Annotated in this window: 210 protein-coding genes, 1 tRNA gene and 5 pseudogenes (1 of these 216 cut by a window edge); 142 read left to right on the plus strand and 74 right to left on the minus strand. The window is 72.5% G+C overall.

All coding sequences use genetic code 11. The annotated features are described in order from the left end of the window. Positions 1-377 carry the start of a phosphatase PAP2 family protein gene (locus BLW14_RS25445; RefSeq protein ID WP_093709499.1) on the minus strand. It extends 643 nt beyond the left edge of the window, so the window shows 377 of its 1,020 coding nt (coding positions 1-377); its start codon is at positions 375-377; its stop codon lies off the left edge, out of view. A 522-nt stretch (positions 378-899) separates the two neighbouring features. Here BLW14_RS25445 and BLW14_RS25450 point away from each other — a divergent pair. Continuing rightward, positions 900-2,585 carry an MFS transporter gene (locus BLW14_RS25450; RefSeq protein WP_093709500.1) on the plus strand — a complete coding sequence of 562 codons (1,686 nt, stop codon included), beginning with the start codon at positions 900-902 and terminating at the stop codon, positions 2,583-2,585. A 71-nt stretch (positions 2,586-2,656) separates the two neighbouring features. Beyond that, complete coding sequence (locus BLW14_RS25455; RefSeq protein ID WP_093709501.1) at positions 2,657-3,868, plus strand: acyl-CoA dehydrogenase family protein; 1,212 nt, start codon at positions 2,657-2,659, stop codon at positions 3,866-3,868. A gap of 15 nt (positions 3,869-3,883) precedes the next feature. Here the strand turns inward: BLW14_RS25455 and BLW14_RS25460 are convergent, their stop codons facing one another. Beyond that, positions 3,884-4,327 (minus strand): cell division protein SepF, encoded by a 444-nt coding sequence (locus BLW14_RS25460; protein WP_073968076.1) that lies wholly within the window; start codon positions 4,325-4,327, stop codon positions 3,884-3,886. Positions 4,328-4,632: 305 nt separating this feature from the next. Between BLW14_RS25460 and BLW14_RS25465 the strand changes: the two genes are divergently transcribed. The 7 genes from BLW14_RS25465 to BLW14_RS25495 all read left to right on the plus strand — a co-directional run bounded on the left by BLW14_RS25465 (position 4,633) and on the right by BLW14_RS25495 (position 14,033). Next, a complete protein-coding gene (locus tag BLW14_RS25465) occupies positions 4,633-5,862 on the plus strand; it encodes a DUF5685 family protein (protein WP_177154095.1) in 1,230 nt (409 codons plus the stop codon). A gap of 524 nt (positions 5,863-6,386) precedes the next feature. Further along, the gene (locus BLW14_RS25470; RefSeq protein ID WP_093709503.1) at positions 6,387-8,231 is read left to right on the plus strand and encodes an FAD/NAD(P)-binding protein; all 1,845 of its coding nucleotides are present in this window, start codon (positions 6,387-6,389) and stop codon (positions 8,229-8,231) included. A gap of 121 nt (positions 8,232-8,352) precedes the next feature. Further along, positions 8,353-9,420, plus strand: coding sequence for an LLM class flavin-dependent oxidoreductase (locus BLW14_RS25475; RefSeq protein ID WP_093709504.1), 1,068 nt, complete (start codon positions 8,353-8,355; stop codon positions 9,418-9,420). After that, complete coding sequence (locus tag BLW14_RS25480; protein WP_093709505.1) at positions 9,417-10,721, plus strand: NtaA/DmoA family FMN-dependent monooxygenase; 1,305 nt, start codon at positions 9,417-9,419, stop codon at positions 10,719-10,721. Before BLW14_RS25475 ends, BLW14_RS25480 begins: the two co-directional genes overlap by 4 nt. A 3-nt stretch (positions 10,722-10,724) precedes the next feature. Further along, entirely contained in the window at positions 10,725-11,525 is an 801-nt protein-coding gene (locus BLW14_RS25485; protein ID WP_093709506.1) for a DUF1684 domain-containing protein, read from the plus strand. A gap of 217 nt (positions 11,526-11,742) precedes the next feature. Further along, positions 11,743-12,642, plus strand: a complete 900-nt coding sequence (locus BLW14_RS25490) for a S1 family peptidase (protein ID WP_093709507.1) — start codon at positions 11,743-11,745, stop codon at positions 12,640-12,642. 305 nt (positions 12,643-12,947) lie between these two features. Then, positions 12,948-14,033, plus strand: a complete 1,086-nt coding sequence (locus BLW14_RS25495) for a S1 family peptidase (RefSeq protein ID WP_093709508.1) — start codon at positions 12,948-12,950, stop codon at positions 14,031-14,033. 67 nt (positions 14,034-14,100) lie between these two features. Here the strand turns inward: BLW14_RS25495 and BLW14_RS25500 are convergent, their stop codons facing one another. Beyond that, entirely contained in the window at positions 14,101-14,583 is a 483-nt protein-coding gene (locus tag BLW14_RS25500; protein ID WP_018523979.1) for a phospholipase, read from the minus strand. 156 nt (positions 14,584-14,739) lie between these two features. Continuing rightward, a pseudogene (locus BLW14_RS25505) lies at positions 14,740-15,788 on the minus strand (DUF3533 domain-containing protein). 131 nt (positions 15,789-15,919) lie between these two features. Here BLW14_RS25505 and BLW14_RS25510 point away from each other — a divergent pair. From BLW14_RS25510 to BLW14_RS25525, 4 genes are all read left to right on the plus strand, one after another. After that, entirely contained in the window at positions 15,920-19,438 is a 3,519-nt protein-coding gene (locus BLW14_RS25510) for a DNA polymerase III subunit alpha (RefSeq protein ID WP_177154096.1), read from the plus strand. Then, entirely contained in the window at positions 19,435-20,445 is a 1,011-nt protein-coding gene (locus BLW14_RS25515; RefSeq protein ID WP_093709509.1) for a DNA polymerase Y family protein, read from the plus strand. The genes BLW14_RS25510 and BLW14_RS25515 overlap by 4 nt, the downstream gene beginning before the upstream one ends. A gap of 230 nt (positions 20,446-20,675) precedes the next feature. Further along, complete coding sequence (locus BLW14_RS25520) at positions 20,676-21,572, plus strand: esterase/lipase family protein (RefSeq protein WP_093709510.1); 897 nt, start codon at positions 20,676-20,678, stop codon at positions 21,570-21,572. 80 nt (positions 21,573-21,652) lie between these two features. Next, the gene (locus BLW14_RS25525) at positions 21,653-23,131 is read left to right on the plus strand and encodes a trifunctional class I SAM-dependent methyltransferase/NUDIX hydrolase/VOC family protein (protein ID WP_093709511.1); all 1,479 of its coding nucleotides are present in this window, start codon (positions 21,653-21,655) and stop codon (positions 23,129-23,131) included. A gap of 19 nt (positions 23,132-23,150) precedes the next feature. Here BLW14_RS25525 and BLW14_RS25530 read toward each other — a convergent pair whose 3' ends face one another. After that, positions 23,151-23,648 (minus strand): ribonuclease FAU-1 family protein, encoded by a 498-nt coding sequence (locus tag BLW14_RS25530; protein WP_093709512.1) that lies wholly within the window; start codon positions 23,646-23,648, stop codon positions 23,151-23,153. Continuing rightward, entirely contained in the window at positions 23,629-24,549 is a 921-nt protein-coding gene (locus BLW14_RS25535; RefSeq protein ID WP_093709513.1) for a GNAT family N-acetyltransferase, read from the minus strand. The genes BLW14_RS25530 and BLW14_RS25535 overlap by 20 nt, the downstream gene beginning before the upstream one ends. Positions 24,550-24,618: 69 nt before the next feature. Between BLW14_RS25535 and BLW14_RS25540 the strand changes: the two genes are divergently transcribed. From BLW14_RS25540 to BLW14_RS25555, 4 genes are all read left to right on the plus strand, one after another. Further along, positions 24,619-24,993, plus strand: coding sequence for a GntR family transcriptional regulator (locus BLW14_RS25540; RefSeq protein WP_093709514.1), 375 nt, complete (start codon positions 24,619-24,621; stop codon positions 24,991-24,993). 245 nt (positions 24,994-25,238) lie between these two features. Then, positions 25,239-26,039 (plus strand): SGNH/GDSL hydrolase family protein, encoded by an 801-nt coding sequence (locus tag BLW14_RS25545; protein WP_177154097.1) that lies wholly within the window; start codon positions 25,239-25,241, stop codon positions 26,037-26,039. Between the two features lie 194 nt (positions 26,040-26,233). After that, complete coding sequence (locus BLW14_RS25550) at positions 26,234-26,497, plus strand: hypothetical protein (RefSeq protein WP_093709516.1); 264 nt, start codon at positions 26,234-26,236, stop codon at positions 26,495-26,497. Between the two features lie 164 nt (positions 26,498-26,661). After that, positions 26,662-27,270, plus strand: a complete 609-nt coding sequence (locus tag BLW14_RS25555) for a TetR/AcrR family transcriptional regulator (protein WP_371128090.1) — start codon at positions 26,662-26,664, stop codon at positions 27,268-27,270. 19 nt (positions 27,271-27,289) lie between these two features. On the opposite strand, the gene BLW14_RS25560 is transcribed toward BLW14_RS25555, so the two are convergent. The 3 genes from BLW14_RS25560 to hmgA form a co-directional block, all read right to left on the minus strand. Continuing rightward, complete coding sequence (locus tag BLW14_RS25560; protein WP_093709518.1) at positions 27,290-28,534, minus strand: type ISP restriction/modification enzyme; 1,245 nt, start codon at positions 28,532-28,534, stop codon at positions 27,290-27,292. Between the two features lie 92 nt (positions 28,535-28,626). Further along, positions 28,627-29,427 carry a GntR family transcriptional regulator gene (locus BLW14_RS25565; protein ID WP_093709519.1) on the minus strand — a complete coding sequence of 267 codons (801 nt, stop codon included), beginning with the start codon at positions 29,425-29,427 and terminating at the stop codon, positions 28,627-28,629. Positions 29,428-29,470: 43 nt separating this feature from the next. Then, positions 29,471-30,799: a homogentisate 1,2-dioxygenase gene (gene hmgA, locus BLW14_RS25570; RefSeq protein WP_093709520.1), complete on the minus strand. Its 1,329-nt coding sequence runs from the start codon at positions 30,797-30,799 to the stop codon at positions 29,471-29,473. 119 nt (positions 30,800-30,918) lie between these two features. On the opposite strand from hmgA, the gene BLW14_RS25575 reads away from it, so the two are divergent. From BLW14_RS25575 to BLW14_RS25605, 7 genes are all read left to right on the plus strand, one after another. Then, positions 30,919-33,114 (plus strand): right-handed parallel beta-helix repeat-containing protein, encoded by a 2,196-nt coding sequence (locus BLW14_RS25575; protein ID WP_256332876.1) that lies wholly within the window; start codon positions 30,919-30,921, stop codon positions 33,112-33,114. Further along, on the plus strand, positions 33,111-33,908 hold the full coding sequence (locus BLW14_RS25580; protein WP_093709521.1) for a cupredoxin domain-containing protein: 798 nt from the start codon (positions 33,111-33,113) through the stop codon (positions 33,906-33,908). The genes BLW14_RS25575 and BLW14_RS25580 overlap by 4 nt, the downstream gene beginning before the upstream one ends. Continuing rightward, complete coding sequence (locus tag BLW14_RS25585; protein ID WP_093709522.1) at positions 33,905-35,218, plus strand: hypothetical protein; 1,314 nt, start codon at positions 33,905-33,907, stop codon at positions 35,216-35,218. The genes BLW14_RS25580 and BLW14_RS25585 overlap by 4 nt, the downstream gene beginning before the upstream one ends. A 39-nt stretch (positions 35,219-35,257) precedes the next feature. Further along, positions 35,258-35,878 (plus strand): TetR/AcrR family transcriptional regulator, encoded by a 621-nt coding sequence (locus BLW14_RS25590; RefSeq protein WP_093709523.1) that lies wholly within the window; start codon positions 35,258-35,260, stop codon positions 35,876-35,878. A 137-nt stretch (positions 35,879-36,015) separates the two neighbouring features. Then, positions 36,016-37,377 carry an ABC transporter ATP-binding protein gene (locus tag BLW14_RS25595; protein WP_018523997.1) on the plus strand — a complete coding sequence of 454 codons (1,362 nt, stop codon included), beginning with the start codon at positions 36,016-36,018 and terminating at the stop codon, positions 37,375-37,377. Between the two features lie 120 nt (positions 37,378-37,497). After that, complete coding sequence (locus tag BLW14_RS25600; protein WP_093709524.1) at positions 37,498-38,892, plus strand: aldehyde dehydrogenase family protein; 1,395 nt, start codon at positions 37,498-37,500, stop codon at positions 38,890-38,892. Between the two features lie 44 nt (positions 38,893-38,936). Continuing rightward, positions 38,937-40,016 (plus strand): Zn-dependent alcohol dehydrogenase, encoded by a 1,080-nt coding sequence (locus tag BLW14_RS25605; RefSeq protein ID WP_093709525.1) that lies wholly within the window; start codon positions 38,937-38,939, stop codon positions 40,014-40,016. On the opposite strand, the gene BLW14_RS25610 is transcribed toward BLW14_RS25605, so the two are convergent. Then, positions 40,013-40,675: a TetR/AcrR family transcriptional regulator gene (locus BLW14_RS25610; protein ID WP_093709526.1), complete on the minus strand. Its 663-nt coding sequence runs from the start codon at positions 40,673-40,675 to the stop codon at positions 40,013-40,015. The genes BLW14_RS25605 and BLW14_RS25610 overlap by 4 nt on opposite strands. 65 nt (positions 40,676-40,740) lie before the next feature. Between BLW14_RS25610 and BLW14_RS25615 the strand changes: the two genes are divergently transcribed. The 3 genes from BLW14_RS25615 to BLW14_RS25625 all read left to right on the plus strand — a co-directional run bounded on the left by BLW14_RS25615 (position 40,741) and on the right by BLW14_RS25625 (position 42,952). Then, positions 40,741-41,892 (plus strand): acyl-CoA dehydrogenase family protein, encoded by a 1,152-nt coding sequence (locus tag BLW14_RS25615; protein WP_093709527.1) that lies wholly within the window; start codon positions 40,741-40,743, stop codon positions 41,890-41,892. Positions 41,893-41,950: 58 nt separating this feature from the next. Continuing rightward, entirely contained in the window at positions 41,951-42,241 is a 291-nt protein-coding gene (locus BLW14_RS25620) for a YiaA/YiaB family inner membrane protein (RefSeq protein WP_093709528.1), read from the plus strand. Between the two features lie 87 nt (positions 42,242-42,328). Beyond that, positions 42,329-42,952, plus strand: coding sequence for a TetR/AcrR family transcriptional regulator (locus BLW14_RS25625; RefSeq protein ID WP_093709529.1), 624 nt, complete (start codon positions 42,329-42,331; stop codon positions 42,950-42,952). A 121-nt stretch (positions 42,953-43,073) separates the two neighbouring features. Here the strand turns inward: BLW14_RS25625 and BLW14_RS25630 are convergent, their stop codons facing one another. Further along, positions 43,074-43,535 carry a MaoC family dehydratase gene (locus BLW14_RS25630; RefSeq protein WP_093709530.1) on the minus strand — a complete coding sequence of 154 codons (462 nt, stop codon included), beginning with the start codon at positions 43,533-43,535 and terminating at the stop codon, positions 43,074-43,076. 131 nt (positions 43,536-43,666) lie between these two features. On the opposite strand from BLW14_RS25630, the gene soxR reads away from it, so the two are divergent. Continuing rightward, on the plus strand, positions 43,667-44,182 hold the full coding sequence (gene soxR, locus BLW14_RS25635) for a redox-sensitive transcriptional activator SoxR (RefSeq protein ID WP_093709531.1): 516 nt from the start codon (positions 43,667-43,669) through the stop codon (positions 44,180-44,182). A gap of 58 nt (positions 44,183-44,240) precedes the next feature. Here the strand turns inward: soxR and BLW14_RS25640 are convergent, their stop codons facing one another. Continuing rightward, complete coding sequence (locus tag BLW14_RS25640) at positions 44,241-44,852, minus strand: hypothetical protein (RefSeq protein WP_093709532.1); 612 nt, start codon at positions 44,850-44,852, stop codon at positions 44,241-44,243. Positions 44,853-45,081: 229 nt separating this feature from the next. Between BLW14_RS25640 and BLW14_RS25645 the strand changes: the two genes are divergently transcribed. Continuing rightward, entirely contained in the window at positions 45,082-47,913 is a 2,832-nt protein-coding gene (locus BLW14_RS25645) for a penicillin acylase family protein (RefSeq protein ID WP_093709533.1), read from the plus strand. Between the two features lie 112 nt (positions 47,914-48,025). Here BLW14_RS25645 and BLW14_RS25650 read toward each other — a convergent pair whose 3' ends face one another. Further along, positions 48,026-49,312 carry an exo-beta-N-acetylmuramidase NamZ family protein gene (locus BLW14_RS25650; RefSeq protein WP_093709534.1) on the minus strand — a complete coding sequence of 429 codons (1,287 nt, stop codon included), beginning with the start codon at positions 49,310-49,312 and terminating at the stop codon, positions 48,026-48,028. A gap of 184 nt (positions 49,313-49,496) precedes the next feature. Between BLW14_RS25650 and BLW14_RS25655 the strand changes: the two genes are divergently transcribed. The 3 genes from BLW14_RS25655 to BLW14_RS25665 are packed head-to-tail and all read left to right on the plus strand — an operon-like array spanning position 49,497 to position 52,543. Further along, entirely contained in the window at positions 49,497-50,261 is a 765-nt protein-coding gene (locus BLW14_RS25655; protein WP_093709535.1) for an SDR family oxidoreductase, read from the plus strand. Then, the gene (locus BLW14_RS25660; protein WP_093709536.1) at positions 50,258-51,916 is read left to right on the plus strand and encodes a class I adenylate-forming enzyme family protein; all 1,659 of its coding nucleotides are present in this window, start codon (positions 50,258-50,260) and stop codon (positions 51,914-51,916) included. Before BLW14_RS25655 ends, BLW14_RS25660 begins: the two co-directional genes overlap by 4 nt. Before the next feature lie 33 nt (positions 51,917-51,949). Next, positions 51,950-52,543 carry a TetR/AcrR family transcriptional regulator gene (locus BLW14_RS25665; RefSeq protein ID WP_093709537.1) on the plus strand — a complete coding sequence of 198 codons (594 nt, stop codon included), beginning with the start codon at positions 51,950-51,952 and terminating at the stop codon, positions 52,541-52,543. On the opposite strand, the gene BLW14_RS25670 is transcribed toward BLW14_RS25665, so the two are convergent. Continuing rightward, on the minus strand, positions 52,533-53,420 hold the full coding sequence (locus BLW14_RS25670) for a LysR family transcriptional regulator (RefSeq protein ID WP_093709538.1): 888 nt from the start codon (positions 53,418-53,420) through the stop codon (positions 52,533-52,535). The two genes, BLW14_RS25665 and BLW14_RS25670, sit on opposite strands and share 11 nt — an antisense overlap. Positions 53,421-53,513: 93 nt before the next feature. On the opposite strand from BLW14_RS25670, the gene BLW14_RS34605 reads away from it, so the two are divergent. Further along, positions 53,514-53,678: a hypothetical protein gene (locus tag BLW14_RS34605; RefSeq protein ID WP_165946236.1), complete on the plus strand. Its 165-nt coding sequence runs from the start codon at positions 53,514-53,516 to the stop codon at positions 53,676-53,678. A 4-nt stretch (positions 53,679-53,682) separates the two neighbouring features. Here BLW14_RS34605 and BLW14_RS25675 read toward each other — a convergent pair whose 3' ends face one another. Both BLW14_RS25675 and BLW14_RS25680 read right to left on the minus strand, forming a co-directional pair. Next, positions 53,683-54,897, minus strand: a complete 1,215-nt coding sequence (locus BLW14_RS25675; RefSeq protein WP_093709539.1) for an acyl-CoA dehydrogenase family protein — start codon at positions 54,895-54,897, stop codon at positions 53,683-53,685. Between the two features lie 8 nt (positions 54,898-54,905). Next, positions 54,906-55,928, minus strand: coding sequence for a phosphotransferase family protein (locus BLW14_RS25680; RefSeq protein ID WP_093709540.1), 1,023 nt, complete (start codon positions 55,926-55,928; stop codon positions 54,906-54,908). Positions 55,929-56,082: 154 nt separating this feature from the next. Between BLW14_RS25680 and BLW14_RS25685 the strand changes: the two genes are divergently transcribed. Together BLW14_RS25685 and BLW14_RS25690 are read left to right on the plus strand one after the other, a co-directional pair. Continuing rightward, complete coding sequence (locus BLW14_RS25685; protein WP_093709541.1) at positions 56,083-57,372, plus strand: glucarate dehydratase family protein; 1,290 nt, start codon at positions 56,083-56,085, stop codon at positions 57,370-57,372. A gap of 49 nt (positions 57,373-57,421) precedes the next feature. After that, entirely contained in the window at positions 57,422-58,360 is a 939-nt protein-coding gene (locus tag BLW14_RS25690) for an NADP-dependent oxidoreductase (protein WP_093709542.1), read from the plus strand. Here the strand turns inward: BLW14_RS25690 and BLW14_RS25695 are convergent. The 4 genes from BLW14_RS25695 to BLW14_RS25710 all read right to left on the minus strand — a co-directional run bounded on the left by BLW14_RS25695 (position 58,357) and on the right by BLW14_RS25710 (position 60,548). Continuing rightward, positions 58,357-58,668, minus strand: coding sequence for a DUF202 domain-containing protein (locus tag BLW14_RS25695; protein WP_093709543.1), 312 nt, complete (start codon positions 58,666-58,668; stop codon positions 58,357-58,359). The two genes, BLW14_RS25690 and BLW14_RS25695, sit on opposite strands and share 4 nt — an antisense overlap. Then, on the minus strand, positions 58,665-59,060 hold the full coding sequence (locus BLW14_RS25700) for a YidH family protein (RefSeq protein ID WP_093709544.1): 396 nt from the start codon (positions 59,058-59,060) through the stop codon (positions 58,665-58,667). The genes BLW14_RS25695 and BLW14_RS25700 overlap by 4 nt, the downstream gene beginning before the upstream one ends. A 9-nt stretch (positions 59,061-59,069) precedes the next feature. After that, a complete protein-coding gene (locus BLW14_RS25705; protein WP_093709545.1) occupies positions 59,070-59,591 on the minus strand; it encodes an NUDIX hydrolase in 522 nt (173 codons plus the stop codon). A 66-nt stretch (positions 59,592-59,657) separates the two neighbouring features. Continuing rightward, positions 59,658-60,548: a DMT family transporter gene (locus BLW14_RS25710; RefSeq protein WP_093709546.1), complete on the minus strand. Its 891-nt coding sequence runs from the start codon at positions 60,546-60,548 to the stop codon at positions 59,658-59,660. A gap of 167 nt (positions 60,549-60,715) precedes the next feature. On the opposite strand from BLW14_RS25710, the gene BLW14_RS25715 reads away from it, so the two are divergent. Together BLW14_RS25715 and BLW14_RS25720 are read left to right on the plus strand one after the other, a co-directional pair. Continuing rightward, positions 60,716-62,371 (plus strand): FAD-binding dehydrogenase, encoded by a 1,656-nt coding sequence (locus BLW14_RS25715; protein ID WP_093709547.1) that lies wholly within the window; start codon positions 60,716-60,718, stop codon positions 62,369-62,371. Between the two features lie 87 nt (positions 62,372-62,458). After that, positions 62,459-63,709, plus strand: coding sequence for an FUSC family protein (locus tag BLW14_RS25720; protein WP_093709548.1), 1,251 nt, complete (start codon positions 62,459-62,461; stop codon positions 63,707-63,709). Between the two features lie 7 nt (positions 63,710-63,716). Here the strand turns inward: BLW14_RS25720 and BLW14_RS25725 are convergent, their stop codons facing one another. Continuing rightward, a complete protein-coding gene (locus BLW14_RS25725; RefSeq protein WP_093709549.1) occupies positions 63,717-64,154 on the minus strand; it encodes an ASCH domain-containing protein in 438 nt (145 codons plus the stop codon). 110 nt (positions 64,155-64,264) lie between these two features. On the opposite strand from BLW14_RS25725, the gene BLW14_RS25730 reads away from it, so the two are divergent. Both BLW14_RS25730 and BLW14_RS25735 read left to right on the plus strand, forming a co-directional pair. Then, positions 64,265-65,062 carry a molybdopterin-dependent oxidoreductase gene (locus tag BLW14_RS25730; protein ID WP_093709550.1) on the plus strand — a complete coding sequence of 266 codons (798 nt, stop codon included), beginning with the start codon at positions 64,265-64,267 and terminating at the stop codon, positions 65,060-65,062. Beyond that, complete coding sequence (locus BLW14_RS25735) at positions 65,034-65,687, plus strand: cytochrome b/b6 domain-containing protein (RefSeq protein ID WP_256332879.1); 654 nt, start codon at positions 65,034-65,036, stop codon at positions 65,685-65,687. Before BLW14_RS25730 ends, BLW14_RS25735 begins: the two co-directional genes overlap by 29 nt. Here BLW14_RS25735 and BLW14_RS25740 read toward each other — a convergent pair. Then, positions 65,673-67,070, minus strand: a complete 1,398-nt coding sequence (locus BLW14_RS25740) for a GntP family permease (RefSeq protein WP_093709552.1) — start codon at positions 67,068-67,070, stop codon at positions 65,673-65,675. The two genes, BLW14_RS25735 and BLW14_RS25740, sit on opposite strands and share 15 nt — an antisense overlap. A gap of 11 nt (positions 67,071-67,081) precedes the next feature. Further along, positions 67,082-67,591, minus strand: coding sequence for a gluconokinase (locus BLW14_RS25745; RefSeq protein WP_093709553.1), 510 nt, complete (start codon positions 67,589-67,591; stop codon positions 67,082-67,084). Between the two features lie 142 nt (positions 67,592-67,733). On the opposite strand from BLW14_RS25745, the gene BLW14_RS25750 reads away from it, so the two are divergent. The 3 genes from BLW14_RS25750 (at position 67,734) to BLW14_RS25760 (ending at position 70,255) form a co-directional block, all read left to right on the plus strand. Further along, entirely contained in the window at positions 67,734-68,435 is a 702-nt protein-coding gene (locus BLW14_RS25750; RefSeq protein WP_093709554.1) for a FadR/GntR family transcriptional regulator, read from the plus strand. A gap of 105 nt (positions 68,436-68,540) precedes the next feature. Beyond that, positions 68,541-69,626, plus strand: coding sequence for an S-(hydroxymethyl)mycothiol dehydrogenase (locus BLW14_RS25755; protein ID WP_093709555.1), 1,086 nt, complete (start codon positions 68,541-68,543; stop codon positions 69,624-69,626). Next, the gene (locus BLW14_RS25760; RefSeq protein WP_093709556.1) at positions 69,626-70,255 is read left to right on the plus strand and encodes an MBL fold metallo-hydrolase; all 630 of its coding nucleotides are present in this window, start codon (positions 69,626-69,628) and stop codon (positions 70,253-70,255) included. Before BLW14_RS25755 ends, BLW14_RS25760 begins: the two co-directional genes overlap by 1 nt. 5 nt (positions 70,256-70,260) lie before the next feature. On the opposite strand, the gene BLW14_RS25765 is transcribed toward BLW14_RS25760, so the two are convergent. The 4 genes from BLW14_RS25765 to BLW14_RS25780 all read right to left on the minus strand — a co-directional run bounded on the left by BLW14_RS25765 (position 70,261) and on the right by BLW14_RS25780 (position 73,799). After that, entirely contained in the window at positions 70,261-71,196 is a 936-nt protein-coding gene (locus BLW14_RS25765; RefSeq protein WP_093709557.1) for a pseudouridine synthase, read from the minus strand. Between the two features lie 76 nt (positions 71,197-71,272). After that, positions 71,273-72,478, minus strand: coding sequence for a hypothetical protein (locus BLW14_RS25770; protein ID WP_177154098.1), 1,206 nt, complete (start codon positions 72,476-72,478; stop codon positions 71,273-71,275). Beyond that, complete coding sequence (locus BLW14_RS25775; protein ID WP_093709558.1) at positions 72,475-73,539, minus strand: hypothetical protein; 1,065 nt, start codon at positions 73,537-73,539, stop codon at positions 72,475-72,477. The genes BLW14_RS25770 and BLW14_RS25775 overlap by 4 nt, the downstream gene beginning before the upstream one ends. Before the next feature lie 172 nt (positions 73,540-73,711). Further along, a tRNA-Leu gene (locus BLW14_RS25780) sits at positions 73,712-73,799 on the minus strand. Between the two features lie 182 nt (positions 73,800-73,981). Here BLW14_RS25780 and BLW14_RS25785 point away from each other — a divergent pair. The 3 genes from BLW14_RS25785 (at position 73,982) to BLW14_RS35630 (ending at position 76,587) form a co-directional block, all read left to right on the plus strand. Beyond that, positions 73,982-75,316, plus strand: coding sequence for a M20/M25/M40 family metallo-hydrolase (locus tag BLW14_RS25785; protein WP_093709559.1), 1,335 nt, complete (start codon positions 73,982-73,984; stop codon positions 75,314-75,316). A gap of 143 nt (positions 75,317-75,459) precedes the next feature. Further along, entirely contained in the window at positions 75,460-75,693 is a 234-nt protein-coding gene (gene chpH / locus BLW14_RS25790) for a chaplin ChpH (protein WP_018103706.1), read from the plus strand. Positions 75,694-75,828: 135 nt separating this feature from the next. Next, complete coding sequence (locus BLW14_RS35630; RefSeq protein WP_093709560.1) at positions 75,829-76,587, plus strand: chaplin; 759 nt, start codon at positions 75,829-75,831, stop codon at positions 76,585-76,587. Positions 76,588-76,681: 94 nt separating this feature from the next. Here the strand turns inward: BLW14_RS35630 and BLW14_RS25800 are convergent, their stop codons facing one another. Continuing rightward, the gene (locus BLW14_RS25800) at positions 76,682-76,870 is read right to left on the minus strand and encodes a DUF5703 family protein (RefSeq protein ID WP_018103708.1); all 189 of its coding nucleotides are present in this window, start codon (positions 76,868-76,870) and stop codon (positions 76,682-76,684) included. Between the two features lie 47 nt (positions 76,871-76,917). On the opposite strand from BLW14_RS25800, the gene BLW14_RS25805 reads away from it, so the two are divergent. Next, positions 76,918-77,577, plus strand: coding sequence for a hypothetical protein (locus tag BLW14_RS25805; RefSeq protein ID WP_093709561.1), 660 nt, complete (start codon positions 76,918-76,920; stop codon positions 77,575-77,577). An 85-nt stretch (positions 77,578-77,662) separates the two neighbouring features. Here BLW14_RS25805 and BLW14_RS25810 read toward each other — a convergent pair whose 3' ends face one another. Next, the gene (locus tag BLW14_RS25810; RefSeq protein ID WP_093709562.1) at positions 77,663-80,014 is read right to left on the minus strand and encodes a helix-hairpin-helix domain-containing protein; all 2,352 of its coding nucleotides are present in this window, start codon (positions 80,012-80,014) and stop codon (positions 77,663-77,665) included. Beyond that, on the minus strand, positions 80,011-80,994 hold the full coding sequence (locus BLW14_RS25815) for an aldo/keto reductase (RefSeq protein WP_093709563.1): 984 nt from the start codon (positions 80,992-80,994) through the stop codon (positions 80,011-80,013). Before BLW14_RS25815 ends, BLW14_RS25810 begins: the two co-directional genes overlap by 4 nt. Positions 80,995-81,135: 141 nt before the next feature. Here BLW14_RS25815 and BLW14_RS25820 point away from each other — a divergent pair, with 141 nt between their 5' ends. Then, complete coding sequence (locus BLW14_RS25820; RefSeq protein WP_093709564.1) at positions 81,136-82,185, plus strand: LLM class F420-dependent oxidoreductase; 1,050 nt, start codon at positions 81,136-81,138, stop codon at positions 82,183-82,185. Positions 82,186-82,487: 302 nt separating this feature from the next. Beyond that, entirely contained in the window at positions 82,488-83,276 is a 789-nt protein-coding gene (locus BLW14_RS25825) for a hypothetical protein (protein WP_093709565.1), read from the plus strand. A gap of 12 nt (positions 83,277-83,288) precedes the next feature. Here BLW14_RS25825 and corA read toward each other — a convergent pair whose 3' ends face one another. Further along, on the minus strand, positions 83,289-84,284 hold the full coding sequence (gene corA / locus BLW14_RS25830; protein WP_093709566.1) for a magnesium/cobalt transporter CorA: 996 nt from the start codon (positions 84,282-84,284) through the stop codon (positions 83,289-83,291). Positions 84,285-84,371: 87 nt separating this feature from the next. Between corA and BLW14_RS25835 the strand changes: the two genes are divergently transcribed. The 5 genes and pseudogenes from BLW14_RS25835 (at position 84,372) to BLW14_RS25855 (ending at position 91,091) form a co-directional block, all read left to right on the plus strand. Continuing rightward, complete coding sequence (locus BLW14_RS25835) at positions 84,372-85,070, plus strand: histidine phosphatase family protein (protein WP_093709567.1); 699 nt, start codon at positions 84,372-84,374, stop codon at positions 85,068-85,070. Positions 85,071-85,163: 93 nt separating this feature from the next. Next, entirely contained in the window at positions 85,164-85,754 is a 591-nt protein-coding gene (locus tag BLW14_RS25840) for a DUF3090 domain-containing protein (protein ID WP_019521000.1), read from the plus strand. Continuing rightward, positions 85,718-86,557 carry an SCO1664 family protein gene (locus BLW14_RS25845; protein WP_093709568.1) on the plus strand — a complete coding sequence of 280 codons (840 nt, stop codon included), beginning with the start codon at positions 85,718-85,720 and terminating at the stop codon, positions 86,555-86,557. The genes BLW14_RS25840 and BLW14_RS25845 overlap by 37 nt, the downstream gene beginning before the upstream one ends. A gap of 130 nt (positions 86,558-86,687) precedes the next feature. Beyond that, on the plus strand, positions 86,688-87,917 hold the full coding sequence (gene mshC, locus BLW14_RS25850; protein WP_093709569.1) for a cysteine--1-D-myo-inosityl 2-amino-2-deoxy-alpha-D-glucopyranoside ligase: 1,230 nt from the start codon (positions 86,688-86,690) through the stop codon (positions 87,915-87,917). Between the two features lie 124 nt (positions 87,918-88,041). Continuing rightward, positions 88,042-91,091 (plus strand): annotated as a pseudogene (locus tag BLW14_RS25855) (NPCBM/NEW2 domain-containing protein). Positions 91,092-91,151: 60 nt separating this feature from the next. Here the strand turns inward: BLW14_RS25855 and BLW14_RS25860 are convergent. Further along, the gene (locus tag BLW14_RS25860) at positions 91,152-92,378 is read right to left on the minus strand and encodes a PAC2 family protein (RefSeq protein WP_093709571.1); all 1,227 of its coding nucleotides are present in this window, start codon (positions 92,376-92,378) and stop codon (positions 91,152-91,154) included. Between the two features lie 255 nt (positions 92,379-92,633). Between BLW14_RS25860 and BLW14_RS25865 the strand changes: the two genes are divergently transcribed. The 5 genes from BLW14_RS25865 to BLW14_RS25885 all read left to right on the plus strand — a co-directional run bounded on the left by BLW14_RS25865 (position 92,634) and on the right by BLW14_RS25885 (position 98,423). Beyond that, on the plus strand, positions 92,634-93,971 hold the full coding sequence (locus BLW14_RS25865; RefSeq protein ID WP_093709572.1) for an enolase C-terminal domain-like protein: 1,338 nt from the start codon (positions 92,634-92,636) through the stop codon (positions 93,969-93,971). Further along, positions 93,968-94,747 carry an SDR family NAD(P)-dependent oxidoreductase gene (locus BLW14_RS25870; RefSeq protein WP_093709573.1) on the plus strand — a complete coding sequence of 260 codons (780 nt, stop codon included), beginning with the start codon at positions 93,968-93,970 and terminating at the stop codon, positions 94,745-94,747. Before BLW14_RS25865 ends, BLW14_RS25870 begins: the two co-directional genes overlap by 4 nt. Before the next feature lie 63 nt (positions 94,748-94,810). Beyond that, positions 94,811-95,851: a sugar ABC transporter substrate-binding protein gene (locus tag BLW14_RS25875; protein WP_093709574.1), complete on the plus strand. Its 1,041-nt coding sequence runs from the start codon at positions 94,811-94,813 to the stop codon at positions 95,849-95,851. Between the two features lie 2 nt (positions 95,852-95,853). Next, complete coding sequence (locus BLW14_RS25880) at positions 95,854-97,374, plus strand: sugar ABC transporter ATP-binding protein (RefSeq protein WP_093709575.1); 1,521 nt, start codon at positions 95,854-95,856, stop codon at positions 97,372-97,374. Then, positions 97,371-98,423 (plus strand): ABC transporter permease, encoded by a 1,053-nt coding sequence (locus BLW14_RS25885; RefSeq protein ID WP_093709576.1) that lies wholly within the window; start codon positions 97,371-97,373, stop codon positions 98,421-98,423. Before BLW14_RS25880 ends, BLW14_RS25885 begins: the two co-directional genes overlap by 4 nt. 131 nt (positions 98,424-98,554) lie before the next feature. Here BLW14_RS25885 and BLW14_RS25890 read toward each other — a convergent pair whose 3' ends face one another. The 5 genes from BLW14_RS25890 to BLW14_RS25910 all read right to left on the minus strand — a co-directional run bounded on the left by BLW14_RS25890 (position 98,555) and on the right by BLW14_RS25910 (position 104,357). Continuing rightward, positions 98,555-99,226, minus strand: a complete 672-nt coding sequence (locus tag BLW14_RS25890) for a FadR/GntR family transcriptional regulator (protein ID WP_018524064.1) — start codon at positions 99,224-99,226, stop codon at positions 98,555-98,557. 109 nt (positions 99,227-99,335) lie between these two features. Then, on the minus strand, positions 99,336-100,949 hold the full coding sequence (locus tag BLW14_RS25895) for a glycerol-3-phosphate dehydrogenase/oxidase (protein ID WP_093709577.1): 1,614 nt from the start codon (positions 100,947-100,949) through the stop codon (positions 99,336-99,338). A 5-nt stretch (positions 100,950-100,954) separates the two neighbouring features. Next, the gene (gene glpK, locus BLW14_RS25900; protein WP_093709578.1) at positions 100,955-102,496 is read right to left on the minus strand and encodes a glycerol kinase GlpK; all 1,542 of its coding nucleotides are present in this window, start codon (positions 102,494-102,496) and stop codon (positions 100,955-100,957) included. Positions 102,497-102,538: 42 nt separating this feature from the next. Further along, a complete protein-coding gene (locus tag BLW14_RS25905) occupies positions 102,539-103,330 on the minus strand; it encodes an MIP/aquaporin family protein (RefSeq protein WP_093709579.1) in 792 nt (263 codons plus the stop codon). A 262-nt stretch (positions 103,331-103,592) separates the two neighbouring features. Continuing rightward, the gene (locus tag BLW14_RS25910) at positions 103,593-104,357 is read right to left on the minus strand and encodes an IclR family transcriptional regulator (RefSeq protein ID WP_177154243.1); all 765 of its coding nucleotides are present in this window, start codon (positions 104,355-104,357) and stop codon (positions 103,593-103,595) included. A gap of 238 nt (positions 104,358-104,595) precedes the next feature. Here BLW14_RS25910 and metH point away from each other — a divergent pair, with 238 nt between their 5' ends. The 3 genes from metH to BLW14_RS25925 all read left to right on the plus strand — a co-directional run bounded on the left by metH (position 104,596) and on the right by BLW14_RS25925 (position 110,676). Continuing rightward, complete coding sequence (gene metH, locus BLW14_RS25915) at positions 104,596-108,108, plus strand: methionine synthase (protein WP_093709581.1); 3,513 nt, start codon at positions 104,596-104,598, stop codon at positions 108,106-108,108. Positions 108,109-108,227: 119 nt separating this feature from the next. After that, positions 108,228-108,920 (plus strand): HAD family hydrolase, encoded by a 693-nt coding sequence (locus tag BLW14_RS25920; protein ID WP_093709582.1) that lies wholly within the window; start codon positions 108,228-108,230, stop codon positions 108,918-108,920. A 157-nt stretch (positions 108,921-109,077) separates the two neighbouring features. Beyond that, positions 109,078-110,676 (plus strand): ABC transporter substrate-binding protein, encoded by a 1,599-nt coding sequence (locus tag BLW14_RS25925; protein WP_093709583.1) that lies wholly within the window; start codon positions 109,078-109,080, stop codon positions 110,674-110,676. A gap of 24 nt (positions 110,677-110,700) precedes the next feature. On the opposite strand, the gene BLW14_RS25930 is transcribed toward BLW14_RS25925, so the two are convergent. Together BLW14_RS25930 and BLW14_RS25935 are read right to left on the minus strand one after the other, a co-directional pair. Then, complete coding sequence (locus tag BLW14_RS25930; RefSeq protein WP_093709584.1) at positions 110,701-111,372, minus strand: response regulator; 672 nt, start codon at positions 111,370-111,372, stop codon at positions 110,701-110,703. A gap of 9 nt (positions 111,373-111,381) precedes the next feature. Then, complete coding sequence (locus BLW14_RS25935) at positions 111,382-112,227, minus strand: RecB family exonuclease (RefSeq protein WP_329030645.1); 846 nt, start codon at positions 112,225-112,227, stop codon at positions 111,382-111,384. 196 nt (positions 112,228-112,423) lie between these two features. On the opposite strand from BLW14_RS25935, the gene BLW14_RS25940 reads away from it, so the two are divergent. The 3 genes from BLW14_RS25940 to BLW14_RS25950 all read left to right on the plus strand — a co-directional run bounded on the left by BLW14_RS25940 (position 112,424) and on the right by BLW14_RS25950 (position 115,555). Beyond that, positions 112,424-113,662, plus strand: coding sequence for a site-2 protease family protein (locus BLW14_RS25940; protein WP_093710847.1), 1,239 nt, complete (start codon positions 112,424-112,426; stop codon positions 113,660-113,662). Positions 113,663-113,736: 74 nt separating this feature from the next. Further along, entirely contained in the window at positions 113,737-114,642 is a 906-nt protein-coding gene (locus BLW14_RS25945) for a tRNA (adenine-N1)-methyltransferase (RefSeq protein WP_018524075.1), read from the plus strand. Between the two features lie 322 nt (positions 114,643-114,964). Beyond that, positions 114,965-115,555 carry a hypothetical protein gene (locus BLW14_RS25950; RefSeq protein ID WP_093709586.1) on the plus strand — a complete coding sequence of 197 codons (591 nt, stop codon included), beginning with the start codon at positions 114,965-114,967 and terminating at the stop codon, positions 115,553-115,555. A gap of 3 nt (positions 115,556-115,558) precedes the next feature. Here BLW14_RS25950 and BLW14_RS25955 read toward each other — a convergent pair whose 3' ends face one another. Beyond that, positions 115,559-115,870: a ferredoxin gene (locus BLW14_RS25955; protein WP_093709587.1), complete on the minus strand. Its 312-nt coding sequence runs from the start codon at positions 115,868-115,870 to the stop codon at positions 115,559-115,561. A gap of 242 nt (positions 115,871-116,112) precedes the next feature. Here BLW14_RS25955 and arc point away from each other — a divergent pair, with 242 nt between their 5' ends. From arc to prcA, 6 genes and pseudogenes are all read left to right on the plus strand, one after another. Further along, complete coding sequence (arc, locus tag BLW14_RS25960) at positions 116,113-117,879, plus strand: proteasome ATPase (protein ID WP_093710848.1); 1,767 nt, start codon at positions 116,113-116,115, stop codon at positions 117,877-117,879. 238 nt (positions 117,880-118,117) lie between these two features. After that, positions 118,118-119,629, plus strand: a complete 1,512-nt coding sequence (dop, locus tag BLW14_RS25965; RefSeq protein ID WP_093709588.1) for a depupylase/deamidase Dop — start codon at positions 118,118-118,120, stop codon at positions 119,627-119,629. 130 nt (positions 119,630-119,759) lie between these two features. Next, on the plus strand, positions 119,760-119,978 hold the full coding sequence (locus BLW14_RS25970) for a ubiquitin-like protein Pup (protein WP_018524080.1): 219 nt from the start codon (positions 119,760-119,762) through the stop codon (positions 119,976-119,978). A gap of 108 nt (positions 119,979-120,086) precedes the next feature. Then, positions 120,087-120,228 (plus strand): annotated as a pseudogene (locus tag BLW14_RS35285) (recombination endonuclease VII); the annotation flags it as partial. Beyond that, complete coding sequence (prcB, locus tag BLW14_RS25980; RefSeq protein ID WP_093709589.1) at positions 120,180-121,028, plus strand: proteasome subunit beta; 849 nt, start codon at positions 120,180-120,182, stop codon at positions 121,026-121,028. The pseudogene BLW14_RS35285 and the gene prcB, both read left to right, overlap by 49 nt. A 62-nt stretch (positions 121,029-121,090) precedes the next feature. Then, a complete protein-coding gene (gene prcA / locus BLW14_RS25985) occupies positions 121,091-121,918 on the plus strand; it encodes a proteasome subunit alpha (protein ID WP_093709590.1) in 828 nt (275 codons plus the stop codon). A gap of 51 nt (positions 121,919-121,969) precedes the next feature. On the opposite strand, the gene BLW14_RS25990 is transcribed toward prcA, so the two are convergent. Further along, entirely contained in the window at positions 121,970-122,995 is a 1,026-nt protein-coding gene (locus BLW14_RS25990) for a LacI family DNA-binding transcriptional regulator (RefSeq protein WP_177154099.1), read from the minus strand. Positions 122,996-123,126: 131 nt separating this feature from the next. Here BLW14_RS25990 and BLW14_RS25995 point away from each other — a divergent pair, with 131 nt between their 5' ends. From BLW14_RS25995 to BLW14_RS26050, 12 genes are all read left to right on the plus strand, one after another. Then, the gene (locus BLW14_RS25995) at positions 123,127-124,386 is read left to right on the plus strand and encodes an MFS transporter (protein ID WP_093709592.1); all 1,260 of its coding nucleotides are present in this window, start codon (positions 123,127-123,129) and stop codon (positions 124,384-124,386) included. Positions 124,387-124,395: 9 nt separating this feature from the next. Then, positions 124,396-125,757 (plus strand): Pup--protein ligase, encoded by a 1,362-nt coding sequence (gene pafA, locus BLW14_RS26000; protein WP_026242784.1) that lies wholly within the window; start codon positions 124,396-124,398, stop codon positions 125,755-125,757. 147 nt (positions 125,758-125,904) lie between these two features. After that, positions 125,905-126,861 (plus strand): FKBP-type peptidyl-prolyl cis-trans isomerase, encoded by a 957-nt coding sequence (locus tag BLW14_RS26005; protein WP_093709593.1) that lies wholly within the window; start codon positions 125,905-125,907, stop codon positions 126,859-126,861. A gap of 43 nt (positions 126,862-126,904) precedes the next feature. Beyond that, the gene (locus BLW14_RS26010) at positions 126,905-127,279 is read left to right on the plus strand and encodes an FKBP-type peptidyl-prolyl cis-trans isomerase (RefSeq protein ID WP_093709594.1); all 375 of its coding nucleotides are present in this window, start codon (positions 126,905-126,907) and stop codon (positions 127,277-127,279) included. A 115-nt stretch (positions 127,280-127,394) separates the two neighbouring features. Then, positions 127,395-128,348, plus strand: a complete 954-nt coding sequence (locus BLW14_RS26015; RefSeq protein ID WP_093709595.1) for a helix-turn-helix transcriptional regulator — start codon at positions 127,395-127,397, stop codon at positions 128,346-128,348. A gap of 14 nt (positions 128,349-128,362) precedes the next feature. Beyond that, on the plus strand, positions 128,363-129,319 hold the full coding sequence (locus BLW14_RS26020; protein ID WP_018524089.1) for a helix-turn-helix transcriptional regulator: 957 nt from the start codon (positions 128,363-128,365) through the stop codon (positions 129,317-129,319). A gap of 19 nt (positions 129,320-129,338) precedes the next feature. After that, positions 129,339-129,617 (plus strand): hypothetical protein, encoded by a 279-nt coding sequence (locus BLW14_RS26025; protein WP_093709596.1) that lies wholly within the window; start codon positions 129,339-129,341, stop codon positions 129,615-129,617. 12 nt (positions 129,618-129,629) lie between these two features. Next, positions 129,630-129,827 carry a hypothetical protein gene (locus BLW14_RS26030; protein WP_093709597.1) on the plus strand — a complete coding sequence of 66 codons (198 nt, stop codon included), beginning with the start codon at positions 129,630-129,632 and terminating at the stop codon, positions 129,825-129,827. 220 nt (positions 129,828-130,047) lie between these two features. After that, positions 130,048-130,335, plus strand: a complete 288-nt coding sequence (gene tatA / locus BLW14_RS26035; protein ID WP_026171600.1) for a Sec-independent protein translocase subunit TatA — start codon at positions 130,048-130,050, stop codon at positions 130,333-130,335. Positions 130,336-130,386: 51 nt separating this feature from the next. Then, complete coding sequence (tatC, locus tag BLW14_RS26040) at positions 130,387-131,349, plus strand: twin-arginine translocase subunit TatC (RefSeq protein ID WP_093709598.1); 963 nt, start codon at positions 130,387-130,389, stop codon at positions 131,347-131,349. A 17-nt stretch (positions 131,350-131,366) separates the two neighbouring features. Continuing rightward, on the plus strand, positions 131,367-132,272 hold the full coding sequence (locus tag BLW14_RS26045) for a diacylglycerol kinase (protein WP_093709599.1): 906 nt from the start codon (positions 131,367-131,369) through the stop codon (positions 132,270-132,272). A gap of 44 nt (positions 132,273-132,316) precedes the next feature. Beyond that, positions 132,317-135,151, plus strand: coding sequence for a DEAD/DEAH box helicase (locus tag BLW14_RS26050; RefSeq protein WP_093710849.1), 2,835 nt, complete (start codon positions 132,317-132,319; stop codon positions 135,149-135,151). Positions 135,152-135,239: 88 nt separating this feature from the next. Here BLW14_RS26050 and BLW14_RS26055 read toward each other — a convergent pair whose 3' ends face one another. The 3 genes from BLW14_RS26055 to BLW14_RS26065 form a co-directional block, all read right to left on the minus strand. Further along, entirely contained in the window at positions 135,240-135,686 is a 447-nt protein-coding gene (locus BLW14_RS26055) for an SPW repeat protein (protein WP_224756393.1), read from the minus strand. A 180-nt stretch (positions 135,687-135,866) separates the two neighbouring features. Beyond that, complete coding sequence (locus BLW14_RS26060) at positions 135,867-136,514, minus strand: fasciclin domain-containing protein (protein ID WP_093709600.1); 648 nt, start codon at positions 136,512-136,514, stop codon at positions 135,867-135,869. 111 nt (positions 136,515-136,625) lie between these two features. After that, positions 136,626-138,176, minus strand: coding sequence for a molybdopterin-dependent oxidoreductase (locus tag BLW14_RS26065; protein WP_093709601.1), 1,551 nt, complete (start codon positions 138,174-138,176; stop codon positions 136,626-136,628). 226 nt (positions 138,177-138,402) lie between these two features. On the opposite strand from BLW14_RS26065, the gene BLW14_RS26070 reads away from it, so the two are divergent. From BLW14_RS26070 to BLW14_RS26090, 5 genes are read left to right on the plus strand one after another with little or no spacing between them, the layout of a single operon-like run. After that, a complete protein-coding gene (locus BLW14_RS26070; RefSeq protein ID WP_093709602.1) occupies positions 138,403-139,677 on the plus strand; it encodes an NAD(P)/FAD-dependent oxidoreductase in 1,275 nt (424 codons plus the stop codon). Next, entirely contained in the window at positions 139,674-140,396 is a 723-nt protein-coding gene (locus tag BLW14_RS26075) for a DUF1365 domain-containing protein (RefSeq protein ID WP_093709603.1), read from the plus strand. The genes BLW14_RS26070 and BLW14_RS26075 overlap by 4 nt, the downstream gene beginning before the upstream one ends. Further along, complete coding sequence (locus tag BLW14_RS26080) at positions 140,393-141,682, plus strand: SAM-dependent methyltransferase (RefSeq protein ID WP_093709604.1); 1,290 nt, start codon at positions 140,393-140,395, stop codon at positions 141,680-141,682. Before BLW14_RS26075 ends, BLW14_RS26080 begins: the two co-directional genes overlap by 4 nt. After that, the gene (locus BLW14_RS26085) at positions 141,679-143,016 is read left to right on the plus strand and encodes an SAM-dependent methyltransferase (RefSeq protein WP_093709605.1); all 1,338 of its coding nucleotides are present in this window, start codon (positions 141,679-141,681) and stop codon (positions 143,014-143,016) included. Before BLW14_RS26080 ends, BLW14_RS26085 begins: the two co-directional genes overlap by 4 nt. Continuing rightward, positions 143,013-143,822, plus strand: coding sequence for a DUF1295 domain-containing protein (locus BLW14_RS26090; RefSeq protein WP_093709606.1), 810 nt, complete (start codon positions 143,013-143,015; stop codon positions 143,820-143,822). The genes BLW14_RS26085 and BLW14_RS26090 overlap by 4 nt, the downstream gene beginning before the upstream one ends. A 39-nt stretch (positions 143,823-143,861) precedes the next feature. On the opposite strand, the gene BLW14_RS26095 is transcribed toward BLW14_RS26090, so the two are convergent. Together BLW14_RS26095 and BLW14_RS26100 are read right to left on the minus strand one after the other, a co-directional pair. Next, entirely contained in the window at positions 143,862-144,623 is a 762-nt protein-coding gene (locus BLW14_RS26095) for an anti-sigma factor (RefSeq protein WP_093709607.1), read from the minus strand. After that, positions 144,620-145,204, minus strand: coding sequence for a sigma-70 family RNA polymerase sigma factor (locus BLW14_RS26100; RefSeq protein ID WP_093709608.1), 585 nt, complete (start codon positions 145,202-145,204; stop codon positions 144,620-144,622). Before BLW14_RS26100 ends, BLW14_RS26095 begins: the two co-directional genes overlap by 4 nt. Positions 145,205-145,413: 209 nt before the next feature. Here BLW14_RS26100 and BLW14_RS26105 point away from each other — a divergent pair, with 209 nt between their 5' ends. The 3 genes from BLW14_RS26105 (at position 145,414) to BLW14_RS26115 (ending at position 148,035) form a co-directional block, all read left to right on the plus strand. Beyond that, positions 145,414-146,049 carry a PadR family transcriptional regulator gene (locus BLW14_RS26105; RefSeq protein ID WP_093710850.1) on the plus strand — a complete coding sequence of 212 codons (636 nt, stop codon included), beginning with the start codon at positions 145,414-145,416 and terminating at the stop codon, positions 146,047-146,049. A 199-nt stretch (positions 146,050-146,248) separates the two neighbouring features. Next, positions 146,249-147,259 (plus strand): ABC transporter ATP-binding protein, encoded by a 1,011-nt coding sequence (locus tag BLW14_RS26110; RefSeq protein ID WP_093709609.1) that lies wholly within the window; start codon positions 146,249-146,251, stop codon positions 147,257-147,259. Beyond that, entirely contained in the window at positions 147,256-148,035 is a 780-nt protein-coding gene (locus BLW14_RS26115; protein ID WP_093709610.1) for an ABC transporter permease, read from the plus strand. Before BLW14_RS26110 ends, BLW14_RS26115 begins: the two co-directional genes overlap by 4 nt. 72 nt (positions 148,036-148,107) lie before the next feature. Here BLW14_RS26115 and BLW14_RS26120 read toward each other — a convergent pair whose 3' ends face one another. Next, positions 148,108-148,950: a siderophore-interacting protein gene (locus BLW14_RS26120; protein WP_093709611.1), complete on the minus strand. Its 843-nt coding sequence runs from the start codon at positions 148,948-148,950 to the stop codon at positions 148,108-148,110. Between the two features lie 81 nt (positions 148,951-149,031). After that, positions 149,032-149,940, minus strand: coding sequence for a 5'-3' exonuclease (locus BLW14_RS26125; RefSeq protein WP_093709612.1), 909 nt, complete (start codon positions 149,938-149,940; stop codon positions 149,032-149,034). A gap of 260 nt (positions 149,941-150,200) precedes the next feature. On the opposite strand from BLW14_RS26125, the gene BLW14_RS26130 reads away from it, so the two are divergent. The 3 genes from BLW14_RS26130 (at position 150,201) to BLW14_RS26140 (ending at position 154,668) form a co-directional block, all read left to right on the plus strand. Then, positions 150,201-151,325, plus strand: coding sequence for a quaternary amine ABC transporter ATP-binding protein (locus BLW14_RS26130; protein WP_177154100.1), 1,125 nt, complete (start codon positions 150,201-150,203; stop codon positions 151,323-151,325). Next, complete coding sequence (locus tag BLW14_RS26135) at positions 151,318-153,951, plus strand: ABC transporter permease/substrate binding protein (protein ID WP_093709614.1); 2,634 nt, start codon at positions 151,318-151,320, stop codon at positions 153,949-153,951. The genes BLW14_RS26130 and BLW14_RS26135 overlap by 8 nt, the downstream gene beginning before the upstream one ends. A gap of 171 nt (positions 153,952-154,122) precedes the next feature. Then, entirely contained in the window at positions 154,123-154,668 is a 546-nt protein-coding gene (locus BLW14_RS26140; RefSeq protein ID WP_093709615.1) for a helix-turn-helix transcriptional regulator, read from the plus strand. A gap of 26 nt (positions 154,669-154,694) precedes the next feature. Here BLW14_RS26140 and BLW14_RS26145 read toward each other — a convergent pair whose 3' ends face one another. Further along, the gene (locus tag BLW14_RS26145) at positions 154,695-155,843 is read right to left on the minus strand and encodes a TDT family transporter (protein WP_093709616.1); all 1,149 of its coding nucleotides are present in this window, start codon (positions 155,841-155,843) and stop codon (positions 154,695-154,697) included. 71 nt (positions 155,844-155,914) lie between these two features. Here BLW14_RS26145 and BLW14_RS26150 point away from each other — a divergent pair, with 71 nt between their 5' ends. After that, positions 155,915-156,841 (plus strand): LysR family transcriptional regulator, encoded by a 927-nt coding sequence (locus BLW14_RS26150; protein ID WP_093709617.1) that lies wholly within the window; start codon positions 155,915-155,917, stop codon positions 156,839-156,841. Positions 156,842-157,063: 222 nt separating this feature from the next. Here BLW14_RS26150 and BLW14_RS26155 read toward each other — a convergent pair whose 3' ends face one another. Then, entirely contained in the window at positions 157,064-157,522 is a 459-nt protein-coding gene (locus BLW14_RS26155) for a winged helix-turn-helix transcriptional regulator (RefSeq protein ID WP_093709618.1), read from the minus strand. 142 nt (positions 157,523-157,664) lie between these two features. Between BLW14_RS26155 and BLW14_RS26160 the strand changes: the two genes are divergently transcribed. The 4 genes from BLW14_RS26160 (at position 157,665) to BLW14_RS26175 (ending at position 160,537) form a co-directional block, all read left to right on the plus strand. Next, entirely contained in the window at positions 157,665-158,582 is a 918-nt protein-coding gene (locus BLW14_RS26160) for a zinc-binding dehydrogenase (RefSeq protein WP_093709619.1), read from the plus strand. Positions 158,583-158,640: 58 nt separating this feature from the next. Then, positions 158,641-159,015, plus strand: a complete 375-nt coding sequence (locus tag BLW14_RS26165; RefSeq protein ID WP_093709620.1) for a DUF4267 domain-containing protein — start codon at positions 158,641-158,643, stop codon at positions 159,013-159,015. Between the two features lie 86 nt (positions 159,016-159,101). Further along, positions 159,102-159,584 (plus strand): GNAT family N-acetyltransferase, encoded by a 483-nt coding sequence (locus BLW14_RS26170; RefSeq protein ID WP_093709621.1) that lies wholly within the window; start codon positions 159,102-159,104, stop codon positions 159,582-159,584. Continuing rightward, entirely contained in the window at positions 159,581-160,537 is a 957-nt protein-coding gene (locus BLW14_RS26175; protein ID WP_093709622.1) for an aminoglycoside phosphotransferase family protein, read from the plus strand. The genes BLW14_RS26170 and BLW14_RS26175 overlap by 4 nt, the downstream gene beginning before the upstream one ends. Here BLW14_RS26175 and BLW14_RS26180 read toward each other — a convergent pair. Further along, a complete protein-coding gene (locus BLW14_RS26180; RefSeq protein ID WP_093709623.1) occupies positions 160,534-161,226 on the minus strand; it encodes a gamma-glutamyl-gamma-aminobutyrate hydrolase family protein in 693 nt (230 codons plus the stop codon). The two genes, BLW14_RS26175 and BLW14_RS26180, sit on opposite strands and share 4 nt — an antisense overlap. A 106-nt stretch (positions 161,227-161,332) precedes the next feature. Here BLW14_RS26180 and BLW14_RS26185 point away from each other — a divergent pair, with 106 nt between their 5' ends. The 4 genes from BLW14_RS26185 (at position 161,333) to BLW14_RS26200 (ending at position 165,941) form a co-directional block, all read left to right on the plus strand. Continuing rightward, positions 161,333-162,700 carry a glutamine synthetase family protein gene (locus tag BLW14_RS26185; protein WP_093709624.1) on the plus strand — a complete coding sequence of 456 codons (1,368 nt, stop codon included), beginning with the start codon at positions 161,333-161,335 and terminating at the stop codon, positions 162,698-162,700. A gap of 83 nt (positions 162,701-162,783) precedes the next feature. Next, a complete protein-coding gene (locus BLW14_RS26190; protein WP_093709625.1) occupies positions 162,784-164,148 on the plus strand; it encodes an aldehyde dehydrogenase family protein in 1,365 nt (454 codons plus the stop codon). Between the two features lie 7 nt (positions 164,149-164,155). Continuing rightward, entirely contained in the window at positions 164,156-164,944 is a 789-nt protein-coding gene (locus BLW14_RS26195) for a 3-oxoacyl-ACP reductase (protein ID WP_093709626.1), read from the plus strand. 22 nt (positions 164,945-164,966) lie between these two features. After that, on the plus strand, positions 164,967-165,941 hold the full coding sequence (locus BLW14_RS26200) for a DUF2510 domain-containing protein (protein WP_093709627.1): 975 nt from the start codon (positions 164,967-164,969) through the stop codon (positions 165,939-165,941). On the opposite strand, the gene BLW14_RS26205 is transcribed toward BLW14_RS26200, so the two are convergent. Beyond that, positions 165,938-167,140: an amino acid deaminase/aldolase gene (locus tag BLW14_RS26205; protein WP_093709628.1), complete on the minus strand. Its 1,203-nt coding sequence runs from the start codon at positions 167,138-167,140 to the stop codon at positions 165,938-165,940. The genes BLW14_RS26200 and BLW14_RS26205 overlap by 4 nt on opposite strands. Before the next feature lie 385 nt (positions 167,141-167,525). On the opposite strand from BLW14_RS26205, the gene BLW14_RS26210 reads away from it, so the two are divergent. Both BLW14_RS26210 and mycP read left to right on the plus strand, forming a co-directional pair. Continuing rightward, positions 167,526-168,263, plus strand: a complete 738-nt coding sequence (locus tag BLW14_RS26210; protein WP_093709629.1) for a hypothetical protein — start codon at positions 167,526-167,528, stop codon at positions 168,261-168,263. Next, positions 168,260-169,447: a type VII secretion-associated serine protease mycosin gene (gene mycP / locus BLW14_RS26215; protein ID WP_093709630.1), complete on the plus strand. Its 1,188-nt coding sequence runs from the start codon at positions 168,260-168,262 to the stop codon at positions 169,445-169,447. Before BLW14_RS26210 ends, mycP begins: the two co-directional genes overlap by 4 nt. A gap of 50 nt (positions 169,448-169,497) precedes the next feature. On the opposite strand, the gene BLW14_RS26220 is transcribed toward mycP, so the two are convergent. Then, positions 169,498-169,974, minus strand: coding sequence for a hypothetical protein (locus tag BLW14_RS26220; RefSeq protein ID WP_371128091.1), 477 nt, complete (start codon positions 169,972-169,974; stop codon positions 169,498-169,500). Positions 169,975-170,060: 86 nt separating this feature from the next. On the opposite strand from BLW14_RS26220, the gene BLW14_RS26225 reads away from it, so the two are divergent. Together BLW14_RS26225 and BLW14_RS26230 are read left to right on the plus strand one after the other, a co-directional pair. Beyond that, complete coding sequence (locus BLW14_RS26225; RefSeq protein ID WP_093709631.1) at positions 170,061-170,789, plus strand: SseB family protein; 729 nt, start codon at positions 170,061-170,063, stop codon at positions 170,787-170,789. Positions 170,790-170,871: 82 nt separating this feature from the next. Continuing rightward, positions 170,872-171,579: an MIP family channel protein gene (locus tag BLW14_RS26230; RefSeq protein ID WP_093709632.1), complete on the plus strand. Its 708-nt coding sequence runs from the start codon at positions 170,872-170,874 to the stop codon at positions 171,577-171,579. 117 nt (positions 171,580-171,696) lie between these two features. Here BLW14_RS26230 and BLW14_RS26235 read toward each other — a convergent pair whose 3' ends face one another. Further along, the gene (locus BLW14_RS26235; protein ID WP_018524131.1) at positions 171,697-172,059 is read right to left on the minus strand and encodes a DUF1844 domain-containing protein; all 363 of its coding nucleotides are present in this window, start codon (positions 172,057-172,059) and stop codon (positions 171,697-171,699) included. Between the two features lie 341 nt (positions 172,060-172,400). On the opposite strand from BLW14_RS26235, the gene infC reads away from it, so the two are divergent. The 9 genes from infC (at position 172,401) to BLW14_RS26280 (ending at position 182,169) form a co-directional block, all read left to right on the plus strand. Beyond that, the gene (gene infC, locus BLW14_RS26240; protein ID WP_093709633.1) at positions 172,401-173,114 is read left to right on the plus strand and encodes a translation initiation factor IF-3; all 714 of its coding nucleotides are present in this window, start codon (positions 172,401-172,403) and stop codon (positions 173,112-173,114) included. A 120-nt stretch (positions 173,115-173,234) separates the two neighbouring features. After that, positions 173,235-173,429, plus strand: a complete 195-nt coding sequence (gene rpmI, locus BLW14_RS26245; protein WP_003970213.1) for a 50S ribosomal protein L35 — start codon at positions 173,235-173,237, stop codon at positions 173,427-173,429. 107 nt (positions 173,430-173,536) lie between these two features. Then, on the plus strand, positions 173,537-173,920 hold the full coding sequence (rplT, locus tag BLW14_RS26250) for a 50S ribosomal protein L20 (RefSeq protein ID WP_018103794.1): 384 nt from the start codon (positions 173,537-173,539) through the stop codon (positions 173,918-173,920). A gap of 137 nt (positions 173,921-174,057) precedes the next feature. Further along, on the plus strand, positions 174,058-174,900 hold the full coding sequence (locus BLW14_RS26255; protein ID WP_093709634.1) for a TrmH family RNA methyltransferase: 843 nt from the start codon (positions 174,058-174,060) through the stop codon (positions 174,898-174,900). Positions 174,901-175,019: 119 nt separating this feature from the next. Continuing rightward, complete coding sequence (locus BLW14_RS26260) at positions 175,020-176,135, plus strand: sensor histidine kinase (protein ID WP_093709635.1); 1,116 nt, start codon at positions 175,020-175,022, stop codon at positions 176,133-176,135. Between the two features lie 154 nt (positions 176,136-176,289). Continuing rightward, positions 176,290-177,417, plus strand: coding sequence for a phenylalanine--tRNA ligase subunit alpha (gene pheS, locus BLW14_RS26265; RefSeq protein ID WP_018524136.1), 1,128 nt, complete (start codon positions 176,290-176,292; stop codon positions 177,415-177,417). After that, a complete protein-coding gene (gene pheT, locus BLW14_RS26270) occupies positions 177,417-179,927 on the plus strand; it encodes a phenylalanine--tRNA ligase subunit beta (RefSeq protein WP_093709636.1) in 2,511 nt (836 codons plus the stop codon). The genes pheS and pheT overlap by 1 nt, the downstream gene beginning before the upstream one ends. Before the next feature lie 311 nt (positions 179,928-180,238). Further along, on the plus strand, positions 180,239-181,588 hold the full coding sequence (locus BLW14_RS26275) for an NsdA family TPR-like regulatory protein (protein ID WP_093709637.1): 1,350 nt from the start codon (positions 180,239-180,241) through the stop codon (positions 181,586-181,588). 50 nt (positions 181,589-181,638) lie between these two features. Next, the gene (locus BLW14_RS26280; RefSeq protein WP_093709638.1) at positions 181,639-182,169 is read left to right on the plus strand and encodes an NUDIX hydrolase; all 531 of its coding nucleotides are present in this window, start codon (positions 181,639-181,641) and stop codon (positions 182,167-182,169) included. Between the two features lie 71 nt (positions 182,170-182,240). On the opposite strand, the gene BLW14_RS26285 is transcribed toward BLW14_RS26280, so the two are convergent. Both BLW14_RS26285 and BLW14_RS26290 read right to left on the minus strand, forming a co-directional pair. After that, the gene (locus BLW14_RS26285; RefSeq protein ID WP_256332881.1) at positions 182,241-183,863 is read right to left on the minus strand and encodes a hypothetical protein; all 1,623 of its coding nucleotides are present in this window, start codon (positions 183,861-183,863) and stop codon (positions 182,241-182,243) included. 84 nt (positions 183,864-183,947) lie between these two features. Further along, positions 183,948-184,808: a 3-hydroxybutyryl-CoA dehydrogenase gene (locus BLW14_RS26290; protein ID WP_018524141.1), complete on the minus strand. Its 861-nt coding sequence runs from the start codon at positions 184,806-184,808 to the stop codon at positions 183,948-183,950. A 224-nt stretch (positions 184,809-185,032) separates the two neighbouring features. Here BLW14_RS26290 and BLW14_RS26295 point away from each other — a divergent pair, with 224 nt between their 5' ends. Further along, positions 185,033-186,283, plus strand: a complete 1,251-nt coding sequence (locus BLW14_RS26295) for a glycoside hydrolase family 10-like protein (protein WP_093709639.1) — start codon at positions 185,033-185,035, stop codon at positions 186,281-186,283. 3 nt (positions 186,284-186,286) lie between these two features. Here the strand turns inward: BLW14_RS26295 and BLW14_RS26300 are convergent, their stop codons facing one another. Together BLW14_RS26300 and BLW14_RS26305 are read right to left on the minus strand one after the other, a co-directional pair. Continuing rightward, the gene (locus BLW14_RS26300) at positions 186,287-186,502 is read right to left on the minus strand and encodes a DUF1918 domain-containing protein (RefSeq protein WP_093709640.1); all 216 of its coding nucleotides are present in this window, start codon (positions 186,500-186,502) and stop codon (positions 186,287-186,289) included. 47 nt (positions 186,503-186,549) lie between these two features. Further along, complete coding sequence (locus BLW14_RS26305; protein ID WP_093709641.1) at positions 186,550-187,494, minus strand: DMT family transporter; 945 nt, start codon at positions 187,492-187,494, stop codon at positions 186,550-186,552. On the opposite strand from BLW14_RS26305, the gene BLW14_RS26310 reads away from it, so the two are divergent. Both BLW14_RS26310 and BLW14_RS26315 read left to right on the plus strand, forming a co-directional pair. After that, a complete protein-coding gene (locus BLW14_RS26310; protein WP_093709642.1) occupies positions 187,493-188,962 on the plus strand; it encodes an aminotransferase-like domain-containing protein in 1,470 nt (489 codons plus the stop codon). The two genes, BLW14_RS26305 and BLW14_RS26310, sit on opposite strands and share 2 nt — an antisense overlap. 54 nt (positions 188,963-189,016) lie before the next feature. Next, positions 189,017-189,592, plus strand: coding sequence for a histidine phosphatase family protein (locus BLW14_RS26315; protein WP_093710852.1), 576 nt, complete (start codon positions 189,017-189,019; stop codon positions 189,590-189,592). Here the strand turns inward: BLW14_RS26315 and BLW14_RS26320 are convergent. The 5 genes and pseudogenes from BLW14_RS26320 to BLW14_RS26340 form a co-directional block, all read right to left on the minus strand. Beyond that, positions 189,540-189,815 (minus strand): annotated as a pseudogene (locus BLW14_RS26320) (MMPL family transporter); the annotation flags it as partial. The gene BLW14_RS26315 and the pseudogene BLW14_RS26320 overlap by 53 nt on opposite strands. 373 nt (positions 189,816-190,188) lie before the next feature. Beyond that, positions 190,189-190,952: pseudogene (locus BLW14_RS26325) on the minus strand (Clp protease N-terminal domain-containing protein). A 140-nt stretch (positions 190,953-191,092) separates the two neighbouring features. Beyond that, on the minus strand, positions 191,093-191,590 hold the full coding sequence (locus BLW14_RS26330) for a peptidylprolyl isomerase (RefSeq protein WP_093709643.1): 498 nt from the start codon (positions 191,588-191,590) through the stop codon (positions 191,093-191,095). A gap of 46 nt (positions 191,591-191,636) precedes the next feature. Further along, the gene (locus BLW14_RS26335; RefSeq protein WP_093709644.1) at positions 191,637-192,149 is read right to left on the minus strand and encodes a DinB family protein; all 513 of its coding nucleotides are present in this window, start codon (positions 192,147-192,149) and stop codon (positions 191,637-191,639) included. A 39-nt stretch (positions 192,150-192,188) separates the two neighbouring features. Then, positions 192,189-192,986, minus strand: coding sequence for a LysR family substrate-binding domain-containing protein (locus tag BLW14_RS26340; protein WP_177154102.1), 798 nt, complete (start codon positions 192,984-192,986; stop codon positions 192,189-192,191). Positions 192,987-193,044: 58 nt separating this feature from the next. Between BLW14_RS26340 and BLW14_RS26345 the strand changes: the two genes are divergently transcribed. Then, positions 193,045-193,449 carry a DUF5997 family protein gene (locus BLW14_RS26345; protein WP_093709646.1) on the plus strand — a complete coding sequence of 135 codons (405 nt, stop codon included), beginning with the start codon at positions 193,045-193,047 and terminating at the stop codon, positions 193,447-193,449. Between the two features lie 69 nt (positions 193,450-193,518). On the opposite strand, the gene gap is transcribed toward BLW14_RS26345, so the two are convergent. From gap to BLW14_RS26365, 5 genes are all read right to left on the minus strand, one after another. After that, positions 193,519-194,517, minus strand: coding sequence for a type I glyceraldehyde-3-phosphate dehydrogenase (gap, locus tag BLW14_RS26350; RefSeq protein WP_093709647.1), 999 nt, complete (start codon positions 194,515-194,517; stop codon positions 193,519-193,521). Between the two features lie 141 nt (positions 194,518-194,658). After that, positions 194,659-195,627, minus strand: coding sequence for a GlxA family transcriptional regulator (locus BLW14_RS26355; protein ID WP_093709648.1), 969 nt, complete (start codon positions 195,625-195,627; stop codon positions 194,659-194,661). A gap of 25 nt (positions 195,628-195,652) precedes the next feature. Continuing rightward, positions 195,653-195,979 (minus strand): DUF6193 family natural product biosynthesis protein, encoded by a 327-nt coding sequence (locus BLW14_RS35290; protein WP_256332882.1) that lies wholly within the window; start codon positions 195,977-195,979, stop codon positions 195,653-195,655. A 6-nt stretch (positions 195,980-195,985) separates the two neighbouring features. After that, the gene (locus BLW14_RS35295) at positions 195,986-196,405 is read right to left on the minus strand and encodes a hypothetical protein (protein ID WP_256332883.1); all 420 of its coding nucleotides are present in this window, start codon (positions 196,403-196,405) and stop codon (positions 195,986-195,988) included. Continuing rightward, complete coding sequence (locus tag BLW14_RS26365; protein WP_093709649.1) at positions 196,405-196,839, minus strand: VOC family protein; 435 nt, start codon at positions 196,837-196,839, stop codon at positions 196,405-196,407. Before BLW14_RS26365 ends, BLW14_RS35295 begins: the two co-directional genes overlap by 1 nt. 111 nt (positions 196,840-196,950) lie before the next feature. Here BLW14_RS26365 and argC point away from each other — a divergent pair, with 111 nt between their 5' ends. Genes argC through BLW14_RS26390 form a run of 5 tightly spaced genes read left to right on the plus strand, consistent with a single transcriptional unit; the run spans position 196,951 to position 201,808 of the window. After that, a complete protein-coding gene (gene argC, locus BLW14_RS26370; RefSeq protein ID WP_093709650.1) occupies positions 196,951-197,979 on the plus strand; it encodes an N-acetyl-gamma-glutamyl-phosphate reductase in 1,029 nt (342 codons plus the stop codon). Next, on the plus strand, positions 197,976-199,154 hold the full coding sequence (argJ, locus tag BLW14_RS26375; protein ID WP_093709651.1) for a bifunctional glutamate N-acetyltransferase/amino-acid acetyltransferase ArgJ: 1,179 nt from the start codon (positions 197,976-197,978) through the stop codon (positions 199,152-199,154). The genes argC and argJ overlap by 4 nt, the downstream gene beginning before the upstream one ends. Then, complete coding sequence (gene argB / locus BLW14_RS26380; protein WP_018524157.1) at positions 199,151-200,053, plus strand: acetylglutamate kinase; 903 nt, start codon at positions 199,151-199,153, stop codon at positions 200,051-200,053. The genes argJ and argB overlap by 4 nt, the downstream gene beginning before the upstream one ends. Then, complete coding sequence (locus BLW14_RS26385; RefSeq protein ID WP_093709652.1) at positions 200,050-201,261, plus strand: acetylornithine transaminase; 1,212 nt, start codon at positions 200,050-200,052, stop codon at positions 201,259-201,261. The genes argB and BLW14_RS26385 overlap by 4 nt, the downstream gene beginning before the upstream one ends. 10 nt (positions 201,262-201,271) lie before the next feature. After that, the gene (locus BLW14_RS26390) at positions 201,272-201,808 is read left to right on the plus strand and encodes an arginine repressor (protein ID WP_018524159.1); all 537 of its coding nucleotides are present in this window, start codon (positions 201,272-201,274) and stop codon (positions 201,806-201,808) included. A 7-nt stretch (positions 201,809-201,815) separates the two neighbouring features. Here the strand turns inward: BLW14_RS26390 and BLW14_RS26395 are convergent, their stop codons facing one another. Further along, positions 201,816-202,523, minus strand: coding sequence for a L,D-transpeptidase family protein (locus BLW14_RS26395; RefSeq protein ID WP_177154103.1), 708 nt, complete (start codon positions 202,521-202,523; stop codon positions 201,816-201,818). Between the two features lie 62 nt (positions 202,524-202,585). After that, positions 202,586-203,179, minus strand: coding sequence for a pyridoxamine 5'-phosphate oxidase family protein (locus BLW14_RS26400; RefSeq protein WP_093709654.1), 594 nt, complete (start codon positions 203,177-203,179; stop codon positions 202,586-202,588). 138 nt (positions 203,180-203,317) lie between these two features. Between BLW14_RS26400 and argH the strand changes: the two genes are divergently transcribed. From argH to BLW14_RS26420, 4 genes are all read left to right on the plus strand, one after another. After that, complete coding sequence (gene argH, locus BLW14_RS26405; protein WP_177154104.1) at positions 203,318-204,751, plus strand: argininosuccinate lyase; 1,434 nt, start codon at positions 203,318-203,320, stop codon at positions 204,749-204,751. A gap of 65 nt (positions 204,752-204,816) precedes the next feature. Next, complete coding sequence (locus BLW14_RS26410; protein WP_093709656.1) at positions 204,817-205,788, plus strand: aldo/keto reductase; 972 nt, start codon at positions 204,817-204,819, stop codon at positions 205,786-205,788. A 71-nt stretch (positions 205,789-205,859) separates the two neighbouring features. Then, complete coding sequence (locus BLW14_RS26415; protein ID WP_093709657.1) at positions 205,860-206,411, plus strand: TetR/AcrR family transcriptional regulator; 552 nt, start codon at positions 205,860-205,862, stop codon at positions 206,409-206,411. Then, positions 206,408-207,952, plus strand: coding sequence for an MFS transporter (locus BLW14_RS26420; RefSeq protein WP_093709658.1), 1,545 nt, complete (start codon positions 206,408-206,410; stop codon positions 207,950-207,952). Before BLW14_RS26415 ends, BLW14_RS26420 begins: the two co-directional genes overlap by 4 nt. A gap of 68 nt (positions 207,953-208,020) precedes the next feature. Here BLW14_RS26420 and BLW14_RS26425 read toward each other — a convergent pair whose 3' ends face one another. Next, on the minus strand, positions 208,021-208,692 hold the full coding sequence (locus BLW14_RS26425; RefSeq protein WP_093709659.1) for a lysophospholipid acyltransferase family protein: 672 nt from the start codon (positions 208,690-208,692) through the stop codon (positions 208,021-208,023). 234 nt (positions 208,693-208,926) lie between these two features. Between BLW14_RS26425 and BLW14_RS26430 the strand changes: the two genes are divergently transcribed. Then, complete coding sequence (locus BLW14_RS26430; RefSeq protein ID WP_093709660.1) at positions 208,927-210,084, plus strand: glycerophosphodiester phosphodiesterase; 1,158 nt, start codon at positions 208,927-208,929, stop codon at positions 210,082-210,084. Positions 210,085-210,288: 204 nt separating this feature from the next. Then, on the plus strand, positions 210,289-210,795 hold the full coding sequence (locus BLW14_RS26435) for a GNAT family N-acetyltransferase (protein ID WP_093709661.1): 507 nt from the start codon (positions 210,289-210,291) through the stop codon (positions 210,793-210,795). Positions 210,796-210,819: 24 nt separating this feature from the next. On the opposite strand, the gene BLW14_RS26440 is transcribed toward BLW14_RS26435, so the two are convergent. Next, on the minus strand, positions 210,820-211,257 hold the full coding sequence (locus tag BLW14_RS26440; RefSeq protein ID WP_093709662.1) for a hypothetical protein: 438 nt from the start codon (positions 211,255-211,257) through the stop codon (positions 210,820-210,822). A 2-nt stretch (positions 211,258-211,259) separates the two neighbouring features. Then, entirely contained in the window at positions 211,260-211,619 is a 360-nt protein-coding gene (locus tag BLW14_RS26445) for a hypothetical protein (protein ID WP_018524170.1), read from the minus strand. A gap of 594 nt (positions 211,620-212,213) precedes the next feature. On the opposite strand from BLW14_RS26445, the gene BLW14_RS26450 reads away from it, so the two are divergent. The 8 genes from BLW14_RS26450 (at position 212,214) to BLW14_RS26485 (ending at position 223,049) form a co-directional block, all read left to right on the plus strand. After that, entirely contained in the window at positions 212,214-213,278 is a 1,065-nt protein-coding gene (locus BLW14_RS26450; protein ID WP_093709663.1) for a methionine ABC transporter ATP-binding protein, read from the plus strand. After that, positions 213,275-213,943, plus strand: coding sequence for a methionine ABC transporter permease (locus tag BLW14_RS26455; RefSeq protein WP_093709664.1), 669 nt, complete (start codon positions 213,275-213,277; stop codon positions 213,941-213,943). Before BLW14_RS26450 ends, BLW14_RS26455 begins: the two co-directional genes overlap by 4 nt. 72 nt (positions 213,944-214,015) lie before the next feature. Next, a complete protein-coding gene (locus BLW14_RS26460; protein ID WP_093709665.1) occupies positions 214,016-214,876 on the plus strand; it encodes a MetQ/NlpA family ABC transporter substrate-binding protein in 861 nt (286 codons plus the stop codon). Between the two features lie 119 nt (positions 214,877-214,995). Then, a complete protein-coding gene (locus BLW14_RS26465; RefSeq protein ID WP_093709666.1) occupies positions 214,996-215,673 on the plus strand; it encodes a GNAT family N-acetyltransferase in 678 nt (225 codons plus the stop codon). 130 nt (positions 215,674-215,803) lie between these two features. Continuing rightward, positions 215,804-217,039: a precorrin-6y C5,15-methyltransferase (decarboxylating) subunit CbiE gene (gene cbiE / locus BLW14_RS26470; protein WP_093709667.1), complete on the plus strand. Its 1,236-nt coding sequence runs from the start codon at positions 215,804-215,806 to the stop codon at positions 217,037-217,039. 331 nt (positions 217,040-217,370) lie between these two features. Further along, positions 217,371-220,688: a nicotinate-nucleotide--dimethylbenzimidazole phosphoribosyltransferase gene (cobT, locus tag BLW14_RS26475; protein WP_093709668.1), complete on the plus strand. Its 3,318-nt coding sequence runs from the start codon at positions 217,371-217,373 to the stop codon at positions 220,686-220,688. Between the two features lie 232 nt (positions 220,689-220,920). Then, entirely contained in the window at positions 220,921-222,171 is a 1,251-nt protein-coding gene (cobA, locus tag BLW14_RS26480; RefSeq protein WP_093709669.1) for a uroporphyrinogen-III C-methyltransferase, read from the plus strand. 59 nt (positions 222,172-222,230) lie between these two features. After that, positions 222,231-223,049 carry a TrmH family RNA methyltransferase gene (locus BLW14_RS26485; protein WP_093709670.1) on the plus strand — a complete coding sequence of 273 codons (819 nt, stop codon included), beginning with the start codon at positions 222,231-222,233 and terminating at the stop codon, positions 223,047-223,049. On the opposite strand, the gene BLW14_RS26490 is transcribed toward BLW14_RS26485, so the two are convergent. After that, positions 223,046-224,344 (minus strand): serine/threonine-protein kinase, encoded by a 1,299-nt coding sequence (locus BLW14_RS26490; protein WP_093709671.1) that lies wholly within the window; start codon positions 224,342-224,344, stop codon positions 223,046-223,048. The two genes, BLW14_RS26485 and BLW14_RS26490, sit on opposite strands and share 4 nt — an antisense overlap. Positions 224,345-224,549: 205 nt before the next feature. Here BLW14_RS26490 and BLW14_RS26495 point away from each other — a divergent pair, with 205 nt between their 5' ends. The 4 genes from BLW14_RS26495 (at position 224,550) to BLW14_RS26510 (ending at position 226,823) form a co-directional block, all read left to right on the plus strand. Beyond that, entirely contained in the window at positions 224,550-224,810 is a 261-nt protein-coding gene (locus tag BLW14_RS26495) for a hypothetical protein (protein WP_093709672.1), read from the plus strand. Positions 224,811-224,996: 186 nt separating this feature from the next. Continuing rightward, on the plus strand, positions 224,997-225,188 hold the full coding sequence (locus tag BLW14_RS26500; protein ID WP_093709673.1) for a hypothetical protein: 192 nt from the start codon (positions 224,997-224,999) through the stop codon (positions 225,186-225,188). Positions 225,189-225,525: 337 nt separating this feature from the next. Beyond that, positions 225,526-226,476 carry a phosphotransferase family protein gene (locus BLW14_RS26505; RefSeq protein ID WP_093709674.1) on the plus strand — a complete coding sequence of 317 codons (951 nt, stop codon included), beginning with the start codon at positions 225,526-225,528 and terminating at the stop codon, positions 226,474-226,476. A gap of 68 nt (positions 226,477-226,544) precedes the next feature. Continuing rightward, positions 226,545-226,823, plus strand: coding sequence for a TFIIB-type zinc ribbon-containing protein (locus tag BLW14_RS26510; RefSeq protein ID WP_018524183.1), 279 nt, complete (start codon positions 226,545-226,547; stop codon positions 226,821-226,823). Positions 226,824-226,914 lie beyond the last annotated feature (91 nt).

Below are 226,914 nucleotides of genomic sequence, written 5' to 3' on the forward strand. Positions count from 1 at the left end.
ATCTTGACCGCGCCCACCGTCAGGTTGAGCAGCAGCAGCGAGGCGCCCAGCGTCAGCAGCGGACGCAGGGTGTGCTGCCGCCAGGAGCGCCAGCCGAGCCAGCAGGCGACCATGACCGCGGTCGGCCCGCGCTGCCCGAGGACCACGTAGTAGTCGAGGGCGGCGTGGATTTCGGGCCACTGCTGGTAGGGCCGGAAGAGCATGACCTTCCAGTCCAGGGTCACCAGCCAGGACGACATGAGCACGGCAATGACGATGGCCAGATAGAACGCCAACGTCCCGCCGAACAGAGCGACGCGGTGACGGCTCATCCGCGGTGTCTCTATCTTCGGCGGTTCCGGCTCCCGGTCCAGCCGGGCGAAGATGTCGGTACGCACCCAATCGACGTTACAGCGAGTGAGTGGGCGCGCCGGTCGATCCGGGCGCTTTGTGATGACGATGTGATGTGGAGTATGTCTCAGTCGGCGAGTTCTTCCAGGGTGCCTTAATAAGTCTCGCATTCTTCTGCGCCTTTGTGCGATGTCTGTTCGAGGATGTAATTCACGGATGTCCTCGCAGAATTCCGGAGGCCCCGAAGTGTGTTTATCCGCAGCGCGGCGGAATGGAACGGAGGGTGTCAGTCCGGTTACCGTACGGCTTCGGGCGGGGAGCTGTGCGGTGCCGCCGGGGTGACCCCGAACGGGCCCACGCAGGCCCCGGCGGTGTCCGGGCCCGGCGAGGCCGTAGTGGCGTACGCCACACTTCCCGGAGCCGGGCGGTATGAGATGGGCCACGTGTGGCTCTGTCGAACTCGCGTACGCTGACGGATCACTCGCCCGTCGATGCCGGGCCCCGGGGGAAAGCGGTGACCGCGCCCCGTGGGCCAGCCGGGTGCGAGGGACCATCTGGGAGGTAGATGCATGTCAGGGACGCCCGCAGCCCGAATCCGCCTGCGCACAGCCGCCGACGGTGCCAATCGCTGGGTCGTCCTGGTCGTCCTCTGCCTCAGCCTGCTGCTCGTGGCGCTCGACGCCACCGTGCTGCACGTCGCCGTCCCCGACATCACCGAGGACCTGCGGCCCAGTGCCGCGGGCCTGCTGTGGATCGTGGACGTCTACCCGCTGGTCTGCGCCTCCCTGCTGATCCTCTTCGGCACCCTCGGCGACCGCGTCGGACGCCGGCGCGTCCTGCTGCTCGGCTACGCCCTGTTCGGTGTCGCCTCCGCCGTCGCCGCCCTGGCCGACAGCGCGGGCGTGCTCATCGCGGCGCGGGCCCTGCTCGGCGTCGGCGGAGCGATGATCATGCCCGCCACCCTCTCGATCCTGCGCCAGGTCTTCCCCGACCGGCGCGAGCGAGCCGTCGCGATCGGCGTCTGGTCCGCGGTCGCCGCGGTCGGCGCCGCCACCGGGCCCGTCGTCGGCGGCTTCCTCCTCGAGCACTACTGGTGGGGCTCGGTCTTCCTGATCAACATCCCGCTGATGGCCCTGATCCTCCCGGTCGGACGGCTGCTGCTCCCCGAGTCCCGGGGCAACGACGACGGCCCCTGGGACGTGCTCGGCGCGCTGATGGCCGCCGCCGGGGTGCTCGGCGTGGTCCTCGGCGTGAAGCGGGCCGGCACCGGCGAGGGCCTGACCGGCCCGGCGACCCTGGTGCCGCTGCTGCTCGGGGCCGCGCTGCTCGTCGCCTTCGTGCGTCGCCAGCGACGGCGCACCCACCCGCTGATCGACATCGGCATGTTCGCGAGGCCCGCTTTCTCGACCGCCGTCGGCTGCATCGTCCTCGCCATGCTCGCCCTGGTCGGCCTGGAGCTCGTCGCCGTCCAGTACCTTCAGCTCGTGCTGGGCCTCAGCCCCCTGGAGACCGGTCTCCGGCTGCTCCCGCTCACCTTCGCCGCGATGGCCGCCGGCGCCACCGGCTCCCACACGCTGCGCCGGATCGGGCCACGCCGGATGGTCGGCTGGGGGTTCGTCCTGACGGCCGCCTCGGTGCTGACGCTGACCGTGATGGGCCGCGACGACCGGCCCGCCCTGCTGACCGCCGCCTTCGTGGCGCTGGGCTTCGGCCTCCAGTCCACGCTGTTCGGCGCGTACGAGTCGATGCTCAGCGAGGCCCCCGCGGACCGGGCGGGCGGGGCGGCGGCGATCGGGGAGACCTCGTACCAGCTGGGCGCCGGGATGGGGATAGCCCTGCTGGGCAGCGTGATGAACGCCGCCTATACGCCCGGCCTCGCGGGGCTGCACGCCGAGGGCGTCCCGGCGTCGGCGGCCTCGGGTGCCGCCCACTCGCTCGGCGAGGCGTACCAGGAGGCGGCGCAGCTGGGCGGGCCACTCGGGGCGGTCCTGCGCGCCACGGCCCGGGACGCCTTCATCGGCGGGCTGCACATCACGCTGATGGTCAGCGCGGGGCTGCTGCTGCTCGGGGCGCTCGCCGCGCTGCGGCTGCCCCGGACGATGGAGTGCGCGCCGAAGCTCTGCGAGCCCCGGGAGTCCGCGGAGCGCATCGACACCCCGGCGCGGGAGTCCGCCGAGCGTGCCGAGGTGCCGCTGCGGGTGCCCGCCCGGCGCCGGACGGCCGGGGCGGCGGGCTCTGGACGCGCGGCACACTGAGTCGTAACGTCTCCACGACGTCGTAACTAACGCTGCTAGTTTTCGAGCGACCCCGCCGGAGGCACACCCTCATGTCCACCGCCCCCACCTCGAAGCTCCCGCCCTTCGACCCCCGCGACCCGATCGGCGTCGACGACCTGCTGAGCCCCGAGGACCTCGCGATCCGCGACACCGTCCGGACCTGGGCAGCCGACCGCGTCCTGCCGCACATCGCCGAGTGGTACGAGAACGGCGAGCTGCCCGGCATCCGCGAGCTGGCCCGCGAGCTCGGCTCCCTGGGCGCGCTCGGCATGTCTCTCCAGGGCTACGGCTGCGCCGGCGCCACGGCCGTCCAGTACGGGCTGGCCTGCCTGGAGCTGGAGGCGGCCGACTCGGGCATCCGCTCGCTCGTCTCCGTACAGGGCTCCCTCGCCATGTACGCGATCCACCGCTTCGGCTCCGAGGAGCAGAAGCAGCGGTGGCTGCCGGGCATGGCGGCGGGCGAGACCATCGGCTGCTTCGGCCTCACCGAGCCGGACCACGGCTCGGACCCGGCCGCCATGCGCACGTACGCCAAGCGCGACGGCGAGGACTGGGTGCTCAGCGGCCGAAAGATGTGGATCACCAACGGCTCGGTGGCCGGCGTCGCGGTCGTCTGGGCGCAGACCGACGAGGGCCCGGCCGGCGCCGGCATCCGGGGCTTCGTCGTCCCGACGGACGCGCCGGGCTTCTCCGCGCCCGAGATCCGGCACAAGTGGTCGCTGCGCGCCTCGGTCACCAGCGAACTGATCCTGGACGAGGTGCGGCTGCCCGCCGACGCCGTGCTGCCCGGCGTCACCGGACTGCGCGGACCGCTCAGCTGTCTGAGCCACGCCCGCTACGGCATCGTCTGGGGGGCCATGGGCGCGGCCCGGTCCAGTTTCGAGGCGGCCGTCGACTACGCGCGCACCCGTGAACAGTTCGGGAAGCCGATCGGCGGCTTCCAGCTCACCCAGGCCAAGCTCGCCGACATGGCCGTCGAGCTGCACAAGGGCATCCTGCTCGCCCACCACCTCGGGCGGCGGATGGACGCGGGGCGACTGCGCCCGGAGCAGGTCAGTTTCGGCAAGCTGAACAACGTACGGGAGGCCATCGAGATCTGCCGCACCTCGCGCACGATCCTCGGCGCCAACGGGATCTCGCTGGAGTACCCGGTGATGCGGCACGCGACCAACCTGGAGTCGGTGCTCACCTACGAGGGGACCGTGGAGATGCACCAGCTGGTCCTGGGGAAGGCGCTCACCGGTCTGGACGCGTTCCGATGAGCGCCCGGAGGGCGGTCAGCTCTGGTTGAAGAAGCCGTCGGCCGGCCGGCCGACGGCTTCGCCGTTCATCACCTGGGTGTCGGCGGGGGTCAGCAGGAAGACCCGGGTGGCGACGCGGTCGATCGACCCGCGCAGCCCGAAGATCAGCCCTGCGGCGAAGTCCACCACGCGCTTGGCGTCGGCGGAGTCCATGGACGTGAGGTTCATGATCACCGGGACGCCGTCCCGGAAGAGCTCGCCGATGGCGCGGGCGTCACGGAAGCTGTCCGGGGTCACGGTGGCGATCCGGCGGCCCGTCTCCTCGGCCGTCTCCGAGGCCACCCGCACCCGCGGGTCGGTGACCCAGGCCTGACCGGTACCGGTCCGCGCACCCTCGGCGTACTCGTCGTCGTCGTAGTACCGCTCGTCGTTGTCCTCTACGAGGCCCAGCCAGGCACTCGCCTTGCGCACCGATCCCATGGACGCCTCCTCTCACCGCGGTTCCTTGTTGTTCCGCTTCTCTTTCGTATCCCTATGGTCGTCCATGATGCGGATCGTGCGCCAAGGGGATAGGCGGCGCGCAGGGCATTCGTGACGGTACTGGTGCAGAGGATGTGGCGATTCGTCAGGCTTCGTACGGGTAAGAGGGCCTGAAGAAAGAAAATATGAAGTCCAGGCCGTACGGGTGACATGGGGGACGTACGGGTGAACGGGCCGCTCGGTACGATGCCGTCGCGTCCGCGCCCGAGCGCGGCACACACGCGAACGAAACCCGGGGGACGGCCGTGTTCGGAATAGTCAGGCCCTGTACGCATCGCCTCTCCGAGAGGCTCAAGACCGAGTGGATGGCCCACCTCTGCGGGCTCTGTCTGGCGCTCCGCTCCGACCACGGGCAGTTCGCCCGGGTCGTCACCAACTACGACGGCCTGATCGTCTCTGTCCTGACGGAGGCTCAGGCCGAACGCACCGCCGGACAGCGCCGCACGGCCGGGCCCTGCCCGCTGCGCTCCATGCGCACCGCGCCCGTCGCGCGCGGCGAGGGCGCCCGGCTGGCCGCCGCCGTCTCGCTGGTGCTGGCCTCGGCGAAGGTGCGGGACCACGTCGCCGACCGGGACGGCCTGTTGGCCCGACGCCCGGTCGCAGCGGCGGCCCGCCGGGTGGCGGCGAGCTGGGACCGGGCCGGGGCGCGCACCGGTGCACAGCTCGGCTTCGACACCGCGGTCCTCGTCGACGCCGTCGACCGGCAGACCGGCATCGAACTCCTCGCCGGACCCGGCACCCCGCTGCTGACGGTCACCGAACCCACCGAGACCGCCACCGCCGCGGCCTTCGCGCACACCGCCGTCCTCGCCGGCAAGCCGCAGAACGCCGAGCCGCTCGCCGAGGCCGGGCGCCTCTTCGGGCGCCTCGCGCACCTGCTGGACGCCGTGGAGGACCAGGAGGCCGACGCCGCGTCGGGGGCCTGGAACCCGCTCACCGCCACCGGCACCTCGCGCACCGAGGCCCGGCGGCTGGCCGACGACGCGCTGCGGGGCGTACGGCTGGCGCTGCGCGACGCGGAGTTCACCGACGGCCGGCTCGCCCATGTGCTGCTGGCCCACGAGCTGCGGCGCTCGGTGGACCGCGCCTTCGCCACGGACGTCTGCTCCCACCGGTCCGGCGGACTGCTGACCGCGTCCGGCGAGCCGTCAGGAACGCATCTCACGGGCTCGTTCGGGCCGCCGCCGGGCAACCCGTACGCGCCCACGGGACCGGGCGGCCCCTCCGGGCCCCGGCCACCGGAGCCGCCGCGCGACCGGCGCGGACTCGTCATGGGCTGCCTGGTGTGGGCGGGGCTCGCCTGCACCTGTCAGATGTGCTGCGGCACTTTCGAGGACCCCTGGTCGCGTCAGCGGCGCGAGGGGCTGTGCAGCCAGTGCGACTGCGGGGACTGCTGTGACGGCTGCGACGCGTGCAGCAATTGCTGCGACTGCTGCAGCTGCTGCGACGGCTGTGACTGCGGGTGCGACTGCTGAGACGGCGTCAGCCGTACGTCCCGCTCCGCGACATGGCGGAGCGGGACGGAGCGAGGGGAGGGTGTGCTGCTGTGCCGGACGGACGAGGGCGCGCCTGGACAGGGGCTCGGACACCGGTCACGGCGCGAGCGGGCAGGCGGCTCGGAGCAGGGCGTCGGCTCAACAGGAACAGGACCACACGCGACCGAAGTCGATGTGGGAGCGCTTGACCAGCCACTGCTGCGAATGCATGGCCCCAGTGGAACAGGCATCCGAAGGCCCGTCAACTGCCCCGAGACGCACTGCTCACAGTGTGGACAGGCTTGACAGTCCGGCGTGGACGGCGCTTCCCTTCGTCAGGAGGACCGGGCTGAGGGGCCCGTCCGTCTTCTGTTCCACGCTGCTGTTCTCCGTGCCGAGGGTGCGCCCCGTGTTCGACCGCCGCATCCACGGAGCTTCCGCATGCCCGCGCAGACCGCCCCTCCAGTCACACCACCCGAAGACAACGATGCCGTCCGGCGCGCGTCCGCCGCCCCGGACCACCGGTGAGTGCCCGGCCCGCGCTGGCCGTCATCGGCGCGGGGCCCCGCGGCACCGGCCTGGTCGAACGGCTCGCCGCCAACGCCCCCGCCCTGTACGGGGACCGGCCCCTCGACCTTCACCTCGTCGACCCCCACCCGCCCGGGAGCGGCCGGATCTGGCGCCGCGACCAGTCCCCGCTGCTGTGGATGAACTCCATGGCCGAGGACGTCACGATGTTCACCGACGACACCGTCCGCCAGGAGGGCCCCGTCCGGAAGGGGCCCGCGCTCGACGCCTGGGCGGCGGACGTGCGGGAGGGCCGGACCCGGTGCGCCGAGGCCGCCGCCGACCCCCGGCTGCGCGCCGAGATCGAGATGCTGCGGGGGCGGGACTTCCCGAGCCGGCGACTCCAGGGCGCCTATCTGCGCTGGGTGTACGCGCACGCGGTGGCGGCCCTCCCGCCCTCGGTCACCGTCCATGAGCACCGCGCACCGGCCCTGCGCGTCACCGGCCCGCGCGACGGCCGCCAGCTCGTCCACCTCGCGGGCCGCGCCGCACCGCTCGCCGTCGACCTGGTCGTCCTCACCCTCGGTCACCTGGACGCCGGGCCGGACGCCGAACAGCGCGCGCTCTCCGCCTTCGCGGACCGGCACGGGCTCGTCCACCTGCCGCCCGCCTTCACCGCCGACAGCGACCTGAGCGCGCTGCCCGCGGGCGAACCCGTCATCGTCCGGGGACTCGGGCTCGCCTTCGTCGACCTCATGGTGCTGCTCACCGAAGGACGCGGCGGGCGCTACGAGAACGGGGAGTACGTGCCCTCCGGCCGGGAGCCCGTCCTGTACGCCGGATCGCGGCGCGGCGTCCCGTACCGCGCCAAGATCGGCTACGGCCTCCAGGGCGAACGGCCGCCGCTGCCGCGTTTCTTCGGGCCCGCCCGCGCCGCGGAGCTGCGGGACCGGCCGAGACCGCCCGACTTCCGCCGGGACATCCGGCCCCATGTCGACAAGGAACTCGGGTACGCCCACTACCACCGGCTGTTCACCGCCCACCCCGAGCGCACCGCCGCCGACCGGGCCGCCTTCGAGGAGAAGTACGCCGCGGCCGAGCCGGGCAGCGCCGAACTGCGGGACCTGATCGCCGACGCCGTCCCCGACCCCGCCGACCGGCTCGACCTCGACGCGCTCGACCGCCCCCTGGACGGGATCCGCCACACCTCGTCCGACGCCCTTCAGGAAGCGGTCCGCGCCCACATCGCCGCCGACCTCTCACGCCGGAACGACCCCGGGCACAGCGAGGACCTCGCCGTGTTCCTCGGACTGCTCTCGGTCTACGGAACGCTCGTCCGGCTCGGCGACACCGGGGACGAATGGCACGGCTTCTTCAGCTACCTGGCCTCAGGCCCGCCCGGCCCCCGGCTGCGGCAGCTGCTCGCGCTCTCCCGGGCCGGCGTCGTCCGCTTCCTCGGCGCCGGCACCACGGTCGAGGCCGACGAGGAACGGGGCGTCTTCCGCGCGGCGAGCGCCACCCTGCCGGGGGAGCGGGTCGAGGCCCGCGCCCTGGTCGAGGCCCGCCTCCCCGCCCCCGCCCCGGGGCGCACCCGCTCACCCCTGCTGCGCACGCTGTACGAGGACGGGGCCGCCGCCACCGCCTCCGGGCTGCTCGCGGTCGACCCCGGCGACGGCCGGATCCTGGACCGCGCCGGCCGCCCGCACCCCCGCCGCTTCGCGCTCGGCCCGCACACCGGGGCGCGCACGAGCGGGGCGTTCACCCGGCCGCGCACCGGCGGCCCGGCGTTCGGCCAGAACGACGCGACCGCGCGCGCCGCCCTCGTCCTGCTGCGCCGCCTCCACCCGGACCCGGGGGACTGAGCACCGGCGGCCTCCTTCCGCACCCGGGGGACTGAGCACCTGCCGCCTCCTTCCGCACCCGCACCCACCCTCACCGTGCCGCCCGAAGGCCGGCACCCACGCTCCGCCGAAAGGACTTGCCATGCCAGCTCTCCGGCCCCTCCACCTGGCCGCCGAGATCGGCGGCCCGCCCCGCTACGACGCCGCGCACCACACCGGGCTCGCCCGGCTCGCGGAGGGCGGCGCGCTCGACTTCGTCACCCTCGGCGACTCCTTCGCCCGGCCGGGGCCCGACGCGCTCGCCGTACTCGCCAGGGTGGCCCCCGCCACCCGCCGCGTCGGCCTGGTGCCGACGGTCACCACCACCCACACCGAGCCGTTCCACGTGTCGTCGGCCGTGGCCACCCTGGACTGGGTCAGCCGGGGCCGGGCGGGCTGGCAGGTCGGCGTGTCAACGACCGAGGCCGAGGCCCGGCTGTTCGGCCGCCGCCCCGCGGCGCCCGCCCCGGACCTGTGGCACGAGGCGGGCGAGTGCGCCGACGTCTCGGCCCGGCTCTGGGACAGCTGGGAGGACGACGCCGAGATCCGGTCCACCGCGACCGGCCGCTTCATCGACCGCGACAAGCTGCACCACGTGGACTTCGAGGGCTCCGCGTTCAGCGTCCGGGGACCGGCCATCGTGCCCCGGCCGCCGCAGGGCCACCCCGTCGTCGTGATCGACGGCACGGCCGGGCCGGCCAGGGACGCCGCCGCGCACCACGCCGACGTCGTCCTCGTACGGGCCCCCACCCCCGAGCGGACCGCCGCGGTCCGCGACGATGTGCGCCTCCGGGCCGCCGCCCACGGCCGGGACCCCGACACCCTGCGGGTGCTCGCCGCGCTCACCGTCGACCTCGGCGACGCCGAGACGGCCTTCGAACCGGGGCTGGCGACCGGACCGCCGCCGGCCGACCGGGGCACCTACTTCCGGGGCGGCCCGGTGGACTTGGCCGACCTGATCACCGAGTGGCACCGGGCCGGTGCGGTCGACGGCTTCCACCTCACCCCGATCACCCCCGCACGCGACCTCGAACGGATCGTCAACGGCACGGTCGCCCTGCTCCAGCACCGCAGCCTGTTCCGGACCTTCTACCCGGGCGGCACCCTGCGCGAGCACCTGGGCCTGGCCCGGCCCGCCAACCGGTACGCACGCGCGGGGGAACGGGTATGACGGCCGCCACCCCGAAACGGATGCACCTCGCCGCGCACTTCCCCGGCGTGAACAACACCACCGTCTGGTCCGACCCGCGCTCCCGCAGCCAGATCGAGTTCTCCTCGTTCGAGCACCTCGCGCGCACGGCCGAGCGGGGCCTGTTCGACTTCTTCTTCCTTGCCGAGGGGCTGCGGCTGCGCGAGCACAAGGGGCTGATCCACGACCTGGACGTGGTCGGCAGACCCGAGTCGCTGACCGTGCTCTCCGCGCTGGCGGCCGTCACCGACCGGATCGGCCTCGCCGCCACCGTCAACACCACCTTCAACGAGCCCTACGAACTGGCCCGCCGGTTCGCCACCCTCGACCACCTCAGCGCCGGCCGGGCCGCGTGGAACGCGGTCACCTCCTCCGATGCCTTCACCGGCGAGAACTTCCGCCGCGGCGGCTATCTGGACCGCTCCGAGCGGTACACCCGCGCCGCCGAGTTCGTCGCCACCGCCCGCGAGCTGTGGGACTCCTGGACCCCCGAAGGCGCCCCGCGCCCCGTCGCGCACCGGGGCCGGCACTTCACCGTCGAGGGCGAGTTCACCGTCCCGCGCTCCCCGCAGGGCCACCCCGTCGTCATCCAGGCCGGCGACTCGGCCGAGGGCCGGGACTTCGCCGCGTCCGCCGCCGACATCGTCTTCACCCGGCACGGCACCCTCGAAGCGGGCCGCGCCTTCTACGCGGACGTCAAGGGACGGCTCGCGGCCCACGGCAGGGAGCCCGACGAGCTGAAGGTCATGCCCGGCGTCACCTTCGTGCTCGGCGACACCGACGCCGAGGCGGAGGAGCGCGCGATCGCCGTCCGCCGCCGGCAGGTCTCGCCGCAGAACGCGATCGCGGCCCTGGAGCAGGTCTGGGGCCGCGACCTCTCCGGGTACGACCCGGACGGGCCGCTGCCCGCGAGCGACCCGGATCCCGGCGCCGAGCTGGTCCGGGGGCGGGTCCGGCAGGGCGACCCACTCGCGGTGGCGGCCCGCTGGCGCGCGCTGTCCCGGGAGAAGGGGCTCTCGATCCGGCAGACGGTCATCGAGGCGACCGGCCGCCAGTCGTTCATCGGCAGCCCGGCCACCGTCGCCGCGCAGCTGACGGAGTACGTGGCGGCCGGGGCCGCCGACGGTTTCATCCTCGTCCCGCACCTCACCCCCGGCGGCCTCGACGACTTCGTCGACCGGGTCGTCCCGCTCCTCCAGGAACGGGGGGTCTTCCGCCGGGCGTACACCGGTTCCACGCTGCGGTCGCACCTCGGTCTCGCCGAACCGGTATGGAAGGGTTGATCCATGAGTACGCACGCACAGCAGCAGGCAGCGCGGGACTGGGAGCGCTGGCACGAGGAGCGGACCGCCACGGTCTCGTCGCCGTACGGTCCGCTCTCCCTCACCGGGACCCACTGGCTCGCGGATTACCCGGAGGGGCGAATTCCGGCCGTCCCGGGCCGGTGGCGGGAAGGGGACGGCGCCCTCGTGCTCGAAGCCGCCCCGGAGGACGGGCTGACCGTGGACGGGAAACCCCTCGACGGGGAGGTCACGCTCGACGCGGACCGGGGGCCGATCGACGCCTCCCGGGTCGCGCACGAAGGCCGCAGGCTGGTCGTGCTGAGCCGCGAAGGACTGTGGGCGGTCCGGGTGTTCGACCCCGAATCGCCCGCGCGGCGCGCGTTCCGGGCGATCGAAGCGACCCCGTACGACCCGCGCTGGGCGGTGCCGGGAACCTTCCGCCGGTACCCGGACTCGCGCACCGTCCGGGTCGAGAACGCCGACGGTGTCGAACGCGGACTGGGGCTGGCCGGTGAGATCGCCTTCGAGCTGGACGGGGCCGGGCACACGCTCCAGGTCGCCGTGGAGCCCGACGGCTCGCTCTGGGCGGTCTTCGCCGACGCCACCAGCGGGAACAGCAGCTACCGCTTCCGCTTCCTGCGGCCCGCCGCGCCGGCGGCCGACGGCTCGGTGACCGTCGACCTCAACCGCGCGCTGCTGCCGCCGTGCGCCTTCGCGGACCACTTCATCTGCCCGTTCCCGCCGCCGGGCAACACTCTTCCGGTGGCCGTGGAGGCAGGGGAGCGGCGCCGGACCGACGGCTGAGGCGGGACGCGGCGCGTCCGGGTTCCGGTGCGCCGCGTCCGAGCTCAGGCCAAAACGCACCCTTGCGCGAGAAGTTGACGCCTTGAATACTCCCGAGCAGCGCTTGTCAGGAGCACGGCATATCCGGAATGCGGACGGGAGCCGTGCGCCCGACTGCGCCTCACGGGTCCGGCCACCCCACAGGCGGACCCCCGATTCCCCTCGGGAGGGAATGACAGTGAGGATCAAGCGCACCACCCCCCTCAGCGGCACCGCCAGACGCAGCAGGGCCGTCGCCATCGCGGCGGGCCTGGTGGCCGTAGCCGCCCTGGCCGCCCCCACTGCCCAGGCGAACTCCACCGGAACGTACAGCGCCAACCAGCTCGCCGCCGCCAGTGACGCCGTCCTCGGCGCCGACGTGGCCGGCACCGCCTGGAACGTCGACGCGAAGACCGGCAAGGTCGTGGTCACGGTCGACAGCACGGTCTCCGCGGCGGAGATCCAGCAGATCAAGGACTCCGCGGGCGGCAACGCGGGAGCCCTGCGCATCGAGCACACCCCCGGCAGGTTCAGCAAGCTGCTCAAGGGCGGCGACGCCATCTACGCACCCGGCTGGCGCTGCTCCCTCGGGTTCAACGTCCGCAGCGGCAGCACGTACTACTTCCTGACCGCCGGTCACTGCACCGACGGCAACCCGCCCTGGTACACCAACTCCTCGAACACCACCTACATAGGCCCGACGGTCGGCTCCAGCTTCCCGACCAACGACTACGGACTGGTGCGCTACGACAACTCCGCGGTCTCGCACGAGGGCACCGTGGGCAGCGTCGACATCACCGCTGCGGCCAACGCCACGGTCGGCATGTCCGTGACCCGCCGGGGCTCCACGACCGGCATCCACAGCGGCACGGTCTCCGCGCTCAACGCCACGGTCAACTACGGCAACGGCGACGTGGTCTACGGCATGATCAAGACCAACGTCTGCGCCGAACCCGGCGACTCGGGCGGCCCCCTCTACTCCGGCTCCAAGGCGATCGGCCTGACCTCGGGCGGCAGCGGCAACTGCAGCTCCGGCGGTACGACGTTCTTCCAGCCGGTCACCGAGGCGCTCAGCGCGTACGGGGTCAGCGTGTACTGACGACCCCGACCCGCCCCTGCGGACCCGTCGCGTACGGGTGGGCCGGCGGGTACGGACGACGGTTCGGCATCGGCCGGCCCCCGGGCGGAAACACGCCCGGGGGCCGGCTCCGTCGTGTCCTGGCCGAGTGGTGAGCGGAGAGCCGGGACCGATAAGTGAACACCGCGAGACTGAAACGGTGTTGTCGTGTGTGCGTCCGTGAATCGGCCTTGTGTGCCCATGGGGGCGTGACCATAGTGGGCGCTTCATCCTCCGCGTACGGACGACCCCACATCATCTGTGCGCGGCCCCACAGGAGGTCGAAGTTGAAGCATCGACGCATATCGAGGAAGCGCGCAGTGCTGGCGGGCTCGGCGGTCGTCGGCCTGGTCGCGGCGGGCGTGAGCTTCCAGAGCGCGAACGCCAGTGACGAGGTGCCCCGGTTCACGCCGCGGACGCTGAGCGCGGCCGCGGCCGGGAAGCTCGCCACGGATCTGGGCAAGGACCTGGGCACCGGCGCGGCCGGCTCGTACTACGACGCCGGCAGCAAGCACCTGGTGATGAACGTGGTCGACGAGACCGCGGCCGAGCGGGTGCGGCAGGCGGGCGGCACGGCCAGAATCGTCGAGAACACCCTCGCCGACCTGAAGTCCGCCCGGCAGACCCTGGCCGGCAAGGCGACGATCCCCGGCACCTCGTGGGCCGTCGACCCGGTCGGCAACAAGGTCGTCGTCACCGCCGACCGTACGGTCAAGGGCGCCGACCTGAAGAAGCTCGGGGCGGTGGTCGAGTCGCTGGGCGGCAAGGCCGAACTCAAGAAGTCGGCGGGGGAGTTCAAGCCGTTCATCGCCGGCGGCGACGCGATCTGGGGCAACGGCGGGCGCTGCTCGCTCGGCTTCAACGTGGTCAAGGACGGCGAGCCGTACTTCCTGACCGCCGGGCACTGCACCGAGGCGATCTCCAGCTGGTCGGACTCCCAGAGCGGCGCCGAGATCGGTACGAACGCCGGCTCGGAGTTCCCGGACAACGACTTCGGTCTGGTGAAGTACACCTCGTCCACCGCGCACCCGAGCGAGGTGGACCTCTACAACGGCTCCACCCAGCCCATCACCAAGGCGGGCGAGGCCACCGTCGGCATGACGGTGACCCGCAGCGGTTCCACCACCCAGGTCCACGACGGCGAGGTGACGGGCCTGGACGCCACCGTCAACTACGGCAACGGCGACATCGTCAACGGGCTCATCCAGACCACGGTCTGCGCCGAGCCGGGCGACAGCGGCGGCTCGCTCTTCGCCGGTGACACGGCGATCGGTCTGACCTCGGGCGGCAGCGGCGACTGCTCGTCGGGCGGCGAGACGTTCTTCCAGCCGGTGCCGGAGGCGCTGGCGGCGTTCGGCGCCGAGATCGGCTGACCGTTCCGCACGGCGAAGCGTGGCCCCCGGCTCCGGCCGGGGGCCACGCACGTGTGAGGGGGCCGCTTCAGCCGGCCAGGGCCGCCCCGGCCGGTGCTACGCCGAAGATGTCCACCGCGTGGTAGTACGTCCAGGCCGTGGCGTTGCACGACGTCAGCTTGGCGCCGGAGTAAGCGGAGCACACACGCTTGAGGTCCGCGTATAGGGCGTTGTCGAGGCGGGCCTTGTTGGCGGAGAACGTGCCGGCCGCCTTGTAGTTGCGGTACCCGAAGTCGTGGCGGGCGCAGGCCGTCTGGAACGGGAAGCCGAAGGGGTTGTCGGGCGAGGTGCTGCAGTAGTCCGTCGACCAGTCGAAGCCGTACGCGGACCACGCGCCCTTGTTGTTGCGGGCGGAGTTCCACGCGTTGTAGCTGGCGGCGCTCGTCTGCGTCCAGGAACTGAGCACCTGGGGCTTGTCCGCGGGGGCCGCCGAGGCGGAGGCGGCGGGCAGCAGGGCGAGCGGGAGCGACAGGCCGAGGGTGGCGAGCAGGGTGGCGACGCGACGGCGCATGAGCAACCTCCGTGGGGTGGCGGGGAGTCGTGGCGGCTCGCGGGGTGCGCGAGGTCGCTCCAGCATGCCGTCATGTACCTGTCATGCCTAGATGTCGTCGGGGCCTGACGGGACTCCCCTCCGTACGTCAGGTGGAGGGGAGTCCGAAGACAGGGGTCAGACCGGGGTCGAGCCCGCGCCGCCCGTGGGCGCTTCCGTTCCCGGCGTCGCGTCCCGCTCCTTCCCGCGCATCGCCGTCAGCAGCGTGACCGCCGCGCCCGCCACCGCCCAGGCGGACAGCACCAGCAGGGGGCCGGTCACGGCGTTGCCGCGGAAGTAGGCGATCGAGCGGGCCGTCCAGGTCGAGGCGCCCGGGGGAGGGCGGGGCCGATCGCGCGCCAGAAGTCCGGGAGCATCGGGAGGGGGAAGGCGCCGCCCGCGCTCGGGTTGCCCGCGATGACCACGAGCAGGACGGCCAGGCCGATGCCGACGATGCCGGTGAGGGCCTCCAGGGCGAGGGTGATCATGCCGACCGCGAAGACGGTCAGCGCGCCCAGGCCCGACAGCCCCCAGAAGCTGCCGGGCAGGGCGTCCAGGACCGGGCCGATGATGACCGCGCCGCCGATGCCGCCCGCGATGGCGTACAGGGCCATGACCCCGGTCCGGATCAGCGCGCGCTCCCGGTTGGCGGGGCGGCTGCCCGCGCTGATCGCGAGGATCGAGGCGCAGAGGTAGCCGCCGACGCACCAGCCCACGGCCAGGTAGAACGAGGACAGCCCGTCGAAGTCCTGGTGCGAGGCCGGGGCCACGTCCACGGCGCGCGCGGTGCGCTCCTGGCTCAGCTCGGCCTGCTTGATGATCTTCGTCAGGGAGTTGGCCAGGACCGTGCCCCCGCCGGAGGCGACCAGTACGGTGTCCCGGGTGCCCCGGGGGTCGACGATCAGGGCGCCGTCGATCTCGCGGTCCAGGATCTGCCGGCGGGCGGTGGCCTCGTCGGCGACCGCGCGGGGGTCGAGCGGGCCGCCGGGGAGGCCGTCCAGTTCGGTGACCAGGCGGGCGGAGACCTGCTGGGGTGCGACGACGCCGAAGGGGACGTCCGTCGGCTTCGGGTTGTGCAGGGCCCCGATGTAGGACGCGATGAACAGCAGCTGGAGCGCCAGCACCCCGACGACGAGCAGGGCGGCCCGTGGGGTGACGGCTTTTCTCACCTCTGCGGCGAAAGTCATGCCCCCACGCTCCAAGGTGCCCGTCGCCCGCGCAGTCGGAAGGCGGCCGAACGGCGGAAGGGGTGCGGGGTGCGTGACCGGGGGAGGTGGGCCGGACGCCGAGTATCGTACGAGTGTTCGAAACTTGGTTTATGGTGGAGAGCGAGGGGGTGGGCAGCGCGTACGAATCGGTTCAGGAGGTGCAGGTGCCAGGGTTCACGCATCTGCATACCGTCTCCGGGTTCTCCCTGCGGTACGGGGCCTCGCACCCGGAGCGGCTGGCGGAGCGCGCCGCCGAGCGGGGCATGGAGGCCCTCGCGCTGACCGACCGCGACACCCTGGCCGGCGCCGTCCGGTTCGCCCGGGCCTGCGGGCGGGAAGGGGTGCGCCCGCTGTTCGGGGTGGACCTCGCGGTGGCGCCGGTGACGGGGGGCGGGCCCGCCCGGCGCACCCGCACCCCTGCACGCGGGGGTGTCTTTGTCGATGAATCGGCGCCCCGGGTCACCTTCCTCGCCCGTGACGGCGTACGGGGCTGGGCCGAGCTGTGCCGCCTGGTCACCGCCGCCCACGCCGCCGTCCCCGAGGGCGGCCGCCCCCTGGTCGACCGGCTCGCGCTGCCCGCCGAAGGGCTCACCGTGCTCCTCGGCCCCGCGTCCGACGTGGGCCGGGCGCTGTCCGCCGGCCGCCCCGACCTGGCCGCCGCCCTCCTCGCCCCCTGGCGCGAGCTGTACGGCGACGACCTCCGGCTCGAAGCCGTCCACCACGGGCGGACCGGCACCGGACCCGGTTCGCTGCGGCTCGCCGCCCGTACCGTCGGGCTCGCCGCCGAGCAGGGCGTACGGGCCGTGCTGACCAACGCCGTCCGGTACGCCGACGCGGGGCAGGGCCCGGTCGCCGACGTGCTCGACGCCGCCCGCAGGCTCGTCCCCGTCGACCCGCGCCGCTCCCCGCTCGACAGCGGTGAGCGCTGGCTCAAGGACGCCCGCGCGATGGCGGAGACCGCCGAGCGGATCACCTCCGCCGCCGGGCTCGGCGCCGGTGCCGGGGCGCGGCTGCTCGCGGAGACCCGGCACACCGCCGACGCCTGCGTGGTCGACCCCGAGGGGGACATCGGGCTCGGCTCCGTCCACTTCCCCGAACCGCGTCTCGTCGGCGCGGACCGGCGTACCGCCCAGCGGGTGCTGGCCTCCCGCGCCGCCGCCGGCATGGTCGTGCACGGCTACGACCGCAGGCCGGAGTACTGGGACCGGATGCACCACGAGCTGGACATCATCGCCCACCACGGCTTCGCCTCGTACTTCCTGACGGTCGCCCAGGTGGTCGACGACGTACGGGCGATGAAGGTGCGGGTGGCCGCCCGCGGCTCCGGGGCCGGCTCGCTGGTCAACCACCTCCTGGGCATCGCCCACGCCGACCCGGTCGAGCACGGGCTGCTGATGGAGCGCTTCCTGTCCATGCGCCGCTTCGTGCTGCCCGACATCGACATCGACGTGGAGTCGGCCCGCCGCCTCGACGTCTACCGCGCGATCATCGGCCGCTTCGGCGCCGAGCGGGTCGCCACCGTCGCCATGCCCGAGACCTACCGGGTGCGCCACGCCATCCGCGACGTCGGCGCCGCGCTCTCCATGAACCCGGCCGAGACCGACCGGCTCGCCAAGGCTTTCCCGCACATCCGGGCCCGCGACGCCCGCGCGGCCATGGAGGAGCTGCCCGAACTGCGCGAGGTGGCCAGGACCAGGGAGAGGTACGGGCGGCTGTGGGAGCTGGTGGAGGCGCTGGACGCCCTGCCGCGCGGCATCGCCATGCACCCGTGCGGGGTCCTCCTCTCGGACGCCTCGCTGCTGCGGCGTACCCCCGTCATGCCCACCAGCGGCGAGGGCCTCCCGATGTCCCAGTTCGACAAGGAGGACGTGGAGCACCTCGGGCTGCTCAAGCTCGACGTGCTGGGCGTACGGATGCAGTCGGCGATGGCGCACGCGGTCGCCGAGGTGAAGCGGGCCTCGGGGCGCGAGGTGGACCTGGACGCCGTGGAGCCGGGCGACCCGCGCACGTACCAGCTGATCAGGGCGGCGGAGACGCTGGGCTGCTTCCAGATCGAGTCGCCCGGCCAGCGCGACCTGGTCGGCAGGCTCCAGCCGGAGAACTTCCACGACCTGGTGGTCGACATCTCGCTGTTCCGGCCGGGCCCGGTCTCCGCCGACATGGTCCGCCCGTTCATCGAGGCCCGGCACGGCCGCGCGCCGGTCCGCTACCCGCACCCCGACCTGGAGGAGCCGCTGCGCGAGACGTACGGCGTGGTGGTCTTCCACGAGCAGATCATCCAGATCGTCGACATCATGACCGGCTGCGGCCGCGACGAGGCCGACCGGGTCAGGCGCGGGCTCTCCGACCCCGAGTCGCAGGCCCGGATCAGGGTCTGGTTCGCCCAGCACGCGGCGGCGCGGAAGTACGACGTGGAGGTGATCGCCCGCGCCTGGGAGATCGTCGAGGCGTTCGGCAGCTACGGCTTCTGCAAGGCGCACGCGGTGGCCTTCGCCGTGCCCACGTACCAGTCGGCCTGGCTGAAGGCGCACCATCCGGCGGCCTTCTACGCCGGGCTGCTCACCCACGACCCCGGGATGTACCCGAAGCGGCTGCTGCTCGCCGACGCGCGGCGGCGCGGGGTGCCGGTGCTGCCGTTGGACGTGAACCGGTCGGCGGCCGCCCATCGAATCGAACTGGTGTCTGACGGGAAGGGTGAGGGGGAGCGCTGGGGGCTGCGGCTGGCGCTCTCGGACGTCCACGGGATCAGCGAGGCCGAGGTCGCCCGGATCGAGGCCGGGCAGCCCTACAGCTCACTGCTGGACTTCTGGCAGCGTGCCCGTCCGGGAAAGCCGGCCGCCGAACGGCTGGCCCAGGTCGGCGCGTTGGACGCGTTCGGGGCCAACCGCCGCGACCTGCTGCTCCACCTCTCCGAGCTGCACCGCTCCCAGCGGGGCGCGGGTTCCGGCGGCGCCGGGGCGCAGCTCCCGCTCGGCGGCGGGCACCGCACCGCTTCCGTCGGCCTGCCCGACCTCAACGAGGCGGAACGGCTCAGCGCCGAGCTGGGCGTGCTGAGCATGGACGTCTCGCGCCATCTGATGAGCGATCACCACGCCTTCCTGAAGGAGCTGGGCGCGGTCTCGGCCAAGCGGCTGCGCGAGGCACGGCACGGGGAGACCGTGCTGGTCGCGGGTGCCAAGGCCGCGACCCAGACACCGCCCATCCGCTCCGGCCGCCGGGTCGTCTTCACCACCCTGGACGACGGCACGGGCCTGGTCGACCTGGCCTTCTTCGACGACAGCCACGCCGCCTGCGCGCACACCGTCTTCCACTCCTGGCTGCTGCTGGTGCGCGGGGTGGTGCAGCGGCGCGGGGCGCGCAGCCTGAGTGTGGTCGGCGCGGCCGCCTGGAACCTGGCGGAGCTGGCCGAGCTGCGGCGTACGGGCGGACTCGACGCGGTCGCGGAGCGGCTGGCGCAGGTGCCGGAGCCGGAGGCGGGGGATGACCCGGAGCCGGCCGGCGACGACGGCCGCCGCATCCGGATGCCCACCGGTTACGAGATGAACCCGTGGGCCGACCTCAAGCCGCCCGGCGAAGGGCTGCCCACCGGCCGGAAACTGTGGCACCAGAGCCCGGGGAGCGCGGGATGAACGGGGTGCCGGACGGGCGGCCCGGGGTCCTCTGCCTGCGGTTCCGGCGGGTCGGCGGCGGGCCCCCGGACACCGCCGGGTACGCGGGGCTGCTCGCGCTGCTCGGTTCGTTCACCCCGGTCGTGGAGGCGGCGCCGCCGGACGGCGCGCTCGCCGATGTGCGCGGCGCGCTGCGCTACTTCGGGCGGGACGTGAAGGGGATCGCCTCGGTGATCCGGGTCCGCGCACTGGCCCTGCACGGGGTGGACTGCGCGATCGGGGCCGCCCAGAACCCGATGCTGGCCCGGATGGCGCTGCGGCAGGCCGCGCCCGGGACGACCTTCGTGGTGCCCGCCGGCGGGGTGGCCGCCTTCCTCGCGGACCGGCCGGCCGCCGCGCTGGACGGCGTGGGGGCGGCGACGGCCCGGACCCTGTGCGGGTACGGGCTCGACTCCGTCGGCCGGATCGCGGCCGCCCCGCTCGGCACCCTGCAGCGGATCACCGGGGCCCGGACCGGGCGCGACCTGTGGGAGCGGGCGCACGGCATCGACCGCACCGCCGTCGTGCCGAACGCCGCCGCCCGCTCGGTCGCCGCCGAACGCACCTTCCCGCGCGACGAACTGGACCGGGAGCGGCAGCGCCGCGCGCTCATGTCGCTCACCGAGGAACTGGGGGCGCGGATGCGCGGCGAGGGGCAGGTGTGCCGCGCGCTCGCGGTCTCCGTGCGCTACGCCGACCGCACCGGCTACTCGACGCTGACCCGCAGCCGTACGCTCCGCGAGCCCACCGCGCACTCCGCGGAGCTCACCGCTCTCGCGTACCGCATCCACGACTCGTTCGCCCTTCAGCGGGCCCGGGTGCGGGGGATCGGGCTGCGCGCCGAAGGGCTCGGCGACGCGGAGCGGGCGGCCCAGCAGCTGAGCTTCGACCCGGTGGACGAGCGGGCCCGCCGGATCGAGGCGGTCGCGGACCGGCTGCGGGACCGGTTCGGCCCCCGGGCCGTGATGCCGGGGCGGCTGGCGGCCTGAACGGGGCCTCGGCCGGTTTGGCGGGGCCCCGGGCGGCCTGGACGGGGCCCCGGGCGGCCGGCCGGGCAACTCCCGCGGCCCCGCGGACTTTTTACCGACGCGTAACTTCCCAGCGAACCCTACTCATGCGTAATTTGGCATGAGCACGCAGAAACGCAACAGAAACTTGTGGTCCGGGCCGCAGGGTGCACAGACATCGCAACTCCCTTGAGCCGCAAGGAGACCCCACGATGCTGCCCTGGACCCGCGCGCCGCGCTCCCCACGCGCCCGCCGGACGCTCGCCGCCCTGCTTCTCGCCGTCGCCGCGGTCGCCACCCCCACGGCAACCGCCGCCGCGGCCGCCCCCACCGCCGCGACGGCCACCACCTCGCGCGGCTGGAACGACTACTCCTGCAAGCCCTCCGCCGCCCACCCCCGCCCCGTCGTCCTGGTCCACGGCACCTTCGGGAACTCCGTCGACAACTGGCTGGTCCTGGCCCCCTACCTGGTGAACCGCGGCTACTGCGTCTACTCGCTCGACTACGGCCAGCTGCCCGGCGTGCCGGTCTTCAACGGCCTCGGCCCGATCGACAAGTCGGCCGGCCAGCTCGCCGCCTTCGTCGACAAGGTGCTCGCCTCCACGGGGACGGCCAAGGCGGACATCGTCGGCCACTCCCAGGGCGGCATGATGCCGCACTACTACCTGAAGTTCCTCGGCGGCGCGGCCAAGGTGAACGCCATGATCGGCCTCGCCCCCGACAACCACGGCACCACGCTGCTCGGCCTGACCAAGCTCCTGCCGTACTTCCCCGGCGTCGGCGACCTGCTCAACGCCGGTACGCCCGGACTCGCCGACCAGGTGGCCGGGTCGCCCTTCATCAAGAAGCTCAATTCCCTGCCGGACACCGTGCCCGGGGTGCACTACACCGTCATCGCGACCCGCTACGACGAGGTCGTGACCCCGTACCGGACGCAGTTCCTGGACGGACCCGACGTGCGCAACGTCCTGCTCCAGGACCTGTGCCCGGTCGACCTGTCCGAACACGTGGCGATCGGGACCATCGACCGGGTCGCCTACCACGAGGTGGCGAACGCCCTGGACCCGGCGCACGCGAGTCCGACCGACTGCGCCTCCGTCATCGGCTAGACCCCGTGACGCCCTGCCCCGGCTAGGTCACTCCTCGCCGGGGCAGCGGCACTGTCAGTGCCGGCTGGCACGATCGGATCATGACGACGAACGACTGGGACTCCCTCGCCGCCACCTTCGACCAGGAGGCCGACCACGGGCTGCTCGACCCGGTGGTCCGCGCCGCCTGGGCGCGGCGGATGGAGAGCTGGCTGCCCGCCGAACCGTCCGACGTGCTCGACCTCGGCTGCGGTACGGGAAGCCTCGCCCTGCTCGCGGCCGAACAGGGCCACCGGCTCACCGCCGTGGACAGCTCGCCGCGCATGGTGGAGCGGGCCCGCGCCAAGCTGGCCGGCACCCGGGCCGAGGTGCTGACGGGGGACGCGGTCCGGCCGCCCGTCGGGGACCGGAGGTTCGACGTGGTCCTCGCCCGGCACGTGGTGTGGACGCTGCCCGACCCGGCGGCCGTCCTGCGCCACTGGGCGGGGCTGCTGCGCCCGGGCGGCAGGCTGGTCCTGGTGGAAGGCGTGTGGAACGGCACCGGTCTGTCCGCCGATCACCTCACCACGCTGCTCGCCCCGTTCACCGAGCGCGTCCACCACGAACGGCTCTCCGACGACCCCGGCCTGTGGGGCAAGGAGGTCGACGACGAGCGCTACGCCCTGGTCGCCCGTGCGAGCCGGCCCCACCGCCACAGGGAGGTCGTCGACGTGCACCTGATCCTCCGCCGCGGCCCCGAGGTCCTGCTCGCCCGCCGGGCCGGCACGGGCTACGCGGACGGCCTGCTGCACGCCCCCTCCGGCCATGTGGAGGACGGCGAGGACGTGCGGGAGGCGGTGATCCGGGAGACGGCCGAGGAGATCGGCCTCGGCCTCGGCCCCGAGGAGCTGCGCGTGGCCCTGGTCATGCAGCACCGGGGCCCGGCGGGCAACGCCAGGACGGGATGGTTCTTCGAAGCGGAGTACGACCCGGACAGGCCGCCGTACAACCGCGAACCCGACAAGTGCTCCGAGCTGGCCTGGTATCCGCTCGACGAGCTCCCCGACGACATGGTCGCGTACTGCCGCGCGGGCCTCGACGGCTACCGGGCGGGGGAGTCGTTCCTGATCCACTGGCACCGGGACGGCGACGCGATCGCGTACGAACCGGAGGGTGAGAGCCGGGCGGTGGCGCTGCCGGCCGGCGGGGCCCGCACCGGCCGGGTCCACCACATCGAGCTGTGGGTGCCCGACCTGGCGGCGGCCGTGCCGGGCTGGGACTGGCTCCTCGGCGAGCTGGGCCATGTCCCGTACCAGGACTGGGCGCACGGGCGCAGCTGGCGGCGCGGGGACGGCTACGTGGTGATCGAGCAGTCGCCCGACCTGGTCCCCGGCGCGCACGAGCGCCGCCGCCCCGGCCTCAACCACCTGGCGTTCCACGTCGAGCACCGGGCCGCCCTGGACGCCCTGGTGGCCCGGGCCCCGGACCACGGCTGGCGGCTGCTCTTCGCGGACCGCCATCCGCACGCGGGCGGCGAGGACTGCGTGGCCGCCTACCTGGAGGACGCGGCGGGGTACGAGGTGGAGCTGGTGGTGCGCTGAGGGGGCGCCGGCCGGGCTCTCAGTCCAGCAACCCGGCGAGCCCGTCCGCCGAGCGGGCGAGCCGCTCCAGCTCGTCGAGCGCCTCCGTCGCGGCCCGCGCCGCTTCGGGGTCGCGCCCGGCCAGGCCGCTCGCGGCGAACTCGTCCTCGTCCAGGCGCAAAACCTCCGCACGGTCGGCCGACACCCACAGGTCGAGGTCCAGGTCCTCCACGACCAGCTCGCCGTCCCGGACCACGGCCGGGCGGGTCACATCGCAGTACCAGCCCTTGAGTTCGCCCGCGCCGGTGCGGACCTCCTTCACCGCGAACCACGCGTCGCGCCAGTAGTGCTCGGTGAAGACGTCGCCCGGCTCGAAGCGGACGAAGCCGAAGTCGCGGACGCCCGGGGCGGCCCAGGGCGCCCGCACGGTCACCCGGGTGCCGTCGTCGGCGAGCAGGGCGGCGGGGTACCTGATCTTGGTCTTCCCGCCCTTGACCAGGACGACGGTCAGACCGGCGTCAGCCGAGCCTGCGGACATGGCGTACCTCCGTGGCACAGATCTCGTAGCCGAACCACCGGTTGACGGCCAGCATCGGGCCGTTGCCGGCGTCGTTCCCGGTGTAGGCGTCGGTGTACCCGGCGGCCCGCGCCCGGTGCAGCGAGTCGTTCTTCGCGAGCTTGGCGAGGCCGCGGCCGCGGTGGGCCCGCCGGGTGCCCGTCATCCCCGACCAGTAGCGGTCCACCCCGTCGGTCCGGGCGGCGCTGAAGGCCGCCACCTCGCCGCCGGCCACCACGACCGAGGTGAGGCGGTGGTCGAGACCCGGGTCGCGCCAGGTCTCGGTGAGCCACTCCTCGTAGTCGTCGAGCCGGGCGGGCGTGTCGCTGGGCTCGTCCGCCGTGGCCTCGGCGTCCGCCTCGAAGAGCGGACGCGGGTCGTCCGCGAAGTCGGCGGCCGTCCGCAGCTCGACCCCGTCCGGCGCCTTCTGACGGGGCGGCAAAGGGCCGTTCGCCAGGTCCAGATGGAGGAAGTGGGCGGGCCGGCTCGCCGTGTAGCCGTGCTTCGCGGCGAACGCCAGGTTGTCCGGTGTGTCCAGCACCCAGGTGTGCACCGAGACCGCGCCGGCCAGGGCCAGATACTCCTCGGCGGTCCGCAGCAGCAGCGACCCCGCGCCCCGGCCGGTCCGCTCCGGATGGGTGTACGGATTGCAGAACCCCTGCCCCGGCTCGGGGCTCTCGTGGTTCAGGCCCACCTGCGCCGTGCCGATGACCTCGCCGTCCTCCTCGGCGACCAGCATCCGGTACCGCCGCCCGGCCGGAGCACCGGTCAGCTCGAAGACCGCCTGCTCCGGCGTGATGACCATGTACGGGAGAGCGGCGCGCCGTATCCGTACCCAGTCCTCGGCGTCGGCGGGCCGGAAGTCGCGCACGATCACAGTCATGGGCCGGACCGTACCGACGCCCCCGCCCCGCCCGCCTCCCATTTTCCGCCGGTGGGGGACAATCGGCCCGTGACTCCGAAAATCATCGTGGACCCGGATTCCGGCATCGCCCCGTACGAGCAGGTGCGCGCGCAGATCTCCGAACAGGCCCGCTCCGGCGTGCTGCCGGTCGGTCACCGGCTCCCGACGGTACGCGGCTTCGCCGAGGAGCTGGGCCTTGCCGCCAACACGGTCGCCAAGGCGTACCGGGCGCTGGAGGCGGACGGCGTCATCGAGACCCGCGGCCGCAACGGCACGTTCGTCGCCGCAGCGGGCGACACCGCCGACCGCCATGGAGCCGCGGCGGCCCGGGAGTACGCGGAACAGGCCCGCCGCCTCGGCCTCTCCCGGGCCCGCTCCCTGGAACTGGCCCAGGACGCGGTGCGGGCGGTCTTCGGGGACTGAGGGGACTGAGGGGACTTGAGGGGACTGAGGTGACGGCCCGGCAGGGAACCGGCCCGGTGCGTCCGCCCGGGTACCGGCCCGTAGCTCCCGGTTCATGAGCCCCGGGCCGGCCGGCTGACCGGCCGTCATGGCGCCGTCGCCGGAAGCTCATCCGTTCGACTTGGCATGAACACTTCCGAAAGGCCCGTCCGCGCTGCTACTTATGAGTAGGCAGAGATCCTGTCGGCCGGTCCAAGGGAGATTCCGTGAAATTGTCCAGACTCGTGGCATTCTCGTCCTCGCTCCTGCTCGGCGCGGTCATCGCCCTGACCGGGGCGACCACCGCGAACGCCGCACCGTCCGTCGACTACGTCGCCCTCGGGGACTCGTACTCCTCGGGAGTCGGCTCCGGGAGTTACATCGGCTCCAGCGGGGACTGCAAGCGCAGCACCCTCGCCTATCCCTCCCTCTGGGCCTCCGCCCACTCGCCCGCCTCCTTCAACTTCACGGCCTGCTCCGGGGCGCGCACCGGCGATGTGATCGCCAATCAGCTCGGTCCGCTCAACTCCTCGACCGACCTCGTCTCGATCTCCATCGGCGGCAACGACGCCGGCTTCTCCGACGTGATGACGACCTGCGTCCTCCAGTCGGAGTCCACCTGCCTCAACCGCATCGCCACCGCCCGCAGTTACGTGGACACCACGCTGCCCGGCAAGCTGAACTCGGTGTACGACGCGATCAAGGCCAAGGCGCCCGCCGCCCACGTCGTCGTCCTGGGCTACCCGCGCTTCTACAAGATCGGCGGCAGCTGCGTCGTCGGGCTGAGCGACAAGGTGCGCAGCGCCATCAACGGCGCCGCCGACTACCTCAACGCGGCCACCGCCAAGCGCGCCGCCGACCACGGTTTCAGCTTCGGTGACGTCACCGGCGCCTTCACCGGGCACGAGATCTGCTCGGGCAGCGCCTGGCTGCACAGCCTCAACTGGCTGAACATCGGCGAGTCGTACCACCCCTTCGCCGCCGGTCAGTCCGGCGGCTACCTGCCCGTCCTGAACGCGCTCGACTGACCGGTGGCGCGCCCCGTCAGGGGCGCGCCGTCCGCCGGCGCGCCAACTCGCCCCGGAATCGGGCGGATTCGCCGACGGCCCGTCAACCTCCGTATATGTGTGCGCAATCCCGCGCCCGGGATACACGAGTGTCGGTGGCAGGCGATAGGGTTAACCTGCCCGGGCCGAGTGCCCTCGTACGGGTGGGGAGTGACATGGAACAGATAACGGTGCGCAGCAGGGCGCGCGTGCCTGCCATTACATGCGGGAGCGGTGCGACGAGTTCGCGCCTCGACCGCCATCTCGCGGTGCTGGGCGGCCCCGTCGTCCCGCAGCGCGAGTCCGCGGAAGCGACACTGCTGATGCGCGAGCTGACCTCGCGCGACGCCGGGCACGCCCGTCGCAGCAGAAGCGCACGGGTCTCGCTCTTCGCGCCGCTGCGCCGGCTGCGGCGCTCGCTCTTCGGCAGCCGCCACTGAGCGAAGGCGGCCCTGGTTCACGCAGCGCGCTGCTGCCCGCTCTTCCGTCACCCCGGAGCCGGTAGCGGCGCGTCGCCATGTCCGCGGCCGGTCACGCAGTGTGTCCGGAGGGCCTGGATCGGTGCCGAGGTAATTCGGTCCCGAAGTACTTCTACACTGTGGACATGCCCGAGAAGCGAGCCGCGCGTCTGCACCCCGACGAGCGGAGGGCTCAGTTGGTGGCTATTGGCGTGGACATGCTTGTCGAGTGCTCGCTGGACGAGCTCTCCACCGATGCGGTGGCCCGGCGCGCAGGCATATCGAGGGGCCTGCTCTTCCACTACTTCGATTCCAAGCGCGACTTCTACCGGTCCGTGGTGCGCCGGGAGTGCGACGACTTCGCCGCCGCCACCGAACCGGACCCCTCGCTGGACCCGGTCCGCTGGATGCGCGCGTTCATCGCCGGTTTCGTCGCGCATGTCACCGGGCGCCGAAAGGTCTACCGCGCCCTCGTCCGGGGCGCGTCCGGCAGCCACCCCGCCGCCGGGGACATCGTCGAGGCCACCCGCGCCACCCTGGCCGCCCGGGTGGCCGAGGGGCAGCGGCGGCTCGGGATGCCGCAGTCGCCCCGGCTCGCCCTGGCCACCCGGGCCTGGCTCGCCTTCGCCGAGGAGGCCGTCACCAGCTGGCCCCTGGAGGAGCCGGACGCCCTCGACGAGCTGCGCGCCTTCCTGGAGTCCGGCTTCGTCCGCCTCCTCAGCGACCTGGACCGGCCCGCCACGCTCTCCGGCTAGACCCGGCTCAGAGGCCTGTTCACAGCAGCGCGAACTGCCCGTCCGGGCCCTCCTCCCGGTGGTCCAGCACCGAGGCGGGCCGCCGCGCCGCCTCCGCGACCGGCAGCACCCCCGCCGCGCGCAGCTCGTCCGCCCCGGTCCCCGGCCCCGCGGCGAGCGCGTCGGCCAGCTCCTCCTGCCGGGGCCGCAGTCCGGCGAGGAGCGCGAGCAGCGAGACCAGCTCCAGCAGCTCCGAGGTCCACTCCTGCGGCCAGGCGCGCGGACACACCGCCTCAAGCCCCGCCGCCCCCGGTCCCGCCGCCCCGGGCCCCGCCGTCCGCCGCTCGAACCACAGCTCCAGGACCCGCACCCCGCTCACCCGGAACTCCCACGCGCCGGCCGGCACCGGCGACACGCGCCCCGAGCCCAGGCGCAGCACCCGCTCATCGGCGTCGTACGACAGCGGGCCCGGGTCCGGCGGGACGGCCGCCCGCACATAGGGGCGCTGCCCGCCCGGCAGCCGGGGGCGCTCCGCCCCGCGCGCCCCGCGCAGCTGGAGCCGCAGCAGCTCACGGCCCAGCTCGACCCCGTCCGCCCAGCGCGCGGCGCCCGCCGGGAGCGGGACCACGCAGCCGGCCGGTGAGGGGCGGGCAGCCGCCAGGATCCAGGCGAGCACCGACTCCGCGGTGACGGCGTCCCCGTACCGGGCCCGCAGCACCGGGAGCAGGCCCGGGGCGAGGTTGGGTTCGAGGCCGCCGGGGCGGCGGTACAGCGGGCGGACGCGGCCCGGACGCCCGGCGGGGGAGTGGCCGTCGGGCAGCAGCGTCGTCACCGACACGGCGGGGCCGGGATCGTTCGGCACCCGGCCGTGCTCGACGAGGAAGAGCTGGTGGTCGTCGGCGATCCGCCACAGCTCGGGCCGGGCTACGTCGATGAGGCGGTGGTCGGGCAGCAGCCACTGTTCGTCGAACGGCCCGTGCAGGATCCGCACCGGCTCCGGGCACGGGCCCGACTCACGGGCGAAGCGGCCGGTGGCGCCGGGCCGGCCGGGCAGGGCGGCCACGGCGCTCTGCTGCGTACGGGCACGGGACGGGGCGAACAGCCGCTCGCGCTCCTCGCCCGAAGCCCGTACGAGACGGTCCCAACGGGCGCGGAGGGAGGCCGCGTCGGGGGCGGTCACCCACGGGCGCCCGGTGCGCAGCGGCCGGACGGACCAGGGCATGAGGTCGTCGAGGAGGGGGCCGCGCGGGCCCGCGCCGGACCCGGCCGCTGCCGGTGCTGCCACCGTCTCGTCCTCCCGCCTGCCACGCCCGCCGCCTTCCCCGGCATCGTAACGGCGCCGACGGGGAGGGCGTCAGGGCGCCTTCCCGCACGGGATCAGTGCGCGTCCACCGTCACCGAGAACGAGAACCGGTCGCCCCGGTACCGGATCTGCGCCACGTCGACCACCCGGCCGTCCTCGTCGTACGTGACGCCCGTGTAGTACAGGATCGGGCTCAGCAGCGGGACGCCCAGCAGCTCGGCGGTGGCCGGATCGGCGAGGCGCGCCTCGACCGTATCGGTGATCCGGGAGATCGGGACGCCGACCCGGTCGCGCAGCACCTTGGTCATCGGCCACCGGTCGAGGTCCGCCGCGTCCAGGTCCGCCGCGACCTCGGGGCGCACCCAGTTCTGCGCCCAGTTGGTCGGCTCGCCGCTCGCCTCCTCGCAACGCAGCCGGCGGTAGCCGACGACCTCGGCGCAGCCCGGGAAGTACTCGGCCACCTCGCCCGGCACCGGGACCGGACCGTGGTCGAGCAGCGTGGAGCGCTCGCCCGACTGCTGGGCCACGATCGCGTCGATCGAGCCGAGCAGCCGGACGGGCGAGCTGCGGCGGGCGCGCGGCTCGATGAACGTGCCGCGCCGCCGGTGCCGGCTGATCAGGCCCTCCGCCTCCAGCTCCTTCAGCGCCTGGCGCATCGTGAGGACGCTGACCCCGTAGTGCGCCGCGAGCTGCTCCTCGGTGGGCAGCCGCAGTGTGGCGTCCGGGGAGCGGCCGAGTATCGACGCCCGCAGCGACTGCGAGACCTGGTACCACAGCGGCAGCTTGCGGTTCAGGACCAGCGAGTCGGGCGCGAAGGCGGTGCCCCGGGGCGCGGGCGTGTTCTGGGCGGGCTGCGGCACCTGGTTCTCCTGCATGCGTCGTCGCCGGCCCGGGGGTCCGGTCACGGCCAGGCCCTGGTCACGGCCTGAAGTTGCGGCTCAGACCCTGCCACACGTCGTCGTAGCCGTGCTGCAGATGGTCCGCCGTCGCCGCCTGCTCCGTCGCGACGACCGGCCAGCGGGTCTCGAACATGAAGGCGAGACCGTCGTCGATCTTCTGCGGCTTCAGCTCGGCCGCGCTCGCCCTGTCGAAGGTCTCCCGGTCCGGGCCGTGCGCCGACATCATGTTGTGCAGCGAGCCGCCGCCGGGTACGAAGCCGCCCCTTCCGGCCGTCTTCGCGTCGTACGCGCCCTCGATCAGGCCCATGTACTCGCTCATCACGTTGCGGTGGAAGTACGGCGGGCGGAAGGTGTCCTCGCCGACCAGCCAGCGCGGCGCGAACACCACGAAGTCGACCCCGGCCAGGCCCGGCGTGTCCGACGGCGAGGTCAGCACCGTGAAGATCGACGGGTCCGGGTGGTCGTAGCTGATCGAGCCGATGACGTTGAAGCGGTGCAGGTCGTAGACGTACGGGGTGTGGTTGCCGTGCCAGGCGACCACGTCGAGCGGGGAGTGGTCGTACGTCGCCGTCCAGAGGTTGCCGCAGTACTTGTTGACCACCTCGACCGGCCGCTCCACGTCCTCGTGGGCGGCGACCGGGGCCAGGAAGTCCCGCGCGTTGGCCAGGCCGTTGGCGCCGATCGGGCCCAGGTCCGGGAGGACGAAGGGGCGGCCGTAGTTCTCGCAGACGTATCCGCGCGCGGTCTCGTCGAGCAGCTCCACCCGGAAGCGGACACCGCGCGGGATCAGCGCGACATGGCCGGGCTCGGCGCGCAGCAGTCCCAGCTCGGTGCGCAGGAGGAGCCCGCCGCGCTCGGGGACGATCAGCAGCTCGCCGTCGCTGTCGCTGAACACCCGGTCCGTCATGGAGGTGTTCGCGCTGTACAGGTGCACGGCCATGCCGGTGCGCTGTGCCGCATCGCCGTTGCCGCCCAGGGTCCACAGGCCCGCCACGAAGTCCGTGCCGGGCGCGGGCTCCGGGAGCGGGTCCCAGCGCAGCCGGTTGGGGTCGGGCACGGTCTCGGTGAACGGGGCGGTGCGCAGCGCGCCGTTGTCCGTGCGGACGAACGGGGGGTGGGCCGCCGAGGGGCGGATGCGGTAGAGCCAGGTGCGGTGGTTGTGCGCGCGCGGCTCGGTGAACGCGGAACCGCTCAGCTGCTCCGCGTACAGCCCGAGCGGGGCGCGCTGCGGGGAGTTGCGCCCGTGCGGGAGCGCTCCCGGCACCGCTTCCGAGCTGTGCTGATTGCCGAAACCGGCGGAGTACCGGAGCCCCTCCGCCGTCTTCCTCGCCTGCTCGTTGCCGCCCATGTGCGCTCCCGTCCGAAGGAATCCTATGCATAACCGTAGGAATGGAAGGGCGGCGAGTCAACGGCATTCGTCGTGCAGAAGGGGTTCAAAAAGCTGAACAATGCTCTACTCTCCGCCACATGTCGTGGACACGAAGACTTCTGGTGGTCCTGGCGGCACTCGCCGCCGCCCTATTCGCGGCCCCGGCCGCCCAGGCGCACGAGGAACGGCCGGTCACCCTGCCCGACGGCACCGGCAGCGTCCCCGTGTACCGCACCGGCGAGCCCGATCTCCTGGTCTGCAAGACCGACCGGGCCGACTTCGAACGCCGTATCGCCGGCTTCCCGGACGCTCTGAAGTCCCGGAACCTGAAGCTCTTCGACCGCTGCCGGAAGTCCGGCTACCGCCACCTCCAGCAGGCGGTCGACGCCGTCGACGGGCCCGGGATGAACATCGCGATCCTCCCCGGCCTTTACGAGGAGGAGCCCTCGCTGCCGAAGCCCACCGGCGAGTGCGCCCGGCTGAAGGCCCCCGACTCGCAGCTCGGCTACCAGATCCTCAGCTACGAGCAGCAGGCCGAGTGCCCGCACAACCAGAACCTGGTGGCGATCCTCGGCAAGAAGGACCTCCAGATCGAGGGCACCGGCGCGGCGCGCACGGACGTCGTCATCGACGCCAAGTACCGCAAGCTCAACGCGATCCGCTCGGACAAGTCCGACGGGATCTACTTCAGGAACTTCACCGCCCAGCGCACCACCTTCAACTCGCTCTACGTCCTGGCCCAGGACGGCTTCGTCATCGACGACGTCCTGACCCGCTGGAACGACGAGTACGGCTTCCTGACCTTCGCCAGCGACCACGGGCTGTACAAGAACTGCGAGTCCTACGGCAACGGCGACTCCGGCATCTACCCGGGCAGCGCCTCCGACATCAACGACGGCTACGGCTACAAGGTCCCGCGCTACTCGATCGAGATCACCGGCTGCCACAGCCACCACAGCATGGTCGGCTATTCCGGCACCGCCGGCGACTCCGTCTACGTCCACGACAACGAGTTCGACCACAACATGGGCGGCGCCTCGATGGACAGCGCCTTCCCCGGCCACCCCGGACTCCCGCAGAACCACGCCCGCTTCGAGCGCAACCTGATCCACGACAACAACGCCGGCTACTACCGGTACGTCGCCGACGGCACCTGCGCCAAGCCGCCCGCCGAGCGGGGTTACGAGGACGGCGTGGTCTGCCCGCAGATCTCCATGCCCCCGGGCACCGGCATCATCACCGCCGGCGGCAACTGGAACCTCTACGAGGACAACTGGATCTACGGGCAGGACCGCGCCGCCTTCTTCCTGAGCGCCGTCCCCGCCTTCATCCGCGGCGAGAACGCCCTCGGCAAGCAGACCGACACCTCGCACCACAACCGGTACGCGAACAACCACCTCGGCGAGGACAGGAACGGCAAGGCACGCCCCAACGCCACCGACGTCTGGTGGGACGGCCAGGGCGACGGCAACTGCTGGCAGTCCGACACCGGCGCCTCGACCCCGCGCTCCCTGCCCGGCTGCGGTGACGAACGGGGCGCGGTCTCCGGCTCCACCGACCGGATCGCCGGCGAACCCGTCAAGCTCGCCCAGCTGCTGGTCTGCGCCGACTACGACGCACGGGCCCGCAGACTGCCGGCCGGCTGCGACTGGTACGGGGCACGCGGCATCGAACGCATCGAGGTCCAGGCCGCCCTGGGCATCGCCGTGGTCCTCGTGCTCGTCGGCGGGGTGCTCTGGTGGCGGCGGCTGCGCTCCAGCCGGCTCGCCACCGCCGCGTCCGTCCTCGGACTCATCGGCCTCGGACTGGACGTCGCCGGGTCGACCATGGGCTTCGCCGCCACCTATGTGCCCGCCCTCGCGCTGCTGCTCACCGGGCTCTGGTGGACCGGCATCGGCCTGGCGCTGCGCCCGGCACGCCCGGTGTTCGGCTGGGTGACCGTGGTCCTGGGCGCGCTGACGCTGCTCGACGCGCTGGACAAGGGCGTGTTCATGATCCCGTGGATCCCGCTCAGCCCGGCCTGGGTACGCGGACTGCTCGGCCTGGTCTGGGTCGTCTGGGCCGTCGTGGCCGCCGCCCGCCACGGGGAGCGGGGCACGGATCGCGCCGAAGGCGCGGACGACGGAGGGCCGGACCATGCTGCCGCGCCCGAGCCCGTGCCCGCCGCCCCTTCCGCGCCCGAGCCCGTGCCCGCCGTCCCCTCCGCGCCCGAGCCCGTGCCCGCCGCCCCCTCCGCGCCCGAGCCCACCACGAAGCCCGACGCCACCGCTTCGGAAGGCGGCGACCCCTCATGAACCGCGCCCGGCCCGCCCGTACCGCCCTCGCCCTGCTCACCGCCGCCGTCCTCGCGCTCGGCGCGGGCGCCTGCGGGGGCAGGGCCACCACCCACCACAAGCCCGGCACCAGCCACGCCGAGGACACCGGCAGCAACGGCCGCCTCCTGAAGGCCGACGACGGCGACGGCCACCGGCTCCGCCAGGTCGACGCCGACGGCGCGCCCGAGGTGGACCTCGCCGTCCGGCCCGACTCGGAGGACGGCTGGAACGTCCACCTCACCGTCCGCAACTTCCGCTTCACCCCGGACAGCGTGGGCGGCGGCGCGCTCGCCGGACGCGGCCACGCCCGGCTCTTCCTGGACGGCCACCCGCTCGCCCGGGTGTACGGCGCCTGGTTCCACCTGCCCGAATCGCTGCTGCGTACGGCCGGGGGCGGCATCCGGCTCACCGCCGGCCTGTACGCCGACGACCACACCGCCTGGGCCGTGGGCTCGTCCCCGATCCGGGCCGCCGCCACGCTCGGCAAAGCCTCCGCGAGCCCCGACGACGAGACCACCATGGTCGACCTGGCCATCAAGGACGGCAAGGTCACCCCCGCGCCCGGCCGCACAGAGATCGCGAAGGGCCGCACCGTGCGCCTGCGGGTCCGCAGCGACCGGGACGACGTCCTGCACGTCCACGGCTACGACAAGGAGGCGAAGCTGCCCGCCGGACGGACCGTCACGGTCACCTTCACCGCCGACCGCACCGGCCTCTTCGAGGTGGAGACCCACGAGTCGGACCTGCTGCTGACCCAGCTCGTCGTCCGGTGACGGGCGCCCCCGCTCCCGATGCCGTGCGCGTCCTCGCCCACGGCATCGGGGCCCGGCACGACCTGCCGCTCTCGCCCTTCTACGCGTTCGCCGGGGCCTTCGCCGCGCTCTTCGTCTCCTTCCTCGCGCTCGGCCTGCTCTGGTCACACTCACGGTTCACGGGCGAGCGCGCGGGCCGCCCGCTGCCGGCCGCCGTCCAGCGCCTGGCCGACGCCCGCGCCACCCGGCTCACCGCCCGCGCGCTCGGCCTGGCCGCCGCGCTGTCCGTCGTGCTGTGGCTGCTCCTCGGGCCCGCCGACCCGGACCGCAACCCGGCACCCGGCGCGGTCTACGTCCTCCTCTGGGTCGGGCTCGTCCCCGCCTCCCTGCTCCTCGGGCCCGTCTGGCGGCTCCTCAACCCGCTGCGCACCCTGCACCTCCTCGTCTGCCGGGCGCTCCGCCGCGACCGGGAGACCGGCCGCCGCCCCCTCCCCGCACGGCTCGGAATGTGGCCCGCCGCGGCCGGGCTCCTCGCGTTCACCTGGCTCGAACTCGTCGCCCCCGACCCCGCCTCGCCCACCGCCCTGCTGGTGTTCCTCGGCGTCTACACGGCTGTCCACCTCACGGGTGCGGTGGTGTACGGCGCCCACTGGTTCGACCACGCCGACGCCTACGAGGTGTACTCCGGCCTCCTCGCCCGCCTCTCCCCGTTCGGCCGCCGCCCCGCCGACGGGCGCCTCGTGGTGCGGTCCCCGTTCAACGGGCTCGACGCGACGCCCCGGCTCCCCGGACTCGTCGCCACCGTCTGCGTGATGCTCGGCTCCACCGCGTACGACGGCTTCTCCGACGCGCCGCGCTGGATCACCACCGTGCAGACCTCCGCACTCGGCCGTACCACCACCGCCACCCTCGGACTCCTCGCCGCCGTCGCCCTCGTGGCCACCCTGTACGCGCTCTGCGCGGGGGCCACGCGGCTGGTGTGCGGCGGGCTGCCCCACCCGCTCACCGCGTTCGCCCACTCCCTGGTGCCCATCGCCCTCGGCTATCTCGTCGCGCACTACTTCACACTGTTCGCCACCGAGGGCCCGCACACCCTCGCGCTGGCCCTCGGCGCCGACCGCCCCGCCGCACCCGAACCGCCTCTGGGGCCCGGCGGCGTCGCCACCCTCCAGGTCCTCGCGATCGTCACCGGACACGTCCTCGGGGTGATCGCCGCGCACGACCGGTCCGTACGGCTCATGCCGCCCCGGCGCGCAGTCATCGGCCAACTCCCGCTGCTCGCCCTGATGATCGCGTACACGGTGGGAGGTCTCGCCCTGCTCATCGCCTGAGCACCACCCCCGCCATCCGCCCAGGAGGCCCACGGCATCATGGAAGGCGTGCCCCCAGCGAACACGAACCTCCGCCGCACCCCGGTGCAGCAGCGCAGCGCCGAACGCCTCGCCCGGATCCTCGACGCCTGCGCCGAACTCCTCGACGAGACCGGCTACGAGCAGCTGTCCACCCGGGCGGTGGCCGCACGCGCCGGGGTGCCCATCGGTTCCGTCTACCGCTTCTTCTCCAACAAGCGGTCCCTGGCCGACGCGCTGGCCCGACGCAACCTCGACAGCTACGCCGAGCGCATCTCCGCCCGGCTGACCTCCATCGAGCCCGCCGACTGGCGCGGCGCGATCGACGCCGTGCTCGACGAGTACCTGGCGATGAAGCGGTCCGTCCCCGGCTTCGCCCTCGTCGACTTCGGCGCCCCCGCACCCGACGAGGACCCGGCCGACGACGCCAACCAGCGGGTCGCGGGCCGGCTCACCGAACTCCTCGCGGGACAGCTCGGCCGGGACGCCGACGACGACCTGCTGCGGGCGATCCTGGTCTGCGTGGAGGCGGCCGACGCCCTGCTCAAACTCGCCTTCCGCAGCGAGCCGTCGGGCGACGGCGCGATCGTCGGCGAGACCCGCGAGCTGATCCACGCCTACCTCGCCCGCAGGCTGGACTGAGCATCCGGAAGCTGTGAACCGCCCCCGGAGGTACCCAACTTTGCGCGAGTCATTCCCTCACGGGGCGTAGTGGGCTAATTTCAGGCCACTGCTGCCGCTCCCCACCGCTCCATCACCATCCCTCCCGGGCGGAACACATGACTCGCGCCATCACTCTGAACAACGTCAGCAAGGCCTACGGGCGGTCCTCGCGCGCCGTCGACCGCCTCTCGCTCTCCATCGACCCGGGCGAGTTCGTCGTCCTGCTGGGCCCCTCCGGCTGCGGCAAGTCGACCGTGCTCCGCATGATCGCCGGCCTGGAGGACACCACAGAGGGCGAGATCCTCCTCGACGGCGAACCGGCCAACCACCTCACCCCGCGCGAACGCGGGATGGCCATGGTCTTCCAGAACTTCGCGCTCTACCCGACCATGACCAACCGGGAGAACATCGGCTTCCCGCTGAAGCTGGAGAACCCGCGCGCCGACCACAACGACCGCATCGAGAACACGGCCAGGATGCTCGGGATCGAGCGCGTCCTGGACCGGCTCCCCGGCCAGCTCTCCGGCGGCGAACGCCAGCGGGTCGCCATGGGGCGCGCGATCTCCCGCCAGCCGTCCGCCTTCCTCATGGACGAGCCGCTCTCCAACCTCGACGCCAAGCTCCGCAACCACCTGCGCGCCGAGATATCCCAGCTCACCAGGGAACTCGGCGTCACCACGGTCTACGTGACCCACGACCAGGCCGAGGCCATGTCGCTGGGCCACCGGGTCGCCGTCATGCGCGGCGGCGTCCTCCAGCAGGTCAGCCCGCCGCGCGAGGTGTACGCGCTGCCGGAGAACGTGTTCGTCGCCGCGTTCATCGGCACGCCCCGGATCAACCTCATCCAGGCCGTCGTGCACGCGCCCCTGGAGGGCCGGATGTCGATCGACCTGGGCCGCCAGCGTCTCCCGCTGCCCGAACCGCTCAGCCCCGACCATCAGTTGCTGCGCATCCAGCAGGGCCGCCCGATCATCGTCGGGCTGCGCTCCGAGGCCGTCCGGATCGCCCCGCCCAGCCAGGCCCGCCCGGGCGAGGTCGCGCTCAGCGGCATCGTGGAGCACGTCGAGTACCAGGGCCACGAGGCGCTGGTCCACCTCAACACCGGCTCGCGGCCCGCCGTCGTCCCCGAGCTGGAGTCGGCCCGCACCGACCGGGGCCCCGTGCGCAGGAGGCGCGGCGGTCAGGGCGGCGGCGGGGTGCTGGAGCGGATCAAGGAGCGCGCCACCTCGTACGTGGGCGGCGGCTCGGTCGCCGTCCTGGAGGCGCCGGAGACCGACGACCTGCCGCCGGGCGTCCACAGCCCGGACCGCCCCGCCGTGACCGCCAGCGACCTCGTGGTGCGGACCGGGCCCGACATGATGCTGCGCACCGGCGGTCAGGTGCCGCTCCTGGTCGACCTGGCGCACCTGTACGTCTTCGACCACCAGGGCCGCCGCATCTGCCCGCTGCCCAGGGACGTCCCCGGCCTCGACATGTAGGCCGGTGCCGGGCACGGCACGTGACCGGGGTCTCCGGTGGCTCCCTGGCGCCTGAAAACTAACAGCGCTAGTTTGGGCTCCGGACGATCCCGTCCGTCACCGTGCCCGGGAGGAACAGCGATGAAGGCCCACGACGGTATGTACATCGGCGGCGCATGGCGGCCCGCCGCGGGACCGGACACGATCGCGGTCGTGAACCCGGCCGACGAGCAGGTCGTCGGCCACGTCCCGGCCGGCACCGCCGAGGACGTCGACGCCGCGGTGCGGGCCGCGCGCGCCGCCTTCCCCGGCTGGGCCGCCACCCCGCCCGCCGAGCGCGCCGCCCGCATCGCCGCGCTCCGCGACGTGCTGGGCACCCGCGCCGAGGAGATCGCCGAGACGGTCACCGCCGAACTCGGCGCCCCGCCCGCGCTCGCCGTCTCCGTGCACGCGGGCCTCCCGGTCATGGTCGCCGGCACCTACGCCGAGCTCGCCGCCACGTACGCCTTCGAGGAGCGGCACGGCAACTCCACGGTGTTCCTGGAGCCCGTCGGCGTCGTCGGTGCCATCACCCCCTGGAACTACCCGCTGCACCAGATCGTCGCCAAGGTCGCCCCCGCGCTGGCCGCCGGCTGCACGGTGGTCCTCAAGCCCGCCGAGGACACCCCGCTGACCGCCCAGCTCTTCGCCGAGGCCGTCGCGGAGGCCGGACTGCCCGCGGGCGTGTTCAACCTGGTCACCGGCCTCGGCCCGGTCGCCGGACAGGCCCTCGCCGAGCACGCGGACGTCGACCTGGTCTCCTTCACCGGCTCCACCGCGGTCGGCCGGCAGATCGGCGCCACCGCCGGCGGCGCGGTCAAGCGCGTCGCGCTGGAACTGGGCGGCAAGTCCGCCAACGTCATCCTCCCCGGCGCCGACCTCGCCAAGGCGGTCAACGTCGGCGTCGCCAACGTGATGTCCAACTCCGGCCAGACGTGCAGCGCCTGGACCCGGATGCTGGTCGACGCGGAGCGGTACGAGGAGGCCGTGGCGCTCGCCGCGGCGGCCGTCGCCAAGTACGTGCCCGGCGAGCGGGTCGGCCCCCTCGTCAACGCCAAGCAGCAGGCCCGGGTTCGGGGTTACATCGAGAAGGGCGTCGAGGAGGGCGCCCGCCTCGTCGCCGGCGGCCCCGAGGCCCCGCTGCCCACCGGCTACTACGTCAGCCCCACCGTCTTCGCCGACGTCACCCCGGAGATGACCATCGCCCAGGAGGAGATCTTCGGCCCGGTCGTCTCCATCCTGAAGTACGAGGACGAGGACGACGCGCTCCGCATCGCCAACGGCACGGTCTACGGGCTCGCGGGCGCCGTCTGGGCCGCCGACGACGAGACGGCCGTGGCCTTCGCCCGCCGGATGGACACCGGCCAGGTCGACATCAACGGCGGCCGCTTCAACCCGCTGGCGCCCTTCGGCGGCTACAAGCAGTCCGGCGTCGGCCGCGAACTCGGCGCGCACGGCCTGGCCGAGTACCTCCAGACCAAGTCCCTCCAGTTCTGAGCCCCGTACCGCCCACCGATCAGCGATCAGCAAGGAGCCAGTCCGTGGTCCGCGCCGCCGTACTGTCCGCCGTCGGAGCTCCGCTGGAGATCACCGACATCGTCCTGCCGGAGCCCGGCCCCGGCCAGGTGCGCGTCCGCCTCGCCGCCGCCGGGGTCTGCCACTCCGACCTCTCGCTGTCCAACGGCACCATGAGGGTGCCCGTCCCCGCCGTCCTCGGCCACGAGGGCGCCGGCACAGTCGTCTCGGTCGGTGAGGGCGTCACCCATGTCGCCCCGGGCGACGGCGTCGTCCTCAACTGGGCGCCCTCCTGCGGCAGCTGCCACCACTGCGGCATCGGCGAGGTCTGGCTCTGCGCGAACGCCCTGGCCGGCGCGGCGAACGTGCACGCCCGCACCGCCGACGGCACCGAGCTGCACCCCGGGCTGAACGTGGCCGCCTTCGCCGAGGAGACCGTCGTCGCCGGCAACTGCGTGCTGCCCGCCCCGGACGGCGTACCGCTCACCGACGCGGCGCTCCTCGGCTGCGCGGTGCTCACCGGCTACGGCGCGGTCCACCACAGCGCCCGGGTCCGCGCGGGTGAGTCCGTCGTGGTCTTCGGCATCGGCGGCGTCGGGCTCGCCGTGCTCCAGGCCGCCCGGATCGCCGGCGCCTCGAAGATCATCGCGGTGGACGTATCCCCGGAGAAGGAGGAGCTGGCCCGCCGGGCGGGCGCCACCGACTACGTCGTCGCCTCGGACACCACGCCCCGCGACATCCGGAAGCTCACCGGCGGGCAGGGCGCGGACGTGGCCGTCGAGTGCGTGGGCCGGGCCGCCACCATCCGCGCCGCCTGGGAGTCCACCCGCAGGGGCGGCCGCACCACGGTCGTCGGGATCGGCGGCAAGGACCAGCAGGTCACCTTCAACGCCCTGGAGATCTTCCACTGGGGCCGCACGCTGACCGGCTGCGTCTACGGCAACAGCGACCCGGCCCGCGACCTGCCGGTGCTGGCCGGCCACATCGGGGCGGGGAGCTTCGACCTCTCCATGATGGTCACCGAACGGATCGGCCTGGACGGTATCCCGGCGGCCTTCGAGAACATGATCGCGGGCAAGGGCGGCCGGGCCCTGGTGGTCTTCTAGCCGCCGGTGCGAGGGTGGGCGGGCGCCAGCTGCGCGTACTGCAGCTCCAGCCCGTCCACCAGCGCCCGCAGCCCGGTCTCGAAGGCGCCCTCGTCGACCTGCTGGCGCCGCTCGGCCAAGAGGTGCGCCTGGCCCAGGTGCGGGTAGTCGGCGGGGTCGTACGCCGTCTCGTCGTCCACGAACCCCCGGGCGAACGAGCCGAGCGCCGAGCCGGTGATGAAGTAGCGCATCAGTGCCCCGATGTACGTGGCCTGGGCCGGCGGCCACCCCGCCCGCACCATCGCCCCGAACACCGCGTCCGCGACCCGCAGACCCGCCGGGCGGCGGCCGGGGCCCTGGGCGAGCACCGGGACGATGTGCGGGTGCGCGGCGAGCGCCGCCCGGTAGGAGACCGCCCAGTCGTGCAGGGCCGCCCGCCAGTCCCGGGGATCGGACTCCTCGAACATCGACAGGTCGACCTGCGCGGAGACGGCGTCCGCGACCGCGTCCAGGATCTCGTCCTTGTTCCGGAAGTGGTTGTACAGCGAGGGCCCGCTGACCCCCAGTTCCGCCGCCAGGCGGCGGGTCGACACGGCGTCGAGCCCCTCGGCGTCCACGAGGGCGCTCGCCTTCTCGACGATGCGTTCTCTGCTCAGGAGGGGCTTGCGCGGGCGGGCCATGCGGCACATAGTAGGCCCTGCAACGCGAAAACTAGCAGTGCTAATTAAGAGGGAGGGTGCGGCCGGTGAACCTGGAACTCAGCGAGGAGCAGGAAGCCGTCAGGCAGCTCGCCAAGGATTTCGTCGCCCGCGACGTCGCCCCGTACGCGGTCGAGTGGGACCGGTCCGAGAACGTCGACAAGTCGATCGTGAAGAAGCTGGGCGCGCTCGGCTTCCTCGGCCTCACCGTTCCGGAGGAGTACGGCGGCTCGGGCGGCGACCACCTCGCGTACTGCCTGGTGACCGAGGAGCTGGGCCGGGGCGACTCCTCGGTGCGCGGCATCGTCTCCGTCTCCCTCGGCCTGGTCGCCAAGACCATCGCAGCCTGGGGCGACGAGGAGCAGAAGCGCCATTGGCTGCCCCGGCTGACCTCGGGCGACGCCGTCGGCTGCTTCGGCCTCACCGAACCCGGCACCGGCTCGGACGCGGGCAGCCTGACGACCAGAGCCGTGCGGGACGGCGCGGACTACGTCATCAACGGCAGCAAGATGTTCATCACCAACGGCACCTGGGCCGACGTGGTGCTGCTCTTCGCCCGTACCAACGACACCCCCGGCCACAAGGGCGTCTCCGCCTTCCTGGTCCCCGCCGACGCCCCCGGCCTCACCCGCCGCACCATCCACGGCAAGCTCGGCCTGCGCGGCCAGGCCACCGCCGAACTGGTCCTGGAGGACGTGCGGGTACCCGCGACCGCCCTGATGGGCCCCGAGGGCAAGGGCTTCTCCATCGCCATGTCCGCCCTGGCCAAGGGGCGGATGTCGGTGGCGGCCGGCTGCGTCGGCATCGCCCAGGCGGCCCTGGACGCGGCCGTGGGCTACGCGGGCGAGCGCGAGCAGTTCGGCAGGCCCATCGCGGGCTACCAGCTCGTCCAGGAACTCATCAGCGACATCTCCGTGGACGTCGAGGCCGCGCGCCTGCTGACCTGGAGCGTCGCCGACCTCGTCGACCGGGGCCAGGACTTCGCCACCGCCGCGTCCCGGGCCAAGCTCTTCGCCTCCGAGGCCGCGGTCCGAGCCGCCAACAACGCGCTCCAGGTCTTCGGCGGCTACGGCTACATCGACGAGTACCCGGTCGGCAAGCTGCTGCGCGACGCCCGCGTGATGACGCTCTACGAGGGCACCAGCCAGATCCAGAAGCTGATCATCGGCCGCGCCCTGACCGGGGTTTCGGCGTTCTGAGTACCATCTGAGTACCTGTACGGATGTGGCGTGGGTCATACCGTCGGATGCTGGCGCCATGAGTGAGACGACATCGGTCAAACAGCAGACCACCGGCGCCTACTTCGGGCAGGCCGTCGCGTCCTTCGGGATCGCGATGGCCGCGGTGACCCTCGGAATCTACTTCCTCGACGCCGATGCCTGGGTGCGCGCATTCCTCGCCGTCGGCGTCCTCTACCTCGTCACGTCCTGCTTCACCCTGGCCAAGGTCGTCCGGGACAAGCAGGAGGCCGGCCAGCTGGTCAGCCGGGTCGACCAGGCCCGGCTGGAGAAGATCCTCGCCGAGCACGACCCGTTCCAGAAGCTCTGAGGACCAGGGCCTCGAAACGTTGCCCTAAGCGCTTGCTCAGGATCGGGGTATGGTGTTCGTCCTGTTGACTGAGAGGGGCGAGCGACGATGAGCACGGCGCAGGAGACCGACGCCGAGGACCCGCCGTGGGCCGAGGTGACGCCCGAGGCCGCCCGGCGGCTCCTCGTCGCGGCGGTCGACGCCTTCGCCGAGCGCGGGTACCACGCGACCACCACCCGGGACATCGCGGGCCGCGCCGGAATGAGCCCCGCCGCGCTCTACATCCACTACAAGACGAAGGAAGAGCTGCTCCACCGGATCAGCCGGATCGGCCACGACCGGGCCCTGGCCCTGCTGGAGTCGGCCGCCGACGGCGGCGGCACCGCCGCCGAGCGGCTCGCCTCCGCCGTGCGGTCCTTCGTCCGCTGGCACGCCGAACGCCACACCACCGCCCGCGTGGTGCAGTACGAGCTCGACGCGCTCGGCGAGGAGCACCGCACCGAGATCATCGCGCTGCGCCGCAGGACCGACGCGGTGGTGCGCCGGATCATCGGCGAGGGCGTGGCCTCCGGCGAGTTCGACGTGCCGGACGTGCCGGGCACCACCCTCGCGGTGCTGTCGCTCTGCATCGACGTGGCGCGGTGGTTCAACGCGCAGGGCAGCCGCACACCCGACGAGGTCGGCGAGCTGTACGCCGGTCTGGTGCTGCGGATGGTCGGCGCCGAGCGCTGAGTACCAACGGGTCGCCCCCGGTCCCCTCGCGGGGCCGGGGGCGTTCGCGTACGCGCGTACCGGCGCGGGCCTCGGAAGCGCGTAATGACGCGGCTCTCGGAAGCGCGCACCGGCGCGGGTCTCAGAAGTAGTAGCGCGACACCGACTCGGCCACGCACGCCGGCTTGTCGCCGTCCTCGCGCTCGACCGTGACGAGGGCGGTGATCTGCACGCCGCCGCCCGCCTCCTCGACGCTCTTCAGGACGGCGGTCGCCCGCAGCCGCGAGCCCACGGGCACGGGGGAGGGGAAACGGACCTTGTTGGTGCCGTAGTTGATGCCCATCTTCGCGCCCTCGACCGCCATCACCTGCGGTACGAGGACCGGCAGCAGCGACAGCGTCAGATAGCCGTGCGCGATGGTCTTCCCGAACGGGCCGGCCGCCGCCTTCTCCGGGTCCACATGGATCCACTGGTGGTCGCCGGTGGCGTCCGCGAACAGGTCGATCCGCTTCTGGTCGACCTCCAGCCAGTCGCTGTACCCCAGCTGCTCGCCCACGCCGTCCCGCAGCTCCTGTGCGGAGTTGAAGATCCTCGGCTCTGCCATGTCCCTGCTCCCTGCCTTCCGCTCTGCCGACCATCCGTCGCGCACTGTCTAAGCGCTTGCTCAGCATGGTTGGCGGGTGCGTTCCTGTCAACGACGGACCGGCGGGGGACGGGCCACGTAGGGTTCGACGGGTGCCCCAGATCCCGCAGACACTTCATGAACTCACGGTCGGCCAGCTCTCCGCACGCAGCGGCGCCGCCGTGTCGGCCCTGCACTTCTACGAGGCCAAGGGCCTGATCGGCAGCCGCCGCACCAGCGGCAACCAGCGCCGCTACAGCCGGGACGCGTTGCGCCGGGTCGCCTTCGTCCGCGCCGCCCAGCGGGTGGGCATCCCGCTGGCCACGATCCGCGAGGCGCTGGCCGAACTCCCCGAGGAGCGCACACCGAACCACGACGACTGGGCGCGGCTCTCCCACGCCTGGCGCTCCGAACTGGACGACCGGATCAAGCAGCTGGCCGCGCTGCGCGACCACCTCACCGACTGCATCGGCTGCGGCTGCCTCTCGCTGGAGACCTGTGTGCTGTCCAACCCGGACGACATCAACGGCGAGAAGATCACAGGCTCGCGCCTGATGCCGGAACGCCGTGCGGCCAGCCGTCCGCCGGCGAGCCGCAAGCCGGCGGAGGACACCGAGGACTGCTGCTGACCGGCGCGTACCGGGCGGCCCGCGCGCCGGGCCGCTCACGTCCCGGGCCGCTCGCGCCTCAGGCCACCGAGGCCAGGTCGGCGGCCCGGCTGCCGCGGGCCCTCGCCAGGGCCGCCGGGGTGAGCACCGGCTGCGGCACCACGATCCCGCACCCCGTGCACACCGGCCCCGACCACGGCTCGCTGTCCAGGTCGTGCCGCCAGGTGATCCCGGTCCTGGCGCACACCGGGCAGCCGGCGCCCGGTTCCGCCTCCAGGGCCGAGATCAGCCGGGCCAGCACCTCGGCGAGCGGCGCCGACGGGTGCACCGCCGGGTCGTCGCAGCGGGCGACCCCGTTGCCGCCCCAGGTGCGCCGGTGCCAGTCGTCGAAGGCGCCCGGCCGGCGCAGCCCCCGGTGCTTCTCCCGCCTGCGGCGCTCCGCGAACCCCGCCTCGTAACCGAGCCACACCGTGCGGGCCCGCTCCAGCTCCTCCAGGGCCCGCACCAGCCGGGCCGGGTCGGGGGACCGGTCCTCGGGTGCTATGCCGTGCCGTGCGCACAGATGGTCCCAGGTCGCCCGGTGCCCGTAAGGGGCGAAGCGCTCCAGGCACTTGCGCAGCGAGTACCGCCGCAGCGCCAGATCGCTCCTCGGATCGCGGACCTGTCTCGCCAGACTCCGGAAACCGGCCATTGCACCGCCACCTCCGTCGCTCGTACTCCGTCGCCCGTACTTCGGCGTCAGGGGATGGACGTACGACTGCCCGGATCGGCTCCATCCAAGGGCCCGGATGTCCGATGGGTGAGACAGCGCACAGAATCCGTCGGCATGTGGCGATTCGGAAAAGGTGACCGATGTTCATCTTACCGGCCGGTTGTACCGCCAGTAACCTGCCGCGCATCGGCCTCTCGGAGGAGTACGCATGCCCCCACGCACCCGTATGACCCGCACCGGTACCACCAGAGCCGCCGCGCTCGCCGCCGCACTCGCCCTCGGTACGTCCCTGCTCGCCGCCGCGCCGCACGCGGGCGCCGCCGAGGCGGACCCGGTCCCCGACTACTGCCAGGGACAGTGCGACGACATCCTGCCGCCCGGCGAGAACGGCAACGCCACCCTCGTCGAGATCCTCGGCAACAAGGCGTTCGGCACCCATCCCGCGCACAGCGACGACCAGCTCGACCGCTACAACGGCCTGGTCGCCGGGCACACCGGGCTCACCGACCAGAAGCTCACCGACTTCTTCAACGACGCCTCCTTCGGCGTCCCGAAGGACCAGGTCGAGTCCGTCACCTCACCCCGCGACGACGTCACCATCACCCGCGACAAGTCCTCCGGCGTCCCGCACATCAAGGGCACCACCCGCTACGGCACCGAGTTCGGCGCCGGGTACGCCGCAGGTCAGGACCGGCTCTGGCTGATGGACCTCTTCCGGCACATCGGGCGCGGCGAGCTGACGTCCTTCGCCGGCGGCGCCCTCGCCAACCAGGGCCTGGAGCAGCAGTTCTGGCCGCAGGCCCCGTACACCGAGGCCGATCTGGAGGCCCAGGTCGAATACATCAGGACCCATGAGGGGGCCAGGGGCGAACAGGCCATGGCGGACGCGCAGGCGTACGTCGACGGCATCAACGCCTACCGCAAGAAGTCGAAGGACGGCCGCTACTTCCCCGGCGAGTACGTCCTGACCGGCAAGATCGACGCCATCACGAACATAGGCGAGATCCAGCCGTTCAAACTGACCGACCTGATCTCCATCGCCTCGGTCGTCGGCGGCCAGTTCGGCGGCGGGGGCGGCGGCGAGGTGCAGGCGGCCCTGTCGCTGCTGTCCGCGCAGCAGAAGTACGGCGTCGTCGAGGGCACCCAGGTCTGGGAGTCCTTCCGCCAGCGCAACGACCCCGAGGCCGTGCTCACCATCCACGACGGCACCTCGTTCCCGTACGCCGGCAAGCCCGACAAGGCCGTCGGCACCGCCCTCCCGGACCGGGGCTCCGTCACCGCCGAACCCCTCATCCACGACCGCACCGGCTCGGCCGGCACCGGAGTGAAGGCCCCGGTCAAGGCACCGGCCAAGCTCAAGAAGGCGCAGGGCATCTTCGACGACGGCGTCATCCCGGAGGGCTCCCTGCCCGGCTCCGGCGCCCAGAAGCGCGGCATGTCCAACGCCCTGGTCGTCTCCGGCAAGAGCACCGCGAGCGGGCATCCGATCGCCGTGTTCGGGCCGCAGACCGGCTACTTCGCACCGCAGTTGATGATGCTCCAGGAGCTCCAGGGCCCCGGCATCAGCGCCCGCGGCGTCTCCTTCGCCGGCGTCGGCATGTACATCCAGATGGGCCGCGGCCAGGACTACGCCTGGAGCGCCACGTCGGCCGGCCAGGACATCACCGACACCTACGCCGTCGACCTGTGCGAGCCGGACGGCTCGGCGCCCGCCAAGGACTCCACGCACTACCTCTACCGGGGCGTCTGCACCGCGATGGAGAAGATGGAGAAGACCAACTCCTGGAAGCCCACCGTTGCCGACTCCACGGCCAAGGGCTCCTACCGGATGCAGGTGTGGCGCACGAACTACGGCATCGTCACCCACCGCGCCACCGTGGGCGGCAAGCCCGTCGCGTACGCCTCGCTGCGCTCCACCTACCGGCACGAGGCCGACTCCATCATCGGCTTCCAGATGCTCAACGACCCGTCCTACGTCACCGACGCGGCCTCCTTCCAGCAGGCGGCGAGCAACATCGACTACGCCTTCAACTGGTTCTACGCCGACTCCCGCACCGCCGCCTACTACAACAGCGGCATGAACCCGGTGCGGCCGTCCGGCATCGACCCGGCGCTCCCGATCCGCGCCGAGAAGGCGTACGAGTGGCAGGGCTACGACCCGGCGGGCAACACCGCCGCGTACACCCCGTTCGCCGAGCACCCGCACTCCAGCGGGCAGGACTACTACATCTCCTGGAACAACAAGCAGGCCGAGGGGTACGCAGCTTCGGGCTTCGGCCTCAGCGCCGTGCACCGCGGCGACCTGCTCGACGACCGGGTCTCCGAGCTGGTCGACGAGGGCGGCGTGACCCGCGCCTCGCTGACCCGCGCGATGGCGGACGCGGCCCTCACCGACCTGCGCGGCGAGCAGCTGCTGCCCGAACTGCTGAAGGTCATCCGCTCCCAGCCGGTCACCGACCCGGACCTCAACGCGGTGGTCCAGCAGCTGGACTCCTGGCGGGCGTCGGGCGCCCAGCGCAAGGAGAGCAGCCCCGGCTCGCACACGTACACCCATGCCGACGCGGTCCGGATCATGGACGCGTGGTGGCCGAAGCTGGTCGAGGCGGAGTTCCGCCCCGGTCTCGGTGACGACCTGTACGGGGCGCTCACCGCGAACCTCGCCACCGACGAGTCCCCGGCCGCCAGCCACGGACCGAGCGGGGCGCACAGCGGTTCGGCCTTCCAGTACGGCTGGTGGGGCTTCGCCGACAAGGACCTGCGCCAAGTGCTCGGGCAGCCGGTCAAGGGCCCGCTGGCCAAGTCGTACTGCGGAGGCGGCGACCTGAGCGCCTGCCGTACGGCGCTGCTGACCTCGCTCAAGGAGGCGGCGGCGGTCCCGGCGGCCCAGGTCTACCCGGGCGACGACAACTGCAAGGCCGGCGAGCAGTGGTGCACGGACTCGATCATCCACCGCGCGCTGGGCGGCATCGCCCAGAAGGCCATCCACTGGCAGAACCGCCCGACGTACCAGCAGGTGGTGGAGTTCCCGGGCCACCGGTAAACCCGGCCCGCCCGGCCCGCCCGGCACACCCAGCCCGTCCGGCGTTTGAGGACGGAACCGGTGCGCCGGGCGGGCCCGCACACGCTTTACCGCACGCGCGGGCCGCGCACACTCACCGGTACTGCAGATACCGCTTCCGCACGGTCCGGAACGCCGCGAGGTCCGCCGCCCACGCGCCGACGACCTCGTCCACGTTCGCCCCCGCGTCGATCATCGTCCGCACCCGCGTGTTGCCGGTCAGCTTGTCGATCCAGTTGTCCGACCGCCACGCGAACCCGCTCCACGTCCGCTTCGCGGTGATCAGCAGCCCGATCCCCGTGCGCACCGGGTCGAAGTCCTCGCGGTCCAGGACGTGCAGCTGCACCCCGCCCACCGTGACGCCCTGGAACTTGGAGAACGTCGGCGCGAAGTACGCCTCGCGGAAGGCCACTCCGGGCAGATCGAGCGCGTTGGCCGCGTCCGCCCACCGGTGGTCGATGCCCTCCGCGCCCAGCAGCTCGAACGGGCGGGTCGTGCCGCGCCCCTCGGAGAGGTTCGTCCCCTCGAACATGCAGGTGCCGGAGTAGACGAGCGCCGTGTCGGGCGTCGGCATGTTGGGGCTCGGCGGCACCCACGGCAGGCCCGTCGCGTCGAAGAAGTCCGAGCGCGACCAGCCCGACATCTTCACGATCTCCAGCTGGGCCGGACGGTCCTTCAGGAACTCCCCGTTGAACAGCAGCGCCAGCTCGGTGACCGTCATGCCGTGCGCCTGGGAGATCTCCCGCCGGCCCACGAACGTGCCGAACGCCGGGTCCAGTACCGGCCCGAGCGCGGCCCGCCCGGTCACCGGGTTCGGCCGGTCGAGCACGACGAACCTCTTGCCCGCGAGCGCCGCCGCCTCCATGCAGTCGTACAGCGTCCAGATGTACGTGTAGAAGCGGGCGCCGGCGTCCTGGATGTCGAAGACGACGGTGTCCACGCCGGACGCCGTGAAGATGTCCGCGAGCGCCTGACCGCTCTTCAGGTACGTGTCGTAGACGGGCAGCCCGGTCGCCGGGTCGTCGTACCGCCCCTCCGAGCCGCCGGCCTGCGCGGTACCCCGGAAGCCGTGCTCGGGGCCGAAGACGGCGGTGAGGTTCACCCGGCGGTCCGGGTGCATCACGTCCACGATGTGCCGGACGTCGGAGGTGATCCCGGTCGGGTTGGTGACGACGCCGACGCGCTGCCCCTTCAGCAGGGCGTAACCGTCCGCCGCCAGCCGGTCGAAGCCGGTGCGGACCCGCGGCCCGCCCCCGTGGCCGTTCCCGTGGCCCTTGCCGTGCGACGTGCCGGCCGCCGCGGGCCCGGCCGAGGCGGCCGTGGCCGCGAGGGCCCCCATCGCACCGCCGACGGTCAGCAAACCACGCCTGGACAGGCTCATTCGGCTACCTCCAAGATCGCGACGAGTGTCATGGCCACGCACGCTAGCGCGCCGAGAGGCCCGGGGGAACGTGTCTGACGGGGCCGCCGCGCCGGGAGTGGCCGATGAGACGCCGCCACCCCTTCCCACACGACATACCGACTGGTTAGTCTGCCCGTGCAGTCGGCTGAGAGGTGCGAGAGCGATGAGTACGGTGCAGGGCGCGGGCGTGGTGGTCACCGGGGCCGGAGGCGGCATCGGCGCCGCGCTCGCCCGCAGATTCGCCGCCGAGGGCGCACGGGTCGTCGTCAACGACCTCGACGAGTCCCGGATCGAGGCGCTCGCCGAGGAGATCGGCGCCACCGCCGTCGCCGGGGACGCCTCCCGGATCGTGGAGGCCGCCCGGGACGCGCTGGACGGCACCGTCGATGTGTACTGCGCCAACGCGGGCCTCGCCTCGCCGGGCGACCCGATGGCCGACGAGGACGTCTGGGCCGCGGCCTGGGACGTCAACGTGATGGCCCACGTCCGGGCGGCCCGCGCGCTGCTCCCGGACTGGCTGGAGCGCGGCAGCGGCCGTTTCGTCTCCACGGCCTCCGCCGCCGGGCTGCTGACCATGATCGGCGCCGCCCCGTACAGCGTCACCAAGCACGGCGCGGTCGCCTTCGCCGAATGGCTCTCGCTGACCTACCGGCACCGGGGCGTCAAGGTCCACGCGATCTGCCCGCAGGGCGTGCGTACGGACATGCTCACCGCCGCCGGATCGGCCGGCGAACTCGTCCTCGCGCCCGGCGCCATCGAGCCCGAGGCCGTCGCGGACGCCCTGTTCGACGCCATGGCGAACGACCGCTTCCTGGTCCTGCCGCACCCCGAGGTCGGCCGCTACTACGAAGCCAGGGCCGCCGACACCGACCGCTGGATCCGCGGCATGAACCGCCTCCAGCGCACCTGGGAGGAGACCGGAGCATGACCGAGTCCATCTACGCGGCGAAGCCCTGGCTCCCGCTGCTCAGCGAGGCCCAGCGGGCCCCCGTCCACCCCGCCGAGACCCTGGTGCACGCCTTCCGCGATTCCGTGGGCCGCACCCCGGACCACCCGGCGCTCGCCTACTTCGACGGCCGCCTCACCTACCGCGAGACGGACGAGCTCTCCGACTCCGTGGCCGGCCACCTCGCCGCCCGGGGCCTGGAGCGCGGCGACCGGGTCGCGATCATGCTCCAGAACTCCCCGCAGTTCGTCCTCGCGCTCCTCGGCGCCTGGAAAGCCGGGGCCACCGTCGTCCCGCTCAACCCGATGTACAAGTCCGCCGAGGTCGGCCACGTACTCAAGGACGCCCGGGTCACAGCGCTCGTCTGCGCGGACCGGGCCTGGGAGGCGTACCTGCGGGACACCGCCGCCGCCGCGCCCGGCGTCCGGATCGCGCTCACCGCCTGCGAGCTGGACCTCCAGACGAAGAACGACGAGCGGGTGCTGAACTTCGAGCGGCTGCCCGCCGCCGCGGACGCCGACGACCTGGTCGCCGTCGCCCGCCAGGGCCTCGCCGCCCCGGCGGGCCGGGACCTCACTGCCGCCGACACCGCGCTGATCAGCTACACCTCCGGGACCAGCGGCACCCCCAAGGGCGCCATGAACTCCCACGGCAACATCATGGTCAACGCCGAACGCCAGCGCACCGGCCACCCCGTCCCCGAGGGCGCCGCCTACTTCGCGCTCGCCCCGCTCTTCCACATCACCGGCATGGTCTGCCAGCTGGCCGCCTGCCTCACCAACGCGGGCACCCTCGTCCTCGCCTACCGCTTCCACCCCGGCGTCGTCCTCGACGCCTTCGCCGAGCACCGGCCCGCGTACACCGTCGGCCCCTCCACCGCCTTCATGGCACTGGCCGCGACGCCCGGCGTGACACCCGGGCACTTCGCGTCCTTCCAGGTCATCTCGTCCGGCGGGGCGCCACTGCCGCCCGCGCTCGTGGAGAAGTTCCGGTCCGGCTTCGGCCCGTACATACGCAACGGCTACGGCCTCACCGAGTGCACCGCCCCGTGCGCCTCCGTGCCCCCGGAGCGCGAGGCCCCCGTCGACCCGGTCTCGGGCACCCTCTCGGTCGGCGTGCCCGGCCCGGACACCGTCGTCCGGATCATCGACGAGAACGGCGCGGAGGTGCCCTTCGGGGAGCAGGGCGAGATCGCGGTGCGCGGCCCGCAGGTCGTCTCCGGCTACTGGGGACTGCCCGAGGCCACCGCCGCCGCCTTCCCCGAAGGCGAGCTGCGCACCGGCGACATCGGCTTCATGGACCGCGAGGGCTGGCTCTACGTCGTCGACCGCAAGAAGGACATGATCAACGCCTCCGGCTTCAAGGTCTGGCCGCGCGAGGTGGAGGACGTCCTCTACACGCACCCGGCCGTCCGCGAGGCCGCCGTCGTCGGCGTGCCCGACACCTACCGGGGCGAGACCGTCCGTGCCTACGTCAGCCTGCGGCCGGGCGCGAGCGTCGGACCGGACGAGCTGGGCGCGTACTGCAAGGAACGGCTCGCCGCGTACAAGTACCCGCGCGAAGTCGAGATCCTGGCCGAGCTGCCCAAGACGGCAAGTGGGAAGATCCTCAGGCGGGAACTGCGTTCCCCCCGGTAGTACAGCCAAACGTATGGAAGGAAGGCGGCGGCTATGGCCAAGGAGACGGACGGGAACGGCACCCCCGTCCCCCAGCGGTTGCTGGCCGCCGCCACTAGGCTCTTCGCCGAGCAGGGCTACGACCGCACCTCGGTCCAGGAGATCGTCGAGGCGGCCGGCGTCACCAAGGGGGCGTTGTACCACTACTTCGGCTCCAAGGAGGACCTGCTCCAGGAGGTGTACGCCCGGGTGCTGCGCCTCCAGCAGGAGCGGCTCGACGCCTTCGCGAACGCCGAGGCGCCCATCGAGCAGCGGCTGCGCGACGCGGCCGCGGACGTGGTCGTCACCACCATCGACAACCTCGACGACGCCTCGATCTTCTTCCGCTCCATGCACCACCTGAGCCCCGAGAAGAACAAGCAGGTACGGGGCGAGCGGCGGCGCTACCACGAGCGCTTCCGCGCCTTGGTCGAGGAGGGCCAGCGCAGCGGGGTGTTCTCCACGGCCACCCCGGCGGACCTCATCGTCGACTACCACTTCGGGTCGGTCCACCACCTGTCGACCTGGTACCGCCCGGACGGCCCCCTCACCCCGCAGGAGGTCGCCGACCACCTCGCGGACCTGCTGCTGCGGGCGCTCAGACCCTAGCGGCCGCCCCGTCGCACAACTGCCCGAGCAGCGCCTCCGCCGCCGGGTTGCGCGGACGGGGCGCCCGGCCCACCAGCAGCACCGTCCGGCCCGGCTCCGGCTGCCGGATGGTCACGCACGGCAGCCCCGCGTCCTCGCCGATCCGGCGCGGCACGACCGCCACCCCGATGCCCGCCCGGACGAGGTCGACCAGCAGCCGGATCTGTGTGACGTCGCAGGTGATCCGGCGCTCCAGACCGCAGTGCGCGGCCAGCCGGCGCACCGCCGTCTCCAGGCCCGTGCCCGCGCGGAAGTCCACGAACGGTTCGTCGGCGAGGTCCTTGATCAGGGTGCGCCCCGCCGTCGCGAGGGGGTGCCCCGGCGCGGTGATCAGCACCAGGTCCTCGTGCCAGGTCGCGAACGCGGTGAGCCCCTCGGGCAGCGCGGCGGCGTCCGGCGCCAGGAAGGCGAGGTCCAGCTCCCCGGCACGCACCCCCGCCACCAGCTCCGGCGTCGTCGCCTCGCGCAGCGAGATCTGCACCCCGGGCCACAGCCCATGGAACGCGGCCAGTTCGGCGGCCAGGTCGACGCAGGTCAGCGTCTGGATCGTGCCGACGCGCACCCGCCCGGTCGCCAGCCCCGACACGGAGGCCACCGCGTCGCGCGCGGCGTCCGTCCCCGCGAGCACCGTCCGCGCGGCAGGCAGCAGCGCCCGGCCCGCCTCGGTGAGGACCACCCGGCGGCCGGTGCGGTCGAACAGCTCGGCGCCCAGCTCCCGTTCGAGGTTGCGCACGGACGTGCTCAGCGCGGACTGCACGATCAGTTCGGCACGGGCGGCGGCGGTGAAGCTGCCGTGCGTGACCACCGCCATGAAGTGGCGAAGCTGACGGATCTCCATCCGCCCACGCTAGCGGGGCCCATCTAGGTTATCGATGGCTGGCAGCGAATCCATCTGTTGGACCGCCTCACGGACCGGGGTCAAGCTGGATTCATGGCGCACATCCAGAGCTCCACCCGCATCCCCGCCCTGTGGGCCGTCGCGTACGGCCCCCACCGCCCGGTCCCGGTCCGGCTGCTGGCCCGCACCCTGCTGCGGGTACGGGCCTTCGCCCGCGAACTGGCCCTGGCCGATCACGTGCCGTACGGCGGATATTGAAGCCCTACAGGTACTTCTTGATCTCCCGCCGGGCCAGCGAGCGCTGGTGCACCTCGTCCGGGCCGTCCGCCAGCCGCAGTGTCCGGGCCGAGGCCCACAGCTCGGCGAGCGGGAAGTCCTGGCTGACCCCGCCCGCGCCGTGCAACTGCACCGCCTGGTCCAGGATGGCGACCACCGCGCGCGGGGTGGCGATCTTGATGGACTGGATCTCGGTGTGCGCGCCCCGGTTGCCGACGGTGTCCATCAGCCAGGCCGTCTTCAGCACCAGCAGCCGCAGCTGCTCCACGGTGACCCGGGCGTCCGCGATCCAGTTCTGCACGACGCCCTGCTGGGCCAGCGGCTTGCCGAAGGCCGTACGGGAGACCGCGCGCCGGCACATCAGCTCGATGGCCCGCTCCGCCATGCCGATGAGCCGCATGCAGTGGTGGATGCGCCCCGGACCCAGCCGCGCCTGGGCGATGGCGAAGCCGCCGCCCTCCTCGCCGATCAGGTTCGTCGCCGGCACCCGCACGTCCTCGAAGACGACCTCCGCGTGCCCGCCGTGCCAGTGGTCCTCGTAGCCGTACACCTGCATGGCGCGCTTCACCGTCAGACCGGGGGTGTCCCGGGGGACGAGGATCTGCGACTGCTGGCGGCGGATGTCCGCGCCGTCCGGGTCGGTCTTGCCCATCACGATGAAGATCTCGCAGTCCGGGTTCATCGCCCCGGAGATGTACCACTTGCGGCCGTTGATGACGTAGTCGCCGCCGTCACGGGTGATCCGGGTCTCGATGTTGGTCGCGTCCGAGGAGGCGACCTCCGGCTCCGTCATCGCGAACGCCGAGCGGATCTCCCCGGCCAGCAGCGGTTCCAGCCACCGCTTCTTCTGCTCGTCGGTGCCGAACTCGGCCAGCACCTCCATGTTCCCGGTGTCCGGCGCCGCGCAGTTGGTCGCGGTCGGTGCCAGACGCGGCGAGCGGCCCGTGATCTCCGCCAGCGGCGCGTACTGGAGGTTGCTCAGCCCGGCCCCGTGCTCGGTGCCCGGCAGGAAGAGGTTCCACAGGCCCTGCCGGCGGGCCTCCGCCTTCAGGTCCTCCACGATGCGCGGGGTCTGCCAGGGCGAGTCCAGTTCGGCGCGCTGCTCGTCCGCGATCCGCTCGGCCGGGTAGACGTGCTCGTCCATGAACGCGAGGAGCCGGGCGCGCAGCTCCTCGGTACGGGTGTCGAATGCGAAGTCCATGGGGTGGTTCAGCCTTCCTGGAGGGTGGTGAGGCCGTGCTCGATGAAGACGGGGACGAGGTCGCCGATGCGGTCGAAGCCGCCGCCGACCGTCTGCCCGAGGGTGTAGCGGTAGTGGATGCCCTCCAGGATCACGGCGAGCTTGAACCAGGCGAAGGCCGTGTACCAGGAGATGGCGGAGGTGTCGCGGCCGGAGCGGGCGGCGTAGCGCTCGATCAGCTCGGCCGGGGTCGGGTGGCCGGGCGCGCCGCTGGTGGTGGAGACCGGCGACTCCGGCAGCCCCAGGTCGGAGCTGTACATGACGAGCAGCCCGAGGTCGGTCAGCGGGTCGCCGAGCGTGGACATCTCCCAGTCCAGGACGGCCTTGATCTCGTCGTCGGCGCCGATCAGCGCGTTGTCCAGGCGGTAGTCGCCGTGCACCACGGTGGGCGCGGGGGAGACGGGCAGCTCCCGGCCGAGCGCCGCGTGCAGCTCGTCGATGCCGGGCAGCTCGCGGTTGCGGGAGGCGTCCAGCTGCTTGCCCCAGCGGCGCAGCTGCCGGTCGAGGAAGCCCTCGGGCCGCCCGAAGCCGGCGAGCCCGACCGCCCCGGGGTCCACGGCGTGCAGCTCGACGAGCGTGTCGACGAGCGCGAGGACCGCCGCCCTGGTGCGCTCCGGGCCGAGCGGGACCAGCTGCTCGGCCGTGCGGTACGGGGTGCCCTCGACGTACTCCATGACGTAGAAGGGCGCGCCGGTCACCGAGTCGTCCTCGCAGAGCAGGAGCGGTTCGGGGACCGGGACGGCCGTCGGGTGCAGGGCGCTGATCACCCGGTGCTCGCGCTTCATGTCGTGCGCGGTGGCCAGGACGTGCCCCAGCGGGGGCCGCCGGAGGACCCACTGGGCGGTGCCGTCGGTGACGACGTACGTCAGGTTCGACCGGCCGCCCTCCACGACGCGCGCGTCGAGCGGTCCGTTCACCAGTCCCGGACGCTCGCGGTCCAGGTATCCGCGCAGCCGGTCGAGGTCGAGACCTGGCGGATGGACGTGGCTCATCGTGCGTACCTCCGGGGTGGGCGAACGGTCGCTCTCATGATGCCGACCAGTCGGTATGTCGTCCAGTGCGCCCCGGGAACCGGATGAGAGGACTCCGGTCCCCAAGGGCGTTCCGGCTCTGGCGTTCGGTCGCATCTCTGAATAGGGTTCACGTATGGATACCGCGCTGCTGATCGACGAAGTCCGGCTGACCCCGATCCTCATTGCCGACCCGCCCCTGCTCAACACCCAGGGCGTCCACCAGCCGTACACGCCCCGGCTCGTCGTGGAGGTCGTCACCCGGGGCGGGGTCACCGGCATCGGGGAGACCTACGGCGACGGCAAGTACCTCGAACTCGCCGCGCCCCTGGCCGCCGCCCTTCCCGGCCGCCCGGTCAGCGATGTGAACGGGCTGTTCGCCCTGGCCGACGAGGTGTGCGGTGATTCACGGGCGGCCGACGCACGGGTCGACGCGGGCGGGCTGCGCGGCGTCCAGACCGCCGACAAGCTGCGCCTCTCCGTGGTCTCCGGCTTCGAGGTGGCCTGCCTGGACGCGCTCGGCAAGGCGGTCGGACTGCCGGTGCACGCGCTGCTCGGCGGCAAGGTCCGCGACCGGGTCGAGTACAGCGCGTACCTCTTCTACCGCTGGGCCGCCCACCCGGAGGGCGGCGAGTCCGACGACTGGGGCGCGGCCCTCGACCCGGCCGGCGTCGTGGCCCAGGCCCGCCGCTTCGCCCGCGAGTACGGCTTCTCCTCCTTCAAGCTCAAGGGCGGTGTCCTCCCGCCGGACGAGGAGATCGCCGCCGTCCGCGCGCTCGCCGGGGCGTTCCCCGGGCAGCCGCTGCGCCTGGACCCCAACGGAGCCTGGTCCGTGGAGACCTCGCTGTACGTGGCCGAGCAGCTGAAGGACGTACTCGAATACCTGGAGGACCCGGCGAGCGGCACGGAAGCGATGGCCGCCGTCTCGGCGGGCACGGACGTGCCGCTGGCCACCAACATGTGCGTCACCACGCTCGCCGAGGTCCCCGAGGCGTTCGCCCGCGACGCCGTCCAGGTCGTCCTGTCCGACCACCACTACTGGGGCGGGCTGCACCGCACCCGCGAACTCGCCGCGATCTGCCGCCTGCACGGCGTCGGGCTCTCCATGCACTCCAACACCCACCTCGGGATCAGCCTCGCCGCGATGACGCACGTCGCGGCCACCGTCCCCAACCTCGACTACGCCTGCGACAGCCACTACCCCTGGCAGACCGAGGACGTCATCACCACCCGCCACGTCTTCGAGGACGGCCGCCTCACCGTCTCCGACGCCCCCGGCCTCGGCGTCGAACTCGACCGGGACCGGCTCGCCGCACTCCACCGGCGCTGGCTCGACGACGACGGCACCATGCGCGAGCGCGACGACGCCGCCGCGATGCGCAAGGCCGAACCGGAGTGGCGCACCCCGTCGATCCCGCGCTGGTGACCGCACCGGCCGAGTTGCGGGCACACCGCCCCGCCGCGAGGGTCGGAGCATGAAGGCGATCAGCTACAGCCGGTTCGGCGACGAGAGCGTCCTGGAGTACGGGGAGCTGCCCGACCCGAAGGTGGGCCCCGACACAGTCCTGGTCAAGGTGCGGGCCGCCGCCGTGAACCCGGTCGACCGGCAGGCCCGCGAAGGCAACCTGGACGGCATGCTGGACACGGTCTTCCCGGTGATCCCCGGCTGGGACGTCTCCGGGGTCGTCGTCCAGCCCGGCGTCGCCGTCGACGAGTTCGCGGTCGGCGACGAGGTCGTCGGCTACGTCCGCGAGGACTTCCTGAGCCGGGGCACCTTCGCCGAGTACGTGGCCGCGCCCGTACGCACCCTCGCGCGCAAACCGCTGCGCCTGAGCTTCGAGGAGGCGGCGGGCCTGCCCCTGGCCGGGCTCACCGCCTACCAGGTGCTCCACCGCACCCTGCGCGTCCGGGAGGGCGACACCGTCCTCGTCCACGCGGCGGCCGGCGGCGTCGGCTCGCTCGCCGTCCAGCTCGCCCGTCACGCCGGCTGCCGCGTCATCGGCACCGCGAGCGAACGCAACCACGACCACCTGCGCACGCTCGGCGCGGAGCCCGTGGCGTACGGGGAGGGGCTCGCGGACCGGCTGCGGGCACTGGCCCCCGACGGCATCGACGCCGCCTTCGACACCGTGGGCGGGGACGCCCTGCGCGCCTCCGCCGAGACCCTGGCCCCGGACGGGCGCCTCGCCTCCATCGTGGACACCGAGGTCTTCTCGTACGGCGGCCGTTACGCGTTCGTCCGGCCCGACGCCGACGATCTGGCGCACCTCGCGGAGCTGGCCGAGCAGGGCATCGTCGCGGTCCACGTCGACCGGGTCTTCCCGCTGGCCGAGACGGCGGCGGCCCAGCGGCTGAACGCCGAGGGGCGGACGCGCGGCAAGATCGTCGTCACCGTGGACTGGGACTCGGCTTAGAACAGCATGAACGCCGCGAGCACCGCCAGCGCCACCACGCACGCGGCAGCGGTGACCGCGCCCCCCACCCCCATCGGCTCCGGGCGCGCGCCGCCCATGCGCTGCACCCGCCGGTTGGCGACCCACAGGAACCCCACCCAGGCCAGCGCGCTCAGCGACAGCGCCACGACCCCCGCGCTCGTCGCCCCGGCGTGCAGCGTCTGCCGCACGGCCAGCACGGCCGCCACCGTGCAGGACAGCGTCGTACGCCGCCATGCCAGCCGGGTCCGCTCGGGCTGGAGGCCCGGGTCGCGCTCCTCGGCGGTCACCGGCCCTCCCAGCCGAAGAGGACCACCACCACCATGGCCACCGCCACCACGGCGACCGCGACGCTCAGCAGCGTCGGGAAACGTGAGACCGGCAGATCCTCGCCGCGCCGCATCGCCCGCTCGCACCTCACCCAGTGGTTGACCGCCCGCAGCGCGCACAGCACACCGGCCGCGAGCAGCGCGAGCGCCAGACCGGCCCGCACGCCCCACGACAGCTCCGGCAGGAACTGGTCGACGGCGAAGCCCCCGCCGATCAGCGCCAGCGCCGTCCGGATCCAGGCCAGGAAGGTCCGCTCGTTGGCGAGCGAGAAACGGTAGTCCGGGGTCTCGCCCTCGGCGCGGATGCGTTGCGGGGCGAACCACAGCCGCAGACTCTGTACGAATTCGTTCACGCGTGGACCTTATCGGCCAGTATTTCGCTCACGCAGTGCCCGCAGCCGCCGGTAGCAGTCGAGCCCGTCCGGCACCCACAGCCAGTCGTCGAGCCGCCGCTCCAGCTCCCCGTCGTCCAGGAAGGTGTGCCAGGCGACCTCCTCCACCTGCGGCCGCACCGGCAGCTCGCAGCGGACCTGGTAGACCGACGACCACCAGGTGTGCCGGCCGCCCTCGTACAGGAACTTGAACAGCGGCTCCGGGCGGGGGAGCCCCGAGACGCCCAGTTCCTCCTCGGCCTCCCGCAGCGCCGCCCCGTCGTAGCTCTCGCCCGCGCCGACCACCCCGCCGACGAACATGTCGTAGTGCGAGGGGAACACCAGCTTGGTCGCGGTCCTGCGGTGCACGAAGACCCGGCCCCCGGCATCCCGCGCCTCGATGAACACGCACCGGTGGCGCAGGCCCCGGGCCGTCGCCTCACCGCGCGGCGCCTGCCCCACGACCACGTCGTTCTCGTCGACGATGTCCAGGATCTCGTCCGAAGGGTTCATCTCCGCAGAAGGGCTCATGCCCGCCATCCAACAGCAGACCCCCACCACCCCGCCCGGCCCGGGGCCTCAGCGCCGCTGGAGGCTGTGCGTCCCGCGCCGCACCGGTCCCTCGGGCATCGCCGGGTGCAGGCCCAGCAGCACGATCCCGGTCACGATCGCCGCGAGCCCGGCCGCCTGCCAGGCCAGCGCGCCCGGGTCGGTCCGCACCTGGTCGCCCATGAACCCGATCCCGCAGGCGATCCCGGCCAGCGGCTGGGCCGCCGTCAGCGCGGGCAGCGACATCCGCAGCGGGCCCGTCTCGAAGGCGCTCTGCACCAGCAGCAGGCCCGTCACCCCGAGCACCAGCACCGCGTACGGCTGCCAGGACGTCATCAGGCCCGACCAGCCGCCTTCCGAGAAACGCTGCCCGCTGACCCGGGTCAGGGCGTCCTGCAACCCGTAGAGCAGCCCCGCCGCCACCGCGAGCATCGCCGGGGAGGCGGTGGACCGCCGGCGCTTGGCGAACGCGGTGAGCAGCAGGGCGAGCCCCGCCACGACGCCCACCACCAGCCAGTGCCGCAGCGGACTGGAGACCGCCCGGCCGCCCTGCGGCTGGCCCGCCAGCAGGAACGCGGCGACCCCGCCGGCCAGCAGCCAGAGCCCCGCCCAGCCCTGCCGGCCCAGCCGCTGGCCGGTGCGGTGCCGGGACAGGGCCATCGCGAAGAGCAGGTTGGTCGCCAGCAGCGGTTCGACGAGGGAGACCTCGCCCTTGCCGAGTGCCAGGGCGCCCAGCACCATCCCGCACACCATGAGGCCGATGCCGGCCAGCCAGCTGCGCACCTTCATCAGGTCGAGCAGCAGCCGGAACGTCAGGTAGTCGCGCTTGGGCGCGTGGGCGGCGGCGGCCTGCTGGAGCACGAAGCCGAAGCCCAGGCAGCAGGCGGCAGCCACGGCGAGCACGAGGACCAGCACCGACACGTCTCCACCCCACGTCAGGCCGGAAGAGGGTGATGTGGTTCGACGATAACGTCTGGCCCCGGCGGACGCGGGGACAGCGCGGCCGACCGGGCGGTTGACGTGGGGACGGGCGGTACCGAAGATCTGACGCACCAGTAACTTCGCGAGCCCCGACAAGGATGGAAGCCATGGCGTACGACGCTGATGTGATCGTGATCGGGGCGGGGCTCGCGGGGCTCGTGGCCACCGCCGAGCTCGTGGACGCGGGCCGCTCGGTCATCCTCCTCGACCAGGAGCCCGAGCAGTCGCTCGGCGGCCAGGCGCACTGGTCCTTCGGAGGCCTCTTCCTCGTCGACTCGCCCGAGCAGCGCCGGATGCGCATCAAGGACAGCCACGAGCTGGCCCTCCAGGACTGGCTGGGCACGGCCGGTTTCGACCGCGAGGAGGACCACTGGCCCCGCAGGTGGGCCGAGGCGTACGTCGACTTCGCCGCCGGGGAGAAGCGTTCCTGGCTGCACGCCCAGGGCATGCGGTTCTTCCCCGTCGTCGGCTGGGCCGAGCGCGGCGGCTACGACGCCAACGGCCACGGCAACTCCGTCCCCCGCTTCCACATCACCTGGGGTACCGGCCCCGGCGTCGTCGCCCCCTTCGAGCGACGGGTCCGCGAGGGCGTCGCCAAGGGCCTGGTCACCTTCCGCTTCCGCCACCGGGTGACCGGACTCGCCCGCACCGGGGGCGCCGTCGACACGGTGACCGGCGAGATACTGGAGCCGAGCGCCGCCCCGCGCGGCACCGCGAGCAGCCGTGAGGCCGCCGGCACCTTCGAGCTGAAGGCCCAGGCGGTGATCGTCACCTCTGGCGGCATCGGCGGCAACCACGACCTCGTACGCGAGCAGTGGCCCGACCGGCTCGGCACCCCGCCGGCCAAGCTGCTCTCCGGAGTCCCCGCGCACGTCGACGGGCTGATGCTCGGCATCGCCGAGAAGGCGGGCGCCCACCACATCAACCGCGACAGGATGTGGCACTACACCGAGGGCATCGAGAACTGGAACCCCATCTGGGACAAGCACGCCATCCGCATCCTGCCCGGCCCGTCCTCCCTCTGGCTGGACGCGACCGGCAAGCGGCTGCCCGTCCCGCTCTTCCCAGGCTTCGACACGCTGGGCACCCTCGAACACATCATGCGCACCGGCCACGACTACACCTGGTTCGTGCTGGACCGGAAGATCATCGGCAAGGAGTTCGCGCTCTCCGGCTCCGAGCAGAACCCCGACCTGACAGGCAAGTCGATCCGCGACGTCATCGGCCGCGCCCGCGCCGACGTGCCGGGCCCGGTGAAGGCGTTCATGGACAACGGCGTGGACTTCGTCGTGGAGAAGGACCTCGGCGCCCTCGTCCGCGGCATGAACGCGCTCACCGGGGACGGGCTCATCGACGAGGACGCGCTGCGCCGCGAGATCACCGCCCGCGACCGGGAGATCGCCAACCCCTTCACCAAGGACCTCCAGATCACCGCGGTCCGGGGCGCCCGCACCTACCTCGGCGACAAGCTGATCCGCACCGCCGCGCCCCACCGCATCCTCGACCCCAAGGCCGGGCCGCTCATCGCCGTACGGCTGAACATCCTGACCCGCAAGTCGCTCGGCGGCCTGCAGACCGACCTGTCCTCGCGGGTGCTGACCGGGGACGGCACCCCGCTGGACGGGGTGTACGCGGCGGGCGAGGCGGCCGGCTTCGGCGGCGGCGGGGTGCACGGCTACCGCTCCCTGGAAGGCACCTTCCTCGGCGGCTGCATCTTCTCCGGCCGGGCGGCGGGCCGCGCGGCGGCGAAGGCGGTCGGCTGAGGACTTCCCTGCCCAGGGCGCGTCCGTCCGGTGGGGTTCCGGGGGCGGAACCGTGGGGAGACGCCGTTAACCGGGCATGGGAAGAAGATGCCAGGAGTAGCCGAACCCGTCATCAACCTCGTCCGGCGCACCACCGAGCCCGTCGCCGCGCAGACCCTGCGCTCCACGGGCGCGGCGGTCATCGCCTATGCCGTGGCGACCGCGACGCTGACCGAGCCCGCGCCCCTGACCGCACCGCTGACCGCGCTGCTCGTCGTCCAGGTCACCCTCTACGCCACCGTCAACATGTCGGTCAAGCGTGTGGTGGCCGTCGTCGTCGGTGTCCTCATCGCGAGCGGCTTCAGCGCCCTGGTCGGCATTTCCTGGTGGAGCCTGGGGCTGACCATCTTCACGGCGCTGATCATCGGCAGACTGGTCCGGGTGGACGAGTTCGTCCCCGAGGTGGCGATCAGCGCCATGCTCGTCCTCGGTGTCACCTCGGGAGCCGCGCGGTCCAGCATGGCGTGGGAGCGCGTGTACGAGACGCTGATCGGCGCGGGCGTGGGCCTGCTGTTCAACCTGCTGTTCGCCCCGCCCGTGTGGGTGCAGACCGCGGGGGCGTCCATCGACGGACTGGCCCGCGAGATGGGGCAGATGTTCCGCGATCTGGGCAGCGACCTCGCCCGTCCGGTGACCGTCGCGGAGGCGGCCGACCGGCTGCACCGGGCCCGCCGCCTCGACCACGACATCGTCGAGGTGGACGCCTCTCTGCGGCAGGCCGAGGAAAGCCTCATGTACAACCCGAGGGTGCGGCAGGGGCTCCTGCACCGCGTGGTCCTGCGCACCGGCCTGGACACGCTGGAGATCTGCGCGGTCGTCGTACGGGTGCTGTCCCGGACGCTGACCGACCTCGCCAAGGACCGGGGCGACTCGCCCCAGTTCCCCGCCGAGGTCGCCACCCACATCACGGAACTGTTCGAACAGATGGCGGGGGCCATCGAGAGCTTCTCGGTGCTCATCACGACCCCGGTCGCCGCCAGCGCCGAGGCGGCCGAGGACCGGCTCACCGAGGCGCTCGACGCCAGCCGGGCGACCCGCGACCTGGTGGCGGACATGCTGCTGGCCGCCGTGCAGGAGCACCCCAGGAAGTGGCAGCTGCACGGGGCGCTGCTCGCCGAGGTGGACCGCATCCTGGACGAGCTCGACATCGAGAAGCGCGCCGAGCGCCTGGGCCAGGAACTCGACCGCCGCTCCGCCGTACTCCACGAACGCCACCCCCGGCTGCTCGCGTTCCGCCGCCGCCTGGGCCTGGTGAAGAGCGGGGACCGGGAGAAGCGGGCGGAGGCCGAGGTGCGGTGACGGCGGCTCAGCCCTTGCGGGGGCCGATGCGCTCGACGACCCGGAACCGCTCGGCGACGATCATCGTGTCGTCGTCGACCGCGAACTCCGGGTCGCCGAGCGCGTCCCGCATCTCCTCGCTGTGCCAGAACCGCTCGTGCCCCGCCCGCCACTCGGCGACCGAGGCATAGCCCTCGCCCTCGTCCAGCGCGTGCTGGAGATCCACGTCCGCCAGCCGGAGCACGCGGACCTCCGTCACTTCGAGTACGGCGATCTCCCGGCCGTCCGAGTCGATGAGGGCGGACCGCTCACCGACCGGGGGCAGCTCCTCCTGCTCGATCTCGTACTCCACGAGCAGGCCGGAGGTCGACACCTTGCGCCCGTCCAGGACCGCGGCGACCAACTGGTCGCGCAGCGGCCCCGGGAAGGCGAGCAGGAAGGGCTTGAGCGCTTCACGGTTCTCCATGGCGCCAGTCTGGCATCGGGCCCCGGACAGCCGCGTGGCAAATCTGACGGGACGGTGACGGCCCGCCGCCGCCCCTGGCGCCCGGGCGCCCCGGGTGCTCGAATCGTCGGGTGAACAGTTCCCCACCCGACGACGGCCCACCCGACGACGGCCCACCCGACGACGGCCCACCCGACGACGGCCCACCCGACGACGGCCCGGACGGCGTCGGCGCGCCCGTCGGCCGCCGCGTGGTCCTGGGCATGCTGGGCCTCGGCGCCGCCGGACTCGTCGCCGCGCCCGTCCTGCAACGGACGCTCGAATCGGGCCTCGGCGCGGTCGCGGGCAAGGACCCCACCGGGCTCACCGGCCTGCTGCCCAACGGCGGCGGCTTCCGCTACTACTCCGTCGCCTCCTCCGTACCGGCCAAGGGGGCGGCCGACTACCGGCTGAGGATCGACGGGCTCGTCGACCGCCCGGCCACGTACACGCTGGACACGCTGCGGCGCATGGAGCAGACCCGGATCGTCCGGGACGTCCAGTGCGTCACCGGCTGGCGGGTGCCGGAAACGGCCTTCGAGGGCGTACGGCTCTCCGCTCTGCTGGACGCGGCCGGCGTGCGGTCCGGGGCGAAGGCCGTCCGCTTCACCTGCTTCGACGGCACCTACAGCGAGAGCCTGACACTCGCCCAGGCCCGCCGCGCCGACGTGCTCGTGGCACTGCGGATGGACGACGGGCCGGTGTCGCACGCCCACGGCGGGCCGGTGCGGCTGTACGTGGCCCCGATGTATTTCTACAAGTCGGCGAAATGGCTCTCCGGGATCACCGTCACGGACTCCGTACGCCCCGGATACTGGGAGAAGCTCGGTTATGACGTCGACGCCTGGGTCGGCCGGTCCAATGGCCGCGACGACGCCCCCACCGTCTGAACCGGCGGGCCGGGTGCACCGGTTCGCCCGCCCGGTACGCCTGGTGCACCGGGCGACGGCCGCGCTGATGCTGCTGTGCGTGGCCTCGGCCGCCTGCCTGTACGTGCCGCAGCTCGCCGAGCTCGTCGGCCGCCGCCACCTCGTGGTCACCGTGCACGAGTGGTCCGGACTGCTGATCCCCGTACCGCTGCTCGCGGGCCTCGCGGCGCGGTCGCTGCGGGCGGACCTGCGGCGGCTCAACCGCTTCGGGGCGCACGACCGGCGGTGGCTGCGGGCGGTGCTCCGGCGCGACCGGCGGCCCGGGGCGCGGCCGGCCGGGAAGTTCAACGCCGGGCAGAAGCTGTACGCGGCGTGGATCGCCGGGGCGGTGCTCGTCATGGCGGGCACCGGACTCCTGATGTGGTTCACCGGTTTCGCCCCGCTGGTGTGGCGCACCGCCGCGACCTTCGTCCACGACTGGCTGGCCCTCGCCGCCGGCCTCGTGCTGGCCGGCCACGTCGCCATGGCGTACGCCGACCCGGAGGCACGCCGCGGCATGCGCTCCGGGTCGGTGGGCGGGGAGTGGGCCCGCCGCGAGCACCCGCTGTGGGTGCCCGGCGGGCGGGACCGGCTAGACGATCAGTGACAGCAGCAGGATGAAGACCAGCGAGGCCACGGAGATGATGGTCTCCATCACCGACCAGGTCTTCACCGTCTGTCCCACGTCCATGCCGAAGTACTCCTTCACCAGCCAGAACCCGGCGTCGTTGACGTGGCTGAAGAAGAGCGAGCCCGCGCCGACGGCGAGGACCAGCAGGGCCGCGTGGGAGGTCGACATGTCGGCCGCCAGCGGGGCGACCAGACCGGCCGCCGAGATCGTCGCCACCGTCGCCGAGCCGGTCGCGAGCCGGATCGCCACGGCGATCAGCCAGCCGAGCAGCAGCGCGGGGATCGACCAGTCCTCGGAGAAGTCCAGGATCATCCGGCCCACGCCCGCGTCGATCAGCGTCTGCTTGAAGCCGCCGCCCGCGCCCACGATGAGCAGCACACCGGCGATCGGGGCCAGGGACTTCTCCACGGTGGTGGAGAGCCTGCCCTTGGTGAAACCGGCGGCCCGGCCCAGCGTGAACATGCCGACGATCACGGCCGCGAGGAGCGCGATCAGCGGCGAGCCGATCACATCGGTGACCTTCTGGAGCCCCTGCTCCGGGTCGTCCACCACGATGTCGACGAGCGCCTTGACGAGCATCAGCACGACGGGCAGCAGGATCGTGGCGAGGGTGGCGCCGAAGCCGGGGCGGCGCTCCAGGTCCTCCGAGGGGCGCTGCGGGATCATCTTGTCCGGCGCCTCGATGTCCACCCAGCGGGCGGCGTAACGGGAGAAGACCGGACCGGCGAGGATCACCGTCGGGATCGCGACGACCACGCCGAGGGCCAGCGTGACGCCCAGGTTGGCGCCGAGCGCGTCGATCGCGACGAGCGGGCCGGGGTGCGGGGGGATGAGCCCGTGCATCACGGACAGGCCGGCCAGGGCCGGGATGCCGATGCGCATCAGGGAGTAGTTGCCGCGCTTGGCGACGAGCAGCACCACGGGGATCATCAGCACGATCCCGACCTCGAAGAACAGCGGCAGGCCGATGATCGAGGCGATGAGGACCATCGCCCACGGCATGGCCCGCTTGCTGGTCCTCGCCAGGATCGTGTCGACGATCTGGTCGGCGCCGCCGGAGTCCGCGAGCAGCTTGCCCAGGATCGCGCCGAGCGCGATCAGGACGCCGACGCCCGCGACGGTGGAGCCGAGGCCCGCGGTGAAGCTCGCTATCGTCTTCGCCGGCGCGGCACCGGCGAAGGAGCCGAGCGCCAGCGAGCCGATGGTGAGCGCGAGGAACGCGTGCATCTTGAACTTGGTGATGAGCAGGACGATGACGGCGATGCCCGCCAGGACGGCGATGCCCAACTGCGCGTTGCCGGCCGAGGTGATCGGTTCGACGGCGTCCGCTGCCAGCGTCTCGACGCTGAGACTGGTCACGGTGGTGGTCCTTAGCTGTCGAGCCGGCGCAACGCGGCGACGGCTCGCTGGGTGATTTCTTCGGGGGTGCCGGAGACGTCGACCGAGACGCCGGCCTCGTCGTCCTCCAGGGGCTGGAGGGTGGCGAACTGCGAGTCGAGGAGCGCGGTCGGCATGAAGTGGCCCTTGCGGGCCGCCATCCGCTCCTCGATGAGGGAGCGGTCGCCGGTCAGGTGCAGGAAGACGGCGCCCGGGGCCTCGGCACGCAGCCGGTCCCGGTAGGCGCGCTTGAGCGCGGAGCTGCTGACGACCCCGCCGAGCCCCGCCCGGCCGTGCGCCCACTGCCCGATCGCGTCGAGCCAGGGCCACCGGTCCGCGTCGTCCAGCGGGGTGCCGGCCGACATCTTGGCGATGTTCGCGGGGGGATGGAAGTCGTCGCCCTCGGCGTACGGAACGCCCAGTGCGGCGGCGAGCAGGGGGCCGATCGTGGTCTTGCCGGTCCCTGCCACGCCCATCACCACGACGACGTGGGGGGTGCTCATTGCGGTGCCTCGCTGTCTCTGCGATGTCTTCCTCGACATCGGTCCGTCGCGCCACTGAAACCTATACGTACGACTTATTCAAGAGGGTGTGACATAAACGTCGTACTTAATGGCTTCGGAGGGTGCCCCGTACCCTGGGGCCATGACCACACCTGCCCAGGGGCTCCACACGCATGTCCTGGACGCCCTGGGCCTGGAGATCGCCGCCGGGGAGCACCCGCCCGGCCAGGTGCTGCGCACGGACGAGCTGGCGCGGCGCTTCGACGTCTCGCGCACGGTGGTCCGCGAGGTGATCCGGGTCCTGGAGTCGATGCACCTGGTCGAGTCCCGCCGCCGCGTCGGCGTGACCGTACGGCCGGCCGAGGCGTGGAACGTGTACGACCCCCAGGTCATCCGGTGGCGGCTGGCCGGCGCCGACCGCCCCCGCCAGCTGCGCTCCCTCACCGTCCTGCGCTCCGCGATCGAACCGGTCGCCGCCTCGCTCGCCGCCCGCAACGCCACCCCCGAGCAGTGCGCCGAGCTGACCGAGCGCGCCCTCGGCATGGTCGCCACCTCGCGCGGTCAGCAGCTGGAGGGCTACCTCGCGCACGACATCGCCTTCCACCGCATCGTCCTCAACGCCTCCGGCAACGAGATGTTCGCGCGCCTGGGCGACGTGGTCGCCGAGGTCCTGGCGGGCCGCACGCACCACCAGGTGATGTTCGAGGACCCCGACCCGGCGGCCGTCACCCTCCACGTCCGGCTCGCCGAGGCCGTACGCGCGGGCGACGCCGCCGACGCCGAGCGCCTGACGAAGGAGATCGCCGTCGGCGCCCTGCACGAGCTGGACGTGCTCGCGCCCTGAGCCCGCCCGCCGCCCGGCACCGCGTACCGTTGCCCGTGATCGATCCCGGCCACGAACCGGGAGCACCGGTCTCAGTGAAGAGTCGGGAAAAGGGAGTCCACGGGAATGCCGCAGCACGTACAAGGGGTCATCGCACCGGGCAGGAACGAACCGGTGCGCGTCGAGACGATCGTCATCCCGGACCCCGGCCCCGGTGAGGCCGTGGTGAAGGTCCAGGCGTGCGGCGTCTGCCACACCGACCTGCACTACAAGCAGGGCGGGATCAATGACGAGTTCCCCTTCCTCCTCGGCCACGAGGCCGCCGGTGTCGTGGAGTCCGTCGGCGAGGGCGTCACCGACGTCGCCCCGGGCGACTTCGTGATCCTCAACTGGCGTGCGGTGTGCGGCCAGTGCCGCGCCTGTCTGCGCGGGCGCCCCTGGTACTGCTTCGACACGCACAACGCGAAGCAGAAGATGACCCTGCTCGACGGCACCGAGCTGTCCCCGGCCCTGGGCATCGGCGCCTTCGCCGAGAAGACCCTCGTCGCCTCCGGCCAGTGCACCAAGGTCGACCCGGAGGTCGCCCCCGAGGTCGCCGGGCTGCTCGGCTGCGGCGTCATGGCGGGCATCGGCGCCGCCATCAACACCGGCCAGGTCGGCCGCGGCGACTCGGTCGCTGTCATCGGCTGCGGCGGCGTCGGCGACGCGGCGATCGCGGGCGCCCGGCTGGCCGGGGCGGCGAAGATCATCGCCGTGGACATCGACGACCGCAAGCTGGAGACGGCGAAGTCGATGGGCGCCACGCACACCGTCAACTCCCGGTCCACCGACCCCGTCGAGGCCATCCGCGAGCTGACCGGCGGCAACGGCGCCGACGTCGTCATCGAGGCCGTCGGCCGCCCGGAGACGTACAAGCAGGCCTTCTACGCCCGCGACCTCGCCGGCACCGTCGTCCTCGTCGGCGTCCCCACCCCCGACATGCAGCTCGAACTCCCGCTGCTCGACGTCTTCGGCCGCGGCGGGTCGCTCAAGTCCTCCTGGTACGGCGACTGCCTGCCTTCCCGCGACTTCCCGATGCTGATCGACCTCCACCAGCAGGGCCGCCTGGACCTCGCCGCGTTCGTCACCGAGACCATCGGCCTCGGCGACATCGAGCAGGCCTTCGGCCGGATGCACGACGGCGACGTCCTGCGCTCGGTGGTGGTGTTCTGATGACCGCCCGCATCGACCACCTCGTCACCTCCGGCACCTTCGCCCTCGACGGCGGCGAGTGGGACGTCGACAACAACGTCTGGATCGTCGGAGACGACACCGAGGCCGTCGTCATCGACGCCGCCCACGACGCCACCGCGATCGAGGACGCCCTCGGCGGCCGTACGCTGCGCGCCATCATCTGCACCCACGCGCACAACGACCACATCGACGCCGCCCCGGCCCTCGCCGACGCCACCGGCGCGCCGGTCCTGCTCCACCCGGACGACCTGCCGCTGTGGAAGCAGACCCACCCGGACCGTGCCCCCGACGGCGAACTGGCCGACGGCCAGGAGATCACCGTCGCGGGCACCACGCTGACCGTGCTGCACACCCCGGGCCACGCCCCCGGCGCGGTCTGCCTGTACGCCCCCGGGCTGGCCACCGTCTTCACCGGGGACACGCTCTTCCAGGGCGGCCCCGGCGCCACCGGCCGGTCCTTCTCGTCGTTCCCGGTGATCGTCGACTCGATCAGGGACCGGCTGCTCACCCTGGACCCGGCGACCGAGGTGCGCACCGGGCACGGCGACCCCACCACCATCGGCGCGGAGGCCCCGCACCTCGACGAGTGGATCGCCCGGGGCCACTGAGGGTCCTACTGATCCGGCCACGCGGAGAGCCGCAGCCCGCTCTCGAAGCGGTGCGGCTCTCCCGTGACCGGATCGGTGAACTCCAGCACCCGGGCGAGCAGTTGCAGCGGACGCGAGAAGTCGCCCGGCGCCGCGTCCGGCAGGACCGCCGGGTAGACCGGGTCGTTGACCAGCGGCAGGCCCAGGCTGTTCATATGGACCCGCAGCTGGTGCGTACGCCCGGTGGCCGGCAGCAGCCGGTAGCGGCCGAGCCCGCCCCGGTGCGCCGACAGCTCGATCCGGCTCTCGCTGTTCGCCTCCCCGGCCTCCTCGCGCGCCGCGAGCACCCCGCGCTCCTTCACGATCCGGCTGAGCACCGTACGAGGCAGGTCGAGCCCCGGATCGTACGGGGCCACCGCCTCGTACTCCTTGCGCACCAGCCGGTCCCGGAACAGCGTCTGGTACGCCCCCCGGTCCCCGGGCCGCACCACGAACAGCACCAGCCCCGCCGTCAGCCGGTCCAGCCGGTGCGCGGGCTGGAGTCGCGGCAGGTCCAGGTCGCGGCGGAGCCGGGCCACCGCCGTCTCGGTGATGTGCCGGCCACGCGGCATCGTCGCCAGGAAGTGCGGCTTGTCCGCGACGACCAGACGCGCGTCCCGGTACACCACCCCCACCGGGAACGGCACCGGCTCCTCCGGCGCGAAGTCCCGGTGGAACCAGAGGTAGCGCCCCGCCGTGTACGGCTCGTCGCCGGAGACCGGGCCCGCCGTCGACACGAACCGGCCCCCGGCGAGCAGTGCCTGCACCCGGTCCGCGCCGATCGCCCCGGAGAACCGGTCGAGGAGATGGTCCCCGACCGTCGCCCACCGGCCCTCCGGGTCGGCCGGAAGCCGCACCCGCACCGGGTCGACGCCGTCGCGCTGGGGGAGCGGCGACGGCGGCGGCTTCGCCCGGCCCCTCACCGGGGACTCCCGCCCGGCACCGGGAAACTGCTCGTTCTCATGGTGCCGGGCATCCTTTCACGGACCCCGGGACGGCTCAGGACGAGGCGAACGTGAGCTTCTGCGGGGCGCAGCCGATCCGCTCGGCCTCCGCCGCCGCGTAGGCCGGCAGCAGGTCACGGGTGAAGGTGAACCGGTCGCCCCTGCCCGCCGGACGCAGCTGCTCCAGTACGAAGATCACCGGGCCGGTCTGGCAGATCGCCCGGTACACCGCCCGGTTCCCGCCGGCCTTGCCGTAGCCCCGGCTGCCCGTCACGGGCGCACCGGACCGCAACGAGTCCCAGGAGTAGATCTCCGCCAGCGCCGGGTCCTCCACCGTCGTCAGCCGCACGGACGCCTCCCGGAAGGAGGCCCCCGCCTCGCAGACCCGGGCGGGGCCGCCCTCGCCGCCGACGCGGGTCTCGTCCAGCTCCTCCCGGTACGCCGCCGGCAGGGTCAGGCCCTTGATCCCGCAGAAGGCGGACGGATCGGTCTCGACCCACTCCACCGGCGCCGGCAGATCGCGCGGCTCGCGGTACCGGCCGGAGCAGCCGAACTCCTCGATGACGCCGTTGGCCGCGTCGATGAGCGCCCCGGTCAGGGCGTTGCGGTCGCGCAGCGTGTACTCGCGGGAGACCTCGAAGCCCGCCCGGCCCATGCCGATGTCCACCACCGTGGGCCCGGTGAACTCGTCGCGCCCCGTGCACGCCTGCGGCAGTGCGATCCAGGCGCGCGTGGAGGACGTCATGCCCGGCAGCCCCTCGCCGAGCGGCACCATGCCCGAGGCCAGGAACTCGCTCGGCCAGTCCTGCGCGTCGGTGCCCCGCAGGCCGTCCAGCCGGCGGACGTCCACCGTCACCTGGCGGCGGGCCCGGTCGCCGTCGTAACCGGTGATGCGGCACTGTCCGTACGCGCCGCCGTCGCCCATCGGGTCGGTGCGCAGCGACTGCTCGTCGACCACGGTTTCGCGGTCCCCGAACAGCGCGTCCATGGAACCGGAACCCAGCGAGTCCCAGCAGGGGGAGGGCCCCAGCAGCGGCAGCGTGTCCGTGCGCCAGGCGACCGCACCGGCGCCGACGAGCGCCCCGGCCAGCGCGGCGACGGTGGCGGCCCGAGCGGTACGGCTGCGCAGCAGCCGGCGGACGAACGAGGGCCGCGGCTCCTCCGGTGCGGCCGGGGCGGGTGCGGCCAGCGCCTCGGCGTCCGTCACGGGCGTCTCCCCGCCCGGCGCGCCGTCGATCTCCTCGTTGATCTTCTCGCTCACGCGCCCTCACCGCTTCCGCACCCGATGCGCTTGCCCACGGACTCGACGAAGCGGTTGAACACCTGCTGGTCGGAGGGGTGCCCCCGGTCCTGGAGACCGGCCTCCACATGCCCGTAGAACACCGTCCGCCGCCCGTCGCAGCCGCGGCGCACCAGTCCCTGCCCGGCGCCCTCCGGCATGCCCTTGAACAGGTCCGCCAGCCGGCTCCCGTTCGCCATCACGTACTGCGCGGACGGCTCGTCGGGCATCCGCAGGGTCTTCCACACCACCGAGCACGTCTGCAGCCGGTCGGTGACCGCGCCCACCTGCTCCTTGTAGCGCGAGCGGTCGCCGTACTCGAAGCGCATCCCCGGTATCCGGCACAGCGGTGACCCGGCGGACTCCTCGTCCTCGGCCACCGTGACCATCGGGGAGCTGCTCCGCAGAGGCTGTGCGGGTGCGCACCCGGCCTTGTCCATACCGGTGTTGGCGGCGTCGAGCAGCATCCGCAGGACATCGGCGCGGGTGCCGATCGTGAACGGCACGGCGACCTTGCCGAGATGGCCGTCGCCGGTGCTCTCGCTGCGGATCGTCACCACGGTCGGCGAGCCGTCCCGGTCGCAGGACGACGGGAGCACCAGCATCCCCCGGTCCCCGGCCACCAGCCCGTCGAGCCCGTCCGGCAGCGGGGAGGCCGATCCGTGGAAGAACCGGGCCAGCCAGTCCCGGTGCTCCCTCACCTCGGCGGGTACGGGCCCGAACTCCAGGGTCACCGACTCCTCGAAGGCCAGCGGCTCGTCGGAGTCGTCGTCCTCGACCTCGGAGCCGACGGCCACCGTGCAGGTCCCCTGCGGGCGGGCTGCCGAGGGCGCCGCGGACTCGGTGGAGCGGCGCTCGGAGCCGGACTTCCGCAGCGCCTCGTCGCCCAGGAAGGACGGCCCGCTGTTCTGCTCCCACGCGCCCCAGCAGTAGCTGTCTCGGAAGGGCCGGCTGTCCGTCGCCCACAGGGTGGTGCCCGTCGCCACCACCGCCGCGGCCACCACCCCGGCGACGACCGCGGCTTTTCGCCTGCCGATGCCCATCACAGCCCCCTGGTGACGCAGTAAAGATCACGTAAAACGTCGATGCTACGACGCCGCCGGCAGCCCGGCGCAGGAGGGGTCGTGGACCCAATTGGGCGCGGAAGGACCCCGGTTGCCGATGCCGCACACAACGCGAGAGGCCCACGGTTCCTGGGAACCGTGGGCCTCTCGTTGGTGTCCGAGGGGGGACTTGAACCCCCACGCCCGATAAAGGGCACTAGCACCTCAAGCTAGCGCGTCTGCCATTCCGCCACCCGGACAAGGTGTCTGTCTCGCGGGCCTCGCCCGTTCCGACGTGGAAAACCATAGCAAACATTGGAGGGTGCTCGATCACGCCCGCTCCCGGGTGAAGGCCGCATGACGAGGCACGGGGCCCCTTGGGTGCGCGGGCCCGGCGATGGAGGATGGGAGGGAGCACCACGGCGACAGGGAAGGAACCAGCGTGAGCGAGAGCAATGCGGCCCGGAGCGGCTCGGGCGAGACCGCCGAGAACGAGGTGGTGGACCTCTGTCGTGACCTGATCCGGATCGACACCAGCAACTACGGCGACCACTCCGGGCCCGGCGAGCGGGCCGCCGCCGAGTACGTGGCCGAGAAGCTCGCGGAGGTCGGGCTCGAACCGAAGATCTTCGAGTCCCACAAGGGCCGCGCCTCCACCGTGGCGCGGATCGAGGGCGAGGACTCGTCCCGGCCGGCCCTGCTGATCCACGGCCACACCGACGTCGTCCCGGCCAACGCGCACGACTGGACGCACCACCCGTTCTCCGGCGAGATCGCGGACGGCTGCGTGTGGGGCCGGGGCGCGGTCGACATGAAGGACATGGACGCGATGACGCTCGCGGTGGTGCGCGAGCGCATGCGCAGCGGCCGCAAGCCCCCGCGCGACATCGTGCTGGCCTTCCTCGCGGACGAGGAGGCGGGCGGCACGTACGGGGCCCGCTACCTCGTGGACAAGCACCCCGGCCTGTTCGAGGGCGTCAGCGAGGCGATCGGCGAGGTCGGCGGCTTCTCGTTCACCGTCAACGAGAATCTGCGGCTCTACCTCGTCGAGACGGCCCAGAAGGGCATGCACTGGATGCGGCTGACCGTGGACGGCACGGCGGGACACGGCTCCATGACCAACGACGACAACGCGATCACCGAGCTGTGCGAGGCGGTCGGCCGGCTGGGTCGGCACACCTGGCCGGTGCGGGTGACCAAGACGGTGCGCTCCTTCCTGGACGAGCTCTCGGACGCGCTCGGCACCCCGCTCGACCCGGAGGACATGGAGGCCACCCTGGCCAAGCTGGGCGGCATCGCCAAGATGGTCGGCGCCACCCTGCGCAACTCCGCCGCCCCGACCATGCTCGGCGCCGGCTACAAGGTCAACGTGATCCCCGGACAGGCCACCGCCCACGTCGACGGGCGCTTCCTGCCGGGGTACGAGGAGGAGTTCCTGGCCGACCTCGACCGCATCCTGGGCCCGCGCGTCCGGCGCGAGGACGTGCACGGGGACAAGGCGCTGGAGACCGACTTCGACGGCGCGCTCGTGGACGCCATGCAGACGGCGCTCAAGGCCGAGGACCCGATCGCCCGCGCCGTCCCGTACATGCTTTCGGGCGGCACGGACGCGAAGTCCTTCGACGATCTCGGTATCCGCTGCTTCGGGTTCGCCCCGCTGAAGCTGCCGCCGGAGCTCGACTTCGCGGGCATGTTCCACGGCGTCGACGAGCGGGTTCCGGTCGAGGGCCTGAAGTTCGGCGCCCGGGTCCTGGACCGTTTCATCGATCACAGCTGAACCCCGCGGAGTAATTCGCCAGGGTGTACGCCTATGACCGGAACGAGTGAATGGAGCGTTTGGCTCGTAGCCCCGTCACCCCCTCCTCGTTACAGGTGATGCGGTCCGCGGCTGGGACCGCGCTTTGCCAACTAGGAGGAAACATGATCAAGAAGATTGCCGCCGCCGCGGCTGTCACCAGTGGCCTCGTGCTCGCCGGCGCCGGCATGGCCGTCGCCGACTCGGGCGCCCAGGGTGCTGCCATCGGCAGCCCCGGCGTCATCTCGGGCAACGTCATCCAGGTTCCCGTCCACGTTCCGGTGAACGTGTGCGGCAACACGATCAACGTGATCGGGCTGCTGAACCCGGCCTTCGGCAACGTCTGCGTCAACGACTGACGTTGCGCGTCAACCCGTAAGGGTTTGAGCCCGCTCGGCCCCGGAGCGCACTCCATGTGCCCCGGGGCCGTCGGGTCCTTTGCCTCCGCACGGTAGTCCGGGGGTACTCCGGAAGGTAGAAGGCAGGAAACACCTATGCGACAGGTCACGCGAAAAGGCCTGATCACCATGGCGGCCGCGGGCGGCGTTCTCGCCCTCGGCGGCGGTTACGCGCACGCCGACGCGGGAGCGTCCGGCGGCGCCTCGAATTCCCCGGGGGTGCTTTCAGGGAATTCGGTGCAGGTTCCGGTCAGTGTGCCGGTCAACGTCTGCGGAAACTCCGTGGACGTCGTCGGGCTGCTCAACCCGTCCTTCGGCAACACCTGCCGGAACGGCTCGGGCGGCGCGTCCGCCGGCAAGCACGACTCCGCGTCGGGCACGTCCGGCAACCACGGCGGCAACCACGCCGTCGAGCGCGGCCAGGGGGCGAACGGGGGCACCGGCAAGCACCGGGCCTCCGGTGACAACGGGGGCGGGGCCACCGCGGAGGGGTACACGCACGGATCACCCGGTCTGCTCTCGGGCAACCAGATCCAGGCGCCCATCGACATTCCCGTGAACGTCTGCGGCAACAGCATCGACGTCGTCGGCCTGCTGAACCCCACGTTCGGCAACGAGTGCGAGAACGAGAGCACGCCGCCGGTCGACGTTCCGGAACCCCCGGTCCGCCACGTCACCCCGCCGACTCCCGAGCCGCACGTCCCGAACGTGCCGGAGCCGCAGACCCCGCCGGAGGCGCCGCAACTCGCCCACACCGGCGCGGGCGGCCTCGACGTGCTCATCCCGGCGAGCGCGGGCCTGCTGCTCGCCGGCGCGGGCACGGTGCTCTACCGCCGCGCCAAGGCCGCCGCCTGACGGCAGCGGGCGCGACAGGACGGGCGAACGGGCCCCGCGGTCACCGCGGGGCCCGTTTCGTGTGCTCGGACGGGCTGTGGCCGGTCGGTCCGGCTCACCACGTGGCCCGCAGCTGACGGATGATCCGGCGGCGCAGCCGCACGCGGCGGCTGCCGTCCCGGCGCAGTGTCAGACGGTCCAGCTCCCAGTGCCCGTACTCGGCATGGTCGGTCAACAGGCGGGCCGTGTCCTTCCGGGACACCCCGCGTGGTACGTACACATCGACAAATTCGTATTCCGGCATCGAATCCATTGTGCGGGCAAGGGCCCGGTACGGATAGCGTCTGCCCCATGTCTGATGCTGCGCAGCCCACCGCTGCCGAGGTACGCGCCGCCGCCGATGCGGTCAAAGCCGCGATCGACCACCACCTCGCGGCGGTCGAACGCCGGTCGGGGGACGATGATCCCGCTGTCTACGACGCGTTCAACGCATTGGCCGCCGCGGCCGAGGCCTACGACGAACTCCTCTACGACCGCCACGACGAGGTCACCCCGTTCGAGATCCCGGGCGAGCAGGACTCCCTGCCGCCCTACAACGGACCCGACGAGCCGCACGCGCTCAGCGTGCTGATCCGCCGCGACTACGCGGTGGTGGAGCCCCAGCGGCTGCTGGCCCAGGCACAGCGCCTCGCCGACGCGGACCCGGACGACCGGGACGGCTCGGGCGCGGCGGTCGTCGGCGGCAGCGTCCACGCGGCGCTGGGGGTGCTCTTCGGCGAGTACGAGGCGGACGAGATCGCCTCCCGGCACACGGAGTTCGGCCTGGAGGAGGGCGACTCCACGCTCTGGGTCGCCGCGGCGGACGAGCTGCCGGAGGCGGGGGAGTGGCTGGCCGCCCCCTTCGACGACGCGGACCCGCAGCTGGTGGTCTGCCGCTTCGACGTCAGCGCCGTCTTCGACGAGGACGACCTCGACGACGAACCGGAGGGCCCGGCGCACAACGTCGGCTGACCGCCGCCCGCCCCGGGAACGGCCGGAGGGCCCCCGCGAACGCTTCAGGCGTCTGCGGGGGCCCTCCGGGTTGCCTTGGTTGCCGTCATTGCTCCCGGGACTCCTGCGAGGCCTCCAGGAGCGCCCGCAGCCGTGTGGTGCGCTCCTGGGCGGGCACCTCGGCCACCGCGCGCGGCAGGGCCTGGTCGACCCCGTGCACCACGGACAGGTGGCGCTCGCCCCGGCCGAACGCGGTGTAGACCCACGGCCTGGTCAGTCCCCGCGCCGCGTCGCCCGGCAGCACCACGACCGCGGCCGGCCACCGCATCCCCGCCGCCTGATGGGCACTGAGCGCCCACGCGTGGCGCACGGACCCGGCGACCTGCTCCTGCGGTACGACGACCGGGGTCCCGGCGCAGTCCAGGTGCAGGCCCTCCGCGTCCGCCGACACGACCACGCCGGGGACCGTCCGCCCCGGCGCCGGGACGTGGGCGGCCCGGTCGCCCGGGTCGAAGCCGCCGAAGCGGCCGGGGCCCGGGTTGAGCCGCTGCTTCAGCGCCTCGTTCAACGCCCGGGTGCCCGCGGGGCCGCCGTGGCCGACGGTGATGACCTGGGTGTCGGCGGACGGCACCCCGATGGCGCGCGGCACCGAGTCGGCGACGAGCTGCACGGTGCGGTGCACCGCCTCGCCCGGGTCCCGCACGGGGACGATGACGACCTCCTTGCCCGGCGCCTCCACCTGGTTCAGCTCGCCGATGCCGATGCCCGAGACCAGCTCGCCGATCGGTCCGGCGTCCGGGGTGCGGGAGACGACGCGGGGGCAGGCGCGGGCGGCCAGCACATCGGCGAACACCTGTCCGGCGCCCGCCGAGCCCAGCACGCCCGGGTCGCCGCTGAGCACCAGGCGGGTGCCGTCAGCCAGGGACTCCACGAGCATCGCGCCGGTCTCCACGTCCAGCTGGGGCGCGTCCAGCACGACGAGCAGGTCGAGGGCGAGCGCCCCCTCCTCGTCCCGTCCGGGGCCCTCGGTGCCCGCCAGGAGCCCGGCGAGCGTCACCGCCGCCTCGGGAGCGCCCGTGTCCCGCGCGAGGCGCCCGCGGCCGTCCACGCTGTGTGCCGCGCCCAGGGCCCGCAGGCCGAGCCCCCGGGCGGCGGCGATCAGCGCGGCGGGTTCGGCGCGGGCCGCCTCGCCGCCCGTGTGCGCGACGAGGCCGTGCGCGGCGGCCGCGCGGATCAGCTCGGCGGCCGACGGCGAGGGCGCGGCGGAGGCCGTCTGCGACCAGTCCGCGTCCTTGTCGCCGCCGTTGACCAGCCGGGCCAGACCGTCGGCGAGGCTCTCCTCCGCCAGCGCGTACCGGTCGAGGCCGAGCAGTACTTCGACGGGCGCGACGGGCGCCTCGGGCTCTTCCTGTGCCTCTTCCTCCTGCGCCTCGCCGGACTCCTCGGGGGCGTCCTGGAAGACCAGTACGACGCCCTCCGCGATGGCGTGCTGCACGGCCGCGGCGGGGTCGGTGACCCCCCGGGCGCCGAGTGCCGTACGCACCTGGTCGGCGTCGAGCGCGGTGTGCCCCCGGAGCGCGGCCTGCTCCAGGAGCCAGCCGGTCAGCGCGGCGGTGCGCCGCTCGTCGTCCGGGCCGGCGGCCGCGCCGAGCAGCGCCCGCGCGAAGCCGTCCGCCTGGTCGGGGCCGACGCCGGGCAGGGCCAGCAGCTGCCAGGGGTCCTCGCGCAGGATCTCGCCGGCACGCTCACCGAGCAGGCTCGCGGCGGGCCCGGACAGGGCGGCGGGGGCGCCGCCGCTGGAGAGGACGGCCGCCACCGCGTCGACGGCCTCGGGCGGGGCGGCCCGGGGTGCCGGAGCGGGCTCGGGGGCCCGCCGCTGTACCGGTTCGGGGGCCGGGGTGGTCCGGCGGGCGGGTGTGGGGGCGGGGGAGTCGTAGAACGCGGTGGCGGGCTTCTGCCCGCTCTCCACCGCGCGCACGGCGGCCAGGAGATCGGCCGCCGTACCGCTCAGCTTCCCCCCGGCATCGATCGGCCCGTCCTTCTCGGCCTTCCGCTTCTCGATCCGCTCCAGCAACTCCCGCTGAGCGGCGAGCTCGGCCTCGGCCTCGGACAACACGGGGGCGCCTTCGGCGCCGCCCTGCCCGCCGGCGTCGGCGTCGGCGCCAGCATCCGGTGCCTCGTCACCGCCCGACGAGCCGCCGACACGCGCATCGCCGTCGTCAGGTGCGCCCTCGTCCGCCGCCGCGCCGTCCCGCGCGTCGCCCGGGCCGGCCTCCTCCGCGCCGGAGCCGGCCGGCGCGTCGTCGGCGACGGCGGGGCTGTCCGTCGCGCCGTCCGTCACCGCACCGTCGCCGGCCACCGCGCCGGCCCCCGTACCGACGGGGCGCGGCTCGTCCGTGGTGGTGACGGGGGCGTCGGGCGAGGGGCCGGGGGATTCGCCCCGGGGTTGCGCGGTCACAGCGTGCTCCAGTCCTGGTCGGGATAGCGGTGCACGGGCGCCGACACGTCGTCGAGCGCCTGGCAGATCTCGTCAGGAAGACTAAGCGTCTCCACTGACAACGCCTCCGTCAGCTGCTGCGCGTTGCGCGCGCCGACGATCGGCGCCGCCACCCCGGGCCGGTCCCTGACCCAGGCAAGCGCGACCTGGGCGGGGGACGTGGCCAGCCCCTCCGCGGCGGTCGTGACGGCGTCCACGATGCGGCTCGCCGCGTCGTCGAGGTACGGCTCGACGAACGGGGCCAGCAGTTCGGACGCGCCGCGCGAGTCGGACGGCGTCCCCGTGCGGTACTTGCCCGTCAGCACGCCCCGGCCCAGCGGCGACGAGGGCAGCAGCCCCACGCCCAGGTCGAGCGCGGCGGGCAGCACCTCGCGCTCGACGCCCCGCTGGAGCAGCGAGTACTCCATCTGCGTCGCGGCCAGCCGGGTCCGCGTCCCGGGCGCCGCCAGCTGCCAGGTCGCGGCCTTCGCCAGCTGCCAGCCGCAGAAGCCGGACACCCCGGCATAGCGTGCCCGCCCGGAGGACACCGCGAGGTCCAGCGCCTGGAGCGTCTCCTCCAGCGGGGTCTCCGGGTCGAACGCGTGAAGCTGCCACAGGTCCACGTAATCCGTGCCGAGCCGGCCGAGCGAGGCGTCGAGGGCCGCGAGCAGGTGCCCGCGCGAGCCGTCGACCCTGCGGTGCGGGTCGGCGACGCTGCCCGCCTTGGTCGCGATGACCAGGTCGCGCCGCGGCACCAGCCCGTCCACGAGCCGCCCGAGCAGATACTCGGCCTCGCCGCCGCCGTACACGTCGGCCGTGTCGACCAGGGTGCCGCCCGCCTCCCAGAACGCCTTCAGCTGCTCGGCGGCGTCGTGCTCGTCGGTGTCCCGGCCCCAGGTGAGGGTGCCGAGCCCGATCCGGGACACTCGAAGGCCGGTGCGGCCCAGATGCCTCTGCTCCATGGGCGCTGAGATTACTGGCCACGGCCGCACGCGTCGCAGGGCTGTGGACAACCGGCGTGGGGGCGGCCCCCTGCCGGATCGCACCCACGCGCGCTAGAGTCCGGAACTCAGGGACGTTACTGATCAGTAAGGGGTTCGGCTATGCGGCTCGGCATCAATCTCGGTTACTGGGGCGCGGGGATGGACGGCGACAACCTCGCCGTCGCGCAGGAGGCCGACCGGCTCGGCTACGACGTCTGCTGGGCGGCCGAGGCGTACGGCTCCGACGCCCCCACCGTGCTGGCCTGGGTGGCCGCGCAGACCGAGTCCATCGACGTCGGCTCGGCGATCCTCCAGATCCCGGCGCGCCAGCCCGCGATGACGGCCATGACCGCGGCCACGCTCGACTCGCTGTCCGGCGGCCGGTTCCGCCTCGGCCTCGGCGTGTCGGGTCCGCAGGTCTCCGAGGGCTGGTACGGCGTCAAGTTCGACAAGCCGCTGGCCCGCACCCGGGAGTACGTGGACATCGTCCGCAAGGCGATGACCCGCGAGCGGCTGTCGTACGAAGGCGAGCACTGGACGCTCCCGCTGCCGGACGGCCCGGGCAAGCCGCTCAAGCTCACCGTGCACCCGCAGCGCGAGCACATCCCGCTCTACATCGCCGCGATCGGCCCGAAGAACCTGGAGCAGACCGGCGAGATCGCCGACGGCGCGCTGCTGATCTTCCCGTCCGCCGAGCACCTGGAGGAGACCGCGATCAGCCACCTGCGGGCCGGCCGGGAGAAGGCGGGGAAGACGATGGAGGGCTTCGACGTCTGCCCGACCGTCCCGCTCGCCGTCGGTGACGACATCCCCGGCCTCGCGGACATGTTCCGCCCGTACACCGCGCTGTACGTCGGCGGCATGGGCAGCGCCAAGCAGAACTTCTACAACCGGCTCGCCCAGCGCATGGGGTACGAGAAGGAGGCCGCCGAGATCCAGGAGAAGTACCTCTCCGGCGACAAGAGCGGCGCGGCGGCCGCCGTCCCGCACCAGCTGATCGACCAGACCACGCTGCTCGGCTCCGTGGACCGCATCGCCGAGCGCATGCAGGCGTACGCGGAGGTGGGGGTCACGACGCTGACCCTGGCCCCGGCCGGCTTCACGCTCGACGAGCGGATCGCCGCGCTCCGGGCCGGCACGGACGCGCTGGAGCGCGCGGGGCTCGCGTAGGCGGGACGCCGGGCTCGCGTGAGGCGGGGAGAGGCACTCGCGTAACCCGAGAGACGTTCCGCGGCCGTGGTGGGGGCTCGGGGGTCCTCCCCGCCACGGCCGTCACGGGGAACAACGCGGGCGGCACGGCCGGGTTACGGGTCCACGCAAAAACGGTTCGCCCGCGGTGGCCCCGCGCGCACGGCCCCGTGCACCGCTCCCGGGCGGCACCCGTTCGGCCCAGTCGCCGACGGCTCCTGTTGCCCGTCCCGGCGGGGCGCATTTGACTGGCGCTCGGCGACGCCGGCACGGAGGTGGCAGTGATGCTCTCGGCAAAGAACCTGTTCCAGGAGATCCTCGACAACGACGACTCGTTCCGGCTGTTCTGCTCCATCGCGGCCAGCGGCGAGTCCCAGGGCGGCTGGGAGAACGGCCGGATCGCGGCCCTCGTCCCCGTGAGCCAGCGCCCGCTGGCCCCCAAGATCGCCCGGCACGGGGCCGACGAGGACAAGCACGGCAGGATCTTCAACGCCCTGCTCAGGAAGCGCGGCCTGGCCCCCGCGCCCGTCCCGCCGGACACCGACTACACGATGCTCCTCGAACGGCACGGCATCGGCCTCGCGCACGAGCAGCTCGGCCGCGACGAGCCCCTGACCGAGCGCGACATCATCACCTATCTGGCCCACAGCCGGGTGACCGAGCAGCGCGCCTCCGAGCAGATGCAGCTGCTGAACAAGCACTTCGCCGACCACCCCGAGCTCGGCCGCGCGGTGCGGATGATCTCGAACGACGAGGACAATCACCTCGCGTACTGCCACGAGGAGCTGCTGCGCTTCGCGCGGGCCGGGCACGGCCGCACGATCCAGCACATCCTGCGCGAGTGCGCGCTCGCCGAGATCCGCGTCTACCGCGACGTCAGCCTCGCCGTCATGGACCACATGGGCCGGGTGCTCGGCTGGTCCCGCGCGAAGGCCGCCGTGCTCGCCGCGGGCATCCACGCCATGTACGCGTACGAGCGCCTCGGCGGCTGGCGGCGCATGGTCAGCCTGGCCCCGCCCGCCCGGCGCGACGCCCTCGGCGGACCCGCGACGCCGGCGCCCGAGTACGCGTGAGAGCCCGGGGCGTCAGAGCCAGCCGCGCCGTTTGAACTGGCGGTACAGGCCCACGACCGCCCCCGCCATCAGGAGCAGTACCACCGGGTACGACCCGACCCACCGCAGCTCCGGCATGTGCTCGAAGTTCATCCCGTAGATCCCCGCGACCATCGTCGGCACCGCGGCCATCGCCGCCCAGGCGGAGATCTTGCGCATGTCGTCGTTCTGCCGCACCCCCATCTGCGCGAGATGCGCGGACAGGATGTCGGACAGCAGCCGGTCAAGACCCTCCACCTGCTCGTTGGCCCGGGTCAGGTGGTCCTGCACGTCCCGGAAGAACGGCTGGGCGTGCTCCTGGACGAAGGGCACCCCGGCGCTCGCCAGCCGGGCCATCGGCGCGCTCAGCGGGACCGTCGCCCGGCGGAACTCCAGCACCTGGCGCTTGAAGGTGTAGATGCGGGCCGCGGTGTTCTTGGAGTCGTCCGTACCGCTCGGCGCGAAGACCTGGGTCTCCAGCTCCTCCAGGTCGACCTGGAGCTCGCCCGCCACGTCTATGTAGTGGTCCACGATCGCGTCGCTCACCGCGTACAGGACCGCCGTCGGCCCGTGCTTCAGCACCTCCGGATCGGCCTCCAGGCGGCGGCGTACGGCGGCCAGCGGCGCGCCCTCGCCGTGCCGCACGGTCACGACGAAGGAGTCGCCCATGAACACCATCAGCTCGTGCGTGGTGACCGCGTCGCTGTCGTGGTCGTACAGGACCGGTTTGATCACCGCGAACAACGAGTCGTCGTACACCTCCAGTTTCGGCCGCTGGTGGGCCGAGAGGGCGTCCTCCACCGCCAGCGGGTGCAGCCCGAACTCGTTGCTGACGAGGTCGAACTCCTTCTCCGTCGGTTCGTGCAGGCCGATCCAGAGGAACGCGTCGCCGGACTCCCGCGCCTCGGCGAGGGCGTCGGAGAAGTCGGCGGGGCCCTCGGTGCGGCGTCCGTCGCGGTAGATGGCGCAGTCGACAATCACGGCGCGCATTGTTCCCTGCTTACGCCCCGGTATGCACCTCCGCCGGGGTGTCGCGCGCCCGCCGGGAAGCCGGAGCGGGCCCGTACGCTGGAACGCATGCCCACCCTGATCCTCGTACGCCACGGACGCTCCACCGCCAACACGGCCGGAGTGCTCGCGGGCCGGACGCCCGGAGTCGCCCTCGACGAACGCGGCGCCGCGCAGGCCGCCGCGCTCCCCGGAAGGCTGGCCGCGCTGCCGCTCGCCGCAGCCGTCACCAGCCCCCTGCAACGCTGCCGGGAGACCCTGGCGCCCCTGCTGGACGCCCGCCCGGACCTGCCGCTGCACGTCGAGGAGCGGATCAGCGAGTGCGACTACGGCGACTGGTCGGACCGCAAGCTCGCCGAACTCTCCGACGAGCCGCTGATGACCGTCGTCCAGCAGCACCCCTCCGCCGCCGCGTTCCCCGGCGGCGAGTCGATGCGCGCGATGCAGGCCCGCGCCGTCGACGCCGTACGGGAGTGGAACGCGCGGATCGAGGCGGAGCACGGCGAGAACGCCGTCTACGTCATGTGCTCGCACGGCGACATCATCAAGTCCCTCGTCGCCGACGCGCTCGGCATGCATCTGGACCTCTTCCAGCGCGTCCACGCCGACCCGTGCTCGGTCACCGCGATCCGCTACACCCGGCTGCGCCCCTATCTGCTGCGCCTCGGCGACACGGGCGACCTCGCCGGACTCGCGCCCCGCGAACCCGGCCCGGACACCGGCGCCGGACGGGACGCGGCGGTAGGGGGCGGCGCTGGGGCGCCGTGATCGCCGCGCGCAGTAGGGTGGACGCGCCGTAGAACGCTTTCCGAGGCTCCGGCCCCACCCTCATCCGCCGTCGACTCTCAAGGGAGACAGGACGTGTCCCGTCAGGTGTTCCTCTACGACCCGCCGGACCGCTTCGTGGCCGGTACGGTCGGGCTGCCTGGACGCCGTACGTTCTTCCTGCAGGCATCCTCAGGCGGACGTGTCACCAGCGTGGCCCTCGAGAAGACCCAGGTCGCCGCCCTCGCCGAGCGCGTCGACGAACTGCTCGACGAGGTCGTACGCCGCACCGGCGGCAACTCCCCGGTGCCCGCCGTCGCCCCGACGGACGTCACCGACACCGCGCCCCTCGACAACCCGGTCGAGGAGGAGTTCCGCGTCGGCACCATGGCGCTCGCCTGGGACGGCGAGGAGCAGCGCATGATCGTCGAGGCCCAGGCCCTGGTCGAACTGGACGCCGACTCCGTCGAGGACCTCGCCGAGGCCGAGGAGCGGCTGCTCCAGGACGAGGAGAACGGCCCGCCGATGCTCCGCGTCCGGCTCACCGGCGCCCAGGCCCGCGCCTTCGCCAAGCGCGCCCTGGACGTGGTGAACGCGGGCCGCCCGCCGTGCCCCCTGTGCAGCCTGCCGCTCGACCCGGAAGGACACGTATGCCCGCGCCAGAACGGATACCGCCGGGGCGCCTGACCGACGCGGAGCGGGTCGCCCTGCTCGCCGAGGGCACGCTCACCGTCCTCGGGCAGGTCCGCGGGGCGTCCAACGCGGTGCTGTACTGCTCCGTCGCCCACGAGGGCGACGAGGCGTACTGCGTGTACAAGCCGGTGGCCGGCGAACAGCCGCTGTGGGACTTCCCGGACGGCACCCTCGCCCAGCGCGAGGTGGCCGCCTACGAGATCTCCGAGGCGATGGGCTGGGGACTGGTACCGCCCACCGTGCTGCGGGACGGGCCGTACGGCCGGGGCATGTGCCAGCTCTGGATCGAGGCCGAGGAGCCGGGCGAGGACGAGCCCGGGCTGCTCGCGCTCGTCGAGGAGGAGGAGCCCGGCGAGGGCTGGAAGGCCGTGGCGTTCGCCGAGGTGGGCGAGGGGAAGACCGCCCTGCTGGTGCACGCGGACGACCCCCGGCTGCGCCGGCTCGCCGTGCTGGACGCGGTGATCAACAACGGGGACCGCAAGGGCGGGCACCTGCTGCCCGCACCCGGCGGCCGGCTGTACGGCATCGACCACGGCGTGACCTTCAACGCCGACGACAAGCTGCGCACCCTGCTGTGGGGCTGGGCGGGCGAGCCCCTGACCGCCGAGGCCGTCGAGGTCCTCGACCGGCTGGCCGCGGAACTGGAGCCCGGGGCCGCCCTGGTCACCCGGCTGGCCGAACTCATCACGGCGGCCGAGATCGACGCCCTGCGGGCCCGCGTGGAAGCCCTGCGGGCGAGCGGGCTGCACCGGGAGCCGAGCGGCGAATGGCCCGCCATCCCCTGGCCACCCGTCTGACACCCGTGCCCGGGCCCGGCGTCGCGGCATGTCCGCATGCACGTCCGGGACCGGGGCGCAAGAGTGCCTCTTCGGTCAGGATCGCCCCTCCGGTTCGTATCCGGAAGCCGCATCCGGTTACGCTCGTGGCATGCATGCCTGGCCCGCTTCTGAGGTCCCCGCCCTGCCCGGCAAGGGCCGCGACCTTCGGATCCACGACACCGCGACCGGCGGACGGATCACCCTTGACCCCGGTCCCGTCGCCCGCATCTACGTCTGCGGCATCACGCCGTACGACGCGACCCATATGGGTCATGCGGCGACCTACAACGCGTTCGACCTCGTGCAGCGCGTGTGGCTCGACACCAAGCGGCAGGTCCACTACGTCCAGAACGTGACGGACGTGGACGACCCCCTGCTGGAGCGGGCCGTGCGCGACGGACAGGACTGGACCGAGCTCGCCGAGCGCGAGACGGCCCTGTTCCGGGAGGACATGACCGCCCTGCGCATGCTCCCGCCGCGCCACTACATCGGGGCCGTCGAGGCGATACCCGGCATCGTGCCGCTCGTCGAACGGCTCCGCGACGCGGGCGCCGCCTACGAACTCGACGGCGACGTCTACTTCTCCGTCGACACCGACCCGCACTTCGGCGAGGTCTCCAACCTCGACGCCGAGGCGATGCGCCTGCTCTCCGCCGAACGCGGCGGCGACCCGGAGCGCCCCGGCAAGAAGAACCCGCTCGACCCGATGCTCTGGATGGCCGCTCGCGAGGGCGAGCCCAGCTGGGACGGCGGCTCCCTCGGCGCCGGCCGGCCAGGCTGGCACATCGAGTGCGTGGCCATCGCCCTGGACCACCTCGGCATGGGCTTCGACGTCCAGGGAGGCGGCTCCGACCTCGCCTTCCCGCACCACGAGATGGGCGCCTCGCACGCCCAGGTGCTCACCGGTGAGCACCCCTTCGCCCAGGCGTACGTGCACGCCGGCATGGTCGCCCTGGACGGCGAGAAGATGTCCAAGTCCAAGGGCAACCTCGTCTTCGTCTCGGCACTGCGCCGCGACGGTGTGGACCCGGCCGCGATCCGCCTGGCCCTGCTCGCCCACCACTACCGCTCCGACTGGGAGTGGACCGACCAGGTGCTCGCCGACGCGGTGGCCCGGCTCGGCCGCTGGCGCGCCGCCGTCTCCCGCCCCGACGGGCTGTCCGCCGACTCCCTGGTCGAGGAGGTCCGCGCGGCCCTCGCCGACGACCTGGACGCCCCGGCAGCCCTGGCCGCCGTCGACCGCTGGGCCGAACGGCAGAGCGCCGAGGGCGGCACGGACGAGGGGGCCCCCGGCCTCGTCTCCCGTACCGTCGACGCGCTCCTCGGTGTCGCGCTCTAACCGCTTCCTTCGTAACTCTCCGTCGTAGCAGCCGACTTCACCGGCCTCGGACTTCTTCATGAAGTTCGGGGCCGGTTCCGTTTTGTCCATGGTCAAATGCTCGGTGCTGCGCTAAAAGCGCTCTATGCAATCATCAACGCGCATCAGATCGGCGGTAGTTGCAGCGCTGCTGGGACTGCTCGCCGTACTCACCGGACCAGGGGCGGCCAACGCCGACGACGCGGCCGAGCCCGCCGGGACGACGGTCGGCGACCTCACCGGCTTCTCGGCCGACGGGGCCGTGTACCGCCTGACGGCGGGGGCGGCCAAGGCACGGGTCAGCTTCGTCTCCGAGAAGACCTTCCGTATCGAACTCGCCCCGGACGGCACCTTCCAGGACCCGGCCGGCGACGCCATCGTCCTGCCGCAGGGCACACCGCCCCGCACCCGCTGGAAGGAGCGCGGCGACCGCTACGAGCTGTCCACCCGCAGCGTCACCCTCCGTGTCTACAAGTCGCCTCTGCGGTTCGCCCTGTACCGGGCCGACGGCAGCCGGGTCTGGTCCGAGGCGAAGGGGCTGAGCTGGGACGCCGATCAGACCACCCAGACCCTCGCGCGCGGCGCCGACGAGCAGTTCTACGGCGCCGGCATGCAGAACGGCCGGGGCAACACCTCACACCGGGGCAAGACCGTCGAGGTGGGCGTCGACTACAACTGGGACGACGGCGGCCACCCCAACTCGGTGCCGTTCTACCTCTCGTCGGCCGGCTACGGCGTCTTCCGCAACACCTTCGCCCCCGGCACCTACGCCTTCAACGACCCGGTGACCACCAGCGAGAAGGAACAGCGCTTCGACGCCTACTACTTCGCGGGCGACAGTGCCAAGGACGTCATCGGCCAGTACACGCAGCTCACCGGAAAGCCGTTCCTGCCGCCCGTGTACGGCATGGAGATCGGTGACGCCGACTGCTACCTGCACAACGCCAACCGGGGCGAGCGCCACACCCTGGACGCGCTGAAGGTCGCCGACGGCTACCTCGACAACGACATGCCCAACGGCTGGATGCTCGTCAACGACGGATACGGCTGCGGCTACGAGAACCTCGCCGAGACCGCGAAGGGCCTCCAGGACCGCGGCATGCAGGCCGGCCTGTGGACCGAGGACGGCATCGACAAGCTCGGCGACCAGGTGAAGGCCGGCCAGCGCGTCGCCAAGCTGGACGTGGCCTGGGTCGGCGCGGGTTACAAGTTCGCCCTGGACGGCTGCAAGGACGCGTACAAGGGCATCGAGGCCAACAGTGACGCCCGCGGCTTCACGTACGCCCCCGAGAGCTGGGCCGGCGCGCAGCGCTGCGGGGTCCAGTGGTCCGGCGACCAGTACGGCACCTGGGACTACATCCGCTGGCAGATCCCGACCTACGCGGGCGCCACGATGTCCGGCCTGGCCTACACCACGGGCGACGTCGACGGCATCTTCGGCGGCAGCGCCAAGACGTACACCCGTGACCTCCAGTGGAAGATGTTCCTGGGGACCACGATGACCATGGACGGCTGGGCGGCCAGCGACAAGCAGCCCTTCCGCTACGGCGAGCCGTACACCTCCGTCAACCGCGACTACCTCAAGCTCAAGGAGTCGCTGCTGCCCTACCAGTACTCCTACGCCCACGAGGCGACCAAGACCGGCGTCGGCATGGTCCGGCCGCTCGTCCTGGAGTACCCGGACGACCCGAAGGCCGCGACCGACGCCGCGAAGTACGAGTTCATGTCGGGCGAGGACTTCCTCGTCGCCCCGGTCTACGAGGACAGCACCGAGCGCGACGGCATCTACCTGCCGAAGGGCACCTGGACCGACTACTGGACCGGGCGCACCTACCAGGGCCCCGTCACCGTCGACGACTACAGCGCCCCGCTCGACACCCTGCCGCTGTTCGTGAAGGCCGGGGCGAGCGTGCCGATGTGGCCGGGCATCCGCTCGTACACCGACCGCACCGCCTCCTCCCCGCTGGCCTGGGACATCTACCCGCAGGGCCGCTCCTCGTTCACGCTGTACGAGGACGACGGCGTCACCCGTGAGCACCGCGACGGCGCGTACGCCACCCAGACCGCCGACGTCCGCGCACCCGCCCGCGGCTCCGGCGACGTGACCGTGGACATCGGCGCGAGCAAGGGCACCTTCAAGGGCAAGCAGCGCAGCCGCCCGTACGAGTTCACCGTGCACACCGGCTCCGAGCCGAGCGCGGTCCAGCTGGAGGGCAAGCTGCCCCGGCTCACCTCCGCCGCCGCGTACGCCAAGGCGAAGCAGGGCTGGTTCTACGACCGGGACGACCGCGGCGGCGTGGTGAAGATCAAGACGGCGCCGCTGCCCACGGACCGGAAGTTCTCCGTGAAGCTGAAGAACGCGAGCGCGGTCGGCGGCCGGAACGTCACCGCCGCGGCCACCGTCACCGCGCCGCGCGGCCAGGAGACCGGCGCCGGCGCCCCGAGCACCGTCGCCGTCGACGTCACGGCGGGCAGCGCGGACGTCACGGACGCGTCCGTCACGCTCGACGTGCCCGAGGGCTGGTGGGCCACCCCCGCCGCGCCCGTGAAGCGGATACCGGCGGGCACCACCCGCCGCGTCGAGGTCCGGGTCACCCCGGCGAAGGACGCGAAGGCCGGCGAGGCGCGGCTGACCGCCCTCGCGCGCTACCGGTCGGCGGGCGAGTCCCGCACGGCCACGGAGCGGCTGGCGGTGTCCGTGATGCCTGCGCCGCCCACCGGTGAGACCTGGGCGAGCGACATGGAGTGGCTGAACGCGGCCAACGGCTACGGCCCCGCCGAACGCGACCGCAGCAACGGCGAGTCGGGCGCGGCCGACGGGCACCCGCTCACACTGGCCGGGAAGACGTACGAGAAGGGGATCGGCACCCACGCCGACTCCGACATCGAGGTCTACCTCGGCGGGCAGTGCTCCCGGTTCACCGCGGACGCCGGCATCGACGACGAGATCAACGGGTACGGCGAGGTCGCGTTCTCCGTCGAGGCGGACGGCAAGGTGCTGTGGACCTCGCCGAAGGTGACCGGCGCGTCGGAGACCGTACCGGTCGACGTGGCGCTCGACGGCGCGCGGCACGTACGCCTGAAGGTCACGGACACCAACGGGTCCAAGACCGGTGACCACGGCGACTGGGGCGCGGGCGCTTCAGCTGTTCCTGAGTGACCGTCACACAGCGAAGGAGCCGGGCGGGTTCGCACCCGCCCGGCTCCGTGCCGCGCTCAGTCCTGCGACGAGGAGCCGTCGGACCCGTCACCGTCCGCCGGGCCGCCGTCCGGGCGGCCGTTGGACGGCCCGCCGTCGTCCGTGCGGTCGTCGCCCGCGCGGTCGTCGCCCGCGCGGGAGGTGTCCGGGCCGTCGCCGTCCGGCTCGTCGTCGGGCGTTTTCGCCGGGCCGCCGTCCGCGCCCGAGGCGCGGCCGCCGGGCCCGTCGGCCGGCGGCAGGCCGGGCGCCGGACGGCCCGGCCGGCCGGGGCTCTCGGGCTGGGCCGGACCGCCCGGCTGGCCGGGCCCCGGCTTCGGCGGCCTGGTCCGGCCGCTCGACGTGTCCCGGAGGTACGTCGCGTCCCCGCTCTCCGTGGCGTGCCCGCCGGGCGGCTGGCCCGGGCCCGGATCGCGGCGGCGCAGATAGCGCTCGAACTCCCGGGCGATGGCCTCGCCGCTCGCCTCGGGCAGCTCCGCGGTGTCCCGGGCCTCCTCAAGGGTCTGCACGTACTCGGCCACCTCGCTGTCCTCGGCGGCCAGTTGGTCGACCCCGACCTGCCAGGCGCGCGCGTCCTCCGGCAGTTCGCCGAGCGGGATGCGCAGTCCGAGCAGGTCCTCGAGGCGGTTCAGCAGGGCCAGCGTCGCCTTGGGGTTGGGCGGCTGCGACACGTAGTGCGGCACCGCCGCCCACAGGCTCACCGCGGGCACACCCGCGTGCGTGCACGCCTCCTGGAGGATGCCGACGATGCCGGTCGGGCCCTCGTACCTGGTCTCCTCCAGGTCCATGGTGCGCGCCAGATCGGGGTCGGACGTCACGCCGCTGACCGGGACCGGGCGGGTGTGCGGGGTGTCGCCGAGCAGCGCACCGAGCACCACCACCATCTCGACGCCCAGCTCGTGCGCGAAGCCCAGGATCTCGTTGCAGAACGAGCGCCAGCGCATGGACGGCTCGATGCCCCGGACCAGGACGAGATCGCGGGGCTTGTCCCCGCCCACACGGACCACGGAGAGCCGGGTCGTCGGCCAGGTGATCTTGCGCACCCCGCCGTCCAGCCACACCGTCGGGCGGTTGACCTGGAAGTCGTAGTAGTCCTCGGCGTCGAGCGCCGCGAACACCTCGCCCTTCCATTCCCGGTCGAGATGCGCGACCGCCGTGGAGGCGGCGTCACCTGCGTCGTTCCACCCCTCGAACGCGGCCACCATGACCGGGTCGATCAGCTCGGGAACCCCCTCGAGCTCGATCACCCAGGCCTCCTTCCGAAGTTCCCTTGCGTACGGGACAACCTTACGGCTTTCGGCCTCCCCGACCGCAGCCCCCTTGCACGGCCGGGTGAACCCGGTGCATCGGGGTGCGCAAACGCGTCCGATGGGCATCGGCCCCCGATACATCCGAGCTGTCAACCGGAAATCTGCTCCCGGCTCTGGACTTGCGGCCTCGATCGCCGCTATACATCGGATGACCGGAACAGAGGTCCGATGTTATTTCCCCTGGGGGCGCGCATGAGTCAGACCGTCACGGATTTCGAGGTCCACGACATCCGTTTTCCGACCTCGGAACAACTGGACGGCTCGGACGCCATGAACCCGGACCCCGACTACTCGGCCGCCTACGTCGTCCTGCGGACCGGTGCCGCCGGCAGGGACGGCGCCCCGGTCGAGGGGCACGGCTTCTGCTTCACCATCGGCCGGGGCAACGAGGTCATGGCCGCCGCCATCGAGGCACTGCGCCCCTACCTGACCGGCCGCCCCGTTCCGCGTACGGCGGCGGATCTCGGCGCCCTGTACCGGGACCTCACGCACGACTCCCAACTCCGGTGGCTCGGGCCCGAGAAGGGCGTGATGCACATGGCGGCCGGCGCGGTGGTCAACGCCGCCTGGGACCTGGCGGCCACCCTCGCGGGCAGACCCGTCTGGCAGTTCCTGGCGGAGATGACGCCCGAGGAGCTGGTCTCCCTCGTCGACTTCCGCTACCTCACCGACGCCCTCACCCCCGACGAGGCCCTGGCGATCCTGCGCGCCGCCGAACCGGGCCGCGCCGAACGCGCCGCCCGGCTGCGCGCCGAGGGCTACCCCGCGTACACCACCTCGCCCGGCTGGCTCGGCTACTCCGACGACAAGCTCGTCCGGCTCGCCGAGCAGGCCGTCGCCGACGGCTTCACCCAGATCAAGCTGAAGGTCGGCGGCCGGGTCGAGGACGACGTCCGCCGCATGGCGCTCGCCCGCGAGGCCGTCGGCCCCGGCGTCCGCATCGCCGTCGACGCCAACCAGCGCTGGGACGTCGCCGACGCCGTCGCGTGGATGACCGCGCTCGCCCCGTACGACCCGCACTGGATCGAGGAGCCCACCAGCCCCGACGACGTACTCGGCCACGCCGCCGTCCGCGCCGGACAGCCGGTAAAGGTCGCCACCGGTGAACACGTCGCCAACCGGGTCGTTTTCAAGCAGCTCCTCCAGGCCGGGGCCGTCGACTTCGTCCAGATCGACGCCGCCCGCGTCGCCGGCGTCAACGAGAACCTGGCGATCCTGCTGCTCGCCGCCAAATACGGCATCCCGGTCTGCCCGCACGCGGGCGGCGTCGGGCTCTGCGAACTCGTCCAGCACCTCTCGATGTTCGACTACGTGGCCGTCTCCGGCACCCGCGAGGACCGGGTCATCGAGTACGTCGACCACCTCCACGAGCACTTCACCGACCCGGCCGTCATCGCGAACGGCCGCTACACCGCCCCGGCCGCCCCCGGCTTCTCGGCCAGGATGCGCCCCGAGTCCATCGCCGCACACCGCTACCCGCAGGGCCCCGTCTGGCAGGCCCGCCGCGCACAGAAGGAGGAGAGCCGATGACCGGCACACGCGACTTCGAGGGGATGAACGCCCTGGTGACGGGCGGCGCCTCCGGCATCGGGGCCGCCGTCACCACGCTGCTCCTGGCACGCGGGGCACGCGTCGCCGTCCTGGACCGGGACATCACGGGCGCACCCGCTGGCGCCTTCGCCGTCGAGGCCGACGTCACCGACGACGCGGCCGTGCGCGCCGCCGTGGACCGGGCCGCCGTCGAACTGGGCTCCCTGCACACCCTCGTCTCCAACGCGGGCATCGGCGCCGTCGGCACCGTCACGGACAACGACGACGCCGAATGGGCCCGGGTCCTCGACATCAACGTCCTCGGCATGGTCCGCGCCGCCCGGCACGCCCTGCCGCACCTGCGCCGGGCGGCCGCCGAGCGCCCCGGAGCCGTGTCCATCACCCACACCTGCTCCATCGCAGCGACCGCCGGGCTGCCCCGGCGCGCCCTGTACAGCGCGAGCAAGGGCGCCGTCCTCTCACTCACCCTCGCCATGGCCGCCGACCACGTCCGCGAGGGCATCCGCGTCAACTGCGTCAACCCGGGCACCGCCGACACCCCGTGGATCGGCCGGCTCCTGGACCAGGCGGACGACCCGGCCGCCGAACGGGCCGCCCTCGCCGCCCGGCAGCCGCTGGGCCGGCTGGTCTCCGCCGACGAGGTGGCCGCCGCGGTCGCCTACCTCGCCGGTCCCGCCGCGGCCTCCGTGACGGGCACGGCCCTGGCCGTCGACGGCGGGATGCAGGGCCTGCGCCTTCGCCCCGCCGGCAGCTGAACCCGCACCCCCGCCAACGCCCACCGGGTCCGAGCCGCGACCCCACAAAGGAACGGGACACCAATGAGAGTGCGTACGACGAGTGCGGCAGCCTGTGCCGTACTGCTGGCCGTCACCGCCCTCGCGGGCTGCAACCGCGAATCGTCGGACGGCGGCGCGGGCGGCGGCAAGGTCGGCATCGACCTGCCGCGCAGCGACAGCGACTTCTGGAACTCCTACCAGAACTACATCAAGAAGGGCGTCAGGGACGGCGAGGTCTCCGCGCTCCCGCTGACCAACTCCCAGAACGACATCGGCAAGCTCGTCGCCAACGTCCAGACCTTCACCGACCAGGGCGCCAAGGCCGTCGTGATGGCCCCGCAGGACACCGGCGCGATAGCCGAGTCCCTCAACACGCTCAACGACAGGAAGATCCCCGTCGTCAGCGTCGACACCCGACCCGACAAGGGCGACATCTACATGGTGGTGCGCGCCGACAACAAGGCGTACGGCACCAACGCCTGCAAGTACCTCGGCGAGCAGCTGAAGGGCAAGGGCAAGGTGGTCGAGTTCCAGGGCGACCTGTCGTCCATCAACGGCCGCGACCGCTCCGAGGCGTTCAAGGCGTGCATGGACAAGGACTTCCCCGGCATCAAGGTGTTCGAGCTGGCCACCGACTGGAAGGGCGACGTCGCCTCCGCGAAGCTCCAGTCCACGCTGGCCGCCCACCCCGACATCAACGGCATCTACATGCAGGCCGGCGGCGTCTTCCTCCAGCCGACCCTCGCGCTCCTGGAGCAGAAGAAACTGCTGAAGCCCGCCGGTTCGGACGGCCACATCACCATCATCTCCAACGACGGCATCCCCGAGGAGTTCGACGCCATCAGGGCCGGGAAGATCGACGCGACGATCTCCCAGCCCGCCGACCTGTACGCGAAGTACGCGCTGTACTACGCGAAGGCGGCCCTCGACGGCAAGGCGTTCAAGGAGGGCCCCACCGACCACGACTCCACCATCATCAAGATCCCGAACGGCTACGAGGACCAGCTCCCCGCGCCCCTGGTGACCAAGGAGAACGTGGACGACCCGAAGCTGTGGGCCAACCAGCTGGAGAAGAAGAACTAGCCATGGACGCTCAGGCACCACCACCCGCCGTACAGGCGGAAGGCGTCGTCAAGCGCTTCGGGCCGACCGTGGCGCTCGACGGGGTGAAGCTGACCGTGCGGCCCGGCGAGTCCCACGCGCTCGTCGGCCGCAACGGCGCCGGCAAGTCCACGCTGGTCGGCGTCCTCACCGGCCTGCACCGGGCGGACGCGGGCACGGTCACCTTCGGAGGCGAGCCCGCGCCCGCCTTCGGGGACACCGCGGCCTGGCAGTCCAAGGTCGCCTGCGTCTACCAGAAGTCCATGGTCGTCCCCGACCTGACCGTCGCCGAGAACCTTTTCCTCAACCGGTTCGACGAGAACGCCCGCCGGATCAGCTGGGGAAAGCTGCGCAGACGGGCCGAGCAGCTGCTCGCGGCGTACGGCGTCCAGGTCGACCCGAACACCCGGGCGCGCGATCTCGCGGTCGAGCAGCGGCAGTTCGTGGAGATCGCCCGCGCCCTGTCCTTCGGCGCCCGGCTGATCGTCCTGGACGAGCCGACCGCCCAGCTCGACGCCCGGGGCATCGCCCGCCTCTTCGAGAAGCTCCGCGAACTCCAGAGCCGGGGCGTGGCGTTCCTCTTCATCTCGCACCACCTCCAGGAGGTGTACGAGCTGTGCACCGCGGTCACCGTCTACCGCGACGCCCGGCACGTCCTGACCGCCCCCGTCGACGAGGTCGCCAAGGAGGACCTGGTCGCGGCCATGACCGGCGAGAAGGCGGCCGGCGCCACTGCCTGGCACGCGGCCGGCGGGACGGCGCCCGACCCGTCGGCCGAGCCCGTCCTGAGCACCGAACGGCTCAGCCTCGCGGGCCGGTTCGAGCCCCTGGACCTCCAGGTCCGCCCCGGCGAGGTGCTGGGCCTCGCCGGAGCGGCGGCCAGCGGCAACACCGCCGTGGGCGAGGTGCTGGCCGGTATGCGCAAGGCGGGCGGCGGCACGGTCCGGGTGCGCGGCAGGGCCGTACGGGCGGGCAGCGTGCCGGACGCGCTGGCCGCCGGGATCGGCTACATCCCCGAGGACCGGCACGACCAGGGCCTCGTCCCGGAGCGCAGCGTCGCGGAGAACGCCACGCTCACGGTGGCCGACCAGCTCGGCCCGTGGGGGACCGTCCTGCCCTCCCGTACCAGGGAGTTCGCGCGGGGGATGATCGCCTCGCTCGACATCAAGACCCAGGGCCCCGAGCAGCCCGTCTCCGGGCTCTCCGGCGGCAACCAGCAGAAGGTCGTCGTCGCCCGCGCCCTGGCCCGCGACCCCAGCGTGCTCGTGGCGGTCCGGCCCACCGCGGGCGTGGACGTCAAGTCCAAGGACTCCCTCCTCGGAGTCGTACGCCGGGTCGCCGACGCGGGCAACGCCGCCGTCGTCGTCTCGGACGAACTGGACGACCTGCGGGTCTGCGACCGGGTCCTCGCCCTGTTCCACGGGCGGGTCGTCGCAGCGTTCGACAGCGGGTGGACCGACGGGGAGCTCGTCGCCGCCATGGAAGGTGTGGGGGAGAGGGAATGACCGGCACGGTACGGCCGTCCACGGCCGACGACTTCGACGCGGCGCTCAAGGGCTCCCCGGGCGGGGACACCCCGCTGAGCAGGCTCAGGCTGATCCGGTGGAGCGACTTCTCGCTGGTGCCGGTGATCCTGGTCCTGATGCTGATCGGCTTCATCGTCTCGCCGGTCTTCCTCACCTCGGACAACCTGATCAGCGTCGTCCAGCAGTCCTCCGAGCTGAGCCTGCTCGTCCTCGGTCAGGCGCTGATCCTCATCTGCGGCCGGATGGACCTCTCGCTCGAGTCCACGATCGGCATCGCGCCCGTCGTCGCGATGTGGCTGGTGCTGCCCCCGGACGGCGGGCGCTTCGCCGGCCTCGGACTGCTTCCCGGCTGGTCCGCGATCCCGCTCTGCCTGCTGGCCGGCCTCGCGGTCGGCGCGGTCAACGGCTTCCTGATGCTGAAGCTCCGGGTCAACGGCTTCATCGCCACGCTCGGCATGCTCACGATGCTGCGCGGCCTCCACATCGGCATCACCGAGGGCAAGTCCATCACCGACGTCCCGGAGTCCTTCCGCTACCTCGGCAAGAGCGAGTGGTTCGGGGTGCCGGCCGCCGTCTGGATCTGCCTGGTCCTCTTCGCCGTCGGCGGCGCCGCGCTCGCCTGGCTGCGCCACGGACGCGCGCTGTACGCGATCGGCGGCAACCCGGAGGCGGCCCGCGCGGCCGGCATCCGCGTCGACCGGGTCACCTGGACCGTCCTCGCGATCGGCGGCCTGCTCGCGGCCTTCGCCGGCATCCTCTACACCGGCCACTACGGCGCGGTCGCCGCCACCCAGGGCGACGGCTGGATCTTCCAGGTGTTCGCCGCCGCGGTCATCGGCGGCATCAGCCTCAAGGGCGGCCGCGGCACGCTGTTCGGCGCCCTCACCGGCGTACTGACGCTCCAGCTGGTCGTCAACGTCATGACCCTCGGCGGCGTCCCGGCCCTCTGGAACCAGTTCCTCAACGGCGCGATCATCATCGTCGCCCTGGTCATCTCCCGCTTCGCGAGCGGCGAGAAGCAGGACTGAACCTCTTGGTCCTCAAGCGCCGGACGGGCTTTCTCAGCCCGCCCGGCGCTTGCCTTCGAGCCCCTCCGGACGGGCCGTATCAGCCCCTCCGGCGATGGAGGAGCGGGGTCCGGGGCAGAGCCCCGAAACGGTTACAACGTCGACCGCAACCACTGCTCCACGCTGGCCACATGCACCGTCGCCCACGCCCGCGCAGCCTCCGCATCGCGATCCCGCAGCGCCGCCACGATCGCCCGGTGCTCATGCAGTGTCCGGCTCACCGCGTCCTCCTGGGTCAGCCCGCGCCACACCCGCGCCCGCGTCGTCGGCCCCGACAGGCCGTCCAGCAGCGAGCAGAGCACCGAGTTGCCCGACGCCTGCACGATGCCCCGGTGGAAGTCCAGGTCGCAGGCGACCAGCTCCTCCACCGAAGGCCGCTCGCCCAGCGCGTCGAGCTGCGCGCTCAGCGCGTCCAGCTCCTCCTCGCCGATCCGGCTCGCCGCCATCGCCGTCGCGGCCGGCTCCAGGATGCGGCGTACCGCCAGGAACTCCAGCACGGTGTCGTCGCGGTGGAAGTCCACGACGAAGCTCAGCGCCTCCAGCAGCAGCTGCGGGTCCAGACTGGTCACATACGTGCCGTCGCCCTGACGGACGTCGAGGATGCGGATCAGCGAGAGCGCGCGCACCGCCTCCCGCAGCGAGTTGCGGGAAAGCCCCAGCTCCGAGGCGAGTTCGCTCTCCTTGGGGAGACGATCGCCGGGCCGTAGCGCACCCGAGACGATCATTCCCTTGATCTTCTCGATGGCCTCGTCGGTGACAGCCATGGGCGACCTCCAGACATCCGATGTATCGCCCCATTATGCGGCCACGACAAGGGTCGGTACGACCGTCCGGCCAACTCGTGGTCCGACGGCCGTACCGGCCCGTCCCCGCTCAGCCGCGACGCTCGCCGAGGACCTTCTCCACACCGGCCCGGACGTCGTCCGTCGCCAGGCCCCGGATCGTCAGCGTCGTCCGCCGCCGCAGCACGTCGTCCGCCGTCTCGGCCCACTCGTGGTCCCGGGCGTAGGCGACCTGCGCCCAGATCTCCGGCGCGTCCGGGTGGACGCGCTCGCCCAGCTCCGGGTTTTCGTTGGCCAGCCGGGCGATGTCGAACGCGAGCGAACCGTAGTGCGTGGCCAGGTGCCGCGCGGTGTCGGCGGCCATCCGGGGACCGGGCGTCCCGCCGTCGATCAGCAGCCGGTGCGCCACCGCGTTCGGGTTGGCGATGCCGGGCAGCGGCAGCTTCCTCGGCAGCCGGGCCATCGGCTCCATGTCGTCCGCCAGCGGGTGCCCCGGCAGCGCGGCGAGCTTGTTCATCACCGTACGGCCGATGTGCCGGAACGTCGTCCACTTGCCGCCGGCCACCGACAGCATCCCGCCCCGGCCCTCCGTCACGACCGTCTCGCGCTTGGCCTTCGAGGTGTCGCCCGGTCCGCCCGGCAGCACCCGCAGCCCGGCGAAGGAGTACGTGATCAGGTCCCGCGACAGCTGCTGGTCGCGGACAGAGAACGCCGCTTCGTCCAGGATCTGCGCGGTGTCCTTCTCGGTCACCGCGACATCCGCCGGGTCGCCCTCGTACTCCTCGTCCGTCGTGCCGAGGAGCAGCATGTCCTCCCACGGCAGCGCGAAGGTGATGCGGTACTTGTCGATCGGCGTCGCCAGCGCGGCCTTCCACGGCCGGGTCCGCTTGAGCACCAGGTGGGCGCCCTTGGACAGGCGTATGGAGGGCGCCGCGTTCGGGTCCTCCATCTTCCGCAGGTGGTCCACCCACGGCCCGGTCGCGTTGAGCACCAGCCGGGCGGTCACCCCGAACTCCGTACCGTCCACGGAGTCCCGCAGCTCGGCGCCCGTCACCCGGCCCCGGGTGAACCGCAGCCCGGTCACGGCCGCGTGGTTCAGGACCACCGCGCCCGCGTCGACGGCCGCGCGGACCGTCATCAGCGCCATCCGCGCGTCGTTCATCTGGTCGTCGCCGTAGACCGCGACGGCCTTGAGGTTCTCCGTACGCAGCTCCGGCACGTCGCGCGCCGCCCGGGACGGGCTGATCACATGGCCGACGCCGTCGCCGAAGGCGGACAGCGCCGAGTACGCGAACACGCCCGCGCCGAGCTTCGCCGCGCCGTGCGGCCCGCCCTTGTACACCGGCAGGTAGAAGGTGAGCGGGTTGGCCAGGTGCGGGGCGACCTGGCGGGAGACCGCACGGCGCTCGAAGTGGTTCTCCGCCACCAGCTTCACCGCGCCGGTCTGCAGGTAGCGCAGACCGCCGTGGAGCAGCTTGGAGGAGGCGGAGGAAGTGGCGCCGGCGAAGTCGCCGGCGTCCACCAGGGCCACCCGCAGCCCGGACTGCGCGGCGTGCCAGGCGGTGGAGATGCCCAGAATGCCGCCGCCGATCACCAGGAGGTCGTACGTCGCCTTGGAGAGCTGCTCCCGGGTCTCGGCGCGGCTCGGGAGGGAGCCGGAGGCCGGATGCGTCCCGAGGGCGGGGACGCTCTGCAGGGTGGTCATGGTGTCTACTCCTCGTCGTCCAGCCAGCCCATGGTGCGTTCCACGGCCTTGAGCCAGCTCTTGTACTCGCGGGCGCGGGTGTCCGCGTCCATGCGGGGGGTCCACTCGGCGGCCCGGCGCCAGTTGGCGCGCAGCGCGTCGGTGTCCGGCCAGAAGCCGACGGCCAGGCCGGCGGCGTAGGCGGCGCCGAGGCAGGTGGTCTCGGCGACCATCGGGCGCACCACGGGCGCGTCCAGGAAGTCGGCGAGCGTCTGCATCAGCAGGTTGTTGGAGGTCATTCCGCCGTCGACCTTGAGCGCGGTCAGCTCGACGCCGGAGTCCTTGGTCATGGCGTCGCTGATCTCACGCGTCTGCCAGGCGGTGGCCTCCAGCACGGCACGGGCGATGTGCGCCTTGGTGACGTAGCGGGTGAGGCCGGCGATGACACCGCGGGCGTCGGGGCGCCAGTACGGGGCGAACAGGCCGGAGAAGGCCGGCACGAAGTACGCGCCGCCGTTGTCCTCGACCGAGGAGGCCAGGGTCTCGATCTCGGCCGCGGACTGGATGAGCCCCATCTGGTCGCGCATCCACTGCACCAGCGAACCGGTGACGGCGATCGACCCCTCCAAGGCGTACACCGGGGGCTTGTCGCCGATCTGGTATCCGACGGTGGTGAGCAGCCCGTTGTACGAGTTGACCGGGGTGCCGCCGGTGTTCATCAGCATGAAGGTGCCGGTGCCGTATGTGGACTTGGCCTCGCCCTCGGCGAAACACGTCTGGCCGAACAGCGCCGCCTGCTGGTCGCCCAGCGCGGAGGCCACCGGCACGCCTTCGAGCACGCCGCCCTTGGCGTTGCCGTACACCTCGGCGGAGGAGCGGATCTCGGGCAGCACGGCCATGGGCACCCCGATGGACGAGCAGATCTTCTCGTCCCACTGCATGGTGTGCAGGTTCATCAGGAGCGTGCGCGAGGCGTTGGTGACGTCGGTGACGTGGACGCCGCCGTCGGTGCCGCCGGTGAGGTTCCAGATGACCCAGGAGTCCATGGTGCCGAAGAGGATGTCGCCGCGCTCGGCCCGCTCGCGCAGCCCCTCGACGTTGTCGAGCAGCCAGCGGACCTTGGGCCCGGCGAAGTACGAGGCGAGCGGCAGCCCGGTCTCGCGGCGGAAGCGGTCCTGGCCGACGTTGCGGCCGAGCTCCTTGCAGAGCCCGTCCGTACGGGTGTCCTGCCAGACGAGGGCATTGTGGACGGGCTCACCCGTGTGCTTGTCCCACAGCAGGGTGGTCTCGCGCTGGTTGGTGATGCCGATCGCCTTGACGTCGGCGGCGGTGATACCCGCCTTCACGATCGCTCCGGCGACGACTTCCTGGACGTTCTCCCAGATCTCGGCCGCGTCATGTTCGACCCAGCCCGGCTTGGGGAAGATCTGCTCGTGCTCCTTCTGGTCGACGGAGACGATCCGTCCGTCCTTGTCGAAGACGATGCAGCGGCTGGAGGTCGTGCCTTGGTCGATGGCCGCGATGAACGGCCCGGTGCCGTGGCTGCCGGTGGTGTGTGCGTCGGTCACGGTGTGCTCCCGGAGGTCTGTGCGGTGTGGGGTGGGTACGGGTCAGGCGAAGGCGAGGTTGTAGAGCCCGCCCGCGAGTGCGCCGCCGATCAGCGGGCCGACGACGGGGACCCATGCGTAGCCCCAGTCGGAGCCGCCCTTGTTCGGCAGCGGAAGCAGCGCGTGCACGATACGCGGACCGAGGTCGCGTACCGGGTTGATCGCGTACCCCGTCGGACCGCCGAGCGACAGGCCGATGCCGACGACGACCAGGGCGGTGATGAGCGCGCCCAGCGTGCCGAGCCCGTTGCCGTCGTCGTTGAGGCCCTGCGTGAGGATGGCGAGCACCAGCACGACCGTGGCGATGACCTCGGTGAGTACGTTCTGCACGGCGTTGCGGATCTCGGGGCCCGTCGAGAAGACACCGAGCACGGGGCCCGCCTTGGGGGCCGCGGCCTTGTCGACCATGCCCTCCTCACCCGAATGGTCGCGCAGGATCTGCTGATCGGTGAGGTGCGCCCGGAACTGTCCGTAGTAGGTCAGCCAGACCAGCACCGCGCCGATCATCGCGCCGAGGAGCTGGGAGGCGAGGTAGAGCGGTACGTCGCCCCACTTCGTGCCGCCCTCGATCGCCAGGCCGATGGTGACGGCGGGGTTGAGATGCGCCCCCGACACGCCGCCGGCGAGGTACGCGCCGGTCAGTACCGCGAAGCCCCACCCGAAGGTGATGGCGACCCAGCCGGCGTTCTGCGCCTTCGAGTGCTTGAGCGTGACGGCGGCACAGACACCGCCGCCGAGCAGGATGAGTACGGCGGTACCGATGGTCTCGCCGATGAAGATGTCGGAGCTGGACACCCGCGACTCCTTTGTCCTTCGTCCAGGGAAGCCGAACCCCGGGTCCCTCCGGTGGTCCGCGCCCTCGTGTAAGGGCTTGGCCGGCCCGTGGCACCGTCACACCCTAACGCGAATTTCCGTTAAGTGTTCGACAATGCCGACCGATGAACGGCAGTGTTTCTCCCGGGAAGGGCAGCGTCAAGAGGGGTGTGACGTACGAATCGATCGTTACGGGGGAAGCCGGCCCGGTACGCGGCCGTGCGTGTCGCCCCGGGCGGGCGGCTCAGAAGCGCCTGGCGCCCAGGTCCCGGGAGACCGCGCGGGCGCAGTCGCGCACCGCCGCGACCAGTTCGGGGCGCAGCTCCCCGCCCTGGCAGACCCGCTCCACCGCGCCGGTGACGGCGATGGCCCCGACCGGCATCCGGCGGCGGTCGTGGATCGGGGCGGCCACCGCGGCCACGCCCTCCCATGTCTCCTCCACGTCGGAGCCCCAGCCCCGGGCCCTGACCACGTCGAGCACCGTCTCGAACTCCTCCGGGTCCGTGACCGTCCGGGGCGTGAAGGACCGCCGCTCGCTCTCCACGGCCTCGGTGTGCGCCACCGGGTCGTACGCGGCCAGCACCTTGCCCAGGGCCGTGGAGTGCAGCGGCTGCATGGCCCCCACCTCCAGCACCTGACGGCTGTCGTCGGGGCGGAAGACGTGGTGGACGATGAGCACGCCCTGCTGGTGCAGGACGCCCAGATGGACGCTCTCGCCGCTGGACCGGGCCAGGTCGTCCGTCCAGACCAGGGCGCGGGCCCGCAGCTCGTGGACGTCGAGATAGCTGTTGCCCAGGCGCAGCAGCTCCGCGCCCAGCTGGTAGCGGCCGGAGGCGGAGTCCTGCTCGACGAAGCCCTCGTGCTGGAGCGTGCGCAGGATGCCGTGTGCGGTGCCCTTGGCCAGGCCCAGTGAGGAGGCGATGTCGGACAGCCCCAGCCGCCGCTCGCCGCCTGCCAGCAGGCGCAGCATCGCGGCCGCCCGCTCCAGCGACTGGATGTTCTTGGCCATCGCGCCGTACTCCTCCACCTTGTTCGACAATGCTGAACACTATCGGTCGATGCCGACCCGCGCTCGACCGCTGGAGAAGTCCGCGGCACTCCGCCACGCCGGAACCCCCCGCCAACAGGATGCCGTCCGGCTCGTGGGACAGAGTGACGGCCCAGGTCGCGGCCCGGCTACCCTGGCCGGGTGCGCCTTCCGCCGAAGACGCAAAGCCGACAGCCGTCGCATCCCAGGGAGTACATCCATGGCCTCGTCGCCGACCCCTTCCGCCGACAGCCGGACCCGAGCCGCAGCCCTCCGTGAGGCGCTCGCCACCCGCGTGGTGGTGGCCGACGGTGCCATGGGCACCATGCTCCAGGCCCAGGACCCCACGCTCGCGGACTTCGAGGACCTCGAAGGCTGCAACGAGATCCTGAACCTGACCCGGCCGGACATCGTGCGCTCGGTGCACGAGGCGTACTTCGCCGTCGGCGTCGACTGCGTCGAGACCAACACCTTCGGCGCCAACACGGCGGCCCTCGGCGAGTACGACATCCCCGAGCGCGTGCACGAACTGTCCGAGGCGGGCGCGCGCATCGCCCGCGAGGTCGCCGACGAGTTCACCGCGTCCACCGGTGAGCAGCGCTGGGTGCTCGGCTCCATGGGCCCCGGCACCAAGCTGCCGACCCTCGGCCACGTCCCGTACGCCACCATCCGCGACGGCTTCCAGGCGAACGCCGAGGGCCTGATCTCCGGCGGCGCCGACGCGCTCATCGTCGAGACGACCCAGGACCTCCTTCAGACCAAGGCCGCGATCCTCGGCGCCCGCCGCGCCCTGGACACCCTGGGCAGCGACCTGCCGCTGCTGTGCTCGCTGGCCTTCGAGACCACCGGCACCATGCTCCTCGGCTCCGAGATCGGCGCGGCCCTGACCGCGCTGGAGCCCCTCGGCATCGACATGATCGGCCTGAACTGCTCGACCGGTCCGGCCGAGATGAGCGAGCACCTGCGCTACCTCACCCGCCACTCCCGCATCCCGCTGCTCTGCATGCCCAACGCCGGACTGCCCGTGCTCACCAAGGACGGCGCGCACTTCCCGCTCGACGCCGAGGGCCTGGCCGACGCACAGGAGACGTTCGTCCAGGAGTACGGCCTCTCGCTGGTCGGCGGCTGCTGCGGTACGACCCCCGAGCACCTGCGCCAGGTCGTCGAGCGCGTACGCGGCACCGCCCCGGGCGCCCGCGACCCGCGCCCCGAGCCCGGCGCCGCCTCGCTCTACCAGAGCATCCCCTTCCGCCAGGACACCGCGTACCTGGCGATCGGCGAGCGTACGAACGCCAACGGGTCCAAGAAGTTCCGCGAGGCCATGCTGGAGGGCCGCTGGGACGACTGCGTGGAGATGGCCCGCGACCAGATCCGCGAGGGCGCGCACATGCTCGACCTGTGCGTCGACTACGTCGGCCGGGACGGCGTCGCCGACATGGAGGAGCTGGCCGGACGCTTCGCCACCGCCTCCACCCTGCCGATCGTCCTGGACTCGACCGAGCTGCCCGTGCTCCGGGCCGGTCTGGAGAAGCTGGGCGGCCGCGCGGTCCTCAACTCCGTCAACTACGAGGACGGCGACGGCCCGGAGTCCCGCTTCGTCAAGGTCACGCGGCTGGCCGCCGAGCACGGCGCCGCGCTGATCGCGCTGACCATCGACGAGGAGGGCCAGGCCCGCACCGCCGAGCACAAGGTCGCCGTCGCCGAACGGCTCATCGAGGACCTGACCGGCAACTGGGGCATCCAGGAGTCGGACATCCTCATCGACACCCTGACCTTCACCATCTGCACCGGCCAGGAGGAGTCCCGCAAGGACGGCGTCGCCACCATCGAGGCCATCCGCGAGCTGAAGAAGCGCCACCCGGACGTGCAGACCACGCTCGGCCTCTCCAACATCTCCTTCGGCCTCAACCCGGCCGCCCGCGTCGTCCTCAACTCCGTCTTCCTGGACGAGTGCGTCAAGGCCGGTCTCGACTCCGCGATCGTGCACGCCTCGAAGATCCTGCCGATCGCCCGTCTGGAGGAGGAGCAGGTCAAGGTCGCCCTCGACCTGATCCACGACCGTCGCGCCGAGGGCTACGACCCCCTGCAGAAGCTCATGGAGCTCTTCGAGGGCGTCAACATGAAGTCGATGAAGGAGGGCAAGGCCGAGGAACTCCTCGCCCTCCCGCTCGACGAGCGCCTCCAGCGCCGCATCATCGACGGCGAGAAGAACGGCCTGGAGGACGACCTCGCCGAGGCCCTGCGGGACACGCCCGCGCTCGACATCGTCAACAACACGCTCCTGGCGGGCATGAAGGTCGTCGGCGAGCTGTTCGGCTCCGGCCAGATGCAGCTGCCGTTCGTCCTCCAGTCCGCCGAGGTCATGAAGAGCGCGGTGGCCTACCTCGAACCGCACATGGAGAAGTCGGACGCCGAGGGCAAGGGCACCATCGTCCTCGCCACCGTCCGCGGCGACGTCCACGACATCGGCAAGAACCTCGTCGACATCATCCTGTCCAACAACGGGTTCAACGTCGTCAACATCGGCATCAAGCAGCCCGTCTCCGCCATCCTGGAGGCCGCCGAGGAGCACAAGGCGGACGTCATCGGGATGTCCGGCCTCCTCGTCAAGTCCACCGTGATCATGAAGGAGAACCTGGAGGAGCTGAACCAGCGCAAGCTGGCCGCCGACTACCCGGTGATCCTCGGCGGCGCCGCCCTGACCCGCGCCTACGTCGAGCAGGACCTCCACGAGATCTACGAGGGCGAGGTCCGCTACGCCCGCGACGCCTTCGAGGGCCTGCGCCTCATGGACGCGCTCATCGCCGTCAAGCGGGGCGTCCCCGGCGCCACCCTGCCCGAGTTGAAGCGGCGCCGCGTCCCCAAGCGCGACACCGCCGTCCTGGAGGTGAACGAGCCGGAGGAGGGCGTCCGCTCCGACGTCTCCGTCACCAACCCGGTGCCCACCCCGCCCTTCTGGGGCAGCCGCGTCGTCAAGGGCATCCAGCTCAAGGAGTACGCCTCCTGGCTGGACGAAGGCGCCCTCTTCAAGGGCCAGTGGGGCCTCAAGCAGACGAGGGCCGGCGACGGACCCACGTACGAGGAGCTCGCCGAGAGCGAGGGCCGCCCGCGCCTGCGCGGCCTGCTCGACAGGCTCCAGACGGAGAACCTGCTGGAAGCGGCCGTCGTCTACGGCTACTACCCCTGCGTCTCCAAGGGCGACGACCTGATCCTGCTCCACGAGGACGGCTCCGAGCGCACCCGCTTCACCTTCCCGCGCCAGCGCCGCGGCCGCCGCCTGTGCCTGGCGGACTTCTTCCGCCCCGAGGAGTCCGGCGAGAAGGACGTCATCGGCCTCCAGGTCGTCACCGTCGGCTCCCGGATCGGCACCGAGACCGCCAAGCTCTTCGAGGCCAACGCCTACCGCGACTACCTGGAGCTGCACGGGCTCTCCGTCCAGCTGGCCGAGGCCCTCGCCGAGTACTGGCACGCCCGGGTCCGCTCGGAGCTGGGCTTCGCGGGGGAGGACCCGGCGGACGTCGAGGACATGTTCGCGCTGAAGTACCGCGGCGCGCGCTTCTCGCTGGGCTACGGCGCCTGCCCGGACCTGGAGGACCGCGCCAAGATCGCGGACCTGCTCCGGCCCGAGCGGATCGGCGTCCACCTCTCCGAGGAGTTCCAGCTCCACCCCGAGCAGTCCACCGACGCGATCGTCATCCACCACCCCGAGGCGAAGTACTTCAACGCGCGGTAAGACTCCGTTCGACGCGTCGTAGCCGATCACGTCGTACACTTGTCGGTCCAGCGCAGGCCGGTCGCCCATCCTCCGGGACGGGTGGCCGGCCTTCTCGTCCCTCATGGAAGGTGTGCCGGATGACCAGTACGGTTCCCGCGTCCCTGACCCGTACGGCGGAGGGCGCTGCCCTCCAGGCCGTCTTTCTCGACATGGACGGCACCCTGGTCGACACCGAGGGCTTCTGGTGGGACGTCGAGGTCGAGGTCTTCGCCGACCTCGGGCACCGGCTGGACGAGGCATGGCGCGAGGTGGTCGTCGGCGGGCCGATGACCCGCAGCGCCGGTTACCTCGTGGAGGCCACCGGCGCCGACGTCACGCTGGACGAGCTCACCGTGCTGCTCAACGACCGGTTCGAGAAGCGCATCGGCCGGGGCGTCCCCCTGATGCCCGGGGCCGCCCGCCTCCTCGCGGAGCTGCGGCGGCACGAGATCCCCACCGCCCTCGTCTCCGCCTCGCACCGCCGCATCATCGACCGGGTCCTCGACTCGGTGGGCCACCACCACTTCGGGCTCACCGTCGCGGGCGACGAGGTCTCCCGTACGAAGCCGCACCCCGAGCCCTACCTGACCGCCGCGCACGGCTTCGGCGTCGATCCCAGGCTCTGCGCCGTCATCGAGGACACCGCGACCGGGGTCGCCGCCGCCGAGGCGGCCGGATGCCGGGTGGTCGCCGTGCCCTCGGTCTCCCCGATCGCGGCCGCCGAGGGCCGGGTCGTGGTGGGATCGCTGGAGGAAGTCAATCTCACATTCCTCCGGAGCCTCATCAACTGAATGCGCCGGGACGGGCACCGAGAGTATTCCTGTGAATGAAAGGAAAAGCTCTCGCGGTGAGCGTGCGAATGAATTCCGCGCGCCACCTCCGTCCGCTATTCCGGAACACGCCCGCTAATGTCTTTCTCCCTGAACCGATGAGGGAGAACGGCCAACCATGAAACGCAAGACCCTGGTGCTGCCCGCCGTCGCGGGCCTCCTGGCGCCCGTGCTCGCCGGCTGCGGCGCGACGGACGGCGGCAGCACCGGAAGCGGCGCGATCGTCGTCGGCACCACGGACCGGATCGCCGCCTCCGCGGGCGCCCCCGCGCCGCTCGACCCGGCCGTCGGCTACGAGGCGGGCGTCTGGAACGTCCTGCGGCAGACCGTGCAGACCCTGATGGCCACCCCGCGCGGCGGCGGCCGCCCAGTCCCCGAGGCGGCCGAGAGCTGCGCCTTCACGGACCGCGAGAGCGAGAGCTACCGCTGCACCCTGCGTGCCGGCCTCACCTTCTCGGACGGCAGCCCCGTCACCGCCGACGACGTCAAGTACTCCATCGACCGCGTCCTGCGCATCAAGTCCGCCAACGGGCCCGCCGCCCTCCTCGACAACATCGACACCGTCGAGACCAGCGGCACCCGCGAGGTCGTCTTCCACCTGAAGACCCCCGACGCCACCTTCCCGTACAAGCTCGCCACCCCGGCCGCAGGAATCGTCCCGCGCGACCAGTACCCCGCGAATTCCGCCCGCAGCGGATTCCAGGTGGACGGTTCGGGGCCGTACACCATGAAACCGGAAGTGAAATCCGGCCGGGTCGTGAAAATCGCCTTCACCAGGAATCCCCATTACCGGGGGAGTTACGAGGTGCGCAGCGACGACGTCGAACTCGAACTGTTCCCCGACGCCACCGCCATGGGCAGTGCGCTCGACGACAAGAAGATCGACATGATGGCCCGCACCATCGATTCCGACCGCGCCCAGCAGCTGCTCGCGAAGCCCGAGGACGGCGTCCGCCTCACCGAGATGCCCGGACTCGCCATCAGCTACCTCGGCTTCGACACCGAGGACCCCGCCCTCGGCAACAAGGCCGTCCGGCAGGCCATCGCCCAGGTCGTCGACCGCGGCCGGATCGCGAGCCAGGTCTACGGCACCACCGTCGAGCCGCTGTACTCCCTGATCCCGGCCGGGATCACCGCACACGCCAACGCGTTCTACAGCACCTACGGCGAACCCAGCACCGACAAGGCCGCCGCCCTCCTCAGGAAGGCCAAGGTCCGCACACCGGTGCGCTTCACGCTGCACTACACGGACGACCACTACGGCCGGGACACCGCCACCGAGTTCGAGACGCTGAAGAAGCAGCTCAACGACACCGGACTCTTCGACGTCACCACCGAGGGCACCCCCTGGGCCCGCTACCGCCCCGCCGAACTCCGCGGCGACTACGCCGTCTACGGCATGGGCTGGTTCCCCGACTTCCCGGACCCCGACAACTACACGGCGCCCTTCCTCGGCCGGGACAACTTCCTCGGCTCGCCCTACGCCTCCACCGAGGCCCGCGGCCTGATCGCGGACTCGCGCCGCAAGGCCGACCGCGGAGGCGTCGCACCCGCCTTCGAACGGCTCCAGGACATCGTCGCCCGGGACGTGCCCGTTCTCCCGATCTGGCAGGGCAAGCAGTACGTCGCCGCCGTGGACGGGCTCAGCGGCGTCGAATGGGCGGTCGACTCCAGCGCCGACCTCCACCTGTGGGAACTGGGCCGGGGCGCCGACTGAGCAGCACCCCGCCGCGCCCCGGTGTCACTGCGCGCCGGGGCGCACCAGACCGCTCTCGTACGCGTACACCGCGGCCTGCACCCGGTCGCGCACGCCCAGCTTCGTCAGCACATGGCCCACATGGGTCTTCACCGTCGTCTCGCTGACGAACAGGTCGGCGGCGATCTCCGCGTTCGACAGGCCGCGCGCCACCAGCTTCAGGACCTCGACCTCCCGGTCCGTCAGCGTGTGCAGCGTGTCCGGCAGCGGCTCCTCGCCGGACGGCAGGTGGTCCGCGTACTTGTCGAGCAGCCGGCGCGTCACGCTCGGGGCGAGCATCGCCTCACCACCCGCCACCACCCGGATCGCCTGCACCAGCTCGTCGGCCGGCGCGTCCTTGAGCAGGAAGCCGCTCGCACCGGCCCGCAGTGCCTCCACCACGTACTCGTCGAGGTCGAACGTGGTCAGCACCAGCACCTTCGCCGGGCCGTCCCGGTCGGGACCGGTGATCTGCCGCGTCGCCTCGACACCGTCCATCCGCGGCATCCGGATGTCCATCAGCACCACATCGGGCTGGAGCGCGCGCACCTGGTCGAGAGCCTGGAGACCGTCACCGGCCTCGCCCACCACCGCCAGATCGCCCTCGGCCTCCAGAATCATCCGGAAGCCGGTGCGCAGCAGCGGTTGGTCGTCGACCAGAAGGACGCGGATAGCCACCAGATCTCCTCAATGCCCGTCGAGGGCCGCGGGCAGGTCGGCCCCGGCCCGGACCGGCTCCATTCTGCCCTGGTCATCATCCGCCGGACCGGCCGGGCGGACGGTCAGCGGATAGACCGGGGGAGTCCCGCCGAATTCCGGACAGAGCGCCTGGTGGTCGCACCAGCCGCACAGCTTCGTCGGCCGCGGCCGCCACTCGCCGGTCCGCGTCGCCAGCGAGATCGCCTCCCACAGCGCCAGCAGCTTGCGCTCCACCCGCTCCAGGTCCGCCACGACCGGGTCGTACGTCATCACGTCACCGCTGCCGAGGTAGACCAGCTGGAGCCGGCGCGGCACCACGCCCTTCAGCCGCCAGATCACCAGGGCGTAGAACTTCATCTGGAACAGTGCCCCCTCCGCGTACTCCGGCCGCGGCGCCTTCCCCGTCTTGTAGTCGACGATCCGGACCTCGCCCGTCGGCGCCACGTCGATCCGGTCGATCACGCCGCGCAGCCGCAGCCCCGACTCCAGCTCCGTCTCCACGAACAGCTCACGCTCGGCCGGCTCCAGACGCGTCGGGTCCTCCAGCGAGAACCAGCGCTCCACGAGCTGCTCCGCCTGGCCCAGCCACCGCGCCAGCCGCTCGCCCTCCGGGTCCTCGGCGAACAGCTCGCCCAGCTCCGGCTTCGACTCCAGCAACCGGTCCCACTGCCCCGGGATCAGCGCCGTCGCCCCGCCGGGCGTGCGCTCCGCCGCCGGCTTGTCGAACAGCCGCTCAAGGACCGCATGGACCAGCGTCCCCCGGGTAGCCGCCTCGCTGGGCTTCTGCGGCAGCTTGTCGATGACCCGGAAGCGGTACAGCAGGGGGCACTGCATGAAGTCGCTCGCCCGCGACGGCGAGAGCGACGAGGGCGGCTGCGGCAGAGGCTGGGACGGCGGCTGGGACGGCGGCGGAACGGAGGTCATGACGAAGACCCTACGGCCCGGCACCGACACCAACCGGCATACCATCGACCACAGACCCTCGAACACTGCATCATCGTGCCGAAAGGCACCGAACCGAAGGGACCTCGTGGACGAGAGCGGCGACAGCCGGCGGCCGCAGCCCGGCCCGGCGGGCACCGGCCCCGGCAAGGGCGCGCCCCCGCGCAGGGACGAGCCCGGAGGCGGCATCCTCATGGGCCGCCCCTTCGGTGTGCCCGTCTACGTCGCCCCCAGCTGGTTCCTGGTCGCGGCCCTCATCACCTGGGTCTTCGGCGGCCAGCTCGACCGGGTGCTGCCCGACCTCGGCGCCGTCCGCTACCTCGTCGCCCTCTTCTTCGCGATCGCCTTCTACGCCTCCGTGCTCGTCCACGAACTCGCGCACGTGATCGCCGCCCTGCGCTACAAGCTCCCCGTCCGGCGCATCCAGCTCCAGTTCTTCGGCGGCGTCTCCGAGATCGAGAAGGAGTCCGAGACCCCCGGCCGCGAATTCGTCCTCGCCTTCGTCGGCCCCCTGCTCTCCCTCGTCCTCGGCGGCCTCTTCTACATCCCCCTGCGCTTCGTCGAACGCGGCACCGTCCCCGCCGTCCTGCTCGGCGGACTGATGATCTCCAACCTCATCGTCGCCGCCTTCAACCTGCTGCCCGGCCTCCCGCTCGACGGCGGCCGCATGCTCAGGGCCGTCGTCTGGAAGATCACCGGCAAGCCGATGAGCGGCACCGTCGCCGCCGCCTGGGTCGGCCGCGCGCTCGCCGTGGGCACCCTCGTCGGACTGCCCCTCCTCACCCGCAGCGGCTCCCTGGGCAACGACACCGGCGAGATCAGCGGCATGGACACCGTCACCGACGCCCTGCTCGCCGCGATCCTCGCCGCCATCATCTGGACCGGCGCCGGCAACAGCCTGCGCATGGCCCGGCTCCGCGAACACCTCCCCGACCTGCGCGCCCGCAGCCTCACCCGGCGCGCCGTCCCCGTCGAGGCCGCCACTCCCCTCTCCGAGGCCCTGCGCCGGGCCAACGAGGCGGGCGCCCGCGCCCTCGTCGTCGTCGACGGCACCGGCGAGCCCAAGGCCCTCGTCCGGGAGACCGCCATCGTCGCCGTCCCCGAACACCGGCGCCCCTGGGTCGCCGTCAGCGGCCTCGCCCAGGACCTCACCGACGGCATGAGGGTCCCCGCCGAGCTCGCCGGCGAAGCCCTCCTGGACCGGCTCAAGGCCACCCCCGCCACGGAGTACCTCGTCGTCGAGGAGACCGGCGAGATCTACGGGGTCCTCTCCACCGCCGACGTCGAGCGGGCCTTCGTCGCCGCCATGGCGCGCCCCGCCGCCTGACACCCGCCGCACCCGGTCGTACGCCCGTGCGGGCGGGCGGTCGGCGTCCCCCGAAACACCGGTACGCTGGTCACATGTCTGAACCGACCGGTGCCGCCCGCCGACGCGGGCCCTTCAAGGTCGGGGACCAGGTCCAGCTCACCGACCCCAAGGGACGCCACCACACCTTCACGCTCGAAGCCGGAAAGAACTTCCACACCCACAAGGGTTCTTTCCCGCACGACGAGCTGATCGGCGCCCCCGAGGGCAGTGTGGTCCGAACCACGGGAAACGTCGCCTACCTCGCGCTGCGCCCCCTGCTCCCCGACTACGTCCTGTCCATGCCCCGCGGCGCCGCCGTGGTCTACCCGAAGGACGCGGGCCAGATCCTCGCCTTCGGTGACATCTTCCCCGGCGCCCGCGTCGTGGAAGCGGGCGTCGGCTCGGGCGCGCTCTCCACCTTCCTGCTCCGCGCCATCGGCGAACAGGGCATGCTGCACTCGTACGAGCGCCGGGAGGACTTCGCCGAGATCGCCCAGCAGAACGTCGAGCGCTACTTCGGCAGCCCGCACCCCGCCTGGCAGCTCACGGTCGGCGACCTCCAGGACAACCTCACGGACACCGACGTGGACCGCGTCGTGCTGGACATGCTGGCTCCCTGGGAGTGCCTGGACGTCGTCTCCAAGGCGCTCGTCCCCGGCGGCATCCTCTGCGCGTACGTCGCCACCACCACCCAGCTCTCCCGGACGGTCGAGTCCATCCGCGAGATCGGCTGCTTCGCCGAGCCGCAGCCCTGGGAGTCGATGATCCGCAACTGGCACGTCGAGGGTCTCGCCGTGCGCCCGGACCACCGCATGATCGGCCACACCGGCTTCCTCGTCACCGCCCGCCGGCTCGCCGACGGCGTCGAGGCCCCGGCCCGTCGCCGCCGCCCCTCCAAGGGCGCCTACGGCGAGGACTACGACGGCCCGGGCGGTCGCAGCGGCTCCGCCCGCGACTGATCCCGAGGCAACGCACCGGCGCCGCCGCCGAGTTCCCGGACCGACCCGGGGGCCCGGCGGCGGCGCCCTTCTCGTACCGGGCTCGTGTCCCGCGCGTCCTCCGTTCGTACCCCGCTCGTAAACGGACCGCATCCGGCCGGAGGTCCGCCCGCGCGCCGCTCGTGGCCGGCTCGTACGCGACCGGGCCCCTCACCGCCCCCTGGGCGCCGTGATCCTTGCGCACCCCACCGTTCCGCTGCCGTGTGAGGTGTGGCACGATGCTGGCCACCCCGTACCGCCGACGCCGACGGCCGCACCACAGGAACCACAGGAGACAGCCCGCGTGCAGACCTCCGCGCTCCCGGACCTGGCGCACACCGACACCAGGCCGATGCACTGGCTCGCCACCGCGGCGGCCATGGCCGCGGTCGTCGCGGGCGCCGGTCTGCTCCAGCCCGACTCCAGCGCCTCCGCCTCCACACCCCACCGCACCGCGGCCGAGCAGCAGCATGTGGACCAGGCCGTCGCCCCCGACCCGGCCGAGGCGGCCTTCCCGCTGGACTGCGGAAACGCCGGCAACACCGTCGCCAAACAGGCACCCGGCGACCTCGACGGCGACGGCCGGCCGGAGACCGTCGCGGTGGTCCACTGCGCCGCCGGGTCCGGAACCCCGCCCAGCGGTGTCTACGTCCTCACACAGGCGGACGGGGCCGCTCCCAGGATCGTCGCGACCCTGGTGGACCCCGCCCAGCTGCTGACCGTCGGCGACTTCGCGGTCCGCGACCGCGTCATCTCCGCCACACTCCTCGGCTACTCCTCGTCGTCGGTGCCCTCGTGCTGCCCCGACCAGCAGGAGAAGGTCACCTGGCAGTGGCGGAACGGCGCCTTCGTGCGCGCCGGCCAGAAGGCCGGGACCGCCGGCGCCGGCGTCTGACCGTCAGGCCGCCTCGGGGCCGTAGACCTCGACCCTGTCCGAAACCCGACGTACGTGGATGCAGTCGCCCGGGCACTCCTTGGCCGAGTCCACGACGTCCTGGAGCAGCGGCAGCGGCACCGGTGCCGTCGCGCCCTTGTCCTGCAGCAGCTCGTCGTCGTCGCTCTTCACGTACGCCAGGCCGTCGATGTCCAGCTCGAACACCTCGGGGGCGTACTGCACACAGATGCCGTCACCCGTGCAGAGGTCCTGGTCGATCCAGACCTCCAGGTCCTGCGCCTCGCCATCGATGGGAGCGTCCTGCCGCGCGGTCATGTCGCCTGCCGTTTCCTGCGTATCCGGACCGGGAAAGAGCCAGCCCTGACGGGTGTTGAACGCTTCGACGATACAACCGGCCGCTTTCCGATGTTGAACGGTGGGTATCCACCAGGCACGGGGGAGAGCGCAAGGGTGAAGATCGGACACACCCCACAGTCTTTGTGATCTAGGGGTTTCAATCACCACCCACGCAGGTAGGGTCAGGAAGCGTCCAGCTCCCCTTGGAGGAGGTGAGGACCGTGGCAGCCCACGACGACGACATCAACCGCGGCATCCGGCCCGGGCGGGGGTCCGACGACCCAGCCGGCCAGGTCGCCTATCTCGAGCAGGAAATCGCCGTCCTGCGACGTAAGCTCGCCGACTCTCCGCGGCATACGAGGATTCTCGAAGAGCGGATCGTCGAGTTGCAGACCAACCTCGCAGGCGTGTCCGCGCAGAACGAGCGGCTCGCCAGTACGCTCCGCGAGGCCCGCGACCAGATCGTGGCCCTCAAGGAGGAGGTCGACCGGCTCGCACAGCCACCGGCCGGCTTCGGGGTGTTCCTGCAGGCGAACGAGGACGGCACGTGCGACATCTTCACCGGGGGCCGCAAGCTCCGGGTGAACGTCAGCCCCAGTGTCGAACTCGAAGACCTCCGGCGCGGCCAGGAGGTCATGCTCAACGAAGCGCTCAACGTGGTCGACGCCATGGAATTCGAGCGGGCCGGGGACATCGTCACCCTCAAGGAGATCCTTGAGGACGGCGAACGCGCCCTGGTCATCGGGCACACCGACGAGGAAAGGGTGGTGAGGCTCGCCGAGCCGCTGCTGGACATCACCATCCGCCCCGGCGACGCCCTGCTGCTCGAACCCAGGTCCGGCTACGTCTACGAAGTCGTGCCCAAGAGCGAGGTCGAAGAACTCGTCCTCGAAGAAGTGCCCGACATCGACTACGACAAGATCGGCGGTCTGGGCGACCAGATCGAGCTGATCCGCGACGCGGTCGAGCTCCCCTACCTTCACCCCGACCTCTTCAAGGAGCACGAGCTCCGCCCGCCCAAGGGCATCCTGCTCTACGGACCGCCCGGCTGCGGCAAGACGCTCATCGCCAAGGCCGTCGCCAACTCCCTGGCGAAGAAGGTCGCCGAGGTCACCGGACAGCCCGCCGGAAAGAGCTACTTCCTCAACATCAAGGGCCCCGAGCTCCTCAACAAGTACGTCGGCGAGACCGAGCGCCACATCCGCCTGGTCTTCCAGCGTGCCCGCGAGAAGGCGAGCGAGGGCACCCCCGTCATCGTCTTCTTCGACGAGATGGAGTCGCTCTTCCGCACCCGTGGATCGGGCGTCAGCTCGGACGTGGAGAACACCATCGTCCCGCAGCTGCTCGCCGAGATCGACGGCGTGGAGGGCCTGGAGAACGTCATCGTCATCGGCGCCTCCAACCGCGAGGACATGATCGACCCGGCGATCCTGCGCCCCGGCCGGCTCGACGTGAAGATCAAGATCGAGCGCCCCGACGCGGAGGCCGCGAAGGACATCTTCGCGAAGTACCTCACGCCTTCGCTGCCGCTGCACGCGGACGACCTGTCCGAGCACACCGGCTCGAAGGAAGCCGCGGCGCACGCCATGATCCAGTCGGTCGTCGAGCGGATGTACACCGAGTCCGAGGAGAACCGCTTCCTCGAAGTCACGTACGCCAACGGCGACAAGGAAGTCCTGTACTTCAAGGACTTCAACTCCGGCGCGATGATCCAGAACATCGTCGACCGGGCCAAGAAGATGGCCATCAAGGCCTTCCTCGACCACGGCCAGAAGGGCCTTCGCGTCTCCCACCTCCTCCAGGCATGCGTGGACGAGTTCAAGGAGAACGAGGACCTTCCGAACACCACCAACCCGGACGACTGGGCCCGTATCTCCGGCAAGAAGGGCGAGCGGATCGTCTTCATCCGCACGCTCGTCACCGGAAAGCAGGGCGCGGACACCGGCCGTTCCATCGACACGGTGGCCAACACCGGGCAGTACCTGTAGGACGCGTACCGGCTGCGGATGCCCGCCGGGCATCCGCAGCCGGTTGCTTTCCGGACAGCCGCGGCGACACCGCGGTAATGACGACGCAATTGATCTCCCCACCGGCACGGAGGCGTTCTAGGCTCTGGCCTACCGCCCGTTCACGCAGCGCGGGACGGGCAGACCGCGCACGCATCGGACAAGCAGCGGTACTTGAGCGCCGCCCCGGAAGGGAGCGCCGCCGGGCAAGGAGGGCCGCATGACCGTACGGCGAGTAATGGGCATCGAGACGGAGTACGGGATCTCCGTCCCCGGACACCCCAACGCCAATGCCATGCTCACCTCGTCCCAGATCGTCAACGCCTACGCGGCGGCGATGCACCGGGCGCGCCGCGCCCGCTGGGACTTCGAGGAGGAGAACCCGCTGCGGGACGCGCGAGGCTTCGACCTCGCCCGCGAGACCGCCGACTCCAGCCAGCTCACGGACGAGGACATCGGCCTGGCCAACGTCATCCTCACCAACGGGGCCCGGCTCTACGTCGACCACGCGCACCCCGAGTACAGCTCCCCGGAGATCACCAACCCCAGGGACGCGGTCCTGTGGGACAAGGCCGGCGAGCGCATCATGGCCGAGGCGGCCGAGCGCGCGGCGCAGCTCCCGGGCGCCCAGCCGATCCACCTCTACAAGAACAACACCGACAACAAGGGCGCCTCCTACGGGACGCACGAGAACTACCTGATGAAGCGGGAGACCCCGTTCTCGGACATCGTGCGGCACCTGACGCCGTTCTTCGTCTCGCGGCAGGTGGTCACCGGCGCCGGACGGGTCGGGATCGGCCAGGACGGCCACGAGCACGGCTTCCAGCTCAGCCAGCGCGCGGACTACTTCGAGGTCGAGGTCGGCCTGGAGACCACGCTCAAGCGCCCCATCATCAACACCCGCGACGAACCGCACTCGGACGCCGAGAAGTACCGCCGGCTCCACGTGATCATCGGCGACGCGAACCTCTCCGAGATCTCGACGTACCTGAAGCTGGGCACCACCTCGCTCGTCCTGTCCATGATCGAGGACGGCTTCATCAACGTCGACCTGGCCGTCGACCAGCCGGTGCGCACGCTGCACCAGGTCTCCCACGACCCCGGACTCCAGCAGCTGATCACGCTGCGCAGCGGCCGGACACTCACCGCGGTGCAGCTCCAGATGGAGTACTTCGAGCTGGGCCGAAAGTACGTCGAGGAGCGGTACGGGGCGGACGCCGACGAGCAGACCAAGGACGTGCTCAGCCGGTGGGAGGACACCCTGAACCGGCTGGAGAACGACCCGATGAGCCTCGCCGGCGAGCTGGACTGGGTCGCGAAGCGGCAGCTCATGGAGGGTTACCGGCGCCGGGACGGCCTGGACTGGGACGCGGCCAGGCTGCACCTGGTGGACCTGCAGTACGCGGACGTACGGCAGGACAAGGGCCTGTACAACCGCCTGGTGGCCCGGGGCCGGATGAAGCGGCTGCTCGACGAGCGCGAGGTCGAGCAGGCCCGTACGGCGCCGCCCGAGGACACCAGGGCCTACTTCCGCGGCCGCTGTCTCGAACAGTACGCGGACGACGTGGCCGCGGCCTCCTGGGATTCGGTGATCTTCGACCTGCCGGGCCAGGACTCGCTCCAGCGGGTGCCCACGATGGAGCCGCTGCGGGGCACCCGGGAGCACGTGAAATCCCTCCTGGACCGCTGCCGCACGGCGCAGGAGCTGGTCGACGTCCTCTCGGGCCGCTGAAAGCGCCTGAAAGGGCTCCCGGCTGGGAATCATTCCGATGACCTCCGGACGTTGAGACAAGTACCGGGCCAATGTCGGACCCCGTAGGTAGGGTCTGATCAAGTGCTTCGAACCGAGCGGGGTGAGCTAGATGGCGACCAAGGACACCGGCGGCGGACAGCAGAAGGCGACGCGCTCCACGGAGGAGGTCGAGGAGCAGGCGCAGGACGCGCAGGCATCCGAGGACCTCAAGGAACGCCAGGAGAAGCTGAGCGACGACGTGGACGACGTCCTCGACGAGATCGACGACGTGCTCGAGTCCAACGCCGAGGACTTCGTCCGAAGCTTCGTGCAAAAGGGCGGTCAGTAACCGGCCCCGCGCCGGGGCCGGCTGCGGCTGTGCGGTACGGGCGGAGCGCTCGTACCGCACTCCGCGGGCACAGACCCGGACACCGGTCCGATCGCCCACGTCTCCGATGTGGATCACCGTCACCGGGCGGGTAGGGTCCGGGGCGTAACGTGCTTCAACCGCAATTCGGCGCAGGGCCATCGCATACGTGGAGGGAAACGCGTGGAAGCCAACACTCGTAGCACCGGGCGTCTACCAGCTGCCTTCCTGACGCCGGGATCGTCCTCCTTCATGGACTTCCTGTCCGACCAGGCGCCCGGGATGCTGCCGGGGAACCGGCAGACGCCGCCCATGAAGGGCGCCATCGAGGCGCCGCACGGCACCACGATCGTGGCGGCGACCTTCCCCGGCGGTGTCGTCCTGGCCGGTGACCGGCGGGCGACCATGGGCAACATGATCGCGCAGCGCGACATCGAGAAGGTCTTCCCGGCCGACGAGTACTCGGCGGTGGGCATCGCCGGTACGGCGGGTCTCGCCGTGGAGATGGTCAAGCTCTTCCAGCTGGAGCTGGAGCACTTCGAGAAGGTGGAGGGCGCCCAGCTCTCCCTGGAGGGCAAGGCCAACCGGCTCTCCACGATGATCCGGAGCAACCTGGCGATGGCCATGCAGGGCCTCGCCGTCGTCCCGCTCTTCGCCGGCTACGACATCGACCGCGAGCGCGGACGCATCTTCAGCTACGACGTCACCGGCGGGCGTTCCGAGGAGCACGTCGGCTACGCGTCGACCGGTTCCGGCTCGATCTTCGCCCGGGGCTCGATGAAGAAGCTCTACCGCGAGGACCTGACGGAGGCGGAGACGCTCACGCTGGTCGTGCAGGCGCTGTACGACGCGGCGGACGACGACTCGGCGACGGGCGGCCCGGACGTGGGCCGCCGTATCTATCCGATCGTCACCGTCATCACGGACGAGGGCTTCCGGAAGCTGACCGACGCGGAATCCTCCGAGATCGCCCGCTCGATTCTGGAACGCCGCCTGGAACAGCCCGACGGCCCGCGCGCCGCGCTGCTCTGAGCCCGCGTCCGTTTCCAGCTTCTTCGATGCTCCCGCCACTGACAGAAAGGGACGGATAGCCGGTGTCGACGCCGTTCTATGTCTCACCTCAGCAGGCCATGGCCGACCGGGCGGAATACGCCCGGAAGGGCATCGCCCGTGGTCGCAGCCTGGTTGTGCTGCAGTACGCCGACGGAATTGTGTTCGTCGGCGAGAACCCGTCCCGTGCGCTGCACAAGTTCAGCGAGATCTACGACCGGATCGGTTTCGCCGCCGCCGGCAAGTACAACGAGTACGAGAACCTCCGCATCGGCGGAGTGCGCTATGCGGATCTGCGCGGATACACCTATGACCGCGACGATGTGACGGCCCGTGGACTGGCTAACGTCTACGCGCAGACGCTCGGCACCATTTTCTCCAGCGCGGCCGAGAAGCCGTACGAGGTGGAGCTGGTGGTCGCCGAGGTCGGCGCCGAGCCGGAGGGCGACCAGATCTACCGGCTGCCGCACGACGGCTCGATCGTGGACGAGCACGGCTCGGTCGCGGTCGGCGGCAACGCGGAGCAGATCAGCACCTTCCTCGACCAGCGCCACCGTGACGGGATGTCGCTCGCCGAGGCGCTGAAGCTGGCCGTGCAGGCACTGTCCCGCGAGGCCAACGGCAACGAGCGGGAGATCCCCGCCGACCGCCTGGAGGTGGCGGTCCTCGACCGTACGCGGCCGCAGCAGCGGAAGTTCAAGCGGATCGTCGGCCGGCAGCTGGCCCGGCTCCTGGAGGCGGAGGCCGCCGCCTCGACCCCGACCGACGCCCCGTCCGACGCCGAGGACGGCGACTCCTCGGACACCCCGACGGCCACGACGGACCCGAAGGGCACGACCGACACCACGGATTCCGGCGGCGACGTGGAGTAACCCCCGGCCCGTCGAGCCCCGGCCCGCCGTTCAGGCGGCGCCGGGGCTTCGTCACGCGGGAGGCGGGGCGGTGGAGCCGCGGGCGACCAGCCGCACCGGCAGGCTCCCCGGTTCGGCCGCCCGCCCGTCCAGGACGGCCAGCAGCGCCGCCATGCCCCGCTCGCCGACCTGCTCGGCCGGCAGCCGGACCGTGGTCAGCTCCGGCTCCACGGCCGTGGCCAGGGCCAGGTCGTCGAAGCCCGTGACGGAGACGTCGTCCGGCACCCGCAGCCCGAACCGCCGGGCGGCCTTGCACGCGCCCGCCGCCAGGATGTCGTCGTCGCAGACGATCGCGGTCGGCCGGTCCCCGGGCAGTCCGAGCGCGTGCTCCGCCGCGTCCCGCCCCGCCCGCACGTCCAGCGCCGCGCGCACCGTGCGCGTCTCTGCGCCGGGAACCCCGCGCAGCTCCTCGTGCAGGGCGTCCGCGCGGCAGGCGAAGGTCCAGGTGTCGACGGCCGAGGCGAGGTGGAGGAAGCGCCGGTGGCCGAGGGCGAGCAGATGGCGGGCCACCTGGCGCATCCCGTCCGCGATGTCGAGGTTGACCCGGGCGGCCGGCCCGGGGGCCGAGGGATCGCTGTCCAGCATGACGAGCGGGACGTCCGCCCCGTGCAGGGCGTCGAGCGCGTCGGCGGCCATGGACGAGGCGAGGACCCCGTCCAGGGCGGCGCGGGCCGACGGGAAGGGGTCGCGGGCGGGGCCGGTGCCGTCGGGGGAGGGGTACAGGACGACCCCGAAGCCGTGCTCGGCGGCGACCCCGGCGGCCCCCGTGTACACCCGGGCGAAGAACTCGTTGGTGAGGGCCGGAACGACCAGCAGCGCCGTCCTGGTGCGGCCGAGGCGCAGATTGCGGGCGGCGAGATTCGGCCGGTAGCCGAGGCCGCGGGCGGCGTCGCGCACCCGGCCGGCGGTGGACTCGGAGACCCTGCCCCGCCACTTGTCGCCGAGGACCAGCGAGACCGTGGCCTGGGAGACGCCTGCGGCCCGGGCCACGTCGCGGCTGGTGGGCCGGGGCGGGCCGGGTGGTGCTGGGCTGGTCACGCGGGCCTCCGGGCCGGTCGGGGCAGGCCCGTGAGGTGGACCTGCGGACGGGCTCATGGTACGTATGAACCTCGACGTTATACGTAAAACCTCGCAGGCCCGCACAGGCACCCGAGGGAGAGGGGCGGGACATGGCCGCGGGATACCTGGACATCCTCCGGGCTCGGCACGTCACCAGACTGCTGACCGGCACCCTGGTGGGACGGCTGCCCAACGGCACCGCGAGCATCGCCATCGTGCTGTTCGTCCGGTCCGAGGGCGGCAGCTACACCCTCGCGGGCGCGCTCGCGGCGGTGTGCGGGCTGGCCACGGCCGTGGGGCAGCCGCTGCTGGGCCGCGCGGTGGACCTGTACGGGCAGCCGCGCGTCCAACTGCCCGCCGCCGTCCTCTCCGCGCTCGGCATGTGCGTACTCGCCGTAGCGGGCTGCGACTCCCTGCCGGTGGCCTACGCGGCGGCGGCCGTCGGCGGTCTGTTCACGCCACCGCTGGAGGGCGGACTGCGGGCGCTGTGGCCCGACGTGCTGGGCGGCGAGGAACGGGTGCACCGGGCCTACGCCATGGACGCGGTCGCGCAGGAGGTCATGTTCACGGCCGGGCCGCTGCTCGTGACCCTGCTGGTGTCCCTCTGGTCGCCCGCCACGGCCCTGCTCGTCATCAACGTCATCGGGGTGCTCGGCGCGCTGTCCGTCGTACTCTCCGAACCCTCGCGGACCTGGCGCTCCGCCCCGCGCGAGGCGCACTGGCTGGGCGCGCTGCGCTCGCCCGGACTGCTGGCGCTGCTCGGCTCGTTCTTCTTCGTGGGCCTCGCGCTGGGCTCCATCAGCGTGGCGGGCATGGCGTACGCGGACGACCACGGCCGGGAGTCGGTCTACGGCTGGCTGATGGCGGCTCTCGGGCTCGGTGCCCTGGCAGGCGGGGTGGTGTACGGGGCGCGGCAGTGGGCCGGGGCGCCGGAGCGCCGGCTGCGGGTCGTCGTGGGGCTGCTCGCGCTGGGCTACCTGCCGCTGATGCTGACGCCCGGTCCGGTCGCCATGACCGTGCTGGCGGCCGTGGCGGGGGTGTTCCTCGCTCCGGCGATCGCGTGCTCGTTCATCGTCGTCGACCGGCACGCCCCGCGCGGCACGGTGACGGAGGCGTTCTCCTGGCTCGTGACGACCTTCGGCGTGGGCGCGGCCGTGGGGACCGCGGTGGCCGGTCCCGCCGTCGAACTGGGCGGGACGGTGTGGAGCTTCGCCGTCGCGGGGGCCGGTGGAGTGGCGGCGCTGCTGGTCCTCCTGGCCACCGGAAAGGTGCTCTCGGCTCCCGTCCGTACCGCCGTCGCGGTGCGAGGATCGGAAAATGATCGAAACGGGGCCGTCGAACCCGGTTTCAGCTCGGGCCATCAGGCGTAATGTTCAGTCATGGACCGCCGCATTTTCGGGCTGGAGAACGAGTACGGCGTCACGTGCACGTTCAGGGGACAGCGCCGACTGTCTCCTGATGAAGTGGCGCGCTACCTCTTCCGCCGTGTTGTGTCATGGGGCCGCAGCAGCAACGTCTTTCTGCGGAACGGCGCCCGCCTCTACCTCGACGTGGGATCGCATCCGGAATATGCAACCCCCGAATGCGACAACCTGACCGAACTGGTCACCCACGACAAGGCCGGCGAGCGCATTCTCGAAGGCCTGCTCGTCGACGCCGAACGCCGCCTGCACGAGGAGGGAATCGCCGGCGACGTCTATCTCTTCAAGAACAACACCGACTCTGCGGGAAACTCCTACGGATGCCATGAGAACTACCTCGTGGCCCGGCACGGAGAATTCTCCCGTCTCGCGGACATCCTCATTCCCTTCCTCGTCACCAGGCAGCTGATCTGCGGCGCCGGCAAGGTGCTCCAGACCCCGCGGGGCGCGGTCTACTGCGTCAGCCAGCGTGCCGAGCACATCTGGGAGGGCGTCAGCTCCGCGACGACGCGCTCCCGCCCGATCATCAACACCCGCGACGAACCGCACGCGGACGCGGAGCGCTACCGCCGCCTCCACGTCATCGTCGGCGACTCCAACATGTCCGAGACGACCATGCTGCTCAAGGTCGGCGCGACGGACCTGGTGCTCCGCATGATCGAGGCGGGCACGGTGATGCGCGACCTGACCCTGGAGAACCCGATCCGGGCGATCCGCGAGGTCAGCCACGACACCACCGGGCAGCGCAAGGTCCGCCTGGCCAGCGGCCGGGAGGCGTCGGCCATAGAGGTGCAGCGCGAGTACTACGAGAAGGCCGTGGACTTCGTCGACCGCCGCGGCATCCGTACGGGCAACGTGGAGCGCGTCCTCGAACTGTGGGGCCGCACGCTCGACGCGATCGAGGCCGAGGATCTCGACCGGATCGGCACCGAGATCGACTGGGTCATGAAGTACAAGCTCATCGAGCGGTACCGGGCCAAGCACAACATGACCATGTCCAATCCGCGGGTGGCGCAGATAGACCTCGCCTACCACGACATCCACCGCCGGCGAGGGCTCTACTACCTGCTGGAGCGCAAGGGCCAGGCCGCCCGCATCTGCAACGACCTGAAGATCTTCGAGGGCAAGTCGGTGCCCCCGCAGACGACCAGGGCACGGCTGCGCGGCGACTTCATCCGGCGTGCCCAGGAGCAGCGGCGGGACTTCACCGTCGACTGGGTCCACCTCAAGCTCAACGACCAGGCGCAGCGCACGGTGCTGTGCAAGGACCCGTTCCGGTCGGTGGACGACCGCGTGGAGAAGCTCATCGCGGGTATGTGAGCCGGCGCAGGATACGCCCCGGCACCCGGCGCGACTCGGGCCCCGTACGTTCCTCGTACGGGGCCCTTGCCACGGCCTAGAGTGGCGGGGTCCCGGAACCGCCCGGGGCGTGTCCCCCACATATGCCGTCTGAGATCTGAGGAACCAGTGCGCCGACTTGCCGGCCTTCTCGTCGTCCCCCTGCTGCTGTTGTCAGCGGCCTGCGGCAGCGACGACAAGGGCTCCGACTCCGCTTCCGCTTCCGCGTCCGCCCCCTCCAAGGGTGGTTTCCCCGCCATCACCGCGGGTGCGAAGTTCGGCGAGAAGCCCACCCTGGCCAAGGGCACGGGAACGCCGCCCAAGGAGCTGAAGACCAAGGTCATCAGCGAGGGTGACGGTGCGAAGCTCAAGAACGGCGACGTGACCCAGGTCAACTACCTCGGCCAGGCGTACGACTCCACCAAGCCGTTCGACAACAGCTTCGACCGCAAGCAGCCGTTCGACCTGACGCTCGGCGCGGGCATGGTCATCCAGGGCTGGGAGAAGGGCCTGGTCGGCCAGAAGGTCGGCAGCAGGGTCCAGCTCGTCATCCCGCCGGACCTCGGGTACGGCGCCCAGGGCCAGGGGGACATCAAGCCCAACGCCACCCTGGTCTTCGTCGTCGACATCCTGAAGGCCAAGCAGATTCCGGCCTCCGCCAAGGGCACCGCCGTCGCCCAGGACAACATGGACCTGCCCAAGGTCGGCACCAACACCGACGGCAAGGCGCCGAGCCTGACCATCCCCGGCAAGGTCGACCCGCCGAAGAAGCTCGTCTCCAACTACGTCCTGGAGTCCAAGGGCGACGTGGTCAAGGAGACCGACTCGGTCGTCGTGAACTACGTGGCCAAGCTCTGGAAGGACGGCAAGGAGTTCGACAACACCTACAAGACGGGCAAGACGGCCACCTTCCCGCTGGCCCAGGTCACCCTCAAGGGCCTGAAGGACGGCCTGGTCGGCAAGAAGATCGGCAGCCGGGTGCTGCTGGTCGTGCCGCCGGACCAGGGCCTCGGCGACAAGGAACAGTCGGGCGTCCCCGCCAACTCCACGCTGGTGTTCGCGGTGGACATCCTGACGAAGGTGTAAGACTGTCCCGGTTGCCCAGTTCATCAGTAAGAGGAGCAAGTCAGTGAGCATCGACAAGCCCGAGATCGACTTCCCGGGTGGCGAGCCGCCGGCCGATCTGGAGATCAAGGACATCTGGGAGGGCGACGGCGCCGAAGCCAAGGCCGGCCAGACCGTCTCCGTCCACTACGTCGGGGTCGCCTTCTCCACCGGCGAGGAGTTCGACGCCTCGTGGAACCGCGGCACCCCGCTGCAGTTCCAGCTCGGTGCCGGCCAGGTCATCCAGGGCTGGGACAAGGGCGTGCAGGGCATGAAGGTCGGCGGCCGTCGCCAGCTGACCATCCCCGCCCACCTCGCCTACGGTGACCGCGGTGCCGGCGGCGGCGCGATCGCCCCGGGCGAGACGCTGATCTTCGTCTGCGACCTGGTCGCCGTCTGATCCCGCGCGCGTAGCAGCAGCAGGGCCCGCACCGCGAGGTGCGGGCCCTCGCTTTTGCCCGGACACACCGGGGCGGTACGGTCGAGCGTCGTAGAGCACAAGGGAAAGGGCGTCGATGGCGATTGCCAAGGCCGAGCGGCTGATGAACCTGGCGCTGTGTCTGCTGGGCACCCGGCGCCCGCTCAGCAAGCGCGAACTGCGCGGCTCCATCGAGGCCTACCTCGAAGCGGCATCCGACGACGCCTTCAACCGGATGTTCGAGCGGGACAAGGACGACCTGCGCGAACTCGGCCTGGTCATCGAGACCGTCGAGAACCTGGACGGCGACACCGGCTACCTCGCCCGCCGCGACAGCAACCGGCTGCCCCCCATCACCCTGGACGCCGAGGAGGCCGCCGCGCTCGGCCTGGCCGCCAAGGTCTGGCAGCAGGCCCGTCTCGCCGGCGCCGCCAGTGGCGCCCTGCAGAAGCTGCGGGCGGCCGGGATGCCCGAGACCGAGGACGCCTACGAGGTGCACAGCGCCCTCGAACCGCGCATCCCCGTCCACGAGGCCGCCTTCGAACCCCTGATGCTGGCCTGCCGCGACCGGCGCCCGGTGACCTTCGACTACCGCAAGGCCAACGCCGCCCAGCCCGAGCAGCGCCAGGTCGAGCCGTGGACCCTGGAATGCTGGCGCGGCCACTGGTACCTGGCCGGATGGGACCGGGAGCGGGGCGCGGAGCGCGTCTTCCGGCTCTCCCGGATCACCGGCAAGGTCCGCTCCCGGGCCGGCGCCTTCACCGCCGAGGTGCCCGACGTCGTCACCGTCCGCGAGACCGTCGAGAGCTGGGCCGGCGAGACGGCCACCCGGACGGCCCTGATCAGGCTGCGCACCGACTCCGGCTACCCGCTGCGCGCCAGGGCCCTGTCGGTCCGGGAACTCGGGAACGGGTGGGAGGAGTTGGAGATCCCGTACGGACACGGCCTGGACGCCTGGCTCGTCGAGTTCGGCCCCGACGTCGTCGTCACCGGACCCGAGGACCTGCGGGCCGACGTGGTGGACCGGCTGCGCGCCGTGGCCAAGGACTGAGGGGGACCGTATTCATGGCCACGAACGCCATCGACCAGACGCGCCGGATGCTCTCCCTGGTGACGTATCTGCGTGAGCGCCCCGGCGCCCACGTCCAGGACGTCGCCAGGGCCTTCGGGATCACCGAGGACGAGCTGATCTCCGACCTCGACGTGCTGCCCATGTGCGGGACCAGCTTCCGGGGCGGCGACCTGCTCGACATCGACACGGACGGCGACCGCATCTGGTGGCACAACGCGGACGACGTCGCCGAACCGCTGCGGCTGGCCGCCGACGAGGCGACGGCCCTGCTGGTCGCCGCCCGCGCCGTGGCGACCCTGCCCGGGCTCCGCGAGAGCGACCGCCAGGCGCTGCTGCGCGCCACCGCCAAGCTGGAGACGGCCGCCGGCGAGGTGGGCGCGGCCAGCTCCCGGCTCTCGGTCACCTTCGAGTCCGAGGGCGGCGTCTTCGCCGAGGTGGACCGCGCGATCTCGGAGCGGCGCCGGCTCTGGCTGCGCTACTACTCGCCCGCCCGCGACGAACTCACCGAGCGTGAGGTGGACCCGATCCGGCTGTTCGCCGTCGGGCACACCTATATGGAGGCGTGGTGCCGCTCCTCCGAGGACCGGCGCACCTTCCGGCTCGACCGGGTCGCCGAGATCCGGCTGCTCGACGAGCCCGCCGCGCCGCCCGAGCTGGAGCTGCGGGACCTGTCGGCGGGGCTGGTCCAGCCCGCCGCCGAGGACCCGGAGGTCGTGATCGAGGTCGGCCCCGGCGGGCGCTGGGTCGCCGAATACTACCCGCACGACCGGGCCGAGGAACTGCCCGACGGCGGTCTGCGGATCAGCCTGCGCACCCCCGACCCGGCCTCGCTGCGCCGGCTTGCGCTGCGGCTCGGCGGGGAGGGGCGCATCGTCTCGCCCCCGGAGCTCGCCGAGAGCGCGCGGGACGCGGCCCGTGCGGCGCTCGCCGCGTACGACGGCGCGGCCTGAAGGGACGGCTGAGGAGACGATGGGGAACCTGTCCGCGCTGCCCGGCCTCGCCCCGGTGCCCACCGTGCCGGTGCCGGAGTCGGCGCGCTTCAAGGCCGCCTGCCCCGACTGCCGCGCCCGGTTCGAGCTCGCGGCCGGGGAGTTCCGGCTCGTGGTCGGCGCCACCAGCCGCACCACGTTCTACTCCTTCACCTGCCCCGAGTGCGCCGCGGGCGTCCGCAAGCCGGCGGGGGAGCGGATAGTGGAACTCCTCACCGACGGCGGCGTACGCACGCTGCGCCTGCACACCGGCTCCTGAGAGGTTCTGCGCATGTTCTGGCCCATGCTCGCCATCGCCCTGGGATTTCTCGGAATCGCCGTGCTCGGCGTGCTGGCCATCAAGGTGTTCGTCGAAGCCCAGCGCCTCGGCCGCCAGGTGACCCGCACCACGGAGCGCATCAACCGCGCCGCCGACGACCTGGAGCGCGCGGCCACCCGCCTCGCCGCCACCGGCGAGTCCCTGCCGTAGGGCAGCCCGCAGGACGCGGCCTCCAGTTTCCGGGGCACGAGGGGTACGCTGCTGCAGACGGCCCAGGCGGGGAGGTACGGGCCGCTATCGAAAGTACGCACGGGCATTGCCTCGCGTTTACTCCCGCGGGTTACGATCGCTGCCGACGAATGGTCGGATGTGTATCCGGCACTCAAGGGCAGCGAGCCCACCTCCAGCCGCCTCAGGTAGAAGGAAGCACATCATGGGCAATCTGAAGCCTCTCGAGATCGTTCTGATCATCGCTGTCATCCTGCTGTTGTTCGGCGCCAAGAAGCTTCCCGACATGGCTCGTTCGCTCGGCAAGTCGGCCCGCATCCTCAAGAGCGAGGCCAAGGCCATGAAGAAGGACGACGAGCCGACGGCCCCCGCCACCACGGACGCCCCCGCCGACGCCCCGCAGGCAGCCGCCCGTACGATCCAGGCCGCGCCCGGCGACGTCACCAGCTCCCGCCCGGTGAGCGAAGCGAAGCCCACCACCCAGAGCTGACCGCGCTGACGGACGCATCCGTCAGCCGCCGCACGAGACGAGGGAAGTGGGTTGCTCAAGTCTGCCCGCAAGCAGGAGAAGGACAGCGAGGGGCGGATGCCTCTCGCTGATCACCTGCGAGAGTTGCGTAACCGACTGCTGATCGCGGTCCTCGCGATCATCGTGATCACCTCGGTCACGGCCTTCTTCTACAAAGACCTGATCGACTTCCTGATCCGCCCGATCCTGGAGTCGGTCGGCTGCGCCAACGGCGAGAAGACCCAGGCCAACGGCCACCCTTGCGCCGAGATGACGGTGAACGGTCTGGTCGCCCCGTTCTCCATCGCCCTCAAGGTCTCCCTCATGGCGGGCGTGGTGTTCTCCACCCCGGTCTGGCTCTACCAGCTGTGGGCGTTCCTCGCCCCCGGCCTGCACAAGCACGAGAAGCGGTACGCGCTCGGCTTCGTCGGCTGCGGTGTGCCGCTGTTCCTGGCGGGCGCCGCCCTCGCCTACAAGCTGATGCCGAAGACCGCCGAGGTGCTGCTCGACTTCACCCCGGCCAATACGACGAACCTGCTGCCCGTCGACGACTACCTCAACATCATCACGCGCATGGTGATCGTGTTCGGCCTCGCCTTCGAGCTGCCGCTGCTGCTCATCCTGCTCAACTTCACCGGCGTGCTCACCGCCAAGCGGCTGGCCTCCTGGTGGCGCGCCATGGTCATGGGCATCACGATCTTCGCCGCTGTGGCGACCCCGACCGGCGACCCGCTCACGATGATCACACTGGCCGCGCCCATCGTGCTGCTGTACTTCATCGCGCTCGGCATCTGCCTGGCCAACGACAAGCGCCGCAAGCGCAACAACCCGGACGCCGAACTCGACGACGACGAGGCCTCGCAGCTCGACCTCACCCCCGAGGACATCGGCGACATGGAGCAGGTGTCGGCGTCGCCCACGGTGCCCGGTCAGGCCGACGGAGGACGGGACGGCGGGCGGTCGTCGCTGCGCGACGGTTACGACGACATCACCTGACCTTGTAGGGTCCCCGGGTGACCAGCGAGATCACCCTCTTCGTCAATCCCACCGCGGGACGCGGCCGGGGCGCGCGAGCCGCGCAGCCGGCCGCTTCCGCGTTGCGGGAGGCCGGCTTCTCCGTACGCACCGTCCTCGGCGAGGACGCCGATGACGCGCTGCGCCGGGCGCGCGAGGCGGTGGCTGCGGGGACCGGGGCGCTCATAGCCGTCGGCGGGGACGGACTGATGTCCCTGGCCCTCCAGGCGGTCGCCGGGACGCTCACCCCGCTCGGCGTCGTCGCGGTGGGGACCGGCAACGACTTCGCGCGCGCCCTGGGCCTGCCGATACGCGACCCGGAGGCGGCGGGGCGGCTCGCCGCCGACGCGCTCAAGGGCCGGGCGCCGGTGCGCGAGATCGACCTCGGCCGGGTCGGGGAGCGCTGGTTCGGCTCCGTGCTCGCCTCCGGGTTCGACTCCCGGGTCAACGACCGGGGCAACCGGATGCGCTGGGGCGGCCGCTTCAAGTACGACCTGGCGATCCTCGCCGAACTCGCCGCCTTCGAGCCGGTCACGTACCGCATGACCCTCGACGACGGGCCCGCGCGCGAGATCCGGGCGACGCTCGTGGCGGTCGGCAACGGAACGTCGTACGGCGGCGGCATGCGGATGTGCGCCGACGCGGACATGGGCGACGGGCTCTTCGACATCACGGTGGTCGGCGAGTGCAGCCGTACGACCCTGCTCAAGGTCTTCCCCCGGGTGTACAAGGGGACGCACCTCAGCCACCCCGTCGTCACCGTCCACCGGGCCTCCTCGGTCACCCTCGAAGCCGTCGGCGTCACCGCGTACGCGGACGGCGAACCCCTCGGCGCGCTCCCGCTGACCGCCACCTGCGTACCGAAGGCGGTACGGGTTCTCGGAGCCCGGACCACAAGCGATTAAAGATCGCGTCACTGTCGGAGGCGGCGGGTAGGCTCGTGGACAAGATGACAGAGGACCTCTCACCAGCTGAGCGCTACCAGGCTTCCCGGCTCCGGGCGGCCGAGCAGGCGACCGCTCTCGGGCCGTTCCGCCAGATGTACGACTTCGCTCTCGACCCGTACCAGATCGAGGCGTGCAAGGCGCTGGAGGCCGGGAAGGGCGTGCTCGTCGCGGCCCCGACCGGCTCGGGCAAGACGATCGTCGGCGAGTTCGCCGTGCACCTCGCCCTGGAGCAGGGCCGCAAGTGCTTCTACACCACGCCGATCAAGGCGCTGTCGAACCAGAAGTTCGCCGATCTCGTCCGCCGCTACGGCCCCGACAAGGTCGGCCTGCTCACCGGTGACAACAGCGTCAACGCGGACGCCCCGGTCGTCGTCATGACCACCGAGGTCCTGCGGAACATGCTCTACGCCGGCTCCCAGGCGCTGAACGGCCTCGGATACGTGGTCATGGACGAGGTGCACTACCTCTCCGACCGCTTCCGGGGCGCCGTCTGGGAAGAGGTGATCATTCACTTGCCCGCCTCCGTCACCCTGGTCTCCCTGTCGGCGACCGTGTCCAACGCGGAGGAGTTCGGCGACTGGCTGGACACCGTGCGCGGCGACACCGAGGTGATCGTCTCCGAGCAGCGGCCCGTCCCGCTCTGGCAGCACGTGCTGGCCGGACGCCGGATGTACGACCTCTTCGAGGAGGAGAGCGACCACGGCGGCCGGGGCGTCGGCCGCCGCGAGGTCAACCCCGACCTCGTCCGCCTGGCCCGGATGGAGAACCAGCGCGGGTACAACCCGCGCGAGCGCCGGCGCGGCAAGATGGTGCGCGAGGCGGACCGCGAGCGCGAGCGGCGCCAGCGCAGCCGGATCTGGACCCCGTCCCGCCCCGAGGTCATCGACCGGCTGGACGCCGAGGGGCTCCTCCCCGCGATCACGTTCATCTTCAGCCGGGCCGCCTGCGAGGCCGCCGTACAGCAGTGCCTGCACGCCGGGCTCCGGCTCAACGACGAGGACAAGCGCCGCCTCGTGCGGGAGATCGTCGAGGAGCGCACGGCGACCATCCCGCCCGAGGACCTGCACGTCCTCGGGTACTACGAGTGGCTGGAGGGCCTGGAGCGGGGCATCGCCGCGCACCACGCCGGGATGCTCCCGAGGTTCAAGGAGATCGTCGAGGAGCTGTTCGTCCGGGGCCTGGTCAAGGCCGTCTTCGCCACCGAGACGCTCGCCCTCGGCATCAACATGCCCGCCCGCTCGGTGGTCCTGGAGAAGCTCGTCAAGTGGAACGGCGAGCAGCACGCCGACATCACCCCCGGCGAGTACACCCAGCTCACCGGCCGGGCCGGGCGGCGCGGGATCGACGTCGAGGGCCACGCCGTGGTGCTCTGGCAGCGCGGCATGGACCCCGGCGCCCTGGCCGGACTCGCCGGCACACGCACGTATCCGCTGCGCTCCAGCTTCCGGCCGTCGTACAACATGGCCGTCAACCTCGTCGAGCAGTTCGGGCGGCACCGCTCGCGCGAACTCCTCGAGACCTCCTTCGCGCAGTTCCAGGCGGACCGGTCGGTGGTCGGGATCTCCCGCCAGGTCCAGCGCAACGAGGAGGGTCTGGAGGGCTACCGCGAGGGCATGACCTGCCATCTCGGCGACTTCGAGGAGTACGCGCGGCTGCGCCGCGACCTCAAGGACCGCGAGACGGAGCTGGCCAAGCAGGGCGCGTCCCAGCGGCGGGCCGCCGCCGCGGCGTCCCTGGAGAAGCTGAAGCCCGGCGACGTCATCCATGTGCCGACCGGTAAGTTCGCCGGTCTCGCGCTCGTCCTCGACCCCGGCCTGCCGGCCGGGCGCACCAACGGGTACGGGCACCGGGGCATGGAGTACCACGACGGGCCCCGCCCGCTGGTGCTGACGGCCGAGCGCCAGGTGAAACGGCTCGCCTCGATCGACTTCCCGGTGCCGGTGGAGGCCGTGGAGCGGATGCGGGTGCCCAAGTCGTTCAACGCGCGCTCGCCGCAGTCCCGCCGGGACCTGGCCTCCGCGCTGCGGTCCAAGGCCGGGCACATCGTCCCGGACCGCCACCGCCGGGGGCGCGCCCCCGCCGCCGACGACCGCGAGATCGCCCGCCTGCGGTCCGAACTGCGCGCCCACCCGTGCCACGGGTGCGACGAGCGCGAGGACCACGCCCGGTGGGCCGAGCGCTTCCACCGGCTGCAGCGCGACACCCGGCAGCTGGAGCGCCGCATCGAGGGGCGCACCAACACCATCGCCCGTACCTTCGACCGGATCGTCGCCCTGCTCACCGAGCTGGACTACCTGCGCGGCAGCGAGGTCACCGAGCACGGGCGGCGGCTGGCCCGGCTCTACGGCGAGCTCGACCTGCTGGCGAGCGAGTGCCTGCGGGCCGGTGTCTGGGAGGGGCTGAATCCGGCGGAGCTCGCCGCGTGCGTCTCCGCGCTGGTGTACGAGGCGCGGCAGGCGGACGACGCGGTGGCGCCGAAGCTGCCGTCGGGGCCCGCGCGGACGGCGCTCGGCGAGATGGTCCGCATCTGGGGGCGGCTCGACGCCCTGGAGGAGGACTTCAAGATCAACCAGGCGGAGGGCGTCGGCCAGCGCGAGCCCGACCTCGGCTTCGCGTGGGCGGTCTACATGTGGGCGTCCGGCCGTCCGCTGGACGAGGTGCTGCGCGAGGCGGACATGCCGGCGGGCGACTTCGTGCGCTGGTGCAAGCAGGTCATCGACGTGCTGGGCCAGGTGGCCGCCGCCGCGCCGCGCGAGGACAGCACGGTCGCGCGGAACGCCCGCAAGGCGGTCGACGAGGTGCTGCACGGCGTGGTGGCGTACAGCTCCCTCGGCTGAGCGGGGACGGCGCCCGGGTACACGGAAGCCGGCCGGACGTGCCGTCCGGCCGGCATTCGTGCGGGGTTCCCTTCCCCGGGGTGGCCGGTCAGGACTTGGCGCCCCGGCTCATCTTCATCGACGCGCCCGCGCAGACCAGTCCCAGCAGGACCGCGAGACCGCCGATGATGACGTTGTTCAGTACGACTCCGGTGTCCGGACTGCTGCCGACCACCCAGGGCGAGATGATCATCCAGGCACCCATGGCGCAGATCGCCCAGCTCAGGCCGTACATCCGCTGCGGCATCGCGGTGAACCCGAGTCCGAGCACGGCGATGGCTATGCCCATGACCAGGTTGTGCGTCACCAGAGCGGACTGCGACGTCGTGAAGTGCAGGACCCACGGCGACACGGCGCAGTAGAGGCCGACCAGAAAGACCGGCGCGTCGACGAGCGCCACGTCGCGGCCGCCCATCATGCGCGCGTACCGGTCGCTCATTTCCGATACATCGGGGTGTCCGGCCATGTCGTGGCCGGCATGCGAGACGTTCGACATCAGTTTCGTCTCCTTCGGGTCGTGCGGACCCGGTCACCGCCACAGCGGGAAGTGGCCCGCAATGCCCATTCTGCTCTTATCCGTCGCTTATGTGTAGGTTCAAGGCGGTCGGATCTCCGCAGGATGCGCACCGGACCGGAGCCCTCGCGGTGGGCGTGGCGCCCACCGCGAGGAAATCCGCTACGCGGCGGGCGGCATGAGCACCGTGTCGACGATGTAGACCGTCGCGTTGGCGGTGGGGACGTTGCCGCAGACGACCTTCGACGAGTCGTTCACGGTGTACGTCACGTCCGAGCCGGATGTCTTCAGCTCGCCCTTCTCCAGCGTCTCGAAGGAGCCCTTCTCCAGCTGCTTCGGCGTCAGCTTCTGGCCCACCACGTGGTACGTGAGGACCTTGGTGAGCGCGTCCTTGTCGGCGAGCAGCTTGTCCAGGTCCTCCTTCGGGACCTTGGCGAAGGCGTCGTTGGTCGGGGCGAACACGGTGATGTTCTGCGCGTTGTTCAGGGTGTCCACCAGGCCGGCCTTCTTGACCGCGGTGACCAGGGTGGACAGCGCCGGGTTGTTCGAGGCCGCCGTGGCGACCGGGTCCTTCGCCATGCCGTTGAAGGAACCCGCGCCGCTCTTCGGGACCGACGCACAGGCCGGGCCGAAGGGCTCGTCCATGTCCATGGACTTCTCGGCGGAGGGTGAGGACGGGGCCTTCGCGGAGCTGGCGCTCGACCCGGCCGCGCTGTCCTTGGAGTCGTCGGAGCAGGCCGTCAGGGCCAGCGGCAGGACGAGCGCGGCGGAGAGCGCGACGGCGGCGCGGCGGGCGTGGATGACCTTCATGGTGTTCTCCTGTTTGGGTAATCGAATGACTGCGTAAGGTAGTTGGTCCGGGGTGCGGGCGGCCCGGGCGGGCGGCACGCGGGCCGGGGGGAGGCGGCGGGGCCGCGCCGGTCAGGACACGTCGACCACCACCGAGTGCCATCCGGTCGCGCCGTCGGGCACGGTGCCGACGCGGTTGCCGGTCTGGACGGTGCCGGTGGAGTCCGTCGCGCGGACCTCCAGGGTGTGGCTGCCGGGGGTGGCGGGCCACTCCCACACCCACTGGCGCCAGGTGTCCCTGCCGTCCTGGGCGGCCAGCCGCGCCGGGTGCCACGGCCCCTCGTCCACCCGGACCTCGACCCGCGTGATCCCGCGGTGCTGGGCCCAGGCGACCCCGGCGACCGGCACGGTGCCGGCCTTCGGGGAGGCGAAGGGGCGCGGGGTGTCGATGCGGGCCTGGGTCTTGATGGGCGCACGCCGGGACCAGGTCCGCTTCACCCAGTACGCGTCGTACGCGTCGAAGGTGGTGAGCTCGATGTCCTTGATCCACTTGCATGCCGACACGTACCCGTACAGGCCGGGTACGACCATCCGGACCGGGAAGCCGTGCGCGAAGGGCAGCGGCTCGCCGTTCATGCCGAAGGCGAGCAGGGCCTCGCGGCCGTCCATGACGTCCTCGACCGGTGTGCCGATCGTCATGCCGTCCACCGAACGCGCCACGAGCTGATCGGCCGGTCCGCCCTCCGACGGAGGCCGCACGCCCGCCTCCCGCAACAGGTCGGCCAGACGCACGCCCAGCCACCGGGCGTTGCCGACGTACGGCCCGCCCACCTCGTTGGAGACGCAGGTCAGCGTGATGTCGCGCTCGACGGCTTTACGGTGCATCAGGTCCCGCAAGTCGAGCGTCACCGGCCGGGACACGCCCTTGCCGTGGATCCGCAGCCGCCAGGGCTCGGCGTCCACCCTCGGCACGACCAGGGCCGTGTCGACGCGGTAGAAGTCCTTGTTGGGTGTGACGAAGGGACCCAGCCCCCGGACCCCGAGATCCGCACCGGCCGGCACGGCGGGGGCGGGCGACGCGGGCACGGGGAGCTTCAGATCGCGCCGGGACGCCTCGGCCCCGGCCTGCACGGCCGAGGTGAGCCGCCGCCCCAGCAGCCCGGCCCCGGCCGAGACCACCGCCGCGGCGCTCGCCGCGAGGACGAACCCGCGCCGGTCGAAGCCGGTCGCGGCCCCTTCCCCCGAGGAGGGGGCCGCGACCGGGGACAGCCGTCCGGCCAGGAGATACAGCACCCCCGCGGCCAGCACGGCGCCCACCACGGAGGGCAGGGCGTCGGAGACCTGCCCCTCGGGCCGCCCGATCGCCGCCACCGCCCCGACCGCGCCGAAGACCAGCACGGCCGCAGACCCGGCGATCCGATGGCGGAGCGTCAGCAGCCCGACGGCCACGGCGAACAGCGCCAGGATCACCAGGATGCCGAGCTCCAGGACCAGCTTGTCGTTGGTCCCGAAGTTCCGTACGGCGAAGTCCTTCAGCGCCGGGGGGGTGCGGTCGATCACCGCACCGCCCACCGCCGTGACCGGACCCGCCTCGGGGCGCACCAGCGCCGCCACCAGCTCGGCGACCGCCAGGGCGCAGAACCCGGCGATGACGCCGCCGAGCGCGGCGCAGGCCGCACGCACCCAGCGGGACCGCCGGGGCACGACGGCCCCGCTCTCCGGATCGTTCCGATCTTCACTCACGACGGGGATTCGGTGCCGGGCTGCCAGCGGATTGGTCTGTCACCCGATCGGATGAACGCGGGGTTCCGCCAATCCGGCCAACGGCCGGCAACGAATCACTTCCAAAGAGGCATCCGCCGCCCTCCGTCCCCGGGGCAGGCGTCGGGGCCGGTCCGGAAGGAGCGCAATGAGCGACAGGCGGCGACGCACGGCCGTCGTGGGCAGCGGGGTGGCGGGGCTGACGGCCGCCCACATCCTGTGCAGGGCCCACGACGTGACGCTGTTCGAGGCGGACGACCGGGTGGGCGGCCACGCGCACACCCACGACCTGTCCGGTGCCGACGGCCGCGTCCACCACGTCGACTCCGGCTTCATCGTGCACAACCGGCGCACCTACCCGCACCTGCTGCGGCTCTTCGCGGAACTCGGCGTCCCCACGCAGGAGTCGGAGATGAGCATGTCCGTCCGGTGCGAGGGATGCGGCCTGGAGTACGCGGGGGCCCGCGGCCCGGCCGGTCTCCTCGCCCGCCCGGCCTCGTTCCGCGACCCCGCCTATCCCCGGATGCTCGCCGCCGTGCCCCGCTTCCACCGGCTGGCCCGGAGGCTGCTGCGGGACGGTGGACCGGACGCGGACACGCTGACCCTGGGGGAGTTCGCCGCGCGCGGCCGCTTCTCGCCGTACTTCACCGCGCACTTCCTGACGCCCGTGGTCGCGGCGGTCTGGTCCTGCGACCCGGTGACCGCGATGCGCTACCCGGCCCGCTACCTCTTCCGCTTCCTCGACCACCACGGCATGCTCGCGATCGGCGGCTCCCCGGTCTGGCGGACCGTCACCGGAGGCTCCCGCGCCTATGTGGAGCGCGTGACCAAGAAACTGGACGCCGTCCGCACCGCCACCCCGGTCCGCAGCGTCCGCCGGCACGCCGACGGCGTCGAGGTCACCACCGAGGACGGCACCGCCGAACCCTTCGACCACGTCGTCGTCGCCACCCACCCCGACCAGGCCCTCCGCCTCCTCGCCGACCCCACCGACGACGAGACCCGCACCCTGGGCGCCTTCCGCTACTCCCGCAACGCGACCCTGCTGCACACCGACACCCGGCTGCTGCCCGGTGCGCCCGGCGCCCGCGCCTCCTGGAACTACCTGATGCCCGACTGCGCCGCCGACGCCTCCCACGTCACCGTCAGCTACGACATGAACCGGCTCCAGCGCCTCGACGCCCCGGAGACCTTCGTCGTCACGCTGAACGGGGCCGACCGCGTCGCCCCCGGCCTCGTCCGCGCCCGCATGGTCTACGAACACCCCGTCTACACCCCGGAGTCCGTGGCCGCCCAGGCCCGGCTGCCCGCACTGTCCGGGCCGGTGACCGCCTACGCGGGCGCCTACCACGGCTGGGGCTTCCACGAGGACGGCTGCCGCTCCGGCGCCGACGCCGCGGCGGCCCTGGGGGTGGACTGGTGAACGCCCTCTACCCGTGCACGATCTCCCACATACGGACCGCGCCCACCCGGTACGCCTTCCACCACCGCACCTACCTGTGGCTGACGGACCCCGACGGGCCCCCGTCGCTCCCGCGCGGCCTGCGCTTCCTCGCCCGCTTCGACGCCCGCGACCACTTCGGCGGCACCGCCCCCACCGTCCGCGCCGGCCTCGCCCGCTTCCTGGCCGCCCGGGGCATCGACCTCGCCGACGGCACCGTCCTCATGCTGAGCCAGGCCCGGGTCCTCGGCCACGTCTTCAACCCGCTGACCGTCTACTGGTGCCGGCGCGCCGACGGCACCCCGCTGTGCACGGTCGCCGAGGTGCACAACACGTACGGCGAACGCCACTGCTACCTGCTGCGCCCCGACGACCGGGGGCGGTCGGTCACCAGCAAGGAGTTCTACGTATCGCCGTTCTTCGGCACCGACGGCGAGTACTGGATGCGGCTGCCGGAACCGGGCCCGGAGCTGCGGCTGACGGTCCGCCTGGAGCGTGCCGGCACCCGCCCGTTCACGGCCACCGTCCGGGGTGAGCGGCGCCCGGCGACCGCCGGCGTCCTGCTCGGGCTCGCCCTGCGCCACCCCTGGTCCACGGCCGTCGTCTCGGCCGCCATCCGGCTGCACGGCATCCGGCTCTACCTGCGCGGGCTGCCCGTCCGGCCCCGCCCCCACCACCGCACCCAGGAAGGCATGCGATGAGCGCCTCCACGTTCCGTACCCCGTCCGTGCCCGCCCCCCGTGCCACGGAGGCGCGGGCCATCGACCCGGCGCGCTGGCCGGACGTCGTGGCCCTGCCCCGCGCCTCACGGCTGCGGACGGCCGTCGCCGAGCGGGTCGTCCGCCGCGCCCTGGCCCGGCTGCCGCTGCGCGTCCGGATCGCCGGGCTGGAGGACATCGGGCTCGGCGGGCCGCTGATGGACGTCCGCGACCCCGACGCCTTCTTCCGCAGGATCGGCGCGAGCGGCCTCATCGGCTTCGGCGAGTCCTACATGGCCCGCGAATGGGACGCGCCCGACCCCGTCGGCGTGCTGACCGTCCTGGCCGGGCACGTCGCCACCCTCATCCCGCAGCCCCTGCAACGGCTGCGCGGAGTGTGGGCGCGTCGCAGGCCCGAGGCCCAGACCGGGACCCGCGACGGCGCCCGGGCCAACATCAGCCACCACTACGACCTGTCCAACGAGCTGTTCGCGCTCTTCCTCGACGAGACCCTCAGCTACTCCTCGGCGCTATTCCGCGGCTTCCCCGCCGAACCCGCCCTGCTGCCCGCCGCCCAGCACCGCAAGATCGACCGGCTGCTCGACCTCGCCGCCATCGGCCCCGGCACCCGGCTCCTGGAGATCGGCACCGGCTGGGGCGAACTCGCCCTGCGCGCCGCGGACCGCGGCGCCCACGTCGTCTCCGTCACCCTCTCCCGGGAGCAGCGGGAGCTGGCCCTGCGGCGGATCGCCGCGGCCGGTCACGCGGACCGGGTGGACGTCCGGCTGTGCGACTACCGGGAGATCGACGGGACGTACGACGCGATCGTCAGCGTCGAGATGATCGAGGCCGTCGGCGCGGAGTTCTGGCCCGCCTACTTCCGCGCCCTCGACCGGCTGCTCGCCCCCGGCGGCCGGATCGCCCTCCAGGCCATCACCATGCCCGACGACCGCATGCGGGCGGGCCGGTCCACCTTCACCTGGATCCACAAGTACATCTTCCCGGGCGGTCAACTCCCGTCCACGGAGGCCATCGACCGGGTCACCGCCGACCACACCGGGCTGCGCGTGCAGCGCTCCGACGGCTTCGGCACGCACTACGCCGAGACGCTCCGGCTCTGGCGCGAACGGTTCACCGCCGAGGCCGGGCAGGTCGACGCGCTCGGCTTCGACGACACCTTCCGCCGCATGTGGACCTTCTACCTCGCCTACTCCGAAGCGGGCTTCCGCTCCGGCTACCTCGATGTGCGGCAACTGCTGCTGACCCGTCAGGAACAGGAAACGGCATGACACTCACCGACAAGCGCCCCGCCCACGGGGCCGCCCAGCGCGTCGAACCCCTCGTCGAGCAGTTCCTCGGGGGCCGGCTCCCGGTCAGGCTGCGCATGTGGGACGGCAGCGAGACCGGCGCCGCCGACGGCCCCCTGATCCACGTCCGGACCCGCCGCGCCCTGCGCCGCCTCCTGTGGGAGCCGGGGGAACTCGGCCTGGCGGAGGCGTACATCACCGGCGACATCGACATCGAGGGCGACCTCGCCGACGGCCTGCGCGCCGTGCACCGCGCCGTGCGCGAGCGCGGACTCGCCGCGCCCCGCCCCCGCCTCGCCGACCGGCTGCGCGCCGCCGGCACCGCCGTGCGCCTCGGCGCGGCCGGGCCCCGGCCGCCCGTGCCCGCGGCCCGGGCCACCGGGCTCGACGGCGCCCTGCACAGCAAGGCCCGCGACCGGGCCGCGATCAGCCACCACTACGACCTCTCCAACGCCTTCTACGCCCTCCTCCTCGACGAGACGATGGCGTACTCCTGCGGCTACTGGACCAGCGACGAACCCGGCTACGGCCCCGCCGACGCGCAGCGCGACAAGCTGGAGCTGATCTGCGGGAAGCTGGGGCTGCGCCCCGGTGCGCGACTGCTGGACATCGGCTGCGGCTGGGGCTCGCTGACCCTGTACGCGGCCCAGCGGCACGGCGTCCGGGTCACCGCGGTCACCCTCGCCGCCGAGCAGGCCGCGTACGTGCGCGAGCAGGTGGCCGAACGCGGACTGGCGGACCTGGTCGAGGTGCGCTGCTGCGACTACCGCGACATCGCGGCCGCTCCGGACCACGAGGGAGGCTACGACGCGGTGTCCACCATCGAGATGGGCGAGCACGTCGGGGACGCCCAGTACCCGGCCTTCGCGGCGACCCTGCACGGCATGGTCCGCCCGCGCGGCCGGGTGCTCGTCCAGCAGATGTCGCGCGGGCGGGACGCACCGGGCGGCGGCGCGTTCATCGAGGCGTACATCGCGCCCGACATGCACATGCGCCCGCTCGGCGAGACGGTCGGGCTGCTGGAGGGCGCCGGGCTCGAGGTGCGCGACGTCCACGGGCTGCGGGAGCACTACGTCCGGACCGTCGACGCCTGGCGCCGGACCCTGGAGGAGAACGAGGCACGGTTCACGGACCTGGTCGGCGAGGAGACCGTACGGGTGTGGCGGCTGTATCTGGCAGGCGGCGCCCTCGCCTTCGCGGAGCGGCGGATGGGCGTGGACCAGATCCTCGCCGTACGGCCCGCCGGTGACGGGGAGTCGGGGATACCGGACACCCGTGACGGGCTGCGCGCGGGTCCGGCCGGGGGCGCGTCATGAGCGGCTTCGCCTGGGAGGCGTTCGCGCGGGGCCTCGCGCCCTGCGCGGGCGCCGCCCTGCTCGTCCTGCTGGTGGCGTTCTCGGTCGGAGTGCGCCGGGGCATGCACCGGGGCGTGGACGTCGCCTGGGGCCTGGGCTTCGCCGCCGTCGCCCTCGTCTCGTACGGACTGTCGGCGGGGGAGGGGGAGGGGGAGACCACGCGCCGGCTGCTCGTCACGGTGCTCACCGCGCTCTGGGGGCTGCGCCTGGGGTGGCACATCGCCCGGCGCGGCCGGGGCCACGGCGAGGACCCGCGCTACGGGAAGATGCTTGCGAAGGCGCCCGGCAACCCGGACCTGTACGCCCTGCGGAAGGTCTATCTGCTCCAGGGCGCCCTGGTCTGGCTGATCTCGCTCCCCGTACAGGCGGCCGGATACGTCATCGGACCGGTGAACGCCCTCGCCTGGGCCGGGACCGCGCTCTGGGTGGTCGGGATGTTCTTCGAGGCCGTCGGCGACCACCAACTGGCCCGGTTCAAGGCCGATTCCCGCAACCGGGGGAGGATCATGGACCGGGGGCTGTGGTCCTGGACCCGGCACCCCAACTACTTCGGGGACTTCTGCGTCTGGTGGGGCCTGTTCCTGATCGTCTGCCAGGCCCCGGCGGCCGCGGCCGCCACGCTGGTGGCGCCGGCTCTGATGACGTATCTGCTCATCGGCGGCAGCGGCAAGGCCCTCCTGGAACGGCACATGGCCGACCGCCCCGGCTTCGCCGCGTACGCCGCACGCACCAGCGGCTTCTTCCCGCGCCCGCCGCGCCGGGACTGAACCGTGTGCCCGGGGGACCGCTCCCGGGCACACGCCGCCTCACGCCGGCAGCTTCATCAGCGCCAGCGGGTCCGAGGTGGGCCGCGCCGAGCCGCCCGCCGGTTCCACGGTGATGCCCATGCCCGTCGCCCCGTCCACGGGACCGTCGAGCAGTGTCGTGTACGTCGTCGAGGACGGGCCCGAGGCCTGCATCAGGCCCGCCGAGCGCATCGTGCCGCCGTCGTCGAACCACAGCTGGTACACCTTGCCGCTCGGTGCGTCGGCCAGCCCGGTCGCCAGGAACACCGCCCGGTCCTCGCTCCGGGAGACCACCACCGTGCCCTGCGCCCCGTCCTCCAGCGTGCCGGACGAGGTCTTGGCGTCGGGGGCGGCCAGCACCCGGGCCACCTGATCGGCCTGGCGCCGGGTGGCGTCCGCCTGCTGCCGGGCCTCCCGTGCCTCCTGGTGCTGCCACACGGCGATCCCGCCGAGGCCCACCGCTCCGGCCAGGCAGGCGGCGAGCGCGAGCCGGGACCATCTCGCGGCCCCGGACCGCCGGTCCGACGTACGTCCGCGGCGGGAGACGGACGGCGGCTCCTGGCGTACGGTCGTGATCTCCCGCAGCACCCGCTCCCGCAGCTCCCGGGGGGCCGGCGCGGCGGCGGCCAGACCGAGCCGCGTCGCGGTCTCGGAGAGCTCGCGCACCTCGACGGAGCACGCGTCGCAGTCGCCGAGGTGCCGTTCGAAGTCGCGGCGTTCCGTGTCCGGCAGGGCGTGCAGGGCGTAGGCGCCCGTCAGTGTGTGCAGTCCGGCGTCGGTCATGAGCTCACCCCCAGGCAGTCGCGCATCCGGATCAGCCCGTCGCGCAGTCGAGTCTTGATCGTGCCGAGCGGCACCGCGAGGAGTTCGGCCACCTCGCGATAGGTCAGCCCCCGGTAGTACGCCAGGGTGACGGACTCCCGCTGGAGTTCGGAGAGTGTCCGCATGCAGCGGCGCACCTGCTCGCGCTCCAGCCGGGTCTCGACCTGTTCGGTGACCTCGTCGAAGGCGGGCGTGCGGTCGAGGAGTGCGGCCTTGTGCTCGCGGGCGGCCGACGCCTGGGCGGAGCGGACCCGGTCGACGGCGCGGCGGTGGGCCAGGGTCAGCACCCAGTTCATGGCGCTGCCCCGGGCCGCCTGGAAGCGGGACGCGGTGCGCCACACCTCCACGAGGACCTCCTGGGCGACCTCCTCCGACTGGGCGGGATCGCGCAGCACTCCGCGTACGAGCCCGAGCACCGGGCCGCTCACCGCGTCGTAGACCTGGGCGAAGGCGTCCTGGTCGCCCCGGGCGACCCTTCCCATCAGCTCCTGGAGATCCGGCCCCGCCGAGGCCGTTCCGCTGATGTACACGGCTTCTTTCACGCGGAGGTCCCTTCGGTGGTCATCGCTCTCCGGAAGTGATTCGGAGCCGGTGACCGGGCGGATTGGCCGGAAGCGGCAGATCTTGTCACGAGCTGACGGCCGCGCGGACCGTTCGGAATTCGCGATACATCGTGGTTGACGTGTTTTCGGGAATCGAGATATGTTCGCCCACGAATATTCGGTGACGGAGTGAGGGGGGTGTGGGCGCGATGGCCAAGCGGCGCAAGCTCGGCAATCCGCTGGCGCTCACGGTGATGGTCCTGCTCGCCGAGCGGTCCATGCATCCGTACGAGATCGCGCAGACCCTCCGCAGGCGCGGCAAGCAGCACAGCGTCAAGATCAACTTCGGCTCGCTCTACACCGTCGTCCAGAACCTGGAGAAGCACGGGTACGTCGAGGTGGCGGGCGTACAGCGGCAGGGCAACCGCCCCGAGCGCACGCTGTACGGCATCACCGAGGCGGGGCGCGCCGAGATGCTGGACTGGCTCTCCGACCTGATCGCGGTGCCGGCCGAGGAGTACCCCGCCTTCGACACCGCTCTCGCCCTGGTCCCCGTACTGCCGCCCGACGAGGTGAACGAACTCCTCGGGGACCGCGAACAGGCACAGTCGATGCAGGCGGCGGCGCTGCGCGGGGTGCTGGGACAGCTCGGGGACTCGCTGCCCCGCGTCTTCGTCGTGGAGACGGAGTACCAGCTCCACATGCTGGAGGCGCAGGTGGAGTGGATCGCCAAGTTCCGGAAGGAGATCGGCGACGCCACCATCAGCGGCATCGAGGAGTGGAAGTCGTTCCATGAGACCGGCGAGGTCCCGCAGGACTGGCAGGACCTCGACGAGCAGAGCTAGGCACAGAGGAGAAGACCCCGGCGGGGCTGTTGGAGCAGCTTCCGCCGGGGTCTCGAACCCCAAGCCGGACGGCCGCGGAGGCGGCCCGGGCCATCGAGGTGCGGCACACCCAGGATAGCCCGGCACTTCTCACGCGGACCGGCCCGGCCCGACGGCGTCCGAGCCCCGGACGCCCGGCCGACCACAGGAGAGCTCCGCCATGAGCACCCGTGCGCCCGCAGTCGAGGCGCGACAACTCGTCAAGACCTATCCGGGAGGGGTCACCGCACTGCGCGGCATGGACCTCACCGTCGCCCCCGGCACCGTCTTCGGCCTCCTCGGGCCCAACGGCGCCGGGAAGTCCACCACCGTCAAGATCCTCACCACCCTGGCCCGCCCCGACTCCGGGACCGCCTTTGTCGCCGGGCACGACGCCCTGGCCCACCCGGACCGGGTGCGCCGCGCGATCGGCGTGGTCGCCCAGAAGTCCGGCGCCGACCCGGTCGCCACCGGCCGCGAGAACCTGCTCCTCCAGGGCCGGCTGTACGGGATGCGGGGCGCCGCCGTGCAGCGCCGCGCGGACGGGCTGCTGGACCGGTTCTCCCTCGCGGACGCGGGAAAGCGCCTGGTCAAGGGGTACTCGGGCGGCATGCTGCGCCGTCTGGACGTGGCCCTCGGGCTGATGCACCGGCCCGAGGTGCTGTTCCTGGACGAGCCGACGACCGGCCTCGACCCGGAGGCCCGCACGGCGATGTGGGAGGAGATCTCCCGGCTCGCCGGCGACGAGGGCCTGACCATCGTGCTCACCACGCACTACCTGGAGGAGGCGGACCGGCTCGCCGAACGCATCGCGATCGTCGACCGCGGCCGGATCGTCGTCGAGGGCACCCCGGACGAGCTCAAGGGCGAACTGCGCGGCGACGCCGTCCATGTGGAGCTGCGCGCCGACGCCGGTCTGGAGGCCGTCACCGCGCTCGCCGGACTGCCCGGGGTGCACGAGGCGGTGGCCGAAGGGCGCCGCGTCAGCGTCCGGGCCGAGGACGGCGCCGCCGCCGTACCGGTGTTGCTGGCCGCCCTCGAACGGGCCGGGGCCACTGTCGCGGCGGCCACCGTCGCCCGCCCCTCGCTGGACGACGTCTACCTGCGCTACGCCGGCCGCCGCTTCCAGGACGCGGAGTCCGAGGGCGCGGCGACCACCCCCGAGCCGGCCCTCGCGGGAGGTGCCCGATGAGCGGTCAGGCCCTCGCCCACACGTGGTACATGACGCAGCGCCAGCTGATGTCCATCTTCCGGCAGCCCGTCTTCCTCGCGATCTCCCTGATCCAGCCGGTGATCTGGCTGTTCCTGTTCGGCAACCTCTTCCGGAAGGTGGTCGAGCTCGGCGGCTTCGGCACCACCTCCTACCTGGACTACCTCGTCCCCGGCATCGTCGTGATGAGCGCGCTCGGATCGAGCATGTGGGCCGGCACGGGCACCCTGGAGGAGATCGAGCGCGGCACCCTCAACCGCTTCCTCACCACGCCCGTCAGCCGCAACGCCCTGATGAACGCGAACGTCGCGCAGAACGGCATCGCCACCACCGCCCAGTCCGTGGTCATCCTGCTGCTCGGACGGGCGGCGGGCGCGGGCTACCCGGGCGGTGCCGTCGGGCTGCTGATCCTGGTCGTCGCCTCGATGCTGCTCGGCACCGTCTTCGGGGCGCTCTCCAACGCCGTGGGCATGATCGTCCGGGAGCGGGAGTCGATCATCGGCATCAACACCTTCCTGCTGATGCCGCTGACCTTCCTGTCCACGTCCTTCATGGCCCCGAGCCAGATGCCCGGCTGGATGCGGGACATCGCCACGTTCAACCCCGTCAACTGGGCCATGGTCGCCGGCCGTTCCGCACTCGGCCCCGCCCCTGACTGGTCACTGGTCCTCACCCGCTGCGGCGGACTGCTGCTGCTCGCCCTGGCGGCGGTGGCGCTGTCGACCCGGACGTTCCGCTCCTACCAGAAGTCGGTCTGACGGGCCGTACGGCGAAACGGCTGTGCCCCGGTCCGCGGGACCGGGGCACGGAAACCGGGCATACCGAAGGGCCTAGGCGGCGCTCTCCTGCTCGCGTTCCACCTGCTCGTTCCACTGGCGCTTGACGGAGCGCCAGGACTCGTCGTCGTGGCCGAGCCGCCAGTAGCCGGAGATCGACAGCTGGGAGGCCGGGATCCCGCGCTCAAGGCGCAGGTGGCGGCGGATGTCCTTCACGAAGCCCGCCTCGCCGTGGACGAACGCCTGGACGTCGCCGGCCGGGAACTCCAGGCCCGTCACGGCTGCTGTCAGCGCCTCGCCGACCGGGCGGCCGGCCCGGTGCAGCCAGGTGATCTCGACGCCGTCGGGCGTGGCGATCTTCTGCTCCTCAGCCGCGTCCTCCACCTCGACGAACGCGCGTACCACCGCACCCGCCGGCATCTGCTCCAGCGCGGCGGCCACGGCCGGCAGCGCGCTCTCGTCGCCCACCAGCAGGTGCCAGCCCGCCGAGGCGTCGGGGGCGTAACCGCCTCCGGGGCCCAGGAACGTCACCTGGTCACCGGCCCGGGCGCGCGCCGCCCAGGGCCCCGCGAGGCCCTCGTCGCCGTGCACCACGAAGTCGATCGCCAGTTCCCGGGCTGCGGCGTCCCACGAACGCACCGTGTACGTACGGGTGGTGGGCCACAGCTCGCGCGGGTACTCCTCGCGGATGCGGGCGATGTCGAAGGGGTGGGCGTAGTCCGCGCCCTCGGGTGCGAAGCACAGCTTGACGTAGTGATCGGTGTAGCCCGCGAGCGCGAAATCGGCGAGACCGTCACCGCCGAGCACCACCCGGATCATGTGCGGGGTGATCTGCTCGGTGCGCAGGACCTGCGCCCCCTGAGCCTTCGGTGCCCGCCGCTCCGGTCGTTCTGCCACGAGGTCTGCTCCCTGTTGCCGGAAATCGGGTGACCGTCGACCGAAGCCGACATTGGCCTTAGGGTTACCTAACTTAACACCTCAGGAGTGCAGTACGTCGAGCAGCCGTCCCACCGCTCCGCCCAGCCCCCACCGGGTCACGAGCGCGTCGAGAGCGGCCGGGTCGCGCGGCCCGGCGGGCAGTGCCGGGTCGAAGTCCGGCAGCGGTACGTCACCGGCGACCCGCACCACCATCGGCGCGACGGCCACATAGGCGCGGGCCTCGTCGAGCCGCTTGCGCTGCGACGGCGTCAGCTTCGCCGCCGGATCGTCCACCGCCGCCATGATCCCGGCCAGATCGCCGAAGGCGTCCAGCAGCTTCGCCGCCGTCTTCTCGCCGATGCCGGGCACGCCGGGCAGCCCGTCGCTCGGGTCGCCGCGCAGCAGCGCCAGGTCCACGTACCCGGGGCCGTCCACCCCGTACTTCTCGCGCAGCCAGGCCTCGTCCGTCAGCTGGAGGGTGCCGACTCCCTTCAGCGGGTAGAGCACCCGCACCCCGCGGGCGTCGTCCACCAGCTGGTAGAGGTCCCGGTCACCGGTCACGATGTCGACCGGCCCGGCCGCCCGGCCGGTCAGCGTGCCGATCACGTCGTCCGCCTCGTACCCCTCGGCGCCGACCCGGGCGATGCCGAGGGCGTCCAGCACGTCCGCGATGACCGGCACCTGCGGGGCCAGAGTGTCCGGCGTCTCCTCCTCGTCGGGCACGCCCGCCCCGGTCTCGACCGCCACGCGGTGCGCCTTGTACGTGGGGATGAGGTCGACCCGCCACTGCGGTCGCCAGTCCGCGTCCCAGCAGGCGACGAGGTCGTCCGGCCGGTGGTCCTGCACCAGCCGGCCGATGAAGTCCAGCAGCCCGCGCACGGCGTTGACCGGGGTCCCGTCCGGCGCGCGCACCGAATCGGGCACGCCGAAGTAGGCGCGGAAGTAGAGGGAGGCGGTGTCGAGGAGCATCAGGCGTCGCGTCACACGCCGATGATGCCGCACGGCACCGACAGCGGCCGCCGGGGACGCGGTTCCCGGAAAACCGTGACCCTTCATGTGATCCACGCCACTCTTGTGTTTGCTCCGAGTAAGCGAGGGCAGGCGCGCCATCGGAGCGGACCACGTCGCGTTTTCAACCAGTGCACGTGCCATGCGGACGGAATCCGTGCCGCTCCACGGTCTGCCGGCGGGGGTGGCAGACCGTTTTCGGTTCAACGCGTGAGGTGTATGTGTCCAGGCTGCAAGCCGAGCACTTGTACAAGGTGTTCGGCAGACGACCCGATCAAGCCGTGCAGAAGCTGCGGGGCGGTACCGACCGCGACGCGCTGCGCGCCGACGGAACGACCGCCGCGGTGATCGACGCATCGTTCACCGTCGAACCGGGCCAGATCTTCGTCGTGATGGGTCTGTCCGGCTCGGGCAAGTCCACCCTGCTGCGGATGCTCAACGGCCTGCTGGAGCCCACCTCCGGCCAGGTGCTCTTCGACGGCCAGGACCTGACCGCCCTGAGCCCCGCCGAGCTGCGCCACGTCCGCTCCACCAAGATCAGCATGGTGTTCCAGCACTTCGCCCTCTTCCCCCACCGGAGCGTCCTGGAGAACGCCGCGTACGGCCTGGAGGTGCAGGGCGTACCGCGCGCCGAGCGCAACCGCCGCGCCACCGAGGCCCTGGAGCTGACCGGTCTGGCCGGCTGGGAGAAGTCCTGGCCCGACGAGCTGTCCGGCGGCATGCAGCAGCGCGTGGGCCTCGCCCGCGCGCTCGCCACCGACGCCGACCTGCTCCTGATGGACGAGTCCTTCAGCGCGCTCGACCCGCTGATCCGCCGCGACATGCAGGACCAGCTCCTGGAACTCCAGAAGCGGCTGAAGAAGACCATCGTCTTCATCACCCACGACCTCAACGAGGCCATGCGCCTCGGCGACCGCATCGCCGTGATGCGCGACGGCGAGATAGTCCAGCTCGGCACCGCCGAGGACATACTCGTCACCCCGGCCAACGACTACGTCGCCTCCTTCACCCAGGACGTGGACCGCGCCCGGGTGCTGACCGCCGGCGCGGTCATGGCCGAGACGGACACCGTCATCGGCACGCTCTGCGACAAGGGCACGGAGATCCGCAGCGCCGACGACGTGCTGCGGGCCACCCCGGCCACCGTCACCGAGTCCACGCCGATCATCGAGCTGTTCACGCCCTGCTCGCAGAGCCGGGTCGCGGTCGCCGTGACCGACGACAAGGGCAAGCTCCTCGGCGTCGTGCCCCGGGAGCGGCTGCTCGCCGTGCTCGGTGAGCCGATGACGCCCGCCCAGGCTCCCCAGGACGCCGCTACCTCCCTGAAGAAGGTGGCCGGTGTTTAGGCTCCATCTCGGCGACTGGGTCGACTCCGCGGTCGACTGGCTGCAGACCCACCTCGCCTGGCTCTTCGACTTCATCAGCTCCGTCGTGAGCGGCATGTTCGACGGCATCGCCGCCGTCCTCTCCGCTCCGGCCCCCCTGCTCTTCGCGGGCATCGTCGCCGTCATCGCCTGGTGGCTGCGCGGCCTGCTCGCCGGAATTCTCGCGTTCGCCGGCTTCGCCCTCATCGACTCGGTCGAGTTGTGGGACGAGGCGATGGACACGCTGACCCTGGTGCTCGTCGCGACGATCGTGACGCTGGTGCTGGCCGTGCCGCTCGGCATCTGGGCCTCCCGCTCCAAGACGGTGAGCGCGGTGATCCGGCCGGTCCTGGACTTCATGCAGACCATGCCCGCCATGGTCTACCTGATCCCCGGCGTGATCTTCTTCGGCGTCGGCGTCGTGCCCGGCATCATCGCCACCATCATCTTCGCGCTGCCCCCGGGCGTCCGGATGACCGAACTCGGCATCCGCCAGGTCGACGGCGAACTCGTCGAGGCGGCCGAGGCCTTCGGCACCACCTCCCGCAACACCCTGCTGCGGGTCCAGCTGCCGCTGGCGCTGCCCACGATCATGGCGGGCATCAACCAGGTCATCATGCTGGGCCTGTCCATGGTGGTCATCGCGGGCATGGTCGGCGGCGGCGGCCTCGGCGGTTCCGTCTACCGCGCCATCGGCAACGTCGACGTGGGCCTCGGCTTCGAGGCCGGTGTCTCCATCGTCATCCTGGCCATGTACCTGGACCGGATGACCAGCGCCCTGGGCCGTGAGGTCTCCCCGCTCGCCCGCCGCGCGCTCGCCAAGGCGCAGTCGATGGGCGGCGGCCTGAAGATCTGGCATCACCGCCCGCAGCCCGTCGTCGCCGTCGCGGGCGTCGTCGCCCTCGCGCTCGTCGCCGGCGGCATGGGCGTCTTCGGCTCCTCGGACGACGAGTCCACGGCCGCGTCGGACCCGGCGAACATCGGGGCCGGCAAGAAGGTCAGCATGGGCTACATCCCGTGGGACGAGGGCATCGCCTCGACGTTCCTGTGGAAGGAGCTGCTAGAGCGGCGCGGCTTCGAGGTCGACGTCAAGCAGTACGAGGCCGGCGCGCTGTACACCGGCATGGCGGGCGGCCAGATCGACTTCGAGACCGACTCCTGGCTGCCGGTCACCCACGCCTCGTACTGGAAGAAGTACAAGGACCGCCTGGACGACATGGGCTCCTGGTACGGCCCCACCTCGCTGGAGCTGGCCGTTCCCACGTACGTCAAGGACGTGAAGTCCCTGGCCGACCTCAAGGGCAAGGCGTCCGACTTCAAGGGCCGGATCGTCGGCATCGAGCCCAGCGCCGGTGAGACGGGCCTGCTGAAGGACAAGATCCTGCCGGGCTACGGCCTGGACAAGGAGTACAAGGTCGTCGACGGCTCCACGCCGTCCATGCTGGCCGAGCTGAAGCGCGCGTACGCCAAGAAGGAACCGATCGTCGTCCCGCTGTGGTCGCCGCACTGGGCGTACAACCAGTTCGAGCTGACCAAGCTCAAGGACCCCAAGAACCTCTGGGGCAAGGGCGACGGCATCCACACGCTGTCCCGCAAGGGCTTCGCCGAGGACAACCCCGAGGTCGGCAAGTGGCTCGAGGACTTCAAGATGAGCGAGGACCAGCTCACCAGCCTTGAGGCCCAGATCCAGAAGAGCGGCTCCGGCAAGGAGCAGGAGGCCGTCCGCACCTGGCTGAAGGCCAACCCGGACGTCGCCGACAAGTGGACGCCCGTCAAGAAGTCCGCCCCCGCCAAGGGCGCGAACGGCAAGGACGAGCGCGACCGCGCGGTCGAGATGGCCTGGTTCCCCTGGGAGGAGGACATCGCCGCCACATACCTGTGGAAGGCCGTCCTTGAGGAGCGCGGCTACAAGATCAACCTCAAGCAGTTCGAGGTCGGTCCGATGTACACCGCGATGTCGCGCGGCCAGATCGACGTGCAGTTCGACGGCTGGCTCCCGTTCACCCAGAAGAACTACTGGTCCAAGTACGGCTCCGAGCTGACGGACATCGGTTCCTGGTACGGCCCGACCTCGATCGAGGTCGCGGTGCCCGACTACGTCAAGGACGTGAAGTCCCTGGCCGACCTCAAGGGCAAGAGCTCGAAGTTCAAGGGCCGGATCGTCGGCATCGAGCCCGGTACCGCCACGATGGAGAACCTCAAAAAGAACGTGCTCCCGGCCTACGGCCTGGACGACGAGTACAAGGTCGTCGACTCCTCGACGCCCGGCATGCTCGCCGAGCTGAAGCGCGCGTACGCCAAGAAGGAGCCCATCGCCGTCCTGCTCTGGACCCCGCACTGGGCGTACAGCGAGTACGGGATGACCAAGCTCCAGGACCCGAAGAAGGCGTTCGGCGAGGGCGACCGGCTGCACACCATCGCCTCCAAGGAGTTCCCGGAAAACTATCCGCAGCTGACGAAGTGGTTCAAGGACTTCAAGCTGAGCGAGAAGCAGCTCGCCGGCCTGGAGAACCAGATCCAGAAGCTCGGTACAGGACACGAGGAGGAAGCCGTGAAGGCCTGGATGGAGAAGAACCCGGGCATCGCGGACAAGATGGCTCCCCAGTAGGAGCAGGCACCGGCCCCGACCAGGGCCGCAGCCCGTGAAGGGGTGGGTCGCGCCGACGGCGCGGCCCACCCCTTCCGGCGTGACGGTGCGGTCACTTTCCGGGTCGTCCTGGCGTAACGGTGTGCGCGCGGCGCCCGTAACCGGGAGTATGGCGACGGGAGGGAGCCGGACATGGACGAGAAGGAAACACTCCGGGTGGGCGCCGCGGTCCGCCGACAGCGCAGATCCCTGGGACTCACCCTGGCCGCCGTCGCCTCGCGCAGCGGCCTTTCCGTACCGTTCCTCAGCCAGATCGAGAACGAACGCGCCAGACCCAGCGCCAAGTCCCTCGACCGGGTCGCCGAGGCGCTGGAGACCACCACCGCGCGGCTGCGCGCCGCCGCGGACTCCGCGCGCGCGGTCGACGTCGTGCGCGCCGCCCACGAGGACGGGGTGCACCGGGTGGTCCGCGGACGCCACCAGCTCAGCGCCCTGGAGTTCACCGGGGAGCTCGACCTCGGGCGCGAGTTCCAGCACCGCAACGACGAGATCATGTACGTCGCCGAGGGCGCCGCCGAGGTGGAGGCGGAGGGCCGGGCCTACCGGCTCGTCCAGGGCGACACCCTGTTCCTGTCCGGCGGGGTCCGCCACCGCTGGCGGGCCACCCTCCCCGGCACCCGGCTGCTGTGCGTCGCGGTCGCCGAACACATCGACGCGACGTCCGACCCGCGGCGCTGAGCGTCCGGGGGCCGACCGAAGCGTGCTCAGGCCGTGCGGGGCGCCACCCGGGCGGGCCGCTGCGGCGCCGCGAGCAGCGCGCCGCTGAGCAGCCCGCGCACCGTGCGCACCCCCGCCACCGCCCACGCCGACACCAGCAGCACGTACAGCGCGACGGCCAGCCAGGTGAACGCGGTCAGCCCCGTGTGCCGCGCCAGGCCCGCCGAACCCGTCACACACGTGCCGACGGGGAACGTGAAGCCCCACCAGGTCATCGAGAACGTCATCCCGCCCCGTACCGCCCGCCCCACCAGTGCCACGGCCAGGGCCAGCCACATCAGGGCGAAGCCCATCACCGGCACCCCGTACAGCACCCCGAAGGCCCGCAGAGCCGAGGCGTAGGGGCCCTCCACCACGCCCGGCGCCACATCGGCCAGCGCGTTGACCGCGGTCGTCGACTGGCCCAGCGGGCCGAGCACCAGGAACAGGGTGGGCGTCAGCGCGAGCGGCAGCGGGCCCCCGTGCACCAGCCGGCCGAAGACCAGCGGGAGCATGACCACCGTCGCCAGCAGGCTCAGCCCGAACATCGAGTAGCAGCCGAGCAGCAGCGCCTCGCGCCCCTGCCCCGGGGGCAGCTCCGCCACGAGCAGGGGGCCCAGCGCGGCCGACACCATCGGCGCCACCACCGGCAGCAGCCACACCGGGGACGCGGTGCCCGGCTGCGGCCGGTGGCGCGTGATCATGAGGTATGGGACCGCCACGGCCGCCACCAGGCCGGTCACCGTGCCCGCCGTGTACAGGACCACGTCCAGCGCGAGCGCCGCCGGATGCCCGATGACGTCCCTGCCGACGGCCATCCCGGAGCCCCCGACCGCGAGCAGCGCCATCGACAGGCAGCCGTAGAACGGCGCGACGGCCGGGTCCGCGAGATGGGCGCGCGCCTGGTCGGGGTGGGCCGCCCAGTGCCCGGCGCGGGCGGCCAGCACGGCGGCCAGCAGCAGCGCCGAGACCACCCACACCGCCGCGCAGGCACCGCGCAGCCCGGGGACGTGCACGGGCAGCGCGGCTCCGGCACTCGCGACGATCGCGGTGCCCATGACCGTCGCGTACCAGTTGGGGCCGAAGTGCCGCAGCGCGGGCTGCCGGGCGGCGCCGGAATACGGGGAGAACGTGCGGGTCCGGAGATAGGTGGCCATGCCACGATCCTCCCCGGCCGGGTCCGGGCCCCACCAGGGAGCACCGCTCTATGAGGTCATAAGGTGGACTTATGTCCAGCGAAGCTCCGACCCCCCTGTCCCACCGGGTGCCCGACCTCGGCGCGCTGGAACTGCTCCTCGCCGTCGCCCGGCACGGCAGCCTCGGCCGGGCCGCCCGCGACGTCGGCATCACCCAGCCCGCCGCCAGCAGCCGCGTCCGCTCGATGGAACGGCAGCTCGGCCTCGCCCTCCTCGACCGCTCGCCCCGGGGCTCCCGCCTCACCGACGCGGGCGCGCTCGTCACCGACTGGGCGCGCCGGGTCGTCGAGGCGGCCGAGGCGTTCGACGCGGGCGCCCAGGCGCTGCGCGACCGCCGAGACTCCCGGCTCCGGGTCGCCGCCTCCATGACCATCGCCGAGTACCTGCTCCCCGGCTGGCTCATCGCGCTGCGCGCCGAACGGCCCGGCACCGCCGTCTCGCTGCTCGCCGGGAACTCCGCGGTGGTCGCCGAGCGGCTGCTGAGCGGCGAGGCGGACCTGGGCTTCGTCGAGGGCCTGTCCGTCCCGGCAGGGCTGGACGGCACGGTCATCGCGCACGACCGCCTCGTCGTCGTGGTCGCCCCCTCCCACCCGTGGGCCCGCCGCCGCACCCCGCTGACCCCGGGGGAGCTGGCCGCGACCCCGCTGATCCTGCGCGAGCACGGCTCCGGCACCCGCCAGGTCCTGGACGCCGCGCTCGCCGTCCACGGCCCGCTGGCCCCGCCGCTCCTCGAACTCTCCTCGACCACCGCCGTCAAGGGCGCGGCGGAGAGCGGCGCCGGTCCCTGCGTCCTGAGCGAGCTCGCGCTCGGCGAGGAACTGTCCGCCCGCCGCCTGGTCAAGGTCCCCATCGCCGGCGCCCGGCTGCGCCGCCAGCTGCGCGCGGTCTGGCCCTCCGGCCACCGCCCCACGGGCCCGGCCCGCGACCTGCTCGCGCTGACCCGGTCGGAACCCTCCTGAGCTTCGGCCTGGTGTATTGACCCGCAGCGTTGTTGACGCGGCTGATCGGGGGGCGGCCTCCCAGTGCGGGGCCGATCCGCGCGGTTCCGAGCTTGCGGGACCGGCGCAGATCGCACACGTGGACCTCGATCGTGGCCGCCGTGCGGCGAGTTCCCGGACAGCTTCCACCACACCGGAGGTCTTCGCCATGATCAAGCCCGGCCGATGTCGCAACGCTCGTGGTCAACACACCTGGGGGGCGCCGTTCTTTCCCTGGTCATAGGCGTCGCGATGGGTGAGGACCTCCTCCATGTTGGTCTCCGCCCACTTCTTGATGTCCCGCATGACCTGCTGGAGCGAGTGGCCGAGATCGGTCAGCTCATAGCTGACGGTGACGGGCACGGTCGGGGTCACCGTCCTGGTCACCATCCCGTCCCGCTCCAGCGCGCGCAGGGTCTGCGTCAGCATCTTCTGGCTCACGCCCGAGATCCGGCGCGACAACTCGGAGAAGCGCAGGGGCCGCGCCTCTTCGACGGTGGACTCCCCGGGGCGCGGGCCGTCCCCGCCGAGCGCGGCGAGCACGAGGGCGACCCACTTGTCGGAAATCCGCTCCAGGAGCCGGCGGCTGGGGCAGAGCGCGAGAAACGCGTCGTACTCCCGCTTGGCCTCGGCTCGTCGCTCGGACGCGGTGCTGGTCGCCATGGGGGCAGTCATCTCCTCGGCGCGGTGACTTACTTACTTCAAGGTGCCTACTTCCCAGTGGTAACCGGGTTCTCCCATGCTGGTGTCCCGGAGCAGGGATGGCAAGACCCCACACGAGCCCTGCGGAAACCAGGAGTTGACGATGAATCAGGTACTTTCGCGGCGAGCCGTGGTCCGCGTTCCGTCCGGTCCCGAGTCCATCGAGACCGTCGAGGCGCCGGTGGCCGAGCCGGGGGCCGGGGAGATCCGAGTGAGAATCGCCGCTGCGGCCGTCAACCCGGTCGACCTGGGCGTGGCCTCAGGCGTCTTCCACCGGCTGGGCATGGTCCACCAGCCCGACTGGACAGGTCTCGGCTGGGACTTCGCCGGCACCGTCGAGGCCGCCGGGCCGGACGTCGAGCTGCGGGCCGGCAGCCGGGTCGCCGGCTTCCTCGACGGTTTCGACCGCGACCACGGCTCCCACGCCGAGCACCTCGTCGTCCCCGCCGCGAACGTCGCCGCCGTACCGGACGGAGTCGACCTCGTCGCGGCGGCCACGGTGCCGCTCAACGCCACCGCCGCCGCCCAGGCGGTCCACCTCGTCGGCGAGGCGCCGAGCGACGCCCGGCGGCTGCTGGTGACCGGTGCGGCCGGCGCGGTGGGCGCGTACGCCGCCGTGCTCGCCCAGGAGCGTGGCTGGCAGGTGACCGGACTGGCGCGGGCGGCCGACGAGCCGTTCGTCCGCGGCCTGCACGTCGACTTCACCACCGAACCCGGCCGGGGATGGGACGCCGTCCTCGACGCCGGAGCCCTCCAGGAGCCGGCCCTCGGGGCGGTGCGCGACGGCGGCCGCTTCGTGGGCGTGCAGCCCGCCGCCAGGCTCGCCGAGGAACGCGGCATCACCGTCGAGGTGATCTTCGCCCGCCCCGACGGCCCGCTGCTCGCCGGTCTGCTGGAGCGGGTGGCGGCGGGGCAGCTGCCGACGCGCGTCCACACCGTCGTGCCGCTCGACAAGGCGGCCGACGCCTACCGGGCGATGGCGGAGGGCGGCGTCCGAGGGCGGATCGTCCTCGTCCCCTGACGCCACGTCACGCGTACCCGACGACCACGACACCCTCTTACTTACGCAAGGACAGCCGATGCTCACCACGCTTGCCACCGTCGTCGCCGGTCTCCTCGGCGCGGGCCTCATCCTCATGGGCGCGAACGCCTTCGTCAGACCGCGGGACGCCGTCGGTTTCGGCATCCCCGGCGCACCGGTCGAGGACCTCGGATTCCAGTCCTGGCTGCGCGTGAAGGGGCTGCGGGAGATCGGGCCCGGTGTCTTCCTCTTCGTACTGATGGCCGTCGCGAGCTCGTCGGTCCTCGGTTGGTACCTCCTGGTGTTCGGCCTGATACCCGCCGGGGACGCGCTGGTCGTGCTGCGCAGCGGCGGGCCGAAGGCGACCGCGTACGGAGTCCACGCCTCGACCTCCGCGGTGATGCTGCTGACCGGCGTCGGACTCCTGGTCTGACAGGGCCGGCCCTGAAAAACGGGGCGACGCCGCCCGCCCGGTCACGACACCCTTGCGGGGCACGGCACCCACCGAAAGGACGCCCCATGAGCACACCGCCGCACCTGAGACGCGCCGACGCGGACGACGCCGCCGAGGTCACCCGGCTGCGCCTGGTCATGTTCGCCTCCATGGGCCTCGTCCCGGAGCCCGACTGGACCCCGGTGTGCGAGACGTACTTCCGCGAACGGCTCGCCGGCGACCCGCAGTTCGTCGCCTATGTGATCGACGCGGGGGACCGGCTGCTGTCCAGCTCGGTGGGCCGGTACACGTGGTCCCTGCCCCGGCCGGGCCGTGCCCCGTACATCGGGCACATCGCCTCGGTCGCCACCGACCCGGGCCACCGGCGGCAGGGATACGCCCGCCTGACCTTCCGGGCCGTCCACGCCCACCTGGTCGAGGCCGGGTGCTCCCGGATCAACCTGACCGCGACCCCCGAGGGCGAGGGTCTGTACCGCTCGCTGGGCTACGGAGACCCCACCGGGCCGATGCCGCTGACCTGGACCCGGCCGGGGGAGGCGCACCGATGACCACCGCGCCGCCCGCGCGGGGCGTCCGCCACCCCTGGTCCGGCCTGCCCGCCGCCGTACGCGAGGCCGTCGAGGACATCCTCGGCGCGCCGGTCACCGAGGCCCGCAGCCAGAGCGGCGGCTTCTCGCCCGGAGTCGCCGCCCGGGTCCGGCTCGCCGACGGCCGCCGGGCCTTCGTCAAGGCCGTGAGCGCCGAGGTGAACCCGGACAGCCCCGACATGCACCGCGCCGAGGCCCGCGTCACGGCGTCGCTGCCCGGGAACGCCCCCGTGCCCCGGCTGCTCGGCTCGTACGACGACGGCAGCTGCGTCGCCCTCGTGCTGGAGGACATCGACGGCCGCCAGCCCCGGGTGCCCTGGGACCGTGCCGAGCTGGACCGGGTCCTGGACGCGGTCGGTGACCTCGCCGGCGTCCTCACCCCCGCCCCGGCCGACGTCCCCACGGCAGTCCGGGGCAAGTCGTCGCTGTTCGACGGCTGGCGCACCCTTCACGCGGCCGGCGGCGACGCCCGCCTCCACCCCTGGGCAGCCGGCCGCCTCGCCGCCCTCGCGGAGCTGGAAGCCGGCTGGGCCGACGCCGCCGCCGGTGACACCCTCGCCCACGGCGACCTGCGTGCCGACAACATCCTGCTCACCGGGGACCGGACCGTCTTCGTGGACTGGCCGCACGCGGTGCGCGCCGCGCCCTGGTTCGACCTCCTGGTGATGCTCCCGTGCGTGGCGGCGCAGGGCTACGCCTCCGGAGAGGGCGGCCCGGACCCCGAGGCCCTGTTCACCGCCCACCCGCTCGGCCGGGACGCGGACCCCGACGCCGTCACCGCCGTACTCGCGGCCGCGGCCGGATACTTCGCGGAGCACGCGCTGCGCCCCGACCCACCCGGCCTGCCGACGCTCCGGGCCTTCCAGGCGGCCCAGGGCGCCGCCGCCCTGACCTGGCTGCGACAACGGATCTAGCCGCGTACGGCCTCCACCAGCCCCCGCACCACACGCTGGTCGTCGCCCGCCTCCGGATGCCACTGCACCCCCAGCACCCAGTGGGCGCCGGGCAGTTCGACCGCCTCCACGGTGCCGTCCGCCGCGTGCGCCGACGCCACCAGGCCGGTGCCCATCCGGTCGACGGCCTGGTGGTGGTACGTGGGGACGTCGCACGCCTCCGGCACCAGGGACGCGTACCGGGTGCCCGGGACCGGCGTCACCGGGTGCGAGCCGAACACGCCCGTCGCCCCGCCCGGGCCGCCGTGACCGTCCAGATGCTGCGTCAGGGAGCCCCCGCACACCACGTTCAGCAGCTGCATGCCCCGGCACACACCGAGCAACGGCGTCCCCGACTCCAGCGCCGCACCGATCAGCGCCGCCTCCCAGGCGTCACGCTCGGGCGCCGGCGGCCCGGTGCGCGGATCGCGCCCCGCCCCGTACCGCGCCGGGTCCACATCCGGCCCGCCCGCCACCACCACCGCGTCCAGCCGGGCCACGGCCCGTGCCGCGAACTCCGGCGCGTCCGGCGGCAGCAGGACCGCCAGCCCACCGGCCTCGCGCACCATCCGGGCGTACCCGGCGGGCAGCAGCGCCGCCGGCAGATCCCATACGCCCCACCGCACGGACGCCTCCAGGTAGGTGCTGATCCCGACCAGCGGACGATTCACCGGGCCTCCTCGTACGGCGCGCGGAACACCCCGGCACCGTACCCACAACCACCGCCCTGCCCATAGATTGGATCGCCTGCCCGGCCCGCGAGGAGAGGACCCGTCCGTGTCCGACCGAACAGCCCCGCTCGCCCTCTCAGACCTGCGACGCCTCGTGCACAGCGGTGAGATCGACACCGTCGTCCTGGCCTTCCCCGACATGCAGGGACGGCTCCAGGGCAAACGCTTCGCCGCCCCCTTCTTCCTCGACGAGGTCGTGCGCCACGGCACCGAGGGCTGCGCCTACCTCCTCGCCGTCGACACCGACATGAACACCGTCGACGGCTACGCCATGTCCTCCTGGGACAACGGCTACGGCGACTTCGCCATGCGCCCCGACCTCACCACCCTGCGCCGGGTGCCCTGGCACCAGGGCACCGCCCTGGTCATCGCCGACCTCGCCTGGGCCGACGGCGCGCCCGTCGCCGCCGCGCCCCGGCAGATCCTGCGCCGCCAGCTCGAACGCCTCGCCGGCCACGGCTACACCGCCCACGTCGGCACCGAGCTGGAGTTCATCGTCTTCAAGGACACCTACGAGCAGGCCTGGGACCGGGGCTACCGCGACCTCACCCCCGTCAACCAGTACAACGTCGACTACTCCGTCCTCGGGACCGGCCGCGTCGAGCCCCTGCTGCGCCGCATCCGCAACGAGATGGCGGGCGCCGGGCTCGCCGTCGAGTCGGCCAAGGGCGAGTGCAACCCCGGCCAGCACGAGATCGTGTTCCGCTACGACGAGGCCCTCGTCACCTGCGACCAGCACGCCGTCTACAAGACCGGCGCCAAGGAGATCGCCGCCCAGGAGGGCATGGCGCTCACCTTCATGGCCAAGTTCAACGAACGCGAGGGCAACTCCTGCCACATCCACCTCTCGCTGCGCTCCACCACCGACCCGGGACGCTCCGTCATGGCCGGTGAGGACGGGGAGATGTCACCGGTGATGCGGCACTTCCTGGCCGGGCAGCTCGCCGCCCTGCGCGACCTCTCCCTCCTCTTCGCGCCGAACATCAACTCGTACAAGCGGCTTCGCCCCGGCTCCTTCGCCCCGACCGCCGTCGCCTGGGGCCACGACAACCGGACCTGCGCCCTGCGCGTCGTCGGCCACGGAGCCTCGCTGCGCTTCGAGAACCGGCTCCCCGGCGGCGACGTCAACCCGTACCTGGCCGTCGCCGGACTCGTCGCCGCCGGGCTCCACGGCATCGAGCACAAGCTCGAACTCCCCGAACCCTGCGAGGGCAACGCCTACACCGCCGCGTACGACCAGGTCCCCGCCACCCTGCGCGAGGCCGCCGCGCTCTGGGAGGACAGCGAGATCGCCCGGGAGGCCTTCGGCGAGGACGTCGTCGCGCACTACCGCACCATGGCCCGCGTCGAACTCGACGCCTTCGACGCGGCCGTGACCGACTGGGAACTGCGCCGGTCCTTCGAACGCCTGTGACCGGACGCCCGACAACGCGATGCCCGGGCGCACGACGCCTGTGACCACGACGCCCGCGAGACCACGACAGCTGTGAGGACCACGTGATCCACGAGCACCACGTCCTGAACCCGGCGACCGAAGAGGTCGTCGCCACCGTCCCCGCCACCCCGGCCGCCGGCGTGCACGCCGCCGTCGTCCGCGCCGTCGCCGCCCAGCGCGCCTGGGCCGCGCTCGCCCCCGCGGACCGGGCCCGGCTGCTGCGCCGGTTCGCCGCCGCCGTCGACGCCCGCACCGAAGAACTGGCCCTGCTGGAGGTCCGGGAGGCCGGCCACACCCTCTCCAACGCCCGCTGGGAGGCGGGGAACGTCCGCGACCTGCTCGACTTCGCCGCCGGGGGAGTGGAACGGCTCAGCGGACGGCAGATCCCCGTCCCCGGCGGCATCGACCTCACCTTCCTGGAACCCCTCGGCGTCGTCGGGGTCATCGCCCCCTGGAACTTCCCGATGCCGATCGCGGCCTGGGGCACCGCTCCCGCCCTCGCCGCCGGCAACGCGGTGATCCTCAAGCCCGCCGAGACCACCCCGCTGACCGCGCTCCGCCTCGCCGAGATCGCTCTGGAGGCGGGCCTGCCCGAATACCTCTTCCAGGTGCTGCCCGGCGCCGGCGACGAGGCCGGCAACGCCCTCGTCGAGCACCCGGACGTCGCCAAGATCGTCTTCACCGGCTCCACCCGCACCGGCAGGCGGATCATGGCCAAGTGCGCCGACCGCCTCAAGCGCGTCACCCTCGAACTCGGCGGCAAGAGCCCGAACATCGTCTTCGCCGACGCCGACATCGAGGCGGCGGCGGCCGCTGCCCCCGACTCCTTCCTGGACAACGCCGGCCAGGACTGCTGCGCCCGCACCCGCATCCTCGTCCAGCGCTCCGCGTACGACCGCTTCCTGGAACTCCTCGCTCCCGCCGTCGCCGCCCACACCGTCGGCGACCCCGCCGACGAGAAGACCCGGATGGGCCCGCTCATCTCCCGTACCCAGCTGGAACGCGTACGCGGATACGTCCCCGAGGGCGCCGCCGGAATCCGGGGGAGCGCCCCCGAGGGGCCCGGTTTCTGGTTCCCGCCGACCGTCCTCACCGACGTCCCGGCCGACGCGCCCGTCGCCACCGAGGAGGTGTTCGGGCCCGTCGCCGTCGTGCTGCCCTTCGAGGACGAGGCGGACGCCGTACGCCTCGCCAACGCCACCGACTACGGGCTCGCCGGCTCGCTCTGGACGCGGGACGTGGGGCGCGCCCTGCGCGTGTCCCGGGCGGTGCGGGCGGGCAACCTCTCCGTCAACTCCCACTCGGCGGTCCGCTACTGGACCCCGTTCGGCGGGTTCAAGCAGTCCGGCATCGGCCGCGAACTGGGGCCCGACGCCCTCACCGCCTTCACCGAGACCAAGAACGTCTTCCTGAGCACGGAGGCCTGAACCTTCCATGAGCAAGGACCACGAGACCACCTGCCGCCGCCTCGTCGGCCGCACCGCCGTCGTCACCGGCGCCGGCAGCGGCATCGGCCTGGCCACCGCCCACCGGCTCGCCTCCGAAGGCGCGCACGTCGTCTGCGGCGACATCGACGCGAAGGCCGGCGAGGCGGCCGCCGAAGCGGTCGGCGGCACCTTCGTACGCGTCGACGTGACCGATCCCGCACAGGTCGCCGAGCTGTTCCGGACGGCCGACGACACCTACGGCTCGGTCGACATCGCGTTCAACAACGCCGGCATCTCGCCGCCCGAGGACGACTCCATCCTCACCACGGAACTGGAGGCATGGAAACGCGTCCAGGACGTCAACCTCACCTCCGTCTACCTCTGCTGCAAGGCCGCCCTGCCCTACATGCGGCGCCAGGGCCGCGGCTCCATCATCAACACCGCCTCCTTCGTGGCCCGGATGGGCGCCGCCACCTCGCAGATCTCGTACACCGCGTCCAAGGGCGGGGTGCTGGCGATGACCCGCGAACTGGGGGTCCAGTTCGCCCGCGAGGGCATCCGCGTCAACGCGCTCTGCCCGGGGCCGGTCAACACCCCGCTGCTTCAGGAGCTGTTCGCCAAGGACCCCGAGCGGGCGGCCCGCAGGCTGGTGCACATCCCGCTCGGCCGGTTCGCCGAGGCGACCGAGATCGCCGCCGCCGTCGCCTTCCTCGCGAGCGACGACTCCTCGTTCGTCAACGCCACCGACTTCCTCGTGGACGGCGGTATCTCCGGCGCCTACGTCACCCCCCTGTAGACGGCTCTCCTAGAGTGGAGCGATGAGCTACCCGACCCCGCCCGGCTGGTACCCGGACACCGCCGCGCCCGGCACCGAGCGCTGGTGGGACGGGACGGCGTGGACCGCCCACACCCGGGCGCCGGCCGCGCCCGTCCCCGCCCCGGCCCCGGTCCCGCCGTACGCGGCGCCGCAGCCGGGCGGCACGGGGCGCGGGGGAGGCGGCGGCAGCGCGCGGGCCGTCGCGCTCGTGGCGGCCGGAGCGGTCGTCGTCGGCGCCGTCGTGACCGGGGCCGTGCTGCTCACGGGGAACGACGACCCGGCGACCCCGCGGGCCCACACCTCGGCGTCGCCCTCGCGGACGGGCACCGACGACGCCCCGGGCGGCGACGACCCCTCGCCGAAGGAAACCCCGGCCGCGCAGGATCCGGACGTGCTCGTCGACCAGCTCAACGGCATCACGCTGCCCATCCCCGACGGCTGGGAACGGCCCGAACGGAACTCGGGGCAGCTCCTCACCATGCGTACCAAGGAGTCCTACGACTGCCCCGGCGCGTCGTCCTCCTTCTGCTACCACGGCACGGTCACCACCCGGACCCCCGGCGGCACCGACGCCACCACGCCCGAGGCCCTCGCGAAGGAGGACATCACCGACGCCGCCGACCGGGCGTACGAGAAGGACGTTCTGGGCCTGCGGATGCACGGTGGCATCACCGCCCACCGGCAGGTCGCCGCAGGCGAGGTCGCCGTGGCCGGCCGTACCGGCTACTACATCCGCTGGAAGGTCACCACCGCCAAGGGCCCCGGCGGCTACGTCCAGTCGCTCGCCTTCCCCTCGGCCGTCGGCAGCGAGTCACCCGTCATCGTCCGGTACGCCTTCGACGCGGGCCCCGACGGACCGCCGCTCGCACTCATGGACACCCTCACCGAGGGCATCCGGCCCATCGGCGAAAACGCCACGGACGGCGGCGTCGGCAGCTCCGTGGAGCACCCGGCGGGGCAGGCGGACACGCCCTAGAGGAACGTGCGGCCCTCGCCCCGGTACGTCGGCACGGACGCCGTCACCCGGTCGCCCTCGATCAGGTGCAGCCTGTCGAACCGCTCGCACAGCTCACCGGCCTTCGCGTGCCTGAACCACACCTTGTCGCCGATCAGCAGGTCGTCCGCCGGGGAGCCGAGCAGCGGCGTCTGCACCTCGCCGGGCCCCTCCTGCGGGTCGTAGCGCAGCCCCTCCGGGAGATACGGGACCGGCAGCCGGTCCGGTCCCGCCGCGCCCGACGCCGGATATCCGCCCCCGAGCACCGTCACCACGCCCACGCCCGGCCGCCGCACCACGGGCTGCGCGAACAGCGCGGCCGGGCGGGCGGTGAACGAGGTGTAGTTGTCGAACAGCCGCGGCACGTACAGCCCCGAACCGGCGGCGATCTCCGTCACCGCGTCCTCCGCCGCCGTGTGCTGCACGCTGCCCGTGCCGCCGCCGTTCACGAACTCCAGGCCGGGCGCCACCGCACGGACCGCCCGCACCACCTCGGCCCGCCGCACCGCCAGCTCCTTGCGGGCCGTGGCCTGCATCAGCCGGATCGCCCGGGACCGCAGCGGACGCCCCGCCACCGAGTCGCCGACGCCCGCGATGTGCCCCTCGTACGCCATCAGGCCGACCAGCCGGAAACCGGGCCGCCGCACCACGGACCTGGCCAGCTCGGCCAGCTGGGCGGGGGAGCGCAGCGGCGAGCGCAGGGCCCCGATCCGGACCCGGCCGCCGAGCATCCGCAGCGAGGTGTCCAGCTCCAGGCAGACCCGGATCTCCTGGGTGCCGCCGGCCCGCGCCGCGTCGATGAGGTCCAGCTGGGCGTGGTCGTCCACCATCACCGTCACGGCGGCGGCGAGCTTCGGGTCGGCCGCCAGTTCCGCGTACGCCGGCCGGTCGGCGGAGGGGTACGCCAGCAGCACGTCGTCGAACCCGGCCCGGGCCAGCCACAGCGACTCCGCGAGCGTGAACGACATGATCCCCGCGAAACCGGGCCGGGCCAGCACCCGCTCCAGCAGCGCCCGGCAGCGCACCGACTTGCTCGCCACCCGGATCGGCTTCCCCGCGGCCCGCCGTACGAGATCGTCGGCGTTCGCGTCGAACGCCTCCAGATCGACGACGGCTACGGGAGCGTCGAGATGGGCGGTGGCCCGGTCGTAGCGGGTCCGGTCAGTGGCGCGGGCAGTCATGGCCGCAGCTTGCCAGACGGTTCTACCGCTGGGTAGGGGGACGATCCGTGCGGATCGGCCGGTGAGCGGGCCGCCCGCTCCCACCCGGGTGGCCGCAGCCCGTAGAGTGACGCCCACGCGGCGAGCGGCTCCTGTCTGTGCGGGCGAGGGTGCGCACGCGGTACGGAACGGATCAGGGGGACGGATGAGTACCGAGGCGCAGCGCGCTCCCGTGCCACCCCGCCCGACGACTCCTCCCCGCCCCTCCCGGCCGCCGTACCCCGCCCCGGAGGAACCCCCGCCGCCGCGCCCCGCGACACCACCGCACCCCGCCGCCTGGCCGCCCCCCGCGACGCCGCCGCTCCCAAAAGCGGCGCCCCCGCTCCGCCGCCGCCCGTCCCGCACGGTGGCCGCAGGTGTCTGCACGGTGCTCGGCCTCGGGCTCATCGGCGGTGCCGCCGCCGGGAGTTGGCTCATCGGCGGCTCCGACGGCGATCCCGCCGCCCGCAACGCGTACACCGTGGGCCAGGAGGCCTGGCACAGCGTTCCCGTGGACACCCTCTTCCCGCGCACCGTGAAGGGCGAGGGCGCGGGGCCGGGCGGCGCCGACCGGCTCTGGACGCGGCTCGCCGTCGCCCCGGACAGCGACTGCGCCACCGCGCTCGACCCGCTGCTCGCCAAGACGCTGCGCACGGTCGGCTGCGCCCGCGTCCTGCGGGCCACGTACAGGGACGCGACGGCCAGCAACGTCACCACCGTCGGACTGGTCTTCACCGAGGCCGACTCCGCCGCGATGCGGGCCCTGAGCGCCCGGTTCGCCGACGAGCACCTCGACCGGCGCACCGACCTGCTGCCCCGCACCTACCCCGTGAAGGGGACCCCGGCCGCCTCGTTCGGCGACCGGCAGCGGGCCAGCTGGTCGGTGCACGTGCTGACCGAGATCCCGGTCGTCGCCTTCGCCGTGTCCGGGTTCGCCGACGGACGCACGACCGCTTCGCCCCAGCCCGCCGCGCAGGCCATGGCGTCCGGCGCCACGACCCCCGCCGCCCAAGCCGGTCTCGGCCACGAGGCCAAGGGCCTGGCCGACCGCGTCGAACGCGCGCTGCGCACCCGCGTGGCCGACCTCACGGAGCAGCCGCGATGACCCGTGCCCGCGTCCTCGGCGCCCTCTGCGCCGCCACCGCCCTCGCCCTGCTCCCCGCGACCCCCGCCGGAGCCGACACCATCCGGGCCCAGCAGTGGGGCCTGGCCGCCATGCACACCGACCGGGCCTGGGAGACCACCCGCGGCAAGGGCGTCACCGTCGCCGTCGTGGACACCGGGGTCGACGGCAGCCTGCCCGACCTCGCGGGCCAGGTCCTGCCAGGCAAGGACCTGATCGGCTTCGGCGCGGGGCGCGGCGACAAGGCCTGGGCCCGGCACGGCACCGCCATGGCCGGGATCATCGCTGGCCGGGGCCACGGCAGCGGCCGCGCCGACGGCGTCCTCGGCATCGCGCCCGAGGCGAAGATCCTCCCGGTCCGCGTCATCCTCGAAGCGACCGACCCGGCCCGCGCCGAGGCCCGCAAGACACGGGGCACGGCTCTCGCGGACGGCATCCGCTGGGCCGCCGACCACGGCGCCGACGTCATCAACCTCTCCCTCGGCGACGACAGCGAGTCCGCGCACCCCGAGCCCGGCGAGGACGCCGCCGTCCAGTACGCGCTGAAGAAGGGCGCCGTCGTCGTCGCCTCGGCCGGCAACGGCGGCGAGAAGGGCGACCACATCTCGTACCCCGCCGCCTACCCCGGCGTCATCGCCGCGGCGGCCGTCGACCGGTACGGCACGCACGCCTCGTTCTCCACCCGCCGCTGGTACGCCGCCGTCAGCGCTCCCGGCGACGACATCGTCGTACCGGCCCCCGACCGCAAGTACTACGTGGAGTGGGGCACGTCCGCCGCCGCCGCGTTCGTCTCCGGGGCGGTCGCCCTCGTGAAGTCCGCGCATCCCGGCCTCTCACCCGCGCAGATCAAGAAGCTCCTCACCGACACCGCGCGCGACGCCCCCGCATCCGGCCGTGACGACGCGCGCGGCTACGGGATCGTCGACCCGGCCGCCGCCATCGAGGCGGGCGACGGGCTGCGCCGCGCCGACGTGCGCAACGACTCCGCCCCGGCCGGTTACCGCAAGAGGTACTTCGGCGCAGGACCCACGCCCGAGCCCGAGGACGGCAGCCCGGCCGGCTGGCTCGCCCCGGCGGCCGGTGGCCTCGGCGTGCTCCTGCTCGCGGCGGGCGCCCTGCTCTGGCGCGCCCGCGACGGCCGCCCCCTGTTCGCCCGGGGACGCTGAGGTTCGCCCGGGGCGCTGAGGTTCGCCCGGGGCGCCGAGCACGCGCGGACCTACCGCGCCGCCAGCACGCCCACGGCCGCCTTCGCCGCCGACTCGGCGAGCGCGATGCCGCTCTCCCGGGCCGCCCCGCCGACCGCCGCGAGCAGCACGGTGGCGGAGTCGTTGTCGCTCTTCTCGATCATCGCGGCCGCCCGGGAGCGCTCGTCGGCGGTCAGCGCGCGCCCCTCGTCCTGGGCCCGCAGCAGCAGCGCCGCCAGGATGTCCACCTTGACGATGCTCGCCGTCGCGTAGGTCGCCTCGGCGCCCGCGTACACCGCACGCGTCCCGCTGCCGGTGTCCAGACCCACCGACGGCTCCTCGCTCGCTTCCGAGGACGGTGACGCCGACGATACGGAGGCGACCGCGGCCGGCGCCCGGTCCGGCGCACGGCCGACGACGTACGCGCCTCCGGCGGCCGCGACGGCCAGCACGGCGGCGGCCGTCAAGGAGACGGGCAGGGCGGATCGGCGCACACGGTGTCGGGGCATGGCCCGGACGCCAGGAACCCCGGCTGAGAACCCGCTGGGTCCGACCTGTCGGCCGGATGAGAATGCCCAGGCACTACGCTCGCCCTGTGGCGCAGAAGAACATTCCGGACCCCGGATACTCCGACGACGACGGCACCGCCGACCCCGCCCTGGCCTCGGCACTCACCGCCTGGGCCGGGGACCGCACCGCCGTCGCACCGGTGCTCGAAGCCCTGAAGGGGGCCCGCCTCCTGGTCCCCGTGGTCGCCGTCCTCGGTGAGGTCGAGGAGGACGAGAAGGGGCTGCGGCGCGAGAAGACCAGCGACATGGCCGTGCCCACCCTCCAGGCCGGGGACCGCCGCGCCCTGCCCGCGTTCACCTCCACCGCGTCCCTGGCCCGCTGGGACCCGCAGGCCCGCCCCGTCGCCGTACCCCTGCACCAGGCGCTCCAGGCCGCCGCGCACGAGAAGGCCGACACGGTGGTGCTCGACCTCGCCGGGCCCGTGGCCTTCGAGCTGACCGGCGCCGCCCTGCGCGCCCTCGCCGAGGGCCGTACCAGCGCGGATCCGCTCGACGACCCCGCCGTCACCGCCGCGGTACGGGCGGCGGTCGCCGCCGAGCCCGCCGTGCTCCGCGCCCACCTCGGCCCCGGCAGCGCCGACGGCACCCTCGCCCTGGTCCTCGCGGCCGGCGCCGACCCGGCCGAGGCGGCTCGGCGCGTCGCCCGCGCGCTGGCGGCCGACGAGGTGCTGCGGGCCCGGCTGGTGCGGGGACTGGACCTCGCGCTGCTTCCGGCCGGGGCGCACACACCGGGTGAACCCCTGTTCACGCGCTGATCACCGTACGGCTCAGCGCGCGCGAAGCCGCAAGCGACCGGAGAATTGCGAAGAAAAGGGACGATCTTCGCGAGGTGGTTGTATGCAGACGCGGACAGCCGTGTCGGAGTTCCTCGGCACCCTGCTGCTGGTCTTCTTCGCCGTGGGAGCGGCGGTGCTGTGCGTCGATTACATCGGAACCCTGGGCATCGCCCTGGCCTTCGGTTTCGTGCTCCTCGCGCTCGCCTACGCCCTCGGCCCGATCTCCGGCTGCCACATCAATCCGGCGGTCACGCTCGGCATGCTGGCCGCCCGGCGGATCGACGTGCGCACGGCGGTGACGTACTGGATCGCGCAGTTCCTCGGCGGCATCGCCGGCGCGGCGCTGCTGTTCCTGCTCGCCAAGCAGGTCCCGGGACTGAAGACGAGCGGAAAGTTCGGCAGCAACGGCTACGGCGACCGCTCGGACGTGCACATCAACCTCGGCGGCGCCTTCCTGGCCGAGGTGGTGCTCACCTTCCTGCTGGTCTTCGTGGTCCTCGCGGTGACCCACAAGGTCGCGGTGATCGGCTTCGACGGGCTTCCCATCGGCATCTCCCTCGCGGTGATCCACCTGGTCGGCATCCCGCTCACCGGCACCTCGGTCAACCCGGCCCGGAGCCTCGGCCCGGCCCTGTTCGCCGGCGGCGCGGCCCTCTCCCAGCTGTGGCTGTTCATCGTGGCCCCACTGGCCGGCGGCATCCTCGCGGCGCTCGCCCACCGGCTGACCCACCCCTCGATGCGCGGCGGCGAGACGGCCGCCGAGGTCTGACCCGTACCCGCGCGGCGACGAGCCCCCGCCGGAAGCAACCGGCGGGGGCTCGTTCGCGTACGTACGGAGAAGTTCGCGTACGCAGAAGTTCGCGTACGTACGGAGAAAGGGGGCGGCTCAGCCGAAGACCGGACCGGTGTACTTCTCGCCCGGGCCCTGGCCCGGCTCGTCCGGGACGAGCGAGGTCTCGCGGAAGGCGAGCTGGAGGGACTTCAGGCCGTCGCGCAGCGGGGCCGCGTGGAAGGAGCTGATCTCCGTGGTGCTCGCGTCCAGCAGGCCGGCCAGCGCGTGGATCAGCTTGCGGGCCTCGTCGAGGTCCTTGTGCGCGTCGCCGTCCTCGGTCAGGCCGAGCTTCACGGCGGCGGCGCTCATCAGGTTGACGGCGACCGTCACGATGACCTCGACGGCGGGCACCTCCGCGATGTCGCGGGTCATCTCGTCGAAGCCGGGGGAATCACTGCTGGGGGTCGCGTCACTCATGCGCCTTACGATAGGCCCACGGCGCCGGCCCGCCGCCCGCGGGAGCCGGTGCGGACGCCGGTTGGTGCCCGCCCGGCCGAGCTGCTAACCTTGTGTAACGACCGGCTGGGCAGTTATGTGCCCGGCCCACAAGTGGAGGCTCCGCTCTCCCACCTAGCCGTCCCCAGGACGGCGGGTCACCGGTCAGGCGGTCCCCATCGTTCCGTACGGACGATGGAGCCGCCCGATGCGCCCCGCGGTTCACCGTGGCGGTGTTCCGGTTTGCCAGGAGCCCCGCCTGTGTCCCGTCCGGGGCATTTTTGTTGCTCCGACGCGGTTGGTCTGTCTGAAACAGACGTTACGTGGCTGTCCGCCAGGCGGTCGCGTGGTGCTACCGAGGAGGATCCATCAGCGCCGAGCCCCGCATCAACGACCGGATTCGCGTGCCCGAGGTGCGACTTGTCGGTCCCAGTGGCGAGCAGGTCGGGATTGTGCCGCTTGCCAAGGCCCTGGAACTCGCACAGGAGTACGACCTCGACCTGGTCGAGGTGGCGGCTACCGCCCGTCCGCCCGTGTGCAAGCTCATGGACTACGGGAAGTTCAAGTACGAGTCGGCCATGAAGGCCCGTGAGGCGCGCAAGAACCAGGCGCACACGGTCATCAAGGAGATGAAGCTCCGGCCGAAGATCGACCCGCACGACTATGACACCAAGAAGGGTCACGTCGTCCGGTTCCTCAAGCAGGGCGACAAGGTCAAGATCACGATCATGTTCCGTGGTCGTGAGCAGTCCCGCCCCGAGCTGGGCTTCCGACTGCTCCAGCGTCTCGCTTCGGACGTGGAGGAACTCGGCTTCATCGAGTCCAACCCGAAGCAGGACGGCCGGAACATGATCATGGTTCTGGGCCCGCACAAGAAGAAGACCGAAGCCATGGCCGAGGCCCGCGAGGCCCAGGCCGCCCGCAAGGCGGAGCGCCAGGGGAACAACACCCCCGACGCCGAGCCCGCGGGTCAGGCCCCCGAGGCTCCGGCCGAGGCGGCGCCCGAGGCCGAGGCCGAGACACCTTCCGAGGCGTGACCGCGGGGGGTGCCACCCAGGCACCCCCGGGTCCACCCGGAACCCCCATCAAGATCTGACGCCCCTGCAGTCCGGTGCCCGCACCGAGAGGGGCGCCACTGACGAGGAGAGAACGGCGCGATGCCGAAGAACAAGACGCACAGCGGTGCCAGCAAGCGCTTCAAGATCACCGGCTCCGGCAAGGTGCTCCGCGAGAGGGCCGGCAAGCGCCACCTGCTCGAGCACAAGTCGTCCAAGAAGACCCGCTCGCTGACCGGCACGGTCGTCGTGGCTCCGGCCGACGCCAAGAAGATCAAGAAGCTTCTCGGCAAGTGAGGCCGTCGTCCCCGGTGAATCCGGGGACGCGCCCTCGATCCGACCGGGACCAATTCGTTTCCGGGCCGTGTGAGTACGACCACGGCCCCGCTACAAGGAGTTAACAAGTGGCACGCGTCAAGCGGGCAGTCAACGCCCACAAGAAGCGCCGGGCGATCCTCGAGCAGGCCAGCGGTTACCGCGGTCAGCGTTCGCGCCTGTACCGCAAGGCCAAGGAGCAGGTCACCCACTCCCTGGTCTACAACTACAACGACCGCAAGAAGCGCAAGGGCGACTTCCGTCAGCTGTGGATCCAGCGCATCAACGCCGCTGCCCGCCAGAACGGCATGACGTACAACCGCCTCATCCAGGGTCTGAAGGCCGCCAACATCGAGGTGGACCGCAAGATCCTGGCCGAGCTCGCGGTCAACGACGCCAACGCGTTCGCCGCCCTCGTCGAGGTCGCCCAGAAGGCCCTCCCGAGCGACGTCAACGCCCCGAAGGCCGCCTGACCCAGGCCGCACTTCCTGGCTTCCCCGCCGGACCCGCAGGCGCCCGCCGTCTGCGGGTCCGGTGCGTTGCGCGCCCTGTGTCCCGGGGCGCGGCGCACGACCCGGACCTTCGTCACGCAGAGAGGCTCCTCGCCGACATGGGCACCCCCGAACTGATCTCCCCGCGATCGCCGCGGGTCGCCGCCGCCCGGCGGCTGGCCAGGCGCAACTTCCGCGGCAAGGAGCGCAGGTTCATCGCCGAGGGGCCGCAGGCCGTGCGCGAGGCCGCCGAACACCGGGGTGCCGACGGCGAGCCCACCCTCGTCGAACTCTTCGCCACCGCCGAGGCCGCCGAGCGCTACGCGCCCATCATCGACGCCGCCCACGCGGCCGGCGCCCGCGTCCACCTCGCCGACGGCGACGTCCTCGCCGACGTCTCCCAGACCGTCACCCCGCAGGGCCTCATCGGCGTCTGCCGCTTCCTCGACTCGCCGTTCGACGAGATCCTCGCGGCCCGGCCCCGGCTGGTCGCCGTCCTGGCCCACGTCCGCGACCCCGGCAACGCCGGCACGGTGCTGCGCTGCGCCGACGCCGCGGGCGCCGACGCGGTCGTCCTGACCGACGCCTCCGTCGACCTGTACAACCCCAAGTCGGTACGCGCCTCGGTCGGCTCCCTCTTCCACCTGCCGGTCGCCGTGGGCGTCCCCGTCGAGCAGGCCGTGCGCGGGCTGCGCGAGGCGGGCGTCCGCATCCTGGCCGCCGACGGCGCCGGCAGCGACGACCTGGACGACGAACTCGACGCCGGCACCATGGGCGGGCCCACCGCCTGGGTCTTCGGCAACGAGGCCTGGGGGCTGCCCGAGGAGACCCGTGCCCTCGCCGACGCGGTGGTACGGGTGCCCATCCACGGCAAGGCGGAGAGCCTCAACCTCGCCACCGCCGCCGCGGTCTGCCTCTACGCCTCCGCGCGCGCCCAGCGCCCGCGCCGCGCCACCGGCTGACCCCGCCGCGCCGCCCCCACTTCGACGGAGAGCCTCCACGGGGTGTCGCAGCGTCACCGACGACTAGTAGGGTGACGAACTCGGGCCCACTGCACCGGTTCGAGAGGTGGGGTACGGGAATGGCTGTCGGCATGAGCGGGCCGCGCGCGGTACACGCGGCCGTCGCGGACGCCGCGGCGGGTGGCCTCGGGGTGGACCCCGACGACCTCCCCGACGGGCTCGTCGTCGCGGACGAGAGCGGCCGGATCACCGTCTTCAACGCCGCCGCCGTCCGGATCACCGCCGTCCCCCGGGCCGCCGCACTCGGCCGCCCCGTGGAGCTCGCACTGCCGCTGGAGGACCTCAAGGGCCGCCGCTGGTGGGAGCTGACCGACCCCTACGGCGGCCTCGCCACCCGGAGCGGCCAGCCCGAGCGCAACCTGCTGCTCCCCGGCGGGCGCGAGGTCCTCGTCTCCGCCCGCTACGTGCGCGAGGCCCCCACCGGACCGGTCCGCCGCCTGGTGATCAGCCTGCGCGGCACCGAGGCCCGCCGCCGCACCGAGCGCAGCCACGCCGAGCTGATCGCGACCGTCGCCCACGAGCTGCGCTCCCCGCTCACCTCGGTCAAGGGCTTCACCGCGACCCTGCTGGCCAAGTGGGAGCGGTTCACCGACGACCAGAAGCGCCTGATGCTGGAGACGGTGTACGCCGACGCCAACCGGGTCACACGTCTCATCACCGAGCTCCTGGACATCTCCCGGATCGACTCGGGGCGCCTGGAGCTGCGCCGCCAGCCCGTCGACCTCTCCGCCGCCGTCGAGCGCCACGTCCAGGCGCACACCGCGGCCGGCCAGGACCCCGGCCGCTTCCTCGTCCGCACCTGCCAGCCGCTGCCCGCGGTGTGGGCCGACCCGGACAAGGTCGACCAGGTGCTGGGCAACCTGCTGGAAAACGCGGTGCGGCACGGCGAGGGAACTGTCACCATCGACGTGGCACCCGCACCGGCGAAGAGCGACGAGAGGGGAGCGGCCGTCACCGTGAGCGACGAAGGTCCCGGCATCCCCGAGGAGTCGATGAGCCGCGTCTTCACCCGTTTCTGGCGGGGGAGCAAGCGCGGCGGCACGGGCCTGGGCCTCTACATCGTCAAGGGCATCGTCGAGGCCCACGGCGGCACGATCACGGTCGGCCGCGGCCCCGGAGGCGGCGCGGAGTTCCGATTTATGCTGCCCGTGAGCACGCCGGCCTTCCTCAAGTAGGGCACCGAGCGGCCCACGGGCGCCCCACCCGCCCCGCGACCCTTAGACTCGACCCTTGGCACCTTTGCGTCCTCCGGTCTTCGAGCGAGGTCACGGGGGTCCGGGAGCACCCCCGGCAAACGCAGCATTCAGCCAATCGGAAGCACGGGAAGAGATGTCGGCACCGAACAAGTCGTACGACCCAGTCGAGGTCGAGGCACTGAAACCGGAAGAGATCGAGCGCATCCGGGACGAGGCGCTCGCCGCCTTCGCCGCCGCGGGCGACCTCGACGCGCTCGCCCAGGCGAAGACCGCGCACACCGGTGGCACCTCGCCCCTGTCGCTCGCCAACCGCGAGATCGGCGCGCTGCCCCCGCAGGCCAAGGCCGAGGCCGGCAAGCGCGTCGGCCAGGCCCGCGCCGCCGTGGGCCGCGCCCTCGCGGCGCGCCAGACGGAGCTGGAGGCCGAGCGCGACGCCCGGGTCCTGGTCGAGGAAGCGGTGGACGTCACCCTGCCCTACGACCGCACCCCGGCCGGCGCCCGCCACCCCCTGACGACCTTCATGGAGCGTGTCGCCGACGTCTTCGTGGCCATGGGCTACGAGATCGCCGAGGGCCCCGAGGCCGAGGCCGAGTGGTTCAACTTCGACGCCCTGAACTTCGTGCCCGACCACCCGGCCCGGCAGATGCAGGACACCTTCTTCGTCGAGGGCGCCGACGGCGCGAAGAACGACGAGTCCGGAGTCGTCCTGCGTACGCACACCTCGCCGGTCCAGGCCCGCACCCTGCTCGATCGCGAGCCCCCGGTCTACGTCGTCTGCCCCGGCCGCGTCTACCGCACCGACGAGCTGGACGCCACGCACACCCCGGTCTTCCACCAGATCGAGCTGCTCGCCGTCGACGAGGGCCTGACCATGGCGGACCTGAAGGGCACCCTCGACCACATGGTCCAGGCGCTCTTCGGCCCGGACATGAAGACCCGGCTGCGGCCGAACTTCTTCCCGTTCACCGAGCCGTCCGCCGAGATGGACATGGTCTGCTACGTCTGCCGCGGCGCGTCCGTCGGCAACCCGGACCGCCCCTGCCGCACCTGCGGCAGCGAGGGCTGGATCGAGCTCGGCGGCTGCGGCATGGTCAACCCCAAGGTGCTCACCGCCTGCGGCGTCGACCCCCGGAAGTACAGCGGATTCGCCTTCGGGTTCGGCATCGAGCGGATGCTGATGTTCCGCCACAACGTCGAAGACATGCGAGACATGGTCGAGGGTGACGTCCGGTTCACCCGGCCGTTCGGGATGGAGATCTGATGCGCGTCCCGCTTTCCTGGCTGCGGGAATACGTCGACCTGCCGGCCACCGAGACCGGCCGTGACGTACAGGCCAAGCTCGTCGCCGTCGGCCTGGAGGTCGAGACGGTCGAGCAGACCGGCGCCGGCCTCAGCGGCCCGCTGGTCGTCGGACAGGTGCTGACCATCGAGGAGCTGGAGGGCTTCAAGAAGCCGATCCGCTTCTGCACGGTGGACGTCGGCACCGCCAACGGCACCGGCGAGCCGCAGGAGATCGTCTGCGGCGCCCGCAACTTCGCCGTCGGCGACAAGGTCGTCGTGGTCCTGCCCGGCGCCGTGCTGCCCGGTGACTTCGCCATCGCCGCCCGCAAGACGTACGGCAAGACCTCGCACGGCATGATCTGCTCCGCCGACGAGCTCGGCATGGGCGACGACGGCACCCACGGCATCATCGTGCTCCCGCCGGAGCACGAGGCCGGCACCGACGCGATCGAGCTCCTGCAGCTCCGCGACGAGGTCCTGGACATCGCCGTCACGCCCGACCGCGGCTACTGCCTGTCGATGCGCGGTGTCGCCCGCGAGGCCGCCATCGCCTACGGCCTGCCGCTGCGCGACCCGGCCCTCCTGGACGTGCCCGCGCCCAACGCGTACGGCTACCCGGTCAAGGTCTCCGACCCGATCGGCTGCTCCCGCTTCACCGCGCGCACCGTCACCGGGCTCCAGCCCGAGGCCCGTACCCCGATCTGGATGCAGCGCCGGCTCCAGAAGGCGGGCATGCGGCCGATCTCGCTCGCCGTCGACGTCACCAACTACGTGATGCTCGAACTCGGCCAGCCGCTGCACGCCTACGACCGGACCCGCATCGACGGACCGATCGGGGTCCGCCGCGCCGAGCAGGGCGAGAAGCTCACCACGCTCGACGGCGCCGTCCGCGTCCTGGACTCCGGCGACCTCGTCATCACCGACAACCGCGGCCCCATCGGCCTCGCGGGCGTCATGGGCGGGGCCGACACGGAGATCGCCGACGCCGCCGAGGGCGCGCACACCGCCGAGGTCGTCATCGAGGCCGCGCACTTCGACGCGATCTCGATCGCCCGGACCGCGCGCCGCCACAAGCTGCCCTCCGAGGCGTCCAAGCGCTTCGAGCGCGGCGTCGACCCGCAGGCCGCCGCCGCTGCGGCTCAGCGCACCGTCGACCTGCTGGTCCTCCTGGCCGGCGGGACCGCCGAAGCGGGCGTCACCGAGGTCACGGCCCCGTCCGCGCCCCGCACCATCACGATGCCGGCCGACCACCCCGACAAGGTCGCCGGTGTCGCCTACGGCCGCGAGACCGTCGTACGCCGCCTCCAAGAGGTCGGCTGCGACGTCTACGGGCAGGACGAGCTCCTGGTCACCACGCCGTCCTGGCGTCCCGACCTCACCGAGCCGAACGACCTGGCCGAAGAGGTCATCCGCCTGGAGGGCTACGAGAACCTTCCGTCCACGCTCCCGACGCCGCCCTCCGGCCGCGGGCTCACCGACCGTCAGCGGCTGCACCGTCGCGTCGGCCGGGCGCTCGCGGGCGCGGGTTACGTCGAGGCGCTGAACTACCCGTTCATCGGCGAGGCGGTCCTCGACCAGCTCGGCCTGGAGGCGGACGACGCCCGCCGCCGCACGGTCCGGCTCGTCAACCCGCTCTCCGACGAGGAGCCCTCGCTGCGCACCACGCTGCTGCCGGGCCTCCTCGGCGCGCTGCGGCGCAACGACGGCCGCGGCAGCCACGACCTCGCGCTCTTCGAGACCGGCCTCGTCTTCATTCCCACCGGTCAGGAGACCAAGCCCGTCCGGCTGCCCGTCGACCGGCGCCCCTCGGAGCAGGACATCGCCTCGCTCGACGCGGCGCTGCCGCGCCAGCCGCGCCGCGCCGCCGTCGTGCTGGCCGGCGCCCGCGAGCGGGCCGGCTGGTGGGGCAAGGGCCGCCCGGCCGACTGGGCGGACTCCGTCGAGGCCGCGCGGACCATCGCCCGCGAGGCCGGGGTCGAGGTCATCGTCCGCGCGGACCGGCACGCCCCCTGGCACCCGGGCCGCTGCGCCGCGCTGTACGTGACCGTGGCCGGTGAGGAGACCCTCTTCGGGCACGCCGGTGAGCTGCACCCGCGCGTCATCAAGGAGCTCCACCTGCCCGAGCGCACCTGCGCCGCGGAGGTCGACCTCGACGTCCTGGAGCAGGCCGTCGACGGCGTCCTGCGCGCCCCGCGGATCTCCACCTTCCCGGTGGCGACCCAGGACGTCGCGCTGGTCGTCGGCCAGGACGTGCCCGCCGCCGACGTGGAGCGGGCGCTCCGCGAGGGCGCGGGCGAACTCCTGGAGTCGCTGCGGCTGTTCGACGTCTTCACGGGCGAGCAGATCGGCGAGGGCAGCAAGTCCCTGGCGTACGCGCTGCGCTTCCGCGCCGCCGACCGCACCCTGACGGTCGACGAGGCGAGCGCCGCACGCGACGCCGCGGTGGCCCTGGCCGCCGAGCGCACGGGCGCGGTACTGCGCGGAGCGTAGTCCCACCCCCGCCACATGAAGGAGGGGCGCATCCGGCCACCGGACGCGCCCCTCCTGTGTGCTCGCCGTCCGTCCCCGCCGCGGAGTGTCGGGCAGGCCGGCGGGGTGGACTGCGCGGATGCGGGCCGCCCTGCTGTACGAGGGGGAGCAGACGGCCCGTTCGCGCCCTGCGAGGTGAATCATTCAAGCGATCCTCCGCCCGCCGCGGCAGCGTGCGCGGCGGGACGGTTCGGGCATTCCGTTCACACCCCGTGTGAATCGTGCTCCACTGGGGCGACACGTCCAGGCGTGCCGAACCACCGGAGGGGGACATGGGGCCCAAGGAGCCCAATACCGCGCTTGAGGCCCTGATCGAGGAGACGGGCGTCTCCCGGGCCGGACTGGCCGCCCATGTGAACCGGGCCGGCCGTGCGCGCGGTCTCGGACTGCGTTACGAACACACCGCCGTCGCCCGCTGGCTGAAGGGCCAGCGCCCGCGCGGCCAGGTGCCCGACCTGATCTGCGAGGTGCTGGGAAACCGCCTGCACCGGGCCGTTTCACTGGACGACATCGGCATGGCGGTCCCCGACGGCAGCCCGCCCGCCCAGGGCTCCTCGCTCCCCGGCTTCGTCGAACGGGCCACCGCCGTGTGGCGCTCCGACGCCCAGCAGCGCCCGCACGTCGTCAGCGCCCCGGCCGTCACCGGGACCGGCGCCGTGATGCCCGTCTGGGAGTGGGAGAACCCGCCGGAGGACGCCGATGTGTCGCGGACCGGGCCGGCCGGGGTCGGCGCGGCAGACATAGCAACGCTGCGGGCCGCCCGTGACCACTACGAACTGATGTACCGCAGGGCGGGCGGAATCGCGACGCGTCCGCGCATCGTCGGCTTCCTCAACGCCGGTGCCGCCCCGCTGCTGCGCGGCGGCTACGGCGACGCGACGGGCCGTCAGCTGCACCGCGCCACGGGCGCGCTGGTGGCCGTCGCGGGGATCTGCGCCTACGACTCCGACGCGCACGGCCTGGCCCAGCGCTACTTCCACCAGGCGCTGCGGCTGGCCAAGGCGAGCGGGGACCGGGGCCTCGGCGGCTATGTGATCGCGCTGCTGGTCAACCAGTCGCTGTTCCTCGCGGAGTACCGCCAGTCCGTCGCCTTCGCGGAGGCGGCCCTGCGCGCCGCGGGCCGCGACATCACCCCCGCCCTCGCGGCCGACCTCCACGCGATGCAGGCCAAGGCGTACGCGCGGCTCGGCGACCGGACGGGCGCGCTGACGTGCATCGGCCGCGCCGAGTCGGCGGCCGCCCGCATCCGGCCGGGTGGTGAGCCGGACGAGACCGGGTACGTGCAGCCGGGCCTGGTCGATGTGCAGGTGGCGGAGGCGCTGCTGAGCCTCGGGGACCTGCCGGCGGCCCGGGAGCACGCGGTGGCGGCGGTCCGGACGCCCGCGCACGACCGGGGCCGGGTCCACCGGCTGGCCATGCTCACCACGATCGAGCTGCGCCGGGGCGAGGCGGACCGGGCGGCGGCGACGGCCACCGAGATGGCGGACCGGGTCCGGGGCATGGAGTCGCAGCGGCTGCGCGACCGGCTCCGGGCGGTGCGCGCGGAACTGGTCGACAGCGGCAGCGCCGAGGCGCGGCAAGCCGCCGAACGCGTGGAGGGGGCGCTGCGCGTACCGCTCTGAGCCGAAGTCTGCTGCGATACGGCCACCTACCAGCAGAAGGTGGCAGAACTGTGCAGTGGACGAACCTGAACGAACAACTCGTGTACGAGAACCGCTGGTTCCGGGTCAATCTGGCCGATGTCGAACTCCCCGACGGCGGCCGGCTCGACCACTTCGTGATCCGCCTGCGCCCGGTGGCCGCGGCCACCGTCGTCAACGCGGCGAACGAGGTGCTGCTGCTGTGGCGGCACCGGTTCATCACCGACAGCTGGGGCTGGGAGCTGGCGGCGGGCGTGGTGGAGGACGGCGAGTCACCGGTGGTGGCGGCGGCCCGCGAGATGGAGGAGGAGACCGGCTGGCGCCCCGGCCCGCTCCACCCGCTGCTGACCGTGGAGCCGTCCAACGGCCTCACCGACGCCCGGCACCACTTCTACTGGGGCGAGGAGGCGGAGTGGACGGGTGAGCCGTGCGACGCCTTCGAGTCCTCGCGCCGCGAGTGGATACCGCTCAAGCTGGTCCCCGACATGATCGCCCGCGGCGAGGTCCCGGCCGCGGGCATGGCGGCCGGGCTGATGATGCTGCACCACTTACGGCTGGGCTGAGCCGTGTTCCGCACGTGCGGGGGCGGAGCGGCCCCCGCACGTACGACCCGGTGACGGGGGAGCGACGGTGGTCAGCAGTGCCTCTGCCACGGGCCGAGGTACGAGCTGTCGATCTCGTACCGCCCGGCGCCCGGCACCCTGAGGCGCACCCAGTCGCCGTCGCGTTCGACGCAGCCGGCGTCGGTGCGCAGCCAGGGGGAGTAGGCGATGCGCAGGTTCACCGTCCCCGCTTCCCGGGTGCGGAGGACGACCCTGGCGTTGTCGCCGGCCACCACGGACGCGCCGGCGCCGGTGGCCAGGGGGCGGGCGTTCTCGACCGCGTAGATCCGCCACTCGGCGTCCTGCCACACGGGCTTCAGCCAGTCGGGGCCGCTCCTGACGAGTGCGGCCTCGTCCTCCGCCGCGAAGTCGGGCTCGCCGTTCGGCAGGACGACGTACTTCACCGCCCATTCGTCGAGCCACGAGCGGTACTTCGCGGGGGAGAAGCGGCCCTCGTAGAAGAGGCCGGCGCGCTCCACGTCGACCTGGCGGTTCCAGCCGCGGGCGAGGTTCACACGGGGGCCCAGCACGGTGGTCTCCCGGTGGTCGACCGACGGTACGACCTCGACGCGGGCCCGGTCCGCCCCCAGCCGTTCCAGCGCCGCCCGTACGCCGTGCGTCTTCGTGGCCCACGCGGGCACCGGTGTGGACATCCTCGTGACGTGAAGGGTGTGCGTCGTGACCCACTGGACGGAGATCACGGCCGCGGCGGCGAGCGCCGCCCGCTGCGGCAGACGCCCCTTGCCGGCGAGCACCGCGGCGAGCAGCACCGGGCCGCCGAACACTTCGGCCAGCCGGACGACGTTGCTTCCCACGGGCGTGGGGAGCAACGCGGACAGGAGGACGCCCAGTCCGTAGACCCCGGCGCCGAAGCGCAGCGCCCGCCACTCCGACGGCGCGAGCGCGGCGAGCAGAGCGCTGAAGAGAAGCGGCTTCCACAGATCGCTCGTGGACATGGGCATCACGCCGCCGAACGGGAAGAGCAGCGTCGTCAGCCCCACCACCGCGGCGGGCGGAGCGCACAGCACGAGGGCCTTCCCCACGTCCCGGTCGAGGAGCCGGGCCGCACCGCACACGAGGAGGAAGAGCCCGGCCACCGGGCTGGCCATGGTGGCCAGCGCGCTGAACACACCGGCCGCGACAAGGCGTTCACCGTCCCCCGTCACCATCAGGCACGAGGCCAGGGCCAGGGCGACGCCCAGCGCGAAGGTGGACCTGCCCGAGGCGACGTCGGCCCACAGGAACAGCACGGCCAGGAGCGTGGGCCACATCGGGTGACGGATCCCGCTGCGCACGAAGACGCGGCCCACGAGCCACGAGGCGGCCAGGCCCGAGGCCACGGTGACGGTCCGCACGCCGAGCAGGGCCATCGACTGCGGGGCCAGAACGCTGTAGTTGCCCACGTGCACGCCCCCGTACCAGCCGAGGCTGTAGGGCGATCCCGGGTGGTCGGCGACGAAACGCGTCCAGGCGACCTGCGCGGCCAGGTCCCCGCCCCCGGTGGCGAGGAACGCGGCCCACAGCACGTACGCCGGCAGCGCGAGCAGGCAGGCCGAGAGGGGTACGCGATGCCGCCCCCGGAAGGCTCGTAACGCTCCGGGCTCGCCGTTGCTCCCCCGGGCGGGCGACTCGGTCGTCGACGAGGCAGCGGCCACCACTGTTGTTTCCGTTCCGTTTGTTGCCGGGAGACACCCCGGCGGGCCCGGCGGCAGCGCCGGGCCCGCCGATGGGACGGTCGGTCAGGCGTACGGGTAGAAGCCCGACCCCGACTTGCGGCCCAGGCGGCCCGCGTCGACCATCCGCTGGAGCAGCGGGGGAGCGGCGTACAGGGGCTCCTTGTACTCGGCGTACATCGAGTCCGCGACCGAGGCGACGGTGTCCAGGCCGATCAGGTCCGCGAGCTTCAGCGGGCCCATCGGGTGGGCGCAGCCCATCTCCATGCCGTTGTCGATGTCCTCGCGGCTGGCGATGCCCGACTCGAACATCCTGATCGCCGAGAGGAGGTACGGGATCAGCAGCGCGTTGACGACGAAGCCGGAGCGGTCCTGCGCGCGGATCGGGTGCTTGCCCAGGACGTCCTGGACCACGGCCTCCGAGCGCTTGATGGTCTCGTCCGACGTGGTCAGCGCGGGGATCAGCTCGACGAGCTTCTGCACGGGCGCCGGGTTGAAGAAGTGGATGCCGATGACCTGGTCCGGGCGGGAGGTGGCGACGGCCAGCTTCACCAGCGGGATCGAGGAGGTGTTGGAGGCGAGGATCGCGTCCGGACGGGTCACCACCTGGTCGAGGACCTGGAAGATCTCGGTCTTGACCTGCTCGTTCTCCACGACGGCCTCGATGACGAGGTCACGGTCGGCGAACTCGCCGAGGTCCGTGGTGAAGCTGAGCCGCCCCAGGGTCTCGTCGCGCTCCTCCGCCGTGATCTTGCCGCGCTCGGCGGCCTTCGTCAGCGAGTTGTGGAGCCGGGTGCGCCCTATCTCCAGCGCCTCGCCGGTCGTCTCGGCCACCTTGACGTCGAGGCCGCTGCGCGCGCACACCTCCGCGATGCCGGCGCCCATCTGGCCGCAGCCCACCACTCCGACGCGTGCAATGTCGGCCATAGAGTCCGTCACCTCGTGCCTTTCGCTGTTTCCCGTTCGGCGGCTTCCGTCTGGTTCCGGGCTCCACCACGACTCCCCGACGTTACTCCGCGCCTTACCAGGGATAGCAGGCCGGGGCGTGCATGCTCGGCTCTGGACACCCCAGGTGCCCGGATTGCAGTGATTTGTTCGAGTGCGGAGAGAGCGGGTGCGACGCGATGCGAGGAATGGCCCGAAGAGGGTTCGTGACCGGTGCGGCCGGGGTGGTCGCCGGTGCGGTGGGAGCGGCGACGGTGGCCGGTGACGCCGTCGCGCGGCCGCTCCGGGCGCCGGCCCTGCCCGGCCCGGCCGCCGGGCGCGATGTGGTGCGGCGGGAGCTGCGCGGGATGTGGGTCGCGACCGTGGCCAACACCGACTGGCCGTCCCGGGCGGGCCTGTCCGCCGCCGCGCAGCGGACCGAGCTGGCCGCCCACCTCGACCGGGCCGTGGAGCGGAAGCTCAACGCCGTGATCCTCCAGGTCCGCCCGACCGCCGACGCGCTGTGGCCCTCGGCGTACGAACCGTGGGCCGAGTACCTGACCGGGACGCAGGGCAAGGACCCAGGGTGGGACCCGCTGGGCACCGCCGTCCAGGAGGCGCACGACCGGGGTCTGGAGCTGCACGCCTGGTTCAACCCGTACCGGGTCGCGAACCACACCGACCCCTCGCGCCTGACCGCCTCCCACCCCGCGCGCCGCAACCCCGGCTGGGTGCTGCCGTACGGCGGCAGGCTCTACTACAACCCGGGCCTGCCCGAGGTCCGTGCCTTCGTCCAGGACGCGATGCTCGACGCGGTCCGCCGCTACGACATCGACGCCGTGCACTGGGACGACTACTTCTACCCGTACCCGGTGGCCGGCCAGAGCTTCGCGGACGGCCCCGCCTACGAGAAGTACGGCGCCGGCTTCCCCGACCGGGCCGCCTGGCGCCGCGACAACACGGACCGGCTGGTGCGCGAGATGTCCGAGCGCCTCAAGACGCTGAAGCCGGGCGTCCGGTTCGGTATCAGCCCCTTCGGCGTCTGGCGCAACGCGGACACGGACCCGGCGGGCTCGCCCACCCGGGCCGGGGTGCAGACGTACGACGACCTGTACGCGGACACCCGGGGCTGGATCAGGAAGGGCTGGCTGGACTACGTCGTCCCGCAGCTGTACTGGCACATCGGCAACCCGGCGGCCGACTACGCGGCCCTCGTACCGTGGTGGTCCGAGACGGTACGCGGCACGGGCGTCGACCTGTTCATCGGCGAAGCCCTGTACAAGTGCGGCGATCCGGCCCAGCCCGCGGCCTGGCAGGACCCGGCGGAGCTGTCCCGTCACATCGACCTCGCGGCCGGGCACGACCAGGTCCGCGGACACGCCTACTTCTCGGCGAACAGCGTGGCCGCGGACCGGATCGGCGCGATGGGCCGGGTGGTCGCCGACCACTACCGGACGCGGGCGCGGCCGCCGCGTTAGCGCTTACGTGACGTCCGGGTCCCGGCCCGCCGCGCAGCCGGTGTGCTGGACGACGGTGTCGGGGCCCGGTGCGAGCAGATGTTCGTGTCCGTCGTCGAAGCGGACGCGGTACGGGGGAGTACCCCCGTCACCGAGCACTTCGACGACCTCCGCGACCCGGTCGTGCTGGCCCACGGTCCTGCCGTGCGTCAGCAGCCGGTCGCCCTTGTGTGCCTCCATCGGGAGCGACCTCCTCGGGGGTGGCGTGCTGCCGTGCTGCCGCCAGTCTATGACCGGGTACGGGCGGCCCGCTGGGTGAGCGCGATGCAGACCAGCACCGCGACCGCGGCCACCGGGGCCGCCGCCGCGACCTCCTCGCCCAGCAGGAAGAACGACCAGAACAGGGTCAGCAGCGGCTGGGCCAGCTGGAGCTGACTGGCCCGCGCCACCCCGATCTCCGCCATCCCCCGGTACCAGACGTACAGCCCGAGGAACGTGGAGACGGCCGACACCCAGACCAGCCCGACGACCCCGTGCACGCCCAGCCGCACCGGCTCGTACGCCAGCGCGACGGCGGCGCCCGCCAGGTTGAGCGGCAGCGTGAGGATCAGCGCCCAGCCGGTCACCTGCCAGCCCGGCATCACCTTCGCCAGCCTGCCGCCCTCGGTGTACCCGGCCGCGCACACCAGCAGCGCGCCGAACAGGTACAGATCGCCGGCCGACAGCTCCCCGCCGCTCTGCGCCACGGTGAAGGCGATCACCACGGCCGCCCCGGCCACCGCCGCCGCCCAGAACGCGCGCGGCGGGCGCGTCCCGGTCCGCAGCGAGGAGAAGACCGCCGTGGTCAGCGGAAGCAGCCCCACGACCACCGCGGCGTGCGAGGTCGTCGAAGTCCGCAGCGCCAGCGTCGTCAGCAGCGGGAAGCCGACCACCACCCCGCCCGCCACCACGGCGATCCCCACCCAGTGCTCGCGGGCCGGCACCCGCACCCGACCCGCGAGGAGGAGACCGCCGGACAGCGCCGCCGCGAGCAGGCTGCGCAGCGCCACCAGCGACCAGGGGCCGAAGCTCTCCAGGCCCCACGCGGTCGACGGGAAGGTCAACGAGAACGTCACCACGCCCAGCAGCGCGAGCAGCGTGCCCCGCCGGGCCGGGACCGAAGGGATCGGGCGGCCCTCGACGGGAGCGACCGCTATCGTATGGGGCGCAGTAGCGCTACTCTTTGCTCTCATGCATGAGCGTAGCAGCGTCGCGGACCTGGTCGCATCTCTACGGGCGGAGCTGGACCGCTACTCCCCGGGCGAGAAGCTGCCGCCCAGCCGGGCGCTCGTCGAACGCTTCCGGGCCAGTCCCGTCACCGTGTCGCGGGCCGTCGCCCAGCTCGCCGCCGAAGGACTCGTCGTCACCCGCCCCGGCTCCGGCTCCTACCGCGCCAGGCCGCGCGCCCAGGCGGGACCCCCGGCCGGTGACACCTCCTGGCAGGAGGTCTCGCTCAGCGGCGACGGCTCCCCGGAGGCGGTGCCCCGCAGCGTCGACGTCTCCGGCCTTCTGGCCAGCCTCGCCGCCCCGCCCACCGGCGTCATCGAGTTCAACGGCGGCTACCTGCACGCCTCGCTCCAGCCCGAACGGGCCCTGGCCGCCGCCCTGACCCGGGCCGGCCGCCGCCCCGGCGCCTGGAGCCGCCCGCCCCTCGACGGGCTCACCGAACTCCGCGCCTGGTTCGCCCGCGGCATCGGCCCCGCCCACGGCGCCGCCGACGTGCTGATCACCGCCGGCGGACAGAGCGCCCTGGCCACCGCACTGCGGGCCCTCGCGCCGCCCGGCGCGCCCGTGCTCGTCGAGTCGCCCACCTACCCCGGCATGCTGGCGGCCGCCCGGGCGGCCGGGCTGCGGCCGGTGCCCGTCCCCGTGGACACCGACGGCGTCCGCCCCGACCTGCTCGCCGCCGCCTTCCACGCCACCGGTGCCCGCGTCTTCGTCTGCCAGCCCCTCTTCCAGAACCCGACGGGCACGGTGCTCTCCGAGGCCCGGCGCCCCGAGATCGTCCGGATCGCCCGGGAGGCCGGAGCCTTCGTCATCGAGGACGACTTCGCCCGCCTCCTCGCCCACGACGACGCGGGCCCGCTGCCCCGGCCGCTCGCCGCCGACGATCCGGACGGAGTCGTCGTCCACACCCGCTCGCTCACCAAGGCCGCCTCGCCCAGCCTGCGGGTGGGCGCGCTCGCCGCACGCGGCCCGGCCCTGGAGAGGCTGCGGGCCATCCAGATCGTCGACAGCTTCTTCGTACCCCGGCCGCTCCAGGAGGCCGCCCTCGAACTCGTCGGCTCGCCCGCCTGGTCCCGGCACCTGCGCGCCGTCTCCGTCGGACTCGGCGCCCGGCGCACGGCGATGACGGCCGCGCTCCGGGAGGCCCTGCCCGGACTCGGGCTGCCGCACATCCCGGCCGGCGGCGGCTACCTCTGGCTGGGCCTGCCCGGCTCCGAGGCCGGCACGGACGAGTCCGCCACGGTCCAGTCGGCGCTGCGCGCGGGGGTGGCCGTCGCCCCGGGGCGCCCGTACTTCTCCGCCGAGCCCCCGGCCCCGCACATCAGGCTGAGCTTCGTCTCGGTCGCGGGCCCGGCAGAGATCACGGAGGGCGTGCGCCGGCTGCGTACCGCGTGGGAGGGGACCCCGGCCGCCACCGCGCCTACTCCGGGGTAGGTGTGCCCGAACGACCTCTTGACCCGGGTCGCGTTCCGCCCCACGATCACGGCCATGACCGTTCGCGTCTCGCTCGTCGCCGCAGCGCGCAGTTCCTCCCTGCTCGCCGAGCGTTTCGACGACGACCGGCCGCTCGACGAGGCCGGCTGGCACGCCGCGCGCTTCGCGGCTCCCGCGCTGATGTACCTCGGAGCCGCCGAGATGCGCTACTGCTCGCCGACGCCGCGCAGCCGCGCCACCGGCGAGGCGCTCGGCTTCCACCCGCTCGTCCAGCCGGCCCTGCGCGACTGCGACATGGGCCGGTGGCGGGGTCACACCCTCGCCGAGGTCACCGCCCGGGAACCCGCGGCCGTGGACGCCTGGCTGGCGGACCCGCGCTCCGCGCCGCACGGCGGCGAACCGCTGCTCGCGTTCATCTCCCGGATAGGCGGCTGGCTGGACACCCGTCCCGTGTACGACGGCGCGATCGTCGCCGTCGCCGAACCCGCCGTCGTGCGGGCCGCCCTCGTCTACGCGCTGAAGGCCCCGCCGTCCTCGTACTGGAACGTCGACATCAGCCCGCTCGCCACCGTCACCCTCACCGGCCTGCCCCGCCGCTGGAGCCTGCGCCTGGAGACGGGGCCTCACTGACCCCCTCCGTGTCGATGTGCGGCAGCACCCGGTCCAGCCACCGCGGCGCCCACCACGCCCCGCGCCCCAGCAGCGTCATCACCGCCGGGGCCAGCAGCAGCCGTACGACCGTGGCATCGATGAGCACGCTGACCGCCAGGCCCAGGCCCAGCATCTTGACCACGACGTCGTCGCTGAGGATGAACGCCGCGAAGACGCTGACCATGATGAGCGCGGCACAGGTCGACCTGGGTGCTCACATCGGTCAGCGGTTTCTGCGCGTCGTGCAGGACCACCTGGGCGCCGGTGCCGCCGGCGGCCGGGTCGTGTGCCCGCAGCAGGTCGGCGCCGGTGCTGGACTGCGTACCCGACAGGTCGAAGTCGTCGGAGTACGTGCCTCCGAAGGCGCTCTGGAGGACGTGCAGCCCGCCGAGCGCCAGCAGCCACAGGACGAGGACCACCACGCAATGGCGGGCGCACCACTCACCGAGCCGGAGGAGCCGTCTGCGCCGCCCTGCCCCTGCCTCATACGTACTCACGCCGAGAACGTAGAGCCGGGTACGGGGGGCGGCCGGTGCGACACGTTCAGCCGCCGGTGCGGTTCCACCGCACGGAGGTCACCCCTCCTGGCCGGGTGCCTGGAGCTTCGCCTGTCCGGCGGTGAGGATCGCGAGCGCCTCGGCGATCGCCTGCTCGGCGGCCGCCTTGTCGATGCCGAGACCGCTGAGCACGCCGGAGCCGTCCTCGTGCTCCAGCAGGGCGAGCAGGATGTGCTCGGTGCCGACGTAGTTGTGCCCCATCCGCAGGGCCTCGCGGAAGGTCAGCTCCAGCGCCTTGCGCGCGTCGGCGTTGTACGGGATCAGCTCGGGGATCTCGCCGTCGGTGGCCGCAGGGAGCGCGGCGGTGGCCGCCTGCCGGACGGTGTCCAGGGCCACGTCCTGCGCCTTGATGAACGCCGCCGCCAGGCCCTCGGGCTCGCCGATCAGGCCGAGGACGAGGTGCGCGGTGCCGATCTCGGGGTTGCCGGCCGCCCGTGCCTCGTTCTGGGCCGCCATCACCACGTTCTTGGCGCGCGCGGTGAAGCGGCCGAAGCCCTGGCTCGGGTCGAGGTCGGTGCCCTCGCCGGGGCCTTGGCGACGAACCGCTTCTGTGCGGCCTGGCGGGTCACGCCCATGCTCCTGCCGATGTCGGTCCAGGAGGCGCCGGAGCGGCGTGCCTGGTCGACGAAGTGGCCGATGAGGTGGTCGGCGACGTCACCGAGGTGGTCGGCGGCGATGACGGCGTCCTGGAGCTGGTCGAGGGCGTCGGAGTGGACCTTCTTGATGGCGTCGATCAGGTCGTCGAGGCGGACGGGCTGCGACGGGACTACGGGATTCGTCATGTGTCAACCGTAAGTTGACAGTATCCTGATGTCAACTGTCAGTTGACAGCGCACGGGTCGTCGGCGCCGGAACGACAGAACGCGCCGCCCGTCGGAATGCCGGGCGGCGCGTTCTGTTCGGCTGTGCCGGAGATCCGGGGTCAGAGGATCCCGGAGTCGGCGATGGTGACCTTCGCCTTGGTGCGGCCGCTCTGCGAGCCGAGGGACTCGATGCGCTTGACCAGGACCATGCTGTCCTCGTCGGCGACCTCGCCGAAGACGACGTGCTTGCCGTCCAGCCAGGACGTCACGATGGTCGTGATGAAGAACTGCGAACCGTTCGAGTTCGGGCCGGCGTTGGCCATCGAGAGCAGGCCGGGCTTGGTGTGCTTCAGCTGGAAGTTCTCGTCGGCGAACTTCTCGCCGTAGATGCTCTTGCCGCCGGTGCCGTCACCGCGGGTGAAGTCGCCGCCCTGGAGCATGAACTCCGGGATGACCCGGTGGAAGGAGGAGCCCTTGTAGCCGTAGCCGTTCTGGCCGGTGGCCAGCTGCCGGAAGTTCTCGGCGGTCTTGGGAACGATGTCGTCGAACAGATTGAACACGATCCGCCCGGCGGGCTCGTCGTTGATGGTGATGTCGAAAAATACCTGGCTCGTCATGGATCCATCCTGACATCTCACCGGAGCGACCCGGAAACCCGGCCCGTCAGACGCCGGTCGTTCCGTCGATCCGCTCGCGCAGCAGATCGGCGTGACCGCTGTGCCGGGCGTACTCGCCGATCATGTGGTGGTGGACCCAGCGGAGGTTCACCCGGCCGCCCATGAAGGGCGCCGAGTCCTCCAGCGACCGCCCGGCGCACACCGCGCGGGACACCGCGATCTCCTCCTGCCAGACCGCCAGGGCCCCGGCGAAGGTGGCGTCGGCGGGAAGGCCGAACCCCCCGCTGTGGACCCCGGGACCGGCAGGCGGGTCGTACAGCGGCGGCACGTCCTCACCGTTCATGATCCGGCGGAACCAGTTCCGCTCGACCTCGGCGAGGTGCTGGACGAGCCCCATCGGTGTCAGTGCCGACGGCGGTACGGAGGCGCTGCGCGCCTGCTCGTCCGTGAGGCCCTCGCACTTCAGGGCCACGGTGGCGCGGTAGAAGTCGAGCCAGCTCTCCAGGCCGGTGCGCTCGTCGGCGTCGAGGGGCGGCATCGGGCGTTCGATGTGTTCCATGCCCCCCGATGCTGCCAGGGGGCTCTGACAACGACGTGGTCACGGCCTCCGGCGAGGCTTGCCGCGCTTGGCGATGGCGCCGCGCGCGCCCTTGGAACTCCTGGCGCCCTTGACCCCGCCGGAACCGCCCGCACCGCCACGGGAGCCCTTGCCCGCCCCCGTACCGGAAGCGCGCTTCGGCTTGTCCTTCGCCTTCGCCTTCTCCGGCGAGGCGGGCGCCGCCCCCGCGCGGCCGCGCGAGCTGTTCACGGTCCGGCCGCGGACGATGCCGATGAAGTCCTCCACCCGGTCGGTGGTCTTCTCCTGCGGCCACGACAGGGCGATCCGCGACTCGGGCGCGTCCGTCAGCGTCCGGTACGTCAGGTCCTTGCGGTGGTGCAGCCGGGCCAGCGACTGCGGCACGACCAGGACGCCGATGCCGGCCGCCACCAGCTCGACGGCGTCCGCCGTGGTCGCCGGCCGCTCGGCCGCCGGGCGGCCGGGCAGCCGCTCCCAGTCCAGGCAGTCGTCCAGCGGATGCAGCACGATCTCGTCGGCCAGCTCCGCGACGGACACCTCGTCGACCGCCGCGATCAGGTGGTCCTTGGGGATCACGACGACGGTCGTCTCCGTGTACAGGGGGATCGCGCTGAGATCCGTGCCGTCGACCGGCAGCCGCAGGAACCCCGCGTCGGCCTCGCCGGCCCGCAGCAGGCCCTGGGCCTCGGCGGCGGGCACCTGGACGAGGGTCAGGGGGATGCCGGGCAGGCGCTCGTTCCAGATCCGGACCCATTTGGTGGGGGTCACTCCGGGGACGTACGCCAGCCGGAACGAAGGGGTTGCTTCCGGGCCTGTCACCCCGCCAGGTTACCGGCCGTGGTCGAGGGCGCCGCACGCGCTGGATACCCTTGACCTCATGAAGTCCCACCAGACCGCCCAGACGATGAAGCCCGCGACCGCGGCGAAGAAGCTGGGTGTGTACCTCGACGCCACCCCCGCCGAATTCCAGGAGGGTGTCATCTCGCGCGCCGAGCTGGCGGCCCTCCAGGCCGACCCGCCCCAGTGGCTGCTCGACCTGCGGAGCAACGGCCCGCACCCCCGCCCGGTCGTCGCGTCCAAGCTGGGCGTCTCCATCTCGGGCCTGGCCCGCGGCGGGGTCACCGAGCCCCTGACCACCGAGCAGATCGACGCCCTGAAGCAGGACAACCCCGAGTGGCTGCAGAAGGAGCGCGCCACCCAGGCGGACGTCCGCAAGGAGAACGTCCGCATCAAGGAGCGCAACGCCGAGCGCGAGGCGAAGGCGCGGGACGAGCGCGCCTGACGCCCGCGGATCCGTGCGAGGGCCCGTACCGCGACGGCGGTACGGGCCCTCGGGCTTCAGCGGACAGGGCTAGCGGCCGGCCAGCAGGGTGAGGGTGTCGATCACCCGGTTGGAGAAGCCCCACTCGTTGTCGTACCAGGCGGACACCTTGATGTGGCGTCCGTCGACCCTGGTGAGCTCCGAGTCGAAGATGGAGGACGCGGGGTTGCCGGTGATGTCGGCCGACACGAGCGGGTCCTCGGAGTATTCGAGTACGCCCGCCAGCGGGCCCTCGGCCGCCGCCCGGTACGCCTCCAGCACCTGATCGCGCGTCACGTCCCGGGCCACGGTGGTGTTCAGCTCGACGATCGAACCCACCGGCACCGGTACGCGGATCGAGTCGCCCGAGAGCTTGCCCTCCAGGCGGGGGAGCACCAGGCCGATCGCCTTGGCGGCGCCGGTCGTGGTCGGCACGATGTTGACGCCGGCGGCGCGGGCGCGGCGGGCGTCGCGGTGCGGGCCGTCCTGGAGGTTCTGCTCCTGCGTGTAGGCGTGCACGGTCGTCATGAAACCGTGCTCGATGCCCGCGAGATCGTCGAGCACCGAGGCCAGCGGCGCGAGCGCGTTGGTGGTGCAGGAGGCGTTCGAGACGATCGTGTGCAGCTCGGGGTCGTACGCGTCGCTGTTCACCCCGTACGCGAGCGTCACGTCCGCGCCGTCCGACGGCGCGGCGACCAGCACCCGCTTCGCACCGGCGTCGAGGTGGGCGCGGGCCGCCTTCGCCGAGGTGAAGCGGCCGGTCGCCTCCACGGCGATGTCGACGCCCAGCTCCGCCCAGGGAAGGCGCGCCGGCTCCCGTTCGGCGAGCACCTTGATGCGGCGGCCGTCGACCACGAGGGTGTCCCCGTCCACGGTGACCGGACGGCCCAGCCGGCCGGCGGTGGTGTCGAACGCCAGCAGCCGGGCGAGGGTGGCGGGCTCCGAGAGGTCGTTGACGGCGACCAGGTCGAGGTCGCTGTCACGTTCGAGCAGCGCGCGCAGCACGTTGCGTCCGATGCGGCCGAAACCGTTGATGGCGATGCGAGTCATGTGAGATGTCCCTTCTCTCTTCGCCCTCCACGATCGCGCTCGCCGCGGTCCGGTGACAGCGGCGTGATCGCCACGGTCCGCAAGGATCCCGCCAGCCGCTCACGGGTGCGGATATGCGCTGTTCGCCCCGGTGGGGGTCTTCTATTCGCCCCGGGTGAAGGTGCGCCGGTACTCGCTCGGCGTGGTGCCCAGGATGCGCTGGAAGTGCAGCCGCAGATTCGCGCCCGTCCCGAGCCCCACGTCGGCGGCGATCTGCTCGACGGCCCGCTCGGAGCGTTCGAGGAGCTCGCGCGCCAGGTCGATCCGGGCCCGCATCACCCACTGCATCGGTGTGTAACCGGTGTCCTCGACGAACCGCCGCGAGAACGTGCGCGGCGAGACCGCCGCGTGCCGGGCGAGCTCGTCGAGGGTCAGCGGTTCGCCGAGCCGGTGCAGCGCCCACTCGCGGGTGGCCGCGAACCGCTCGCCCAGCGGCTCCGGCACGCTGCGCGGCACGTACTGCGCCTGGCCGCCGCTGCGGTACGGGGCCGCGACGAGGCGCCGGGCCGCGTAGTTGGACGCCGCGACTCCGAGGTCGCCGCGCAGGACGTGCAGGCACAGGTCGATCCCGGAGGCGGCGCCGGCCGAGGTGAGGACGCTGCCCTCGTCGACGAACAGCACGTTCTCGTCCACCCGGATCAGCGGGTACTTCGCCGCGAGGGCCCGCGTGTAGTGCCAGTGCGTGGTGGCGCGGCGGCCGTCCAGCAGCCCGGTCGCGGCGAGCGCGAACGCCCCGGTGGAGATGGCGGCGAGCCGCGCCCCCCGCCCGTGCGCGGCGACCAGTGCCTCGATCACCGCCCGCGGGGGGTCGTCCCGGTCCGGCTGCCGGTACCCGGGCACGAAGACGATGTCCGCCCAGCCGAGCGCGTCGATGCCGTGCGTGACGTGGTACGCCAGCCCGTCACCGCCGGTCACCAGGCCGGGGGCCGCGCCGCACACTCGTACCTCGTACGGCATGCTCGCCCGGGTCGTGAACACCTGCGCCGGGATTCCGACGTCGAGCGGCTTGGCGCCGTCGAGCACGAGGACGGCGACCCGGTGCAGACGGGAGGCGGGGGAGGGCGCTGACATGGCGCGAGCGTACGTGCCCGGGCGGCTACCGCCGCGCCGCGCCGAGCGCGACCGGCCCGAGACCGGCCGGAACGTGGGTGAGGGCGGCCGCCACGGCATCCCGGGCGAAGGCGAACACACCGAGGTCACTGGTGATCAAGCCCCGGCCCACCCCGAACTCCCCCTCCCCGTTCGCGGTCACGCACGGCCCCACGACGGTCAGGCGCGGACGCGTCGTGGAGGAGAACCGCAGCGCCCAGTGACTGGTGAACGGGTAGAGGTCCCGCAGCACCGGCTCGGCGTACGCCGCCTCGATCAGGGCCCGGTATGCGGGCGCCCACGGGTACTTCAGTCCGGCGGCCTCCCGCAGCATGCCCTGTCACTCGGACTCCACCAGGCGCCCGGGGTCGAGGTCCGGCACCTCGAAGCGGCCCGTCGGCCGTGCGAAGGGCGCCGCCCGGTGAATGTCCTCCAGTGACTCCCCGTCGTGCCAGGCGCGGACCGCACGGGCCACCTGCGCCAGGTCGTCGGTCACGCCCCCCAGCACGGGCAGGGACTGGAAGGAGTCGTCGCCCGAGATGTGCCGGCGCCGTTCGTACTGCCGGGCGTCGACCCGCAAGGGCCTGCGGTGCGGCAGCGTGGTGGCGGCGCTCGCGCCGTACAGCGGCTCGTTCTCCGGCGAGCTGAGCGGGACAGCGTCGAGCCCGCCCGCCGCCACGGCCCGCAGGGCGGCGGCGAGGCTGCCGTGCGCGGCGACTTCGGGGTACAGGGCGGCCGGGTCGGGCCGCGGCCCGGACATCAGTCGAGGCAGAACTCGTTGCCCTCGACGTCCTGCATGTTGAGGCAGGACTCGTTCTCGCCGTCGGCGAGCAGCAACTGGCCGCGCTCGGCGCCGAGCGGAAGGAGCCGCGCGCACTCGGCCTCGAGGACGGCGAGCCGCTCCTCGCCCACGAGCCCGGCGCCCACCCGGACATCGAGGTGCAGCCGGTTCTTGGCGACCTTGCCCTCGGGGACGCGCTGGAAGTACATCCGCGGGCCCGCCCCGGTGGGGTCGGAGGCCGCGAACCACGTGTTCCGCTCCGCCGCCGGCAGCGAGGCGCTGTACGCGTCGCAGGAGTCGAAACCCTCCGGCGGCTCCGGTGCGACGTACCCCAGCACCTCGCACCAGAAGCGCCCCACGCGCTCGGGGTCCGCGCAGTCGAAGGTCACCTGGAAATGATGGATCTTTGCCATGGAGGTCACTCTAAGGCGCAGGCTTCGGCCGCCTCCGCGGGATTGATCTCCGTATTCTTTGCATAAAAGTGCATCGCTGCGTATAGTCATGCCGTCGACTAGGAGGCTTCGATGGCGGTACGCGCAGCAGTGGCAGGAGCGAGCGGATACGCGGGCGGGGAACTGCTCCGTCTGCTGCTCGTCCACCCCGAGGTGGAGATCGGCGCACTCACCGCCAACTCCAACGCGGGCCAGCCCCTCGGCGCCCTGCAACCGCACCTGCGTCCGCTCGCCGGCCGCATCCTGCAACCCACCACCGCCGACGTGCTCGCCGGGCACGACGTCGTCTTCCTCGCCCTGCCGCACGGGCAGTCCGCCGCCGTGGCCGAACAGCTCGGTGACGAGGTGCTCGTCGTGGACATGGGGGCGGACTTCCGTCTCCGGGACGCCGGTGACTGGGAGAAATTCTACGGTTCGCCGCACGCGGGCACGTGGCCCTACGGGCTTCCCGAACTGCCGGGCGGGCGCGCCGCCCTCGCGGGCAGCAAGCGGATCGCGGTGCCGGGGTGCTACCCGACCGCCGTGTCACTCGCGCTGTTCCCGGCGTACGCGGCGCAGCTCGCCGAGCCGGAGGCCGTGATCGTCGCCGCGTCCGGGACCTCCGGCGCCGGCAAGGCGGCCAAGCCCCACCTCCTCGGCTCCGAGGTGATGGGCAACATGACCCCGTACGGCGTCGGCGGCGTCCACCGCCACACGCCCGAGATGATCCAGAACCTCAGCGCCGCCGCCGGCGAGCCGGTCACCGTGTCGTTCACACCGACCCTCGCGCCCATGCCCCGCGGCATCCTCGCCACGTGCAGCGCGAAGGCCAAGCCCGGGACGAGCGCCGAGAGCGTACGCGCCGCCTACGAGAAGGCGTACGCGGACGAGCCGTTCGTCGATCTGCTGCCCGAGGGCCAGTGGCCCGCCACCGCCGCCGTGTACGGCTCCAACGCCGTGCAGATCCAGGTCGCGTACGACGAGACGGCCGGGCGGATCATCGTGATCAGCGCCATCGACAACCTCGCCAAGGGCACCGCGGGCGGGGCCCTGCAGTCCATGAACATCGCCCTCGGACTGCCCGAGGACACAGGTCTTTCCACGATCGGAGTCGCACCGTGAGCGTCACGGCAGCACAGGGATTCTCGGCGGCGGGCATCGCCGCCGGAATCAAGGAGAACGGCAACCCGGACCTGGCCGTCGTGGTCAACCAGGGGCCGCGATGCGCCGCCGCGGGTGTCTTCACCTCCAACCGCGTCAAGGCCGCCCCCGTCCTCTGGTCGGAGCAGGTCGTCAAGGGCGGCGAGGTCACCGCCGTAGTCCTCAACTCGGGCGGCGCCAACGCCTGTACGGGCCCGCAGGGATTCCAGGACACCCACGCCACCGCCGAGAAGGTGGCCGCCTCCCTGAACAGCGCCGGGTACGACGAGACGGGCGGGCACGGTGCCGGCACCATCGCCGTCGCCTCCACCGGGCTCATCGGCATCCTGCTTCCCATGGACAAGCTCCTCCGAGGCGTCGACAAGGCGGTCGCCCAGCTCACCCCGCACGGCGGCGAGAAGGCCGCCATCGCCATCAAGACCACCGACACCGTGCACAAGACCGCTGTCGCCGGCGGCGAGGGCTGGACCGTCGGCGGCATGGCCAAGGGCGCCGGCATGCTGGCCCCGGGCCTGGCCACCATGCTCGTCGTGCTCACCACCGACGCCGACGTGGACGCCGCCGGTCTCGACGCCGCCCTGCGCGACGCCACCCGCACCACCTTCGACCGGGTCGACTCCGACGGCTGCATGTCCACCAACGACACCGTGCTGCTGCTGGCCTCCGGCGCCAGCGGGATCGCCCCGGAGCAGAAGGAGTTCGCCGAGGCCGTCCGTACCGTCTGCGACGACCTGGCCCGGCAGCTGATCGGGGACGCCGAGGGCGCCTCCAAGGACATCCGGATCGAGGTCGTCAACGCCGCGACCGAGGACGACGCCGTCGAGGTGGGCCGCTCCATCGCCCGCAACAACCTCCTCAAGTGCGCCATCCACGGCGAGGACCCCAACTGGGGCCGGGTGCTCTCCGCCATCGGCACCACGAAGGCCGCCTTCGAGCCGGACGCGCTGAACGTCGCCATCAACGACGTCTGGGTCTGCCGGGGCGGCTCGGTCGGCGAGGACCGCGACCTGGTCGACATGCGGTTCCGGGAGGTCCGGATCACCGCCGACCTCGCCGCCGGCACCGAGTCCGCCGTCATCTGGGCCAACGACCTCACCGCGGATTACGTCCACGAGAACAGCGCGTACAGCTCATGACGACGGCGCGGAAGCACACCGCACTCCCGAAGGCGCAGATCCTCATCGAGGCCCTGCCCTGGCTGACCCGGCACAACGGCAAGACCGTCGTCATCAAGTTCGGCGGCAACGCCATGATCGACGAGGAGCTGAAGGCGGCCTTCGCCCAGGACGTCGTCTTCCTGCGCCACGCCGGCCTCAAGCCCGTCGTCGTGCACGGCGGCGGCCCCCAGATCAGCGCCCAGCTCGACAAGCAGGGCCTGGTCAGCGAGTTCAAGGCCGGCCTGCGCGTCACCACGCCCGAGGCGATGGACGTCGTCCGCATGGTGCTCGCCGGCCAGGTCCAGCGCGAGCTGGTCGGCCTGCTCAACCAGCACGGGCCGCTCGCCGTCGGCATGACCGGCGAGGACGCCCACACCATCACCGCCGTACAGCACCGGCCCACCATCGACGGCGAGCTCGTCGACATCGGCCGGGTCGGCGAGATCACCGCCATCGACACCGGCGCCATCCAGGCCCTGCTGGACGACGGCCGCATCCCGGTCATCTCCTCCATCGCCCGGTCCGCCGAGGACAACCACGTCTACAACGTCAACGCGGACACCGCGGCCGCCGCGCTCGCCGCCGCGCTGAACGCCGAGACGCTGATGGTCCTCACCGACGTGGAGGGCCTGTACGAGGACTGGCCGAACAGCGACGACGTGATCAGCCGGCTCACCGCCACCGAGCTGGAGAAGCTGCTGCCGGAGCTGTCCAGCGGCATGGTGCCCAAGATGCAGGGCTGCCTGCACGCCGTACGCAACGGGGTCGAGACGGCCCGCGTCATCGACGGCCGGGTACAGCACTCGATCCTGCTGGAGATCTTCACCGACGAGGGAATCGGCACGATGGTCGTGCCCGACGCGCAGGGGGAATCATGACCAACGCAGCACTGTCGCAGCGGTGGCAGCACGCTCTGATGGACAACTACGGCACCCCGAAGCTGTCCCTGGTCCGTGGCGAGGGCGCCCGCGTGTGGGACGCGGACGGCACCGAGTACCTCGACTTCGTCGGCGGCATCGCGGTCAACGCCCTGGGCCACGCCCACCCCGCCGTCGTCGAGGCGGTCACCGCCCAGATCTCCACCCTCGGGCACGTGTCCAACCTGTTCATCGCCGAGCCGCCCGTCGCGCTCGCCGAACGGCTCCTCTCGCTCTTCGGCCGCACCGGCAAGGTCTACTTCTGCAACTCGGGCGCCGAGGCCAACGAGGCCGCCTTCAAGATCGGCCGGCTGACCGGGCGCACCCACATGGTCGCCACCGACGGCGGCTTCCACGGCCGGACCATGGGCGCCCTCGCCCTCACCGGCCAGCCCAAGAAGCGCGAGGCGTTCACCCCGCTGCCCGGCGACGTCACGCACGTCCCGTACGGCGACGTGGAGGCGCTCCGGGCCGCCGTCACCACCGACACCGCGCTCGTGATCATCGAGCCGGTGCAGGGCGAGAACGGCGTCGTCGTCCCGCCCAGGGGCTACCTGGAGGCGGCCCGGGAGATCACCCGCGCCACCGGAACCCTGCTCGTGCTCGACGAGGTCCAGACCGGCATCGGCCGCTGCGGTTCGTGGTTCGAGCACCAGGCCCACCAGGGCGTCGAGCCGGACGTCGTCACCCTCGCCAAGGGGCTCGGCGGCGGGCTGCCGATCGGCGCCACGGTCGCCTTCGGCGCGGCGGCGGACCTGCTCGCACCCGGCCAGCACGGCACGACGTTCGGCGGCAACCCGGTCGCCTGCGCCGCCGGCCTCGCGGTCCTGGACACCCTCGCCGCCGACGGCGCCCTCGACCAGGTCAAGCGGCTCGGCGAGCGCATCCGGGAGGGAGTGGAGGCGCTGAACCACCCACTGGTCTCCCATGTCCGGGGCTCCGGGCTGCTGCTGGGTATCGTGCTCACCGAGCCCCTCGCGCCCCAGGCGCAGCAGGCGGCTCAGGGGGCCGGCCTCCTGGTGAACGCGCCCGCGCCCGATGTCCTGCGGCTGATGCCGCCGCTGACTATCGGCGACGCGGAGGTGGACGCGTTCCTCCGGGCACTGCCGGGTGCCCTCGACGCGGCTTACGGGGACGGACGATCCGGAGAGAAGCGCTCCGGAGAATGAGGCGACGACGATGACCGAGGCGCAGGAACCCGAGTTCGGCGGGCCGTCGGTGCCGCAGACCCGCACGGCGCGCCACCGCCGGATCGTGGACATCCTCAACCGGCAGCCGGTGCGCTCGCAGAGCCAGCTGGCCAAGCTCCTCAGCGACGACGGGCTGAGCGTCACCCAGGCGACGCTCTCCCGGGACCTGGACGAGCTGGGCGCGGTGAAGATCCGCAACACCGGCGGCGAGCTGATCTACGCGGTGCCGAGCGAGGGCGGATTCCGCACCCCGCAGGCCCCGCTGGGCGGCTCCGCCAAGGAGGAGCGGATGCGCAGGCTCTCGGCCGAACTACTGATCTCGGCGGAGGCGTCGGCCAACCTGGTGGTGCTGCGCACGCCGCCGGGCGCCGCGCAGTTCCTCGCCTCGGCCATCGACCAGGCCGAGCTGCACGACATCCTCGGCACCATCGCGGGCGACGACACGCTCATGCTGATCAGCCGCGACCCGGCCGGCGGGCAGGCCCTCGCCGACCATCTGCTGCGGCTCGCGCAGAACGAGCGTTGAACGAGCGTCAGTAGCGGGCGATCGCGGTCGCGCCGGAGACGGTGCCGATCGCGATGTGCGGGTCGCGGGCCGGGTCGGCCCAGGCCAGGATGCGGTCCATCGCGTCCGCCGGTACGGAGACGCAGCCGGCGGTCGCGCCGCGCCCGTTGACGTGCAGGAAGATCCCGGCGCCCCGGCCGCGCACCGGCCGGTCGTAGTTGAAGGCGATGACGAGCGCCCGGGCGTACTGCGTGGGGTACGCGGTGATCTGCTCGGACTCCGAGGCCCGGCAGTCCGGGGGCAGCGGCTCGGCCCAGCGGTTGTAGGCGCGCGCCTCGTTGTCCTCGCACCACCAGGACCTGGCGGTCGCCCGCCGGTACGGGAAGCGGGTGCCGGCGGGCGCGGCCTCGACCCCGAAGGCGTACGGCAGGCCGTAGATACCGGTCGGCGTCGTGTACGTGCCCTGTGTGCGGGTGGTGCCCTCGGTGAGCCCCTTCGAGCCGAACCGCGCGACGGCGGTCCCGGCGGGGCTCCACCTCCCGTCGCGTAGGTCCCACCAGGTGAGGGTGCCGACGGTGGACGAGGTGGAGTCCGCCGTGGCGGTGATGAGCTGGGTGCCGCCGCCCGTGTCGGCGAGCCGCGTCGGCAGCGGGGCGGTGACCAGCGGCGGCCGGCCGGCCCCGACGACGGTGCCGAGGGCCAGCAGGACGGCGGCGGTCGTCACGAGTCTTCGCATGCCACGGACTGTAGGCCGCCCGGCGCCCCGTCACCCGGAAGCGCGGTCGGCGGCTGCGCCGTTCAGGGCGTGGGCGGCATCGCCGGCAGGGGCAGGGGGAGTCCCGGCAGTCCGTCGATGCTGGTGGCGATGTGCTCCTTCTTCTCGAAGTAGGCGCTCAGCGAGGTGTCGTCCTCCCGTGCGAAGCGCTGCCCGTGCAGTGTGCGGTCCCCGTCGTACGTCATGAAGGGGACGCCGTAGCCGCAGGTGTCCCGGATCAGTTCGGCCGTGACCACGATGACGGCCCGAAGGCCGTGCGCGGAGGCGTCGACCCCGGCGAACCGGCCGAGGAGTTCCGGGAAGCGGGGGTCGTCGCGGAAGACGGGCTCGCCCCGGCCGTGCACCCGCACGATGTTCGGCGGGCCCTGGAAGGCGCACCACATGAGGGTGATCCGCCCGTTCTCGCGCAGGTGGGCCACCGTCTCGGCATTGCTCCCGGCGAAGTCCAGGTACGCCACGTGCCGCTCGTCCAGCACGGCGAAGGAGCCGCTGACGCCCTTGGGGGAGAGGTTGACCGTGCCCTCCCCGTCCAGCGGCGCGGTCGCCGTGAAGAACACGGGCTGCTCCTCGATGAAGGTCCGCAGCCGGCCGTCGATGCGTTCGTATGTTTTCCCCATGGGGCGAGTATCGACGGCGGTCCCCGGAGTGCCGACGGAATTTCACCTCGCGAGACGGCCTCGATCGGCATCGCTTTGACAAGGCATGCAGACCTCTGCATAGTTATGCCTAACAGTGGCACTTCCGAGGAGCACGCAGTGAGCAACGGCAACGGCAACGGCGACGTACGTCTCTGGGGCGCCCGCTTCGCCGACGGACCGGCCGAGGCGCTGGCCCGGCTGTCCGCGTCCGTCCACTTCGACTGGCGGCTCGCGCCGTACGACATCGCCGGCTCCCGTGCCCACGCCCGTGTCCTCCACAAGGCGGGCCTGCTCACCGAGGACGAACTGAACCGGATGACCGCCGGGCTCGACCAGCTCGAAGCGGACGTGGCCGACGGCTCCTTCACCGGCACCATCGCCGACGAGGACGTGCACACCGCCCTGGAGCGCGGCCTGCTGGAACGGCTCGGCCCCGACCTCGGCGGCAAGCTCCGCGCCGGCCGGTCCCGCAACGACCAGATCGCCACGCTCTTCCGGATGTACCTGCGCGACCACGCCCGCGTCATCGGCGGCTTGGTCGCCGACCTCCAGGACGCCCTGGTCGGTCTCGCCGAGGCCCACCCGGACGTCGCCATGCCCGGCCGTACGCACCTCCAGCACGCCCAGCCGGTGCTCTTCGCCCACCACGTCCTGGCCCACGTCCAGTCGCTGTCCCGGGACGCGGAGCGGCTGCGGCAGTGGGACGAGCGGACCGCCGTCTCGCCGTACGGCTCCGGCGCGCTGGCCGGGTCCTCGCTGGGCCTGGACCCGGAGGCGGTCGCGGCCGACCTCGGCTTCGAGCGCGGTTCGGTGGGCAACTCCATCGACGGCACGGCCTCGCGGGACTTCGTCGCCGAGTTCGCGTTCGTCACCGCGATGATCGGCGTCAACCTCTCCCGGATCGCCGAGGAGATCATCATCTGGAACACGAAGGAGTTCTCCTTCGTCACCCTGCACGACGCCTTCTCCACCGGCTCCTCGATCATGCCGCAGAAAAAGAACCCGGACATCGCCGAACTCGCGCGGGGTAAGTCGGGCCGGCTCATCGGCAACCTCACCGGCCTGATGGCCACGCTCAAGGCCCTGCCGCTCGCGTACAACCGCGACCTCCAGGAGGACAAGGAGCCGGTCTTCGACTCCTGCGACCAGCTGGAGGTCCTGCTCCCCGCCTTCACCGGCATGATGGCGACGCTCACCGTCAACCGGGAGCGCATGGAGGAGCTGGCCCCGGCCGGCTTCTCGCTCGCCACCGACATCGCGGAGTGGCTGGTCAAGAAGGGCGTGCCGTTCCGCGTCGCCCACGAGGTCGCCGGCGAGTGCGTCAAGGAGTGCGAGCACCACGGCATCGAGCTCGACGAGCTGACGGACGAGCAGTTCGCGAAGATCTCCGAGCACCTCACCCCGGAGGTGCGCACCGTCCTCAACGTGGCTGGTGCCCTCGCCTCCCGCAGCGGGCGCGGCGGCACCGCCCCCTCGGCCGTCGCCACTCAGCTGGCCGAGGTCAAGGCGGACCTCGCCGTGCAGCACGCCTGGGCGGACGCGCACAAGTAGTCGCCGACGCATCGCGGGCTACGTTGGAGGGTAGGCGCGTCCTGCCCGACGACGAGGAGCCCGCCATGCCGTTCGCCCGACTGTCCGAAGCGACCACCCCCACCGCCCACATCGGTCTCGGCCTGGCCGCCGTCGGCCGGCCCGGCTACATCAACCTCCACCGCGACCGCGACCTGCCGGCCGACCGCTCGCCCGACGCCCTGCGCGACCGTACGCACGAACTCCTCGACGCCGCCTACGCGCAGGGCGTCCGCTACTTCGACGCCGCCCGCTCCTACGGGCGCGCCGAGGAGTTCCTGGCCGGCTGGCTGACCGCGCACCCCGAGGCGGACGACGTCGTCGTCGGCAGCAAGTGGGGGTACACCTACACCGCCGACTGGAGCCTCGACGCCGAGACGCACGAGGTGAAGGACCACTCCCTCGCCGCGTTCGAACGCCAGCGTGCCGAGTCCGCCGCCCTGCTCGGCGACCGGCTCGACCTCTACCAGATCCACTCGGTGACCCCGGACAGCCCGGCGCTCACCGACAAGGAACTGCACGCCCGCCTCGCCGAACTGGCCGCCCAGGGCGTCAGTGTCGGTGTCTCCACGAGCGGGCCCGCCCAGGCCGAGGCGATCCTCGCCGCCCTCGCCGTCACGGTCGACGGCGCCCCCCTCTTCCGTACCGTCCAGGCCACCTACAACGCGCTGGAGACCTCGGCGGGGCCCGCGCTCGCCGAGGCGCACGCGGCCGGGCTCACCGTCATCGTCAAGGAGGGCATGGCCAACGGCCGGCTTGCCGGGGAGCAGGCGCCCGCCGTGGTCCGGGAGATCGCCGACGAGGAGGGGCTCGGCAGCGACGCGGTCGCGCTGGCCCTGGTGCTGCATCAGCCGTGGGCCGGGGTCGTGCTCTCCGGCGCGGCCACCGCCGCCCAGCTCTCCGGCAACCTCCACGCGGCCGTTCCCGTACTCGACGAGGAACGGCGGGCCGGGCTGGACGCCCTGGTCGAGGAGCCGGAGGCGTACTGGCGCCACCGGGCTTCGCTGCCCTGGAGCTGAGCCACAGGGGGACGTCGGACAGCACTCACCCGAATGAGACATTGCTGTCTCATTCGGGTTAGTGTCGTCTCATGACTCTTGATCGTGAGCAGGTGCTGCGCAGCGCCGCCGCCCTGCTGACCCGCAGATCCACCGCCACCATGGACGAGGTCGCCAAGGCGGCCGGTATCGGGCGCGCCACCCTGCACCGGCACTTCTCCGGGCGGGACGCGCTGGTGAGGGCGCTGGAGGAGCTGGGCATCCAGGAGTTCGGGGCGGCGCTCGACGCCGCCGCGATGGACGAGGGCACCAGCGAGGAGGCGCTGCGCCGGTTCGTCGTCGCCGTCGAGCCTAGCGCCGGACTGCTGTCGTTCCTCGTGACCGAGAACCAGCTCTTCGAGGGCGACGACCAGAACGCCGGCTGGGACCGGCTGGACGCCCGCGTCGCCGCCTTCTTCCGGCGCGGCCAGGAGCGCGGCGAGTTCCGCATCGACCTGACCCCGGCCTGGCTCACCGAGGCGCTGTACGGACTCATCGGCACCGGGGCGTGGGCCGTTCAGGCGGGCCGGGTGGCCGCGCGGGACTTCCCGTACATGATCGTCGAGTTGCTGCTCGGCGGCGCACGCCGGAGCGTGGAGCAATGAGCAGCGTCGAAGAGCAGCCGGAGCCCCCCGTCGAGCCGTACCGCCCCGGGCGGTGGATCGCGCTGGCCGTCCTCGTACTCGCCGTGCTCCTTGTGGCCGTCGACGCGACCGTGCTCGGCCTGGCGACCCCGTTCCTCAGCGAGGACCTGGAGCCGACCGGCACCCAGCTGCTCTGGATCGGTGACGTCTACTCGTTCGTCATCGCCGGGCTCCTGGTCTCCATGGGCAGCCTCGGCGACCGCATCGGCCGCAAGAAGCTGCTGCTGTGCGGCGCCACCGCCTTCGGCGCGGTCTCCGTGCTCAACGCGTACGCGCACACGCCCGAGATGATGATCGTGGCGCGGGCCCTGCTCGGCGTCGCAGGCGCCACCCTGATGCCGTCCACCCTCGCCCTGATCCGCAACCTCTTCCACGACCCCCGCGAGCGCAGCCTCGCCATCGGCATCTGGGGCGCGATGGCCTCGGCCGGCGCCGCGGTCGGGCCGGTCGTCGGCGGCTTCCTGCTCGAACACTTCTGGTGGGGCTCGGTCTTCCTGATCAACCTCCCCGTCATGGCGGTGCTCGTCGCGGTCGGCATCAAGATGATCCCCGAGTCGAAGAACCCGGCGCCCGGCCCCTGGGACCTGCCGAGCGTGGGCCTCTCCCTGGTCGGGATGATCGGGGTCGTCTACGCCATCAAGGAGATGGCCGCCCACGGCGTGAGCTGGACCTCCGCCCTGGTGGGCGTCGCCGGGCTGCTGGCGCTGATCTGGTTCGTACGCCGTCAGTTCCGGCTTACCGCGCCGCTGCTTGACATGCGGCTCTTCCACCACCGGGGCTTCTCCGGCGCGGTCCTGGCCGACCTGCTGACCATCCTCGGCCTGTCCGGGCTCGTCTTCTTCCTCTCCCAGTTCCTCCAGCTGGTGCAGGGGCGCGGTCCGCTGGAGGCCGGGCTCGCCGAACTGCCCGCCGCCGTCGGCGCCGTCACCGCGGGCCTGCTGGCCGGCACGGTCGCCCGGCGGTTCACCGTACGGGTGGTGGTGTCCGGCGGGCTCGGCGCGATCGGCGTGGCGCTGGCCGCGGTCGCCGCCGTCCACCGGGACACGGCCTACCCGCTGATCGGCGCGCTGCTCCTGATCGTCGGCGTCGGCGCGGGCTTCGCGTTCACCGTGACCTCGGACGTGATCCTGTCCAGCGTCCCCAAGGAACACGCCGGTTCCGCCTCCGCGGTCTCCGAGACGGCGTACGAGCTCGGCGCCGCCCTCGGCATCGCGCTGCTCGGCTCCATCGTGACCGGGGCCTACAAGAGCTTCCAGGCCCCGCCCGGCACCCCGACGGCCGTCTCGGACGCCGCGCACGAATCGCTCGGCGGCGCCGTGGAGTCCTCGCACCTGCTGCCGCCGCACGAGGCCCACGAACTGGTCTCCTCGGCCCAGGACGCCTTCGTGGACGGGCTGCACCTCGCCTCGGTCGTCGGCGCGATCGTGCTCCTGGTGACGGCCGCCGCCGCCTGGTTCCTGCTGCGCGGGCAGGAGCTGGAGGAGGGCATCGTCCACGACTAGCCCCGGCCCCGGACACGCGTGAGGGCCCGCCCCCGGACCGGGGACGGGCCCTCACGTACGTCAGCGGATCAGGCCGCCTTCGCCTTGGTCGCGTACATGTCGACGTACTCCTGTCCGGACAGCCGCATCACCTCGGCCATCACGGAGTCCGTCACCGCCCGCAGCACATAGCGGTCGCGGTCCATGCCCTCGTACCGGGAGAACTCCATCGGCTCACCGAAGCGCACCGTGACCTTGCCCGGCCGGGGCAGACCCGAGCCGCCCGGCTGGAGCTTGTCGGTGCCGATCATCGCGAACGGCACCACCGGCGCACCCGTCATCAGCGTCAGCCGCGCGATGCCCGTACGGCCCCGGTAGAGCCGGCCGTCGGGGGAGCGGGTGCCCTCCGGGTAGATCGCGAAGGCCTTGCCCTCCTCCAGGATCCGCCGGCCCGTCATCAGCGCCGCGACACCGCCGCGCCCGCCGTCGCGGTCCACCGGGATCATGCCGACGCCCGTGAAGAACCAGGCCATCAGCCTGCCCTTGATCCCCTTGCCCGTGACGTACTCGTCCTTGCCGATGAAGAACACCGGCCGGTCGCAGCAGATCGGCATGATCATCGAGTCGATGAACGTGAGGTGGTTGCCCGCCAGGATCACCGGCCCGGAGCCCGGGATGTTCTCGATGCCCTCCATCCGGGGACGGAACATCAGGCGCAGGATCGGTCCGAGCACTGCCTTGATGAGTGCGAGACGGGACAACGCTTCCTCCGGTGTAGTGGCCGGGCCGGCCGGGGTGACGGATTGTAAAGGTCCATGCAGGTGAGGACGATACTCGCGGGTACCGGCCGATCGCACGTCGGGTTCACGCATCGGATACACCGTGTTGACATGTGTTCGCGCCATGTTCGTCCAGGTGCCGCCCCCGTGACCGTACCCGTGCCTACGCTCGATCCTCGCTCGACAGGTGCCGTACATCACATGCGAGGAGCATTTATGACAGAGCGTGCGCAGGCCGCGCCGGGACGACGGACCGTCATCGGGGCGGGGGCGGCCGCCCTCACGACCGCCGCCCTGGGCGTCACCGCAACGGCGCAGGCGGCCGACCGCAACGGCGGACACGGCGGCCACCGCCTCGACCTGCCCGTCCCCACGGTCATCGGCCACCGGGGCACCAGCGGCTACCGTCCCGAACACACCCTGGGCTCCTACCAGCTCGCTCTCGACATGGGCGCGCACATCATCGAGCAGGACCTCGTCCCGACCCGCGACGGCCACCTCGTCTGCCGCCACGAGAACGACATCACCGCCACCACCGACGTCTCCGCGCACCCCGAGTTCGCGAACCGCAGGACCACCAAGAGCGTCGACGGCGTCTCCCTCACCGGCTGGTTCACCGAGGACTTCACCCTCGCCGAGCTGAAGACGCTGCGCGCCAAGGAGCGCATCCCGGCCAATCGCCAGAAGAACACGCTCTACGACGGCCGCTGGGACATCCCCACCTTCGAGGAGGTCCTGCGCTGGGCCGACCGCGAGGGCCGCCGCCGCGGAAAGCCCGTCTGGCTATACGTCGAGACCAAGCACCCCACCTACTTCCGGGGCCTCGGACTCGGCCTGGAGGAGCCGCTCGCCAAGCTGCTGCGCCGCTACGGACGGCACCGCGCCCAGTCCCCGCTGATCCTCCAGTCCTTCGAACCCGGCAGCGTCCAGCGCCTGGCCGGGCTCGTCGCCACCCCGCGCATCGTCCTGCTCTCCGGCACGGGCACCCGCCCCTGGGACTTCGAGGTGTCCGGCGACCCGCGCACCACGGACGACCTGGTGAAGCCGGCCGGCCTGAAGTGGATGGCCTCCTTCGCCCAGGGCATCGGCCCCACCCTGGACCTGATCATCCCCAAGGACGCCGCCGGCCGGCTCACCGAGCCCACCACCCTGGTGCGCGACGCCCACACGCAGGGCCTCGTCCTGCACCCGTACACGATGCGCAACGAGAACACCTTCCTGCCCGCCGACTTCCGGCGTGGCACCGATCCCAACGCGTACGGGGACGCCTTCGGCGCATTCGCCGCGTACTTCGCGACCGGGATCGACGGGATCTTCTCCGACAACCCGGACACCGCCCTGCTCGCGGCGGCGGACTTCACGGCGAAGCGGTAGGACGGCGGACCCGACTCCCCGTCAGCGACTCGCTTCCGTCACATCGCAGGGGAGTTGGGTATGTCACAGGGGAGTTTGGTCCTCATCCGTTCCCGATGCCTTGGATGTCTGCGCAGAATGCTCGCGGCGGAGGTTGTCGCTCCTCGACCGTGGGCAAGGAGCAGTGGACAACCGGCGGATCAGGTGAGCGGGAGGCATGCGCACATGGGCATGAGCGTGATCATCTCGGCGGCGGGCACGCACGACGCCGAAGAGATTCTGAAGCTGCAGTACCTCTGTTTCCAGAGCGAGGCGGAGCTGTACGGCAATTACCGCATCGACCCGCTCGTCCAGACCCTCGACTCGGTCCGCGCCGAGATCGCGGAGGACCTGGTGTACGTGGCCCGGCTCGGCGACGAGGTCGTCGGCTCGGTACGCGGCTCGACCGACCAGGAGGGCACGGGCCGGATCGGCCGGCTCTGCGTACACCCGCGCCTCCGCGGCCACGGTCTCGGCGCCCGGCTGCTCGGGGCGGCGGAGGCGGGCCTCGCCGACGAGCGCGCCGCCATCCGCTTCCGGCTGCACACCGGCCACCGCAGCGAGGCAAACCTGAGGCTCTACCAGCGCGCGGGCTACGCCGCCGTGGGCAACGCACCCGGCAGCGACGGGGTCATGATGATCCTGCTGGAGAAGGAGGCCCCGGCCCCGGCCGCCTACGTGGCCAGCGCCTGACCGTACGGGCGCCGCGCCCTGCCGTTACGCGGTACGGGCGCGGCGCAGCCACATCATTCCGGTGACCGGCAGGATCACCGGAATGAACAGGTAGTCCCGGCCGCAGTACGACCACACGGTCGCATCGGCGAACGCGGACGGCTCCACCAGCGTCCACGTCCCCACCACCAGCACCCCGACCAGCTCCGCGGCGCAGCACACCAGCGCCGTCCGGCGGGCCCGTTCACCGCCGCGCACCAGCGAGTACGTGATGAAGCCGTAGACGAGCGCGGCGACCGCCGACAGCACATAGGCCAGGGGCGCGCGGCCGAAGTCCAGGATCATCTGGACGATCGAGCGGGACGCCGCCGCCACGGTGAACACGCCGTAGAACCAGACCAGGACGCGCCCGGGACCGGTGCCGAGGTCGAAGGGGCGCTTCTCGCCGCCGGCCGTCGCCTGCGTGGTGTCGGTGTCGGTCACGGTCAGCTTCCCCAGATGTCGTAGAGCCGTACTTCGAGGACGGCCAGGACGACCGCGCCCGCCGCCACCGTCACCGAACCCCAGCGGGTCCGCTCGCTCAGCGACAGGAACCCGGCCGCCGGCACGGCGAGGAACGCCCCCGCCAGATAGGCGATGAAGATGGTCATGCCTTGCTCGGGCCGCTCGCCGCGGGCCAGTTGAACGATCCCCACGACCAGCTGCGCCAGGGCCAGCAGCGAGACGACGGCCATGCCGATGAAGTGCCAGTCCTTGGTGGGCTGGTCCCGGTAGGCGGCGTATCCGCACCAGGCGGCGAGGGCGAGGGCGGCCGCGGCGACCGCGATCGTCAGGGCGTCGAGCATGAGCCGAGGGTATTACGGCGCGCCGGACCCGCCGCGTGCGCCCCCGGTTCGCCGCGGGAAGTGCGCCGGGGCGGTCGATCGTGGCCTTGACCACAGGGCGCGCCACCTCCGGGCGCCGGGGAATCGGCGACACCGGCCGCCTCATGGCTGCATAAGCGCAGGTCAGAGCGGCGTGGCCGAAAACGGTCGGCCGATACGGATCTGCCGCACCGCCCCATCCATCACTGTCCGCTATTCGGACAATCGGTCCGGTGGCAACCTCCCGTCTGTTTTACTTGTGCCCATGACCACGACGAGCAGCCGCACCCTTGCGACCGAGGCGATCACGACGCCCGGTGCTCGTTGTATGTGTCGAATGCGCGCCTTCTGAGGGCCCACGACCGAGCCTCGCGCCCCGAAGCGAGACCCACTTTCCCGGCGAGTCCGCACCCAGCGGAACGAGCCCGCACGGGCCCCGGCCCGCGGTGACCGCCGCGCCCGGCCGCCCCGGGAATCCGCTCGGAACGTCCGATCGAAACGTCCGGATCACCCCCGGACGCATGCCCCGTGCCCGGCGGACACCGCGCCGCGCACTCGACAGTGACGGAAACCCCTGTGATCACCACGACGGGCCTCACGAAGGTCTACCAGTCGCGCGACCGAGAGGTCACCGCCCTGGACGGCGTCGACCTGCACGTCCGCGAGGGCGAGGTGTACGGCGTCATCGGCCGCAGCGGCGCCGGTAAGTCCTCCCTGATCCGCTGCGTCAACCTCCTGGAACGCCCCACCTCGGGCACGGTGACCGTGGCCGGCCAGGACCTCACCGCCCTCGCGGGCCGGGGCCGCCGGGCCGGCAAGGAGCTGCGCGAGGCACGCAGTCGCATCGGCATGGTCTTCCAGCACTTCAATCTGCTGGCATCCCGCACCGTGCGGCGCAACGTCGAGCTCCCGCTGGAGATCCTCGGCGTCACCGGTCGCGAACGCTCCCGCAAGGCCCTCGAACTCCTCGACCTGGTCGGCCTCGCCGACAAGGCCGACTCCTACCCGGGCCAGCTTTCCGGCGGCCAGAAGCAGCGCGTCGGCATCGCCCGCGCACTCGCCGGGGACCCCAAGGTGCTGCTCTCCGACGAGGCGACCTCGGCCCTGGACCCCGAGACCACCCGCTCCATCCTCCAGCTCCTGCGCGACCTCAATCAGCAGCTCGGGCTCACCGTCCTGCTCATCACCCACGAGATGGACGTCGTCAAGACCGTCTGCGACTCCGCCGCGCTGATGCGGGGCGGCCGGGTCGTCGAGTCCGGCACCGTCGGCGAACTTCTCGCCACCCCCGGCTCCGAGCTGGCCCACGAGCTGTTCCCCGTCGGCGGCACCGCCTCCGCGCCGGACCGCACCGTCGTCGACGTCACCTTCCACGGCGAGGCCGCCGCCCGCCCGGTGATCTCGCAGCTCTCCCGTACGTACAACATCGACATCTCGATCCTGGGCGCCGCGATGGACACCGTCGGCGGCAGGCAGATCGGCCGCATGCGCATCGAACTGCCCGGCCGGTTCGAGGAGAACGTCGTCCCGATCGGCTTCCTGCGCGAGCAGGGGCTCCAGGCCGAGCTCGTCGACGGCGCGGACGCCGGGCCCGGCCCCGCAACCACCCCCGCACCGCTCACCAAGGAGGTGGCGAAGTGACCTGGTCCGAAATGCAGCCGCTGCTGACGCAAGGCACCGTCGACACCCTCTACATGGTGCTGTGGTCCGCCCTCGTCACCGTCCTGGTCGGGCTGCCGCTCGGCGTCCTCCTCGTCCTCACGGACAAGGGCGGCCTGCTGCAGAACACCCCGGTGAACAAGGTCGTCGGCGTGATCGTGAACATCGGCCGCTCGCTGCCGTTCATCATCCTGCTGATCGCCCTGATCCCCTTCACCACCTGGGTCGTCGGCACCTTCATCGGCCCCACCGCGATGATCGTGCCGCTCGCCGTCGGCGCCATCCCGTTCTTCGCCCGGCTCGTCGAGACGGCGGTGCGCGAGGTCGACCACGGGCTCGTCGAGGCCGTCCAGTCCATGGGCGGTTCCATCACGACGATCGTCCGCAAGGTCCTCCTCCCGCAGGCCCTGCCGTCCCTCGTCTCCGGCATCACCACCACCGTCATCGTGCTCATCGGCTACTCCGCGATGGCCGGCGCGGTCGGCGGCGAAGGACTCGGCTCCAAGGCCGTCACCTACGGATTCCAGCGCTTCGACAACCGCTTCATGCTGATCACCGTCGCGCTGCTGATCGTCATCGTGACCCTCGTCCAGCTGATCGGCGACCTCGCCGTCCGCCTGCTGGCCCGCCGCGGCCGCACCGCCTGACTCCCTCTCCCCATCAAGCCCGCACTCCTTGTCCGGGCGCTCCACCATCACCACCTGAAAGAGGCACTTTTCGTGCGTACCAGCATCAAGATCACCGCCGCCGCCGCGGCCACCACCGCCCTCGCCCTCGGCCTCACCGCCTGCGGCACGGACTCCGACCCGTCCTCCAAGAGCGGCACCGCCGCCGACAGCTCCAAGGCCCTCGTCGTCGCCGCGTCCCCGACGCCGCACGCCGACATCCTCGGCTTCGTCAAGAAGAACCTCGCCGACAAGGCCGGGCTCAAGCTGGAGGTCAAGGAGTTCACGGACTACGTCCTGCCGAACACCGCCACCGAGACCGGCCAGGTCGACGCCAACTTCTTCCAGCACCAGCCCTACCTGGACGACTTCAACAAGAAGAACGACACCCACCTGGTCTCCGTCGGCACGGTCCACCTGGAGCCCCTCGGCCTCTACTCCAAGAAGGTCAAGGGCCTCGACTCCATCAAGGCCGGCCAGACCATCGCCGTCCCCAACGACACCACCAACGAGGGCCGCGCGCTCCAGCTGCTCGCGCAGAACAACCTCATCACCCTCAAGGACGGCGTCGGCACCAGCGCCAAGCTGAGCGACATCACCGACAAGAAGGGCCTGGAGTTCAAGGAGCTGGAGGCCGCCACGGTCCCGCGCGCCCTGAACGACGTGGACGCCGCCGTCATCAACGGCAACTACGCCATCGAGGCCAAGCTCAAGCCCGCCAAGGACGCCCTCGTCCTGGAGAAGGCCGACGGCAACCCGTACGCCAACATCATCGCCGTGAAGAAGGGCAACGAGAAGGACCCCCGCGTCCAGAAGCTCGTGAAGCTCCTCCACTCCGACGAGGTCGAGAAGTTCATCGAGGACACCTACCAGGGCTCGGTCATTCCCGCCTTCGGTGACGCCGCCAAGTCCTGACCCGTAGCCAAGTCCCGTCCCGTACACGGCACTTGCCCAAGGAGCCTCGCACATCCCGCCCGGGGGTGCGGGGCTCCGCCGTGCGGACCCGGCCATGCGCGCCGTCCAGGTGATGCTGCATGCTGTGCATTTACACGGTCTTCGGCATGGAGCTGCGCATGACTTCCACCTTCCCGGACATCTCCATCAGCACGGACCGGCTGGTGCTGCGCCCATTCGACATGGCGGACATCCCCGCGTACATCGAGATGATGAACGACGAACTCGTCATCGCCTGGACCGGAGCGCCCCACCCCTACACCCAGGTCGACGCCGAACGCTGGGTGCGCAGAATCGCTCCCGCACACCGCACCAAGGGCGACGGGATCGCCCTGGCCGTCACCGAGTTCCTCACCCAGCGCCTCGTCGGCTCCGTACGGCTGCGCAACACCGACTGGCACACCCTCTCCACGGAGGCCGCCTACATCACCGCCCCCTGGGCGCGCGGCGAGGGATACGCCACCGAGTCCGTCCTCGCCGTCGCCCAGTGGCTCTTCCGCGACCAGGGCTTCGAGCGGATCGAACTGCGCACCGCCGCCGACAACACCGCCTCCCAGCAGGTCGCCCAGAAGCTCGGCTGCATCAGCGAGGGCGTCCTGCGCAACGCCCGCATAGCGCGCTCGCAGACGGAGGACGGAGGATGGACCGACATCCGCACCGACCTCATCGTCTGGGGCCTGCTCCCCGAGGACCTCGAAGGCGTCGCCGAACAGCTCGCCGACGCCGGCCCCTACGGCACCTACAACGACTGGAACTAGGGCCCTTCCTCTGGATCATGCCGGGCACCGGGGCCCCGGTGCCCCACGGGCGGGGACCGGGTAACCTCACCCTGCCTGCCTCCGGGCACCCCCGCCCCGCCTGCGACGACTCCAGGAGAATGACACCAAGATGGCCGACCGGGTCACAGTGATCGGCTGGGACGGCTCACCGCTGACCAGAGCGGCCACCGCCGCGCTCTCGGCCGCCACCCTGGTCGCCGGCGCCGCCCACCACCTCGCGCTGCCCGAAGTGCCCCGGAACGCCGAACGCATCCGCCTCGGCTCCGTCGACCTCGCCGCCCGCCGCATCGCCGGCCACCGCGGCAGCGCCGTCGTCCTCGCCGACGGGGACCCCGGCTTCTTCGGCGTCGTCCGCACCCTGCGCGCCCCCGCGCACGGCCTGGAGGTCGAGGTGGTCCCGGCGGTCTCCTCCGTCGCCACCGCCTTCGCCCGCGCCGGCATGCCGTGGGAGGACGCCCAGACGGTCGTCGCCCACCCCCGTACGCTGCGCCGCGCCGTGAACGTCTGCCGCGCCCACCACAAGGTCGCCGTCCTCACCTCGCCCGGCGCCGGGCCCGCCGAACTCGCCCTGCTCCTGGAAGGCGTCCACCGCACCTTCGTCATCTGCGAGGAGCTGGGCACCGACCGCGAACGGGTCACCGTCGTCACCTCCGACACGGCCGCCGACCACGTCTGGCGCGACCCCAACGTCGTCATCGTCATCGGCGGCGGCCCCGAGCGGCAGGAGGGCGCCTGGATCGCGGGCCGCCACCCCGCCTACCCCCAGGGCGTACGCGGCTGGGCCCTGCCCGCGGGCGCCTACCCCGACCCGGGCGCCCGTCCGGAGGGGGAGAGCGGCGAGGGCGAGGGCCCCGTCCTGCGCGCCGCCCAGCTCGCCCACCTCGGCCCCCGCACCGGCGACCTCGTCTGGGACATCGGCTCCGGCGGCGGCGCCCTGGCCGTGGAGGCGGCCCGCTTCGGCGCCGCCGTCCTCGCCGTCGACAGCGACCCGGCCGCCTGCGCCCGCACCACGGCCGCCGCCCGCGCCTTCGGCGTCCAGCTCCAGGTCGTCGAGGGCCGCGCCCCGCACGTACTGGAACGGCTGCCCGAACCCGACGTCGTACGCATCGGAGGCGGCGGCGTCCCCGTCGCCACCGCCGTCGCCGACCGCAAGCCGGAGCGGATCGTCACCCACGCCTCCACCCGCGACGAGGCCGAGGCACTGGGTGCCGCACTGGCCGAAAACGGCTACACGGTCGCCTGCTCGCTCCTCCAGTCGGTCGAACTCGACACGACCGCCTGGTCGGAGCGCGAACGCACGGTCGTCTTTCTGCTTTCCGCACTGCGTTCGGACCTTGCCCCCTGACCCGTCGGCAACCGGTGCGAGGTAGGCTGGCCGATCGTCGCACCGCTCCAGGACGTTCGTCGCTTCGTTCGTCAATGTCCGGAAAAGGGGATCGTTTTGGCCCCTGCTGTGGTACGGCAACACCCTGGGACGCGCAACGTGGCGCAGTCCACAGCGGGCCGTGGCGAAATGACCTGCCGCGGCGGCGAACGACCGCGAGAATGCAGGATGTCCGCGACCGATTCGTGCCGCGCGGCGCGCCCGCTCGTTCCACTGGACGAGCACCGCGTGCCGTGTCCGGGCGTCCCGGGCGCAGGGCCGAAGGAGCACTGACGATGGGCGAGGGGAACGCATGAGTGACACCGGCCGGATCCCGGGCGAGGGACTGCCGGAGAACGCGGGCACGGTGGAGCAGTCGGGCGTCCCCGCGCCGGACTCCTACACCTACCTCGAACCCTCCGCGCAGACCACCGAGGACGACGACCTCCTGCTGATGCCCAGCGCCCAGGGCGCCTGGGGCGAACCCCAGCCGGCGGACCGGGCCACGGGCCACTACGCGGACCCCGCGCAGGGCGCCTACCAGCCGCACTTCCACCCCCAGCCTGCCGACCCGGCGCACGCCCAGGGCCCCGTCCAGCTCCAGGAGCAGGTCCCGGCGTACGCGATGCACCAGGCCGCCGCCGAGCCGCTGCCCGGGACCGGCCCCGGCGCCCACGAGTCCGGAGGCCGCGATTCCGGCTCCGTCGACCTCGGTGCCGTCCGCATCCCCTCACCGGCCCCGCAGCCCCAGCCCGCCCCCGTCCGCCGCCCGCTGCACCGCGGACCGGCCTCGCCCGAGCCGTCCTACGGCGGTACGTCGGGGGCCGGCGTAGTCCGCTCCCTGGCCGACCGCGGCCCGGCCGGAGCGCCGCCCCAGGCCGCCGCCGCCCGCCACGCGGGCCCGGCGACGGCCGAACCCGAGTACTTCGACCCGCAGCCCGTGCAGCAGCCCCTCCCGGGCCCGCAGCTCGGCGAGATCCCGCCGCAGAACGCGTGGTCGGCGCAGGCGTCGACGCCGGCAGCAGAAACGGTCGCTCCGGAAGCGGTGGCGGCCGGGGCCGCCGGACTGGAACCCGCGCCCGCGCCGTCCGAGCCTGCTCAGGCCGAGGCCACGGCTGAGGAGCCGGTCGCCGTCGAGCCGGAGGCCGTGCCCGAGGCGCCCGCGGCGGAGGCGGTCGCGGCGGAGGCCGAGCCTGCCCAGACAGTCGTCGCTCCGGAGGCCGTGCCCGCGCCCGAGCCCGTGCCCGTGCCCGCGCCCGAGGCCGAACCGGCCCCGGAGCCGCAGGTCGCGGAGGCGGCGGCACGCGCGGAGGCGGTCGTCGCTCCGGAGGCCGTACCGGCGCCCGAGGCCGTGCCCGCGCCCGAGGCCGTGCCCGAGGCCGTACCGGTTCCGGAGGCCCCGGCTGCCGAGGTGACGGCGCCCGAGGTGGCTGCGGAGCCCGCACCGGCCGCCGAGGCACCGGCCGCCGACGCGGCGGTCACCGAGCCGGTCGCCGCACCGCTCGTGGAGCCCGCGCAGGTCGTGCAGCCCGAGCCCGCCCGGGCCGCGGAGTCCGCCCCGGTCGCGGAGCCCGAGCCCGCACCGGTCGCCGAGCCGGAGGCCGATGCCGTGGCCCAGCCCGAGCCGGTGGCCGTGCCCGAGCCCGTCGCCGCGGCGGACCCCGCACCGGCCCCGGAGCCCGAGCCCGCCCCCGTAGCCGCGCAGGAAGCCGCACTCCAGCCGGAGAAGGACGTCCAGGCCGTCGCCCCGCTCCCCGCGCCCGAGCAGTCGATACAGCCCGAGGTGTCCGCCCCGGAGCCGGAGTCGGGCCCCGAGGTCATCGAGACCCCGGACCTGAGCGACGAGGCGGAGCCCGTACAGCCCGAGGCGTCCGAAGAGGCGCCCACCACGCCCACCGCGCCGCCCGCCCCCGGCTACGACGACGCCGAGCGGGAGGCCGTCCTGCGGGTCATGCGGGAACGCCGTGACATCCGCAACGGCTTCCGCAGCGACCCCATCCCGCACGAGGTGCTGCTCCGCGTCCTGGAGGCCGCGCACACGGCGCCCAGCGTCGGGCACTCGCAGCCGTGGGACTTCGTGGTCATCCGGTCCGCCGAGACACGCCGCTCGATGCACGAGCTGGCGCAGCAGCAGCGCGAGGCGTACGCCAAGTCGCTGCCGAAGGCCCGGGCGAAGCAGTTCAAGGAACTGAAGATCGAGGCGATCCTCGACACCCCGGTCAACATCGTCGTCACCGCCGACCCGACGCGGGGCGGCCGCCACACCCTCGGCCGCCACACCCAGCCGCAGATGGCCCCGTACTCCTCCGCGCTCGCCGTGGAGAACCTCTGGCTCGCGGCACGGGCCGAGGGCCTGGGCGTGGGCTGGGTCAGCTTCTTCGACGAGCGCGAGATGGTGCGCGCGCTGGGGCTGCCGGAGCACCTGGAGATCGTGGCGTACCTCTGCGTGGGGTACGTGGACGAGTTCCCCGAGGACCCCGAGCTGATGCAGGCGGGCTGGTCCAAGCGTCGCCCGCTGTCCTGGGTCGTCCACGAGGAGACGTACGGCCGCCGCGCCCTGCCCGGCGAGGCACCGCACGACCTGCTCCAGGAGACGATCTCCAACATCCGCCCGCTGGACGCCAAGGCGCTCGGCGAGGCGTGGGAGCGCCAGAAGCGGATGACCAAGCCTGCCGGTGCGCTCGGCATGCTGGAGATCATCTCGGCGCAGCTGTCCGGGCTGTCCCGGATGTGCCCGCCGCCGATCCCCGAGCCCGCGGCGGTCGCGGTCTTCGCGGGTGACCACGGGGTGCACGCCCAGGGCGTCACGGCGTGGCCCCAGGAGGTCACCGGCCAGATGATCGCCAACATGCTCGGCGGCGGCGCGGTGTGCAACGCGTTCGCCTCCCAGGTCGGCGCCGAGGTCTGCGTGGTCGACGTGGGCGCGGTCGCGGAACTCCCCCCGATGCCGGGCCTGCTGCCCCGGAAGGTACGGGCGGGCACGGCGGACTTCACCACGGGGCCGGCGCTCACCCGCGAGGAGGTCCACGCGGCGATCGAGGTCGGCATCGAGACCGCCCGCGACCTGGTCGCGGCGGGCAACAAGGGCCTGCTGACCGGCGAGATGGGCATCGCCAACACCACGGCGTCGGCCGCGCTGATCTGCGTGTACACGGGGATGGACCCGGCCGAGGTAACCGGCCGCGGCACCGGCATCAACGACGAGATGCACGCCCGCAAGATCGACGTGGTCCGCCGCGCCCTCGAACTGCACCAGCCGGACCCGGCCGACCCGATCGGTGTCCTCGCGGCCGTCGGCGGCCTGGAGCACGCGGCGATGGCAGGCTTCCTGCTGGGCGGCGCATCGCTGCGTACGCCGGTGATCCTGGACGGCGTGAGCGCGGGCGCGGCCGCGCTGGTAGCCCGCGCGATCGCCCCGGAGGCGCTGGCCGCCTGCATCGCGGGCCACCGCAGCGCGGAGCCGGGCCATGTGGCGGCGCTGAACAAGCTGGGCCTGCGCCCGCTCGTCGACCTCGACCTGCGGCTCGGCGAGGGCACGGGGGCGCTGCTGGCGCTGCCGATCGTGCAGAGCGCGGCGCGTGCGATGCACGAGGTGGCGACGTTCGACTCGGCGGGCGTGACGGAGAAGTAGCGGCGCCGGTTTCGGGGGCGCTGCCCCCGTACCCTCGCTCCTCAAGCCCCTCGGTGCTTCAGGCGCGGGGTCCGGGGCAGCGCCCCGGTTTTGGGAAGGGGCGGGGAGGGGACAAGGCCCGCCGCAGGCGTCCCGGCGCACCCCGTATCGTGATCCCCGACCACCACGTCCACGCCGCTCCACCGCCGCAGCGGCCGCGCAGCCCGCACCGCCCCGAGGAGCCCGCACCGCCATGGCCGAGCACGCCGATCGCCCCGCCTACCCCGTCGGACTGCGCCTCAGCGGGCGCCGCGTAGTCGTCGTCGGCGGCGGCCAGGTCGCCCAGCGCCGCCTCCCCGCCCTCATCGCGGCCGGCGCCGACGTCACCCTCGTTTCCCCGTCCGCCACCCCGTCCGTCGAGGCGATGGCGGACGCCGGGGAGATCCGCTGGGAGCGCCGCCGATACGCCGAGGGCGACCTCACCGACACCTGGTACGCGCTCATCGCAACGGACGACGACGCGGCCAACGCGGCCGCCTCCGGCGAGGCCGAACGCACCCGTACCTGGTGCGTCCGCAGCGACGACGCCGAAGCCGCCACCGCCTGGACCCCGGCCACCGGCCGCAGCGAGGGTGTGACCGTCGCCGTGCTCACCGCCGGCGCCCACGGCCGCGACCCGCGCCACTCGGCGGCCGTCCGCGACGCGATCGTCGAGGGCCTGCGCGACGGCAGCATCGCCGCCCCGCACCACCGCACCCGGACCACCGGCGTCGCCCTGGTCGGCGGCGGCCCCGGCGACCCCGACCTGATCACCGTCCGGGGCCGCCGCCTCCTCGCCGAGGCGGACGTCGTCATCGCCGACCGGCTCGGCCCCCGCGACCTGCTGGACGAGCTCCCGCCGCACGTCGAGGTCATCGACGCCGCGAAGATTCCGTACGGCCGCTACATGGCCCAGGAGGCCATCAACAACGCGCTGATCGAGCACGCCAAGGCGGGCAAGGCGGTCGTCCGGCTCAAGGGCGGCGACCCGTTCGTCTTCGGCCGGGGCATGGAGGAGGCCCAGGCGCTCGCCGCCGAGGGCATCCCGTGCACGGTCGTCCCCGGCATCTCCAGCTCGATCTCGGTCCCCGGCGCGGCCGGCATCCCCGTCACCCACCGCGGCGTCGCCCATGAGTTCACCGTGGTCAGCGGGCACGTCGCCCCCGACGACGAGCGCTCGCTGGTCGACTGGGCGGCGCTCGCCCGACTGCGCGGCACCCTCGTCCTCCTGATGGCCGTCGACAAGATCGGCGCCATCGCCCGCGCGCTGGTCGAGCACGGCAGGTCGCCCGAGACCCCGGTCGCCCTCGTCCAGGAGGGCACGACGGCCGCCCAGCGCCGCGTCGACGCGACCCTCGCGACGGTGGCCGACCGCGTCGTCGCCGAGGAGGTCCGCCCGCCCGCCGTCATCGTCATCGGCGACGTCGTCGAGGTCGGCACGGACACCGCGCCGAGCGCCAAGTAACCAGTGCCGACGGTCCCACGGGACCGTCGGCCCCCACCGGACAAGGCAGCAGCAGAACCGTGGCTGAACTCATCACCGTCGACGACCCCGACGACCCCCGCCTGAGCGACTACCTCAACCTCACCGACGTCGAACTCAGGCGAAGGAAGGAGCCCGCCGAGGGCCTCTTCATCGCGGAGGGCGAGAAGGTGATCCGGCGCGCCCGGCAGGCCGGGTACGGGATGCGCTCCATGCTGCTCTCGGCCAAGTGGGTCGACCTGATGCGCGACGTCATCGACGAGGCCCCGGCCCCGGTCTACGTGGTCGCCCCGGACCTCGCCGAACGCGTCACCGGCTACCACGTCCACCGCGGCGCCCTCGCCTCCATGCGGCGCGAGCCCCTCCCCGCCGCCGGGGAACTCCTGCGCACGGCCCGCCGCGTGGCCGTCATGGAGGCGGTCAACGACCACACGAACATCGGCGCGATCTTCCGCAGCGCCGCCGCCCTCGGCATGGACGCCGTGCTGCTCTCCCCGGACTGCGCCGACCCGCTCTACCGGCGGTCCGTCAAGGTCTCGATGGGCGCCGTCTTCTCCGTCCCGTACGCCCGTCTCGACACCTGGCCGGGAGGTCTGGAGGGTGTACGGGAGGCCGGCTTCCGGCTTCTGGCGCTGACGCCCGCGGAGAAGGCCGTCAGCATCGACGAGGCGGCGCCGCACCGGATGGACAGGGTGGCCCTCATGCTCGGCGCCGAGGGGGACGGCCTCTCCGCCCGGGCCCTCGCCGCCGCCGACCAGTGGGTGCGCATCCCGATGGCACACGGCGTCGACTCGCTGAACGTCGGCGCGGCGGCAGCGGTCGCCTTCTACGCGGTGGCCACGGGGCGTCCGGAGAACTAGGGCCTTTCGCCCCGGCCCTGGCTCTGCGACTGGCTGTGGCCCAGGTCCACGCCCAGCCCACGGGCCGGGCCCTGACAGCCCTGGGCCGCCGCGATCCCCAGCGCCACCAGCAGCGTCACCACCACGAAGACCACGAGCCGCTGCCGCAGCAGCTTCGGGTTGGCCGGACGCCGGCCCGTCGAGGTCGTCCGGGTCCCGGGCCGGGTGCCCGGCCTGCCGTTCGTCCCGTTGGTGCCCTGCGGACGCCGACCCGGCCGGGTCCCCCCGCGCGGCTGCTGCTGCGCCGGGCGGCCGCCACCGGTGCGGGCCGCGGCGGGACGCGCCGCCGACGGCCGGTTCTGCGGACGCGAACCCGGCGGCGGACCGGCGGCCCGGCGGGTCTGCTGCTCCGTGTACGGGCCCTCCAGGCGGCCGGTCGGCCGGTCCGCCTCCCGCGCCGAACGCTGGACGGGCGGCCGGCTCTCGTGCAGCCCCTGGGCCTCCCGCGCCGCGATCTCCTTGAGCCGCATCGACAGCTGGAGCGTGCTCGGGCGCTCCTCGGGGTCCTTCGCCAGACAGGCGCTCACCAGCGGCGCGAGCGCGTCGTGCACATCGAACAGCTGGGGCTCCTCGTGCACCACCCGGTACAGCATGACCTCGGAACTGCCTTGCCCGAATGGTGAATCGGCCATCGCCGCGTACGCAAGCGTCGCCCCGAGCGAGAACACGTCCGTCGCCGGGGTCACCGCCGCGCCCCGCACCTGCTCGGGCGCCAGGAACCCGGGCGAGCCCACCGCCGTACCGACGTGCGTCAGCGTGGACGCGCCCGTCGACCAGGCGATGCCGAAGTCGATGATCCGGGGGCCCTTGGGGGAGAGGAGGATGTTCGACGGCTTCAGGTCCCGGTGGACCACCCCCGCCTCGTGCACCGCCACCAGGCCCTCGGAGAGCGCCGCCCCGATCGAGGCCACCTCCGCGGCCGACAGCGGGCCCTCCTCGGCCACCTTGTCGTGCAGCGACGGGCCAGGTACGTACTGCGTGGCGAACCAGGGGCGGTCCGCCTCCAGGTCGGCGGCGACCAGCCGGGCCGTGCAGCCGCCGCGGATCCGCCGGGCGGCGGACACCTCGCGCGCGAACCGCGACCGGAACTCCTGATCCTCCGCCAGGTCCGGCCGGATCACCTTCAGCGCCACCCGCTGGCCGCGCCGGTCCGAACCCAGGTAGACGACACCCATACCGCCGGCCCCGAGCCGCCGGTGCAGCCTGAACGAGCCGACGACACGCGGGTCCTCGCGCCGGAGCCGCATCATCGCCATGTCTGCCCATCCCCGCTGCCTGGTACGCCTGACGAGGCACAGCTTACGTACCCGCCGCCCGGGGCGCTCAGAGGCCGCGCCCTCACGGGAGATTCGATTGTCAGTGCCGGGTGGGAGACTTGAGGAGTGGTCAGGGAGCCGCGGATCCAGGCGCCCCGGCCCGTGCGAGATCTCAAAGGTCCGTCGCAGAAGGGGGATTGGATCAATGAAGGGCGATCGAGTCGAGATAGTCGTGGACGCCGGGGACAGCACCCGGACCTACGAAGTGGTGGCCTCCAGGGCCGGCCGCAGGGTGGAGACCGCGGTCCGCCGGGGGGTGGTCGAAGTGAGTGAAGTCACCAGGAACGGGTCCGTGGTGCGCACGGCCCGCTTCATGGCGACCAGGGTGCTCGCCCTGGTCGAACAGCCGGTCCCCAGGGAGGACAGCTCCGAGCGCCCCCTCAGGGAAGACCCCGGGCCCGAGTAGCCCGGTCTCCACCCAGGGGAGTACGCCGAGCACGCACGGCTCATCCTCCGGGAGGCCCGGGATTCGGTACGCGGGCATGACGCCGCCCTCCGGCCGGATCCCTAATGTTGAAGTCAAGCGGCGGGCGTCGCACTCGTCCCCCGAGGTCAAACGCCCGCCGCCCCACAACAGGTCAGGAGAGGAACCATGGCTGACACGGCAGCGCGGACGGTGGTCCGCACGCGGACACGCAGCTCGTACGCCGCGTCCGGCCGGCGCCACCCGCTGGTGGCGACCGCGATGGTCCTTCCCCTGGCGGCCCTGCTCGTCGTCGTCTTCGGCGGCTGGGAAGCAGTGGTCACACAGGCGTCGTCCGTGGGCGTGATGCTGGGGCGCTGAGCGGCGCCCCGGGTCCGGAAGAGCGGTCCGGACCGGGACATCCGGCCAACAACCCCGTGGGGACGGGGGTGCGGCGGACGGCAGCGTTTGTCCGGTCAGCTGGGGAGCTGACCGGACATCGCGCTGTCCGGGGGCGGAATGCCTCCGGCCGCCACCCGTTCGCGTACGCCCTGCCGGGGCGGGTCCGGCCCCCGGAGCCGTTGCCGGCCAAGGCCCGGACCGCCGGCGCCCTTCCTCCGCGTAGGCTCTGCCGGGGCGTGACCGCCGCAGCCCGTCCGTCCCGCCACCGGGGGAGCCCGTGACCGCCGCAGCCCGTCCATGTGACCGGGGGGAGAGCGTGACCGCCGCACTCGTTCGTGACCTGGGGGACCTCGCCCACCGGGCGGCCCACGCTTCCGGCGGCTGTTGCTGTCCGCCCCCGGTCGTGCTCGCCGACCGGGAGGACGGGACCGTCGTCCGCAGCGGGCCCGTCGTCGCCAAGGCACACGCCGCCGGTACGGACACCGCCGACCTGGCCGCACGGCTCGGCCTGGCCGCCGGTGCGGAACACGCGGCCACCCTGCTCGCGCCCCTGCCCCGCACGGACCCCGCCGAGCTGCACGGCCGCCCCGTCACCCTCTGGCCCCACGGTGAGCCCGTCGACCCCGGCGATCCGGACGCCGCGCCCTGGGAGGAGGCGGGGGCGCTGCTCGCGCGGCTGCACCGGACCGAGGTCCGGAGGCCGCTCCCCGCCATGCGCGGGCCGGTGAAGGCCGCGCTCGCCGTGGCCCGGATGCGTACCGCCCGCCCCGGAGACCCGGCCGTCGAGCCCGTGCTCACCGCCTGGCACGGGCTGCCGGGCTGGGCACGGGGCGAGGCACCGTCCCCGGCCGGCCGGGGGGCGTACCTCTGCCACGGCGACCTGCACCTGGGCCAGCTCGTACGCCACCCCGCCCCGCACGGCTCCTGGCTGCTCATCGATGTCGACGACGCCGGCCTCGGGGACCCCGCCTGGGACCTCGCGCGGCCCGCGGCCTGGTACGCGGCCGGGCTGCTGCCGCCGGAGGTCTGGCTCCGCTTCCTGGACGCCTACCGGGCAGGTGGCGGCCCCGCCGTACCCGGCGACGGCGACCCCTGGCCCGCACTGGACGTGCCGGCCCGCGCGCTGACCGTGCAGACCGCCGCACTCGCATGGGCGAAGTCCGCTGCGGAGGGCCGGGCTCCGGATGAGGTGGAACGGGTCATGACCGACGCCTGTGCCCGAATTGCCTCGCTCCCGCCCGAGTTGGCTGCCGAACACACGTCGTAGGGTGAACCGACCGTCGGCGGGCATGCATTCCGGCGACGGCGATCCAACGGCGAGGAGTGAGCCCGAACATGCAGTGTCCCAAGTGCCACGCACAGATGCACACGTACAACCGCAACGGCATCCAGATCGAGCAGTGCAGTGGCTGCCGGGGGATATTCCTGGACTACGGCGAGCTGGAGACGCTGACGCGCATCGAATCCCAGTGGACGCAGCAGGCCCCGCCGCCGCCCGCGCCGCCGCAGGCGTACCCCTCCGCCCCCGCGCCCGCCTGGGGCGCCCCGCACCACGGCGGCCACCACGGCCACTACCGGCAGAAGAGCTTCGGCCGGATGCTCTTCTCCTCCTGACCGTGCCCGGTGGGCCCCGGCTCCGGCCGGGCCCGCCCCGCTCGTACGCACGCGAACACGACGAAGCCCCGGTCGCCGAGACGACCGGGGC

It is taken from the genome of Streptomyces sp. 2131.1 (genome assembly GCF_900105515.1).
Taxonomy (GTDB): domain Bacteria; phylum Actinomycetota; class Actinomycetes; order Streptomycetales; family Streptomycetaceae; genus Streptomyces; species Streptomyces drozdowiczii.

Coding starts and splice junctions, on each gene's coding strand:
- BLW14_RS25450 (WP_093709500.1), top strand. CDS start 900: ATGTCAGGGACGCCCGCAGCCCGAATCCGCCTGCGCACAGCCGCCGAC.
- BLW14_RS25455 (WP_093709501.1), top strand. CDS start 2,657: ATGTCCACCGCCCCCACCTCGAAGCTCCCGCCCTTCGACCCCCGCGAC.
- BLW14_RS25460 (WP_073968076.1), bottom strand. CDS start 4,327: ATGGGATCGGTGCGCAAGGCGAGTGCCTGGCTGGGCCTCGTAGAGGAC.
- BLW14_RS25475 (WP_093709504.1), top strand. CDS start 8,353: ATGCCAGCTCTCCGGCCCCTCCACCTGGCCGCCGAGATCGGCGGCCCG.
- BLW14_RS25480 (WP_093709505.1), top strand. CDS start 9,417: ATGACGGCCGCCACCCCGAAACGGATGCACCTCGCCGCGCACTTCCCC.
- BLW14_RS25485 (WP_093709506.1), top strand. CDS start 10,725: ATGAGTACGCACGCACAGCAGCAGGCAGCGCGGGACTGGGAGCGCTGG.
- BLW14_RS25500 (WP_018523979.1), bottom strand. CDS start 14,583: ATGCGCCGTCGCGTCGCCACCCTGCTCGCCACCCTCGGCCTGTCGCTC.
- BLW14_RS25510 (WP_177154096.1), top strand. CDS start 15,920: ATGGTGGAGAGCGAGGGGGTGGGCAGCGCGTACGAATCGGTTCAGGAG.
- BLW14_RS25515 (WP_093709509.1), top strand. CDS start 19,435: ATGAACGGGGTGCCGGACGGGCGGCCCGGGGTCCTCTGCCTGCGGTTC.
- BLW14_RS25520 (WP_093709510.1), top strand. CDS start 20,676: ATGCTGCCCTGGACCCGCGCGCCGCGCTCCCCACGCGCCCGCCGGACG.
- BLW14_RS25525 (WP_093709511.1), top strand. CDS start 21,653: ATGACGACGAACGACTGGGACTCCCTCGCCGCCACCTTCGACCAGGAG.
- BLW14_RS25530 (WP_093709512.1), bottom strand. CDS start 23,648: ATGTCCGCAGGCTCGGCTGACGCCGGTCTGACCGTCGTCCTGGTCAAG.
- BLW14_RS25535 (WP_093709513.1), bottom strand. CDS start 24,549: ATGACTGTGATCGTGCGCGACTTCCGGCCCGCCGACGCCGAGGACTGG.
- BLW14_RS25550 (WP_093709516.1), top strand. CDS start 26,234: ATGGAACAGATAACGGTGCGCAGCAGGGCGCGCGTGCCTGCCATTACA.
- BLW14_RS25555 (WP_371128090.1), top strand. CDS start 26,662: ATGCCCGAGAAGCGAGCCGCGCGTCTGCACCCCGACGAGCGGAGGGCT.
- BLW14_RS25565 (WP_093709519.1), bottom strand. CDS start 29,427: ATGCAGGAGAACCAGGTGCCGCAGCCCGCCCAGAACACGCCCGCGCCC.
- hmgA (WP_093709520.1), bottom strand. CDS start 30,799: ATGGGCGGCAACGAGCAGGCGAGGAAGACGGCGGAGGGGCTCCGGTAC.
- BLW14_RS25575 (WP_256332876.1), top strand. CDS start 30,919: ATGTCGTGGACACGAAGACTTCTGGTGGTCCTGGCGGCACTCGCCGCC.
- BLW14_RS25580 (WP_093709521.1), top strand. CDS start 33,111: ATGAACCGCGCCCGGCCCGCCCGTACCGCCCTCGCCCTGCTCACCGCC.
- BLW14_RS25590 (WP_093709523.1), top strand. CDS start 35,258: ATGGAAGGCGTGCCCCCAGCGAACACGAACCTCCGCCGCACCCCGGTG.
- BLW14_RS25595 (WP_018523997.1), top strand. CDS start 36,016: ATGACTCGCGCCATCACTCTGAACAACGTCAGCAAGGCCTACGGGCGG.
- BLW14_RS25600 (WP_093709524.1), top strand. CDS start 37,498: ATGAAGGCCCACGACGGTATGTACATCGGCGGCGCATGGCGGCCCGCC.
- BLW14_RS25610 (WP_093709526.1), bottom strand. CDS start 40,675: ATGGCCCGCCCGCGCAAGCCCCTCCTGAGCAGAGAACGCATCGTCGAG.
- BLW14_RS25620 (WP_093709528.1), top strand. CDS start 41,951: ATGAGTGAGACGACATCGGTCAAACAGCAGACCACCGGCGCCTACTTC.
- BLW14_RS25625 (WP_093709529.1), top strand. CDS start 42,329: ATGAGCACGGCGCAGGAGACCGACGCCGAGGACCCGCCGTGGGCCGAG.
- BLW14_RS25630 (WP_093709530.1), bottom strand. CDS start 43,535: ATGGCAGAGCCGAGGATCTTCAACTCCGCACAGGAGCTGCGGGACGGC.
- BLW14_RS25640 (WP_093709532.1), bottom strand. CDS start 44,852: ATGGCCGGTTTCCGGAGTCTGGCGAGACAGGTCCGCGATCCGAGGAGC.
- BLW14_RS25645 (WP_093709533.1), top strand. CDS start 45,082: ATGCCCCCACGCACCCGTATGACCCGCACCGGTACCACCAGAGCCGCC.
- BLW14_RS25650 (WP_093709534.1), bottom strand. CDS start 49,312: ATGAGCCTGTCCAGGCGTGGTTTGCTGACCGTCGGCGGTGCGATGGGG.
- BLW14_RS25655 (WP_093709535.1), top strand. CDS start 49,497: ATGAGTACGGTGCAGGGCGCGGGCGTGGTGGTCACCGGGGCCGGAGGC.
- BLW14_RS25660 (WP_093709536.1), top strand. CDS start 50,258: ATGACCGAGTCCATCTACGCGGCGAAGCCCTGGCTCCCGCTGCTCAGC.
- BLW14_RS25665 (WP_093709537.1), top strand. CDS start 51,950: ATGGCCAAGGAGACGGACGGGAACGGCACCCCCGTCCCCCAGCGGTTG.
- BLW14_RS25670 (WP_093709538.1), bottom strand. CDS start 53,420: ATGGAGATCCGTCAGCTTCGCCACTTCATGGCGGTGGTCACGCACGGC.
- BLW14_RS34605 (WP_165946236.1), top strand. CDS start 53,514: ATGGCGCACATCCAGAGCTCCACCCGCATCCCCGCCCTGTGGGCCGTC.
- BLW14_RS25675 (WP_093709539.1), bottom strand. CDS start 54,897: ATGGACTTCGCATTCGACACCCGTACCGAGGAGCTGCGCGCCCGGCTC.
- BLW14_RS25680 (WP_093709540.1), bottom strand. CDS start 55,928: ATGAGCCACGTCCATCCGCCAGGTCTCGACCTCGACCGGCTGCGCGGA.
- BLW14_RS25685 (WP_093709541.1), top strand. CDS start 56,083: ATGGATACCGCGCTGCTGATCGACGAAGTCCGGCTGACCCCGATCCTC.
- BLW14_RS25690 (WP_093709542.1), top strand. CDS start 57,422: ATGAAGGCGATCAGCTACAGCCGGTTCGGCGACGAGAGCGTCCTGGAG.
- BLW14_RS25705 (WP_093709545.1), bottom strand. CDS start 59,591: ATGAACCCTTCGGACGAGATCCTGGACATCGTCGACGAGAACGACGTG.
- BLW14_RS25715 (WP_093709547.1), top strand. CDS start 60,716: ATGGCGTACGACGCTGATGTGATCGTGATCGGGGCGGGGCTCGCGGGG.
- BLW14_RS25720 (WP_093709548.1), top strand. CDS start 62,459: ATGCCAGGAGTAGCCGAACCCGTCATCAACCTCGTCCGGCGCACCACC.
- BLW14_RS25725 (WP_093709549.1), bottom strand. CDS start 64,154: ATGGAGAACCGTGAAGCGCTCAAGCCCTTCCTGCTCGCCTTCCCGGGG.
- BLW14_RS25735 (WP_256332879.1), top strand. CDS start 65,034: ATGGCCGCGACGACGCCCCCACCGTCTGAACCGGCGGGCCGGGTGCAC.
- BLW14_RS25745 (WP_093709553.1), bottom strand. CDS start 67,591: ATGAGCACCCCCCACGTCGTCGTGGTGATGGGCGTGGCAGGGACCGGC.
- BLW14_RS25750 (WP_093709554.1), top strand. CDS start 67,734: ATGACCACACCTGCCCAGGGGCTCCACACGCATGTCCTGGACGCCCTG.
- BLW14_RS25755 (WP_093709555.1), top strand. CDS start 68,541: ATGCCGCAGCACGTACAAGGGGTCATCGCACCGGGCAGGAACGAACCG.
- BLW14_RS25760 (WP_093709556.1), top strand. CDS start 69,626: ATGACCGCCCGCATCGACCACCTCGTCACCTCCGGCACCTTCGCCCTC.
- BLW14_RS25775 (WP_093709558.1), bottom strand. CDS start 73,539: ATGGGCATCGGCAGGCGAAAAGCCGCGGTCGTCGCCGGGGTGGTGGCC.
- chpH (WP_018103706.1), top strand. CDS start 75,460: ATGATCAAGAAGATTGCCGCCGCCGCGGCTGTCACCAGTGGCCTCGTG.
- BLW14_RS35630 (WP_093709560.1), top strand. CDS start 75,829: ATGCGACAGGTCACGCGAAAAGGCCTGATCACCATGGCGGCCGCGGGC.
- BLW14_RS25800 (WP_018103708.1), bottom strand. CDS start 76,870: ATGCCGGAATACGAATTTGTCGATGTGTACGTACCACGCGGGGTGTCC.
- BLW14_RS25805 (WP_093709561.1), top strand. CDS start 76,918: ATGTCTGATGCTGCGCAGCCCACCGCTGCCGAGGTACGCGCCGCCGCC.
- BLW14_RS25815 (WP_093709563.1), bottom strand. CDS start 80,994: ATGGAGCAGAGGCATCTGGGCCGCACCGGCCTTCGAGTGTCCCGGATC.
- BLW14_RS25820 (WP_093709564.1), top strand. CDS start 81,136: ATGCGGCTCGGCATCAATCTCGGTTACTGGGGCGCGGGGATGGACGGC.
- BLW14_RS25825 (WP_093709565.1), top strand. CDS start 82,488: ATGCTCTCGGCAAAGAACCTGTTCCAGGAGATCCTCGACAACGACGAC.
- corA (WP_093709566.1), bottom strand. CDS start 84,284: ATGCGCGCCGTGATTGTCGACTGCGCCATCTACCGCGACGGACGCCGC.
- BLW14_RS25835 (WP_093709567.1), top strand. CDS start 84,372: ATGCCCACCCTGATCCTCGTACGCCACGGACGCTCCACCGCCAACACG.
- BLW14_RS25845 (WP_093709568.1), top strand. CDS start 85,718: ATGCCCGCGCCAGAACGGATACCGCCGGGGCGCCTGACCGACGCGGAG.
- mshC (WP_093709569.1), top strand. CDS start 86,688: ATGCATGCCTGGCCCGCTTCTGAGGTCCCCGCCCTGCCCGGCAAGGGC.
- BLW14_RS25865 (WP_093709572.1), top strand. CDS start 92,634: ATGAGTCAGACCGTCACGGATTTCGAGGTCCACGACATCCGTTTTCCG.
- BLW14_RS25870 (WP_093709573.1), top strand. CDS start 93,968: ATGACCGGCACACGCGACTTCGAGGGGATGAACGCCCTGGTGACGGGC.
- BLW14_RS25875 (WP_093709574.1), top strand. CDS start 94,811: ATGAGAGTGCGTACGACGAGTGCGGCAGCCTGTGCCGTACTGCTGGCC.
- BLW14_RS25880 (WP_093709575.1), top strand. CDS start 95,854: ATGGACGCTCAGGCACCACCACCCGCCGTACAGGCGGAAGGCGTCGTC.
- BLW14_RS25885 (WP_093709576.1), top strand. CDS start 97,371: ATGACCGGCACGGTACGGCCGTCCACGGCCGACGACTTCGACGCGGCG.
- BLW14_RS25890 (WP_018524064.1), bottom strand. CDS start 99,226: ATGGCTGTCACCGACGAGGCCATCGAGAAGATCAAGGGAATGATCGTC.
- BLW14_RS25895 (WP_093709577.1), bottom strand. CDS start 100,949: ATGACCACCCTGCAGAGCGTCCCCGCCCTCGGGACGCATCCGGCCTCC.
- BLW14_RS25910 (WP_177154243.1), bottom strand. CDS start 104,357: ATGGCCAAGAACATCCAGTCGCTGGAGCGGGCGGCCGCGATGCTGCGC.
- metH (WP_093709581.1), top strand. CDS start 104,596: ATGGCCTCGTCGCCGACCCCTTCCGCCGACAGCCGGACCCGAGCCGCA.
- BLW14_RS25920 (WP_093709582.1), top strand. CDS start 108,228: ATGACCAGTACGGTTCCCGCGTCCCTGACCCGTACGGCGGAGGGCGCT.
- BLW14_RS25925 (WP_093709583.1), top strand. CDS start 109,078: ATGAAACGCAAGACCCTGGTGCTGCCCGCCGTCGCGGGCCTCCTGGCG.
- BLW14_RS25935 (WP_329030645.1), bottom strand. CDS start 112,227: ATGCAGTGCCCCCTGCTGTACCGCTTCCGGGTCATCGACAAGCTGCCG.
- BLW14_RS25945 (WP_018524075.1), top strand. CDS start 113,737: ATGTCTGAACCGACCGGTGCCGCCCGCCGACGCGGGCCCTTCAAGGTC.
- BLW14_RS25955 (WP_093709587.1), bottom strand. CDS start 115,870: ATGACCGCGCGGCAGGACGCTCCCATCGATGGCGAGGCGCAGGACCTG.
- dop (WP_093709588.1), top strand. CDS start 118,118: ATGACCGTACGGCGAGTAATGGGCATCGAGACGGAGTACGGGATCTCC.
- BLW14_RS25970 (WP_018524080.1), top strand. CDS start 119,760: ATGGCGACCAAGGACACCGGCGGCGGACAGCAGAAGGCGACGCGCTCC.
- BLW14_RS25995 (WP_093709592.1), top strand. CDS start 123,127: ATGGCCGCGGGATACCTGGACATCCTCCGGGCTCGGCACGTCACCAGA.
- pafA (WP_026242784.1), top strand. CDS start 124,396: ATGGACCGCCGCATTTTCGGGCTGGAGAACGAGTACGGCGTCACGTGC.
- BLW14_RS26015 (WP_093709595.1), top strand. CDS start 127,395: ATGGCGATTGCCAAGGCCGAGCGGCTGATGAACCTGGCGCTGTGTCTG.
- BLW14_RS26020 (WP_018524089.1), top strand. CDS start 128,363: ATGGCCACGAACGCCATCGACCAGACGCGCCGGATGCTCTCCCTGGTG.
- BLW14_RS26025 (WP_093709596.1), top strand. CDS start 129,339: ATGGGGAACCTGTCCGCGCTGCCCGGCCTCGCCCCGGTGCCCACCGTG.
- BLW14_RS26030 (WP_093709597.1), top strand. CDS start 129,630: ATGTTCTGGCCCATGCTCGCCATCGCCCTGGGATTTCTCGGAATCGCC.
- BLW14_RS26050 (WP_093710849.1), top strand. CDS start 132,317: ATGACAGAGGACCTCTCACCAGCTGAGCGCTACCAGGCTTCCCGGCTC.
- BLW14_RS26055 (WP_224756393.1), bottom strand. CDS start 135,686: ATGTCGAACGTCTCGCATGCCGGCCACGACATGGCCGGACACCCCGAT.
- BLW14_RS26060 (WP_093709600.1), bottom strand. CDS start 136,514: ATGAAGGTCATCCACGCCCGCCGCGCCGCCGTCGCGCTCTCCGCCGCG.
- BLW14_RS26070 (WP_093709602.1), top strand. CDS start 138,403: ATGAGCGACAGGCGGCGACGCACGGCCGTCGTGGGCAGCGGGGTGGCG.
- BLW14_RS26080 (WP_093709604.1), top strand. CDS start 140,393: ATGAGCGCCTCCACGTTCCGTACCCCGTCCGTGCCCGCCCCCCGTGCC.
- BLW14_RS26085 (WP_093709605.1), top strand. CDS start 141,679: ATGACACTCACCGACAAGCGCCCCGCCCACGGGGCCGCCCAGCGCGTC.
- BLW14_RS26090 (WP_093709606.1), top strand. CDS start 143,013: ATGAGCGGCTTCGCCTGGGAGGCGTTCGCGCGGGGCCTCGCGCCCTGC.
- BLW14_RS26095 (WP_093709607.1), bottom strand. CDS start 144,623: ATGACCGACGCCGGACTGCACACACTGACGGGCGCCTACGCCCTGCAC.
- BLW14_RS26105 (WP_093710850.1), top strand. CDS start 145,414: ATGGCCAAGCGGCGCAAGCTCGGCAATCCGCTGGCGCTCACGGTGATG.
- BLW14_RS26110 (WP_093709609.1), top strand. CDS start 146,249: ATGAGCACCCGTGCGCCCGCAGTCGAGGCGCGACAACTCGTCAAGACC.
- BLW14_RS26115 (WP_093709610.1), top strand. CDS start 147,256: ATGAGCGGTCAGGCCCTCGCCCACACGTGGTACATGACGCAGCGCCAG.
- BLW14_RS26125 (WP_093709612.1), bottom strand. CDS start 149,940: ATGCTCCTCGACACCGCCTCCCTCTACTTCCGCGCCTACTTCGGCGTG.
- BLW14_RS26140 (WP_093709615.1), top strand. CDS start 154,123: ATGGACGAGAAGGAAACACTCCGGGTGGGCGCCGCGGTCCGCCGACAG.
- BLW14_RS26145 (WP_093709616.1), bottom strand. CDS start 155,843: ATGGCCACCTATCTCCGGACCCGCACGTTCTCCCCGTATTCCGGCGCC.
- BLW14_RS26150 (WP_093709617.1), top strand. CDS start 155,915: ATGTCCAGCGAAGCTCCGACCCCCCTGTCCCACCGGGTGCCCGACCTC.
- BLW14_RS26155 (WP_093709618.1), bottom strand. CDS start 157,522: ATGGCGACCAGCACCGCGTCCGAGCGACGAGCCGAGGCCAAGCGGGAG.
- BLW14_RS26160 (WP_093709619.1), top strand. CDS start 157,665: ATGAATCAGGTACTTTCGCGGCGAGCCGTGGTCCGCGTTCCGTCCGGT.
- BLW14_RS26165 (WP_093709620.1), top strand. CDS start 158,641: ATGCTCACCACGCTTGCCACCGTCGTCGCCGGTCTCCTCGGCGCGGGC.
- BLW14_RS26170 (WP_093709621.1), top strand. CDS start 159,102: ATGAGCACACCGCCGCACCTGAGACGCGCCGACGCGGACGACGCCGCC.
- BLW14_RS26175 (WP_093709622.1), top strand. CDS start 159,581: ATGACCACCGCGCCGCCCGCGCGGGGCGTCCGCCACCCCTGGTCCGGC.
- BLW14_RS26195 (WP_093709626.1), top strand. CDS start 164,156: ATGAGCAAGGACCACGAGACCACCTGCCGCCGCCTCGTCGGCCGCACC.
- BLW14_RS26200 (WP_093709627.1), top strand. CDS start 164,967: ATGAGCTACCCGACCCCGCCCGGCTGGTACCCGGACACCGCCGCGCCC.
- BLW14_RS26205 (WP_093709628.1), bottom strand. CDS start 167,140: ATGACTGCCCGCGCCACTGACCGGACCCGCTACGACCGGGCCACCGCC.
- mycP (WP_093709630.1), top strand. CDS start 168,260: ATGACCCGTGCCCGCGTCCTCGGCGCCCTCTGCGCCGCCACCGCCCTC.
- BLW14_RS26220 (WP_371128091.1), bottom strand. CDS start 169,974: ATGCCCCGACACCGTGTGCGCCGATCCGCCCTGCCCGTCTCCTTGACG.
- BLW14_RS26230 (WP_093709632.1), top strand. CDS start 170,872: ATGCAGACGCGGACAGCCGTGTCGGAGTTCCTCGGCACCCTGCTGCTG.
- BLW14_RS26235 (WP_018524131.1), bottom strand. CDS start 172,059: ATGAGTGACGCGACCCCCAGCAGTGATTCCCCCGGCTTCGACGAGATG.
- rpmI (WP_003970213.1), top strand. CDS start 173,235: ATGCCGAAGAACAAGACGCACAGCGGTGCCAGCAAGCGCTTCAAGATC.
- BLW14_RS26255 (WP_093709634.1), top strand. CDS start 174,058: ATGGGCACCCCCGAACTGATCTCCCCGCGATCGCCGCGGGTCGCCGCC.
- BLW14_RS26260 (WP_093709635.1), top strand. CDS start 175,020: ATGGCTGTCGGCATGAGCGGGCCGCGCGCGGTACACGCGGCCGTCGCG.
- pheS (WP_018524136.1), top strand. CDS start 176,290: ATGTCGGCACCGAACAAGTCGTACGACCCAGTCGAGGTCGAGGCACTG.
- pheT (WP_093709636.1), top strand. CDS start 177,417: ATGCGCGTCCCGCTTTCCTGGCTGCGGGAATACGTCGACCTGCCGGCC.
- BLW14_RS26275 (WP_093709637.1), top strand. CDS start 180,239: ATGGGGCCCAAGGAGCCCAATACCGCGCTTGAGGCCCTGATCGAGGAG.
- BLW14_RS26290 (WP_018524141.1), bottom strand. CDS start 184,808: ATGGCCGACATTGCACGCGTCGGAGTGGTGGGCTGCGGCCAGATGGGC.
- BLW14_RS26300 (WP_093709640.1), bottom strand. CDS start 186,502: ATGGAGGCACACAAGGGCGACCGGCTGCTGACGCACGGCAGGACCGTG.
- BLW14_RS26310 (WP_093709642.1), top strand. CDS start 187,493: ATGCATGAGCGTAGCAGCGTCGCGGACCTGGTCGCATCTCTACGGGCG.
- BLW14_RS26305 (WP_093709641.1), bottom strand. CDS start 187,494: ATGAGAGCAAAGAGTAGCGCTACTGCGCCCCATACGATAGCGGTCGCT.
- BLW14_RS26315 (WP_093710852.1), top strand. CDS start 189,017: ATGACCGTTCGCGTCTCGCTCGTCGCCGCAGCGCGCAGTTCCTCCCTG.
- BLW14_RS26330 (WP_093709643.1), bottom strand. CDS start 191,590: ATGACGAGCCAGGTATTTTTCGACATCACCATCAACGACGAGCCCGCC.
- BLW14_RS26335 (WP_093709644.1), bottom strand. CDS start 192,149: ATGGAACACATCGAACGCCCGATGCCGCCCCTCGACGCCGACGAGCGC.
- BLW14_RS26345 (WP_093709646.1), top strand. CDS start 193,045: ATGAAGTCCCACCAGACCGCCCAGACGATGAAGCCCGCGACCGCGGCG.
- gap (WP_093709647.1), bottom strand. CDS start 194,517: ATGACTCGCATCGCCATCAACGGTTTCGGCCGCATCGGACGCAACGTG.
- BLW14_RS26355 (WP_093709648.1), bottom strand. CDS start 195,627: ATGTCAGCGCCCTCCCCCGCCTCCCGTCTGCACCGGGTCGCCGTCCTC.
- BLW14_RS35290 (WP_256332882.1), bottom strand. CDS start 195,979: ATGCTGCGGGAGGCCGCCGGACTGAAGTACCCGTGGGCGCCCGCATAC.
- BLW14_RS35295 (WP_256332883.1), bottom strand. CDS start 196,405: ATGTCCGGGCCGCGGCCCGACCCGGCCGCCCTGTACCCCGAAGTCGCC.
- BLW14_RS26365 (WP_093709649.1), bottom strand. CDS start 196,839: ATGGCAAAGATCCATCATTTCCAGGTGACCTTCGACTGCGCGGACCCC.
- argC (WP_093709650.1), top strand. CDS start 196,951: ATGGCGGTACGCGCAGCAGTGGCAGGAGCGAGCGGATACGCGGGCGGG.
- argB (WP_018524157.1), top strand. CDS start 199,151: ATGACGACGGCGCGGAAGCACACCGCACTCCCGAAGGCGCAGATCCTC.
- BLW14_RS26385 (WP_093709652.1), top strand. CDS start 200,050: ATGACCAACGCAGCACTGTCGCAGCGGTGGCAGCACGCTCTGATGGAC.
- BLW14_RS26390 (WP_018524159.1), top strand. CDS start 201,272: ATGACCGAGGCGCAGGAACCCGAGTTCGGCGGGCCGTCGGTGCCGCAG.
- BLW14_RS26395 (WP_177154103.1), bottom strand. CDS start 202,523: ATGCGAAGACTCGTGACGACCGCCGCCGTCCTGCTGGCCCTCGGCACC.
- BLW14_RS26400 (WP_093709654.1), bottom strand. CDS start 203,179: ATGGGGAAAACATACGAACGCATCGACGGCCGGCTGCGGACCTTCATC.
- BLW14_RS26410 (WP_093709656.1), top strand. CDS start 204,817: ATGCCGTTCGCCCGACTGTCCGAAGCGACCACCCCCACCGCCCACATC.
- BLW14_RS26415 (WP_093709657.1), top strand. CDS start 205,860: ATGACTCTTGATCGTGAGCAGGTGCTGCGCAGCGCCGCCGCCCTGCTG.
- BLW14_RS26420 (WP_093709658.1), top strand. CDS start 206,408: ATGAGCAGCGTCGAAGAGCAGCCGGAGCCCCCCGTCGAGCCGTACCGC.
- BLW14_RS26430 (WP_093709660.1), top strand. CDS start 208,927: ATGACAGAGCGTGCGCAGGCCGCGCCGGGACGACGGACCGTCATCGGG.
- BLW14_RS26435 (WP_093709661.1), top strand. CDS start 210,289: ATGGGCATGAGCGTGATCATCTCGGCGGCGGGCACGCACGACGCCGAA.
- BLW14_RS26445 (WP_018524170.1), bottom strand. CDS start 211,619: ATGCTCGACGCCCTGACGATCGCGGTCGCCGCGGCCGCCCTCGCCCTC.
- BLW14_RS26465 (WP_093709666.1), top strand. CDS start 214,996: ATGCTGTGCATTTACACGGTCTTCGGCATGGAGCTGCGCATGACTTCC.
- cbiE (WP_093709667.1), top strand. CDS start 215,804: ATGGCCGACCGGGTCACAGTGATCGGCTGGGACGGCTCACCGCTGACC.
- cobT (WP_093709668.1), top strand. CDS start 217,371: ATGAGTGACACCGGCCGGATCCCGGGCGAGGGACTGCCGGAGAACGCG.
- cobA (WP_093709669.1), top strand. CDS start 220,921: ATGGCCGAGCACGCCGATCGCCCCGCCTACCCCGTCGGACTGCGCCTC.
- BLW14_RS26490 (WP_093709671.1), bottom strand. CDS start 224,344: ATGGCGATGATGCGGCTCCGGCGCGAGGACCCGCGTGTCGTCGGCTCG.
- BLW14_RS26495 (WP_093709672.1), top strand. CDS start 224,550: ATGAAGGGCGATCGAGTCGAGATAGTCGTGGACGCCGGGGACAGCACC.
- BLW14_RS26500 (WP_093709673.1), top strand. CDS start 224,997: ATGGCTGACACGGCAGCGCGGACGGTGGTCCGCACGCGGACACGCAGC.
- BLW14_RS26510 (WP_018524183.1), top strand. CDS start 226,545: ATGCAGTGTCCCAAGTGCCACGCACAGATGCACACGTACAACCGCAAC.